The organism is Sporosarcina sp. FSL K6-3508, from assembly GCF_038615825.1.
Classification (GTDB): Bacteria; Bacillota; Bacilli; order Bacillales_A; family Planococcaceae; genus Sporosarcina; species Sporosarcina newyorkensis.
This window is the reverse complement of record NZ_CP152016.1, coordinates 2,306,862-2,485,000: the sequence shown is the minus strand read 5'-3', so window position 1 is coordinate 2,485,000 and position 178,139 is coordinate 2,306,862. Positions and strand designations below refer to the sequence as shown.

The window sequence follows — 178,139 nt, the reverse complement described above, 5'->3', positions numbered from 1 at the left end:
AACCTGGAGATAGCTGGTTCTCTCCGAAATAGCTTTAGGGCTAGCCTCAAACGAAAGAATCTCGGAGGTAGAGCACTGTTTGGACGAGGGGCCCATCCCGGGTTACCGAATTCAGACAAACTCCGAATGCCGATGATTTATGTTTGGGAGTCAGACGGTGGGTGATAAGATCCATCGTCGAGAGGGAAACAGCCCAGACCACCAGTTAAGGTCCCCAAGTATCCGTTAAGTGGAAAAGGATGTGGCGCTGCCCAGACAACCAGGATGTTGGCTTAGAAGCAGCCATCATTTAAAGAGTGCGTAATAGCTCACTGGTCGAGTGGCGCTGCGCCGAAAATGTACCGGGGCTAAACGGATCACCGAAACTGTGGATTGACGCAAGTCAATGGTAGGAGAGCGTTCCAAGGGCGTTGAAGCTAGACCGGAAGGACTGGTGGAGCGCTTGGAAGTGAGAATGCCGGTATGAGTAGCGAAAGAAGGGTGAGAATCCCTTCCACCGAATGCCTAAGGTTTCCTGAGGAAGGCTCGTCCGCTCAGGGTTAGTCAGGACCTAAGTCGAGGCCGATAGGCGTAGACGATGGACAACAGGTTGATATTCCTGTACCACCTCCCCGCCGTTTGAGTAATGGGGGGACGCAGTAGGATAGGGTGAGCACGCAGTTGGTTGCGTGTCTAAGCAGTGAGGTGGAGAACGAGGCAAATCCCGTTCTCATATAACACTAGGCTGTGATGGCAAGGAGAATTGTCTCCGGAGTCCCTGATTTCACACTGCCAAGAAAAGCCTCTAGCGAGGCGGGAGGTGCCTGTACCGCAAACCGACACAGGTAGGCGAGGAGAGAATCCTAAGGTGATCGAGAGAACTCTCGTTAAGGAACTCGGCAAAATGACCCCGTAACTTCGGGAGAAGGGGTGCTCTGGTAGGGTGAATAGCCCGAGAGAGCCGCAGTGAATAGGCCCAGGCGACTGTTTAGCAAAAACACAGGTCTCTGCAAAACCGTAAGGTGACGTATAGGGGCTGACGCCTGCCCGGTGCTGGAAGGTTAAGAGGAGGGGTTAGCGCAAGCGAAGCTCTGAATTGAAGCCCCAGTAAACGGCGGCCGTAACTATAACGGTCCTAAGGTAGCGAAATTCCTTGTCGGGTAAGTTCCGACCCGCACGAAAGGCGTAACGATCTGGGCACTGTCTCAACGAGAGACTCGGTGAAATTATAATATGCGTGAAGATGCGCATTACCCGCGACAGGACGGAAAGACCCCGTGGAGCTTTACTGTAGCCTGATATTGAATTCCGGTGCAGCCTGTACAGGATAGGTAGGAGCCTTGGATTCCGGAGCGCCAGCTTCGGAGGAGGCGTTGGTGGGATACTACCCTGGCTGTATTGGACTTCTAACCCATGCCCGTGATCCGGGCAGGAGACAGTGTCAGGTGGGCAGTTTGACTGGGGCGGTCGCCTCCTAAAGAGTAACGGAGGCGCCCAAAGGTTCCCTCAGAATGGTTGGACATCATTCGTAGAGTGCAAAGGCATAAGGGAGCTTGACTGCGAGACCTACAAGTCGAGCAGGGTCGAAAGACGGGCTTAGTGATCCGGTGGTTCCGCATGGAAGGGCCATCGCTCAACGGATAAAAGCTACCCCGGGGATAACAGGCTTATCTCCCCCAAGAGTCCACATCGACGGGGAGGTTTGGCACCTCGATGTCGGCTCGTCGCATCCTGGGGCTGTAGTCGGTCCCAAGGGTTGGGCTGTTCGCCCATTAAAGCGGCACGCGAGCTGGGTTCAGAACGTCGTGAGACAGTTCGGTCCCTATCCGTCGCGGGCGCAGGAAATTTGAGAAGAGCTGTCCTTAGTACGAGAGGACCGGGATGGACATACCGCTGGTGTACCAGTTGTCTTGCCAAAGGCATCGCTGGGTAGCTATGTATGGACGGGATAAATGCTGAAAGCATCTAAGCATGAAGCCCCCTTCAAGATGAGATTTCCCATTACGCAAGTAAGTAAGATCCCTCAAAGATGATGAGGTGGATAGGTCTGGGGTGGAAGCACGGCGACGTGTGCAGCTGACAGATACTAATCGATCGAGGACTTAACCTATTTTAAGAAGTACTACTTGAGGTACACAATGTCTTTTATTCAGTTTTGAGTGAACAGAAATTCACTAAAAAAATAAAATAACACTTGCTTTATTTGAAATAAGTGTTATAATAGTAAATGTCCGACAGAAGGACAAGTCTGGTGACGATAGCGAAGAGGTCACACCCGTTCCCATACCGAACACGGAAGTTAAGCTCTTCAGCGCTGATGGTAGTCGGGGGCTTCCCCCTGTGAGAGTAAGACGTCGCCAGGCAATCACTTTCTTTTGATTTACAATCTACAATTTAGTTCTTCATACATAATAAAGTGGTCATAGAAAATGAAGGAATTTAGCAGACATAGCAATGCGAAGATTATCGCAATTTTACCCAGGAGGATTAGCTCAGCTGGGAGAGCACCTGCCTTACAAGCAGGGGGTCGGCGGTTCGAGCCCGTCATCCTCCACCATATTTTCTACACTTTTGCCGGTGTAGCTCAACTGGTAGAGCAACTGACTTGTAATCAGTAGGTTGAGGGTTCAAGTCCTTTCGCCGGCACCATTTTATGTACGAGCCATTAGCTCAGTTGGTAGAGCATCTGACTTTTAATCAGAGGGTCACAGGTTCGAATCCTGTATGGCTCACCACTTTATTGGCAAATGCCGACATACTGCGGGTGTGGTGGAACTGGCAGACACGCTAGACTTAGGATCTAGTGCCTTCGGGCGTGGGGGTTCGACTCCCTTCACCCGCACTTTTTTTGCGGAAGTAGTTCAGTGGTAGAATACGACCTTGCCAAGGTCGGGGTCGCGGGTTCGAATCCCGTCTTCCGCTTATCCACTCTTGCCGGGGTGGCGGAACTGGCAGACGCACAGGACTTAAAATCCTGCGGTAGGTGACTACCGTACCGGTTCGATTCCGGTTCTCGGCACCATTTATAAATATGCGCCCGTAGCTCAATTGGATAGAGCGTCTGACTACGGATCAGAAGGTTGTGGGTTCGACTCCTGCCGGGCGCGCCATATTTAATCAAATTATACATAACATAGTCGGGAAGTAGCTCAGCTTGGTAGAGCACTTGGTTTGGGACCAAGGGGTCGCAGGTTCGAATCCTGTCTTCCCGACCACTTATTGGGGCCTTAGCTCAGCTGGGAGAGCGCCTGCCTTGCACGCAGGAGGTCAGCGGTTCGATCCCGCTAGGCTCCACCAATAATATAAGTTTATAACTGACTAATTGTGGCGGCGTAGCTCAGCTGGCTAGAGCGTACGGTTCATACCCGTAAGGTCGTGGGTTCGATCCCCTCCGCCGCTATCTAAGGACCTTTAGCTCAGTTGGTTAGAGCAGACGGCTCATAACCGTCCGGTCGCAGGTTCGAGTCCTGCAAGGTCCACCAGTTTAATTAATGTACGGAGGAATACCCAAGCCCGGCTGAAGGGATCGGTCTTGAAAACCGACAGGGGTGTTAAAGCCCGCGGGGGTTCGAATCCCTCTTCCTCCGCCATATTTATTAAAACAAACCCTTTACTTTGCTAACTTGTTATGTTACAATAATGTAGTCGGGTTGAAAAAGAAGTTTGAAATTATTTTATTGTCGCGGGGTGGAGCAGTGGTAGCTCGTTGGGCTCATAACCCAAAGGTCGCAGGTTCAAATCCTGCCCCCGCAACCAAGGTCCCGTGGTGTAGCGGTTAACATGCCTGCCTGTCACGCAGGAGATCGCGGGTTCGATTCCCGTCGGGACCGCCATTTTTATTTTAAAGAATTACAATGTGGCTCAGTAGCTCAGTCGGTAGAGCAAAGGACTGAAAATCCTTGTGTCGGCGGTTCGATTCCGTCCTGAGCCACCATTAATGCGGGTGTAGTTTAGTGGTAAAACCTCAGCCTTCCAAGCTGATGATGAGGGTTCGATTCCCTTCACCCGCTCCATTAGGGGCCTATAGCTCAGCTGGTTAGAGCGCACGCCTGATAAGCGTGAGGTCGGTGGTTCGAGTCCACTTAGGCCCACCATTCCGCAGTAGCTCAGTGGTAGAGCAATCGGCTGTTAACCGATCGGTCGTAGGTTCGAGTCCTACCTGCGGAGCCAATATGGGGAAGTACTCAAGTGGCTCAAGAGGCGCCCCTGCTAAGGGTGTAGGTCGCGAAAGCGGCGCGAGGGTTCGAATCCCTCCTTCTCCGCCATACGTTTTGGCCCCTTGGTCAAGCGGTTAAGACACCGCCCTTTCACGGCGGTAACACGGGTTCGAATCCCGTAGGGGTCATACCAAAAAGAGACAATGCACATATAATTGTGCATTGTCTCTTTTTATTTAGTAGATTGCTAAATATAAAATTAGCAGCAGCGTGTGGTCTGAAAGCTTTAAGGTTCATTTCGACGATACTCGCGGTTCTCCGAGTCTCTTGCCCGGTTATATTATTACATATGGAAAGGCTGGTGCTGAAAGTTACAATAACTTTCAGTACCAGCCTTTTTTCTTTATTTTTTATCATCTACATAACTGTCGCCTTTATGATAAGGTATATCGCCAAGAGGTGATTCTAACCCTTCTGCATCGAGCTCTTCTTTGTATTCTTCTGATTCCTCACTGTGTACGACGCCAGCAGGTTCACCTGTGATATCTGATACAGCAAAATCTTCATATTCCTCTGTAGCTTCGTCACTATCATCATCATAAAGATCATCATAATCACGATTTTCATTACCGCTAAAATCGGAAGGAGTTTCGGAAGTGCCGGACCTTGCGATTTCTTGAAAACTGTCTTCGTAATCTCTTCTGTCACCGGATCTACGTTCGGCAAATGAATTCGGTTCTGCCATAATTAAAATATCTTCCTCTACTGGACGATCCTCGGGAACGGATTGTTCTGCATCTTCAATACATACAGTTGTATACGGAATGGCTTCTAAACGTTCGTATTGAATGTTCTTTCCGCATACTTCACACGTCCCGTACGTTCCGTCTTTGATAGCCTGGAGTGCATGCTGGACTTTTCCCAGCTCGTCTTCCGCATGTGTGTTCAGCGCTAGATCCTTTTCACGTTCATACAATTCAGTTCCCATATCAGCTGGATGATTATCGTACATTGATAGCTCTCCAACCGAATCTTGGGCTGACTGCACCATCTCTGTTTCCTTTTCGGTCTGGGTTAAACGTTCTTCCATAGCATGTAGTTCTTTTTCTAAAGTTTGTATTTGTTGTGTAGTTAGCAATTCATTCACGACCCTTTCTGTATGGCTTTCCTTAAATAGTAATGGCGTTTGGGGAAAGCTTTATTACTTCAGTCATTCCCTGTTTCTTAGGAAGCGTAAACCTTTCCAACAAAAAAACGCCTACCCTTTTGCAGTGTAGACGTTTGAGATATGGTTTATTCAGATGAAATGAGCGATAAGTATTCCGATGCCGAGAAGAAATCCAAACAATGTATTGGTCACTCCTGTGTCTTTCATAGCCGGCATCACGTGAATCGGTTGCTCGTATTGCCTGAACGTTTTAATTGCATGAAGCGGTTTAGGTATACTTAGAAGAACAAGTAAAGCCCAAGCGGATACATGACCAGTAAGAACAAGTACGATAATCCAAACATAGGACACGATAAAGAATGAGGCGAGTATGGTGACAGCATTTGAGCGTCCTGTCAGAATTGCTAATGTCTTGCGGCCGCCTTTGGTGTCTCCTACGATATCACGTATATTGTTTGCCATCATGATCGCTGCGACGAGCAGCATACTTGGCACGGACAGTAAGATTGCATTTCCTGTAATAGTTCCTGTCTGTATGAAGAAAGCAATTAAAATCAACAGCATTCCCATAACAAAACCGGATACTAACTCACCAAATGGTGTATATGCGATGGGGTAGGGACCGCCGGTATAAAGATAGCCGATCAACATGGCGATGGATCCAACTACTGCAAGAACCCAGGAAGTTTGCATGCAAATGTAGATGCCTAGAAGAACCGACAGGCCATATAATAGCAATGCTAAATTAAGGACAGTTTTCGGTTTCACGCCATTTCGTACAATTGTGCCGCCAATGCCGATAGAGTGCTCATCATCGAGCCCCCTCTTGAAGTCGTAGTATTCATTGAACATATTCGTTGCCATTTGCAAGAATAAGCTTGCCGTCAGCATAGCCAGGAATAGCGGAAAATGAATGGCTCCATATTGCAGTGCGATCATGGTGCCTAAAAAGACAGGTGCAAAGGCTGCGGTTAATGTGTGCGGTCTTGTGAGCTGCCACCAAACGCGCCAGCCGGTAGTAGATTCTATTGTGTATTGCACGTGTAATCTCTCCTTAATTATAATCAATACTTACTATTATACAACAAAAGCAATCTGTTAGGTATGGTGATTGGTCAACCGAACGCATTTGTCGAAGGACCTCGAGAACAGGAAGACTTATCATACTAAGTAAAGCATTCGATGTGATAGAATAGAGGTACTTATAGTCCGGCTACTATATGGCTGGAAGAAATTTATCGACAACATATTGAATGATAGTAAGGAGAGAGTAGGATGAACCGGAAATTGACCGATCGAGCGAATTTAGGTCAGACTGTAGGAACGGAAGCTCGTTTTTTTACGGAAACAATAGAAGTGGAAACGCTTGATCCGCTTGCCTTTTTTGAAGCAGGGCGTTCACATTATGGCGATCATCGTTTTTTTTGGCAAAATGCAGATAAAACAGTCAAGCTGGTTGGCGTTGGTCAGGCAGCCGTGCTGACTGCTGACACACACCGCTTTCAATCGATATCCAGACAATGGAAAGCCCTTTGTGGAAGACTGATCAAAGAGGAAAAAGATATGGATCCCGTGCTGTTCGGAGGGTTTTCATTCGATCCACAAACGAGACAGGATGATGAATGGACTGCATTCCCGGCAGCGTATTTCACGGTGCCTTTGATTCAATTGAAAATTGATAACGGTAAGACATACGTATCGATCAATTATGTTACAGACGAGCTAGAGGCAGCTGCTCAGTTTGAAGGGCTGCGTCAAGAACGTGACCGCTTGCTTCATATCGCGCAAGTAGACGAGTTCACATTACAAGGTAAACCAGCGATCGTTTCACAGACGGAATTGGCTACTGATCGCTATATGGAGGCAGTCGAGAATGTGACTTCCCAAATTAAAGCGCAGGTGGCGGAGAAAGTTGTCATTGCGCGTAAGATCAAATTGTCTTTTGAAGAGGAATTTCAAAAAGCAACTGCCCTGCACGCAATTACGAATGAACAGCAAGCGAGCTATCATTTCGGTTTGCAAATAGGAGAAGAGATGTTTTTTGGTGCGACTCCTGAGCGACTTGTGGAAATTTCAAAAGGACAAGCATATTCAGCCTGTGTAGCCGGCTCCATACATCGTGGAAAAACAGCCCTTGAAGATCAGCAGCTTGGCGAACAATTGCTGCGTGACAAGAAAAATCGGGAAGAACATCAATATGTAGTAGATATGATTACGGAAGTATTTTCTGAGTTCTGTTCCTCCTTGCATGTGAATAAAACACCAAAACTATTGAAGGTCCGAGATATTCAACATTTATTCACACCAGTGGTAGGAAAATTAGCTGAAGATCAGGACATTTTCCGTCTTGTGGAAGCCCTTCATCCGACGCCTGCCCTCGGCGGGGTTCCGCGCAAGAAGGCGCTTGCGATCATCCGGGATGAAGAGCAAATGGACAGAGGGTTTTATGCAGGACCGATTGGTTGGACGGATGCAGCAGGAAATGGAGAGTTTGCTGTCGCAATTCGTTCAGGACTGCTGTCTGGCAAAGATGCCTATCTATATGCAGGCGGAGGTATCGTGGCGGATTCCATGCCGACTGAAGAGTATAAGGAAACATGGGTAAAATTCAGACCTGTTTTGCGTGCGCTCGGAGGAAGTTTACATGAATGATCATCGTGCAGGATTGACGAACTATGTGCTTCGTCTAACAGAAACTTTGGTGCAACAAGGAGCCAATAAGGCGGTCATCAGTCCAGGTTCCAGATCGACGCCGCTTGCTTATGCATTCTCAAAGTCCGAAGATATGCAGACTTTTATTCAAACAGATGAACGTTCTGCAGCATTTTATGCACTCGGACTGGTGAAAGCGACTGGACGGCCAGTCGTTCTGCTATGTACGTCGGGTACTGCTGCATCGAATTATCATCCGGCAGTAACAGAGTCCTATTATGCTCGTCTGCCTCTTATTGTCATCACCGCAGACCGTCCGCATGAACTGCGTGAAGTCGGTGCTCCGCAGGCGATAGACCAAATTCGTATGTTTGGGGAGCACGTTAAAGAAAGTGTAGACTTTCCTGTTCCCGAAAACCGTGCAGAAATTCTGAATTACATGGAACAGCGGGCAGTCCGGCTGCTTGCTGTTGCGAAAACTGCACCACAGGGTCCAGTCCATCTGAATGTGCCGTTTCGGGAGCCGTTGCTAATTGATTTAGAAGGACAGGCACCGGTCAGCAGGTTCCAACAGCAATTCATCGGTGAAGCCTCGTTGTCTAATGACATGAAGGATTTCTTACAGCAAGCGATAACTAAGTCAAAGCGAGGTATTTTGATCATCGGTGAACAGCCGCCTGAATTGCAGAAAGAGCAGTTCTGGCAATTTGCTAAGTCGCTTCAGTGGCCGGTATTATGTGACCCGCTATCCAATTTGCGTTCGCAGGTACCAGCTGACTGTATCGATTTATGTATCGATCAATATGACGCATTGTTAAAAAGTGAAACATTTAGCGAAGGGGTACAGCCAGACTGTGTCATCCGTTTCGGACCACAGCCTGTTTCTAAGCCATTAACGTTGTTTTTAAAGAGGGTCTGTCCAAAAACATATATTGTAGTGGATGAATCCCCAAATTATCGCGATCCCTTAGGTCTGACAACGCATCATTTGCAAACTACAGCAAGGAGTGTTTGGCAGGAGATGGATGTCTGTCTTGAACGGACTGACTATACAAATCAATGGCTTCAAGCGAACCAGATTTCCACTGATGTGCTCAATGATGAAATGTATTTTAATGGAGATGAAGGGCATATCGTGCGTCAGTTCATTGCACATCTGCCTAATAAAGCTGATGTCGTGTGCAGCAGCAGTATGCCGATACGTGATTTGGATACGTATTTTAAGAAGACCGAAAAAGATATTTCGCTATTTTGCAATCGGGGGACAAATGGTATCGATGGCGTAGTTTCGACTGCTCTTGGTATCCAAGAAGGCCGCAAACGAACTACCTATTTATTAATTGGTGATTTGGCGTTTTTACATGATTTGAATGGATTGATCATATCCAGATTACAGGAGACAGATTTAACGATTATCATCGTCAATAATAATGGCGGGGGCATCTTCTCCTATCTGCCTCAAGCATCTGTGGAAGACTATTATGAGCAATTATTCGGTACTCCGACGAATTTGACATTCAATCATATTGCGGCGATGTATGAAGCGCAGTATGATGCGGTGTCTACAGTGGAGGCATTTGAAAACGTAATGCAAGCGACTAAAACGTCCAGCCTGCGAATGATTGAAGTCTTTACGAATCGTGCGGATAATGTGGAAGCACATCGGACGGTATGGCGAGAAATCGCGAAGAGGGTGGAATGCATTGAAGGCTGAAGTCATGGACATCCGTGGAATTCAAACCTATGTAGAACGCCATGGAGATGAGCAATTACCGGCGATTGTCCTGTTGCATGGCTTTACGGGCTCAACAGATACATGGCGGGAAACGATCGATATACTTCTGACACAGCATTATGTCATCACGGTCGATTTAATTGGTCACGGCAGAACGGCCTCTCCAACGGAGCCAGAACGTTATCAAATGAATGAACAGATTGAAGATTTGCATCAGTTATTGGCAGATCTACACATTGAGCAGCCCATTCTGTTAGGGTATTCAATGGGCGGAAGAGTAGCGCTTGGCTATGCCGCAACGTATTCCGACCAAATTGCCGGCTTGATACTAGAAAGCAGTTCACCTGGTTTAGGAACGGAAGCTGAACGGACTACACGCTGTGTTGCAGACGCAAAGTTAGCGGAGCGAATCGAAAATGAAGGAATCGAGAAATTCGTCGATTTTTGGCAGGAAATTCCCCTTTTTCATTCGCAAAAAAAACTTTCGGATGAGAAGCAGCTGGCTGTGCGGCTTGAGCGACTGAAGCAGCAGCCGCTTGGCTTGGCAAATAGTCTGAGGGGAATTGGGACAGGAAGTCAGCCATCATATTGGGATGAGTTGACGCATTTTGAGTTTCCAGTTTTGCTCATCACGGGAAGTGAAGATGAGAAATTTGAAAATATTGCCCGGGAAATGAAACGATTATTGCCAAATGCCTTGCATGAAACGATAAAAGACGCGGGACATGCAATTCATGTGGAAAAACCGCGGCAATTTGCTACAATGATAAAGAGCTATCTGAAAACAGTTGGAAAATGAGGAGGAGTTAGTATGACCCGTCAATGGGAAACGCTTCGTACATATGATGATATTAAATATGAAATGTACAACGGCATTGCAAAAATTACGATCAATCGTCCAGAAGTGCGAAATGCATTCCGGCCGAAAACCGTTTCTGAAATGATTGATGCATTTTCACGAGCAAGAGATGATCAACGTATCGGTGTCATCGTGTTAACAGGTGAAGGAGAAAAGGCTTTCTGTTCAGGAGGCGACCAATCTGTTCGCGGTCACGGTGGATACGTGGGTGACGATGAGATTCCTCGCTTGAACGTGTTGGATCTGCAACGTTTAATTCGCGTAATTCCGAAGCCGGTTGTCGCAATGGTTGCTGGTTATGCAATCGGTGGCGGCCACGTTCTGCATGTTGTTTGTGATTTGACAATTGCAGCTGATAATGCACGTTTCGGACAGACTGGACCGACTGTTGGTTCATTCGATGCTGGTTACGGATCTGGTTACTTAGCGCGTATTGTGGGCCATAAGAAAGCGCGTGAAATCTGGTACTTATGCCGTCAATATGATGCGCAGGAAGCACTCGACATGGGTCTGGTCAACACAGTTGTTCCTTACGATCAATTGGAAGATGAAACCGTACAATGGTGTGAGGAAATGTTGAGTAAGAGCCCGACTGCATTGCGCTTCTTGAAAGCTGCAATGAATGCGGATACGGATGGACTGGCTGGACTTCAGCAAATGGCTGGAGACGCTACACTTCTTTATTACACAACGGATGAAGCGAAAGAAGGACGCGATGCATTTAAAGAAAAACGCAAACCGGACTTCGATCAGTTCCCGCGTTTCCCTTAAACGTTTTAAAAGCTGCCTATAATGGGCAGCTTTTTCATTACACTTTTTAATTGGAGGTTGTAGTTTCTTATGATGATCCCGAATTGGTTGCATCAGCGTGCGAAGGTGTCTCCAGAGCTGTCCGCTTTGGTGGGAAAGGAAGGGCAATGGAATTTCCGTGAATTGTACGAAGCGTCGCTTGGAATCGCACAACAGCTACATAGTTTTAATATTGCATCGGGTGATAGAGTAGCTTTATTGAGCCATTCCAATGAAGAGACCGTGTTATTCATTCATGCGTCCTGGTTATTGAGTGTGGAAGTAGTGTTTCTCAATAGCCGACTTACTGAAGACGAACTAGAATGGCAAATTAACGATGCGGAAGTTGAGATAGTGGTCATCGATGACCGGGTTACCCAGACTCCTATTCTAGACGGAGTGGAATGTTTGTCCTATTCAACTATTCGCCAAGCGGAACGAAAAGAATTCGAGGTAGTGGAACTGTGGGAAGAAGATCGGACGCTTTCGGTCATGTACACTTCAGGCACTACAGGCGTTCCAAAAGGCGTGCGTCAGACAGCCGGCAATCATACATCTAGTGCTCTGGCTTCTGTGTTGAATCTAGGGTTAACGGATCGAGATTCTTGGCTTTGTATGATGCCGTTATTCCATATTAGCGGCTTATCAATTATCATTCGTTCCGTTATTTATGGGATGGAGACGCGACTTTACGAAAAATTTGATGCAAAAGAGGCCGCAGCACAGATTACAGCAGGAACAGTAACGGCTATGTCAGTTGTTGCGTTGACATTGGATCAAATTGTTCGGGTCATAGAAGAAGGGAACAGTAAAGCCCATCCGACATTCCGGACGATGCTGGTCGGCGGTGGGCCCGTCCCGCTTGATTATTTAGAAAGGGCTGCTGAGTGCGGTTTGCCTATTTTACAGACGTACGGCATGACGGAAACTTCTTCTCAAACTGCGACTCTCGGGAAAGCAGATGCTGTTCGTAAATTAGGATCTGCCGGAAAGCCGCTGTTTTTTAATCAGATTAAAATTAAAGGGACAGATCAGGCGAGAGAAGTGGGTGAGGTCCTTATAAAAGGACCCCATGTCACACCAGGGTATATTGGAAGCCAAAGTAACCGTTCACCACTCACGGAAGATGGCTGGCTCGCTACGGGTGATGCTGGATATTTAGATGAAGAGGGATATTTATTCATCGTTGATCGACGCGCAGACTTAATTATTTCTGGCGGAGAGAACATCTATCCTGCTGAAATTGAAAACGTCCTATTGGCACATCCCGCAGTTAGGGAAGCGGGGGTTTGCGCAAAAGATGACGACCAATGGGGACAAGTCCCAGTAGCCTTCCTCATAAGCGATCAGGTTTCAGAAGAGGAGATACTGGCGTATTGCGCGCAACACTTAGCTCGCTACAAAGTACCGAAAGAGATTCGATTTGTCGATCAGCTGCCGCGCAATGCGTCCAATAAGTTAATGCGTTTCGAATTGAAAAAAAGTCTATAAAAAAACAGTGGAGTCAACCCCACTGTTAGTTGCTTAATGCTTTTTTTAATACTTGAAGATTCTGTTCCATCAGAGAAAAGTAATCTTCATCATTATCGATATCTTCATTTGTCAACACACTCAAATTGTGCAGAGTCAGTACTTCTGCATTGAGTTCTTTCTGAATGACTTCTGCTAATTTAGAGCTGACATTTTGTTCGAATAAAATATATTGAATGTCTTTCTCTTTTGCTTCTTGAACAAGTGCAGCCAACTGTTTTTGGGAAGGTTCGTTTTGTGAATCAAGTCCCGAGACAGCAAGTTGCTGAAGCCCATACGTATCCGCTAAATAACCAAAGGCAGCGTGTGAGACAAAGAACGTTTTATTCGGTGCTTCATCCGCCATTGTTTTATATTGGCGATCCAATTTTTCCAAATCGTCATACAGTGTATCGAAATTTTCTTGGAATTGGTCTGCGTGTTCCGGCAATTCATCGGATAACTTATCTTTAATCTTCTCGGCGAGCAACGTGCTTAAAAAGGGCGAGATCCATACATGCGGATCAACTGCGGAATCATGACCATGATCGTGATTATGGTCTTCCTCCTCGTGTTCATGTGAATGACCTTCGTGATCATGTGAATGTCCTGGCTCCAACTCTTCCGGGTCTATATCATCTGCAATAGAAACGAGTTGCACATGTTCATTTTGCAACGTCTTTTCGGTTTTCTGAACGAAACCTTCCAAGCCAAGCCCGACGTAAAAGAACAGATCCGCTTTCGCTAAGGACATCATATCTTTTTGAGTGGGTTCGAAAACGTGTTCATCTGTTCCAGGCGGATAAATGGATTGAACGTCAACAAACTCTCCGCCAATACGTTCTGTAAAATATTGAAGGGGATAGACGGTCGTGTAAATAAGAAGCTTAGTGGACGAAGGAGATTCATTTTCATCTACTGCCTTTTTGCTGCATCCGCTTAGCAAAAGCAATAGGGCAACAGCTGCGAGAAAGTAACGATTTTTCATTTTAATAGGCCTCCATGACGGTAATAGGAATGATTACTATTTAGGTAACTTACTCATCATACAAGATTATTTTTGTGAATGCAACATTCGTTTACTTCATTTTTTTCTAGACTTCTTCATTGGGACTGGATCAAACCCGCCTTCGTGAAAAGGATGACATTTCAATATTCGTTTCACAGCAAGCCAGCTGCCTTTGAGTGCGCCGTGTGTTTCAATTGCTTCTACTCCATAATGTGAACAGGTAGGATAAAACCGGCAAGAAGGCGGAAACATAGGTGATATGAACTTTTGATAGAAACGTATACCTAATAATAAGACTTTCTTCAACATATGAATCACCTTCCGATGTAATTAGGTTTAGTTTACTGGCAAAAGTGGTAAAATAAAAGAGAGAAGCTTAAAAATGATTAGGAGAGTGTTTTTTTATGTCTAAGGAATTAATTCAAGAATTGAACAAGCAAGTATCTACGTGGTCTGTAATGTATGCAAAGTTGCATAATTATCATTGGTATGTAAAAGGAAGTCATTTCTTTACTCTCCACGCAAAATTTGAAGAGTTATACGACGAAGCGACAGTGCATATGGATGAAATTGCAGAGCGAGTACTGACATTAGGCGGAAAACCGACTGCTACGCTATCTGAGCATTTGGAAAGTTCGGTAGTGAGCGAGGCAAATGGAACGGAAAAAGCGAATGATATGGTCCAAGCGTTAGTAGATGATTTTGATAAGATTATGAAATCGTTGAAAAAGGGAATGGATCTCGCTTCAAAAGATTCAGATGATATGACAGAAGATATGCTCAATGCGGTTTATCAGAGCATCGAAAAACACCAATGGATGCTGAATGCATTTTTAGGCGAAACGAATGAATGAAAATCCTTCATTTCGCATGAAATCGGCCGATAGTAAGAAGTGAATAGTAGGAAGGAGTGAACGAAATGGATATCAATTCAATCATGTCCAGTCAGTTGAGAAGCTTGCAATCAACCGTTCAAATGAGTGTTATGACGAAAGCTCTTTCAATGGAAACTTCTGCTGCAGCCGAAATGCTGAATAATCTGCCTGCCGCTACTCATCCCCATAAAGGGGCATCTGTGGATATCAAGGCTTGATTGCAAAACACACGTCTCGTATGATTGAGATGTGTGTTTTTTTAGCGATGGCATCGAAATGAAACACTGTGAAAAAATAAATTAAATAACTTTTATAGGAGGTTGACCATTATGGGGCATGGCCAATTTTTGCGTAATTTGATAATCGAAACACCTTCCAAACCGGGAAATCTCGGCAAAGTAACGATGGCGATTGGGCAGTTGAACGGCGACATCGGAGATATCCAGACGATTAAGGTAGGAACACTTTCTACGATTCGAGAAATCGCGTTACAATGCAATGACAAGGCTCATTTGGAAGAAATCGTGGAAGCCATAGACAATTTAAAAGGCGGCATAAAAGTTCATACTGTAACAGATGACGTTCTTCAGGCGCATGAAGGCGGAAAAATCCATATGAAAGCCACGCATGAGATTCGTTCGCTGGCAGACCTCCGTAGAGTCTATACACCCGGTGTTGCGAATGTCTGTAAAACAATTCAAGAAGATCCGGAACAGGCGAATTATTTCACGGGCATTTCCAATACTGTAGCCATTGTAACGGACGGAACGGCCATTCTAGGACTAGGAGATATTGGCCCAGTTGCAGGCATGCCCGTAATGGAAGGGAAAGCCGTGCTGTTTGATCAATTTGTCGGCATCAGCGGGGTTCCAATTTTATTGGATACGAGTGATCCCGACCAAGTTGTAGAAACAGTGAAGTATATCCACAAAGGATTTGGTGCGATTTTATTGGAAGACATCGGCTCACCTCATTGTTTTGAAATCGAAGAACGTTTGAAGAAAGAATTGCCGATTCCCGTCATGCACGATGATCAGCATGGGACAGCAGTCGTTGCACTAGCAGCCGCATTAACGGCAAGTCAACATGTCGGCGTGGACCTAGCAAATGCATTAGTCGGACAAATTGGTTTAGGGGCAGCGGGCCTAGCAATCAGTAGAATGTTCATGGCCTTTGGCGTGAAAGAGATGAAGGGGACCGACCTGAACCCGAAAGCCAAGGCCATGTTGGCGGGATTTGGTGGAACAGTTGCAGATTCAATGGAAGAGATCATGGAGACATGTGATCTCGTCATTGCAACGACGGGAGTTGCAAATTTAATCAAACCGGAAATGATCCGCAAAGGACAAATCATCTTGGCACTGTCGAATCCGAATGCGGAAATTGCCCCTGACGAAGCTTTGGAGGCTGGCGCAGCTTATGCAGCAGACGGCCGCTTAGTGAACAACGTCCTCGGTTTTCCAGGCATCTTCCGCGGTGCATTGAACGCAAATGCAAAAGCCATTACCTACCCAATGCTTATTGCGGCGGCACTTGCCATCGTCGACAGCACAAAACGCGACGATCTGGTGCCTCATCCACTGGATCCCAATGTGCATATAAATGTCGCGTTGGCAGTGGAAAGAGTTGTCTACGAAGAACAAGCAAAATAAAAACATGGAGCCTATTAACAATTCGTGGAGGTTAATAGGTTTTTGTTTTTTTGTCTAGGATTTTGAGGATCGAAGTAAGAAGCACCTCTTTATTATTTTTATTAATATTTTCAAATCTATATTTCAATGAGACTTCCAGGGGATAGCGCGTAAGAAGGAGGATCACCGCATGCCCCACGGAAAGCGTACTGGCTGAAGCGCAATTCCCGGTGTAGAAAGCTGGAATTACCTTAGGCAAAAACACATCATTCGCCTTTAAAATTAGAATATTTTTTTCGGTTATAGCCATGCTACCTAAAAAAAGAAAGTAGGATGGTTATGAGCGAACAAAAATACACGATGTATGTCTCCGTCACCAATCAGCAAGTCCTAATCGATCCGCACGCCTCCCCGTGGGAATATAAAGTAGAGGTCTCAAAAGAAGCATACCCTGTTTTTGAACGATTATTTGCCCAAATGGACCGCTTGGAGTTCCGCAACTTTCTGCGCTCTCATCTGCCATATATACCTTACCACTATGACCGCGACAACCACGATATCGATCGGCGGATGATGAAAGTCTATGCCTTAATTCATGAATACACGGACGATGAATCCAAACGCTTTATTGAGAAGCTGCCCTTCTTTCGTTGATTCGGCACACGTCTTTCCGCTACACTATAGGAAAGGACGTGAGCCATATGCTAAAGTTTGAAGACTTAAAAGGTGCCAACGTTGAACTGACATTTGGGCCGAATCAACACCGGATTGAATCACGCCATGTACTCGTTGTGATCAAACATAATGATCGGTGGCTACTGACAAAACATCGAATTCGCGGAATTGAGTTTCCAGGAGGAAAAGCGGAGGCAGGCGAGATGATTGAACAAGCCGCCATTCGAGAAACATTGGAAGAAACCGGCGTGACGATTGATAATGTACACTCCTTTGCAGAATACGTTGTCTTTACCGATCCGCCTTTCTGCAAAGCTGTTTTCACAGGAAATGTCGTTCATGTCGAGCGAGACTATACGTTACTTGAGACAGAAGGCGCTGTCTGGATGACAGACGCGGAGCTTGCCGCCTGCACGGAGCTTAGCTTCCATATGAAAGACCGCGGCATGGGAGAGCTCAGGAAGTGGGTGGAAGCGAATGACTGAACGCACTGACGGGGATATTATCAAGCGTAAGGAGTATCCATCGCCGAATCCTCATGTGAGGTTGGAAGAGGTAACGTATTGGTCTGACGGCTTGCAGGTTAAAGGACTGCTCGCTACACCGACAGCTGAAGGGCGTTATGATGGCTTGCTGTATTTACGGGGTGGAATCCAACATGTTGGAATGGTACGACCCGCCCGCATTGCACAGTTTGCTTCACACGGTTTGGTCGTGTTTGCTCCTTATTATAGGGGCAACCGAGGGGGCGAGGGGAAGGACGAGTTTGCAGGAGAGGACCGCAATGATGCGGTTGCCGGAGTGGAAGTACTGAAACAGCAAGCGTCTGTCGATTCAGAACGGATTCATCTCTTTTCTTTCTCTCGAGGGGGCATTATGGCATTATGGACCGCCATATTACGTGAGGATTTAACATCGATGGTGACGTGGGCAGGAGTGTCTGATGTCGTGTTCACTTATAAAGAACGTGAAGATATGCGGCGAATGATGAAGAGGGTAATTGGAGGCACACCAAATAATATGCCGGATGCCTATCGTGAGCGGACCGCTTTGTTCCGCGTGCACGATATTGAAATACCTACTTTGATCATCCATGGAACGGCGGACACAAATGTTTCATTTGAGCAAGCACTGTTACTAGAAAATGCGCTGCGCGATGCCAATAAAGAATACGAAACATGGTATTTAGAAGGATTTACCCATTACATTCCGCCCGAGATGAACCGCAAACTAGTGAAAGAAGCAGTGGATTGGATGAAAAGCAAAAGCCGATAATCAAAAAAATCCTTGCAGAAATACTCTGCAAGGATTTTTTAAATAAATTATGCGATCGGGCCGCCTTTGATTGCGATCTCTTCAGAAACATGGTTGAATTTCTTGAAGTTTTCACGGAAAGCTGCTGCAAGACGCTTCGCTTCTGCATCATATTCTTCAGGATTTTCCCAAGCGTAACGTGGGTGTAACACATTGCTTGGCACGCCTTCGATTTCAAGAGGCATTTCGAGTCCAAAGATTTCATTTGTCTTAGTCTCTACATTATCCAACTTACCGGCAATTGCCGCGCGAACCATAGTTCGTGTGTAACCTAAGTTCATACGAGAACCGACCCCGAATATTCCGCCGGTCCAGCCAGTATTAACCAAGAATACTTTTGCGCCGTGTTCGTCAATTTTCTTACCAAGCATCTCTGCATACGTTGCAGCAGGAAGAGGTAAGAACGGTGAACCGAAGCATGTAGAGAATGTTGGTTCTGGAGCAGTGATTCCACGCTCCGTACCTGCCAATTTCGATGTGAAGCCACTTAAGAAGTGGTACATTGCCTGTTCTTTTGTCAGGATCGAGATTGGAGGCAATACGCCGGAAGCATCAGCCGTTAAGAAGATGATGTTTTTCGGGTGACCCGCAATAGACGGTGTCACAATATTTTCAATATTTTCAATCGGGTAAGCAACCCGTGTATTTTCAGTTAATGAATTGTCATCATAATCCGGTATACGTGTATCTTCGTCCAATACAACGTTTTCCAACACGGAACCGAAACGGATCGCGCCAAAGATTTCAGGTTCTTTTTCTTCAGAAAGGTTGATACATTTCGCGTAGCATCCGCCTTCGATGTTGAATACACCGTTATCAGACCAGCCGTGCTCATCGTCACCGATCAACTTGCGGTCAGCGTCTGCGGAAAGTGTTGTTTTACCTGTTCCTGAAAGACCGAAGAATAGTGCCACATCGCCGTCTTCTCCAACGTTAGCTGAACAGTGCATCGATAGGATGCCTTGCTCTGGAAGCAAGAAATTCATCGCAGAGAAAATAGATTTTTTCATTTCTCCCGCGTACTCTGTTCCGCCGATCAAGACAATACGTTTTTCAAGGGACATGATGATGAATGTCTCTGAATTTGTGCCATCCACTTCTGGATCCGCTTTGAAAGAAGGGGCAGCCAAGATTGTGAATTGCGCTTCGTGTGACTGTAGTTCTTCTGCAGTTGGACGGATGAATAATTGGTGAACAAACTGGTTTTGCCAAGCCAATTCATTGACAACTTGTATGGATAACTGAGAGTCTTTATCTGCACCTGCGTATCCTTTGAAAACGAAGAGTTCATCCTTTTGCTTCAAATGATCGATGACTTTCGTGTATAATGAATCAAATACGTCAGGGGAGATTGGCTTGTTGACGCTTCCCCAATCTACTTTATCTTTGGACACTGCATCTTCGACGATAAATTTATCCTTCGGAGAGCGTCCAGTATATTTACCTGTGCGTGCTGCTAGAGCGCCATCTGCTGAGAGTTCGGCTTCTCCTTTAGCGACTGCCTTTTCGGTTAATTCTGCCACAGACGCTTGGATCGTCACGTTGCTTCCTGATAGAAGACTTTTTAAACTATCATCAATTTTTGCAGATATCATATTTACATACCGTCCTTTGCGTAGTCGTTTTATTTGAGTAGAACATCTTAATTCGTAAATAGTATAACACATTAAGAATAATAATCTATACTAATTAAAAACTCAAGTGATTTGAGATAAAAAAATTGACAAAATCACAACTTTTTTATACTATGTGACATGAACGGATACTCTTATCCCGAGTTGGTGGAGGGTACAGGCCCTATGAAACCCGGCAACCTGCAAAAGACAGTAGTCTAGCGCGAAGGTGCCAAACCTGAAGCAAGGTTAAATTCCTTGGACGATAAGAGTGAAAGGTGCTGCGCGTGAAATTTTGCCTTTTACTCATTGCTAGAAAGTGAGTAGGGGGCTTTTTATATTGTCTAGCCCTGAATCCTTATGGTATATGATTGACGTCAATTCAGGCGTGGAGCTTTACCAGGGACTTAAGAGAGTACCGTATCATGTTGATTGAGGGGGAAACAAAAATGACAAACCGTCGACTGTTTACATCAGAATCAGTTACTGAAGGCCATCCTGACAAGATGTGCGACCAAATATCGGATGCGATTTTGGATGCGATATTAAAGGAAGATGCGAATGCCCGTGTGGCATGTGAAACGAGTATTACGACAGGACTCGTATTGGTAATGGGTGAAATCACTACCACTACCTACGTAGATATCCCAAGAGTAGTCCGTGATACTGTGAAAGAAATTGGGTACACACGTGCGAAATACGGTTTCGATTATGAAACTTCTGCTGTTTTAACTTCTATTGATGAGCAATCACCTGAAATTGCCGCGAGTGTCAACGTTGCGCTCGAAGCTCGTGAAGGCTCTATGACAGACGAAGAACTGGATGCCATCGGAGCGGGTGACCAAGGATTGATGTTTGGTTACGCTTGTAATGAAACACCTGAATTAATGCCGCTTCCGATCAGTCTTTCCCACAAGCTGGCATTCCGACTTGCGCAAGCGCGTAAAGAAGAGTTGATTTCTTACCTGCGTCCTGATGGTAAAACGCAAGTAACTGTAGAGTATGACGAAGACAACAAACCTGTGCGGATTGATACGATTGTTATTTCGACACAGCATCATCCGGAAGCGACAATGGAACAAATCGAGAAGGATATTAAAGAAGTAGTAATCGACGCGGTCGTACCTGCTCACCTATTGGACGAACAGACGAAATACTTCATTAATCCGACAGGAAGTTTTGTTGTGGGTGGTCCTCAGGGAGATGCGGGACTCACTGGAAGAAAAATCATCGTGGATACATATGGCGGATATTCTCGTCATGGCGGCGGTGCATTTTCTGGTAAAGATGCAACAAAAGTGGATCGTTCTGCTTCCTATGCTGCACGCTATGTCGCGAAAAATATTGTGGCGGCAGGATTGGCAGAGCATTGTGAAGTACAACTTGCCTATGCAATCGGTGTGGCAAGCCCGGTATCCATTTCAATCAATACATTCGATACAGGCCGTCTATCCGAAGCACTCTTAGTCGAATTTGTTCGGGAGTTGTTTGATCTGCGACCTGCAGGCATCATTAAAATGCTTGATCTTCGTCGTCCGATCTATCAACAAACGGCTGCATACGGTCATTTTGGCCGTACGGATATTGAATTGCCGTGGGAGAAAACGGATAAGGCAGATGCATTATTAGAATTAGCAATTAAAAATGATGTGAAACAATAAAAAAGATAGTTGAAGGCAGAAAGGGGGGATTAATATCCTTCTTCCTGCCTTTTTTTTATAGTATAATATAAAATAAAGAACATTCAGAAATTGGGAAAGGGGAAATTTATTGACTACACTACAACATACATTTGTGCTCGATATGGATGCTGTGCAATTGAAAGCGGAGTTAGATAGCGGGCAGATTACTTCACGTCAAGCGACGGAGGCTTATATTGCACAATGTCAGGCAACCAATCCAGCTGTGAACTTTTTAGTGGAAGAGCGATTTACTAAGGCGTTGGCCGAAGCGGATCAAGCAGACAAAGAACGGAATACAACGAAGATGACAGGGAAATTATTTGGCGTACCTATTAGTATGAAGGAATCATTCGATGTGGCTGGGATGCAGACGACAGGCGGATTGCCGTATCGTAAGGGACAGATGCAAACGACAGACGCGGAAATTGTCCGTCGATTAAAAGCGGAAGGCGCCATCCTGATCGGCAAGACAAATACACCGGCACTCTGTTTTTGTCAGGAGACCGACAATGCATTGTATGGCCGCACCAACAATCCCTACGACCTCTCTAGGACAGTAGGCGGCTCGAGTGGCGGAGAAGGTGCGGCGATTGCTCTAGGGGCGGCTGCAGCGGGAATAGGTTCAGATATCGGAGGATCCATCCGTTTCCCAAGTCATTTTACTGGGGTCATTGGCTTCAAATCAGGAAATTCGCAAGTTTCATCAATCGGCAGCTATCCTGCCGAAGAGCATCCATTACAGCAAAGAATGCTTGGAATCGGGCCGATGACAAAATCGGTACGGGATGCAAAACTGCTTTACAGCATCATTGCGGATGAACTACCTATGGAAAATGAGTTGAATCAATATACTGTAACGTTCTTGCCCGATATGAAGCTGCCGCTATCTAAGGAGACAGAAGGCTTCTTACAGGCGATCAAAGGATTTCTGTCGACAGAATTTCCTATTAGAGAGGACATACCTCCTCATTTTCAAGAATCAGCGGAATTATGGCAAGAGATCATGTCCATTGACGGCGCGAGTGGAGCAGCAGTAGAAGCATTCGGCACACGTCCGATCCGGCCGGTGCGTGAATTTTTATTAGACAAGGCGGGCAAACAAACCGATTTGCATCGGTATTTATCCTGGGCTTTAATTGGTGCCTCTTTATTCAAACCTTCAGCGGAACGAGTAGCTGAGATCGAAACCATTATTGAAAAAGGTGATGCGGAATTAGACCGCTATCTGGATAAGCGAATCCTTGTTTTGCCTGTTTATCATACGGCAGCCCTTTCGCACGGTATCGTATACAAAGAGTTATTCTCCATTCGGAAGACATTTCTGCAATATATTCCTTACGTCGCGTATGCCAATGTGTGGGGGCTTCCTGCTTTGACAATCCCTATTGGAGCGGATCGAGACGGCATGCCGCTTGGTGTACAACTAGTGAGCAAAATCGGGAATGAAGATGCGTTGTTTGCACTGGGCGCACGTCTAGAGGAAGAGTATAAAGGCTATTCGAGAGTTATCCCATCTTTCATATGAATCAATTATGTTTTAGCATAATTGATTCTATTTATTTCCAGTTTTTAATCAAACCACCTACTATCAGACCGAATACAGCGTGTGCGGCCGTCCAATAGAACCAGGCTGCCCCATCTGTAATGGCAGGTGGTTGTTCAGATAATCCTGTCAGCGAGAATAAAATGCCACCGCCAACGGTATAGACTAAAACATACGGAGATATCAGGTATTCCCGCTGGATAATCCGCAACAGATAAAACAAAGCGACTGCACTTACGATACAAGTAATAAAGTGAAATAAGTATCCTACCAAAAGTTGCGGCTCCCAATCTTGAATTACTGGAACGTAATCAAAGTTGAAAAGCAGCACATAGGCTTGATTTCCAATAAGTATCTGAATAACTTTCAGAAAGAGCGCTAGTGCAATCCCTGCGATGGTACCAATTATTATAAGTTTTCCAAACTGCCTCATCAAAAATCTCCTTCCTTCAACTGTTCAATTCCTTTTTTGACGTTCTTGCTCTTTCACTTTCTCAATTTCCTTAATCTCCTGCTGATACTCTTTTTCTACTTCCGTCGTACCGCGAATAATCGGTTCTTCATTGTAGTCGACTCGTTTACCGTAACGCAGGAGTTCGTAAATCACCATGCCGTTATTCGGCTTGCCGTTTACGGTGATCATGGGAATAGCGTCAAATAAAACATAATAAAATGAATAAAATATAAAACGGCTCCAGAATGTCTTATAGTCGTCTAAAAAGCCGTTTGCGAGCAAGGCATTGATGCCAACAGCCACCGTAAGGTTACTGAGTATAGGTCCTAAATAAATACAAATATACGCAAAGTTACTTTTGGATTTAATCGAATCAAAGGAGAACCAGCTATACACATGGTAATATTTTCGGACATCCAAAAACCAAAATTTAAATATTCGTGGTCCAGAACCAACTGTAAGACGCGGGTTCTTGACTCCAAACAATCCGCTGACGATAAAGTATCCGGATTCGCGAAGAAAGATAACAACAGGCAATATAATAAAGGCTGAAATGACAAGCCCAAGAAGATCTTTCATACCAAACAATCGGTGTCCTCTCCTTACTGATGAAATTCTATAGCAATTGGATACCCTTTTTTTGTCGCAGTGAATCCCGCGCTCAAGGGAAAGAATCATCTAACTTGTAGTACCGGGTTTAGTTTCTTCATTCCGGGGAAAATACATACTATTGAGCAGTAGTAAAAAGATAGAGGAGGAATGGAAAATGGCTAAAATTGCAGTAGAAAACCCATTTGATGACGTAAAACTAGCGTTAGAGGAAAAAGGACATGAAGTGAAAATGTTCGAGAGCGATGAAAATTTAAAAGGGTATGACATGGGCGTTGTACGTGCGTTGAGTGACGTCAACGTGGATCAATTTGATTTCCCGGTCGTCAGCATCGAAGGGAACTCTGTTGATGATATCGTCAATGATGTCGAAAAAAGATTACAACGTTAAGTGTAGTAACGAGGCTGTCCTGAAAGTTTGAGATTTCTTTCAGTGACAGCCTTTTTTACGGTGAGGCAATGGAAGAAATTCACTTCATTAAAAAGAGACGTCCCATTTTTAAGGACGTCTCTTTTCTAAAATTATAATTGTGTTTCAGGTTGGTCGACAGCTTCATATTCTTGCATTAAAGAACGTAGTGGCAATTCGTACAATTGCTTGCCATCAATTTTGAATACCCCATTTGATACCAGTTCATCAATTAGTTCATCTCGTTTAGTTTCCACTATGTTTTCATTTCTTTTCATCGTATTGTTTCCTCCTTGATTCCCTCCTAACTATAGCCGCTTTTTATCATTGTTAAACTTCAGATCAAGTAGTTGGAAGAATACGAATTTTCTCTTTTGAAATGGAAGAGGATGGGCGATCAGCTCAACTATGACAATCATGTGCACGAATTAAAAAACAATGAGATCGCCACCAAAATTTTAAAGTTTAGGGGTACCATTACGAGGAAAGAATAGCTATAATCTATTTCGTACGTAAAATGTAACCCATCATAGGAGGTCGCTATGTTTTTTATTGAAGCGAAACGGATTGCAGTCGTTATCTTAGGCTCACTCCTCGTAGCGGTATCGTTAAATTTCTTTCTTATCAGTGCGAATGTCTATGCAAGCGGTTTTGCAGGTGCGGCCCAGTTAGTGTCGAGTGTCCTGACTGATCACTTGAATATAACGATCAGTACAGGAGTCTTGTTACTTCTTTTCAATATTCCGGTTTTTATTCTAGGTTGGTTCAAAGTCGGAAAAGGTTTTACTATCTACAGCATCGTGTCGGTTGCGTGCGCTACGTTTTTCCTTGAGGTACTGCCGGTTCGTTCCATTTCCAGCGATATCCTTCTAAACGCCGTATTCGGTGGCGTCTTGGCCGGGGTGGGTATAGGGTTTTCTTTAAAACTAGGGGCCTCTACAGGCGGCATGGACATCGTAGCGATGATTTTATCGCGAATGCAGGATAAACCGATCGGAGTCTATTTTTTGATTCTCAATGGAATCATCATCGCCTTTGCAGGTATTCTCTACGAGCCCGAAAATGCATTGTATACAATGGTCGCTTTGTATGTAACGACTTCTGTTATTGATATGATTCACACGCGTCATGAGAAGGTTACAGCGATGATTATTACGAAGCAGGCGGATGATTTGCAGCAAGCGATTCACAGACAAATGGTCAGAGGTATAACGATTTTGCCGGCAAAAGGGGCCTATTCGAAAGAAGATAAAAATATGCTGTATGTCGTTATTACACGTTATGAATTATATGACTTGGAACGGATCATTAATGAAACCGATCCCCAAGCATTCACAAATATTGTCCAGACGGTAGGGATTTTCGGTTTCTTCAGAAAAGAAGGCGAGAAGCTTGCCTGATGAATAAAAAACCAAGCGACATTTTGCGCTTGGTTTTTCTCATTAGACTTGATTCGCCATATGCAATTTGGTAAATGTTCCATTTTGGTGCACCAGCTCTTCATAGGTGCCTTGTTCTTCGATTCCGTCTTCCGTCATGACGATGACCCGATCGGCGTTGCGGATCGTTGTCAATCGATGGGCGATGACGAGGGTAGTCCGATTTACGGAAAGTTCCTCGAGTGATTTCTGAATGATCCGTTCCGTCCCGGTGTCAAGTGCAGATGTCGCCTCGTCCAGAATAAGGATAGGCGGGTTTTTTAAAAACATCCGAGCGATGGCCAATCGTTGTTTCTGACCGCCGGATAACTTCAGTCCTCTTTCCCCAATTTGAGTTTCATAACCATCCGGCATGCTGCTGATCAAATCGGCAAGATGTGCTTTATGAGCCGCTTCATAAACTTCTTCATCTGTTGCGTCTAATTTGCCGTACGCAATATTCTCCCGAATCGTTCCTGTAAATAAAAACACATCTTGCTGGACAATCCCGATTTGGCTGCGCAACGATTTTTGCGTCATTTGCCGAATGTCCAGACCGTCAATGGAAATCGCTCCTTCATTGACTTCGTAAAATCTTGGAATGAGTGAGCAAATGGTGGTTTTCCCTGCACCTGATGGACCGACGAACGCGACAGTCTGTCCAGCCTGAATGGACAAGTCGATATTACGCAATACAGGCTTTTCCGCTTCGTAGCCAAAAGTGACGTTGGAAAGCCGGATGTCCCCACGCAAATGGTCCACTTCGATAGCATCCGGAGCATCTTTAATTTCTGGAGCTTGGTTGATCAATTCGCGGAAACGACCGAAGCCCGCCATTCCTTTTGGGTACAATTCCAACAGCGCACTGATCTTGTCGATTGGCTTGATCAATATATTGCTAAATAAAATAAAACTGACCAATTCACCATAACTCAATTTATTGTTGACCGTGAACCAAGCGCCGACGATCAAGATCACAAGTGTGACGAGACGTGTGAGCATGTACATGGAGGAGGTGGCCCACGCCATCACTTTATATGCGACTAGCTTGGCAGTTCGGAAACGCGCATTGTCTTGTTGGAAACGACGCAGCTCAAACTCTTCATTTGTGAAAGATTTAACAACGCGTGATCCTGAAACCGCATCCTCCACTCTGCCGTTGACATCAGCAATATTGTCATACATCTTATGCCAGGCAGCATTCATTTTCTTATTGCAGAACGTTACAACAACAGCAAGCAAGGGAACCATGACAATGGCGATAAGCGCCAGCTCGGGATTGATCGTATACATTAGTCCGAATGCACCAAGAATAGTCATTATCGCAATGAATGCATCCTCAGGACCGTGGTGGGCAAGTTCTCCGATATCGAATAAATCTGTCGTGATGCGTGTCATAATATGTCCTGTTTTGATATTGTCGAAAAACCGGAATGACTGCCGTTGCACATGCTCGAAAAGTTCACGCCGCATATCGGTTTCGATATTGATCCCCAGTTTATGGCCTAGATAGCTGACGATATAGTGTAAAAACGTACTTAGCAAATAAACGAGGAGCAATAAAAAGCTGACAGTGACAATTCGGCTCCAGTCACCTGAAGGCAATAGACCGTCAATAAACCATTGAACGGCTAATGGAAAAGCCAGCTCAAGCAAGGCGACAAATATGGCACTGAAAAAATCGATGAGGAATAAGCGCCGGTGTGGCTTGTAGTAAGAGAAAAATTGTGTAATCATGTAGTAATTCCTTTCGTTTTATCATTTTCCGACAGAAGACGCCCACTGCAAGGAATGTGCAGGGCTCAGCCCAATGAGTAAGTGGGTGATGAATGTCGGTTGGCGCTAGCCAAAGAGTATGTCAGTCGGTTATAATGAGAACATACATTCTTTTTGGTGGAGGTGAATTTCATGCTGATCCACAAAGCTTATCGGTTTCAAATCCATCCGAACAAAGAACAACGTATTTTAATCGCAAAAACCATTGGCTGTAGCCGCTTTTTTTTTAACCACTTTTTGGCTAAATGGGACAGCACGTATAAAGAGACAGGGAAAGGACTCTCGTACACTACCTGTTCCGCTGAACTAACTCAGTTAAAAAAGCAAGAAAGTACCAGTTGGTTAAACGAAGTGGATAGCATTTCCCTTCAATCTTCCTTAAAAAACTTGGCTGACGCTTATACAAGACTTTTCAAAAAACAAAACAAAGCACCCCGCTTTAAATCAAAAAATCATGATGTTCAATCGTACACAACAAAACAAACAAATGGCAATATCGCAATCGTTGGCAACAAAATTAAACTCCCTAAGTTGGGCATGATAAAATTTTCGCGAAGTCGTGAAGTGAAGGGTCGAATCATGAATGCAACGATTCGACATACTTCTTCGGACAAATATTTCGTTTCGATTCTTGTGGAAACAGAAGTACAAGAAGTACCTAAAACGAATTCCTCCGTGGGTGTTGATGTGGGTTTGAAAGAGTTTGCAGTCTTATCAGATGGCACAGTGTATAACAATCCCAAGTACTTTCGTTCATTAGAGAAGAAGTTAGCAAAAGCTCAACGGATTCTCTCAAGACGGAGAGAGCTGGCTATCAAAAGAAAATGTAAGCTAAGTGAAGCGAGAAATTATCAAAAACAACGTGTCAAAGTTGCGCGTATCCAAGAAAGCATTGCGAATAAGCGAAAGGATTACTTGCATAAAATCTCAACCGATATCATCAAAAACCACGATGTAATCGGAATAGAAGATTTGCAAGTATCCAATATGCTCAAAAACCACAAGTTGGCCAAGGCGATTAGCGAAGTAAGTTGGTCAGAATTCAGAACAATGCTTGAATATAAAGCGAAGTGGTACGGAAAACAGGTTGTTTCTGTAGGTAAAACATTCCCTTCAAGCCAACTTTGCTCATCTTGTGGCTATAGAAACAAAGACGTTAAGAATCTTGCCTTGCGTGAATGGGACTGTCCAGGATGCGGAGTCCATTACGACCGAGATCTTAACGCAAGTATAAATCTTAAAAAGGAAGCGGACAGACTTCTAACCGCAGGGGCTGCGGGGATAGCCTAATCAATAACTGGCGGTTACGCCGGTGATCTTAGGAATCTCCCACTTCTAAACGTAGTGAAAGTGGGAGTAGTTCAACTGGTATCAGTATATAGGAAGATCAGTAGGAAAGCATTAAGAGTAGCTAGATTACGTACAACTTAGAATTTTGCAGACAGAGAGGGTTTATTTAATGAAAGGAACTTCACATTTAGTTGTTGGGGCTACAGTTGGAGCAGTTGCCGGCTTCAAGGCACAATCGGATCCAATGACCGTTCTGCTCTGTACAGCAGTAGGAGGAGCTTCAGCACTTGTGCCGGACCTCGATACGAATGGTCTGGCAGCTAATCGGGTCACGCTTTCAAAGCAGATTAGTAAAACTGTTTTACGATTATTAGGCGTGGCTTTGTTGCTGATTATCGTCTATCAATCTATTAGCAGAGGATTCCAGACTTCCGATCTGACATATGGATTTGCAGGACTGGCGCTGGTTGTTCTGTCGCAGCTCATTACCCAAAGACGGCTGTTGACATTGACAGGAATATTCGTCGTACTGTTCGGATTGTATTTACATAATTCAACTGGAATCCTTCTGGCCGGAAGCTATATTATCATCGCTTCCTTTCTTCCGCACCGGTCATATACGCATTCTGTACTAGGCATCGTTTTTTTCGCTTTCATTTTACATCATCTGATGCTGGAGTGGCCGATGAAAGGAGTCTTCGAGGCAGGGCTGGCTGGTTATATCAGTCATATAGTGGCGGATATGAAAATACTGCCAATGAATCGCAGAGGAGTGAAACCGTTTGCGCCTGTTTGGAATCGAGTGTTCTGAATAAGATGGTGGACCGCGCCAAAAAAACCTGCACCGAACCAAACTGGCATTCTACCGAGCGAAAGTACGGACGGAACGCACCAAAGAGCATATACACCGAACCAATCCTGTATGGAACCGAGCCATTCATTCTGCTTACCGCACCAAAAGCACCCATTCCACAAAAGAATGGGTGCTAGTGCTTATTCGTCTTGCAGCACTTTATACAATTGTCCTTTACGTGCGTATTCGTTCACAATACGCGTCATGTCGGCACGGTCTTCGTCGGTCAAATCACGAACGACTCGAGCCGGAGAACCGAGCGCTAAGGTGTTAGGCGGAATTTTCTTGCCAGGGGTCACCAAGCTGCCAGCTCCGATAAATGCGCCTTCCCCGACTTCAGCTCCATCCAGAACCGTTGCGCCCATCCCAACCAGTGCTCCTTTTTTGATCGTGCAGCTGTGTAGCATCACTTTATGTCCAATCGTCACCTCATCCTCTAAAATAAGCGGGAATTTCGGACTTTGATGCAGACAGCAAAAATCTTGGATGTTCACTTTTCGGCCGATAATTGTCGGGGACACATCGCCGCGAATAACCGTATTGAACCAAATGGATGATTCGGGACCGATCGTGACATCACCTGAAATGGTTACATAATCTGCAATATATACAGATGGATCGATCTCAGGTATTTTTCCTTCGTATGGATAAATCAATGAAATCTCCTCTTTTCCAAAAAATCATGTATAATTTATCCTAACAAAGATTTGGTTTTTCCGATACAAAAGAAGGGCATTCCATAAAGTAAGAAAGCTAAATGAGGAGTGATGGCCATGTGGAAGTGGGAAGCGGAAGGCCAGCCGAAAGCTGTAGTAGTAATTGTCCATAATGCATATGAACATCATCGTCGGTATGTTTGGCTCATTCAGCGATTGAGGAATGATGGCTTCCATGTCGTGACAGGAGATTTGCCTGGTCATGGAAAAGAAGGCTTGACCGTTCATTCGGAAACATTTAAAGAATATCGTCGATTTATTAAACAATTGGTTATGACAGGGCTCGACGACAACTTACCGCTGTTTTTATATGGACATGGATTAGGTGCGACATGCCTTCTTCGAATAATGCAGATGGAACAGGTGGAATGCGCCGGTATAATTTGTTCCTCGCCTTGGCTGCATTTGGAACATCAACCGCCGTTGCTGGCACAGATGTTAACGAAATTATCTCAATCGATGAAGCTAAACCATGAAATCACGCCGGCTTTGCTATCGCGTAATGCTGAATTTCTAGAGCAATACAAAGACGATGCATTGTATACTTCGGTCATTACAGCAAGCTGGTATCGAGAATTGCAAATTCTATTGAAGAATGTCATGCAGAAGGATTCGGTGATACAGGATGTCCCATTTCTGCTGCTGACGGGAGAAGCGGATGAAATAACGGATCCCGATTACTCTCGCAAATGGGCACAAGCACAAAATTTATCCGAACTGCAGGATAAGAGATGGAAAGATCTGTACCACGACGTCATGCAAGAGCCTGAGCGTGAAGAAGTTTACGTATATATGCGGTCCTTCATGAAAAATGTGCTTCGTTCATTAGGCTATGTAATTGAATGAAATGAAACTTAGCTGGAGGACGTGAATAAATGAGAGTGCGACTATACATAGGAATTGCAGGGGCAATCGGTGCGGTAACCCGCTTACTGGTCGGTCAGTTATGGATCGTCAATGGTGCTTTTCCTGTTGCCACGTTTGCTGTGAATATGATCGGGACATTGTTGCTGTGTATTATAGTGGAACGAGCAAGGCTTGGCGGGCATCTTTCTCCTCTTGCAGTTACGGTTATCACGGTTGGATTCCTAGGCGCCTTCACAACGTTTTCTGCCGTTAGCTTAGAGACAATCCAGTTGCTGAAGGACGGTTTGATGGTAATTGCAGGTGCATATGTCTTCTGTAGTTTATTCGGAGGTCTTACCATGGCGGCTTTCGGATTTTCATTGGCAAGGAAGGTGAGCTGAATGATATGGCATATAGTGGCGGTTGGCTTTGGCGGGTTTCTTGGAGCAATTTTGCGATTTGAAGTATCAAACCGACTGAACGGAAGCGTCTTGCCATTTGGGACGTTACTCGTTAACAGCATAGGCAGCTTTTTCATTGGTTGGATTGTCGGCATGGAGCTGCCATTGCAGTGGACGTTGTTTTGGGCGACAGGCGTGGCGGGAGCGTTGACGACATACTCCACCTTAATGAAAGAAATTTGGACGTATTGGAACGAAGGCCGAATAGGGCGTTCAGCGGCCTATACTGTGCTGACGTTCGGGTTGGGAGTCGGCTTGGCCTATATTGGATTTAGTTTGTAGAAAAGAGGATTTTAATTAAATGAGTACAAAGAAAAAGAATACGGGAAAAAAATGGGTCGGCTCTTTTCTGATCGCCGTAGTAGTCGCGATCGCGGCTGTCTATTTTCCTGAATTAATGGAAGAAAAAAAAGAACCGAGCCGCGATGGCTTGATTCCAGTCGAATTGGTCAAGACGATTGATGGTGATACAATAAAAATCATGTATGAAGGCAAAGAGCAGAATGTGCGTTATCTATTGATCGACACACCTGAAACAAACCATCCTCGACTGGGCAAGCAGCCGTTTGGCCAAGAAGCGAAAGTGCGCAATCAAGAGCTGTTGCAAAAAGGGAAGCTAGAGATTGAGTTTGATATCGGTGAAAAATACGATAAATACGGCAGATTGCTGGCGTATATATACATAGACGGAAAAAGCGTGCAGGAGCAACTATTGAAAGAAGGATTGGCGAGAGTAGCTTATGTGTATCCGCCAAATACACGTTATTTGGATGAATTTGAGAAAGCAGAGCAACACGCTAAAAAGTCTGGTGTTGGAATTTGGACGTTAGAGGATTATGCGACAGATCGTGGTTTTGATAGTGATAAGCATCCGGCCAATGAGACAGACAAACAGACAGTAAGTGGAAAAAAGGGAATATTCCCAAACTGCACGGAACTGCGAAAACAATATCCTGACGGCGTCAGAAAAGGACACCCTGCATACGCTTCTCATTTGGATCGGAATAATGATGGCAGGGCATGTGAGTAAATTTCAGCAAAATAAAAATTTGACTCAATAATATAAATGAATCCCGTTGACGATAATATTTATATCGCAGTCGGGATTTTTATATACTTTGTTGGTCATATAAGCATATCATTATATACTATTTTCAAGGAGGTTATAAAATGAATCCAAAAGAAACTGTCGATTTACAGCGCGCCTCACAACTTTTAAAATTGCTAGGTGATAAGACACGTTTGACGATGATGAAATTACTATCCTCTCATGAATGTTGCGTCTGTGAGTTCGTGGGGATTTTTAAGATGAGCCAGCCAGCCATTAGCCAACATCTGCGTAAATTGAGAGATATTGAGCTGGTAAGAGAAGAGCGGAGAGGACAATGGATCTTTTATTCGATCAATTCTGAGCATGAGGATTACCTGCTGATTAAAAGTATTCTTGACCAATTGCCGGGACAGGATGAATCGATTAACGACTTGGAAAAACAAGGTTTACGTATTTCATGTGGCTAGGGAGGAAAATTGATTGGTTACAACTAGTATTGCGATAGCAATCTTTGCAATAACGTTAGTTTTTGTTACCTGCCAGCCCAAAAATTTGTCTAACAACAGGTGCCGTTCGTGAATCTTTCATCTATGCAAATGTGATCGGATCAGATCTCGGGCCTAAAATTATGCCAATCAGTTCACTGGCAACTTTGTTGTGGCTACATGTGCTTTCTCAAAAGGGAGTGAAAATAGACTGGGGATCATATTTTAAAGTCGGTATAATCTTAACGATCCCTACGCTATTTATTACACCGATCGGACTGTATGTATGGTTATTGATCATCTAAATTGATTAGAAAAGGGGATTATAGTTATGACGAAAAAAACTTTGTACTTTCTTTGCACAGGAAACTCGTGCCGCAGCCAGATGGCAGAAGGCTGGGGGAGGAAAATTCTCGGTCAGGAATGGAATGTACTTAGTGCTGGTATTGAAGCACATGGAGTAAACCCTAAGGCAATAATGGTAATGAGCGAGATTGGGATTGATATCTCAAATCAAACATCAAACACAATAGATTCTCAGATTCTTAACAATGCGGATTTAGTCGTTACACTTTGCGGGGATGCTGCGGATAAATGCCCTATGACTCCTCCATCAATTCGTTGTGAACATTGGGGATTTGACGACCCGGCTAAAGCAACCGGGACGGAAGAAGACATTTGGGCAGAGTTCCAGCGTGTGCGGGATGAAATTGGTGAACGAATTCAACTATTTGCCAGTAAGTAATGAACGTATAATAAAAAATATGCAGAGTATACAAATATTTCAAGAGATCAAGGAGCAATTATAAGCTAACTTTTTATTTTCTCATATATATCAGTGGAAAACATAGAGGAGTTTTTATAATAGAATTTAACATTATTTAACCATCAACTTGCTGTGAACAAAACACAGGTTGTTGCGAGCCTGATCTACAGGTAGCTGTCATTGGTGCAGGATCAATCGGTTTAGCGGCGGCAAGCGCACCTATAAGAAAGAGGGGTACCATTCTTTGTATTGAAAAAAGGTACAGTCTCAGCGAATGTTCGCACGTGGGAGCATGTGACACTTTTCTCGCCTTGGCCGTATAACATTGACGAAGCAGGTAAGAGACTATTGCTGAATACAGATTGGGGGCTTACGCTCTATCTATTCTTTTTGCAACATTGCTCGGATATATTTTGCTTTGATTAATCCAATAAAAGATGGTCTTCTTACTTTTGTTATCGTGACAGGCTGTTTGCTTTAGGTTTTATATTTGCTGAATCAAATTAGCCCTTGGGTTTCACGGAAATCTGATAAGGTGCAAGCTGCGTATGATGAGTATATCGCAAGAAGAGATAATCAGGGTTAGTATGAACAGTAAATAGCGGAACTTCTTCAAAGTAAGCCCAAATTATAAAAAACCGCACCTTTTGGGTAGAGGACACTGAAAAAATCTCTGTATCAAAATTAAGCGCCGCTAGCATCATCGTTAATGAAATCGATGATGGTAGCGGCGCTGTTTTGGCAAGGATAGGTCGGTGTGGAATAGATCCTGAGGGAATTGGAACATTTCAAAACCTTTGGAGAATGTAAGAAAGAGCGTGGAGGAACTCCTTCATTCTCTTTTAACGATTCGTACCTATGAATTGTCTTCCCACAAAATTACTAAGAGTCAGTATTCCTGTCTTGTCTTTCCCAAAGTCTAAGGGAGGGGTATGGATCGAAAGCCCACTCCGTCCGTCCATTATCTTTATACATACCGTAGTGAAGATGAGGAGGAAATTTACCTGAAGTACCTTTCTTTCCATATCCAGAATTGCCGACATAGCCGATAGTAGTTCTAGGTTCAACAATGTCGCCTTCTTTAAGACCTTCATTAAAATAAGCTAAATGAGCAAAATAATGGTACGTATTATGGATATCACGAATACCTATTCTCCATCCTCCGTATTCATTCCATCCCAATGTTTCAATAATTCCGTAAGATGTTGACTGGACAGGAACTCCATAGGAGGCAAACAAATCGGTTCCTTCGTGTATTCTTCGACCGCCCCATCCTCTGTTAGCTCCCCAAGTACCTTGAAAACTATAATTGTGCTTGATGGGAATAGGAAAGGCGTGCTCATCCAAATCCAACGTTTCAAAGTGTTTATAAAGATTCGCAATGGTAATAATTTGATTGACGGTTTCTTCACGCTTATAGTAATCCCATAAAGCCAAAGAAAATTCCTCTTCAGCACTTCCGTATCCACTTAAAAAAGTAGCCATCGTAAAAAGCACATCCTCATTATCATCCAGATCAGCGTAACCGTCCCCATTTCCGTCCAATCCTTTTCCTGCGAAAAGTGCAATAGACAACGGTGATGTATCTTCCTTATTTGGATTAAGCTCACCCATCCAATAGTCTTTGGTAAATTGGAGAGCAATGATTCCTTCCTTATTTGGAATATCATTACGTACTTGTTGGATGTTGCGTTCAAACTGGTCTACAGCAGCTAAATAGTACCAAGGGACAAATTCGTTCTCGAATTTTAAATAGTAGTTCATTCGTTCTTCCAATAATTTTTCCTGGGTTGGTTGTTCTTGAGCTGAAACAACGACGAAAAAAAATAAGGACAGCATGATTAAATAAATCGGCAATAGAAACCAGTGCCGCATTCAAAAACCTCCTTTTCGGTGCATTAATAAAGTTCCCTATTTGCATTTTTTTATGAGTACTTTCTCGATGTTTTCCTTCTCGTTTTAAACTACCCGGTTAGCATAATTAGATCACAGAAATTAGTTATTACTTTACTCAAAAACAGTGAAGAAAAGAATTTTTGATTCTGAATTTTAGGTAAGAGTCACAATATTAGTAACTTATTGCTTCCTCAGCAGCTTTTCAATCAAGACAGCAATATTCTCTTTTGATAAATGTTGATGATAGGTATCTAGCTACGGGTGTTTTCAACCCCCACCAATACAGACCAAAGATAGAATAAAAGATCAGTACGAGAGTTGTAACAATTCTAATTACCATAATTTCACCCTTTATTCTCTTTTATTCATTAGTGTGGCTAAAATTAGGTGAGGTAATACAAATTTCTTCGGTTTTAGACTTGGTGATTTGATGAGGCAATTTAAACAGCTACATTCGCAAGACGAAAACTTTTTATGGAAGAGTATGATGCAATTGCGAATGAACTGAGCAAATTGAACGCGCAAAGCGTAGCTCTATATGATAGCAAAGGTCAGTTTTTCTTTGTCGCTTACCATTGGAAAGTGCATTTAAAGAATTCGAAAAGAAAAAATAAAACATTTGACAACCACTACAACATTGTAGTAGTCAAAAGTGTGGACTCACATAATGATTTGCTAAGTGTACACGATGAAGGAGTTTCAAAAGTTATCGGATATAGAAATGGAGTTGATGCAAGTGATATGGGAGATAGGCGGTCCCGGACAATCCAATTAATTGTTAGAGATTTTTTCTCAAAATTATAGGGCTTGGATAGGATTGACAATCGCTACTTTTTTCTCAAGATTGGTTGACAAGGGGCTGTTATTAGCCAATAAACAAGGTCCGTGTAAATACTTACTTCCCTGTCTATCTCTCGAAGAGTACAAAAGATGGAGAGCTCAAAGCCTACTCGTCGTATTGTATCAAGGTTCTGTGAGAAACTTCTTATCTACACTTTATGACGGTGAGGATATTTCGAAAGAAGATATCAAAGATTTAAAACAATGGTTTTCAGAGAAATAGATGCATAATGTGAGCGAGTTATTTGAAAATCTTATCGTATTATCTGTTGTGGGAAGCACTGTTGTGGAGTGTATTCTTGTTCTAAATCTTCTTTCTTGTACCTGTTTGGCTGATTGTACGAGGGCTCTCTTTTCTTTCAACAGAACAGAATAGCACTATTACTGCTATACAGACAGGCTATTGGAGAGAAATAATTCCTGAACAATATATTTCTTTTGAATGGGTGTTGGTATACTTAAGTATTTGAGGAGTTGGAGCCATCATTTTTGGTGGCTGGAATGTATATTATTATGGAAAATTTAAAAAATAATATCTCAATAGTAGTCGTTAATGATGCTTATCAGTTGTTGGATAGCCATAAAGAAAAGCTAAGAGTAAGACGTATTTAAAACTTGTGTACAATGATCAAATAGCAAGTCCAGCCCTCATTGGGTTACACAATCCAACGATTCTATTATCGACTAGGAAAATACCTACTGTTGAATTAAACATGGTGCTTCATCATGAGTTGATTCATTTTAAACGAAAAGATGTATGGTTAAAATTGTTTATGTTAATAGTAAGTTCTTTACACTGATTTAATCTATTCGTTCATATTCTATGTAAGGAGATTCACATATGGAGCGAATTATCTTGTGAAGAAGAAGTTGTATTTGAAATGTCTTATGCTGAAAGAAAGAGATACGGTGAAACAATTTTAAACATGTTAGAAGATTCACTTGAAACTCCTGTTTTTTATAGTGCTTTTTTATTTGGAAACAAAATTATCGCTTAAAAAGCGATTAATGATGTTATTAGAAGTGAAACCAATGAAAAAGTTTATTTATGCGACACTAGTGATATAATTTATATATGTACGCTTGTTTTTATAGCGATAAGACAGCGTTACAATAAAAATCATGTATGAAGGCAAAGAGCAGAATGTGCGCTATCTATTGATCGACATACCAGAAACGAACCATCCCCGACTTGGCAAGCAGCCGTTTGGCCTAGAAGCGAAAGTGCGCAATCAAGAGCTGTTGCAAAAAGGGAAGCCAGAGATTGAGTTTAATATCGGTGAAAAATACGATAAATACGGCAGATTGCTGGCGTATATATATACGGAAAAAGCGTACAGGAGCAATTATTGAAAGAAGGCTTGGCAAGAGTAGCTTATGTGTATCTGCCAAATACACGTTATTTGGATGAATTTGAGAAAGCGGAGCAACAAGCCAAAAAGTCGGGCGTTGGAATTTGGATATTAGAGGATTATGCGACAGATCGTGGTTTTGATAGCTATGCATATCCAGTAAAAGAGAAAATAGAGACAACAGTTTCAGATGAACCTAAAGAAGTGTTTCAGAATTGCACAGAGTTACGGAAGAAGTATCCAAATGGCGTGAAAAAAGGCCACCCCGCCTACTCCATCAAAATGGATGGAGATCGAGATGGCTTTGCTTGTGAATAGCTAGAAGCGGAAGACGTTGCTTAGCCTCAACAGGCACTGGAGGTCTTAAAATAAAGGCGCCTTTTGCTTTTATTTTTAAGACCGAAGTGACCCGAGAGGCTGGCGTCTGGAGCTGGATGAAACTAGAAACGGAAGACGTTGCTTTAAAAAAAGTAAAAGGGCTGTCGGGAAAGTCATTGAAAAATGGCTTCTTGGCAGCTCTTATTCTTTTTCTAGCCTTATTTGTCTGCCGGCGATCATAAACTACTTGTCTGCGCTCATACATCCGAGTTGCCGCTCATAGCTCGCCGTTTGCCGCTCATAAACTCCTTCCAAGTGATCATAACAGCATTGAACCCGATCATAAAGTTGTTTCACGCGCTCATTAAGCGTTTTATCTTCACCGAACAATACATCTGTACAGTCTTTATATATAATCATCACTATACTAAAGTTCTATCAAAAAACCATGCAGTCACAAAGCCGTCATGGTTACAGCTGAAAATTACTTTTGGATATCTATTTATCACTTTCTGCATATTTACTCTATAATTATTTCTTATACTAAATTTCAGGAGAGGGGCGAATGTTCAAGTGAACAGAATCTCTATAAAGTTAACCGCATATTTTTTTATTGCAGTATTAATCATGGAAACATCCCTTATCCTTTATCTTCATCAGAACATCATTCATACAAGGGTTGATGAAGAGTTCTCCCGCTTATTGGCAACCGGTTCTAATCATCGAGACGTTCTTAGTGAAAATTATTCAGATACCACTATGAAGCATATCGTCTTGATGGAAAAAGATGAGGAACGAGAAGTCCTTATTACAAATAATCAAGGCGAAATAATCCGTAGTTCAGAGGAAAATATAGAAACACTAAAAAGAGATCTCCCGCAAGTAAACGATCTCGATTTGCAGATTGATCAGATTTTGGTCTCAGATTGGAAAAGATCGTCATACATTGTTAGCGCACATCCTTATAAAGTGAATCCAAGTCAATCCGGTTATGTAATAATGTTTCAAAGTACACTTCCTATTGAACAGTTAGTAGGGAAATTAAATTTGCATTTTGGTCTGGCAGGAGTAACAAGTGTAGTCGCATTATTAATAATATATGCTGTTCTTTCCAAATTTCTTACACGTCCCTTAATCCGTATGAAGAAAGCAACAGAGAAATTAAGCAAGGGCAATTTCAAGGTAAGCCTACCGTTCATAGGAAGTGACGAACTGGGCGAACTATCAACTTCCATTCAAAAGCTTGCGGATGATTTAGAACGGTTAAAAACGGAGCGCAATGAGTTTCTCGCATCTGTTGCCCATGAATTAAGCACACCATTGACTTATTTGATTGGTTATTCGAAAGTGGCTATTAGACAAGGAGTGTCTGAACAAGAACGTCAACACTATCTAGTGATTATTGCGGAAGAGTCGGATCGAATGAAAGAACTTGTCAAAAACTTATTGGATCTAGCGAAAATGGATGAAAACACCTTTACAGTGTCAAAGGAATATTTTGAGGCACGTCCGTTTTTTGAGGATATTTTTAAGCTAGTCGAACCTTCATTTAAATTAAAAAAACTTAAATTGGACTTAATTTGCGATATGGATTTCAAAATCCATGCTGACCCATTGCGTTTGGAGCAAATTGTGTTGAATTTACTAGATAATGCTTTGAAATATTCATTAGAACAATCAACGGTTACAATGAAGGTTTCCAAGAAAGGAAAGAAATCAGTCATTTCTGTTGTAGATGTTGGAATCGGCATTCCTTTAGAGGAAATTGACTTCATTTTTGAAAAACTCTATCGGGTGGAAAAATCACGCTCACGAACATCGGGAGGATCAGGAATCGGTCTGGCAATCGTCAAGGAACTTGTCGAAGCACATGACGGTAGCATTGATGTCATAAGTAATTTAGGAGAAGGTAGCACGTTCACGATTATAATTTGAAGAGAGGTCAAAGCTCGTATGAGAACAATTTTACTAATTGATGATGAACAGAGGATGCTAGACCTCATTGAATTATTTCTGATTCCACACGGCTTCAGGTGTATCAAAGAGACAAGGGGGAAGAAGGCGTTGGAAACGCTAATTAAAGAAAGGGTTAGTCTTATTTTGTTGGATGTCATGATGCCTGAAATGGATGGATGGGAAGTGTGTGAAAAGATCCGTGAGTTTTCGGACGTCCCTATTATTATGTTAACGGCCAGGACAGACAAGCTTGATATGGTGAAAGGGCTAGATACGGGAGCGGATGATTATATTACGAAGCCTTTTGATGAAAGAGAATTATTATCAAGGGTAAATGCACTATTGCGCCGTTATCCTGAAGACCAAAAGGAAAAGGAGAAAATTATTTATGGTGATTTCAAACTGGACAAGGAAACCTATTCATTACAATATGAATATTTAAAAGTGCAGCTGACACTAAAAGAATTTTATATTATTGAAGCTTTGATTTCACGGCCTAAAAAGACGTTTACACGAGAACAGTTATTACATGCTGCATGGGAATATAATACCTACACAGATATCCGTACCGTAGACTCGCATATCCGAAATTTGAGGGATAAATTAAAAACGGCTGGATTTCCAATTGATGAGTTTTTGAAGACAGTATGGGGAATTGGTTATAAGTGGAACTGAAAAGAAGAGCTCATGATGAAAAGGTTCAAAATTATTGTGGGATTGCTATCGCTAGTCGCGATTATGTCGGCCTGTAACAAAGAAAGTAAACTGTATGCGTTTGACGAAGTAAAAAATGATACATTTGAACACTTACATGGTTTGGGATATATCGATTGCCATCGGAATACATACGAATGATATTCATATGACAAATGGTGGAAGTCTCAATTGAGATAGATTTGCGAAAAACGGGAAATTAGCGAAATAAGAAAATGGACGGTGCTTCATAGATGTATGGATTGATGTCGAAGATCAGTCAAATAATAAGTGAACCGCTTACGACACTTGTACATTCGTTTGCGGATGTTCCAATAATCTATGTTCTATTATTGGGTTTACTAGGTGCTGTTGCGCCTTGTCAATTGACCGGAAATATGAGTGCAATCACATTTTACGGGAATCGTACGGTTCAAATGAAAACAGAATGGGTTGAGATTCTTTTCTTTATTGGCGGGAAAGTTGCTGTCTTTAGCTCCCTAGGATTACTGGCATATTTATTTGGCCAATCATTTGAAATGAAAATGACAGATTATTTCCCTCTATTTCGTAAAGTGATTGGACCCCTAATTATACTGACGGGTCTGGTTTTGATGGGTGTTCTCAAACTAGGGTTTCTTCAACGCATAACAATGAGTATCCCGATGAAGCTCCGTGAAGGGAAGCTGGGCTCCTTTTTATTGGGAGCTAGTTTTTCACTTGCTTTCTGTCCGACTATGTTCGTCCTTTTTTTTCTTTGGCTTATGCCCATCGTTGTGACGACTTCGTATGGCTTCGTTCTACCAGCCGTTTTTGGGATTGCAACTTCTCTTCCTCTCCTCTTATTGTTCTTTTTAATATGGTTTTTCGATGCAAAGCGTCTAATAATGAAGCGAAGCATGAGAGTAGGAAGAGTTATACAACGGTTTGCAGGCTTTGTACTAATCGTCATTGGCATCTTGGATACGATCACCTATTGGGGGATTTGAATCATCGTATTGGTTATAGCTACTAGCGATGTTAAAGACGATTCTGTTTTGTAGGATTGTTCGAAAAAGGAGATAAGATAGATGTTTGCGGATTTGAATTTGTTTCTTGCGTTTGGTGCAGGGTTTCTGAATTTTATTTCACCATGCACATTACCGTTATATCCAGCTTTTATATCTTACATAACGGGAATGTCGCTTGATGAGCTTAAATCAGATAAAAAACGATATAGGAAGAGTGGAATCTTCCATACAATCTTTTTCTTAAGCGGTTTTTCAGTTATCTTCATCTTTCTCGGGTATAGCTCATCACTTGTTGGTACATTTTTTTATCAATATCAAGACGTCCTTCGCCAGGTAGGTGCGATTTTCATTGTTATTTTCGGTTTAATGATTCTAGGTTTCTTTACGCCTAAGTTTCTAATGCAGGAGAAAAAGTTACAATTTAAGAATCGTCCTGCCGGTTATTTCGGTACGTTCCTCATTGGACTTGCATTTGCAGCAGGGTGGACTCCATGTACGGGACCAATCACAGGAGCTATTTTCATGATGGCATCCCAAAATCCTGGTTTAGGTGTATGGTATATGAGTGCATACGTTCTCGGATTCGCGATTCCCTTTTTCTTTTTGTCCTTATTTATTACCCGGGTTTCATGGATACAAAAACACAATCTAACCATTACGAAAATCGGAGGCTATATGATGATCGCGTTAGGTGTACTACTCTTCTTCGATGGTTTGACGTACATTATTATTTGGCTTAGTCCGTTTTTTGGTAGTTTTATGGGATTCTGATATTCGTGTTCAATTTTATTTATCGCGAGTTTACATTCATACGCATAAAAGGATACAACTACTTAGAAGCAAATTGATAGGGAAGAGATTGAAACATGATTAGTCTGCCGAATTTATATAGGGGCCCTGCAGCCAATGGATTGCAATGATATTGTATCCAGCAGCCCACCACAGGTTTTGTATCATTTTACGATAGGTTGCCCTTGAAAGTTTGATAATATTTACGACGTCAAGCGGATTGCTTTTAATCAGAACATCATCGGCGGTTTCGATAGCTACATCTGTATTTGCACCTGCAGCAATGCCTAAGTCTGCTTTTGCAAGGGCGGGAGCATCATGTACACCATCTCCAGTCATTGCAGTCCGAAGTTGTTCAACTTTTTGTATATGCTCTATCTTTTCGGACTTCTCGTGTGGAAGGACTTCAGCAAAGATCTCTTCCATTGCGAGTTGTTCACCTACATAATGCGCCACTTTTTCATTATCGCCTGTAAGCATGATTGATTTGACGTTCATTTCTTTTAACTTTTTGACTGCCACTATAGCAGTTTCGCGAACGATATTAGCAAGGGGGATCATAACCGACAAGTTTTTTATTAATCAACGTAAATACTACCGTCTTTTCTTCAGAAGACCATTGATCAAATTGAACATTATCAAATTTTAGATTCAACTCTTTCACATAACCGGGACTGACGACCATGACTTGTTTGCCATGCACAGTCCCTTCCAATCCCTTCCCAGCGAGTGATTGAAAATTTCCCACTCGCTGCAGAGGGATGCCCATCTCTTCTGCTTTCCTAGTTACACCTTTCGCAAGAGGGTATTGGGATTGTGCTTCAACCGCGGCTGCAAAAGAAATAACGTCTTTTGCACTGAAGTTTTCAAAAGTGTAAATGTTTGTTACGCCAAATTCGCCTTTTGTAAGTGAACCGGTTTTATCGAAAACGATGGCTTCAATATTTTGGGCACATTCAAAAGCAGCTCGATTTCGTATGAGAAGTCCATTTTTAGCTGCTAGTGATGTTGAAACTGCCACAACCAAAGGAGCTGCCAGGCCTACAGCATGTGGACAAGCAATGATTAGTACTGTCACCACTCTTTCCATTGCGAAGGAAACAGGATAGCCAAGGGAAATCCAAATAATGAACGTGATCAGCCCTGCTGCTAATGCACCGTAAAACAACCATTTTGCGGCACATTCGCCAGGTCTTGAGCCCGTGATTTGGATTCTTGCGCTTCCTTTACTAAGGTGATTACTTGTGAAAGGTATGTTTCACTGCCGATTTTCGTAATCAGTAAATCCATTGTCCTATAATTCGTATCAATTAAGTCAAGTCTTTGCGCGCATGGTGACATTTTCCAAATATAATGTTCTCTGCATATTTTTTTCATACTTTCTTGTTACACTAAAATCGCAATAAAAAAGAAAGGGGAAAATCGATGGGAATTAAGATGAAGCTTGCTGCTGCGGCAATTAGCATTTTCATAATAAGTGGTTGCAGCAATAATAAAACAGAGCCTGTCCAGAGTATGGATCATACAACGGAGGGTCAAAACAAAGGAGAAACGGACCACTCCATGATGGAGGGACACATGAGTCACGATCAGGTGGTCAGTTTAAACGATTCAACGGGTAAAAATGAATTGAAAATCCCATCCCTTCTTAAGTCAGAAAAAGACGAAGAAGGAATCGTCTACACTGTCCGCGCGGAAAAAGGAAAAACCGAAATATTTGACGGCGTTGAGTCAGACACTTACGGATACAACGGATCTTTTTTGGGACCTATGCTTCGTTTTGAAAAAGGCGAAACAGTGAAAATTAAAACGGTAAATGAATTGGATGAAGAAACTACTTTCCATTGGCATGGGTTAGAGGTTGCAGGAGATGTCGATGGGGGTCCCCACGATGCTCTTAAACCGGGAGAGGAAAAAATAATTGAGTTCAAAGTGGATCAAGAGGCATCAACTTTATGGTTCCACCCCCACCCCATGGGTAAAACTGCTGAGCAGGTTTACAACGGGCTTGCAGGATTGATTTATATTTCTGATAACAATTCCGAAAGACTTGAACTACCAGATGAATACGGGGAAAATGATATCCCATTGATTTTTCAAGATCGGACATTTGATGAGCAAAAACAATTGAATTATAACGCAGCTAAGAATGAAGATGGCACAATCGGAGATACATTATTGGTAAATGGTACGTTAAATCCAAAGTTAACTGTAAATAAAGAGAAGGTTCGTTTACGCTTATTAAATGGATCAAATGCAAGGAACTTCACCTTCAAGCTGAATACGGGAAATTCGTTCGTTCAAATTGCAACGGATGGTGGTTTCTTAAATGAACCGGTTACGTTAAATGAAATTACCCTGACGCCTTCTGAGAGAGCGGAAATCATCATTGATTTTTCAAAGATCCAGACAGATGATGACCTGGCGTTAATAAATGAAGAGGAGTCAGTTCTTTTACCATTTGAGGTTTCGAACAAAAGTGCATCAACTAGTAAGACTCCAGTGGAGATGAATGATTTTTCATTGACAGAGGAAGAGCAGGATTTGCCGGTTACCAAGACAATTGAACTTTTTGGCATGATGGACATGGTAACGATAAATGGAAAGAAATTTGATCCGAAACGTATTGACTTCACACAACAGCAAGGGGTCACTGAAGTATGGGAGATTTACAATAAGCCGGATATGATGGGTGGTATGATTCATCCATTCCATATCCACGGCACACAATTTAAAATTCTCTCACGAGATGGAGCAGAGCCACCGGAAAATGAACGTGGATGGAAAGATAGTATATCCATTAAACCGGATGAAAGAGTGAAGATAGCTATACAATTTAAACATAAAGGTGTATATATGTTCCATTGCCATATCCTTGAACATGAAGACAATGGCATGATGGGGCAAATTAAGATTGAATAATAGATAATACGCGAAGATCGTGATAGCCAGTGCTGATTAGATTGCACTGGCTGTTTGACTATTATTAATGAAATTATTAGGCTTTCTAATCTGTTATTTAAAGATGGCTCACATCATGTTTCTAACACAACATAGTGGAAAAGAAAAAAGCCATGATACAGATAAAATAAGGATTTTTTAAGGAGTTTTTACTTTTGCGTTTTAAACCTTCTGTAAAGGGCAAAATACTACCGAAAACAAATTGGAGGTAGATCTCATGAATACCAAGTTCGGAGAATATCTAGAGGCCTGCAGAAAAAAATCATATTTCAAATCAAATTGAGAGGTGTTAATGAATGAAAATGAAACCATATGTACTAATTTTCACCATCGCAATCATGATGGTCATCAGTGGATGTGGTAAGAATAACAGCGATGGAGAAAACTCAGGTACTAATAATGAATCCCAACATGAGAACATGGAAATGGAGCATTCTGGATCAGGTGAGGTCCCGCCAACCTTAAAAAAAGCGGAAAATCCAACATATCAAGTTGGAAGCACAGCAATCATTGAGACAGATCATATGAAAGGGATGGAAGGTGCCGAAGCAACAATAGTAGGTGCATATGATACCGTAGCCTATACCGTTTCATATACATCAACGACGGATGGAAAGCGGGTGGAGAATCATAAATGGGTAATCCAGGAAGAATTAAAAGATGCAGATGACAAGACTTTAGAAAAAGGAAGTGAGGCTACCTTACTGGCCGATCATATGCAAGGAATGGAAGGTGCAGTGGCGGAGATTGATTCAGCTGAACACACAACTGTATATATGGTTGATTACAATCCGACTACTGGCGGTGAGAGAGTTACAAACCATAAATGGGTTACGGAAAGCGAACTTTCTGGTAACTGAAGATTTACCTAAGGAATATTTAGGCGAGGGATAACAGGGGAGACATCGATCGCTTAGCATATTGTGGGCTAGGAATCATAATTTGAAATGGTCAGATTGTAAGGTAAGAAATTTAATTGACTAGTTACACCACTCAAATTTATCGAGTGGTGTTTTATATATTTACTGAATCATTGCCAACAGCGATCCGCCTACAGCCCCGGAAACTACAATAATCCAGGGAGGAAGTTTCCAGTAGGCGAGCATACTAAACAAAATTGAGGCTAAGGCAAAATCCACAGGTGCTAAGATGGAACTTGTCCAAATCGGAAAATAAAAGGCGGAGATTAAGATTCCGACTACTGCTGCATTCACGCCCAATATTGCGCCTTTAATTTTAGGGTTGTTCCGTAAACTATCCCAAAAAGGCAATGCACCAAGGATCAGAAGGAAAGCTGGTAAGAAGATCGCGCCCGTTGCGACCAATCCGCCGAGCCAACCATTCATAACAGTGCCTAAATAGGCAGCGAAGGTGAATAGAGGACCGGGTACTGCTTGTGTTGCTCCATAACCAGCTAAGAAAGATGCCTCACTTAACCATCCGGTAGGTACAAATTCTTGTTCTAATAAAGGTAAAACAACATGCCCGCCACCAAAAACTAATGAGCCGGCTCGATAAAAGCTATCAAACATAGCTACCCAATAGGAACCAGTTATTTCTCGCAGGATCGGCAATAGAAAAAGCAAACTGAAAAACAGTGCTAGAAAAATCACTGAAATTCTTTTAGCGATTGGGAATGGCGAGCTTGTTTCTTCGGATTCTTCAGGTTGTTTGTAAAGAAGAAACCCAAGGAGTGCAGCTAGTAATATAACGCCTATTTGAGTGAAAGCTGTTTGCCAAACCAGTGTACCGACTAGAGCGAATAAAGCAATGGCTTTTCTTTTGATATCAGGAGTTAAGTTTTTTGACATGCCCATTATGGCATGGGCAACGACAGCTACCGCTACAATTTTTAATCCATGAATCCAACCGGCAGTTCCGATATCAAATCCTTTGAGTAGCAAAGCAAATAGTATTAAAGCAACAACTGAGGGGAGTGTAAATCCTAAAAAAGAAATAATCCCTCCTAAAACTCCTGCTCTCATAACTCCTATGCCTATTCCTACTTGGCTGCTCGCCGGTCCTGGCAGGAATTGAGCTAACGCAACTAAATCAGCATAACTTTTTTCATCCATCCATTTTCTTCGACGTACATATTCCTCATGAAAGTACCCCAAATGAGCGATTGGTCCCCCAAAAGATGTAAACCCGAGTCTTAATGAAACTAAAAATATTTCTAAAAGTGATGTAATTTTCCTACGCGGATTCGTTTGATTCATTAGTAACTCCTTTTATTAGTCATTGATTTCTTTAAAGAGTTCGTATGCCTTTTTCCTCGCCTCAATCAGTATTAGATCTCCTTTTTCAGTTATCGTATAATATTTTCTTATTTTCCCCTCCACTTTACGTTCCTCCTTCATTAGAAGACCGTCTGATTCCATGGAATGTAATATTGGATAAAGAGTACCTGGGCTGATGGTATAGCCGTGTTCTCTAAGTTCTTCTAGCATCCACACACCAAAAACGGGATGTTCTTTTGCGTGATGCAAAATATGTATGTGAATAAAACCAAGAAAAAGCTTGCGTAACACTTTGTCGTTTTCCAAATTCTCCCCTCCTGTCATTAATAACGAAAGTCAATATCGGTAACCGTTATTGAGAATATAACACTGTTAATACTGTCTGGCTAGTCCGATTGATGAAAGTTTACATATTCTTAACAGTATGCCAATTCATCTTCAGTTGTTTTTGTCTAATCATGTATAATACCTAAATGTGTTAAATGGAAATATGATAGTTTGAATTTATCTGCTAGAACAATGCTCTCTGGTTTCCTGTCAAAAGCTATTATCTTTAAAATTGAAATTGTGTAAACGAATTTTGAGTGTTTAAAGGAGAAGCATATCGGCTCAACGGGCTCTTTATTTAACCAGGCAACAACTTAGCAACAAGTTCACGCTATACTAGATATAGCTTAGAAGTAGGAGAAGATGAAAATGGAACACGTACAAAAAACGATCTTAATTATAGAAGATGAAGAATCGATCTACGATATACTATCGTATGCTTTACGGAAAGCCGGGTTTCGAGTCATGGGTGCATCTACAGGAGTGAAGGCGTTAGAAATTCTACAAGGGATCGAGATTGATCTTATTATTTTAGATATCATGCTGCCTGATACGACGGGCTTTGAGCTTTGCAAAAAGATCAAGGTCATGACGAATTCCCCGATTCTCATGCTGACGGCGCGCGATGATATCGTAGACAAAGTTGTAGGCCTCGAACTCGGTGCAGAAGATTATATGACGAAGCCATTTGATATTCGAGAAGTTCTTGCGCGTGTGAATGTGTTACTTCGACGCAACCAAACGCCATATCGATTGATTTACCTCAATGAGAGTATCCATATCGACCCACGTGCCCACTCCGTTTTCAAGGATGGACAATTGGTCACATTAAAGCCGAAGGAATATGAACTCTTACTATTATTCGCTCAACATCGGAATCAAGTATTTTCAAGAGAAGAAATCCTCGACACCGTCTGGGAAATGGATTATGAAGGCGGACTGCGAACAGTGGACGTACATGTTCAACGAATTCGTAAGAAGCTCGAATCATCACTCATCGAGACGGTATTTGGTGTGGGTTATAGAATGAGAGGATATTGAGCAATGAAATTAACGATCCGGAAGAAATTCTTCATTGTTTTTTTCATCTTGTTTTTCTTTGCAGCTGTTCTGAGTAATCAAATCATGGCGAAGATACTTGAAAAATATACGATGACCAATCTCGAAGAAGCTGTGACCTCTCTGCAATATTCGTCGACTCAATTTATAAAACAATTTGAACAACTGCATCCGCAAAACGGAAACTTCATCGTTGAACACAGTGATTCACTTGCGAATGAATTAAGTAAAATGAATAACCAAAGTGTAGCTTTGTTTGATAGCGAAGGGCGGTTTTTATATGAAGCTGTGCCAATCGATCGCCCAATTCTTATGGAACAGCAACGCTATCAAGCAAGTGTAGGGGAGAACAGCAGCGAGGAGTTAAAACAAGCATTTCAAAATAAATCTTCTTATACTATTCAACCGCTGCGGGAGGGGACACTTCTCTATTTCGCGTACCCGCTTTATCTGAATGATACGCTCTACGGAGTCGTTCGTTTTACAGCAGATTACACGGATGTTTTCTTACATAATAAAAGCCTGCTTCGGGCATTCACCTTGCTTACCATACTTTTGTTTTGCGGCGTCTATTTAATTTCATTGTTATTAGTTAATCAATTCATACGAAGAGTTAAAGAAGTGACAAGTGCAACAAAAAGGATGACAACAGGCGACTATCAGCCAATTTCTGCAAACAAGGCATCCGATGAAATAGGTGAACTGGCTCAGAATTTCCAGCAGATGCAATTGCAAATTCAGCAGCATATTCAAACGATTGAACAGGAGAAAGACAAAGTGGTAGTGCTCGAAGAAAAACGCACAACTTTCTTCCATAATATTACCCATGAACTGAAAACACCGCTGACAACCATTTCAGGCTATGCTCAAATAATAGGAGAAAGAGCATTTGATGACATAGAATTTCTACAAAAAGCTTCTTTGAAAATAAGAAAAGAGAGCGAACGTCTAAATGAAATGGTCACTCAATTACTAGCGCTGTCAAAATACCAATCGCATGTGTCAGCTTCTATTCATGAAACTGTAGATGTGTATCCGATGCTGCAATCTGTCTGTGAAGACCTGCAAATGATGGCAGCTCCACGCGACATGAAGATTCATCTGCAAGGCCGTCCTTATATAGTGGAGGGCAATCCGAATGAAATCCAGCAGCTCTTTATTAATGTAATTGATAATGCCATACTGCATGGAATACCAGGGTGCATTATTGAAATCACTGTAGACCAAGAAATCATGGTGACCAATCCATGCGCGCCTATACCTCCGGCCATTGCCGACAATATATTCGAACCATTCGTGCATAGTAAATCGGAAAACAGTTCAGGCTTAGGATTATTCATATGTGCGGATATTACGGCACGTCATCACGGAACGATTCAGTTTGAAGAGAAAAATGGACAGGCTGAAATCAAAATAAAAATACCTCAACAGAAACATGTCGGCAACAAGTAAAGCATGGTTGGCAACAACATTTTTTTATGATCAATCTGTACGCTACTAACAGGAGGTTATGAAAATGAAAAGAAAATGGCATGGAATTGCGGTACTCACGTTAAGCAGTATGCTGGCAGCAGGCTGTTCACTTTCCGGAGAAGCGGCGCCAAAGACTGTAACGTTAAGTGACAATGTAAAACTTGAAAGTGCGTTGGATGAGAACCATCTACTCATCACGCATAAAGCTACGTTTCCCATTGAAATTACAGCGGATTACACAGGTTTTAAAGGGAATCAGTTGTATTTCAATCAACACAACGCAATGTATAAGTATGATGTAGAGAGCAAAAAAAAGGAAAAGGTGATGGGAACACCGTTCACCTCTATATCGGATGACGAACAGCGAGCAATTTCACATGTAAATGAAAAGTTTTACGTACATGATTTTCAAAACGGCACGAAAAAATTTATTGGCAATGCTACGGAGGAGTGGAGTACGTACTTTGGAGATGCTAAGGGTTCGTCGGTCATCCAAGTAAAAGACACTAGCGAAAATTTCACAGTGGAAAAGACCGTCTTAGAAAACGATCAAAAGTTCAGTTGGGATATTGATGAAGTCTTTGATAGTAACGGTATAGCAATCAATTCATTTCAATCGAGCGAGGAAGGAATATATATTGCAGGTAATTCTTTAAAAGAAGGATATGGCTTGTATCATTTATTGGATAATGGAGATGTGAAAAAACTTTCATCTTTGGAAGGGGTAAATTCAATGGCCCGCTTTCAGTTTTTAGATGAGCAGACGATCATTTTCAATGATGAATACAAAGGCAAATCGGGTATTTATACGCTGAATCTATCAACAGGAGATGTGACACAGCTTGTAGCGGGTGGAGAGGATAAAGAAGGCATCTGGGTGCCGTTTTATAAACTATCGCCGGATAAGAGTAAAATTTTATTTGATACGCCGGTGCAAGTTGGCAAAGAATATAAAACCAATGTCTATGTAGCGGAGTTTGTAGAAGGCAAACTAACAAAGCCTGCGCTGCTTATGCAAAATGCAGAATTATTTGCCGTGATTTCGGAGACGGGTTATTGGAGCGATGATTCAAGCAAAGCCTATATCAGTACGACGGTTCCGGGAAATGACAAAATCGATGCAATAGAAGTTTTTAAAATCGAATTGGATAAATAAATATCAAAACACAGACTGTCCTGAAAGTCCAAAACGGCTTTCAGTAACAGTCTTTTTTGCACGATCGGTAAGTAAAGCAGCGAAACGAGCCAAAGTATGCGGTAGCCACACCAATCAGATTCAGAAACGCACCAATCAACTATCCATCCGAACCAAACTATCTCCGAAACGAACCAAACACCTTCAGAACCGCACCAATCCAGCCCTGCGCCACACCTTTTCTTTGTTTACCAACCGACTGGATGAAACAAAAACTCCCGTATTTACCGGACATCATCCTTTCGAATTAAAACACCTCATTATAATCCGTAAGCTCCCGCAGTGCTCTTTCCTCCGCAGGAATTCGGACCGACAGCATCCACAGATTTAGAATAAAGAATAATCCAGCGGTAATATACGCATTGAACAATAAGGGCAAGACGATCAATTCCGTAGTCACAATTACATAATTCGGATGGCGGATCCAGCGGTAAGGCCCTTTTTTCTGAACGTTCGCCCCTGGCAAGATGAGGATCTTTGTATTCCAAAACTTGCCTAGCGATGAAAGACACCAAACACGCAGTACTTGCATCAGCAGAAAAATTGCCAGCAGGATGCTCCAAAAAGCCGGCAAAGGACGATTAAAAATGAGTACTTCCACAAGCAATGAGACGAAAAATGCAGTATGCATCAGCACCATCCACTTATAATGTGCCGAACCAACTTCAATCGCGCCTTGGCCGAGCATCCACCGTTCATTGCGCTTTGCTACAGCGAGCTCCACCAATCGCTGTATGACCACGATAATGAAGACAATCAAGAATAAACCGCTCATCTTACTGCCACTCCAGCAACAGAAGCTCTCCGCAGAAGCCAGGACCGAGAGCAGCCATCAACCCACGTTCTCCCACAGCCGGCTGTTGTTCAATAAATTCTTTCAGCACATACAGCACAGTAGGAGACGACATATTGCCGTGGTGCTGCAAGACTTTTTTCGAAGTAGCGGTTTCATTGGTATCCAAATGAAGCGCGGCCTGATAAGCGTCCAGCACTTTCTTGCCCCCTGGATGTGCGACGAAATGATTAATGTCGGACATTGACAGCTCTTGTTCTTCGACAAACTGGTGGACGACCGGTCCAAGCCAGCTCTTGATGATGGTCGGGATGCTTTTCGAAAACACAACATGAAGGCCATCATTTTTGATATCCCACCCCATGACGTCCTCTGAGTCCGGCATGAAGCGAGAGGAAGTCGCGCGGATGGAAGGCATCGGACGTATACTTTTCACTGTCGACTGTTCTCCTGAAACGAGTGCACAAGCAACACCGTCAGAAAATAAAGACACACCCACTAAATTGCTTTTTGATACATCGTCACGCTGGAACGTCAAACTGCATAGTTCAATCGCCAGGACGAGTACATTTGATTCGGGGTACGCTTTGCAATAATCAAATGCGCGGCTCATGCCCGAAGCACCGCCTGCACAACCAAGTCCCCAAATCGGAATACGTTTGATATCATGACGAAACGGCAATTGATTAATAAGGCGCGCATCGATACTTGGCGTGGCCAGACCGCTGCTTGAAATGAAGAAGATTGCATCAATCTCAGCAAAATTTACCGGACGCGCAAGTGTGGCTGTATTATTGAGACATTGTTCCACCGCTGTCTTACCAAGCTCTACGGCGTGTTTGATATAGACATTATTTCGAGTTTCAAAATCATGCGGTTCAGCATACCATTCAATCGGCATGCATACTTGCCGTGTATTAATCTCTCCATTTTGAAACACTTGAAGTAAACGATCAATGTTTTTAAATGAATCCGAAAACAAAGAACGGGCAAACGACATGGCTTCTTCTTGCTTGATTTCAACTGGCGGATAAACGGTACTGACAGAATGAATTGTTGGCATAGGCAACCTCCGTTAAAAATTATAATGAGCTAGAGTGGTGAGTTATGCTGAGACTTCTTGTAAACTATATGCAACAGAAGAGGAGGACTTGTCTTGAAGGTCAAATTAAGTATCTTGGATCAATCGCCTATTTCAGACGGGCAAAACGCTCACGAAGCTCTCCAGCAGACAGCCGAGCTAGCGTTAAAAGCGGAGGAGTGGGGATATACTCGTTTTTGGGTGTCAGAACATCATGATGCATCCACATTGGCAGGTTCATCTCCTGAAATCTTAATGGCACATTTGGCCACTATCACTTCCACTATCCGCATCGGGTCTGGCGGTGTCATGCTACCTCACTATTCCCCTTATAAGGTGGCAGAAAACTTTAAAGTGCTCGAAGCGCTGTTTCCCGGACGAATTGACGCCGGAATGGGCAGGGCACCGGGCGGAATGCCGCGAGCGACATATGCCTTAAACAAAGGACAGTATCAAAACAGAGAACAATTTCCAGATCAAGTGGATGAATTGCTGATGTATTTACATGATGCATTGCCTGAAGACCATAAATATGAAGGGTTAAAAGCGACTCCGATTACGCAGAGTGCACCGCCGGTATGGATGCTTGGTACGAATGAGGGGTCAGCAAGTTTAGCGGCAGAAAAAGGTTTGCCGTATGTTTTTGCACAATTCATTAATAGTGAGGGTGGCGTGGAAGCTGCAAAACACTACCGCACTAACTTTCAAGCCTCCGATTATTATCAGCAACCGGAACAAGCCTTGGCGGTTTTCTGTATTTGTGCTGAAACAGAGGAAGAGGCGAATCGCGTGGCGTCTTCATTGGATTTATTGCTGATCATGCAACAGCAAGGAATGCCGGTTGAGGGAACTCCAACACCTGAGCAGGCGGCTGAGTATGAATACAGTCCACTCGAATGGGAACTCGTACAGCTCAATCGCGAGCGTATGAGCGTAGGTACTCCAGAAACTGTTCGCAAGCAACTCGAACGGCTGGCGGATGACTTTCAAGCCGAAGAAATCATGCTTGTCACAATAACTTATGACTTTTATGATAAGCTGAAATCATTTGAGTTGATTGCGAATGAATTTTTGAAAGGAGCGAAAGAAAATGAAACTGATTGACACGAAGAATCAGCTGAATGACAAAGAAAAGCACATGGGAAAAGTAGTTGGAGTGGACAATGCCACATTGACGAACATCCAGCTAAAAGCAGGCGAGGAAATTGCTGAACACGATTCAAAAAACGAAGCAATTATTATTGTACGTAAAGGCAAGGTACGATTTACGGTGGAAGGGAAGCCGGTTGAGGTGACACCTGAAAACATTCTGCACATGGCACCGCTTGAAAAGCATAGCCTGCATGCAATTGAAGAAACGGATTTAGTGTTAGTTCAGGTGCAACCATGACTCCGACTTTTTGAACAGCTTGTTTAGGGCTGAAATCTGAGATGTCGTTGCACATTATTCAGTAATCTTATAAACCAACGTATCGAATAATTCGCCTTCAATATATTGCAGGAATGCCCATTCTCCCGCCTCTGGTATTTGTACATTGGAGGGGGTATGTGCATCCGCTCCATTGTTTTCTCCCGAAAGCCCGATTGTCCAGCCAGATGTTAAAACCTGATGGACCGTTCCCGTTTCTCTATGATAACCGATCACTGTAAATTTTTTATTTACTGGGTTTTCTAATCCCCACAAATGCCACATCCATTTTTGAGTTTGCAGGCTTGGCATATCAATGCCAATGACTCCAGATTTATTTTCATTCCCAATCATTTGATCCGAAAGACGAACTGCTTTATGATCCCAATCGATACTGTCAAAATCCGTTTCTTTTACAAAGTCGGGTATGTCTTCAGGCAGTTTCAATATACTTTCCTCTTTTTGAGAACACCCGGAAACTAGAAGAAGTAGAGTCAAGAAAATTAAAAGCTTGTATGTTAAATGCACTAATTTTACCTCCTAACAGAATATTAATCTTAATAATCTGATTATACTGTAATGGTAAGGGGAATTCATTATAATAACCTAGAAGTATTGGGTGAAATGCTGAAAGTGGAAGAACAGCTCCCGATGCAAGTAGATGAAAGAAATATAAGGGGAATTCGAGTGTACCTATACTAAAACCAGAAATATTGGAAGAGAAATTTATGCCGGTTCAATTTTAAAAAATTGCAGCAAACGATTTATGGTATTAAAATTTGGAGGTGATCTTAATGGGATATTTTGCGATAACAACACTTATCTTAGTTATTATTATGGTTCTTGCCCGCGTTGCGATCTTGCGGAAAAAAGGAATCGAAGCTATGAAGTTTGGGGAGTTGGATAAAAAGGATTATATCGTAATTCCATTTGTTCTATTGTATTTTTATATTATAGTGACATCTGTTCTTGACCTCCCAATACTAGGAAGTTTTTTATTTAACAACAAAATTATAAGTTGGATAGGTATTGCATTTTGTATAATTGGACTTATCCTATTTTTGCTTAGTTTAATTGCTTTTGGCAAAAGCTTTCGTGTAGGAATAGATAAGGATCATCCAGGAGAGCTTATCACATCAGGTGTATTTTCCATCAGCAGAAATCCGATTTATTCGGCATTTTTGTTTATCTTGTCAGGAATATTTTTAGTCATCCCAAATTGGATATTGTTGCTGTATCTAATTGTCGGGTTTTGGTTTATTAATCGTCAGGTTCTTCGTGAAGAAGGTTCTTTGGAAGAAATTTATGGTGATGAATACAATCGATATCGAAAAAAAGTTCGTAGGTATCTTTGAGAAGAGTAACTATACGAGAACGCTAATTGAATAGTTCAGTATGCTCTTCTTTTTTTAGAGAGTCATTTGAATTTATAGGGAGGGTTTTTTTATGTTGGCCTATCTAACCATTTTCTCTGTGTTCGTGTTTACAGTAGTAATGAGTGCTGCTATTGGATTTTTGTTTTACCAAGTAATTTACAAGTTTTTACCCTCCACAGCGATCAAAAATGTGTTAGGAGCGGGGCTAACAGTACTCATCAGCTGTATCATGACAAAGCTGTTATTGTTAGGAGCGTGGTATTTTTACGTGGCTACGAGCGGAGTCGCGTTTATTTTCTATGTTGTATTCATTGTCTTGTCGGGCAATGAATTGTTTAACTTTAGAAATAATCATAAAAATTAATTACTGGAAGTATGCCGCTATTAAGTGCGTTCTGGAACACAGTTTTAGTCAGTCAGAGCATATTGCAGAACAACATATAAGAAATATGAAGGGAATTGGAAGACGTGAAAATGGTTATTAGGAAACTTAATGAAGGCGAAAAAACTCCAATGGAATTATTGTTATTGGCTGATCCTTCACGAGAAATTATTGAAGAGTATGTCACTAGGGGTGAGTGTTTTATAGGTGAGGTCGAACAGCAGACGATTGGAGCCTATGTATTGCTTCCAACAAGACCTGAGACGGTCGAGCTGGTGAATGTTGCGGTTATTGAAAGTCAACAAGGTAGAGGGATTGGCAAACGGTTGGTGTTGGATGCAATAAAGATAGCTAAGACAAAAGGCTACAAAACCATTGAAATAGGAACAGGAAATTCAAGCATTGGGCAACTGGCTCTTTATCAAAAATGCGGATTTAGAATAACTGGTGTAGATATGGACTTTTTCGTTAGGCATTATTCTGAGAAAATCTTTGAAAATGGTATTCAATGCAGAGATATGGTTCGTTTATCTCAAGATTTATAGGTGAACAAGTTTTCAACAAACAGATGCACTAGTTGAACAAGGAATACATATTTATAGGAGAATTTGGAGTCATGCATGAACTTCTTAAAGAAATATACGCTCCAAGTAAGGCGTATAAAGTTGAAATTAATAAACGTTCACGAGACGGGCTATTAGAGATAGATGTTTATTTGTGGGATAGTGAATGGGACACTTGGATACAAAAATCTACTGGCTTTTCACTCACCGACAACTTAAACAGTGCAACGGTAATTGCCAAGGAAAAACTGAGAGTTTATTCAGGCGAGATCATTGAATAAAAAAGGTAGTTGGAAAGCAATTTTTTTAGCCACAAAAAGCATAAATACTTATGTCGTTAATGGGGGCAGGAATATGAATGAACGAAAAATGCTCTTAAAACAGAAGCTAAGAATCAACAAACAAAAAAGTCTAAGGGTAGAATTAATGAAACTTCTGCCTCCAGATATGTCTGTTGTTATTGAGAAAAGCGAATTAATCACTTCTCCGGAATTAGAAAAAATACTAGAAAAAGTTCATGAAAAATGGAACTTTGATTTGCATAAAAATGATTTTGCGCTTACTTATAGCGATTTCAGAAAGGAGTTTAGTTGGGAACAAGAGGTTATGGAGTATGTTCAAGGGTGTGCTATTGCAGAGAAAAAAGTCTATTTATTTTTAGGAGGGATAGATGATAGTCCAATATTTCTGGTTGATGGAAAATGGATAGTAAGGAATTTTAGCGTTTTATGGAACTGTATAAACTATGATGATATATGGATTATTGGTCAAGATTTCAGCTATGGTGTTCTAGTTTCCCGTTATGGAGGATATGTAGAACACGACCCTAACCCAAAAGAAATTATGTATGCAATTACTAAATGGGGTATTAAAAAATAAACTATGTAATAATAAATAGGTAAAAGAAATAACGACTAGGGAGAGGGGAATGAAAATGGATGTGAGATATCCAATTGGGAGATTACAAGTTCCTGAAAATGTGACATTAGAAAATATTCAAGGATGGCTAAAGGAAATCGAAACTTTCACGATTCGATTAAGGGGAACTGTCGCTTCATTAAGTGATGAAGAATTGAGCAGAACCTATCGTGACGGGAGCTGGACAGTTCGTCAACTGGTTCATCACATTGCAGATTCTCAGTTGAATATGTATCAACGTTTGAAGCTGGCTTTAACAGATGAGAATCCAACAGTAGCAGCTTTTGACGAAGAAAAATGGGCTGTTCAACCGGATACAAGGCTTCCTGTAGAAAGTTCTATTCAAATGCTAGAAGGTATAAATGAGCGTATCGTATTTTTAGGAAATAATTTAACTGAAGAGCAATTGGATCGTGCGTTTATTCATCAGATAGATGGTAAAATAACAGTTGCTGCAAAAGTGGCAAAGTTAGCATGGCACGAAGAGCACCACTTAGCTCATATAAAAATCGCTTTATCAAACTAATACAATATGTACGAAAGTGGCGTATCGAACTTTGATAAGCCACTTTTTAAAAACAAAAAATAATTCAGCGATTTTTTCAATTAAAGGGCGTCTTTCTGAAGCAAGATACGTGCTTTGACTAAGATACTATAAAAATCATCCTTATTTTAAATACTTTTGAATTGTGGTAATATATATATTAATTAAAAAGCGATGAAGAGAAGAGTATATGTGCTTAAGCATGACAGAGAACTCCGTTAGCTGCGAAGGAGGATGTACAAGTACATGGAACCAAGCCTCAGAGCTGCCATAGGATATTGTCTTCATGATATTGATTATGTGCCGGTTTCTCCCGTTATCGAGATAGAGTATATCCTACATTACACAGTAGGCGTACTTGAAAAGGTTTTTGTGGCAACACAAGAACAAACTGGGGTGGCACCGCGAACTTCTAAATTCAGGGAGTCTCGTCCTCAAGTCTAATGACTTGGGGGTGGGATTCTTTTTTACTGTCTATAAACAATGAATTTAGGAGTGGATAAGATGTTGAAATCTAGTAAGTGGAAAAACCCCTTATTACTGCTGTTAGGTATTGGCGTATCCAATCTGGGTGCCTGGATTTATTTAATTGCTCTGAACCTGATTGTATTAGATATGACAGGTTCCCCATTGGCAGTATCCGTTCTTTATATCCTAATACCCTTTGCTGCTTTGTGTACAAATTTTTGGGCGGGGAGTTTTATTGACAGGTTAAATAAAAGGAATTTAATGATTTTTCTCGACTTAATCAGAGCAGTTTTTATATTCCTACTCCCATTTATGGATTCACTGTTTTTCATCTATCTATTGGTTTTTATCATCAATATTGCGAGTTCTATTTTTGAGCCTGCATCTATGGTTTATATGACGAAGCTTATACCGAAGACAGATCGACAAAGATTTAATGCGCTTAGAAATTTTATTAATTCAAGCGGGTTTATACTAGGACCTTCCATTGCAGGTTTTTTGTTTATTATAGGTTCTCCATATCTTGCTATTCAGCTGAATTCTCTAGCATTATGTATGTCGGCTATAGTAATCTTTTTACTTCCCAATTTAGAATTAAGCGAGGAAACAGTTAGAGCCGAAAAAGTGAGCATTAAAGTAATCAGGAATGATTGGAGAGAAATTCTAAGTTTTAGTAAATCAAACATGCATATTACATTGGTTTATGTTCTCTTTAGTGGAATTACAGTATTTATGACAGCGTTAGATTCATTAGAAGCCGCATTCGCAACAAAAGTTCTCCTGTTATCTGAAAGTTCTTATGGATTTCTGGTAAGTATCGCGGGAATAGGAATTATAATAGGCTCATTAACAAACGCTTTATTCGCTGGTCGTTTAAAAACGAACATCCTTATCGGCGTAGGTGCAATTTTTACACCAATCGGTTATTTGATCTTTGCATACTCACAAGATTTTACTTGGGCAGCTATAGGATTTTTAACATTAACATTCGCCCTATCATTTGGAAATACTGGTTTTTTAACATTTTATCAAAATAATGTATCGGTCCATATCATGGGGAGGTTTTCAAGTATCTTTGGCATATTAGAGGCGTTATTAATCATTCTATTTACGGCGGCAGTTGGTGTTCTTGCTGAGTTGTATGAGATTCGGTTTATATATAGTATAGGTTCCTTTGCATTTTTGATTCTAGGAATTATTATGAGTATAGTTGTTTTGGATAAAACAAAAAGGGCTTTTTATTAAGTTGTTCTGTACAGAGTGCGTCTCCCGAATTACAATATCTTATATCAACTTTCCGAATTAAATTATTATTCGATATAATGAGTGGAGAGGAGGGACCGCTATGAGAAGTTTTAGTATTTTGTCAACTCTATTTGCAATTATTGGTGTTCTGTTAATTGGTTTCTCATATATTTTTAAGGAATCTTTTGAGCCCCTTCTGGTCTTAGGGTTTGGTTCGTTAATTGTTGGTTCGTTTCTATGCTTTTGGGCAATGTTAAAGGGTGAAAAAGGCGCGGTGAAATTTTTCTCAGTTGTTGCGTTTTTTCTTTTAAGTTTCATAATTACTTGGACAGAACCATTTCAAATTATACGCGTATTAACTTGGATGAAAAATTAGAGTTTTGAAAAAGGAAAGCCTACTTACAAAATAGGCTTTCCAATGATGGTTTATGAAATCAGTTTTAATCCGATTGCTGCGCCTAGAACCAGTGCAATAAAAAACATTCTTTTCGAATCTTTTGGTTCACCGTACAGAACCATTCCTAAAATCGCACCGCCCGAAGCCCCAATTCCTGTCCAAATGGCGTAGGCTGTTCCCATAGGTAATGTTTTCATTGCATGAGCAAGGAATAGAAAACTTGCTCCGAATCCCGCCACCAACAAAACAAATGCCTGCCAGTTTCGATCCTTGTGCAACTTATTGATCATGGCAACACCAAACATTTCAAATAAACCTGCAACCACTAAAGAAACCCATGCCATTACAACTCATCTCCTTCTGGAACAGGATTTTTCGTCACTAATTTCAAGCCAATAACCCCACCCAATAAAACCATGACCAAAACAATTTTCGCTATTTTAAACGATTCACCAAAAAATATGATGTCTGCAAATACTGTTCCAGCAGTTCCTAGTCCTACAAAGACGGCGTAGACTGTTCCTACAGGAAGTTTTTCCCCTGCCATAATCATCAGGTAAAAACTAACGACGATACAAACAACCGTCCCTGTCCACTCCCAAAAGTTGTTTGCATGCTTTAATCCAATAACCCAACCAATTTCAAAAAAAGCTGCAATGATTACTTTGATCCAATCTGTATTCATATACAGAACACCTCCTGTTATTTTTTCTGCAAAATAAAAAAGCCTGGAAAAAACTGTTGAACAGTTTCTCCCAGGCTTTTATCCTTCCGTGACACAGCATGACTGTGAGTTTTCTCTCGGACCAGACCAACAAAATAGTTGCGGAACCCTAGAAAACATTTTAGTTATTCTATTGTCTAATAGTATACACTCTTTTTGATTAAAAAGATATATTCATTAATCAAGCGCAATTACTAGATCCAACCGCATTAGACTGTTAAGTAATGAGTATCTTAACACATAGATTTATAGTAAACTAAGGGCATGTTAAATCAAATTAGAAAGAAGGGAAAAGTATATGTTGGGTTATTACAATAGGCTTTCTTCAGAAGTATACGATATAGACAAATATATTGGTCTTTCATTTGGGGATGTAGAATTTTATAGCGAAAGATTGTCTTCTTGTAAGGGGAGCATCCTCGAGCCAGGTGTCGGAACGGGACGTATCCTTATACCACTATTAGAAAAAGGTTTAAAAGTTGACGGTTTCGATGTTTCAGAAGAGATGTTAAAAATATGCCGTCATAACTGTGAAAATAGGGGCCTGCACCCGAAATTATTTGAAGGGAAAATGGAGTCATTTTCTTTAGATACAGAATATGAAGCGATTATCGTGCCAACTGGAACCTTTTTGCTTCTATATAAAAGAGAAGACTCAATTAAAGCTATAAAAAACTTTTTCAACCATCTTTCTAATGGCGGTAAGCTTATACTGGACATATTTTTACAAACCGAGGTAACGACAAACGAAATATCGACGAGAACTTGGGAATCTAAGGATGGTGGGATGATTACATTAGAAAGTAAAATTGTTGAAGTTGACCACATCAATCAATACACTGTGTCTCATAATCGCTATGAAAAGTGGGACAGCGGAAAACTTATACAAACAGAGCTAGAGCGATTCCCACTTCGTTGGTATGGAGTTGAAGAGTTTAAAATGATCCTTGAACGGATTGGATTTGAGGATATAACGATCTCAGCAGATTATAAGTATGGACAATATCCAACAGACCGAACTCAAACCATAACATTTGAAGCCATTGTTAAAAGGTAATCTATTAATAGTGGTTACCTATTCAGTGAGAGTGACTCCGTAAAAAAAGAGATTCCTGTATTAGGAATCTCTTGGCACGTTTTGATTAAACTTTTCTTCGAGTAATTGTAACGCTTCATCAATCTTCTTTTCGTTAAGTTCTTCCAATTCTCGTTTTAATTTAATATATTCTTCTTCAATCCAAGTGTGGTATTCAGAATTTCTTTTTCTTAAATAGTCATGGGTTTCCCGCGATATCAAATTTTGATCCTGATATAAATATTGTAGGGCTACTCCAACTTGACTTCCTTCATCTACCCTTTTTTTATACTCACCTGTTTCATAGCCAAAGATATCGAGCGAGTTTTTTAGCTTGTCATGATTTAGACTCGTTGTTTTTTGATCTTTCCACTTTTTCCAGTTTTTCGCTATTTCCTTCATTTGATCTAACTCGTTTTGTAGCCCTTCTGCATTTTGCACGTCCTCGTATGTGCCCTCTGTTGCTTTGGCTACTTCTTTCAACTGTTTTTGACCTTCATTGTCGACATTAAATCCGATGACATTGACAATGGGAGTAATATCAGACCCGTAAAGCTGTTTGGCGGCGGCAACGGGATCATCATCACAGGTTGAAACCCCGTCACTGACCAAATAAACAATATTTGTGTTTTGATCTCCTTTGAACTCTGCTAAATCTTTCTGAGCTTCGTTGATCGCCAATTGAATTGGAGTCCATCCTGCTGGCTGAGCTTTTTCTAAAGAAGTTTGAAAGTTCGCTTTGTCGTATTTTCCTATAGGATAGATCAAATCACTGCTTGCACATGACCTTGCTTTGTCAGAAGTATTGCCTGTACCCTCATGTCCATAAATTCGCAGTCCAACATTGGCTTCGGCAGGCAGGCCTTCCACGAAATTAGTAATTGCCTTTTTCGCTGCTGCCATTTGTGTTTCCCCGCCAAGATCTTTTCCCATACTTCCAGAAGCATCAAGCAACACAAGCACATTTAAATTTTCCTTAAACTGCATCCGAGAATCCTCAATATCAGGATTGCCTATCGCCTGGAAACGCATCCTGGCAAGTAACTCTTCAGGACCTTTAAAATCATGTTGGAATACTGCCAAAATTTCATTATAGTAGTGATCAAGCTGTGCCTCTGTAGGTTCACCAGAAATATCAGGTAAGTGTGCAGTTAATTCATCCAATTTCGGATGGTCTTCCTCATGTATTCCAAAAAGCTGGGGACCTGTATAACCAGGTGGTAACTCAGCTAATTCAGCTAATGTTTGCGGAAGTGGGGTAGGCTCAATGTCTTCAGCTATAATTTGCTTTTTAGTCTCATTATCAGTTTCAGATTCTTTTTCTTTCTCAGTTGCCTCTACATCTTTTGGGGCATTGGGTTCGTTTGAGACTGATTTCTTTCCATCACAAGCAGCTAGGATGAAAATCAAAGCAGTCCACAATAAAAAGGGTTTTAGTTTCATTAGGTCTCCTTATCTCAGAAATATAGAATGTATTTTTAATATTGTAGCACTATTTAAATTTGGTTAAAGATTTTCATATATAAATAGGAAAAAGGCATGGTGAAGAATACAAGTTTATAATGTAATAGTAGTTAAAAAGGGGGAGTCTGAATGGGTGGTAATGGCTATCTTTAAGACAGAGAATATATTGGCATTCATTAATTCGGAATTTAAAATCGGAGGTAGGATAATTGAGGCCTGAATTAACAAGGGATTTAGATGTACATAATTTTCGTGATTTTTATTGGCTAAAAGAGGAATTACAATCTTTCTGCAGAGAAAATGGGATAAGTGCTTCAGGTTCTAAAACTGAACTTACAGAGAGAATAGCAATATTTCTCGATACCGGAAAAATTGAAAAGCCAACAAGGAAAAGAAGTTCTTTCTCGACAGAAACAAAATTAGAAGAATTAAATTTAGATACAGTGATTGCAGAAAATCATCGTTGTAGTCAGGTAGTTAGAGGCTTCTTCCAGTCAGTCATCCCGAAGTTTCATTTCTCCACGCATATTCAAAATTATTTTAAGGCCAATGCAGGAAAAACATATCGGGACGTGGTGGAAGCGTGGTACGAGGAAGAAGAAAGAAAAAAAGACCCATCCTATAACAAACAAATAGGCCCGCAATTCGAATACAATCAATTCATCAGAGATTATTTTGCGGATCCTCAAAACAAAAATAAAAAACGAGAAGATGCAATTAAAGCTTGGAATAAAATTAAAGTTCTGCCAGGTAGCAATAAATATAAAGGGTGAATAGCTTTTTATAATTTTACAATATATGCTAATATAGGGTGAGGTTATTCTAGAACTGGAATTAATTTTGAAATAGGAATCAGCATAAACGTTGAACAAATGAACAAGTTTGTCGTAAAAGAGGGGTTTTGTATATGAATAACAGTTTGTATGGGCTATATGCCTTGATATTAGGTGTCGTGTCTTTTTTTACAGGTGAAATTATAACTTTCATAATGCTTGGCTTTATATTGATAGCTCTAGTTAATATTAATACAACGCTAAAAAAGATTTACACAAAAGATAATGAGTAGATGCATTTTAAGATAAATAGTAGAAAGTTATGCTAGAAAGACATTCAAATAAAGGATACGATAATGAAATAAGAATCATCGCTAATGCTAGATAAACGGTTAAAAAATAATAAATCTTAGTAGAAGTTTTGCATTTCTTTTCGTTCAAAAAACAAGGTATAAAACTTCCCTAATTTCACTAACAATATTCTTGATAAAAGGAATAATTTTACTTAAAGAGAAGATAACATGGGTTTAAAAAGAGGGGATTTACAATTATGAGAGGGAAGAATTATTAATGCAGAGGGGATGAAACTTGAGAGCTTTAAGGAAAAAAACGCAAAAAGATTGGATTGTCTTCTTTGTTTTGTTCTTATTTATAGTTAGTGGATCAGTATATTATATCTATTTTTTCACACCTAAAAATTCACTTGAATTATATCAAAAACTGCATTTTTCAGATAGTTTTGAGCAGGCACAAAAACTTATATTGGATGGCTATGAAGACTATTTTTCAGAGGAAGATTTCAATTATATTCAAAAGCATTCAGCAGATAGCCTAGGGCAGTTTACTTTATTTGAATATAAGAAAAAAACTTATATAATTATGACTTCGCCAGGAACTGAAAGATTAAAAGTTCTTGCAGTTGAAGCATTACCTGAAGATATGAGGGAGTTTTTCACAGATTTAGCTAGATAGATTTTTAACTATCGGATGCAATAATGGGAGCCGTATGTCTAGAAATAATCAAGTAGAAGATATAATTATTCACATGCATACAGATAGATAGCGTTTACTTATAATCTTTGATAAATACACACATACAGTCAATAGTTGAGTGCACTAATGGATTTTAGTGTGCTCTTTCTGAAGTTGACCTGATTTCGAATAAGGATAGAAGACAGTATAGGGCTCGCAAATTAGACGCACATAGTTCAAAATGCCAAAACTTTTAAAGTGAATTACCTATCAAATGATGAGGTGGATTTGATTTATGAAATCGTTTAACAAGTTAATAGAATTGCTCAATGAAATGAAAGATATAGATGTATGGGGAGACAAAAAGGATGGTTTATCCGAGAATGAAAAGGAATATCTAGACCGGATTCCAACTCAAAATCCCTATGGTCTTATTGGATTAATCTTTGGTGGGATAGCATTTGCATTCGGTCCTCAATACGGCTTCATTCCTGTCATTACTCTTATCTTTTGCATAGTAACCCTTTTTACATATGATAAGGAAAGAGAAGACAATCCGTGGCCTTTCTATGTAGGTATAATGCTTTCACTGATCGGCTTAATAATGTTCATTATTGGGGAGGTGCACCAGCTAATACTATAATAACTTCTCTTGAAAGCTTCTCCTTCATAGGGCATGGCATTACAATCTCTATCCGTTATAGCAGCGAATAATTGCGTCCATCTCGTACAAATGGAACGCTAAATTTAGGAGGAGAAATATATGAAAAAACACTGTTGTGAAGATATGGAATACCACGCAAATTTCAAATGTGATGTGCATAGCGATCCATTTGAATGTCCTGATAAAATAATAATTTTTTATGCTAAAGACATCGAATACGGGTTGGTAATCCATGATGGTGGCTCTTCAAGTGTAAGAATTGAATTCTGTCCGTGGTGTAGTTCGAAATTATAATTTACTATCCTTCTTATGAAGTTCGACAGTTGAATCAGTATTTTCCAAAAACGAGCCAAGCAGCTGAATAAAAATGAGTGCAAACAAGGGAATTGAAGGAGGTAAGATATCGTGGTGAACCGTGCTATGAATATTGTTGTAACAAACTATGATGAAAACTGGGTTAAACTGTTCAAAATGGAAGCGGAAAAGATTAAGGAGATATTAAAAGAAGAGATTATTGAGATTCACCACATTGGAAGCACGGCGGTTCCGGGTTTAAAGTCCAAGCCTATCATTGATATTATGCCAATAGTCAAAGATATTGAGAATATCAATAAATATAACGAAAAAATGTTTGAAATAGGTTACGAGGCGCTTGGAGAATTGGGTATGAAAGGAAGAAGGTATTTTAGAAAAGGCGGAGAAAACAGGACACATCAACTACATATATTACAAGCCGATAATTTTACTCAGATTGAGCGACATCTTGCAGTACGCGATTATCTTAATTCACATAAAGGAACGGCGGAAGAATATGGGGATATAAAGGAGCGACTTGCCCGACAGTTCCCAAAAGATATTGAAGGATACAGTGACGGTAAAAATAACTTCGTACAGAACTTGGAACGAATGGCGCTAGAATGGAAGAGAAAAAGTAAAAGGTGAATTGTAATTGTTATCTTTTGGAATCGGACCAAATTATGAAATATCAAATGGTACTTACAAAATAGGTTTTAACAAACGATCGTAATTCCAGATTATGGACCTCCGCCTATTCAGTAAAATGGCCATTTAGTGGTATATTATCATAAAATGAATAGCAGGAGAGTTACTATGGAAATCTCATTAATTAGGCATGGTAGATCTACGTGTACTGATAGTAATCGAATGAAATGTAAAGAGTTTAAGATTTGGGTTGGAAAGTATGATAATCAAGGGGTTTTTGAAGAAAACTTTTATCCGGAAGATACGCTTGATAGAATGGCATCGGCAAATATTGTTTTTTCAAGTGATTTAGAAAGGTCTATAGAATCAGCAAGATTGTTAAAACCCAATTTATTAGCTGTATCAGACCCCTTGTTTCGTGAAACAGAATTGCCCAATCCATCAGTGGGGAGTATCAAACTAAGTCCGAGTACTTGGAGCCTGATTTTAAGGTGTTTATGGTTTTTGGGCTATTCAAGAGATTGTGAGTCCTTGAAAGAAGCAAAAGATCGAGCTGAAAAGGCATCAGAATTATTAGCAGTATACGCTGAAATACATACATCGATAGTATTGGTAGGTCATGGTTTTTTTAACATGCTGATCGCAAAAGAGCTTCAGAAAATGGGGTGGGAAGGTAAGAAAAGGTCAAGTTCAAAGCACTGGAATTGTACCACATACACTTTATTAAATTGACACGTGTGATGGTTTAATAAACAATCGCATGCATGTCGCATAAACGTGCTATATTGTTTGCAGAAATTCAAGAGATGAGGTTTTAAAGATGTTTAAGGTCGTTATTATTTTCCTTTTAGCTGGCTTAGCTGAAATCGGTGGAGGTTATTTAATATGGCAATGGTTGCGAGAGGATAAATCTGCTGTTTTAGGGCTATTCGGAGGGATAGCATTAGTTTTATACGGTGTGGTAGTTACATTCCAGACATTCCCATCCTTTGGTAGGGTGTATGCAGCATATGGAGGCGTCTTTGTCTTTCTATCCGTATTATGGGGGTGGGGAATTGATAAAAAAACACCTGATATATATGATTTTATAGGGGCAGGTATCTGCTTGGTTGGTGTTTCAGTGATATTGTTCGCACCACGTCAATGACACAAAATAATCTGTTCCAACTCAAGTATAGGGAACTTTAATTATTGAGGGGAAAAAGCCGTTAACAATAGGTTATTTGTGTAGTACTAGTCTATTGTTTGTTTTATATACATGCAATTCGTTTACAAAAAATATTGTCTCGAAAGACAGAAAGTTGTATGATAAACGACGTAGCGCCTATTAGAAAGAGGGCGATATTTCGGGAGGTGATGTGAAGATGGCAACTCAAATGGCATTGCCAGCTTCTAAAAAGACTCATGCAAAGCCAGATGATCAAAAGGCGATTCTTTGCATGGGGCGAATGGTTATCTAATCGCTTGAATGTAGTTTCTCCATTTCCGATTTAAAGGCTTTGCACTTTGTTTGATCATCATAAAAACAGAGGAGCTGACAGAAATGAAGAACGAACAATTTATAAGAAACGATCAGTTTAATTTTATAAAACGACAGGTATTACAACTAGTGAATGGTCACGCAACAGTGAATGATCAACAAGTCATTGGCGCGATAGAATCACTGTCAATCGAAAAAACAGTAGATTTGTTTGCGGGGGTAACAGCCGCACAAAGGAACCTACTTAACCAAATAGTAAATGTTGTAGATAAGGAAACAGCCGAACAATATCTAGTAGAAATAGAAGCTTACATCATTCCGTTCAAGGAGCTTTCAGAGCAGAAGTTGCAAAAGCTTTTCCCAAAAGTGAAAAAAATGAAGTTGCCGAAAGAAAGTCTGAACTATAATAGAATGTCTTTTTTTAGTTATGACGATTTTGGAACGAAAAAAAGATATATGGTCGTTCCTACTCGGAAGGGCATGATTGGGTTAACCGGTACATTTGATGAAACGAAAACTAAGCAAATTTGTGCAATATGTAACCGACTGACTCCTGTTTGTATGTTTATGACAAAAACAAAAGGCAATATTGCTGGAACCTATACTACAAAAGGGAATTATATCTGTCGAGATACTGACGATTGCAATCACCATTTGCTTTCTTTGGAAAAAGTATATGATTTTGTTGATAACGTAAAATAAAACAATAGTGGAAAATCGTGTCACTTGCGACCCGGCGCGTCAAGTTAAAATACCAATTTTTTTTATTGATCATTTAACGTCTAATTTCTAAGAAAATGAATTTGTAACTGAAAATAAGTTTTGAGTTGGAAGGATAGGGTATATTATTGGTAAGTCCATTAGCCAAAGGCACGACCAATAATACTCATTTTACCCCCTAAAAATGTCTGCTTATTGGTTAGGCGAGCCACTCAATGAGGCCGGTTGCTTTCATGGTCATCGGGACAATGGAATATGTGTTTTTTCTAGCTATTGAAGGGTGTTTTGTCAGTCCGTGTCATTACGGGCTCGCCAAAGCACCCATATTTTTTTGCCCACTTCCTTCAGCGTGATCTGCTCTCATAATTAGGAGAATGAGCACCACATATAAATCCTACTCTCAACTTTCAATTCAGGTCTATCTTCAAGCCTTTGTTCCACGACTTTAAAAAATTCTAGGTCTGCGGGACAAGTTTTTATGGATACACATTCATGCTTATTCCATTGGGAGGGCTGCTTCATTTCCTTCTACATCTTTGTATTAAAATTGAATATGAAGCAATAGGGAATATCGAATAATGGAGACGATGAAAATGACTAATTATATTTGTTCAGTATGTAATGAAACTTTTCCGATTTAAGAAACTCGCTGGAAATGTGAATGTGGCGAACTGCTGAACCTGTTAAAATCCGAAGTAGGTTCAATAAAAGATCCATGGACAAGCCAGCCATCGATTTGGCGATATGCGTCTTCAGTGAACGCTGGAGAAGATTTGGCAGGATGGTCATCTGTTACTCTAGGTGAAGGTCAAACGCCATTACTTGTATTAGATGAAGCAGAGTCAAGTACTTTTGTGAAAAAAGAATTTATGATGCCGACACTTTCATTTAAAGATCGTGGCGCTGCAGTATTAGTAACTCTGGCAAAACAACTAGGCGTGAAAAAAATGATTGCAGACAGTAGTGGGAATGCAGGAACAGCAATTGCTGCTTATGGTGCAAGAGCCGGAATTGAATGTGATGTTTATGTGAGTGCCGATACTTCACCCAAAAAACTTGCGCAAATTAAGGCACATGGAGCAAAGGTTAAAGCTATTAAAAGGATAAGAGAAGATGTGGCTGTTGCGGCCCAATTAGCTGTTGAAGAAGAACAAGTTTTTTATGCCAGGCATGTCTATAATCCATATTTTTACGAAGGAACGAAAACATATGCGTTTGAGATTTTTAAGCAGTAAAAAAGCACCCGATACAGTGATTGTTCCAGTAGGCAACGGAACATTAGTATTAGGTGTATATTATGGTTTCAAGGAACTTTTAGAGGTGGAAAAAATTGAACGTATGCCAAAGATTGTAGCCATTCAAGCTGAAAATTGCGCACCACTGGCTAAAGCGTTTGAAAAACAAGAGTTAATTACAAAGCCCGTTCGTATTGAAGGAACTTTAGCAGAGGGGATTGCCATTGCAGTGCCAGCAAGGTCGAAGCAAATATTAGAAGCAATCCGAGAAACTGAAGGCACATTTATTACATTTGGCGAAGAAGCAATAGCTGAATCTCGTAAAAAACTTGCAGCGAAAGGATTCTATGTAGAAATCACTTCAGCTATTAATTATGCAGGGTACTTAAAGTATTCGAAATCTCAAGATGAGGTAATTATAATCCCTTTATGTGGAGCTGGCATTAAGTCGAATTAGAATTAAAGGATGCTTCCATAAAAATCGAACCTTAGTTCAAAGCCCTATATTGTTAGCGAGGAATTAGCTTATAAACTTTCATAAACACGCAAAAAACACAAGTGGAGGATTGAAACCACTTGTGTTTTTTTGAATGTGCAAAGTAGACCTTATCCTATTCGGTCTCCTAAGTAATTAGTTCTTTTATTCAATAAGTCTTGTGATCGATCCTTTCGTATAGTTAAATAAATGCATATCTGCGTCTTTTTAAAAGATGTTTATTTTTTTATGCAAAGTTTTGAATGGAAAATTTAAAAATGTTGTAACGAAACCTGAAATTTTTGGATATATAAGTGATTAGCCATTTGAGATGTTGATTTACTATAAAGAAATGGTAAATTAGATCAACAAAATACCTTTCATTGAGATAGGTTACTCGAATTCGAATCATTCCAAGTTGGACGAGGGAGGTAGGCAGTGGATAAAGATACTATATATCAAGAATATGGAGATTTTATTTTCAAGTATTTGTTCACTTTAACGAATGACTTTCATTCAGCAGAAGAATTAACACAAGAAACATTTTATCAAGCAGTAAAGTCCATTAATAACTATCATAGCAATGGTAAAGCAAAATTCTCTACATGGCTTTGTTCGATTGCTAAAAACGTTTGGTTACAAGAAACCAATCGCAATAATAAAAAACAGCAGCTGGTAACATCACTAAGTCTTGAAGAAACAAAATTTTACGATCTGGAGGAAGAGTATATACGACATGAAGATGTAATGGAATTCTTTAAAAAAGCACGGCGGCTTAGTGAGGAAAAAAGAGAAATACTATATCTTCGATTGTTGGGTGACTTATCTTTTAAAGAGATAGGAACCGTATTTGAAAGAACAGAAAACTGGGCAAGAGTAACATTTTACCGAGCAAAATTAGAATTAAGGAAGGGTGAATAAAGCAATGGAACATAATGTTTTTAAGGATTTAGCCTCTGCTTATATCGAAGGGCTAACTAGTGAGAAGACCAACAATCAAATGAATAAACACATGGCGCAATGTGAAGAATGCAGAAGTTATCTAAACGAGATGAAAGAAGAGTTTTTCCGAAAAGATGAAAATGAGCGAACAAAGGAAAAAAGAAATATTGATTACTTCAAAAAAGTACGCACCAACAACAGAAAAAAGGTTTTGGTTATTGTCTCATCATTAGTATCCGTTTTTCTTCTATTGATTGCGATTTATTATTTTGCGTTTGTAGACATGCGATTAGCAAGTGCCGACAACGTGGAGGCAAACATTCATAGCCAAGATATGACTACTACACTTACCTTCAAACCATCTAAAGAAAACCGCTATCTTTTAACGATGGAAAATTCGGATGAAGGATATATAAATTCTATATTTGTCTATGAAATGAGAGACGATTTTTCTCCTTCGGCAAAACTTTTGAAAGAAGGGATTAGTGTTCGATATACTTTTGTAGATAACAATACACTTTTGCTTGATGATGGAAAACAACTAAAAATAAAAGATGAAGATAAAGTAACCATACATTATAAAGATAGAACTGAGGAAATACTTCTAAAAGATCTATACGTAATCGAATGATAAAAAACAGAGAATCAAAGTTTAGGAACAAACCTGCGAGATGGTTTATGAAAATAAGTATTCTCTTCAAGAAAAGAATCCCTTTTGAAAAAATCAAAAGGGATCTTTTTTATCCGATGCTTTTTAATCATTGAACAATTTGCCGTCAGTGATTCTGTTAACCGCTTTGTGCAATAAGGGTTGAACGAACGCAAACGTAACAATAATGATCAATATGAATACAGCATATTGAAGAAAGGGACTTGCAAAGCTCTTTGCAATCCAGTTCCCAATATAATAAATACAAACGGTCCCAATTAATACGGCAACTAGGTATGCAACAACTGAAAGGAAGACTTGTTTAACGGATAAACCTAAAATGATTTGTCTTTTTTTAAAAAGAAGCCGCAGTGCAATGAATAGACAAAAAAGCATGATCAATAATTTTAACACTTCTTCAACACCTGCCTGTATCCATAGAATTTACTCCTTCTATAACGAGCTGCACAATTTCCGCAAGCTGGACACAAATCCTTCCGTCTGCTCAGCCGTCCGTTTTCTCGGACCCCGCAATCTTCCTCCAGCACGTCTGATTTTCTGCGCTTGGTGTCGCGCGGCAAGCAATTGGTCGATGTTTTCGTTTGTATACAGTCTGCCATTTTGATCGATTGGCAAACCTTGTTTCGCCAACGCCATTGCAGCCAATCCATAATCCTGAGTGATGACAATATCGCCTTTTTTGATTCGGTTCACCAATACAAAGTCCACGGCATCTGCGCCTTTTGAAACGGTAATTGTCTCCGCGCCTTCTCGATGCATTTCATGGGCCGTGTCGCAAATCAACACGCAAGGCAACTTGAATTCATTGGCAAGCGCAATGGTTTCTTGAATGACTGGGCAGCCGTCCGCATCCACTAAAATAGTTGTCAAAATGTCGAACTCCTTCCGCTTCACTTAGTAGGTTTAGTATAACAAATTTGGGGAAAGATAAGGGAAAACAGGAGACTGAGGTGACATGTATGGCTGATTTACCGAAGGGCGAAAGATCTACCGTGGAACAGCGCGAGCAATATGGACGTGAAATTGATGCGCGTAATGCTGCATTGGAAAATGTTGAAGTACCTCCGGAAACGAGAGCACTGGCAGATCACGAAATTCCGCCACCGCTGTCAGAAGAGGAAATTCGTGCAAAAGTTGGGGAGCAAAACTACCAAAATTCCAACGATGACATTGCACCGACAGCTATTAATAGCTAACAGAATAGCAGTTTGGATTGAAAGGAGCATCTTGAATGTTCCTTTTTTGTTTGGCAAACTGTCCATGAAACCAACGTATCACTCAAACCGTATACAATGGTATAACAAACTAATAATGGAGTGATAGTAAATGAATGAAGGATATTTTGTCGGGTGGGGGACGCTCGCACTCATTAATGCGGTACTCGCGCAAGGGAAGAATCGAAGCGGCTTCAATTGGTTCTTGCTGTCTTTACTGCTCGGTCCCATTGCAACGCTAAGCTTAGCGCTCTTCGATAAAAAATGATAAACTATTTAGAGAAGCGAAATAATGAGGGGAGCTACTAATACATGCAAATTAACGCAGAAATTTTATTCGCAAATGATGGACAGTTAACGAAAAATCAACTGGTGAAACAATTCGTAAACAATCAATCTGGAGGACATTCTTCATTTGTTCTCGAAGGAAAACAAGTCGTTGCCTTAAAAGACAAGCAATGGAAATCACTCGACGATATCCGCAACATTGCGGGTGAAGTATCCCGAGACTTATCTGCGCAAAAAGTGCAAACAGCAACGATCAGCGCAGAGCAATTAGAACAAAAATGGTTGTCTGCTGACGAAGCGGTAACGGCATTTGTGGAGGGCTGGCATCTCGGAGCGTATCACTTCGATCGCTACCAATCAAAGAAAGCGAATCCTATTACAGTGTTAGAAATAAAAGATGCGGACCAAGCGGCAGTGAAAGCAGGAGTAGTCCGTGCAGAAGCGATGAAGTTTTCCCGCGATCTGATGAATGAATTATCTGATGTTCTCAACCCGCAAACGTATCCGAAAGTGCTGAAAGACTATTTTAAAGGTACAAAGGTAAAAGTGGATGTACTCGGCAAGAAAGAAATCGAGGAGCGCCAAATGAATGGAGTCCTTACAGTTTGCCGTGGTAGTAAGTATGAGCCTTCATTTGTTGAAATGACTCTACAAACCGATGCTTCAAAACCACTTGTTGCGCTTGTTGGAAAAGGTGTAACATACGATTCTGGCGGCATCAGCTTAAAAGGTGGACGAGACGATAGTGATATGCGAATGGACATGGGTGGATCGGCAGCAGTATGCGGTGCGATGTCACTTCTTGCGTATTCTGATGCGAAAGTAAATGTCGTTGCGTTGATTCCGATGGTGGAGAACACACCTGGACCGGAAGCGGTAATGCCTGGTGAAGTCATTCAATATAAGAACGGCATAAGCGTACAAGTCGGCAATACGGATGCGGAAGGTCGCTTGATTCTGGCGGATGGCTTGATTCGTGCAGAAGAATTAGGCGCAGAGTATACAGTCGATATTGCGACATTGACAGGGGCCGTAGTCAGCGCACTCGGTACGGAAGTCGGCGGTGTCTTTGGTGATGAGGAATTAGCCTTTAAAATGAAGAAAATTGGCGATCAAAACGGTGATTTCATCTGGCCGCTTCCTTTAGTTGATGTCTATGAAGAATCATTGGATAGCGCATACGCGGATTGTAATAATATCAGCTCGATGTCTGAAGCGGGTGCAATCACAGCGGGTCTCTTCTTGCGTAAATTTGCACCGAAGAAGAACTGGTTGCATGTGGATATGGCGGGCGTCATGGATAAGCAGAAGACGAAAGGCTATTATACGAAGTCGGCAACGGGATATGGTGCACGATTGCTTGCGGATTACACTACATCATTGAAATAATAACAGTGATCCAATTTTTACTAATCTGTTACAAATACAAGAAAGCATTGCATTATGCATTGCTTTTTTGTATCTGTTTTGATCTATTGGAATTAATCTTATAGTAAACGTATGAACAACGCGAATTTCTATTAATCAAGTACAGTGAGTTTAATGGTTTATTCTCATTAATATGTAACATTCGGAAAGGAAGTGTGCATGAGTGTCGGTTGTTTTGGAAGCGCGTAATGTTAGTAAGGATTTTGATGGGAATCGTTTGTTTGAGAATATATCCTTTACTTGTAAAAAGAAATCAGTGTTGTTTGTTCAGGGGAGCAATGGTTCAGGTAAGAGTACATTGTTAAAAGTTTTAGCAGGCATTTACGAACCAACAGATGGTAAAGTGATTAGGAATACGAACAAAATTGGATATGTACCAGAACACTTTCCCGAAGGCATTCGTTTTAAAGTGAAAGAATACTTGTCTCTTACAGCTTCCTTTCATGCAGCTGAAGAGGGGAAAGAACAGCTGATTGCAAACTATGTTGATTTATTTGATTTAAGTCCTTTTTTATCTACGCCCCTTGAGGCTTGTTCAAAAGGTACGAAACAGAAAGTGGGGATTATTCAAGCATTGCTCATGCGCCCTGAAATCCTTCTTTTAGATGAGCCGCTAACTGGATTGGATCTGAAATCACAACAAACATTGATCTCTGTATTGCAAGAGATTCGAGGGCAAATGCCAATCCTATTTACAGCACATGACGAGGGATTAGTTTCACAAATGGCAACAGATATTTTACATATTAGTTCCGGAAAAATGACTTCCTATCAGCCACACTTTAAAAAGGAAAAGTGGATCCGCGTACAGTTTATTGATGAAAAGGACTTAGGTTTTATACCGCCTAACCGAATACAATTTGACGGCAATACAGCACTAATTACTGTGGATCAAGAAAAAAGTGATGAACTATTACTGAAGTTGCTCCAAACGAACTGCTCCATACTGGAAGTGAAGGAGAAAGCATGATAATGCCAGGTTACATTAAATATCAACTGAAAAGTTATATCCGCTCGTTGACATTCATTCCACCAATCACCTTATTCGGAGCATGGATTATCATTTTTTATACATACAGCGGTGTTCCAATTTTGAGCAGTTATGCAGTTACATGTATTTCATTATATTTAATTATGACGTGGGTGGCGATGTCTGTATTTTCATTAGAGGAAAATGGAGAAAAAGATTTGTTGATTGTTCAACTGAAAAGCAAACGTTTGTACTTATATGGTAAATGGTTCGTCTGCTTCCTCTTTGCGTTTGTGATGGGTATGAGTGCAATAGTGTATCCATTAACCTTTTCTATATTTAAGGAAGACATTCAAATGCTTCAATTGGGTGTTGTCATTTACGGACATTTGGTGTCAGCAATATTCGGTATATTGCTCGGATCCTTTTTCTCTATTATAAAGAAGGATTCAAAACGGTTTGCATGGCTCTCATCCATGTTCGTCATTGCCGTGTCATTGGCGGGGGAAGGAATTGCGGAGAAGCTGTCTATATTTAAATGGATTCTTTTACCGTTTCCTCCCATAACCCAAGTCATTATCCATTTTACAGATGATGCATTGTATGGCATTGCAATGGATTTTTGGATGGATGCGATGTGGATAGTGGTTTATATCATACTGGCATTCATATTGACGATAAGATTGTTTATAAAAAAGGAATAAGTCGCCTGATTGGGTGCTTAATTATTGACCGATTATTCAGCATCTAAACTAAAAAACACCGCTAATTCTCAAAAAATTAGCGGCATCTTCATTTCATCAATCTTTTATTGGGCTATGCAACCAGTTCTCTAGGTATATGCTCAGTGAAGAATCTTAATAAAAGAAGTTAAGGAAAGTTGTTCTGTTATTCTAGTTTCACCTGTTTTTGAGAATCCGTTTATTTCATAGAAACGTACTGCGGGCGTGTTTTTGGTTCCTGTTGATACGATAATTTTATCAATTTCTTTCTCACTGCCTTCAACGAATGCCAATAACATATTGGCGATGCCTTTTCTGAAGTGCTTTGGGTGCACCATTAATCGGTGTATATCTAGGACATTCTTTTCTACCTTAATGGAAATTACCCCACTTAACTCCCCGTCCTGTTCATAATGACCATAAAAAATTTCATCGCACTGTTGTAATGTTTTGATGGTATCTTTCAATGGAGGTATCTCGTAGAAGTCAATTAACTCTGCCTCTACATTATAAGAAAGCAGTTGAAGTTTTAATAGTTCTTCAGCAATTGTTTCATTCTTTATATCAATTTTTTTTATCATGATCTTTCTCTCTTTCCGCTTTGCTGAAAATTTGTCGTTTCGTTTTCATTCGATAATAATATTTCCTACATATTGAGCGTTACCCTTATCAGAAATCAGCTGTACCTCGAGCACATATTTGCCTTTTTCTTTTGGAAAATAAAAGCTTCGGTCGTCATGTAATTCCAATTCTATCTGCTTATCATTTTCCCACACTGCTACGCTTAGCTCTTCGACAGCAAAATCCTGACTATCAAATTCTATATCCACTTTCTGCTTAGAACTGAAATGCAAAGGTTCTTGGCTTTTTGCAAAAGCTACATAGTCTTCCGTTACTTTTTTGTATACCTTATCAGAATTCCAATCAATATTCGTCTCAATTAATTTGACACTTTCTAAGGTGTTAGGATCTGATAAAAGAACAGTGGGTGGAGTAAAATCATACTCCTCACCGAAACAACCAGTTAGCGTAAACACGGACATGAATCCAATAAGTAATTTGACGAACGTTTTCATAACTCACCTTTTCAATTTAAATCATTTACTTTTAAATAGGTTATTACTAGTTATCAATAATAGTACATGGTAATAGATAGTGGATGCCGCAAATCCAATGAGACTATACCAAAAGAGGATAGACAGTGAATTATCTCCTGGCATCAAAATTAGAGGGAAGACAGTGCCAACTAATAGACCTGCAATTGAATAGAATATCAGTCTTTTAATGTACTTGTTTTTCTTTGAATACAGATTTCCTAATTCAGATAATTTATCAATCAGTATTGAACAAGGGATCCCGACCATAAGAAAAACAGGTCCAGCATATAATATGACGAAAAAAGCTGTTTCAAAGAATCCGAAGTAATACGTATTATATTCACGCTGTGACTGCGGAACATAGGAAATAGATGAATAAATGACAGCGAAAATAATAGCTGCAACTATTGCTGCTAACAACCTTTTTATGAAAGTCACCTCCATGTTAACTTTAGATTAATTTTACCATACAAATAAGCAGTTTTATTTTTGTTTAGTGGCATGGATTATAGCTAACTTAAATAGATTCACTTCATTAGCATTAATCCAACAGCGGATTAATGCTTTTTTCCTTGATTCGTGATATATGTTGCTGAGCGATCACTTTTACTCACTGATTAAAAATGAAATTATAAAAACGTGACGCTTCCATTCCAGATTCCGTCTAAGTATATAGAAAGAGGTGAACATCTTTGAAAGAAGACGACTTGGTTGAATGGTTCGATGAATATGGAGAATCTATTTTAAGCTACATACTCTTAATGGTGAGAGATTATCAACAAGCAGAAGATTTGACCCAGGAAACGTTCCTGAAAGCACATAAGAATTATTCGAAATTTGAACAGCAATCGACAGCGAAAACGTGGTTATTTGCTATTGCTTTTAATGTCACACAAGACTATTTCAGAAAAAAACATCCGCTGCAACATTATTTAGGTTTAACAATGCATGAAAAAGATTTCAAGCCTATGCCTGAACAGATTGTTGCGATGAATGATCAAACGGAACAACTTTACCGGACGATTCAACAATTAAAGCTGACTTATCGGCATGTAATTATTTTGAGGAAATTAAAAGAGTTTTCTACTGCAGAAACAGCCGACATTCTAAACTGGTCTGAAAGCAAGGTCAAAATGACGTTGAAACGAGCCTTGGCTGAATTGAAAAATGAACTGATAAAAGGAGGGTTTACCTATGAAAGATTTCATGGATGAAGAATTTAAGGATCTGGAACAAGAACTAAAGATGACGAAAGAATCCAAAAGTCAACTACGAACTAAAATTATGAATGGCACAATTCGCAGCAAAAGATGCCAAACAAAACAGTACCTTTATATTGCAGTCATGGTATGTATGGCTTTTTTCATCCTGTCTCCTTTTTATTCAACTACTATGGCTGGTCTTGCTGCGAAGGTTTTGCCTATATCGATTACGCCTAGTATTTCAGACGGTGAGGACACGTCCGATTTAACAGAACAACTGTTTAAATTAGTGGAAGCGGAGGGGTATGCGGTGAGTTCGGTAGGGGTCTTGCCATCTCCATACCTCATTGAAATAGCACTCGAACTGAATGATTCTACGTTGAAGCAAGCTACAAAAGAACTTGAACCGAAAATACTGGGCTTTTTATCGGAAAATGGCTATGACAGCTATGAAGTGAAGATTCTTCAAGCATTGGATGCACCACGTCCACAAAAATCAAATGATCTTTATGATCAAGTACGTGAGATTGTGAAGGAAGTGTTTACAGCGTATGGTTATGCCGAAGAAGCAGATCATGAATTGGCAGGTTTGAAGACATCCTGGATTTCGAACACCGTCACCATTGATATGCCGGATCATATTTTAGAGAGCACGGAAATTATCGCAGATATTGAAAATGAAATAAAGAAAGAAAAGTTAAAGGTGAAGGATGTAAAAGTAACAACCTTCAATTTGGAACATCGGCAGCAAGATAACCGATGGGCCTATATTGTATCGGATATACACGATGCATTGGCAGGGAAATCAAGGTATCAACTGGAAGGTATATCGTATAAAGTGAAAAACGGGCGTGCCTATGTATATATTAAATCAAACTTGGACCAACTGACTTCTAAAGAAACTACGGAAGAAATTGAACAGGCGATACGGGAATATTTAGCTCTTCCAGAGATACAAGAGATCATTCGTGATGACAAGTACACAATTCAATTAATGGAAGATAAGGAAACACCTTTCATTGAAATAGCAAATTAAGTTGAGAGGATTATTGGAATAAGCAGGAATTTCTTCCGGTTTAACGAAGTATACAGCAGGGGGGATTAAGTTGAAAAAGATATTTGCGCAGCATTCACAATCATAATGTTGACAGCTTGTTTAGAAAAAAAACCAATGAATATCAATTTAAAGGTGAAAGTGAACATTGGAAAGCTGTATATAATTATAAAGGAACAGAGGTAAAGTGAAAAAGATGGGGACAAAACTTATTCAACTAACGATCAGTATACGTTTGATTTAATATACAAAGGCGAGGTAGCGGAGCTGGCTACCATGAAAAAAATTGAATACTCCTACCTAAAATTCTATTAGGAAATGTGAAATGAATCTATTACAAGGAATATTTGAGTGTTCTTATAGAATTTAAAATTGTTGATATGAGATAAGTGGCTGGGACATAACTTCAAAAATGCATGAAGGACAAATTTCGCCTTCATGCATTTTTTCTATTGTACGCCATATTTACAGGCTCACCCATTTAGTATTCAAGAGCGTGCCTTTTGGAGCGCAGGGGAACGGACTATGTTTTCGTTCTGTCATAGCCTCTTTTTATGTACACAAAACCACTTCTCGAGAAAATGTCCCTTTCCGCGCAAGGCACCGGTCCGCCACATGAAACCCAGCTACTGCAAGCATCTCATCCATGTTTTCAATCGTAATGATCAAACAGCTTTTGGCAAAACGACGGGCTTCCTTCAAAATCTCCAGTTGTCCCTCAGCTGTAATATGCGTAAACAAATTATAAGGCATGTCGATAATCGCAATGTCATACGTTTCTTTCACTTCTGAGATTGGTCCGATTGTCACAGTGCCTTCCAAGCCGAAATACGCAATGTTTTTTCTTGAACCATAGACGACTAGCGGATTAATATCCCGTCCCTCGATCGGAATCCCCATCGATAAAGCTTCCACCAGCACGGTCCCGATTCCACAGCATGGATCGATCACCCGCACACCTTCAGGATGTGGCACAGCAATATTCACAGCTGCTCTTGCCAATCGAGTACCGAGCGCAGTCGAATACATATGGGGCTTTTGTTGATGTGCATGCCAGTCGGATGAACTTCGGGTCAGCTTTCCTGCATACCACTGATCCGCCAATTGTATAATCCCAATCAATACTTTGGGATCATCCAGCTCAGGCTCACCCTTTATTTGTAGTCCGACATTTCGTTCGACTTTACGGCGTTCGGCATGACCGATCTTCGGGGTACCGGCCAGCTCCATATCATTGAGGCAAACCGTCTTGAATGATTGGCCAATTTCTAGTTCAGAAGCTTGTTTTGCCAATGAATCCGCACTATCTGCCTGAATCCATACATCAAGTCGTGCTTGCATAAATGGACTGCGTGATGGATTGATTTCCATATCGCTCTGGATGACATTGTCCTGCACGTCTTTTCCGAAAAAAGCACGCATTTCCATCTGACATAGTTCTTGCTCATCACGATGGCGGATATACGTATAAATAAATTTTGGAGACCTCACTTACTTACCTGCTTTCATTTGGTTGCGCAGACCATCTAGTGCTTGGTGAAGAAGTTGAAGCACTTGCTCGATTGGCATGGACTCTTCAAAACCTTCAATTGGATCAAGCGGCATATTCACTTCCCACAGACCTTCGTTATCTGAAAAAGAGATACTGAATCCAATGAGTTGTTGCTGAAGGATGGATTCGATATAAGAACGAATCGCATCTCCTTCTTTTTTCTTCCCTTGTAAACCGAAAAGCACCATATATGTTCCAAAAATATCATCTACTTCAATTACGAGTGAATCCACTTTGTAGTCGTCAAAGTCAGGGGATTCTACGTAAAGAAATTCAGGTAAGTGAGATTTTAGATAGGATATCGGCTCCTTTAAAAAGGTGGAGTCTGCGCTGCGTAGTGTTTCTTCAGTTTCCTTTAGACAGATTTCCAATGCATCAATTGTTAATGGGTTCATTTCGTTCACTCCTCGTTAGTAAGTATACCGGATTCATTTTCGGGATACCACGGATTTAAATGAATTAACACTTCGTCGACATCTTCATTTTGCGCCATGATCATATTTCGGATCCTGCTCGAAATTACATGACCTTCTTGAACCGTCAAATTTCCCTCTACACCAATTCGAATATCGACCAGCACGTAATGGCCATGTTCTCTCGCGCGAAGACGATCGATTCTCTTCACTTCAGGTACAGAGAGAATAACTGTTTCAAACGCAGCGAGACGTTCATCGCTGACACTTTTCTCCATAAGAATATCCATACTCTCTTTACCGATCTCCATTGCTAACCGAAAAACGAGAACCGACACGACGATACCGGCAAATGGATCGCCATAAGAAAGGAAGGGAATGTCAAAAAGATCTCCAACTAACGCCAGGCCAATCCCGACGACTGCGGCGAGTGAAGCGTAGACATCTGCCAAATGATCGTATGCCGTTGCGATCAATCCTTTACTATTTTCCTTTTTCCCGATACGCATCGTATAGACGTACAGTACATACTTCCAAATGAATGAGATCACTGCCGTCAACAAAGCAATTTTGCTGGCCGTTGCAGGTTCTTCGAATAGCGCCTTTACCGCTTCGAATGCGATATAAATGGCGGCTAGTCCTAAAATGATCGCGACAATACCGGACCCGATCACTTCTGCCTTGCCGTGACCATATGGGTGATCTTCATCAGCAGGGCGTTTTGAAATCTGCATTGAAGTTAAAGCAGCGGCTGAAGCGACGACGTCTCCTGCGTTATGGAAGCCGTCGGCAAGTAACACAGGGCTTCTAAAAACAAACCCGACGATTAGTTTTAAAACGGTTAAGACGATATTGCTCAGCAAACTAATCCAGATTGCCATAATAGCAGAAGCAGAATGATTTTGACTTTGATTGAGATTGATCATTATTTTTTTCCCCCTCTACTAGTGTTTCCTATAAGCAACAAAAAAACCTCACCTGTTGTAGGTGAGGTTTGAAACATTTTTAATTGTTGGATTTGGTTAAGAATTTTCATTGCGATCACTCATTCATTTGTAGTTAGTCCATTATCCCATGAAACGATATTCTATGCAACTGAGGAGAGACAGACCACTTAATCCTGCGTGACTCTCGGTTTGCCCTGCGCGAAAGCAATTACAAAACCAATCAAGCCGAACACTAAAACTGGCACGATCCAGCCGACACCTTGCTCATATAGGGGCAAGTATCCGAGTACCTTGACTACAGGTTTCAACTCCAAGCCAAAAGCAATCAGCATATCAAAGAGTCCGATTACACCAGCGGCGACTAAACCGAATATGTATACTTCATGGTAACCTCTGAACACCTTATGGAATAGGCGGAATGAAATCAGTACGATTGCTAACGGATAGATACCGATCAACACTGGAATCGTCACAGCAAGCAATTTCGTCAGACCAATATTCGCGACGATCGTGGAAAACCCGCAAATAATGACCACAAATGCTTTATAAGGAATCGCTGTAACGACTCTTGAAAGATACGTGGCACTGGCGGATACCAATCCTACCGACGTCGTCAAACAAGCGAGTGTAACCGCAGCTCCAAGCAGGTATAGTCCGTTATTTCCCATTAATGCATAAGCGAGCTTTGCCAATATATCTCCACCGTTCGTTGCACCGGCTGCTACGCCACGGCTTGTTGTTCCTAGATAGGCGAGCCCAGCATATACGAGACTCAATCCGACAACCGCAATCAGACCTGCTCTCATCGTAATGGAGGTAATGGCTTTCCTATCTGTAATTCCTTTTGCTTTCACCGCGTTAATGACGATAATAGAGAAAACGAGCGCGGCCATCGCGTCCATCGTGCCGTATCCTTCTATAAATCCTTTAATGAAGAAATCTTCTGCAAAAGCACCTTGAGGCGCTCCTGCCGCATCCAATGGATTAACAATACCGATCACAACAATAAGCGTTACGATGGCAAGAAGCACAGGTGTCAAAAGGCTGCCAAAACGATCGACCATTTTATTCGGTTTCATTGAAAGCCAAACCGTCACAGCGAAGAAGACGATCGAAAATAGCGCCAATGCCAGCCCGTGATGAGAAGACGGTACAAAAGGTGACACGGCAATTTCAAAAGACACAGTTGCTGTTCGCGGTACACCGAAAAACGGTCCGAGTGCCAAATAGACGATAAATGGAAAGAATGTTGCGAATATAGGAGAGGCTTTTCCTGCCAAGTCACTCAGCTGATTTCCACTCATTGTCACAGCAATTACGCCAAGATAGGGAAGTCCTACACCAGTGATCAGAAATCCAGCAAGCGTGATCCACATTTGCGTTCCCGCTTGTTGACCAAGAAGTGGAGGAAATATCATATTCCCTGCGCCAAAAAAGAGGGCGAACATGGTCAGCCCTAGTTTTATCGTGTCAAACCTGGTAAAACTATTCATTTATAATTCCTCCTGAAGAACTCTGAGAAGCGCATGTATTTTGTTAATTTTCTGTATGCATATTAAATTCCAATCTGCTGCCGTAATACTATATGATATGTACTAATGTTCTGTCAAGTATACAGAATAGAATTCTCTGAATCACGTAATTGTACTCATGGAAAGCAAAAAAAGGATTCTCAAAATGAGAATCCTGCATCTATTACCCCATAATGTGATAGCCGGCATCCACATAAATCACTTCGCCTGTCACACCGCTAGACAAGTTGCTTAACATCGCAATTGTCATATCGGAAACTTCTTCCGGTTTGACATTGCGTTTCAGTGGAGCGCGTTCTTCGATTTGACCGAGAATCGTATTAAAGGAAGGAACTCCTTTAGCAGACAGTGTACGGACCGCACCGGCAGAGATCGCATTGACACGAATATTCTGTTCTCCAAGTTCAGACGCCAAATAGCGTACAGATGCTTCCAAGGCTGCTTTGGCAACCCCCATTACGTTATATCCTTCAAGCACACGTTCCGCTCCTAAATAACTCATCGTTATGATTGCGCCGCCTTCTGTCATGTACTGGCGTGCTTCACGTGCTGCTGCAACCAATGAATATGAACTGGAGTCTTGCGCAAATGCATATCCATCACGGGTTGTTTCAACGAATGGATTACGCAAATCTTCTTGGTGTGCAAAGGCGACAGAATGCACAAGTCCGTGAATGACACCTACTTGTTCTCCGATCGTTTTGAAAGCTTGTGCCATGCTTTCATCACTATTCACATCACATTGCACGATTTGCGTAGCCTGCAGATCATTCTTTTCTAAAGCCTTCTCCAATTTCTCACGGGATCGATCTTTTCGATAAGTGAAAATAACATTCGCACCGACTGAAAATAATGCTTTCGCAACTCCCCAACCAATGCTGCGTTCATTTGCGACACCCATAATGACAATATTTTTTCCTGACAATTTTAATAAATCTACCATAATAACCTCCTGAATTTTCATTAGTCACTGTAGCTTCTAATACTCTTCATAATAGTACCATATTGTGCGATTGAAGATGTAGCTTTTCTACAGTAGCAAATTCACCTTTTTTGAATTGACTGTCAATAAATAAAAATACAGTTGACTTTATAATTATGCACAAGTATACTTAGCTGTAATGAATAATGAGGTGATGACGTTGAAGGTAGGAATCATAGGAGCGTCCGGGTATGGTGGCCTCGAATTGATTCGGTTGCTGCACAACCACCCGGAAATTGAGCAGATTGATTTATTCACATCCTCCGAAGTGGGGACTGTATTTTCTGAGAAATATCCGCATCTCGTGACGATTCACGACCAACCGATGCAGGCGATAGAGCAGGAACATATCCGGCAACTTGACACAGTTTTCTTCAGTACACCGGCAGGAGTGACCACTTCGTTACTTCCTCCTCTTGTAGGGGTAGGGCCGAAGCTAATCGACTTAGCAGGTGACTTCAGATTAAAAGATCCTTCTTTATATGAAGAGTGGTATCAAAAAGACGCCCCTGAAATGAAATTTTTGGAGAAAAGTGTGTATGGGCTGCCCGAATGGAATAAAGAGCAAATCAAAGAGGCGGAGTTTATTGCAAATCCGGGTTGCTATCCAACGGCGGTGTTACTTTCATTGTTGCCGCTATTAAAAAATGAATTGATCGATGGCAGCCAGTTAGTCATCGATGCAAAAAGCGGGGTTTCCGGCGCTGGTAATAAACCGAGTGCGGTAACGCATTTCAGTGAAACGAATGAAAACTTCTCCATCTATAAACTTCATCAGCATCAGCATATACCTGAAATCGAGCAGGCGATGAATCTATTCGCGAATCAGCCTGAACCGATCACATTCACAACGCATCTCGTGCCGATGACGAGAGGAATTATGGCAACAAGCTATGCAAAAGTGAATAAACAGGTAACTGAAAAACAACTACTAGACTGTTTAAGAGAAACCTATAAAGAGAGTCCATTCGTCCGAGTCCTGACAGATATCCAGAAGATCGGAACGAAACAAGTATACGGCTCCAATTATTGTGATATACATGTCAAGGTAGATCCGCGCACAAATCGAGCGACGATAGTAGCTGTCATCGATAATCTTGTAAAAGGAGCTTCCGGCCAAGCGATCCAAAATATGAACATTTTATATGGTCTGGATGAAACGACTGGAATTGATAATATTCCATCATTTATTTGATAAGAAGCTCACACAGAAAATACCGGAATTGAGGGGAGCACGTATATGGAAACCATCGAAAGCATGAAGCGCATCTCGCGTAAAAATATTATCTCACCAAAAGGGTTTAAAGCAGTCGGCATTCATTGCGGACTGAAACATAAGAAAAACGATCTGGCATTATTGGTCAGCGAAGTGCCGGCAAGTGTTGCGGGTGTCTTCACTACGAATGCGATCCAGGCAGCTCCGCTTAGCGTAACCAAGCAAGTGGTATATGAAACGCAGAAAATGCAGGCGGTTGTCATCAACTCGGGCAATGCGAATGCTTGTACAGGCAAGCAAGGCATGAAAGATGCTTTGACGATGCAGCAAAAAACAGCCGAACATTTAGGGATCGATCAAAATTTAGTCGGCATTGCTTCAACAGGTGTGATCGGAGAACAGATGAAAATGGAACCGTTGTTGGCTGGTATAGAGCAACTGCAGCCATTAGATAGTTTAGAAGGCTCGATTCAATTCTCACAAGCTATTTTGACGACGGATACGGTGACGAAAAATACAGCATATGCAACAGCTATCGATGATCGCGAAGTGGTCGTTGCAGGTGTGGCGAAAGGTTCAGGAATGATTGAACCGAATATGGCGACAATGCTCGGCTTCATTACGACGGACGCGAATATTGAATCTGAACACCTGCAGCAGGCGCTAAAAGACATTACAGACGTGACGTTCAATTCCATCACAGTGGATGGGGATACGTCGACAAATGATATGGTTCTTGTGATGGCAAATGGAATGGCAGGAAATAATGCACTGACTCCTTCACACCCTGATTGGCAATCTTTCTTAAACGCATTGCACGCGGTAGCGCGTGACTTGGCGAAAATGATTGCGAAAGACGGAGAGGGTGCAACGAAGTTAATTGAAACGAAAGTGACAGGCGCTGTCTCTGATGAAGAGGCACGTAAAATCGCGAAGTCAGTTGTAGGATCACCGCTTGTGAAGACAGCGGTATTCGGCTGTGACGCAAACTGGGGCCGCATCATCGCTGCAGTTGGGTATAGTGGCGCGACGATTGATCCGGACGACATCAAAATCTATATCGGTACGACACTCGTCGTGGAGAACGGCGAGCCGATTCCTTTTTCGGAAGATGAACTGCTCATTTATTTGAAGCAGCATGAAGTGAAATTTGTCGTGGAACTGAACCAGGGAACTGGTGAGGGTACCGCATGGGGGTGCGATCTGACTTATGACTATGTCCAAATCAATGCAACCTATCGCACATAAGCGACAGGTTATAAAACTTGGTGGCAGTATGCTGGATGAATTGAGTGAATCGTTTTTTGATCGCGTGAAAGAATTGCAGCAAGCTGGCATACAATTACTTATCGTCCATGGCGGCGGACCGAATATTAATGAGGAACTGGCGGCTCGTGAGATTACTTCTTCCGTAATTAATGGGTTTCGTGTTACTTCCGAAGAAGCGATTGGTGTCGTCCAATCCATTTTAATCGGTCAAGTCAATCCGGCGCTTGTTCATCGTTTTAATGAGCAAGGCGTTAAAGCGATTGGGCTGAGCGGTTTTGATGCAAATCTTTTCACTTGTGATCTGTTGGATTTCGAGACGTATGGCTATGTAGGCGAAATTCAGCACGTACAAACGGATATTTTGGATTCATTACTCAGTGCAGATGTAATTCCGGTCATTTCCTGTATCGGGGCGACGGCTGCAGGGGAGCCGTTGAATGTCAATGCGGATACTGTAGCCAGTCAGATTGCGTTAGCGGTTGAAGCGGAAAGCTTACTGCTCGTGACGGATACGCCGGGAATTCGAATTCAGAATCAACCTCAGGCGAATGTGATGCCGGAACATATTCATCGCTGGATTGAGACGGAAGATATCTATGGAGGAATGATCCCGAAGGTTCAGGCAGCAATGGACTGTCTGGAAGCAGGTATTCCTTCCGTTCAGATTGTCGGTCAACAGCTGACAGGGACGGTCATTACCAATGAGGGGGCAATCGTGTGACTTCTTTGTTTAATAACTATGCGAGACGTGCGGTGCACCTTGTCAAAGGACAGGGCACTGTCGTCACAGACGATCAAGGAAAAGAGTATTTGGACTTTACGAGCGGCATCGCAGTCGTCAGTTTAGGCCATGCTCATCCTGCGATTGTCAAAGCGTTACAAGAACAGAGTGAAAAACTCTGGCATATCTCGAACCTATTCGAAAGTCCGGAACAGGAAAAGTTAGCGGAATCATTGACGAAAGATACGGATCTCGCGTATGCACTATTTTGCAATAGCGGAGCTGAGGCGAACGAGGCGGCCATTAAGCTTGCAAGGAAACATACAGGAAAGCATAAGATCCTGACGTTCAAACAATCGTTCCATGGACGGACGTTCGGGGCAATGGCTGCGACAGGACAGGATAAAATCAAGCAAGGTTTCGGTCCAATGCTTGAAAGTTTTGAAGCATTGCCTTTCAATGACGTAGAAGCACTGACGGACGCAGCGAATGAAAACGTGGCAGCTATCATGCTTGAAGTTGTCCAAGGCGAAGGGGGCGTCAATTCGGTCGAGCCTGCATTTGCGCAAGCGATTATGGAAGTTTGTCAGCACTATGGGATTTTATTGGTGATTGATGAAGTCCAAACAGGAATCGGCCGTATGGGGACTCGTTTTGCGTACGAGCAGACAGCACTGAAGCCGGATATCATCACGCTTGCAAAAGGGCTTGGCGGTGGTTTCCCGATAGGCGCACTCCTTGCAGGAAAAGACTTGTTCGACACGTTCGGACCTGGCTCGCATGGAACGACGTTCGGTGGGAATCCATTAGCGATTGCGGTCGCACAAACGGTCGTCGATCATGTCTTTGATCCTGCGTTTTTGCAAGCTGTTCAAGACAAATCAGCTTATTTTAAAAAACAATTACAAGCAGTGTTGCCAGCCGAGAAGTATTCACTGCGCGGTAACGGTCTATTGATAGGTATTCATTCCAATGAAGTAATCGGGCCAGTCATTCAACAAGCTGAAAAGCAAGGACTGCTACTTGTGCCAGCCGGAGCAAATGTCATTCGACTATTGCCGCCATTGACGGTTTCTAAAGCAGAAATCGATCAGGCTGTTGGGATCTTAAAGAATATATTGGTATAGAAACCACTTGAATTAAAGTAGTCGGTGAGCTGCAATTCAACATGGAAGGGCTATCTGGAACGTTTTCCTGATAGCCCTTGTTTTTATTTCATCAACTATTGCTTCGTGCTCATAAACTACCTAAATACGCTCATGAAATTCCGCCGCCGCTCATACACCTCCTCCAAGTGATCATAACCACATTAAACGCGATCATAAAGTCGCTTCAAATGCTCATAGAACAGCTTTATCCCCCTCAAATGAATCCACTTACTGCCCAGCACATTTAGTTTTTCTACATCTTACTACACAACCCTTTTTTGGAATTTTTTCTATACAATGAAATCAGGCTAAGGTATAGTTAATGAAAAACAACTAGAATGGAAGTGTCCTAGATTTGAAAAAACTATACAGCTTGCTGTTGGCTGTTTTGATCGCTGCGTATGTACTGCCACTGTCATCACTGGCAGCCATTTTTCCTGATGTGAAAGATGAGCATTCTGCCTCCGTCGAAATAAAATACTTAGTCGAACAAGGGATTATTATAGAAAAGCCCAACCAAAAGTACCGTGTCAATGAACCGATTACGCGACTCGAAGCATCCGCTATGATTCAGCGTGCATTGAAGCTTTCGATGGAAAATCGACCAGCTGTGGAACTTTCAGACGTCAAGTCATCCCATCCGCACTATCAGCTGATTGCGACAATGGTGGACGAGGGCATTTTTATGGGCAATGCAAATCAGGAATTCCTGCCGAATGGCAACTTGAAACGCGGACAGATGGCGGCTGTATTCGTCAGAGCATTCGACTTGAAAGGAACATCCGGCTATCGATTCCGTGATGTACCTGCTTCCTATTGGGCACTGCCTGCGATTCAAACGTTATCTGCTCAATCCGTTACAACTGGATTTTTAGACAATACATTTAAGCCGAATGATTCCTTAACGCGCGGGCACTTCGCGGTGTTCCTTGCCAGAATCTTGGAGCCAAGCTTTAAAAATACGCCCGCTTGTTATATCGGTGACAATAAAGCTCAGCAAGTTGTCACTGTCCCGGTCTCAACATTATGGAAACAGCCTGGCACGAAACGTCCGGTAGATTCATATGCGAACGGTAAAACACCGGACATTAGTAAATGGGTATCTTCCATGACCCTGCCGCAAAAACAATGGCTTGTTGGTAAGTTGGAGACACAGGTTCTTTATGGACAAACTGTGAAAGTACTGCAGACAAAAGGGGATTGGGCGCAAGTCGCAGTTGTAGATCAAAGCTCACCAAAACATGCAGCGGGCTATCCTGGCTGGCTGCCGAAGAACCATCTCGCAACTGTTTATCCAAATTATTCAACATGTAAAACGGCTATGGTGAAAACAAAAACAGCCATTCTGACTCATGATGAAAATGGAAAAAAACCATTCCGAACGATCAGTTTCAACACCACCCTGCCAGTTGTCGGAGAGACAGGCGATCGAATCGCTGTGCAGACCCCAACGGACGGGGTGAAATATATTAATAAGAATACTGTGAAATTGGTAAATGCAAAAGAAAGTTTGCCGAACCCGACAGCTCAGCAAATCGTAGAGACTGCTAAAATCTTTGACGGGTTGTCCTACTTATGGGCAGGTACTTCAGGTTTCGGCCTCGATTGCTCAGGTTTTACCTATTCTGTCTACCGCCAACACGGCATCAACTTGCCGCGGGATGCTTCCGTGCAAGCGGTCAATGGTATGAAAGTCTTGAAAAAAGATTTGCAGCCGGGTGACTTATTGTTTTTTGCTTACAATAAAGGAAAAGGGACCGTGCATCATGTCGGTATGTATATTGGCAATGGTCAAATGATCCACGCACCGAATCCGAAAAGAACTGTCGAAATTGTGCCGTTGACACTTGAACCATACAAATCAGAATACGCTGGAGCTAGAAGATATCTTCGTTAAATAGGAGAAGCGCGCAGACCATGGCCTGCGCGCTTTTTCTCAATCTTATAATTTGTCTTTATACAGTAGCTGATCATCTTTCAAATCGATAATTTTCAAGAAGCGGTCATGTTTTATAAAAATACTTTTATAGACTTTTTCACCACGTCCATTTTCAAATAAGATAATTCGTTTACCGGGATTGTCTGTCTCCACGTGGGATGTAAGCTTATCGATTGGCATATGCTCGCCTAATACAGCAGACTCTTCATACCCTGATAAGTCGGAAGCAGACGAAGCTGAATGATCTTCCGGCTCATCTTCCGGCGCGATTTCGCTATCAGGAGATGTTACCGACTCCTCTTCAGATTCTATCGTATCCTTCGCAATCTCCTCTTCTTCTTTGGGTTGCGATTCTTCGTTGTTTCCACACGCTGCCAAGACTATCGCCAACGCGGGAAGTAACCACCATTTCTTCATTAAGTACCACTCCTATTGAGGACTAAATCTTTTGCGTAAACAAGTGTAAAAGAATCCATCGCGCAAATCAAATTAAGAGGCTTAAACTAGATTTGGGAGATTGGAATTTTATTGTCTGACTGGATTATTAGATAGTAATTGAAGATTTGCATTTTGCAAATTCGCCAGCTCAATAACTACAATATTCAAAATACGTATAACTTTCCTCACACTTTATGCTATAGTAAATATATAGTAGATACGCACGGATGGGGGAAAGTGAATGGAGAAGCTATTAAGATCATCATCTGCAAGAAAAGCGCTTAACAAAGTAGAAAAAGTAACAAAACGCATTCAACCTCTAGTGGAAAATGAACATTCATTTGAAAAAAATTACAAACAGCTTCATAGATTGCTGGATGATGAGTTGAATGAAGATGAATACTTTGTCATCGTCGACGAGACAGGGCGCAGCTACATCCATACAAACCGATTATGGGAAGGAACGTTATTTTCTGATCCTGTTGGCTTGAAAGCTGCGAATACTGACCAACCTTTACTGCAAATATATGAACGACAATCAGGTGAACGTCTTATTGACGCATCCGCCCCAATCATCAAATCAAACGGCACTCGCTATAGTTTACGTCTCGGTCGGATCGTTCATCAAAAGTATATTCTTTACGGCATGACGGGCGCTATTCTACTGCCAGCCCTTATCATGGCACTGATTGCATATCTTCTTGATTTACCTTTCAACCAAGGGCTGATTTTTTCGGTGGCATCGCTTCTTATTTCTGCTATTACAATCATAGCACTCTATAAAACCGTCATGATTGGCATCCGTTCCTGGCGCCAAGTCACGAGAAAAATTTCGGCAGGGGATTTGACGGCGGAAGTCACTGAACGGTCAAGATCGGAATTCAATCAAATTGGATTTGAAATTAATAAAATGGTGATTGGCACGAAAAACATCGTCAAAGAGCTGGATAGTTCATCCGGTATCGTTGACCAAATTAGTCAAGATCAAGCATCTGAAGCGAAACGCTTATCTAGTGTTTTCACGGCATATGGGGACACCATGCAAAACTTCCAGGTCGGAACGGAGCAACAACTTTCTTCATTACAGTCAGCAAACGCCATGGTCCAAACGATGATGCAAGGCATCCGTGAAATGGAAGCGCGTATCCAGCAGACGCTCGCAAAGTCTGAAGATGCATCTCAAGCAGCAGAAGAGGGTAGCCAAGCTATTGAAGAATCCGAGCAAAAGATGCAGCAAATAAATGAAGCCGTGCAAAAATCTTCCCAGAAAATCATGCAAGTGGCGGAAGACATCCATCAAGTCATTCAAAAAGTATCTCTGATTACGAAAATCGCGGAGCAGACCAACTTATTGGCACTGAATGCATCCATCGAAGCAGCACGGGCGGGTGAAGCGGGAAGTGGTTTCTCCGTTGTTGCCAATGAAGTCCGTAAACTCGCTGAAGAAACGAATGATTTTGCGAATGACGTGGTGCGAACACTCGAGCAAACCAACAATGAAGTGAAAATTGCGGTACAGCAAGTGGAATCGAATACCGACACAATTCAAGAAGGTGTGGAAATCGTCAAAGTTGCCGGCCAATCCATCCATCAAATGAATGAAGCGGTGATCGATACGAAATCTGCTGTCAATAACAACAGTCGTCATGCGGAAGAAATGATTCAAGACGGCGAACAGATTGAAAGAATTATCGAGCAGATCACAATCATTTCCGAACAATTTACGGATAGTGTTACAGAAACCGTTGCGGGAATGGATGAGCAAGTCGAAGGAATTCAGCAGTTGGCGAGTGACGCGGTCAGATTGACAGACCAAGCTGCCGCGCTGAACCGCATTGTTCACCGCTTTAAATTTTGATTTACACAAACAACGAAACAGGCGATGCAAAACCAGTTGGTTTGCATCGCCTGTTTACTTTTCATTATTATGCGGAAACACTAGGCTCGGCAGATTGTTTCTTGTATTGTCGTACTTCGTCTTTGCGCTTTTGCTGCAACCGCAAGAAAATGTTATTGCCGACAAGAGAAAGAATGATGAATACCGTACCGATATAATCAAACACCGTCAACTGATAACCTTGCACAAACGAAATGACCAATGTAGTCACTGGAACAAAGTTGATGAATAGTAGACCATTTAATGGTGACAAAATTCGAACTCCGACATTCCAGCCAAGCAATGCAATGATACCGGGGAAAACAATCATAAACAGCATATGCGGACTAACTGTTTGCACAGTTGCAAGTGTCGGAACGGAAATATAACCAGTCAGCGTGACGAAAAAGACGATGACACAAGCTGTGGCAGTACCGAGCAGACAGCTTAATGTGGAATAACGCAATGACGACCACTCGCTGAACTGATTGCCGCCCATCGTATAGACCACCCAGCCGATCACAGCTAAAAAGATGAGCAAGGACGGAATTATATCATCCGTCGCAGTCAAAAATGTTCGTAAATCACCTTTTGTAATGACGAGCATCACACCGATAAATGCAGTAAATACACATGTTAATGTAAAACCATGCGGCTTTTGCCTGCTGATGAACCAAACGATTACAATGGAAATCATCGGCATCATGGCTTCTGAAATGGAAGCAACCATGATTCCCGGTTCACCCATCAGATCTTCGCCCCAGAAGATGAACAAGTTGTAGACAACAAATGCCATCGTACCGAAAAACCAAAGCGATAAACCCCTCTTCTCCAAGCGAAAAGCCTGTTTTCCTTCTTTCCACCACAATAAAATGACGAGTAAAATTGTTACCGATACGTAGCGAATCAATGTGAAATAAAAGGGATCAATTGCTTTAAATGCGCTATTGGCAACAGGGAACATCGCGCCCCATGATGCACTGGCGATAAAACATAGAAACGCTCCCCATATAATTTTGTTTTTCATTGGACCAAACTCCCCTCGAAGTACTTACTCTAGTAAACTAGAAAATAGACATCATGTAAAACGAATAATAATGATGACTACTATCATTATTATTGATATCATAAAAGAGACAGAAGAAAAGGGGGATGACGATGGAGTTTAAAGACTTGGAAATATTTCAAATGGTAGCCGAAAAAGGCACGATTACGGAGGCGGCAAAAGAACTGCGCTACGTTCAATCGAATATTACTTCTCGCATTCAGAAGTTGGAGAATGAACTGAAGACACCGTTATTCAATCGCCATAATAGAGGGATGATTTTAACGCCCGAAGGGAAAAGACTGTTGATCTACAGTGAGAAAATTCTATCATTGACGAATGAGATGAGGAAAGTTGTACAAAACGACAAAGAGCCGTCTGGAAAACTGGAAATCGGCTCTGTAGAAACGGTTATCAAACTTCCGGTCATTCTTTCGAGATACAATAAAAAATACAAACAAGTAGATTTATCTTTACTGACGGGCGTCACTGAACAATTGCAATATAAAGTGCTTCACCACCAATTGGACGGTGCTTTCATCTCCGAAGGCACGACGCACCCTGATTTAGCGGTCCATGACGTTTTGGAGGAAGAACTCGTCCTTGTTTCCGACAAGCCGTTTCAATCAAAAGAAGATATCAAAGATGAACCGATTTTATGCTTCAGTAAAGGATGCGGCTATCGTGCCCGATTGGAACAGTGGCTGGAGGATGAACAATTTAAACCGACGAAAATGATGGAATTTGGTACGCTGGAGACCATTCTCGGTAGTGTAGCAGCAGGTCTCGGCGTGACATTCGTTCCAAAATCGGCTGTCGCTCATCTAGTGGAACAAGGTCACGTTCATTGCTATCACTTACCATCCGAGTATAGTCAGATTAAAACTGTTTTCGTCCGCCGTGCCGATTCGTATTTAACTCCGACGATCTATAAGTTCATTCAAGTCATTGAAGACTTCCATCAAGAAACATCGAATCAATTGCAAAATTCGACACAAATTTGAGGTCTACGATAGGTTACTTATGCTAATATGAAGGGTAGCTTATCTGATTTCAGCAGTATACTTCTAAATCTGCATGTGGTATGAAGAATGTGATTTTATTGCGGTTCAGAGGGTGTTTAAACGCCTGCTGAATTTCGGGGGGATGTCACGGGTTTTTAAGGGAGCTTTTCGAGCAAGCTCGAAAAAATCCGGACGCAATTATGCTGAGGCATAATTGATAAATATAGAATTGGAGTGACAATAGATGAATTACAGCAATCAAACAGCTAGTTCCAGTTCATTCAAAAAGCGCAATTACCGACCGGCCATCATTATCATTTCGGTGATTTTGATTGGAGCAATCGGTGTGCTGTCAGGTCTGCCGGGAGCCGAAGACTTTACTGCTTTCGACATTACGATCTTGCCTCTTTTGAATGCCATCTTTAATAGTTTTACCTTTATTTTCTTAGTGTGCGCTTTGGTCGCCATTTTGAAGAAAAATATTACGGTTCATAAACGATTCATATACGCTGCATTCAGTACGACTGCATTGTTCTTAGTCACTTATGTGGCCTATCATTATTTAGCTGAATCGACTCCGTATGGCGGCAGTGGTTTCATGGCTGGTTTCTATTATTTCATTTTGTTTTCTCATATTGTCTTAGCTGCTGTAATTGTTCCGCTTGCTTTGACAAGTGTCGCCAGAGCTTGGAATATGGAAAACGCGCGTCACCGTAAAATTGCACGATGGACGATGCCGATTTGGTTATACGTTAGCTTGACCGGGGTACTTGTGTATATATTGATTTCGCCTTATTATTAAGGGAAGATTGTTTGGTAAACAACTTAAAAGGGCATCAGTCAGAAGAGGTAGAATGACTGATGCTCTTTTTTACAACAGACTAAACTGAGTATTGAAAATAAATGAATGGATGTGAAGGAATGAATACTTCTAATTTCATGTCAAATGACGCATTCGATCAGATTTTTCAACAAGAATCGGATGATATTAATGAACAGTTAAAGAAAGAAATATTGATTGCGATGATTGGGGATGTCAACGCAGGAAAATCCTCTACTTTAAATCGGCTTATGCAAAAAAGTGTAGCTGAAGTGGGAGCGCAACCGGGAGAGACGAAAGAAGTCAAAAAGTATTACTACCGAGACAATATCCTGTTTGTCGATACGCCGGGACTCGATGATATTTACCAAGAACACTCTCAAGAAACATTAAAATTTTACAATGAAGCCGACGTAATTTTATTTTTCTTAAATGCAGCAGGCACTGTGCTGTCGGATACGGAATTGAAATCACTGAATAAAATTGCCACTTTTAATAAGAAAGTCATTATAGTGCTGAATAAAATTGATGCGGCAGATGATATTCCAAGTTTAGTGAACTACATACTAGAGCATACTGAGTTTGCGTATCCTGTCATTCCGATTTCCTCCAAGACTGGAGAACATATGGAGTTATTGCAGAAAGAAATTCTTCAGCAGCTGAAGGAAGTGAATAAGGATCTCTTGCTGGCGGCCAATATGGCAGATAAGCCATCCATCGCAAAAAGGTGGATTTTGGCGGCTGGAGCATCGGCAGCCGCAATCGGCGCAGTCCCTATTCCTGGAGCGGACTTTGTTCCGCTGACCACTTTACAAGTTGGTTTGATGTTGAAACTTTCAACTCTATACGGAAAACCGATTACGAAAGACCACGCAAAGGAATTAATCATTGCAACGGTAGTTGGGAATATCGGCAAAACAGCATTTCGTCAAATTGTCAAAGTCATACCGGGCGCTGGAATGGTCGTGGCTGCTAGCGTTGCTGGTTCCATGACTGTCGCACTCGGCTATGCTGTGAAATATATGTATGAAAATGATATGGATTTAAAGCCTGAGACATTGAAGAAAGTTTACAAGATGTATTTAAAGAAAGAAAAGTGAAAAAGGGGCGGGTTGTATGGAGTGGTTTAATTATGCCACATTTGTGGTCGCTTTACTGGCAGGGCTTTACTCGATGGAAAGCATGAAACGCAATAAGGAATTGGAGGAGCGAGTGGAAGAGCTGGAAAAGAAAAATACTGCGGAGTTGAACAAACACCGTATGTGAAGAGGGTAATGGAATGGGGAAGACAGTATGTCCGATTTGCAACGGGCATAACCAATGCGGTAATGGAAATTTGAAAGAAGGAGGCAAATGCTGGTGTACAGACAAAAAATTTCCTGATGAAGTGTTTGGTCAAATTCCGAGGGAAGAATTGCACAAACGCTGTGTTTGTCAAAGGTGTCTGGAGCGTATCACCACAAGTAAATAGGCAAGCGAAGGTCCGACGACCGACGCTTGCTTATTTTTATTCGTCCGCAAATGAGCGTGACGCCAGTTCCTTTTCGTAAATGAACAGCGCATTCTTATCATCACGAATACGTTTCAAATACTCGATGTGCTTATCGAATGTCGCTTCTTCTTCGACTTGTTCATCCAAGAACCAGTTGAGGAATGAAATTGTCGCGTGTTCTTTTTCTTCCCATGCCAAATCCATGATTGCATAAAATGATTTTGTTACTTTTTTCTCCTGTTCTAACGCAACTTCAAAAGTATGCACAAGATTTTCGAAAGAAGTAGTAGGCGCGGGAATTTCCGTAATGACTGCATGAATACCGCGGTCATTTAAGTAGGAATAAATTTTCATGGCATGGAACCGCTCTTCTTCTACTTGCTGTAAATAATAGTGAGCAAATCCGCTATAGTTGCGGTATTCACAATAAGATGCCATGGATAAATACGTTTGCGCGGCGGCGAATTCATTATTCATTTGTTCATTCAGAGCTTGTGCTAATTTTTCGCTGATCATGTACATCGTCTCCTTTTCTTTATACCCTATCTATACCCATATTGGTGTAAATTGAACCTAAAGGAACTAGCCTTCATTCCTAAATATGCCTGTACAACGCAACGGATGATATACTATTAAAGAGAAGTTAAAGAACAACAAGAAAGTAGGAATGAAATTGAATAACTACAATGTCCCCATGTTGGATACAGAGGCAAGAGTTGAAGCAAAGGCTTACTTGGACATGCTGACAAAGCCGGTCGGAAGCTTAGGGAAATTAGAGGAAATTGTCATGCAACTGGCCGAAATGAAGGGGCATCGCAAACCGGTCATCTATAAGCTCGGTATTATCGTGTTCGCTGCGGATCACGGCATCGTCGAAGAAGGGATTTCGGCATTCCCGCAACAAGTTACACGTCAAATGGTAGACAATATGGCGCAAGGCGGAGCTGCGATTAATGTATTTGGCAGACAGCAGCAAGCCGAATTTTCATTGGTGGATGTCGGTGTGATCGGTGATGATTTTACGGGACTAGTGAAAAACCGCAAAATTCGCCAAAGTACTCAAAATTTCTTACGTACAGAGGCAATGACAGAGGAAGAAGTAGAGAGAGCGATACAAATAGGCTACGAGGAAGCACTGGTACTGTTTGATAAAGGAGTAGACTGTCTAGTAGTAGGAGAAGTTGGTATCGGTAATACAACTACGAGCAGTGCGATTGTCGCGGCTATTACGGGAATAGATCCTGCGGAGCTTGTGGGCTTCGGAACAGGAATTTCATCTGAACAGCATGTACATAAAATCAACGTCGTTCGACAGGCTCTGGAATTTCATCAGCCGGACCGACAAGATGGCTACGACATACTACGCAAAGTCGGCGGCTTGGAAATTGCTGCAATGGCGGGTGCAATGCTGGCGGCCGCATCGAATCGGATACCAATTGTGTTGGATGGATTTATTTCTACGGCGGCTGCATGCGTTGCGGAGAGTATTGGAAAAGGTGCAGTGAACTATATGTTACTTGGCCATCAGTCTATGGAGCCGGGCCATCAAAAAGCCTATGAATACTTAGGGAAGGAACCAATTGTTTCACTGGACATGAGACTTGGGGAAGGGACAGGTGCAGCGGTAGCTTTTAGCATCATTCAATCTGCTGTCTGCATGGTCAATGAAATGGCGACCTTCGAAAGCGCAGGGGTCTCCGGTAAGAATGAATGACATGAAAAAACTGGGAAGAAGTGGCCATCGCCATTTCTTCTCAGTTTTTAAATTCATCAGTTCAAACGGTTTCCGCTGGTGTGATCGCTTCAACGTCCTGATCTTCAGATGAATTACTAATAATACTTGAGAGTACATGTACACGCAGAATGATTCCTTTAATTCGATTTGTCTCATCTACAACGACAAGTGGATACTTAGAATCAAGCACACGTGGAATAATATCTTGGACATATTCTTCCGGGTAAGCCGTCCGCACATCAGTAGACATAACTTCATCAATGGTCTTGCGGTTTTTTACGCCGTCAATCGCTTGATCAATAGTGACCAATCCGAGTAATTGCCGCTCGCGGTTCGTAATGAAAACGCTGGAGATTCCATGCTCTTCCATATTTTTAATAGCGACATGCAACCCGTCTTTACTATTTACGATGCTCAATGGCTTCGACATAATATTTTCAGCTTGCAAAACTTTGGAACGATCGATTTCCCGTGTGAACTCAACAATATAATCATTCGCCGGTGATTCTAATAAATCTTCCGGTGTTCCGACTTGCTCGACATTGCCATCTTTCATGACAGCCACACGGTCACCGATACGGAAGGCTTCATTGACGTCATGTGTAATGAAAATAATGGTCTTTTGCAAGCGTGTCTGAATATCCAAGAGCTCCAGCTGCATCTCTCTTCGAATGAGTGGATCTAACGCACTGAACGGCTCATCCATCAATAGAATATCCGGATCGTTCGTCAAAGCCCGTGCAATACCGACACGCTGACGCATTCCACCTGAGAGTTCATCGGGATATTGATTCTCATAACCTTTTAGTCCGACTGTATCAATATGCTTTTGAGCAATCTCACGTCGTTCGTTTTTGGACAATCCGCGGACTTCGAGACCGTATTCGATATTTTCCATAACCGTCCGGTGGCTGAATAAACCGAAGTGCTGGAAAACCATCGCAATTTTCTTTTGGCGGAAAAATTTTAACTGTTCCTTGTTGTAAGAGACAATATTCTCCCCGTCTACGTAAATTGCGCCTGAAGTCGGTTTGTTCAGCAGATTAAAGCAACGGATCAACGTAGATTTTCCGCTTCCCGATAAACCCATGATGACGAATGTTTCGCCCTCCATAATTTCCATATTGGCATTATAGACACCGACTGTATGTCCAGTCTTGTCGAGAATTTCTCGTTTAGAAGCACCTTTTTCAATTAACGGAATAACTTTTTTAGGGCGGGGGCCAAAAATCTTGGTGACATTTTCTACTTTGAGTTTTACTGTCATGCTGATCTCCTCCTAGAACTTTGTAGGCGATCCGCCACTCCATTTGTGATGCGGTCTATGATAATCGCTAAAAATACGATACTGATACCTGCTTCAAATCCTAATGAAATATTGATTTGATTGATAGCGTATAGTACCCGTTCACCGAGACCGTGTGCGCCAACCATTGAACCGACTACCGCCATGGACAACGCCATCATAGTCGTTTGGTTAATACCTGCCATCATTGTAGGCAATGCTTGAGGAAGTTGTACTTTTACGAGCATCTGATTACGGGAGGATCCGAATGACTCGGCCGACTCTATTACTTCATCATCGACATTTCGTATGCCAAGCTCCGTTAGTCGAATGACAGGGGGCAATGCATAAATAATCGTTGCAATAATTGCTGGTACGTTTCCTAAAGGGAAGAAGAAAATTACAGGGATCAAGTATACAAAGGTAGGCATCGTCTGCATGGCGTCTAATATCGGCCGCATGATAATAGAAAATGTTCGGCTGAAGGCCATCAATATGCCAACCGGAATACCGATCGCAAGGGATAGGACAACAGAAATCACGATAATGGCAACAGTGGTCATTGTTTCTGTCCAGAGATCAAAAGATCCGATTAAAAAAATGAAGAGGGCGAACAGCAAACCGCCGTATATATTGTTGAAGTACCATCCCAGTAAGAAAACGATAATCATGATTACCCACCATGGTGTGGCTAACAGAGTCGTTTCGATCGTGCGGATAGTTGATGAAGCAATCATGAAGATAAAATCAAAAAGCCAACCAAAGTTCATTGCGAGAAAGTCGATAAACTTTTCAACATAGTCTCCTATCGGTATTCGTACATTGGGGAATTCAGTCATAGGCATTAAGCTAGATTACACTAGCTTGTCCCTCTCTTTCTGTAGTTAAGTTAAGTAAGTAGTGAAGAAGGGGATGGAGCGGAATGGCGTCCATCCCCGCAATCTTTTTAGTTTTTTATAGTGCTGCTTTTACTTTCTCAGCAATATCGTCAGGTACCCATGAAGTCCAAATGTCTTCATGTTCTTTCATGAACCATTTTGCGGTTTCGTCTGGATCTGCTTCATTCTCGCCCATATAATTTAGCATTTCTTCAGTTAAGTCGTTACTCGTTTCATAGTTTTTCAGAAAGTCAACAACTTCAGGTGCTTGGGTTTGCAGATCTTTATGAATACCGACTACAACATCATTCGGTGGGAATTCAGTTCCTTTTTCTTTGTCCCAAATTTCTTGGTCAAACGGATGATCTTCTAAAAGTGTTAAATCATACGTTGCAGTTACCCAAGTTGGAGACCAATAATAACCTACCCACGGCTCGCCTTTTTTGTAAGCGCTCACCAAATCAGCAATAATTGAAGAGTCAGATCCTGGAGCCAAGTATGTGAACGTCTTATCTAAGCCATAAGTCTTCATTTTTTCAGCTAAATGTTTGCTGACGACCCAGCTCGAAGGGGCGCCGATAATGCGGCCCATTTCTGGGTTTTCGGGGTCTTTGAAAAGTTCAGGGTATTTTGCCAGGTCTTCCACTGTCTTCAGGTCAGGTGCCATAGGTTCAATGCCGCGCTCTTGATCGCCCTTTATCACGTAAGTCGGTACATATAGACCTTGAGAATTGTCGTCAAAGTTTGTTGAAAGTTTCACTATATCTCCTTTGTCAATAGCGCTAGTGTAGATATCTTCCATGTTATCTGTCCAAATTTCGGTGTAGATTTGGATATCGCCTTGCTGTAAAGCTTGGAATACAGCCGTAGAAGTCCCATTGGTTACTTCTGTGTCATATCCATAGCCTTCCTCCAAAATGAGTTGTGTGATGCTATTGTGGACACGAATGCTGTCCCATCCTGCGTCTGCAAGTTTAATGACACTGATCGAATCTTTGCTTACACTATTACCGCAAGCAGTTAAAAGCAGTAATGCGAAGACTGAGAATAGAAACGTAAACTTTCTCAAAAAATCAAATCCCTTCTGTCTGTGGTTTTTTTCATCACGAAATGATCTTTTTTACTCGAATCTCTTATTTGCAATCACCCAGAAAAAACGTAGGAAAGTTGAAGAGATTAAGGAAAAACTATCATTTTATTTCGTGGTGACATTTAGATAGTTTACAGGATAGTAAAATTATTATCAATTTAATAATTTAGACAACTGATGATTGAGTGTATTTTTTATAATAAAATACACTTATAAACTTCATTAAAAAGTAAAGTTTTTAACTGGAATTAAATATGGACGAATCAAGGCTCTATCCTACAAGGGGTATAGGATTTCCTCGAGTCGAATACTAGAGGGAAATGTTGCATTTCCAAACGTAAGAATCAGAATTTTTAGATTACTAAAGAAAATTAGTTAGGTTTAACATTTCTGAAAGCTGAATGACAAAGATTTGTAACAGTTTATGAGGAATTATCGTGAATTTTTGATTTTGCTTTTAAGAAAATGATATAGTTAGTAATATAAATAAAGTTATATAAAAAAGGAACGTATGTAGAAAAGGAGAACGGATCTTATGACGAAAGAAGTCCATATTGTTTCGACGACTACACAAAGTCGCTCGGCATCTGCCTTCTTCTCAGATATTAAATCATTAGTGAAAGGTCCTGTACTCATCGCGAATGTCTTGCCTGTATTTGCAGGGTTCTGGTTGGCGCTTCACTTCTCAGGAATGACACTTGCAGGGAATTGGGGCGTTTTCTGGCTGACGATGGTCGGCAGCACCTTTCTAATGGCAGGTGCGCTCGTGTTGAATAACTGGTTTGATTCGGATATTGACACTTTCATGGAAAGAACGCAGCAACGGCCGACTGTTACAGGAAACTTTGCTTTGAAAACAGTTTTAAATATTGGTTTGGTGTTATCTGGGATCGGCATGTTATTGCTTTTATTTACTACTTTTGAAGCAGCTCTTTACGCGTTCATTGGGTGGTTTACGTATGTCATACCCTATACGATGTGGTCTAAACGTAAATACACGTTAAATACGGTAATTGGAAGTGTTTCGGGGGCGGTAACGCCTTTGATTGGCTGGGCTGCCATTATGTCGGCGAATCATATTGTGCCGATTGTCTTATTTTCGATTTTGTTTATTTGGCAAATGCCGCATACGTTTGCGATTGCTATGAAGAAGCATGATGAGTATAAAGCGGCGAACGTGCCGATGTTGCCGGTTGTGTGCGGTTTTGATTTCACAAAACGTCAAATGTTGATATATGTACTATGTTTGCTGCCTTTTCCATTTTTGTTGCCAATGTTCGGAATGGGCTTTATCATCGTCGCTACGTTGATGAATGTTGGCTATATTGCGGCTAGTATTTATGGTTTTTATGCAAAGGACAACCACAAATGGGCGCATGTCATGTTTTTGTATTCTGTGAATTACATGACCCTATTGTTTATGATGATGATTTTATTGACATTTTAATTGCAAAGAGCCTCCCTTCACTTAAAGTGAAGAGAGGTCTTTTTTTATGTTAACATTGAGTGGTGTAGACCGTCGTGTTGGAGACGAATTTAGCAGTTCAATCTAAAAATAGAAGGTGCGCCGATGACGAATGTACAAATTAGAAAAGTGACTGAAATTGAAGAAATTTATGCGGTGCAAAAACTTGAGAAGCAAATCTGGGGAATGGAGCCGATTCCTGTTCATCAAACGATTACTGCGGTGAAAAATGGTGGCCTGATTGTCGGCGCGTTTGCCGGCGAGCGAATGATTGGTTTTTCCTACAGCTTTGCAGGATTCTCTGAAGGGCAGTCGTATTTATGTTCCCATATGTTAGCTGTCGATCAAGAATTTCAATTAATGGGGATCGGTAAGTTGTTGAAAGATGAACAGCTACGTTTGGCGCGCGAGATGGGTTATGAATTAATTGTCTGGACATTTGATCCACTCGAAAGCCGCAATGCCTACCTAAATACATCAAAATTATACGGAGTCTGTTACGACTATATCGTCAATTGCTACGGTGAAATGGCGGACGGTCTGAATAAAGGCTTACCGACCGACCGTTTTCAAGTGGCGTGGTGGATTACTAGTCCGCGAGTGAATGAATGTTGGCAACCGATAAATCTTCAGTACATGTGTCCGTTTACGGTTCGCCTGACAAATGAAAATCACCCTGAGCTGCAGTTACCTGAAGAAAACGATTGGCTGTCGGCAGAAGCGGTAGAAGTGCCCGTTCCAAAACATACCCAGCTGCTGAAGACTGAAGACTCCCAGTTGGCGCTTGATTGGCGTTTGAAAACAAGGAATCTATTTCAACAACTGTGCAGCGCAGGGTTTGCATTAATTGATGTGCGCAGAACGGATGAAGCTGTACAATACTATCGTTTTTGTAAGCTTTCCATGATTCCATTACAAAATGAAAGTAGTGAGCCGATTGAAAATTGAAAGTGTAACCATTCGTAGGATGAGTATGACGATGAAGAATCCTTTCACAACGAGTTTCGGAACAATCCATCAAAGAGACTTCCTGTTGGCTACAGTGCAAGATGAACTGGGCAACGAAGGTTGGGGAGAAAGCGTGGCGTTCACTTACCCATGGTATAGCGAAGAGACAACGGAAACATGTATTCATATGTTGCGTGATTTCTTGATTCCGGCGGTGCTTGGTAAGACAATCGAACATCCGGATGAAGTGAATGAATTTTTTGCACCTATTCGAAAGAATAACATGGCAAAGTCGACGATTGAAGGTGCGGTTTGGGATTTGTATTCAAAACGTCACGATATGTCGCTTGCCGAAGCGTTAGGCGGTGAACGGGATCATATTGAAGTCGGGATCAGTATTGGCATTGAAGAACGTGTGGAAGACTTACTTGCCAATGTGAAAGGTTTCATCGATGAAGGCTATAAGCGGATTAAGGTGAAGATCAAACCGGGGCAAGACGTGGAAGTCATCCGAGCGATCCGCAACGAATTTCCCGATGTGCCATTGATGGCAGATGCGAACTCTGCCTATACGCTGGATGATGCAGAAGTTTTAAAGGAATTGGACCAGTTTAATTTGATGATGGTCGAGCAGCCGCTTGCGTCTGACGATATTATCGATCATGCAAAACTTCAGAGACAAATGTCGACACCGATCTGTTTGGATGAAAGTATCCATTCCTTGGAAGATACCAGGAAAGCTGTGGAGCTTGGGAGCTGTCGGATTATAAATATTAAAATCGGACGTGTGGGCGGTTTGACGGAAGCTAAGAAGATCCACGACTACTGCGCAGCTAAAGGGATTGATGTGTGGTGCGGTGGGATGCTGGAATCAGGCATCGGACGAGCGCACAATGTCGCTTTAACGACGCTGCCGAATTTCACACTGCCTGGAGATACGGCGGGTTCTTCTCGTTATTGGGATCAAGATATTATCAAGCCTGAGGTAGTAGCGGAAAATGGTTATATTACCGTGCCAAATGAAGCTGGTATTGGTTATAAACCGGATATCGAAGCGATCGATCAATTCACGGTGAATAAGTGGGTATTTAGAGCTGAATAAATATTCAGTGATTGTCATTTCACTATTAGTTGTGCTAGACTCTTAGGTAATCGAATAAGTTTCCTTCGGGGCAGGGTGGAAGTCCCTACCGACGGTGATGAGCTTACAAGCTCTTAGTCCGTGACCCGGATGCTTTTATCTAAATTCAGCAGAAACCCTCACTTCCATAAGTGGCGGTATGAATACGGTGGCTTTTCTGTTCAGTGGGTGTTCAAACGCCCGCTGAATCCAGATAAAGCCTCTGGCAGATGTCATGGATTTTGAAATGTGCGAGTACATTTCAAAATCCATGCGCAATCACGCCTAGGTGTGATTGATTAGCTAAAAAGCAGAAGGTGGATTTGGTGAAACTCCAAAGCCGACAGTTAAAGTCTGGATGAGAGAAGGAACAATGCGTTTTTAAAATCTACATTTATAACGCTTATTTTGTCATGGTTACAAGCCCCGCATTTACATTTTGCGGGGCTTTTTGTTTTGTCACGTCACAAGAGGAATTTTGCAAGTTGGAGTGTTGTGCAGTGAAACAAGATTATATGGAAATGGCGTTGAAGTTAGCTCAAAACGTTAATGGTCAAACTTCTCCGAATCCGCCAGTTGGCGCCGTGATAGTGAAAGACGGTAGAATCGTCGGAATGGGTGCTCACTTGCAGGCGGGGGAACGACATGCTGAGCGGGTTGCGCTTGATATGGCCGGCACAAAAGCGGAAGGCGCTGATTTGTATGTAACTTTGGAGCCTTGTTCTCATACAGGTAAAACTTCGCCTTGCGCAGATGCGATTATTCGGGCTGGTATCCAGCGTGTCTACGTGGCGATTTCCGATCCCAATCCGTTGGTTGCCGGCAAAGGCATGGAACGACTTCGTGCTGCGGGTTTGGAAGTAGAGAAAGATGTATGTACCGATCAAGCACAGAAATTGTATGCACCATTTTTTCATTTTATACGAACGAAAACACCTCATGTGACAATGAAAACAGCGATGACGATGGACGGTAAGATTGCAACATCTACAGGAGACAGTAAATGGGTGACGAGTGAGCAAGCAAGGCTCGATGTCCATCTGCTTCGTCATACCCAAGATGCGATTTTAGTCGGCGTTCAAACGATTCTTCATGATGACCCCCTTCTCACCACCAGATTGCCCCGAGGTGGAAAACATCCTATTCGAGTTATTTTAGATACTTGGTTACGAACACCAATTGATAGTCAAGTCATTCAAAACAATGCTGCACCTACATGGATTTTTTGTGGGAATGAAGCAGAATACTTGCGTGAACAGTTGCTCCAAAAGCCGCACGTCCGAATCATACGCATGCCGAAAATTCAGCTTGATATTGAAGAGATCCTCTTGCGCTTAGGCTCTGACGGTGTCATGACGTTATTGGTAGAAGGTGGTGCCGCGGTCAATGCTTCATTCATCAGGGCGCGTGCCGTTCAGCGTGTTATTTGCTATATGGCGCCGAAGTTACTTGGCGGCAGTGGCTCGCTGACACCTGTTGGTGGAACAGACCCGGAGATTATGGGAGAGGCCTTCCCGTTGATTTTTGAAAGTGTGGAAATGATTGGCCCTGATATTAAAATTATAGCGCTACCGAAAGAGAGGGATTGACCGTTGTTTACAGGGATTATTGAAGAAATCGGTTCAGTCAAAAGTGTACAGCCGGGAGCGCAGTCGATGACATTGACGATTGCAGCTTCTACTGTATTAGCCGATGTCCAATTAGGTGACAGCATTGCAGTCAATGGAGTTTGTCTGACAGTCAAAAAGTTTTCGAAAGAACAATTTTCTGCAGATGTCATGCCTGAGACCGTCTCTTCTACCTCACTTCAACAATTGAAGGTGGGAAGTCGAGTGAATTTGGAACGTGCTCTTGCAGCTAACGGTCGATTTGGCGGTCATTTCGTCACGGGACATGTCGATGGTGTCGCCATCATTCGTGAAAAACGTACTATCGATAATGCACTTTATATTCGGCTGGCTTTGCCTGAACAGTATAGTCCGTATTTATTGCCAAAAGGCTCGATCGCATTAGACGGTACGTCACTGACAATTTTTGATGTGAATGAAACAGATATTACGATTTCGTTGATTCCGCATTCCCAAGAAATGACGGTCATTGCGAAAAAGTCCCTAGGGGATGTTGTTAATTTCGAATGCGACATGCTGGCGAAGTACGTAGAGAACATGCTTAAGAGACGAGACGCGAAAGAACAGCCACTGACAGAGGATTTTCTACAACAGCACGGATTTAAGTGAAGGAGTGGACAGAGATGTTTCATACAATTGAAGAAGCGTTAGAAGATTTAAAACAAGGTAAAGTAGTGATCGTCGTCGATGATGAAGATCGGGAGAATGAAGGAGATTTCGTCGCATTGGCTGATAAGATCACGCCTGAGATTATTAATTTCATGGCGACGAAAGGGCGCGGTTTGATTTGTGTGCCGATTACGGAGCAGAAAGCTCAACAACTTGGTTTGCAGATGATGACCGATCACAATACGGATTCGCATGGCACGGCATTCACGATCAGTGTGGATCATCTTTCCACGCACACTGGAATCAGTGCATTTGAACGGGCCGAAACGATTGTCAAAATGATGGAGTCGCGGTCGGTAGCTAGTGAATTTAAACGTCCGGGTCATGTATTTCCGTTAGTCGCAAAATCCGGCGGTGTCTTGGAACGTACTGGTCATACGGAAGCAGCGGTTGACTTAGCTCGACTGGCAGGGAGTTCTTCAGCAGGGGTAATCTGTGAAATCATGAATGATGACGGTACGATGGCGCGAGTGCCTGAATTGCGTCTGATGGCGCAAGAATTGAATCTGAAATTAATTACAATCCAAGATTTAATTCATTATCGCCTGCAGCAGGAGAGGCTGGTTGTTAGGGAAGCGGAGATCAAGCTGCCGACTGACTTCGGAGAGTTTCGTATGATTGGATACACCGAAACGTTAACAGGTAAAGAGCATGTAGCGCTGGTGAAAGGTGAGGTAACGCCAGAAGAACCCATGTTAGTACGTGTTCATTCGGAGTGTTTGACGGGCGATGTATTTGGCTCCTGCCGATGCGATTGCGGACCTCAATTGCATGCAGCGCTTTCGCAGATCGAACAACAAGGTCGCGGAGTTTTATTGTATATGCGTCAAGAAGGCAGAGGCATCGGCTTGATCAATAAGCTGAAAGCATACGAACTGCAAGAACAAGGTTTCGACACGGTAGAAGCCAATGAAAAACTGGGCTTTGCAGCAGATTTGCGTGATTACGGCATCGGTGCTCAAATCTTACATGAACTTGGCGTTAAACAAATGCGTTTGTTGACGAATAATCCGAAGAAAATTTCAGGCTTAAAAGGCTATGGATTGGAAATCGTTGAACGGGTTCCGATTCAATTGCCGATGAAAGAAGAAAACGAAAAATACTTAAAAACTAAAGCGGAAAAATTAGATCACTTATTAACAATTTAAGGAGAGATAGATATGGGGAATTTATTCGAAGGACATTTAGTAGGTACAGGATTAAAGATAGGCGTTGTCGTAGGACGATTTAATGAGTTTATCACAGGCAAGTTGTTATCGAGCGCTGAGGACGCATTCAAACGACATGGCGTAGCTGAAGCAGATGTAGATATCGCTTGGGTACCCGGGGCATTTGAAATTCCGTTGATCGCAAAGAAGATGGCAGATTCCCAAAAATATGATGCTGTCATTACACTCGGTACTGTCATCCGCGGAGCCACACCTCACTTCGACTACGTCTGTAATGAAGCGGCCAAAGGTGTAGCACAAGCGAGTATGCAGTCAGGAGTCCCGGTGATTTTTGGTGTGCTGACGACAGACACGATCGAGCAATCTATTGAAAGGGCAGGGACTAAAGCAGGGAATAAAGGCTGGGATGCTGCAGTGTCGGCTATAGAAATGGCGAACTTGACTAAACAATTCGATTGATCGCCAAATTTGCACAGTAAGCGCTTTATTTTTCTTTCAAGTATTGACCTAAGAGATTTCCTCTGTAATAATAGAGTTAGTCATTAGTTGATATTCAATATCAAGTACATCTAAAAAGAAGGTACAACATGAATCAGGTAGATACGAAGATCGGACGCCAGGCAGTAATGTATACGTTTTCAAATAGCGAAGCAGAAGATAGTAGAATAGAAAACGGCATGCAGCAACTAGGTTGGCAGTTCGGAAAAGGTAAAGTGGGCTCAATGGAGTTCCAGAAAATTGTGGCGGCAATTGAAACGCTTGCGAAACGACAAGGAATTGTAAATCAAGACATCTATCGAGAGATGCATGCGCTCTATCATGCGATAATCGAAGCTATGCAAGGCGTGACACGTGGGCAGGTTGAGCTCGGCGGCATGCTGCGAACAGCGGGACTTCGATTTGCTATTGTGCGTGGGACTCCGTATGAAAATGCAGCGGAAGGTGAATGGATTGCCGTTGCTGTCTATGGAACAATCGGTGCCCCGGTTCGTGGCTTCGAGCATGAGGCAATTGGTTTAGGTATCAATCACATCTGAATAAAAGAATGAAGCCTATAGTTATTTAGACAATAAGGAGGCTATATTGACACATGCGGGGACCCCCCTTTTAGGGCACCCGTCTGTCAATATAGTCTCCTTTTGCTTGTTTAGGAATGAATTCTTTGCACAGGATCAGCGCAACTAGAACTAAAGACAACGAGGAGGAATTGGAAATGATTGAATTGACAGGTCGTACGTTAACGATTGAACAAGCGAAAGAAGTATTGGTGAATGGAGCGAAAGTAAAAGCTTCTGAAGAAAGTATGAAAGCGGTTCAAAAGAGCCGTGAAGCAGTAGAGAAAATTGTTGCGGAAAGTAAAGTGGTGTACGGAATTACTACTGGATTCGGTAAATTTAGTGATGTATTCATCGAAGCGGAAGATACGGAACAACTTCAATTAAATTTGATTCATTCGCATGCTTGTGGAATTGGCGAACCGTTCCCCGAGATGGTTTCTCGTGGAATGACACTTCTTCGTGCAAACGCACTCCTAAAAGGTTTCTCTGGAATTCGCCCGGTAGTCATAGAGCGTTTACTAGATCTAGTTAACGCACAGATTCATCCGGTTATTCCTCAACAAGGTTCACTTGGTGCAAGCGGTGACTTGGCGCCGCTTTCTCATTTGGCACTTGTGTTGATGGGAGAAGGGGAAGTGTTCTATAAGGGAGAGCGTATGGAATCAGCTATTGCGTTGTCAAAAGAGGGCATTGAGCCAGTGACGTTGAAGGCGAAAGAAGGATTGGCGTTAATTAATGGAACACAAGCGATGACGGCAATGGGGCTTGTCAATTATATTGAGGCAGAGCAGCTTGCGTATCAGACAGAAGCTATTTCTACGATGACGTTGGAAGGTTTGCGTGGAATTGTCGATGCATTCGACGCCGATGTACATGAAGCACGTGGTTACCGCCAGCAAACGGAAGTAGCAGAACGCATGCGCCGTATGTTCGTAGGCAGCCAATTGACAACGAAACAAGGTGAATTACGCGTACAAGATGCTTATTCGCTACGTTGTATTCCACAAGTTCATGGAGCTTCTTGGCAAGTTTTGGATTACGTCAAAGAAAAGCTGGAAATCGAAATGAACGCAGCTACAGATAATCCGTTAATCTTTGAAGATGGTGACAAAGTTATTTCAGGAGGAAACTTCCACGGGCAACCAATTGCCTTTGCAATGGATTTCTTGAAAGTGGCAATGGCGGAGTTCGCGAATATTTCAGAGCGTAGGATTGAGCGTCTAGTTAATCCGCAGTTGAACGACTTGCCGCCATTCCTAAGCCCTGAACCAGGATTGCAGTCTGGTGCAATGATCATGCAATATGCAGCTGCATCTCTTGTTTCTGAAAATAAAACGTTGGCGCACCCGGCGAGTGTGGATTCCATTCCATCTTCAGCCAACCAAGAAGATCATGTCAGCATGGGAACAATCGGGTCACGACATGCTTATCAAATTATTCAAAATGCGCGAAGAGTGCTAGCTATTGAATTGATCTGTGCATTGCAGGCTGCAGAACATAGAGGTGCTGAAAAACTTGCGGACTTCACAAAAGCTTTCTATAAAGAAGCGAGAAACATTGTGCCGAGCATCAAGCAAGACCGGATTTTCTCTAAAGATATTGAAAAAGCGGCAGCTTGGTTACTAGAAATGGATTGGAAGGCATTCGCAGATAAATCTTTGCCAACTGAAGTTAGCGCAAATTAAATAGGAAATATAAAGGGATATGAAATTTAATTATCTAGTATTTTACTCCAAGCGGGAAGTTCCCGCTGGAGTATATCTGGATAAATATCTTCGGGCAGATGTAAGCGTTTGCTTACAGTAATTGCAGTTTGTTGTATAATGGGGACATGGGAGATGAGAAGATGTTATTCAATACTGTGGTCGTATCTGTCATTGTAATGGCAGTACTGAGTTTATTGCGGGTCAATGTTATTTTTGCTATTTTAGCAGCAGCTGGAGTAGCCGGTTTGATGGAAGGGCTTTCCTTAACAGATGCAACAAATATGCTAGTTTCAGGAATGGGTGGTCAGGCAAACACGGCATTAAGTTATATTTTGTTAGGTATGTTTGCGGTCATGATCGGAATGTCTGGAATTGCAGGGTTTTTAGTAAAAAATTTAGTTAGGGTATTAAGAGGAAAGCGAATAATTTTATTGTTGACGATTGCGGGTGTAGCTTGTTTCTCGCAGAACTTAGTACCTATACATATTGCGTTTATTCCAATATTGATTCCGCCAATGCTGCATCTGTTCGATAAGATGAAAATTGACCGCCGCGGCATTGCAACTGCGCTTACTTTCGGTCTAAAAGCACCTTATATTATGATCCCAGCTGGATTTGGATTGATCTTTAAGGGAATAATCGTTGATGAAATGGCTGCAAGTGGTATGGATATTACGATGTCAGAAGCCAATATGGCAATGTTGATTCCGGGAATCGGAATGGTCCTCGGGCTGTTCGTGGCAGTATTCATTTCTTATCGAAAACCTCGTAATTATGCGGACGTTGAGGCGGAGAAAGTGAATATTCTAAGAGAAGAAGAAGTGGAAAATGCAGAATTGAAGTTTAATATACGCCACGGCTTCACGATCGTTTCAATTATTGCAGCATTAGTTATACAGCTTATAACCGATTCATTAATACTTGGAGCACTTGCCGGGATTTTCTTGATGTTCGTCTTGACTGTTATTCCATTTAAGGACGGCGAAAGGGTAGTGAACGAGGGAATCGGAATGATGGGTATGATTGCGTTCGTCATGTTGATTGCTTCAGGTTATGCTACGGTTCTTAAAGAGACAGGTGCGGTAGAAAGTCTGGTTGATTCGGCAACAGGTATATTAGGTGACAATAAAATGATGATCGCATTTATCATGCTGCTTGTCGGTTTATTGATTACGATGGGGATTGGTTCTTCATTCGGTACGATCCCGATTATAGCTGCATTATTCGTTCCGATTTGTATGGCAGTCGGCTTTTCGCCACTCGCGACGGCGGCTTTGATTGGTACGGCAGGGGCGCTTGGAGATGCTGGTTCACCGGCTTCAGACAGTACACTTGGTCCAACTTCGGGTCTGAATGCGGACGGTAAGCATCATCACATTTGGGATACATGTGTGCCGACATTCCTTCACTTTAATATCCCTCTACTAATCTTTGGTGTAATTGCAGCAATGGTATTATAAAACGAAAAGGGCAGATCCGAAATAACGGATCTGCTCTTTTATCATTTTACTGCAGAAACACCTAAACGCTCACGTGCTTGTTCCGTGGCGATGACCATATGTTTCAATGCGGCAACTGTTTCTTCGCGTTTTCTTGTTTTCAAACCACAGTCGGGATTGATCCAGAACTGTGAAGGTTCTAGCACTTCCAAACCTTTATTGATGATTTCCGTCATTTCTTCAACAGCCGGAACGCGCGGGCTATGGATGTCATAAACGCCAAGTCCAATTCCTTTGTCATAATGATATTCTTTGAAAGATTCCACCAAATCACCATGACTGCGTGACGTTTCGATGGAAATAACATCCGCATCCAGCGCACTGATTGCTTCAATGAAATGATTGAAATCACAGTAGCACATATGTGTATGAATTTGCGTCGTATCCTCAACGGAAGCTGTAGCAACACGGAAAGCATTCACAGCCCAGTCGAGATAATGATTCCATTCGGATTGCTTTAATGGGAGCCCCTCTCGAAGTGCCGGTTCATCTACTTGGATCATATGGATACCTGCTGCTTCAAGCGACTCGATTTCTTTACGCAGTGCGAGAGCAATTTGATTGGTCACTTCTTCTCTGGTCAAGTCATCGCGAACAAATGACCAATTCAAAATCGTCACGGGTCCGGTCAGCATACCTTTTACTTCGTGATCTGTCAGTGATTTAGCGTATACGGATTCTTCTACCGTCATCGGCTTCGTAAATACAACATCTCCATAAATGATTGGTGGTTTCACACATCGGGAACCATAGGATTGCACCCAAGCTTTTTCCGTAAAGACAAAACCATCCAGCTTTTCGCCGAAATATTCTACCATATCCGTCCGTTCGAATTCCCCGTGCACGAGCACATCAAGTCCGAGTTCTTCTTGGATTTGGATCCATTCCTTAATTTCCGCTTTTACAAAGTCTTTGTACTGCTGATCCGTAATTTCGCCTTTTCTCCATTTTGTACGTGTTATACGTACTTCAGGCGTTTGGGGGAAACTGCCGATTGTGGTTGTAGGCAATACAGGTAATTGGAACTTCTCTTGCTGCTTCAATTTCCGCTCTGCGAACGGCAGATTCCGCTTGCTGTCAGACAAAGTACTGCCTGAACTTGCTTGTCGAACCTCCTCGCGTTTGCGGGCAGGGAGTTGATTGAATGCAGTAAGAGCGGCTTCATTTTGTTTGAAATCTGAAGCGACGCTTTCTTTACCTTGTTGCAACGCAGCTTTCAGTACATTGAGTTCTTTAATTTTTTCATCCGCAAATGAAAGTGCATTCTTAATTGTTGAATCTAATTTCTGCTCTGACTGAATTGTCACGGGTACGTGAAGCAGACTGCTGGATGGCTGGATCCAAACGTTTCCGGACTCTACATGCTGTTGAATCTTTCCTAGTAATGACAGCTTGACGTTCAAATCTGATCGCCAAATATTCCGACCGTCCACAATACCAGCAGCGAGTACTTTATCATCAGGGAAGCCGTATTTCTTAAGGTTTTCCAAGTTTTTGACACCGCCATGCACGAAATCAAGACCAATTCCAGCTACTGGTAATGCAAGTGTTGCTTCATAGTGCTCAACTGAATCAAAGTATGTTTGCACTAAAACGTTCAAGCTATTTATGTTTTTTGTTAACTGCAAGTAAATTTCAGTTACGGTTTTCATTTCATCAGAAGAAATGGAAGTGCAAAGAATTGGTTCATCAATTTGCACCCATTGAACGCCTTCATCCTGTAATTCTTGCAATACCTTTTGATAAAGAGGAATCAATTGCAGAATGATAGAAGGTACGTCTATTTCTTCATACCCTTTAGAAAGTTTCAATAAAGTGTAGGGGCCGAGTAGAACAGGTTTCCCCTCGATACCGAGTTCTTTCTTTGCTTCGCGGTATGCAGTAAGTGGTTTGTTCTCAGTCAATTGAAAACGTTGTCCTTCATACTCGGGGACAATGTAGTGATAGTTCGTGTTGAACCATTTCGTCATTTCGGAAGCGACAGCATCGTCATTACCGCGTGCCATTGAAAAATAAGTGGATATCGACACTTGACCGCCTTTCCAATGATAGCGTGAAGGGATGATTCCGAACATTGTGGATGTATCGAGCACCCGGTCATACAATGTGAAATCGCCGACTGCAATTCGGTCTACTCCTGCGTCTTGTTGTTTCTTCAGGTTGGCTAAACGGATGTCTTTTGTTGTCCGCAGAAGTTCTTCTTCCGAAATTATTTCTGCCCAAAATGCTTCTAACGCTCGTTTCCACTCCCGGTTTTCGCCAATAACAGGATAGCCGACAATACTGCTTTTTACCATTTGATTTCCCCCTCATGATTTTATCCAATAAAAAAAGCATTCCTAACAAAGAATGTTAGAAATGCACGTATGTGTAAAATGCATGCCTAAATAAGCGTGCATCGTTTGCCGTGTGTCTAACACCTCCCTATTCACCGTAGGATTAAGCGTTATGAAAACAGGCAGGTATCTGGCTGGACGTAAGCACGTCTTCACAGTGGCGGGACCGCTCCAAGAAAAGGATTCCCTTTTAAGAAATGAAAGCAATGATCATTTCACCTGTTTTCAAACTATTCAATTCATGATGATTGTCTCTAAAACTATCATAAGGTTCGTTGAGTGTCAACTTGCTGGTAAATAGATAATTAAGCAATACTCTTTTTTTGTCATCTGTTATATAACTGTACAAAAGTAACAAATTCTCTTTCAAAAAAGAAGGTGTGAAAATTTACACAATTCTGTTGAAAGTTTTATAGAGTTTAGGTATGATAAGTAATAACACGACTTCAAATTAGGACATGAATCGTCATTCATACGAAGAAATCTTGATTATTGGCTGTGGGGGCACCTATGATCAATTGAGGAAGAATCGTGTTTATCGCTGTATGTTATACAACAGAGCAGCGCAAAAAAACTTAAGGGGTGGCTTTATTCTATGACAAATTATGAAAAAGTAGGCAAGCTGCAAGTCGCAAAAGAACTATACAACTTTGTTAATGAGGAAGTTCTATTAGGCTTAGAAATCCAAAAAGAACAATTTTGGACAAACTTTGATTCGCTCATTCATGAACTTGCTCCTGAAAACAAAGCGCTGTTAGAGAAACGAAGCGAATTGCAAAAAAAGATCAATGAATGGCATCAAAACAATAAAGAAACAGCAGATTCTGCTAACTATAAAGAATTTTTAAAGGAAATTGGCTATTTGGAACCGATTGTTGAGGACTTCCAAGTGACAACTTCCAATGTCGATGATGAAATCGCTATTCAAGCAGGCTCCCAATTGGTCGTGCCTGTCGACAATGCCCGCTATGCGTTGAACGCGGCAAACGCAAGATGGGGAAGTCTATATGATGCATTGTACGGAACGGATGTCATCAGTGATGAAGGTGGAGCTGAAGCTGGCGTACAGTACAATCCGATCCGAGGACAGAAAGTTATCAACTTTGCAAAAGAGTTATTAGATCAAGCAGCACCGCTTGCGGAAGGGACACATGCAGACGCCACAGCGTATGCAAACGTTAGTGGAAAACTTGAAGTGACACTTCAGAATGGCAATAAAACAGGCTTGAAAGATGCTTCTAAACTGGCTGGCTTTAACGGTTCGGAAGACGCACCTTCCGCTGTCTTGTTGACGAATAACGGATTGCATATCGAAATTGCAATCGATCGAAACCATCCAATTGGGAAAGACGATGCGGCGGGTGTGAAAGACTTGATTTTGGAAGCAGCACTTTCTACGTTGATGGACTGTGAAGACTCGATCGCAGCAGTAGATGCTGAAGATAAAGTGGGGGTCTACCGCAACTGGTTAGGTTTGATGAAAGGTGATCTGGAAGCATCGTTCAAACGAGGCAGCAAGACGGTCACTCGAAGAATGAATCCTGACCGCACATACAAAACACCAGACGGCAAAGAGCTATCGCTACACGGCCGTTCATTAATGTTCGTCCGTAACGTAGGTCATTTGATGACAAATAATGCGATTTTAGATGAAAACGGCAACGAAGTACCTGAAGGAATTTTAGATGGTGTCGTAACTTCGTTGATTGCAACACATAATCTGAAAGATGATGCAGAGTTCAAAAACTCCAGACATGGTTCAATTTATATCGTTAAGCCGAAGATGCATAGCCCGGAAGAGGCGGCATTTGCCAATAAGTTATTTGACCGCATTGAAGATTTATTGAGCTTGGAGCGCAATACGCTGAAAATCGGTTTGATGGATGAAGAGCGCAGAATGTCATTGAATTTGAAGTCTGCAATCCATGCGGTGAAAGAACGGATTGCATTCATCAATACAGGTTTCCTTGACCGTACAGGTGATGAAATTCATACTTCAATGGAAGCGGGTCCTGTTATCCGCAAAAATGATATGAAAGCTTCCAAGTGGTTAGCTTCCTATGAAGCATCCAACGTTGCTGTCGGAATTAAGACTGGTCTTCCTGGACATGCTCAAATCGGTAAGGGAATGTGGGCTATGCCGGATATGATGGCTGCAATGCTTGAGCAAAAGGTCGCCCATCCAAAAGCAGGTGCAAGCACAGCGTGGGTGCCATCTCCAACAGCTGCTACATTGCATGCATTGCACTATCACGAGATCAATGTAAAAGAAGTTCAAGCCAATGTCGACAGCGCAATTGATTACCGAGATGGAATCCTAGAGATCCCGTTGGCGCCGAACACAGACTGGCCTGCAGAAGAAATTCAATCAGAGTTGGATAACAATGCGCAGGGGATCCTTGGCTATGTTGTTCGCTGGATTGATCAAGGAGTTGGCTGTTCTAAGGTTCCGGATATCAATGACGTAGGTTTAATGGAAGACCGCGCAACATTGCGTATTTCCAGCCAGCATATCGCAAACTGGCTACGTCACGGCATCACGACAAAAGAGCAAGTCCAGGAAACATTGGAACGAATGGCGAAGGTCGTTGACGAGCAAAACGCTGGCGATGAACTTTATCAGCCAATGGCTCCCAACTATGACGATTCTATTGCTTTCCAGGCAGCTTGCGATTTAGTATTCAAAGGTGCCGAACAGCCAAGCGGCTACACAGAGCCAATCTTGCACGCCCGACGAATCGAAGCAAAAGCCAAAGCGAAACAAAAAGCAACGGTACAAAATTAATTACACTAATAGCTCCTCTTCTAATTTGGAAGAGGAGCTGTTTTTCTAATAAATCTGTAAATATGGTATACTGTATATGTTAATTAAAGTTTTACATGAGATTGTGCAGAAATGGATACTCAGTTGATTGGAGTGGAAGGCGGCGACTCCCGCGCCCCGCGGAAAGCGTCCGCCTGGAATGGAAATCAACGGTTCCTACGTTTTACTTTGAGTGTAAGTTATTTATTTCAGTTTATATAGCAATAATTATTAAAAAGGGGGAAATGAGATGCTGAAAAAAGAGCAAACGCTATTTGTATTAGTGGACGTACAAGGTAAGCTAGCGCAAATTGTTAAAGATAGTAAGACGTTGCATGATAATCTGGAGAAACTGATCAAAGGATTACAAGTGTTAAATGTTCCAATACTTTGGTTGGAACAGTACCCTGAAGGACTGGGACCGACGACTGAATCTTTATCCAGTTTACTAGAAGGTCAGGAACCCATCGCAAAAATGACATTTAGTGCGGCGGGCAATGAAGAATTTATGAAACAGCTGGAAAGCTCGGGCCGCAAACAAGTATTAATTGCAGGAATTGAAACGCATATTTGCGTATATCTGACAGCGGCAGATTTAGTGAAGCAAGGTTATGAAGTCGAAGTGGTTGAAGATGCAGTCACTTCACGGACGGAAGCGAATAAACAAATCGGCCTCGAGAAAATGAAGGGGCTTGGAGTTACTGCGACGTGTGTGGAAACTGCTTTATATGAACTGATTGGTGAAGCGGGGACGGACGAATTTAAAAAAGTGTTGAAAATCATAAAATAACAAATAAAAAAGCGGAATAGCCATAATGTTTGGCATTTCGCTTTTTTTATTCCCATTTTTCTCGCTGTAAATCTTCTGCAATAAGCTGAAGATCATCGGCGCTGATGGTCAAAAGTTCATAGTCTGTCGTCTCTGTCAATTGTGCGGCCATTTGTTTGATAAATTTCGGAGAGCCTTCATTCTCTTCATCATAAACAAGCAACAGTGCATCTGAATTACGAAGCAGAAACTTATTCTTCTCAATAAATTGCCAAGGTGCTTCGTATGGCTTGTTCGTTAAACTGACAGTATAATCTGCAAGCGCGATGATTTGTTCATACTGCTCTTTTTTCGTCTCATTCCAATTCGTTTGTTGATCAAGAAACGGTGTAATCACGGCATATTGTAACTGCGGGTATTCCTCTTGCAACTCCCAAACACATTCGATTGCCCAAGTCTCGACGCCGAGCTGGCCGCTGACGATAACCCATTCTAGTCCTTGATCCAGAAGGGTCAGCAACTGGTCCGTTAATGCTTTTTTAATAATCGCAATACCCGGATGCTGTTCATTGAAGATCCCTAATTCATGTGCTTTGTATCCACTTACTATGATCCGCTTCGTCATTTTTGTTCGTTAATCGCCGCGTGAGCTAATTTTGTTATCGTCATGTCATCCATCGGAGGATTGTGAAGACCCGCGCGTACATCGCGATAATGGCGCTGTAGTGGATTCGATAACTCCAAACTCTTCGCCCCTACAATTCGCATTGCAAGATTAACAATTTCTATTGCACTATTCGTAACAATCGACTTTGCGGCACCTAATTCATTTTGCAGATGAACACGGCGTGCTTCGTCATCGTAAATCGAGGCAATATCATAGAGGAGATGGCGTGCTTTAATGAGCTCCAAATCCATTTTGCCGATTTGAGTTTGAATATTGAAGAGGGAAGCGATCGGCTCATCTAAACTGTTAGGCTGATAAGTTGCCGCAAAGTGAACCGCGTAATCGCGAGCAGCTTGTGCGATTCCCAAATAACAAGCCGGTATGTGGAGAAGCCAACCATTGAGCTTATTGCCGCGTGGTGCTTCATTCACTTCCGCTAACTGATCATCCGTGGCTTTTACGTCATCCAAAACGAGCGTCTGGCTCTCTGTACCGCGCATGGAAATCGTATGCCATGTTTCTTTGATGGACAGCCCTTCTGATTCACGTGGAATCAAGAAGAAACCGATTTGCTGTTTTTCTTCAATCCATACAGATACTAGGAAGTGGGTAAGGGCAGGAGCCATTGTAGTGAACGTTTTCTCTCCTGAAATCACCCAGCCGCCTGCAGAACGTGTTGCCGTCGTCTGGGGGCGACCGCCTCGCGTAGGACTTCCTGTTTGAGCCTCGGTTACAGAACGGTTGATTAGTGCACCTTGCTGAACAGCTTCGCTGAATTGCGCTAATTGTTCCGCAGTCCATTTGCGATTTTCATACAGTTCGCCGACTACGCCTTGATGCCAGCCGATAGCTAGAGCAGTCGCACTGTCAAAACGAGCAATCGTTTCTTGAAACAACACCATATCCGTTACGGAGATGCCTTCACCACCGAATTCCTTCGGGAGTGTCAACGTAGTGTAGCCCATTTCCACGAGTTTTTGAATATTCTCTTTTGGGAATTTGGACAGCGTATCAGATTGCTCTGAAAAGCTGCTGAAAAACGGACCTGCCTCAGTCAATTCATTGACCCATCGGCGTTGAAAGTCCGTTGTGATAAAAAGTTCTGTCGACACGAGAAACACGTCCTTACTACTTCAGTCTTCATTTATCTATAGTTTCTTTCGTATATAAGATCTGCACAAATCTACGAGATCCTTGATCGTCTCCGTCAAGGACATGAAAGTATAGTATACTAGAAAATCGAAAAAAATACCATTCTGACGAATAAAAAAATCTATAAAAGAAATGACGTCACATCATGACGAAATAGAGAACGATTGGAATTGTCAAAAGACTTAACAATGTCGTTGTGAGTGTCGTAAACGAGACCAAATCTGGCTCCGTTCCAAATTGAACTGCAAACATTGTCGTATTCGCTGATCCAGGCATTGCTGCTTGGATAATCAGTACCACTTTCAACAAATCATCAACCGGCAAAAATATTAAAATGACAACTGCAATCAATGGTGAAATGATCATGCGAATAATCGTCACCGCTGTGACATATCGATAGGCAACGCGCTTGCGGACAATCATCGCCAGTTGCATTCCGAGGACGAGCATGACGACCGGGATGGAAGCATCTGCAATCAAGTCAACTCCCTGCATCATGGAATCAGATAACTTAATAGAAGAAACTTGAAAGATAATACCTAGAATCGCAGCGTAAATCAATGGCATACGTATAACCCGCTGCATCGAGTCACGCCAAGTCGCATGTGCTTCTCCTCCGATGGAAGCGAAAAAAATACCGATTGAATTCATTAGAATTGACTGAAAGACCATCATAATGACCCCGTAATCAAAGGCTGCCGAGCCAAATGCAAACAATACGACAGGCACTCCATAATTCCCGCTGTTCATAAATACCCCGCCAAGAATCATAGCAGAACGTTCAGAACGCGAAGCTTTCATAATATCAGCAGTAAACCAGACGATAATGAACAGAATGACCAACAACAGTACTGCGAAGGCAGCAATATACAAATACGTTCGGTCAAGTGCATTCGTATAGAAAGTCCGGAATGCCAAAAAAGGAGACATCAGGTAAAGAGCTGCCGTTGATATCGTTTTAATATCGAATGACAGGAACTTCTGTCCAATGAAACCAATTAAAAAAATAAATAATACAGGAGCGATGATTGAAATAAGTTCCAAGAAGATTCCGTCCTTTCTAGGTTGATGAAACTTATTATACATGAACTATGATACTAGAAAACTTTTTTATCTGAATTCAATAAATATTTTTGGGCAGAAGATATTACGCCAAAAAAGAATCCATCGCAGAGGATGGATCCTTGGTTATGAGAGGCTTCGTTTGCGGATAGAATGAAATTTCAATACTTTCTGTAATCGGGGAATCAAAATTAAGGCAAGAATGGTAACTCCGATATCCAATGGCAAGTAGGCCACCATCCAAGACCATGCGATGACATAGCTGAAGCTTGCTGGCGCCTCTACCCAATAGATATAGGCCAAATACATATAATTTGTGCCGATAATATAATTTGTCAGAATAGCAAGTGTTCCAGCTCCTACATATGTAAACAGTGTTTTACGTTCGAAAAACTTTCCGACAATATAAGCGACAACAATAAACGAAATGATATAGCCGAATGTCGGGCTCAGTATGCTGCCGAGACCGCCTTTGAACTGAGCGAAGATCGGCGCACCAGCTAGACCGATAAATAAATAGGCGAACATAGACAGACTGCCTAATTTACTTCCTAATAACCCCCCAGCTGAAATTGCAAATAGCAGCTGCAATGTTATTGGCACACCGCCGATCGTCAGTAAAGGCGCAATGTTAGCTCCTACTCCCATTAGCGCAGCAAACAACGCACAAATGACAATTTCTCTTGCTTTCATTTTCCATTCCTCCTAAAAACTATTGTTGTGTTTCTGGTTATATGTTAACATACTTTTATATTTAGTTAACATATTTTTGGGAGAGGAGGATATTGTATGACGGTTTTATTCGTTACAGGGACAGATACCGATGTGGGAAAAACCATAGCGACTACACTGCTAATAAGTTATTTTGCAGATCATGGGTTACAATTCACCCCGTTCAAACCTGTCCAAACAGGCGCTATTCAGCAAGATGAAGATTGGATCGCGCCGGACGTGATGGTCTATCAATTGTCTGCGAATAAACAGATGGGAAGAGGAAATGTAGAATATTTATTCAAAAAACCTTGCTCACCTCATTTGGCTGCGTTAATCGAAGACAGAGAAATTCAACCGACTCGTCTCAGTGAAGCAGTCAGACAATTAGGTGGAATAGCTGAAGGGGTAGTTATAGAGGGGGCTGGAGGATTATATGTTCCATTGACTGGAGACGGCTATTGCATGATTGATTGGATGGAAGAATTAGACGCACCAGTCGTGATCGTTTCAAGAGCGGGTGTTGGGACGATCAATCATTCGGTGCTCACCATAAATACGTTGAAATCTAGACAAATCCCCATTGCAGGGGTACTGCTCAACGATTTACAACAAGATGAAAAAGAAATCATTCATGATAATGGTGAAATGATCAGTAAGTTGACTGGAATCCCGATCATTGGAGTGATTCCTCATCTGAAAAATGTAGACGACACACTGAGGGATCCGTCTAAGAGAATAGAGTGCTATCGAAATTGGGACATGAACAGATTACAGGAGGCGTTAAGAAATGAAAGCAGATCAATTATTGGAAAAAAGTAAACAATATATGTGGTTGCCCTTTACGCAAATGTCCGATTATGAGCAAGATCCATTGATCATTGAAAGCGGAGAAGGCGTAAGGGTCACAGATATATACGGTAAAACGTATCTGGATGGAAATTCTTCTTTGTGGTTGAATGTACACGGTCACCAAAAGAAAGAACTAGATGAAGCGATTCAAAAGCAGTTACAGCTGATTGCCCATTCGACTTTATTAGGAGCAGCAAATGTTCCATCCATTTTATTAGCGGAAAAATTAATCGAGTTAGTGCCTGAAGGGTTAACGCGTGTTTTTTATTCGGATAGCGGAGCGACATCCGTGGAAATTGCTGTGAAAATGGCCTATCAGTATTGGCAAAACAAGGGTGTTAGCCAGAAGATGAAATTCGTTACGTTGAGTAATGGGTACCATGGGGATACGGTCGGTACAATGAGTGTTGGATCTATCGAGCTGTATCATAAGGTATATACTTCTTTATTATTTGATGCGCTTGTTATTCCATTTCCAGCAGTATACCGACATCCGTCTAATGACGAACAGGTAGTAGGTGATGAAAGTCTGCACAAGTTGCGCTTGCTTTTTGAAGAACGCCATGAAGAAATTGCTGGCATGGTTTTGGAGCCGATGATTCAAGGTGCGGGTGGAATGAATACAATGCCACCTGGGTATTTGAAAGGTGTAGAGGAATTGTGCAAGGAATTCAATGTGTTGCTTATTGTGGATGAAGTGGCGACGGGTTTTGGCCGTACTGGAAAAATGTTTGCTGTGGAGCATGAAAGTATTCAACCGGACATCATGACGGTAGCGAAGGGTCTGACGGGTGGTTATTTGCCAGTAGCCGCAACATTTACAACAGAAGAAATCTATAACGCCTTTTATGGAAAGCATGAAGAAATGAAAACATTTTTCCATGGTCATTCATATACGGGGAATCAGCTAGGATGCGCTGTAGCACTGGCTAACTTGGAGATATTTGAAAAGGAACAATTAGTTCAACAAGCGTCTGATAAAGCAGAATTGCTGACGGAGCTGCTTGCTGATCTAAAAGAGTTGCCGCATGTTGGAGATGTACGTCAGTGTGGACTTATGGTCGGAATAGAAATCGTTAAGGATCGATACACAAAAGAGTCGTTCTCATTTGAAAGACGCATCGCATATCGGTCTACCCTGAAAATGCGCGAATTGGGCTTATTGACTAGGCCATTAGGTGATGTGATTGTTTTGATGCCACCTCTTGCAACGACTGCGGAGCAATTGGTGGAAATGGTTGCGATACTAAAGGAAGGTATAAGGTTGGTCACTGAAGAAAATTCCGAGTTCACTGCGGCCGAAACGATGAATATATAATATGCAAAGATAGAGAACTGAGTAGCGATTGCGAAACTCCAGCTCATTTCTAAGACTCGTTTGCTTTTAATGAGCTTAGGATTAAAAAACAATTTGTTAAGTTGCATAAATAACTGAATGAATTATAAATGAAATTATGTGAAGACATCTGATTATTTACTTAAGTGAGAGGTTCTAATTTCCCATAAACAATCTATTCCTTATATACCTTTTCAATTTATTACGCTATAATAAATTAAAAAGGTTTGAGCAATTATGCCTAAGTATTCGCATATCTGACAGAAGGGGATGGAATTAGTGAAGTTCACGGTGGGGAAAAAGTTATGGACAGGCTTTTTAAGTGTTGTGGTCATTATGATCTTAATTGGGGCAGTAGGTTTTTTGGCTTTAAAAAATGTCAATGAAAAGTATCGTTATTTGATTGACGATCGAATGCAAAAGGTTGTTTTATTGGAGCAACAACTGAAAGATCAGAATTTAATGTCGAGTAATATACGCGGATACGTCCTTTATGAAAATCCTTCCTATGTGGATGGAATTGAGAAAGCACAACAAAAAAATAAAGAGCGGTTGGAGATTTTAGAAGGCATTATACATAATGAAGAGATGAAGAAAGCGATGCTTGAAATTGGCGCTGCTACAGTAAATTACGATGGCGTTATACGTAATATGATAGCAGAGGTGCAAAAAGGAAAGCGAGATAAAGCCATTCAAGTAGGTGTAAACGGCGCGATTTATCAGGATATTATTACGAATAATATACAAGTAATGATTGAACATCAACGGGAAGAACAAGAAAAACTAGAGAAAGAAGTACAAAGATATACCTTTATCGCCATTAATTTGACGGGAATTTTATTAATTATAGGCATCATAGCAAGTATAGCTATCACAATTATTATTAGTAGACTGATTACTAGACCGGTCGGCAAGATGACAGCGGCGATATCCGAATTATCAAGTGGAAACTTTGCTGTGGAAGAGGTAACTGTTAAAAATCGTGACGAAATCGGTGAAATGTCCACTGCACTGAATATAATGGTTAGAGATTTACGAGGCATCATTCAGCGTGCTAGGGACTCTGCCACCCAGCTAGCTGGCCAGTCGGAAGAATTATCTGCAAGTGCAGAGGAAAGCTTGGCTGCTTCTGAAATGGTCGCTGAAATTTCGGAAAAGAACTTGCAGACAAGTGACTCGCAAGCACAAATTGTCAGTCAGTCAACCCTAGCCATGCAAGAAATGATGACGGCGATTGACCGAATTACAGATGATAACGAAGAGATGCTGGAATCCTCCGGGGAAGTATCGAAATTAGTGAAAGAAGGCTCTTTATTAATGGAGGAGTTTTCGGCTGATATGAAAACAATCAGCCAAACTATAGGGGAATCCACTACAATCATTAATGATATGGCGGAGCACTCCGAAAATATTCGGAATGTCACGCGTATGATTACAGCTATTGCGGAACAGACAAATTTATTAGCATTAAATGCAGCTATTGAAGCAGCACGCGCAGGAGAGCATGGAAAAGGCTTTGCCGTCGTTGCGGAAGAGGTACGGAATTTGGCAGAGCAGTCCAAGCGGTCAGCTGAAGAAATCGGACGGATGATCGATACGATGATTCTGAATGTAACGAAAGCGGTCGACAGCACTGGAGCTGGACGGAAGCGTGTGGAAGAAGGTTTAACATCTACAGAAAAAACCAGTGCCGTATTTGTAAACATTGAAAATGCAACTACAGATGTGAGTGAAAAAATCTCCACTGTCTCCACAGCAATCGAAGAAATCCGTACAATGACCACTGAAGTCGCTGGGGGAGCGAAACAAGTGGAGGAACTCGCTATCCAGGCTTCAGCTGAAGCTCAGTCCACAAGCGCTGCTACAGAAGAACAGTTGGCGGCGAATGAGGAGATTACATCTAGTTCTCAAACTTTGGCGGAGTTGGCAGAACGGCTGCAGAGCGATATGGGACGCTTTCGAGTGTGAAATGAAAGAAAAGAGCTGATTGCGAACAGGCAATCAGCTCTTTTTAAATGGAAAATAGGCAACTGATTCGTAAGATGGCCGTACGTTAGGATGAATTCTAAATAAAGTGAATCCTTCTATATCAATTTGGACTGGAGTAATCGTTTCTTTAGATAACTGGATCTTATCCGCAGTCTTACGTTTCTTTGCAATCGTGATGTGCGGAACGAAACGATTGTCTTTTTCTAATTCAAGAATATTTTCTGTGCGCCTTGCAATCTGTCTTTGTAAATGTTCCAAAGCTCCCACCGCCTCAACAGAAAGGTAGACAACGCGCGGTCCGTAAGGCGATCCGAAAAAGGACAAACCTGTAACAGAAGTAGTGAAGCTGGTATTTGCCTCTGCGATCTCTTGTAACGAAGGCTCAAGCAAAGACTTAGTGGCTTCACCTAGCTCTCCTATATAGCGCATGGTGATATGAAGGTCATCAGCGTGCGGGATTACTTTATATCTTTCAGCCAGTTGGTACTTGGAGCGAAAGTGTTCAGCTATTTCAGAAATGGGAGTGGCAATCGAGATGCCGATAAAATAATGTTGTGCCATTCGGGACTCACCTCCTATTTGATGGGATTCCCTTCCTTCTTGATAACTATGCATAAAAGTTTAAGGTTTTTATCTGCAATGCGCAATAGATACCGGGCAAACTAACAAATTTATTGTTTAATGTGTATAATTAAAAGTGGATATACCTACTGAATGTATATAAGAAAGGGGCTGGCAAGATGATTAAAACACTTATTTTTGATTTGGATGATACGCTCATTTGGGATGCAAAGAGTATTGCGATGGCATTTCAAAAAACATGCGAGTATGCGACGAAAAAGAACGGGGTCAACCCAGTAGAGTTAGAGAAAGCTGTACGTGAAGAGGCGCGAGAATTGTATGCGACCTATGAGACATTTCCTCATACACAAAATATCGGAATTAATCCATTTGAAGGGTTGTGGGGTGTGTTCGACGATCCCGGTGAAGAATTTCAAAAAATGAAAGGAATCATTCCAAACTACCAAAAAGAAGCATGGATTCGAGGTTTGAAGAAATTAGGGATAGAGGATGAAGCGTTCGGCAGGGAATTGGCAGAGCTCTTTCCGAAAGAGCGTAAAAAGCATCCATATATATATGAAGAGTCGTTTGAAGTGCTCGATCGCCTGAAGGAAGATTACCAGCTTATTTTATTGACAAATGGTTCACCTAGTTTGCAACAGATCAAATTGACGATTTCTCCTGAGATTCCACCGTATTTTGATCATATTATTGTATCTGGAGCATTCGGCAAAGGAAAACCTGATGCTTCGATCTTCCAACATGTACTGGATACATGCGGTGTGACCGCCGATGAAGCTTTGATGATCGGTGATAATCTAATGACCGATATTCTCGGTTCCAGCCGAGTTGGAATGAAGAACGTCTGGATCAATCGTGAAAACAAACCATCAAGCGACGAAGTCAAACCAACATTTGAAATTGACCATTTAGAAGGTTTGTTTCCTATACTGTCTGAACTAGAAAACCGATGAGGCTCACTTCTCATCGGTTTTCCGAGTCTGTTATACTAATCTCTAGCTGTTCAATTAGCAAGGAGGCAGGTGGGTATGTTGGAATATATCTTAGTTTTTTTAGGAGCGGCCATACCTTGGATTGAAATTATGCTCGTCATTCCCGTTGGCATAATTAGTGGGCTGTCACCTACTTGGGTAATGCTCCTCGCATTTATAGGTAATATGGCGACTATCCTTCTGCTGATTCTCGGATTTCAGCAAATCAATGACTGGATCGAACGCAGAAATAAGAAAAAAGGAAAAGTTAATTCAAAACGATTGCAACGTGGTAAAAAAATCATGAATACATATGGGTTACCGGTATTAACACTTGTAGGTCCCATTCTGATCGGTACACATATCGCTGCGTTTATCGGTTTAGTGTTCGGTGCCAATAAAGTGAAGACAGCCGTTTGGTCTGCGATCAGTATCGCGTTCTGGTGTCTCGTTTTCGGTATATTGACTGCTATGGGCTTTGATTTTTTTGTCACACGGACGTGAAAAAACCAGCTGACGTTTCAAAATGTCAGCTGGTTTTCCTGTGTTTTTATAGATCAATAGCTTTTGCATCATGGATATTTTGAACTTCTTTGACGCGTGCAACAGAAGCAGACTCAACGTGATGATCGACTGTTAACATCATGATCGCGTCTCCACCTTCAGCAGAACGTCCCACTTGCATCGCTGCAATATTAATATTTTCTTCCGCAAGCAATGTACCTACACGTCCGATTGCGCCTGGTTGGTCTTTATGGCGAATGAACAACAAGTGACCTTGTGGAATTGCGTCAACTACATAATCATCAACTTTCACAATACGTGGCCCGAGACCATTTAGAAGGGTACCGGCTACTTTGCGGATGCCTTTTGCCGTAACAACTTCCACTGTGATCAAGTTCATGAAACCTCTAGCTGTCGTCGTTTTTTGTTCATTTATTTTGATGCCGTAACGATCAGCCAACAGTCTTGCATTTACATCATTGACTGTTTCGCCAAGATTGCGCTTCAACAAACCTTTCACTGTATTACGAGTCAATGCACGCACGTCGTAATTCGCCAATTCACCTGCATATTGGATGTTGATTTCGTCGATGACTGTGTTTTGGATTTGTGATAAGAACATACCCAGTTTTTCAGTAAGGTCAAAGAATGGCTCGATTTTCGCTAAAACATCACGAGAAACGGATGGTAAATTCACAGGGTTGCGGACAGATCCGATTGTCAAGAAGTTGACGACGTCTCGGCTTACGTCTACAGCAACAGATTCTTGTGCTTCAATTGTGCTCGCACCTAAGTGAGGGGTAGCAATTACTTCAGGCAAAGTCAGTAACTTATGATCTAGGAATGGTTCCTCCTCGAATACATCTAGAGCCGCACCTGCTACTTTTCCGGCGACAATCGCATCGTATAATGCATCTTCGTCAATAATTCCACCACGGGCACAGTTGATGATCTGTACACCGTCTTTCATTTTTTCGAATGCTTCCTTATTGATCATTCTGCGTGTTTCTTTCAGCAATGGTGTATGTACTGTAATGAAATCAGCAGCTGCTAATACTTCATCTACCGTACCAATTTCAATACCCAATTTCTTTGCGATTTCTTCAGTTAGGAATGGATCGTACGCGATGACATTCATACGTTGACCTTTCGCACGTCTGGCAACTTCTGCACCAATACGGCCAAGTCCGATAATCCCTAATGTTTTGTCTTTTAGCTCTACACCGAGAAATGATTTTCTGTCCCATTTATTGTTCTTCAGTGAATTGAATGCTTGTGGAATTTTACGAGCCATCGCCATCATCATAGCTACCGTGTGCTCAGCAGCTGAATTTGTATTTCCATCAGGAGCATTGACGACGATAATCCCTTTTTCTGTAGCTGCATCCAAATCGATATTGTCGACACCTACACCTGCACGTCCAATAATTTTCAATTGATCAGCAGAATCTAGCAATTCTTTCGTAACAGTTGTCTGACTACGTACTAGAAGAGCATCAAAACCTTTGATCCGATCCTTCAGTTGGTCAGGTGTCAAATCTGTATCGATCACAATTTCAAAACCTTCTGCTTGTCGTAATGGAAAAATACCGTCCTCGCTAAGTGGGTCACTAATAAGTACTTTAAAAGCCATAATAATCATTCTCTCCTTCAGTAGTTTTTATTGTTGTAAAGTTTTCAAAATGAATTTTATAGAGTTGATCCCATATGTACGTTCTATGCTTACCTCCTTTTAGGAAAAATAAAAAAGCCTTCCATCCCTTACATACGTAAGGGGCGAAAAGCTCAATAAACTAACGCGGTACCACCCTTGTTTTGCTGCAAAAGCAGCCTTCATTCAGCATGCGTAACGTGCATGTGACGGATTGGCCTACTGAACTATTCAGCCAAGCAATTCGGAAGTGCCGCCATCCCAAGAATTTACTGACTCTCACCAATTCATCAGCTCTCTAGAAAATTCTTTTACAGGAAGGTATGTCTTCGTCAAAATTGTTTTGCGTGTATTAAATTTGAACTAATCATAACACGTCAAAAGTAATTGTCAATTACTTTTCGGAAAAAAATGAAAAACTAATAAAGGCGAACATAAATTATTGAATGATTTGTGAACGTTCGTGTTTGAGAGATAAAAGCGGATTATAAGTAACTTTTACTATGGAGTATTAGGAAATAGCATAAGTCGTGAGAAGAGAAGATATATGCCAATCAATGTTATAGTAGTACCATACTATTCAAGTAAAGGGGTAATGTAAGATGAAAAACTTAGAGTCCTTCGAGCAATTCGAACAATTGAAGCAAGAAGAGCGAGTGATTTTCTTGTTTTCTGCAGATTGGTGTCCTGATTGCAGAGTGATCGAGCCGTTTTTACCAACACTGGAAACGGAATTTTCCGAGTACCAATTTATTTATGTCGACCGGGATGAGTTTATTGACTTGTGCAGTCAGCTCGATATATTTGGCATCCCAAGCTTTATCGCATTCAGTGAAGGCAAGGAAACAGGCCGTTTTGTCAGTAAGAATCGCAAGACGAAAGAGGAGATTGAAGAGTTTATCAATAGTTTGTGAGCAGAGGGTGAATGGGTAAAAGAACCGTTGATCCAGGTTCCGGGAGGATGGCTTTCCGCGGGGAGCCAATCTCCGGGCTACAAACTTATATTCACTTGTTCCGCTTTTCACTCTGAAGTCAACCAAATTTTATTACTTTGATGTATGCTAACAAGCCAACGATCCAAGGAGATCGTTGGCTTGTTAATATTTAAACAAAATCCTGTAATTGTTCTAGAAGGATTTTCGTGCCTTGAGGACTTATGAATAATCCGTTTGATAGTTCTTTGTTTTCGTCCGTTACTTCACCAGTAATGAAACATGCCTTATTCACTTGATATTTTCTCAAAATAATTCGATCGTCTTCTGCGAAAATTTCAATGGGATCGCCTTTATCTAATTGCAAAGATTTGCGTAGCTCTTTCGGAATAACTATTCTGCCAAGATGGTCTACTTTGCGAACAATGCCTAAAGATCTCATGAGTTCCTCCTTTAAAAAGTAGTTGGTAGTTCCTATTATACACAAATATTTCCGGTCTACAATTTACGAGATTGGAATGAGCAGAACTATTTGAAAATTTGACTATACAATTAGTTTATTAATGTTATAATAGTCAGTAAATCATTTTCGTGAAATGATATTAACTAAATACTACTTATCAAGAGAAGCTGAGGGATTTGGCCTGACGAAGCTTCAGCAACCTCTGTGTAAACAGGAAGGTGCTACCTCCAACAAGATTGTTGTCTTGAGAGATAAGAACTGTGGTCCTAAACCTTCATTTTCTTATCTACAGGAAAAGAGGTTTTTTATTTTGTAAAAACAGGCCGAATGAATAGCCAAGGGGGAAGAAATATGCCGATTAATATACCGAAACAATTACCTGCAGGTGAGTTACTGAAGAAAGAAAAAATCTTCATCATGGATGAAGATCGGGCGACGGAGCAAGATATTCGGCCGCTGAACATTTTGATTCTGAATTTAATGCCTGAAAAAGAAAAAACAGAACTTCAATTATTACGATTACTTGGTAATACGCCTTTGCAAGTAAACGTGACGTTTTTAAATACGGCGACCTATGTTTCCAAAAATGTCAGTCAAACTCATTTGGAAACGTTTTATACAACATTCGAACACGTGAAAGAGCGCAAGTTTGACGGCATGATTATTACAGGAGCACCTATTGAACATATGCAATTTGAAGACGTAGTGTATTGGAAGGAATTAGAGAAAATCATGGAGTGGACAAAAACCAATGTGACCTCTGTCTTGCATATTTGTTGGGGCGCGCAAGCCGCACTTTATCATCATTACGGCATTGATAAGTTTGAGTTGCCGAAGAAATGTTTTGGGATTTTTTCTCACGATATCACGGACCAAACAGTCAATTTGGCAAGAGGATTTAACGATGTATTTGTTGCTCCTCACTCACGTCACACGGCTGTTTCCATAGAAGAAATTGAGAAGCATCCGGATTTGACACTGCTATCTGTATCGGATGATGCGGGTGCATTCATTGTGATTTCTAATGATGAAAAAAACATAATGGTGACAGGACATTTAGAGTATGATGCACATACATTGGCTGAAGAATACGGGCGAGATGTCCAAAAGGGATTGGATATTGATGTACCTGAAAATTATTTCCCGAATGATGATCCGACGAGAGAACCAATGAATACTTGGCGTTCACATACACATTTGTTATTCTCGAACTGGTTGAACTACTATGTCTATCAAGCAACGCCATACGTTTGGGATTGAAATAAGCTTATGAAAGTATAGTTTACCTCATTTCACACATACTCCACTCAATGGAGGTGTGCGTTATGAATATGGATGAGTTTTTGGAGCTGTCTTTTTGGGAGATGACTTTGCGGACTGTTATTTCCTTTATCGTCCTTCTGATCCTGGCCCGGTTCATGGGGAAAAAACAAATATCTCAATTGACCTTCTTCCATTATGTTACAGGTATCACGATCGGTTCGATTGCCGCCGATTTGGCAGGGGAGTCCGAGACACCGTTCTTGAATGGTTTATATGGTATGGTCCTGTGGGCAGTATTGACGATACTTGCCAATTATTTAACGTTTAAATCAAAAAAACTACGTGTCCTGTTGGATGATAAGCCAATCATCGTAATTCAGGATGGAAAGATTGTGGAAGGTTCATTAAGAAAGCTGCGTCTGAATTTTAATGAATTGAATATGTTGCTTCGGGAACAAGCCGTTTTTTCCATGAAAGACGTCAATTATGCGATTTTCGAAACGAATGGAAACTTGAGCGTGATGCTTAAGCCAGGCGAAGAGAAGGCAACGAAAAAAGATGTCAAAGTGGCTTCTCCTACACCCAAATATATTCCGACCGAAATTATTACCGACGGAAAAGTACAAGAGAAAAATATGCGGGAATTGAAGCTGACTGATGTGTGGTTGAAGCAACAACTGGAACTGCAAGGCATCGGGAAGCCGGAGCATGTGTTGTATGCAGAAATTCAAACCGATGGAAACTTATATGTTAATACGTTAAAGAATGCTTGAAGATTGAAGCCCTGAAGCCCTGAATCCTAATTCAGGGCTTTTTGGCTATCATCATAAAATGTCCCAATTTCGTTGCTTTGCTATGGCTGCAAGTTTCGAATCGGGTCTGACGGCTACAGGATTGCCGACTTGCTCTAATACGGGCAAGTCGGAGATGCTATCTCCGTATGCAAAGCTGCTTTCCCAATCAACCGATTTACCTTGAAGCGCCTTGTCGATTTGTTCGTTTTTACGCTCTCCTTGGATATGTAGAAATGGTTGGTCCATCGTAATCTGTTCGCCGCGTGAAGGGATTTCAGTACCGATAATACGATCGAATGACAAATGGCTCGTAACTGCAGTCAAAAAGGGAGTATAAGCACCAGAAACTAACAATACATGATGGCCTTCTGCTTGATGTCGAGCTAATCTGTTGACGACATCTTCATTGAAATCGCTTAACATTTCTTCGTGCATATTTTCGAAGTATTGCTCTAGCTGTGTAGTTGTTAAAGACTCAAGAGCCTTCAAATACAGCTTCATGGATCGTTCTTTCATTTCGTTTTCAGGCAGTAATTTCAGCTTATAACGGATATATAAAGGTAAAATCGATCTGTAGAATTTTCTGTAATAACGCTGGTAACTCGGGTGTTTCTTCAATTGCTCCATAAGCAATTTAAAGGTTTCTTTCGTATACAACGTGCCGTCAAAGTCAAAAATGGCAACTTTCATAAATACACCCCTTCATTTGTCTGTATTCTTACAGTATACAAATACAATGAGGGAGAAAGCAAAAAAGCAGACAAAAGTCTGCTTTTAGCTGGTTATTGAAGGTTTTTCGGCATGCTGGGTTGTCCTTGCGAGGGGGCAAATGAGTTGAGTAGGATGTTCATGTCCTGAGTATTCAACTGAGGGACTTGATAATAGTGATGTTTATTTTGATAAATCGACAATTCATACGCCATTTCTATACAGTTGGGTATGGAGTCTGCAAGCACACGACGAACGACTGGATTACACGTCTCCAAAGCAGCAGCTGCTTTCCCAGTGGCCCCTTTTTTTGCAGAACCGAGCAAAAAGCCGGAGATGATTTCATCAGATATTTCGTTTGTCGATTGAATTGGTTTTGAAGGCGCCTTTTCCTTCATGCCATAGACAAAATCACTGCCAACTTTCATTTGATAACTCTGCGTAGGATGTGATGGGTCTTTTCCCGTTTTGAAACATTCAACCGTAATATTGTATTCATCAAGCATAAAACGGTACTGTCGGTCCAGAATATCTAAGAGTTCTGGATCTTTTACGTGCGGACGAAGAATCATGGATTGATTCAATGCACCAACTGCAGTGTTCAATACTTCGTGAACGTCAAAAAGTTCATGGCCGCCATGATTCATAGAGGGGGGGACTGCTCCGTCGTGCATGTGTTGAGATGTTTCGAATTGATTAGTCAAATACATATCCTCCTTTAATAGTCATTTACATCAACGGTAGTATGAGGAGGTTTCGTGAAATTATGCATTTGGAATACGAAGTATGGTCTATGGACTACTCGAAGATTTACGGACTTCGGAAAACAAGCATATTTCCATTGACTCCACCATATCTTGGTTAGAGAACATGAGAAAGGTAGTGGAGTCACATGCAGATTCATGTAGTGAAACCTGGTGAGAGTCTTTTTATAATTGGAAACATCTATGGTGTTCCCTATGAACAAATTGCACAAGCGAACGAATTGGAAGATGCCTCGCAGTTAGCGATTGGACAAGCGTTAGTCATACCGATTGTTGGAACATATTATTGGGTTCGGCCTGGAGACAGTCTTTATAGGATTGCGCAGACTCATGGTCTATCAGTCGAACGGCTCGCACAGATTAATAATATTAATCCGGCGGGCATTTTGCAGGTAGGTCAGCGTCTTTACATTCCTGAACCGCCTAAGACGCCGATCGACTCTCTATTATACGTAGAGCCCCGCAATCCGGTAAGCCAACAGATGATCACGGAAGTCAGACAACGCGTCGGACAGCTTACATATTTGGCAATGTTCAGCTATGAAGTCCAACGTGATGGCTCACTTAAAGAACCACCCCTTGATGACATTCCGACCATCGCCCAAAATGCAGGTGCATTAAATATGATGGTGTTGACCAACTTAGAAAACTATGGATTCAGCGCTGATCTGGCCCACGTCCTATTTACCGATCAGGCCGCGCAAAATCGGATGATTCAAAATGCAATTGAGACGGCAAACAGGATAGGCTATAAAGATATTCATTTTGACTTTGAATTATTATTCACGGAAGATCGTGAATTATATAATCAATTATTGCGCAATGCACGCGATCAAATCCATAAGGCAGGATTAACAATTTCGACGGCTCTTGCTCCGAAAGCAGGAGAAGTGACGACGGGAATATATGGAGCCCATGATTATAAAGCACATGGCGAAATCTGTGATTTTGTTGTCTTGATGACGTATGAATGGGGCTATACGTATAGCGCTCCGCAAGCTGTCAGTCCAATTGGTCCTGTCAGGAGAGTCGTTGAATATGCAGTGAGCCAAATTCCGCGCGATAAGATTTTCTTGGGACAAAATTTATATGGCTATGATTGGTCCGCCCCATTCGGGCAAGCTGATAGTAAGCCGGCTGTGGCCTTGAGTCCAAGAATGGCAACAAATTTAGCCATCAATGAAAAAGTCTCAATTGAATACGATGCGGTAGCTCAAGCTCCTCACTTTACGTACTATGACCAACAAGGAACTGAACATGAAGTGTGGTTTGAAGACGCAAGAAGCATCAATGCGAAATTTGATTTGCTGAAAGAATTTAGGTTGCGTGGGATTATGTACTGGAAGCTTGGCTTGGCTTTCCCGCAGAATTGGTTGCTGCTGGAAGATCGGTTTACCATTCGCAAAAGGTGAAAAAATGAGCCTTCCCTAAACTCAGGAAAGGCTCATTTACGTGATCGTCTATTCGTTAGTAATCAACTTCATCGCATTTTGGAAAACATCCATATCCGGATTTACGAGTAAAGCAGGTAGGAAAGCAAAAGTCATGATAAGGAGCAGATTGGCTCCTAAAATGGAGCGGATTGGATTGTTTTTCTTTGTCATGGTGCTTCGCCTCTTTCTTTTCGTATTGGTTCTCCCGCTCATGCGAATGCTCTTAAACTAACCGCTTCACATTGATTGTTTGAATAGATTAATAATACACTATATTCAGTCAACTGTAAATGAAGAAGTTAGTTCTAATACATAAAATTGACACAAAAGTAAAAGCATTCTGCATAAATTACAAATAATTCTTGTATCTTGCTTTGATTTCAGTAATAATATTGGAATACAAAGAAATATTTCGAACAATTGAAATTCAATTCATTAGAAATTCAATTTATTCAGTAGAACTCGTCCTTTATGGATAACTTCTACTGAGTAAAGTGAGCGACTACTCAGTCGATGTATTTCGAATAACACCAGGGAAAGGGATGGGCGCAAATGACAAAGATAGATGAAATCCAATTTAATAATCGTAAACGAGCAAACGATTATGTTCATGAAGTATATGAATTAGTAAAGAAAAGGAATCCAGACGAAAAGGAATTTCTGCAGGCGACAAGAGAAATCTTTGATTCCCTCCGTCCTGTCTTTGCTAAGCATCCCGAATTTATTTCAAATGGAATTCTTGAGCGGATTACAGAACCTGAACGAATCATTTCATTCCGCGTAGCTTGGGAAGACGATCAGGGGAAAGTGCATGTGAATAGAGGATTCCGTGTACAATTTAACAGTGATCTGGGACCTTATAAAGGCGGATTACGTTTTCACCCGTCAGTAAATACTAGTATTATGAAATTTTTGGCTTTCGAGCAGATTTTTAAAAATGCGTTAACTGGTCAGCCGATTGGGGCAGGTAAAGGTGGTTCTGATTTTGACCCTAAAGGCAAGTCGGATCGTGAAATCATGCGTTTTACTCAAAGTTTCATGACGGAATTAAGCAGGCATATTGGTCCTGATATTGACGTGCCGGCAGGGGATATCGGCGTTGGGAAACGTGAAATAGGTTATTTATTCGGTCAATATAATCGAATTAAAGGCGGCTATGAAGCTGGCATCCTGACAGGGAAAAATCCGGATCATGGCGGAAGTCTGGGACGTAAAGAAGCTACTGGATATGGGACAGTTTATTTCGTTGATGAAATGCTTAAAGAGAATGGACTTACATTGGATGGAAAGACGATGGTCGTATCAGGTTCTGGGAACGTGTCCACGTATGCTATGGAAAAAGCAATGCAGCTTGGTGCAAACGTTGTAGCATGTAGTGATTCTGATGGCTTTATCTATGATAAAGATGGAATTGATCTAGATTTGGTTAAAGAGTTGAAGGAATTTGGCAATAAACGAATTTGGGAATATACGAAAGAACGTCCTGAAGCAGAATATCATGCAGATTGCAGCGCGATTTGGTCAATACCTTGTGATATCGCTCTACCATGTGCGACACAAAATGAGATTGATGAAATTGCAGCACATATGCTGATTGCGAATGGTGTGAAGGCGGTTGGGGAAGGCGCGAATATGCCTTGTACAATCGAAGCCATCGAGATATTCCAAGAGCACAATGTTTTATTTGCTCCGGCAAAAGCCGCCAATGCAGGCGGTGTAGCAGTTTCTGCGATGGAAATGTCACAGAACAGCCAACGCTTATCTTGGTCGGCAGAACAAGTGGATGAACATTTGAAAGAAGTTATGCAAAATATCTATAACGATTGTAAAAAGGCAGCAGATGAATTCGGCAAGCCTGGTAATCTAGTGATGGGTGCAAATATTGCTGGTTTCCTAAGAGTAGCCGGCGCAATGGTAGCGCACGGAATTCGATAATGTAGTAGGAACAGACACAGGGATTTGGTCCTTGTGTCTGTTCTGATTTATAAGGGGTGAAACCATATCTATCTATCATTGAATAGATAGGTATGTTGAATTAAAGTTTTAACATAAGTTTGTTCAGATATGGATACTCAGTTGATTGGAGTGGAAGAAAGCGTCCGTATAGAACGGAAATCAACATGTTATACGTTTTACTTCAAATGTAAGTTATTAATTTCAGTTTATATAGGTATTGAATAGTTGGAACTCTTCTTCAGTTGATTCCGTCTAACTGTTGAAGAAGAGGGGCGAGTGAATGAAAAAGCTTATAGGTATAGTAATAGTTGCAGCGTTGTTACTTGCGGGGCTGATGATGTTTTGGTTGATACCAGCAGAAAGGATGAAAGAAGCGCAACAGCATACAGCAGATGGTTCGTATAAATATGCGGTGGTTCTTGGAGCGAAAGTGAATGGAGAAGAGCCATCTTTATCGCTGCGTTATCGTTTAGAGGCAGCAACGGAGTATGCAAAACGTTTTCCGCACGTTCAATTGGTATTGTCGGGCGGACAAGGTAAAGATGAGGCATTAAGTGAAGCTCAGGCTATGTATACTTATTTGATTCAGCAAGGCATTGAAAAAGAGCGGTTGTTGCTTGAAGATCAGTCCACTTCCACCTATGAAAATTTGAAATATACGCAAGAACTACTGCCTGAATTGGCTGGTGTGACGATTATTAGTAGTGATTTTCATTTGGCGAGAGCACGGTTTTTAGCAAAGCAATTAGGGTGGAAGACCGATGTAGTGGCAGCCAGGACGCCCGAAATCGTCAAAACGAAGGTATGGATTCGCGAACGTTTGGCTTTGTTTAAGACGTGGCTTTTTAGAAAATGAAAAAGTAGCCGGAACAAAAGGATTCAAAGCGATAAAAAAACCGAACGTTTACAAAACATTTAATCATAGTTTTGTAATATAGTTCGGTTTTTTCTATATAAAGAAACTGTAGACTCGGCGCTGCCTATGGGATTTCCGCTGCGGGCAGGGTCGCTTTCCGTGGGACGCAGGTGAGCCTCCTCGTCCGCTTCGGAAAACCTGTGATCCTAACGCTTCGCCTTTCGCCCTGACCTCAACTTCAATCCAAATTTTTGTATACAAGGCAGTTTGATAGCAGTTTTACATTATTGAATACCAAAAAATACGGATTAAGCACTGGGTTTCTATGTTTCAAAATTGAACATAGCCAAACTTTTTGTATTTGGGGCCAAGTCAACTTTCCTACCGAACAAAATGTAGGATTTGGCCGGAAAGCATCCCGGCCTGGAGGGGAAATCCCTGACCGCACACTAAGTAACCTATTTGTGTTTTTTGTGATCGTTCGTCTTTCATTATGAACAACTTAGTTTTGTCCTAGTCTCCCTTTTTCGCTTATAAAGAAGAAATTGCATGAAAGTCAGGTTGGCCGTCTTTAAACGTTGCAAGATAGTTAAAGCCGATCGATTGAAAGAGTTCAAGTGACTCTTTGAATTCATGAGCGATATCAGTCGTTCGATGAGCATCGGAACCAAGAGTAATGATTTCGCCTCCGCATTGTTTGTAGAGCTTCAATATATCCGTGCTTGGCATATTGTGCGGCAATCCATAGCGCGAGCCTGACGTGTTGAGTTCGATGCCTTTGCCTTCAGGAATGATCGTTTTGAAGATTTGCTCAAGCGCGTCGTGAAAAAGATGCGCTGGTGGCTGATCGGTGTAGCGTTTGATCAAGTCGGCATGCCCTAATACGCTATATCGATTAAAGTTCTGCACGCAATAGAGCAATTCTCGATAATACGTTTCGAATGCATCCTCGACAGTGCGATCTTCAAATAACTCGCGGTAATGAAGGGATTTGTTTTCAACGGTATGTAGTGAACAGATGACGAAGTCGAAAGCATGCTCATCCATTAGCTTTTCGTAACGATCCAATAAATGAGGCTGGAGACCGATTTCGACTCCTTTTTTGATCGTTAGCTGTCCATGGAATTGCTGGTTGAGCTGCCGGATTTTTTCAGCGTATGCGTGTTTGTCAAAGTCGAATGTAATTGTGTCGTCTGGATATTCATAATCGACATGGTCAGTGAAGCAAATTTCGCTCAGTCCTTTGGCTATGGATGTCTTGACCATTTCTTCCATTGGGATTTCGCAGTCTGCAGAGAATGCGCTGTGCATATGATAATCAAACATAATCTCATGTCTCCTTTTCTATACTACATAGTGTAACAGAACCATAATGAGACATACAGTTGACAACGTCTTTTATAAGCAGTATAGTAATAATTAACTTTAGCGTAGTAAAGTAGTGAAGTATTGAACGGATGGAAGGCGGTAGAACTATTTTGTATTCTGAAATTCTAGCGAATGAACATGAGAAACATGAAAAGATCATCGGGACGTTGAGCAAACGTTTCACTACATATGGTTACAAGCGGATCAAAACGTCTGCGTTTGAGCGATACGATCTGTATTCGAATGTGCGTACGTCGATCAATCAAAATGAGATGATCAAAGTGATTGATTACACGGGCGAAGTACTAGTATTACGGCCGGATGTAACGATTCCATTAACTCAGCAACTTGTTCAGCTAAACGGCAACTTGCCAGAAGAAATGCGTTTCTATTATGTCCAGGAAGTTTTTAGACAAACCTTTCAGGAAAACGAAAAAATCGGCAAGACTCAGGCAGGCGTGGAGTACTACTGTCCAAGTTCTCCAGAAGCTGACGCAGAAACGATTATGCTGGCCTGCCACGCATTGAGAGACGTAGGCTTCTCGGATGTGAAAATAGAAATTGGTTATGCTGGATTTTTTACTGAATTGATTGCGGATCTGCAACTGACATGCGAGCAGACAGCTGAATTGAAGACATTGATTCAAGCAAAGAATATTGTGGAAATCGGTCCTTTCCTAGAACAATTGTCCATAGATCAAACTGTCAAAGAGGTGCTCGAACAATTGCCGCTGTTATACGGTGCACCGGCTCATGTGTTTGAAAGACTACTAAATCTTCAAGTCAGCGATTCGGTACAACAAGCCATCGAATACTTGCAGGAAACATATAAAATAGTTGAACTATATGGATTAAAAAAACATATCGTCATCGACCTTGGTTTGATCAATCATATGGGCTATTATTCAGGCATTATCTTCCAAGGTTATGTCGAAAACTTCGGTAAACCTGTACTGATGGGTGGTCGATACGATGCATTAAGTGAAGAGTTTGGTATCAAATTACCTGCTGTCGGTTTTGCTTGCGAAATTGATTCTTTAGTAAAAGCCGCGACGCATAAAGAGTTGACCGAGCGTTATAGCATAGATATAACGGTTTTCTATGAAGAAAGCCGGATGAAATACGCCATCGACATAACGAATGAATTGAGAGAGCGGGAATATCGCGTGATATCTAAACCAATGAAGCATCCGCTTCAAATACAAGATAGTCTTTATACAATTCATCTCACGCAACAGCAGAATCAACTGATAGAAGAAGAGACAACAGAATTTGTAGATTTTAAACATTTGCTGGACTTGATTGTACGCAAGAAAGGGGTACCTGAATGGACTATTTAACAGTTGCCATGGCGAAAGGGCGCACGGCGGACAGAGCGATGGATTTCCTTGAAAAGTCAGACGTTCGATTCTCGGATTTCACAGATGAAAGTCGAAAGCTCGTCATTTATGATGACAAGCAAACGATCAAACTCATTTTTGTCAAAGCCGTAGATGTACCGGTATATGTGGAAAATGGAGCGGCCGATGTCGGTATAGTAGGGAAGGATGTCATGATGGAGGATCCGCGTGATGTCTATGAATTACTGGACCTAGGCATTGGCAGATGCAAACTCGCAGTAGCCGGGTTCCCGGGAACACCTGTGGATGAGATGCCATTTTTAACGGTCGCTTCTAAATATCCAGCAGTGGCAAAAGAATACTTTGATAAAAAAGGAATTCGGACAGAGATGATCAAATTGAACGGCTCCATCGAACTGGCACCGTTGATCGGTATGTCAGACGTCATCGTTGATATTGTCGAGACGGGGACGACTTTGAAAGAAAACGGGCTTGTTGTACTGCAAGAAATTGCTGAAGTCAGTGCGCGTTTAATTGTCAATAAAGCCAGCTATGCAACGAAAACTGCGGACATCCAGCAGTTCATAAAAGATATGAGAGAAGGACTGGAGGTGCGCGCATGAAAACGATTCGCGGAACTGAATTTAAGGAAGAGTTGCTGCAACGAAGTGATTCGAGTCAGCTAGATTTGGAATTCGATCGAAATGTCTTATCGATTATAGAAATAGTCCGTTTGGAAGGCGATAGAGCAGTTCTTGATTTCACCGAGCGCTTTGACGGTGTAAAACTAGATAACTTGATGGTCAGCGAAGAGGAAATCCAGGAAGCAGAACAAGCAGTATCCGAAGAATTTTATCATGCACTGCGGTCAGCAAAGCAACGGATCGCAAGCTATCACGAAGCCCAGAAAGAACAATCTTGGTTTTTGAATCCGAATGAAAGCATCGTGCTCGGTCAGAAAGTAACGCCTATTGATAGTGTCGGTATTTACGTACCAGGCGGAAAAGCGGCGTACCCTTCTACTGTACTAATGAATGCATTACCTGCAAAAATCGCCGGTGTCGGGTTAATTTCCATGGTTACACCACCTCAGCGTGATGGGACAATAAATCCTCACGTCTTGGTGGCAGCGAAAGAAGCAGGTGTCGATCGAATCTATAAAGTAGGCGGAGCCCAAGCGATCGCGGCTCTTGCATACGGAACAGAGACGATTGATAAAGTCGTCAAAATCACTGGACCTGGTAATGCCTATGTAGCACGAGCGAAGAAATGGGTATTTGGTGACGTCGCGATCGATATGATTGCGGGCCCGAGCGAAATTTGCGTCGTGGCGGATGACAATACAAATCCAATCTACGCAGCAGCGGATTTGCTGTCGCAAGCAGAACACGATGAGCGAGCAGCAGCAGTTTGTGTCACAACGAGTGAAGTATTTGCAAGTAAACTTGCAGCAGAAATCGAACGCCAGCTAGCACAACTAGACCGTCAAGAAATTGCGACGCAATCGATTGAGCAATTTGGACGTATCATTCTTGTCGACACATTGCAAGAAGCATTTGAACTTGTCAATCGACTGGCACCAGAACATTTACAGCTGATGATCGATAATCCAATGGAGCATTTGGCTTCGATTCGCAATGCAGGTGCGATTTTCCTTGGTGAACATTCACCGGAAGCCCTCGGAGACTATATGGCAGGACCGAATCACACCTTGCCTACAAGCGGTACAGCGGCATTTTCTTCCCCTCTAGGTGTCTATGATTTTATGAAAAAGTCCAGTGTAATCTATTATTCGGAAAGCGCACTGGCTGAGGTGGCGGATGATATCATTATTCTAGCTGAGTCTGAACAACTGACAGGGCACGCCAACTCGATCAAAGTACGAAAGGCAGGATATTAATGCGCAAACAACAAATTTCACGTAAAACAGGCGAAACATCCATCGAAATGGACTTTTCATTGGACGGCACAGGCAAGACAACGATTCAGACAGGCGTCGGGTTTTTCGACCATATGCTGACTGCCTTCGCGAAGCACGGAAGATTTGATTTAACTGTGATATGTGACGGCGACATCGAAGTCGACCAGCACCACTCAGTAGAAGATGTCGGCATCGTGCTCGGACAAGCTTTCAATAAATGCATCGGTACCAAAGAAGGAATCGAACGTTTTGCAATGGTATCTACACCAATGGACGAAGCCCTATCCACCGCCTCCATCGACATCAGCGGCCGCTCATTCCTCGTCTTTAACGTCGACGGAATGAAAGATAAAGTAGGCAACTTCGACACCGAACTCGTGGAAGAATTCTTCATCGCCTTCACAAGCCATGCTAACGTCACATTACATATCAACTTAGACTATGGAAAAAATACACATCACATCATAGAATCGGTATTCAAAAGCTTCGGCCGCGCCTTGCGCATAGCCAGCACCATCAACCCGGAAATTAAGGGCGTTCCTTCTACTAAGGGAACTTTGTAAGATGAAATTATTCTATACTATTTCGGGCTTAATTTTTCAATAGAATATGAGCGAAGTAAGCAAAGTAGAGATATGCACTAGTTGATCGGAGCGGAAAGCGTCCGCCTGCAGCGCAGATCAACGGTGCCAGAAACCTACACTTAATCTATTAGGGGGACTAATTGATGATTTTATTTCCAGCAATCGATATTAGAGGCGGCAAATGCGTACGTCTGATCCAAGGAGACTACGGTCAAGAAATAATCTATAATGACTCGCCAACCAACATGGCAATAGAATGGCAAAGACAAGGAGCCGAATACATTCATGTTGTCGACCTTGACGGCGCCAAAACCGGCGACTCGCTAAACAAAAAAGCAATTGAAGCCATCGCGCGAGCCGTTATAATTCCTGTACAAGTAGGCGGAGGCATCCGCACTATGGACATTGTTGACTCGCACATCGAAAGCGGCGTCTCACGCGTCATCATCGGCACAGCAGCAATTCAAAATCCAGAATTCCTAAAGCAAGCCGTAGAAAAATACGGTGAGAAAATCGCGGTTTCCATCGATGCACGCAACGGTCTAGTCGCAACTGACGGTTGGACTGAAACAAGCAACGTCAAAGCAGTCGATCTGTTGCAAGACCTGGCGAAAATCGGCGTCAAAACAGTCGTCTACACTGACATTATGAAAGACGGCATGTTGCAAGGACCGAATTTCGAGGAACTGCAAGTGATGAACGAAGCATCTTCTATTGATATTATCGCTTCAGGCGGGGTTTCGACGGAGAATGATATTCAGAAACTTGCTGCACAAGACATGTATGGAGCGATTATCGGGAAAGCACTATACGAAGGCAAATTATCTTTAGAAAAATTACTGGGGGACGACAGCTATGTCAGCAACTAAAAAAATCATTCCATGCTTGGATGTAGACAATCGCAAAGTCGTAAAAGGGAAAAAGTTTCTAGACGTTCAGGAAGTAGCGGATCCTCTTACTTTAGCAAAGAAATATGTTGCTGACGGAGCGGATGAACTCGTATTCTATGATATTTCTGCTTCAACGAAAAATCGCGGTATGTTTTTAGATTTAATCGAAGAAATCGCAAAAGAGGTGCCGGTCCCATTCATCGTGGGCGGCGGTATCCGTACATTGGAAGATGTCGACAAAATTTTTGAACTTGGTGGTAATAAAGTTTCCATCAACAGTGCAGCTTTGACGAATCCCCAATTGATTCAGGAAGTTGCTGATAAATACGGATCGGAACGCGTCATGCTGTCGATGGACATTCGTCAGACAGGCGATAAGGAATGGTCGGTATACGCAAAGGGTGGTATGGAAGAGACAGGAATTGACGCCATCGAATGGGCGAAGAAAATGGAGAGCTTGGGCGCAGGCGAATTGGTCGTTAATAGCATCGATGAAGATGGCGTGAAAGACGGGTACAATCTTGCCTTAAATAATGCGATGGCAGAAGCGGTTAGTATTCCAATTATCGCAAGCGGCGGCGCTGGAAAACCTGAACACTTCAAAGACGTTCTGACAAAAGGCAAAGCCGACGCGGCACTTGCAGCCTCTGTTTTCCATTTTAATGAAATTAATATTCGGGAACTGAAAGAATATTTAGCAGAAGAAAATATTGCAGTGAGGAATGACTAATATGACACTTGACATCAACGCCCTTAAGTTTGACGACAAAGGCTTGCTACCCGCAATCGTGCAAGACGATCGAACAGGGGAAGTCTTAATGCTCGCCTATATGAATAAAGATGCAATTGAGAAGACGTTAGAAACGAATGAAACCTGGTTCTACAGCCGTTCGAGACAAGAACTTTGGAATAAAGGAGCAACTTCCGGCAATCGCCAGCAAGTAAAGCGGATCTCAGTGGATTGTGACCAGGATACATTGCTCATTCAAGTGACACCTCAAGGCCCGGCTTGCCATACAGGTAGGAAAACATGCTTCTTCACGAAGGCAATGGAGCAGGAGGAATCTTTGCGTGAAGTTGTCTATGAAGTGATTGACGAAATCGCTGATCGTAAAGAGTATCCAGTTGAAGGTTCTTATACGACTTATTTATTCAATGAAGGCATTGACAAGGTATTGAAGAAAGTTGGAGAAGAATCGACGGAAGTGGTAATTGGAGCGAAAAATGCAGATAAAGAAGAAGTATCCAATGAAATCGCAGACTTGATCTATCACACGCTCGTCTTGATGAATATTCTAGATGTCGATCTATCAGACGTTCAGCAAGTGCTGCGCAAAAGAAGACCGAAAAAGGAAGTGTTGCGAAATGAGTAGATTTCTGAGCACAGTTGCCAAACGGACTGAGCCTTATGTTCCGGGCGAGCAATTGAATCAGCCAGATATCATCAAACTAAACACCAATGAAAACCCATATCCCCCGAGCCCAAAAGTGCTTGCGGCGATTCAAAAGGCTCTCGACGATAATTCTTTGCAGCGTTATCCTTCACCGACAGCCGATCCACTGCGACATACAATCGCAGATACATATGGACTGACGAAAGAACAAGTATTTGTCGGAAATGGTTCCGATGAAGTGTTGGCGTTCTCTTTCATGGCTTTTTTCGAACCGAGAAAAACGATTAAGTTTCCGGAAATCAGTTATAGCTTTTATCCGGTCTATTCGAAGATCTTCAATATACCATTTGAAAAAGTACCGTTGAATGAAGATTTTACATTGCCCATGGAAAATTTTTTTCAATCGGACGGGGGAGTAATTTTACCAAATCCGAACGCTCCGACGAGTATCTATGCAGATCTCGATGTGATCGAAGGGATCTTGCAACAGAATCGTGATCAAGTGGTGGTCATAGACGAAGCTTATATAGATTTTGCAGGTCCTTCCGCAATAAAGTTGATTGATCGTTATGACAATTTGCTTGTCATCCAAACGACTTCGAAGTCCCGGGCGCTTGCTGGACTGCGTGTAGGATTTGCGCTTGGACAACCCGAACTGATTGAAGGTCTAACACGGATTAAAGATTCGTTCAATTCCTACACGGTTGACCGACTGGCGATGGCAGGAGCAACTGCAGCATTTCAAGATCATGCATACTTTTCGGAAAGCACGAAGAAAATTATCCGGACAAGAGAACGGTGCGTGCAGTCATTACGTGAAATGGGATTTGACGTGGTGCCGTCTGATGCGAACTTTTTATTTGCAAAGCCGGCGAATCTAGACGCTCTGGTACTGTATGAACAATTGAAAGAACGAGGAATCTTGGTGAGGCACTTTGATCAAGAAGGAATTAACAACTATTTGCGCATCACGATCGGTACGGATGAACAGATGGAAGTGTTAGTGGAAGCGCTGAAGCAACTGATAAAATGAATAAAGTAATAAAAAGCCATTCTGATTTAGAATGGTTTTTATTTATGCATACAACTTTAAATATCTTAAAACATTGTCATACCAAGTGTTTGAACTAGTAATAGTCTGCCGCGTCGTGTATATCTATACGATCCAATGTATTTTTTTACGTTTCCTATTGTATTATTATACATTATGTCTTATAATAATAAAAAGAAGCTCGATTGGAGAGATGAAATCATGAAAACTAAAAATATAATTATCATTGGCGCAGCAGGAAGAGACTTCCATAACTTTAATACATACTACCGTAACAAGGCGGAGTACAACGTTGTCGCCTTCACAGCGACACAAATTCCTGATATCGATGGACGTAAGTATCCGGCTGAACTGGCGGGAGAACTTTACCCTGAAGGCATTCCAATTTATTCACAAGATCAATTACCTAAATTAATTGAAGAGCTAAAAGTAGATGAATGTGTATTCTCTTACAGTGATATTAGCTATGAAGCGGTCATGGGACTTGGCGCCATCGTCAATTCAGCAGGTGCGAACTTCACATTGCTTGGATCAAAAGCGACGATGATTAAAAGTAATAAGCCGGTCATTTCGGTCTGTGCCGTGAGAACGGGAACAGGAAAAAGCCAGACTTCACGTAAAATTATCGAGACATTGCTTGAACATGACTTGAAAGTTGTGGCGATTCGTCATCCAATGCCTTACGGTGACTTGGCTGCACAGCGAGTTCAACGTTACGCGACTGTGGAAGACTTCCAAAAACATAATTGTACAATTGAAGAAATGGAAGAATATGAGCCGCATGTTTCTCGTGGCAACATTATCTATGCAGGAGTAGACTACCAGGATATCTTGGATGCTGCTGAAAATGATCCGGATGGCTGTGACGTAATCCTCTGGGATGGTGGCAACAACGACTTTTCATTCTACGAGCCGGATTTAGCGATCACTGTTCTTGACCCGCACCGTCCTGGACACGAACTGAAGTATTACCCAGGAGAAGTGTGCTTGCGTACGACAGATGTCTCGATCATCAATAAAATCGACAGTGCGTCTGAAGAGGCAATCCAGACTGTTGAAAACAATATTAAATTTGCGGCTCCAAACAGCACAATCATTAAAGCCGAATCAAAAATCTCAGTAGACAATCCTGAAATCATCAAAGGCAAGCGCGTTCTGATCGTGGAAGACGGCCCGACATTGACGCACGGTGAAATGAAGTTAGGCGCAGGTGTCATCGCAGCTCAACGTCTAGGGGCGACTGAAATCGTCGACCCACGTCCATTTGCAGTTGGCAGCTTGATCACAACGTTTAATAAATACACACATATCGAGAGTATTTTGCCGGCAATGGGATATGGCGAGCAGCAATTGAAAGACCTCGAAGCTACAATCAATGCAGCGGATTGTGACGCAGTCATTATCGGAACACCGATGGACCTTTCCCGTGTTATCAACATCAACAAGCCTTGCACACGTGTCTATTACGATCTGGAAGAAATTGGCAGCCCGAACCTTGAAACGGTGCTGGAAGATTTCATTGAAAAGCATCAATTGACAGCTACAAAAGCATAAGTTGATCTGAACTGTGAACGCATCTGCGCTGAATGAAAATTCGGTGGCTGATGCGTTTTTTTGGTGCGGTCGGCGCTTAGCTTGGCTCGCTTCTACCAGGGATTTGTTCGGTTGTGCTCTAGTTACGTGCGGTTTGATGGTTGATTGGTTCGGTTCGACGACTTTTTCGCTCGGGTGCCAGGCTTTTCTGCTATACTGATAGGTGAATAAGGGGGAACCAATATGTTGAAATCCAAAATTACCGATCTCGTCATCGGTCTCATTATGGTGTACTTTGCCTATGATCGAATATCTGCGGGACAAACGAAAATGGGCATTCTTTTTGTCGTGCTCGCATTCCTGAATCTTGTTGCCTTTTATGTGAAACTTAGAACCGAAAAACAACAGCAAGAATAGACCAAATCGGTTGTTCCTTTTTGTGCAATCCTGTAGTATAATAACAGGATTGCAATTTTTGAAAAGAGGCCAGAAACTAAATGAAAAAATCCATATACGGTTTGACAATCGAACAATTGACAAACTTCTTCATAGAACACGGACAACAAAAGTTCCGCGCGGCGCAAGTGTGGGACTGGCTATATAAAAAACGCGTGCTGTCATTCGATGAAATGAAAAACATCAGTAAAGATACGCGTGACTTATTAAACGAGCACTTTACGATCCAAACGCTTGAACAGAACGTCAAGCAAGTATCTCAAGATGGTACGGTGAAATTCCTCTTTAAAATGACAGATGGTAACTTGATCGAAACTGTCCTGATGAAATTTCCATACGGCTATTCCGTCTGTGTGACGACACAGGTCGGCTGTAATATTGGCTGCAGTTTCTGCGCGAGTGGGTTATTGCGTAAAAACCGAGACCTCGATGCAGGGGAAATTGTTGGACAGATCATGAAAGTTCAAGAACATCTTGATGAAAAAGGGGAAGACGAGCGTGTCAGCCATATCGTCGTCATGGGAATCGGAGAACCGTTCGATAACTATACAAATTTAATGAACTTCCTTCATATCGTCAACGATCAAAAAGGTCTATCGATCGGAGCGCGCCATATTACCGTATCTACGAGTGGCTTGACGGAGAAGATCAAAGAATTCGCCGAAGAGAATATCCAGATCAACTTGGCAGTGTCATTGCACGCACCAAATAATGAATTGCGTTCGAAAATCATGAAAATCAATAAAGCATTTCCAATTGAAAAATTGATGGACGCAATCAATTATTATTTGGAAACAACGAATCGCCGAATCACATTTGAATATATTTTATTACGCGATGTCAATGACCATGTTAAAGAAGCGGAAGAACTCGGAAGGTTACTCGCGGATAAACGTCATCTATCTTATGTTAACTTGATTCCTTACAATCCTGTCGATGAACACGGTCAGTATCAGCGCAGTGAGCCGCAAGCAATCAAGTCGTTTTATGAAGCATTGAAACGTAAAGGCATTAATTGCGGTGTCCGTTGGGAAAATGGAACAGATATTGACGCAGCTTGTGGTCAATTACGCAGTAAGCAAATTAAAACAACAAAAAAACAGCCGGTCGGAGAATAATTCTCCAGCCGGCTTTACTTTTTCTTCAATAATTTGACAAGAAATTGAATGATAACAGAGATCGCCAGTCCGAATGAAGAAATGATGAACAGTGACAGCATCCCGATGGCTTCTGAAAATTCATTGTCCATCATGATGAAGCTCCGGAACATTTCCGCAAACGCTAACACGAGAACGACCATAAACATCTTAAAGGCAATATGTAATTGATAAAAAAGCAACAGCGAACTGACGATGCCTACAATCAGCCCGAATACCGCGAACGTCAAGTAATTGTTGACGATGAGTTCATGACCGAGCACGGTACGAACACCTAAGATGAGCAACACGAATGAAATTAAACCGGTGAAGAAACCGATTTTCCAATAACGAGAATCCAACACGTACACCTGCTTTCCATCAACTAGTATAGCGGAATCGAAGCCGGTCGTCATGTCTTTCGTTACCGGCCGCCGATCATTTAATTCGCTTCAAATCTTTCCGCAGCTCTTCTTTATACGTTTCATTTGAAAAATTGTATTCCTTCAGGATATAACTTTCTGAATCCATCAGATAAAAATTGGTGCCATGCACAACTTGGTTAGAGGAGTCGTGCTTCAGTACGAATGTTTGAAATTCTTCTCGCGCAAATGCTTCGAGTTCAGATTGAGAATAGCCAGTCAGCAGATGCCAGTCGGATTCGTCATCCGTGAAGTTGGAAATATACTTTTTCAAGACGGCTGGTTCATCGACTTCTGAATCAACGGAAAAAGACACGAACTGTACGTCCAGACCTTCCTCTTTCAACATTTTCTGAAGCGATGCCATTTCGCTCGTCAACGTAGGACAAATCGTTGTGCAGGACGTAAAGATAAAATCAGCAATCCATGGCGTACCAGCCAATTGTTCCGTACCGTACGGTTCTCCATTTTGATCGATAAAAGTGAAATCACGGACTTTTTTACCGCGTTCGAGCGGTTCACTGCAACTGGAGAGAAGCAAAACTATCAACAATATGAAGGGGGTGAGTCGTTTCATTTCATACTTCACTCCTTTGCGCTAGCTCCGGCGCGACGGGCAGCTTAATCGTTACTGTCGTATCTGTCGTTTTGTTGGACACTTCAAATGTCCCTTGATGGAGCCGGACAATCTCTTTTACGATCGACAAACCAAGTCCCGATCCGCCAGTTGTTCGATTTCGTGCCTTATCCGTACGGAAAAAACGTTCTCCGATCCTTTCCACGTCTTCATCTCCAATCGTCACTCCATCGTTGGAAACTTCATATTGTACTCCTTTTTCATTTGCCATTAATAAAATGGTAATCTCTTGCTGCGCGTACTTTACTGCATTGTCGATCGTATTGTAAAACACTTGCTGAAGTCGTTTAGGATCTCCTTGCAGAATCAATTCCTCGTCAATGGACGTCTGTAAATGAATTCCTTTTCCCTCCATACGAATCGCAAAAAGTTCGAGTGTATCAAACAACAGTTGGGCAATCGCAATCGGTTCATTCTCTAATGTATAAAAATCCTGCTCCAAATGATTTAGCTCCACCAAGTCATGAATCAACTTCTTTAGCCGCTCCGTTTCTTTCTCAATCGTCGACAAATACTGCTTCACTTCTTCAGGTGAACGATCGATTTTATCTCTCGAAAGTTGTGCATATCCACTAATATAAGTCAGCGGAGTCCGCAGTTCGTGAACAATATTCGAAGTAAACTCCTTTTTTCGCTGATCTTGTTCTGCAAGCGAATGACTCATCGAATTAAAAGCCGTCGCTAATTTGCCGATTTCGTCGTCTCGCCCTGTATTTAATCGATTGGAATAATCACCTTTTGATACTTCTTCCGAATACGCCTGCAATGTTTTTAATGGGTCAAATAAAGAGCGCCACACACGCTGTAAGATCAAAAATAAAATAAAGAAAAAAACCACACCGACAACGATCATGATCGGTAAACTAGCTCGAAAGACGTCCTGAATGGCAGCAAGCGGAACGTAGATATAAATGAACCCGATCAGCCCATCTTCTCCTTTAATAGGGAAAATTCCGCCGAAGATTTCGCGTTTCAGTTCCTCCACATACCCTTCCTTCATTACAGATTGTCCTGTGGCTAATATCTCCTGGTCACTCTCAGTGACAAGAGACTGATAATCGAGTTGATAAGGGAAATAAGAAGTCAGGTCATCCAGCCGATCGACGACAATAATCTCGTATTCGGAGACAATATTGTACCATTGGATTTTTTCGATGATCGAATCGCTCAATTCGCCGTAATGATAATGTGCGGCAGTGCGATTTCCCTGATAAATGATGGACTCCTTGATCCGTTCTTTGTACAGATCCGTGTAAAGATAGTGAATGAAGAAGAAGGAGAATAAAATCGTACAAGCGATGCTTCCTAAAAAAACCAGCATCATCTTTTTGCTGAGGCTTAAGTTCTTCATTTAGAAGCCTCAAGTTTATAGCCGATCCCCCAGACCGTCTCGATCATTTTCCCTGCATCGCCGAGTTTCAGCCGCAATGTTTTAATATGTGTATCGATTGTCCGCTCGCTGCTTTGGTGATCATCCCCCCAAACCAATTCCAGCAATTGTTCGCGTGAATAGGCGCGACCGCTATGCTTTGTCAGCAGCAATAACAGACCGAATTCTTTTAGCGTCAGATTCAGTTGTTTTCCGTTAATATGCGCAGTGTGGGCGTCCTCATTAATCGTTAATGGGCCTGCCTGCAACATTTGTGGATCTGGATTCAGCCGATATGTCCTGCGCAGTACGGCCTCAATCCGTGCAACAAGTTCCCCCGGCATAAACGGCTTGACAATATAATCATCTCCGCCAAGCTTCAATCCTTGGATCTTATCCCATTCCTCACCTTTTGCTGATAAGAAAATCAACGGTACAGTGGACGTACGTTTCACTTCTTCCGCGAACGTAAAGCCATCCATATAAGGCATCATGACATCGACGATACATAAATGAATGTCGTGCTGCTTCAAAGCAGATAACGCCTGTAATCCATCACCCGCTTCGATTACCATATAACCCGCGTCTTCAAGAATCATGCGGATTAAATCACGCATTTGCGGTTCATCATCAATCACTAAAATCGTGTAATTCATTATGGGCCCTCCACTCGTTACTCTATCTATAGATCAATTTTCCGGAAAAGTTGTGAAGTCTGAATGAACTTTCAAGAAGTTGTCGAAACTTCATTCAAATTTCGCAATCGTATTTTATAATCATAACAGCTAAACGAATAGATAGGAGAATGAAAAATGAAACGTTTCGTAATTTTTATGTTGGGTGTTGCCATGCTTGCTGTTGTCGCGGCTTGCGGAAAAGAGGAAGACGTACCGACAGATGCAGCACTGCCTGAACCACTTGAAGTGGAATTGACTGTGCCGGAGCAAGCTGAAGCGAATGAACCAGTCACCGTGTCTGCTCTTGTAATGCAAGGCAATGAAGAAGTGGAAGATGCAACGGAAGTGGAATTTGAAATTTGGGAAGAAGGAAAGAAAGACGACAGTATCCATGTCGAGTCGACGAACGAGAAAAAAGGGATTTATTCGGCAGAAACGACTTTTGAACAGGATGGAATCTATCATGTGCAAGTCCATGTGACAGCCCGCGGAATGCATATCATGCCTGAAAAACAAATCCGAATCGGCGAAGCTCAAGCTGAATCAGAAGCAGAAGCTACTGACCATCATGACCATGAAGCAACAGAAGGATTGGCGATCCACTTTGTGCAGCCGGAAGAAGCGAAAACAGGATCTGAAACGGAATTAATGACACATGTACAACTTGAAGGAAAAGCACTGGAAAACACAAACATCCGCTATGAAATCGCAGATCCGGCCAATGAAATTCAATGGGCAGATACAGAAGAGACGAAACCAGGCGAATACATAGCCAATTATAATTTCCCAAAAGCCGGCACATATAAAGTAACGATCCACATCGAAAATGATGAACTTCATGAACATGAAGAACACACGGTTGAAGTGAAATAACTTGAGAAGAACGAGGCTGTCACAGAAAGTCCGAGCAACTTGGCTTTCCGTGACAGCCTTTGCGCTCTTATAACAGCGGCCGCTCATAAAGAGAATCACTGATAAATATTAAACTCGAATTATCCCGAAGAAAGCGTTACAATGACATGAGTAGTAATAATATAGTTAACTTGGAGGAGTATTCACATGACAAACTATCCTGAAAAAACATGTTCGATCGAAAGACTGGTCACAATTCCTGAAGATGTACAAAAAGTGCTTGATGGTAAAAAGTGGGCAACTAGACGAAATGGCGTCTACGCGTACCCGGGCGAAATTATGACACTTGAAGGAAAAGAGTATAGCATCGACAAACTTTATGAACAAACTCTTGGAGAACTAACGGATGAAGATGCCAAATCAGAAGGCCACGAAACAGTTGAGGACTACAAACAAACCATGCTCTCCATTCACGAAAAAATGCCTTGGCTTCCACAGATGAAAGTATGGGTGCACGAATACAGCCCTCTTCAGAAATGATGTAAACCTATGAGTCTCTATTACGGAGCGGTTGTCTTTGCGCACGTAGTATCGGCTGTCATTGCAGTAGGACCCTTATTTCTACTGTTGCCGCTGATTCGTCGGCTGCGCACTGCCAAAGCAGAAGCGGAAGACATTTATCTGGCGTTCATCCGAGTGATCATCCGACTCGTCATGCATGCAGGCCACGTGTTGGTTGTGACAGGCGCATTGCTCATTCTATTCGGTCCGTGGCCATGGCATAGCTCCTGGGTGATCCTCACGCTAGTTATCATGCTGCTGTCTGCTGTCTTTCTGGCAACTGGTTTTTCATCTGTTCTGAAAAGATTCCATGAATCCGGCATGGATCGACATATGATCCTCAACAAATTACGTCGAACTGCATGGATTTATATTGGATTACTCATGATCATGTTATGGTTAATGGTACAAAAACCATCCATTTGGTAAAATTACATAACGCATAAAGAGATGTGTATAAAGCTGCACATCTTTTTTTGGTGAAGCTACTGTTTGACAGTGAAAAACACAGCGAATATGATGGGATATAGTAGCTTTTTTGAAAGGAACGATTGGAAAACTATGAAAATGAAAATACTTGGACTGTTGACGATATTCGGCATATTGCTGACAGGCTGCAGTCAGAACGAAAGCAATGAAACGCTGAAAATCGGCACAACAGAAGGAATCTATGCACAAGTGGTTGATAAAGCGTTAGTGCCGGCTTTAAAAGAACAGGGCTATAAAGTGGAAGTTGTAAAATACGGCGATTTGATTGAACCAAATACCGAACTTGCGGAAGGCGAAATTGATGCGAACCTGTTTCAGCAAAATATTTATCTAACTCAATTTAATGAAGAATACGATCTCTCCATCGTGTCGCTTTCAGAGGTTCCAAGTGTAGGTCTTGGATTATACTCGAACTCCATCACATCGATTGATGATATTCCAAAGGGAGCGTTAATTACAATTCCGAATGATGAACTTGGCACAGCCAGAGCACTTCGTTTCTTGGAGCAACAAGGTTTGCTGGCATTAGATTCAAATGCAAATGCATTCGACGTTAACGAACAGCAAATCGAAAATAATCCCAAAAACCTGCAAATTCAACCAGTCCTCACCTCTCAGCTCATTGCATCTTTAACGAGTGGAGACTTGGCGGTCATTCCGGATAATTACATCATTGTCAATGAAATGGAATTGGCAGACGCACTCGCTGAAGAAGAACTAAACGAAGAATTGAAATACGTGTTGACAGTAAAAGAAGAAGATTTGGACAAGGAATTTGCTGAAGCTTTAAAAGAAGCTGTACAGTCGAAGACCTTTAAAAAAGCAATAAAGGATGAATTTCAAGGTTTCGGTGAATGAAGCAACGGTATGACGTCTCTACAGTGATGTAGGGGCGTTTTTTATTTATTAAAATGGGGTAATCGGATTATCGTTTGGAAAATCTAATAATTAAATTTTTACTCGAAGCATCCATAAATCGGATAATGGTGTGGAATACATTAATATACTTTTTCACGTTCCGTCATATAAATTTTGCTACTAAATATTATGTTTCTTGGCTTGTCATTTTAATAAAACGCCTTTTTGAGAACTAACCATTTGATAAATTATATCAAGGTTTGAATTTTATTATAAATTGGATATCTATATTCAGGTAAAAAGACTTGGGAGTTAGATTGAAAAATTACTCCCTTCTGTTTATTTCAATGTTTATTATGCTGACACTTATTTTGAGTAGCGAAAATTAAAGATAAATACATAAATTATACTTGAATGCGGTTGAGATTAATGCGCGTATTTAGTTACAATATTCTCATAAAAACACTTTAGGTATCTAAAATGTTTATGTTGCTTAATGAAATGAGGGATTTTTATGCTAGCAGAGCGAATGAATGAGATTTTTCAAACATTAGATCAGATAAACTACGCATTGCTACATCACTATGAGGAAGTGCTTGAGCATAAATTAACACCGAAGCAATCCTTAATTATCGAGCATGTAGAGCAGTATGGTGCTTTAACGGTCAATGAACTGGCTGAAAAGATGAATGTGACCGCAAGTGCAATTAGTCAGTTACTAACTAAATTAGAGAAGGAACACTATATCGAGCGCTCCATTAATCCTAACTCAAGACGTGAAATCATCGTAACACTTGGCATGAAAGGTAAAGAACTTTATGAATTATATGCAAAAGCAGATGAGCAAATTGTATTGACATACTACGCTAAGCTAGATGATGAAGTAATTAATCAATTAGAACAGGCAGTGAACAAGATTTATGAGGTCATTTTAGAAGAACAAGTGAAAGCGAAGGGAGAGTAATCCCTATGAATTTGGTTTATTTAATTATTGTATGCATCATTTGCATTCCAGGCATTTATTTTATGTATCAGTCAGAAAAAATTCATATAAAGGAGGATGATGTAACAGATAGACAACGATTAATAGCACATTGCTTATCAGCACTTATCTTTTCAATGTTGGGTGCTTATGCTGTTCCTAAGATTAATGTTGTTCAACAAATAGAAATTAGTCAAATTCTATTATATGGTTTGGGTCTAGGTGTTATTTGCTCAATTGGCCATTTATTGTTTTATTATATGTATTTAGTACCGAGATTGACAAAAACAGACTATATGGAGATTGAAACACATTATGCGAATACAGGAATCTTAAGTCGTGTATTTTATGGTGGAATTTTAGAAGAAGTGATGTTTCGATGGGGCTTACTTAGCTTATTTATTTGGTTATCCCAATTAATGAATATAAATGATCGTGTTAGTATATTATTTGCAATTTCCATTTCAAGTATCTTATTTGCCATTGTCCATTTACCATCTATTAAACTTGTTGCCTCGCAACCAAAACCTCCTATGTATGTGTATACGGTTGTTGGTAACACTTGGGTTGGGTTTTTCGCTGGGGTAGCCTTCATTCAAGGGGGGTTATTAGCAGCTATATTTGTCCACATGCTTTTCCATTTAATATGGTGGCCGATTCAAAATCGTGAATATGTTAAGTTACATAGCAAATAAAGGTACAACAAACTAGGAGACGAACTTTTAATTTGATAGTTTGTTCTTTCATTCAAAAGGCCTTATGTTAAAATCGGACATTTAATCTATCGAACTTTTTCTGAATTAAAATTGATTTTGATATTAGAAAAAGAGTCTATTTATTTTGATCTAATTTTGTCTAAATAGGCTCTTTCCGTTTCCTATAAATAAGGAAACGGAAAAACAACGAGACGTTAAAACAAGAAAGTCAATGGTATAGATGGATACGCTCAACCTACCTAAACTAAAAGTAATGGATACGAAGGAATTTGAAAATGATCACCGTTTTCTGGTGGAATCTACACCCCCCTCTCCTTCACATTGTTCAAAATGTGGTGCAGTGCCTAATTTCTATAAACACGGTTAAAAAGAACAATTATCCTTTGATCTTCCCATGCACGCTAAACGTGTTGGCATAATTATCAGGAGACAACGGTATAGGTGTCTGGAATGCAAAGAAACCTCCTTTGAAAACCTTCCTGATATGGATGTCAATCGTTCCGTTACTAATAGACTAATAGATTGGATTAAAGAAGCAAGTCTCGAGAAAACCTTTACCAGCGTTGCAGATGATATTGGTGTTAATGAAAAGACAGTACGAAATATCTTTAATGATTATGTTACAGAGCTTGAAGCCAAAACAGACTTTCGAACTCCAAATTGGCTTAATATTGATGAAATTCATTTGCTTTAAAATTACCATTGTGTAATAACTGATGTTGAAAACAAGTCGGTAATTGATATATTACGGAAACGGAATAAAGATGTAGTTATAGATTACCTCTCAAAGCTACAAGTTATTGATAAAATTGAACTTGTAGCAATGGATATGTGGATTCCTTATAAAAGTGCTGTTAATTCAGTGATACCACATGACAAAATTATAATTGATAAGTTTCATGTCGTTAAATTGACAAACGAAGCCTTGGAAGGAATACGAAAGGCCAACCGCCAAAATGTGTCAGCCAAAGATCGTAGGCAACTCATGAGAGACCGTTATGTACTTCTAAAAAGACGAAAGACCTTAATGACTTTGACGACTAAATAAAATTGCAAATATGGACTGATATGTTCCCTTTACTTGGTCAAGCGTATGAGCTAAAAGAGGATTTTTTGATATCTTTGATATCTATGAGGCTGGGTCAATCAACGAAACCTAAGAACTTTATCAAAACTGGTTATAAAATGTATCTAAAGCATTGATGAATTACTTTGAGGATCTGATAAAAGCAATGAATAATTGGTAGGAAGAGATATTTAACTATTTCAATTCTCCAATTACAAACGAATATACAGAATCCTTGAATCATTTAATTAAGACAATGAACCATGTTGGTCCTGGTTACTCTTCTGAAGCCCTTAGAGCAAAGATTTTGTTCACACAAGGCTATCGTAAAGTAAAAAAGAAAAGGAAATTTAAAGAAATTGAAGTTACTTTCGGTAAAATGTTACCTGATCAATTTCCGAATTGGTCACAAACTGGTTATGAATAAGTGCATGAAGAAGTTTATGGTGCTGATTTTCCACACTATTTTCCGATTACCCTAATTTTTTTATTTAGTGATTGCGGATACTGTTTCCTGCTAAAATATCATTCTTGTAACTTTGACATATAGGCAAAAGCGTTTTTAAGAAACGTTCTTTCTTCTCCAGTAAAGGGATTTAGTATATTAGGTTCGTCATATTGGTCCATTGAATTTATTTCCGCTGTCTCTATCTTTGATAAAGTTTGGTTAGAAAGTGCAACCAACTGTTTGATAAATCTTAGCGCTTCATCAGATTCAGGATTTGTTTCGTTCGCTACAAGTTTTTTTAAAGCCATAAATAATGAGAAGTACCCTTTATCTAAAACTACTCTTTCTTCACTTCTAAAATTGTGAATAGAGTCCTTGACTTGACTATATTCATTAAGATTTTCCTCTTCAAAAAGAATTGAATGAATAATAAAGCAAAATAATTTTGCATCTATTTTTTCATAGCCTGAGATTATAGTTTCCATATGATTCAATAGTCTGATGAATTCTCTCTTGTTCCGCAATAAGTTCCCTTTTTTTAAATGCAATTGAGTGGCTAAGTTGCTGTTCTTCTATACAATTGGATTCTAATAAATCTGCGATGTCTTTAAGCGAAAATCCTATGAATATAAAAGATTGTATTTTTTGTAACCGTAAGAGGTCATCAAGACTGTAAAGTCGGTGTCCTCCTTCTGTGTAATCACTTGGTAATAGCAACCCAATTTTGTCGTAGTATCTAAGTGTTCGTATGGTAACGCCTGTTCGCTTAGCTAATTGTCCGATCGTCAACGTATCACCTGACATGTGAATACCTCTTTTCTATATTTTCTTCTTTGCTTTTAATGTAGGGAATGGCTGGATAATAATATGTTTTTTGAAAAGCTATTCGAATAATAGCATACATGATTATTAATGTTTCTATAGCTAATAAAGCGTATTTAACCCACGCAGGAAGAAGACTGCTGATAATAAATAATGGAAATATCGTCAAATGGAAGTTAAGAGCTTTCCGACTTGATTCACAGTAGTATAAATTTTTCTTCCTTGTCATTAAAAACATAATAAGGGGAGGTATTACACCAAGAAGCAGCGAGACTACAAGCATTAATTGTACTGAAAATATTTCCTTTTTTAATGGTTTATTCATTTTTTTCACCTTTCTTATCTTTACTTAAATATAAGTATAAAAGGTGACGTGGGTAGAGTATCAAAGAAATATAGTTTTAATTTTTCTACATGATAATGCGTTTGTGATCTCATGAAAACAAAATTGTTATTATTGATTTTCCACACGATAATCCGGATACCCTTAAAATTTAATGGGTATATCCAAAAAGAGTAAAGTAGAGCAATTCAAATAAACAAATTAACACCTAAAGAGCGGGAGAGCTTTCCAATCGAGTTATTGTTGGAAACCTTTGTCGTTCTAATTTTATTCTTAAAAAGAGGGATAAGGTATAAAAAATCCGAATAAGATGGCAATGTTTTAAAAAGGGAGGGATAGATAATGGAATTAACATCAGTAGAACTCATAGGGGAAAGAGTACGGATTTTACCAATGGAAATTTGCCACGTACAAGAATTATTTGAGGCGGGAAGTAGTCCAGATATATGGCCGTATATGCCCAAGAAGATTCAATCGATTGAGGAGATGGAACGTCTAGTGAACGAAGCGCTTCTAATGAGGAAACAAGGATTCGAATTTCCCTTTGTTATCCGCTATAAGTATTCAGGTGAAATTGTGGGAAGTACCCGCTTTATCAGTATATCCGAACTGAATCGTAACTTGGAAATTGGTTGGACTTGGCTGTCTCCAACGGTTTGGCGAACGAGAGTGAATACAGAGTGTAAGTACCTCCTTTTAAAACTCTGTTTTGAAACACATGGGACTATTCGTGTTCAGTTAAAAACAGATCGTCGTAATGTAAGATCTCAGCAAGCAATTGAAAGAATTGGCGCAGTAAAAGAAGGAGTGTTTCGGAATCATATGGTTATGCCTGATGGCTATGTAAGAGATTCTGTATTTTATAGTGTAATCGACCAAGAATGGTTGTCAGTAAAGGACAGATTGGAACGTATGCTACTTCCATAATGATATAGTTCAAATCAATTTATACAATTATATGGCTCAAAGCATTTGGTATCTCTTCTAGACTAGACGAGATGTCACTATTTTTATTTAATAAATTAACAGTTTGTCAAACGATAATTATCAGAATTATAAGTACAATTAATTATTAATTGAATAATGCTTCTATTAAAGGGAGGTTTGTTATTTTGAAAGCTTTGTCCATGTCTGTCAACGGTTTGAGGTTGAATGAAAGGATACAATCGATGGCAGAAATAGGGAAAATCGGGTTGACAGGTGTTTGTCGACTTGCCCATTCGCCAGAGGATAAGGAAGGAGTGTTACAAGTAAAGAAATGGATGGATTCCATTGGATTGGTAACAACTATTGATCACTTCGGGAATTTAATTGGAAGAATGAACGGAATCGCTAATGACGAGCCCGTTTTGATGATTGGTTCACATATTGATTCACAACCTTATGGTGGGAAATACGACGGGGCTTTAGGGGTGCTTGGCGCATTGGAAGTACTTCAAACACTTCGTGAACAAAATATAGAGCCCAAAAGACCAATTGTGTTAGTCGCTTTTGCTGACGAAGAGGGATCGAGATTTAATAAAGGATTATTTGGTGTGAGAGGGATGTTGGGTAAGCTGGAAGAAGGGGAGTTGGATCGACGTGATAAAAATGGAATGACAAGACGGGAAGCATTGATTGAATTTGGCTGTGATCCTGAAAAGTTTCATGAATCGATTTATGATCCTGCAAGGATAGCTGCATTTTTAGAACTTCATATCGAACAAGGTCCTGTTCTAGAATCGAAAAATGAACCGATTGGGATTGTGACTGGAATTTCAGGTCCGTTGTGGATGACTGTTGAAATAGAAGGAGTCGCCGGTCATGCTGGATCAGTTCCAATGGGGATGAGACAAGATGCATTGGTCGGTGCGGCTAAAGTCATTGTAAAATTAAACGAGTTAGCACAAGAAATCCCCAAAGCGCCGACTGTCAGCACAGTAGGAAGCCTGCAAGTGTTTCCAGATTCACGTAACATCATTCCTGAAAAAGTCACTTTCACGGTAGATTTGCGCGATGTCGATGAGGCAAGGAGAGATAAGATTGAATATGTATTACGACAAGAAATAGAAAAAATAGCAAATGAACATAGCTTAACTTATACAATTAGCGAAGATACCCGCAGTGAGCCCCGCTTCTGTAATGAAAATATCCTGCATATTATGAAAGAGGAAAGTGAAAAAATGGGCTTAACTCCACCAGAATTAATGAGTGGACCTTTTCATGATTCCCTTGAAATGTCTTATGTTTGTGACTATGGAATGATCTTTGTTCGCTCTAAAGATGGTATTAGCCACAATCCAAAAGAGTACAGTTCGCCTGAGGACATCGCTTTAGGAGCAGAGTTGCTTTATAAGACTGTTTATAGAATGGCTTGTCAATAATCATTGGTTATATTTAAAAAATAGCATAAACGGAGGGATTAAATGAGTAAGAAAAAGTTTACAACTATTTATATCTTGACCGTTACAATTCCTTTTTTACTATTAATATTCCCGTTGTATGAAATAGCCAATCGAGCCACACCAATTATTATGGGGCTACCATTCTCTTTTTTTTTCATTATTCTATTCATCTTACTTACGTTTGCAGCAATTCTAATTTTGTATAAACTCGATCCTGATAATGCCTTGGAAGAAGGTGAAGATTAATGGAGCATTGGCAAATCGCATTATTCATTATGATTGGATATTTAGTTATTGCTTTAATTGTTGGAATATGGGCAGGGAAAGGACAAGATTCCAGTTCTTTAGAAGAATTTGCTGTCGCGGGTGGAAAATTGGGATTGATTGTAATGTGGTTCCTGATGGGTGGAGCAGTCTTTAGTGCTTTCTCTTTTCTAGGTGCACCTGGATGGGCTTATGAAAAAGGAGCTCCCGCTTTTTATATCATTACGTATACTGCATTTGCCATTCTTCCATGGTATATCATTGGACCGAAGATATCTAAGATTGGAAAGAAATATAATCTTTATACACTCTCTTCATTTTTAAAGTTAAGATTTCAAAATAAATTACTGGGCGTTGTTGTCGGCTTGATTGCTTTATTGGCCTCCATTCAATACTTGGCAACACAGCTTACAGGAATGGCTCATATATTCAATATTATGACAGAAGGTCGAATTCCGTTTTGGCTTGGAGCGCTTGTCTCTTATGGAATTGTAGTTATTTATGTAGCAACCGGCGGATTACGAGCAGCCGCTTGGTCAGATGTATTTCAAGGATTATTAATGATTATCATTTCATGGGTTGTCGGATTGGCAATTGTCCATCAATTACATGGTTCGGTTGGTACAATGTTTACAAATATCGCTTCGGAAACTCCTGAATTCTTGGAGATAGGAAAAGAAGGATCTAATATGGGGAAAATACCGTATACCACCACCATCTTAGTATCTGTCATTGGGTTCCTCATGTGGCCGCATTTATTTACAAAGTCTTATGCATCAGGTCCTCGCGTTATTAAGAAAACTGTTTTGGTCTATCCGATATTCGCATTATTCTTAGTACCCCTATTACTTGTCGGATTCGCCGCTAAAGGAATTGTAGATGCGAATGCTATTGAAAGTGCTGATCAAGTACTTCCTTTCTTGATAACAACCGTTATGAATCTTCCAGGTTGGGTCTACGGATTAGTCGGTGCGGGGGCGCTAGCAGCGGCCATGTCATCTGCAGATGCCATTACACATAATGCGACACTCGAAACAACGGATGGTATTATTCGTGCTATCTTCAAAAATATATCTGATAAAACGGCCTTAGTTATTATGCGCATAGGGGTATTTGTCATTGGAGGATTGGCATATATCATCACGATCTTTGGAGGACAAGGATTAATTGTCTTACTTCTCGGGGCATATGGAGCCATTGTTCAGTTTGCGCCAGGAGTCTACAGCGCCCTGTATTGGCGGCGTGCAACGGCCACAGGTGTTGTAAGTGGAATAATTGTAGGAGCAATCTTAAATTTCTATTATCAATTGGTTGCTTCATCAACACCATTTGGGATTCATGCGGGGATTATAGGATTGATTGCAAACGTCCTGGTAATGATCATTGTAAGTTTACTTTCGAAGCCAGCCGGTAATGAAGAAGAGGATGTGTATCTCCGCAGTTAATCAAATTACAAAATGTTAACATTCTGAAAGGGTGCGTTATTATGTATGCAGATATTATATTTATTAATGGAGAAGTGATCACAGTCGATGGTAATGAGTCCGTTCAGGAAGCCGTAGCTGTAAAAGATAACCAGATTGTAGGAGTAGGAAAGACTGTTGAAATGAATGGATGGATCGGTGAAGAGACGAGAGTGATAGATTTAGATGGAAAATCGCTGCTTCCTGGCTTTATAGATGCCCATTCGCATTTAACCATTTTTGGTACCAACTTACTTGGCATCAATTGTCAAGACTCACATATTCAATCATTACAAGATTTATATGCTGAATTAAAAAAGAAGGTAGATCAGACCCCAGTCGGCGAATGGGTTCGTGTTACAGGTTTTAATGAACATACAATGATGGAAAGGCGCTTTCCTTCCAAACAAGAGCTGGATGCTATATCGACTGAACACCCTATCGTCATTATTCGAGTTTGTAATCATACATCTATTGCAAATAGCCGGGCGTTAGAGTCGGTAGGTTTTACGAAAGAATCCAAAGACCCGGAAGGTGGAAAGATCGAACGAAATTCAAATGGTGAGCTAACGGGGAAAGTGCTGGAAAGCGCCCATATGCAACTCTTTAATGAAGCAGATTACAGCGATAAGGAAATTGAAGAAGGATTTAAGTTGGCATCAGACACATTCGTAAAAGCTGGTATCACAAGTGTACATGATGCGGGTAGTTATGGTTGGGGACCAAATGTTTTGCATTTAATGAAAAAGAGTATTGGTTCTGGCGATGTAAAAGTACGAGTGTATGCTATTGTCGGCTCGCTGACAGATTCCAAGGCCTTCATTCGAAGTATGATAGATGACGAGGCTGTAACTGGAGATGGTGATGAATGGTTTAAAATAGGTCCAGCTAAACTTTTTACGGACGGGAGCAGTACAGGACCTACTCTTGCTACAAGAAAACCCTATGATAGTAATCCGTCAGATTGCGGAATTCTTTATTATAGTCAGAAGGAAATAAATGAAATGTTGGGAGAAGCACATGAAAAAGGATATCAAATTACTGCGCACGCTCAAGGTGATCGCGCAATTGAAATGTTGTTAAATTGTATTGAAAATGTATTGAAAAAACATCCGCGAAAAGATCATCGACATCGTATAGAACATGCCGGAATTGCTAGTCCAGATCTGCAAGAACGGATGAAGGAATTAGGTGTTGTTGCGATACCAAATCCAGCTTTTGTTTATGTGAATGGAGATTCCTATATACACAATTACGGTGATCGTGTAAATGTAATGTATCCGGCAAAAGATTATTTGGAAAAAGAAATTCCTTTTGCTTTCGCTTCAGATACGCCTGTCATTACGCATAGTCCGCTTCTTGGCATACATGCTGCGGTCAACCGGAAGACTAGCACCGGGCAAGATATAGGGGCTAATCAAAAGATCACTGTTCAGGAGGCGATAAAAGCCTATACGTATATGGGAGCTTATGCTAGTTTTGAAGAACAGCGAAAGGGAAGCATTGAAGTTGGAAAACTTGCTGACTTAGTTGTCCTAAATGAAAGTATTTTAGCAGTTGAATTAGAAAGTTTGAAAGACTTATCCGTTGAATTAACAATGATTGACGGAAAAATCAAATATGAAAAATTGTATATTAATGTAAAGTAGATTTTGAACGTTTGAGCCTTTACTGCCGAAGATCCTGGAAAAAAGCTCAAAAATAGTTAAGAGGAGCTGTCTGAGAAGTCATTTTATTTGGCCTTTCGGATTGCTCTTTTTTGTATGCAAGAAGGATTTTGTTTAGTTTAGTTCTGGATTAACTATTGGCCGGGAAATTGTTGAAGTTCGTTGGAAACTCTTTGGAGTAGTCTCACTTTCTCTATTAATTATGGCTACACCAGTTGTTATTTAGAAGTTACAAAATGGCTAGGAAGTTATAACTTTTTAACACACTATGTCTAATATTTTAACAATCCTTGTAGGCTATACTAGACTAAATGGATAGCAAATAAAAGGAGATGGACAAATGTTTAATTTTCCGGTAGAAACATTTTGGTGGTTCGTACCATGGCCATTTATATGGGTTGGGTTGGCTTCAGTCCTCTATTTTAAACTTAAAAAGGAAGATGACCGAGAAGAGAAGCAAAAATAGGGAAATAAATAATGGATAGGGAGGGGTTTAATGAGTATTGATGGTATTATTTTCATCGTTTATTTGGGTGTTCTATTATCAATCGGTTTATGGTTTTCGCGGAAGTCTGCTGCATCGACGGAACAGTACTTACTTGGTGGAAGATCTCTTGGACCAGCCGTGACCGCTATGACGATGCAGACTACTGCGATGAGTGGTTTCATGTTTATGGGAGCGCCTGCTATGGCATTCAAATATGGCTGGTATGCCATCTGGTATGCAATTGGAGATGCCGGGGGATCGATTATAAATCTTTCTGTTTTAGGTAAAAGAATGAGAAGAATGTCTGAAATTTTGGGAGCGCTTTCACCGATTGAGTATCTAGAGAAACGGTTCGAAAGTGCCAGCGTTCGTGTTGTGGGATCGATCATTTCGATCGTCTTTTTATTTGGTTATGTATGTGCACAATTTATTGCAGCCGGAAAGGCAATGTCCACTTTAACAGGTTTTAGTTATGAACTTTCTCTTATTATCGGAATTAGCGTCATCATCATTTACACGGTTGCCGGGGGCTATTTGGCTGTTGCCTATACATCTTTTGTTCAAGGTCTCATCATGGTGTTCGGTGTGGTCGGCATCGGTTTCCTAGCTTACTTCCACGTAGGTGGATTGACTGGTCTTAATGCTTCTTTAAAGGCTCTTGATCCTACGTATTTAAGTATTTGGGGTAAAGACTTGGCGTATTATGGTCAATGGGGCGTTGTGCTTGGAGCTATCCTAATCTATTCAATCGGTTATATGGGTCTTCCACATGTCGTGGTTCGCCATATGTCGATGAAGAGTACGAAGACTGTAAAAGGGGCAATCATGATCAGTGCTATTTGGAATCAATTCTTCATTTTTGTTCCATATATCCTAGGTCTGATTGGTATCATCTTGTTGCCGACCATCGCTGATCCGGAAATGGTTATTACGGAATTAGCGTATACTTTGTTCCCAGGTATTTTTGCGGCACTCTTACTCTCTGCTATTATGTCAGCGGTCATGTCGACTGCGGATTCCATCCTTATGCAAGCAGGTTCTATTCTTTCACGTGACGTCTATCAACGATTCATCAACAAGAATGCAAGTCAAAAAACAATGATTATCGTATCGAGACTGTGCATATTAATGGGTGGTATTGTCGGAGTAGTCGTTGCTATCTATGAACCGCCTTCCGTTTTCGCGTTGGTTTTATTTGCTTTTGGAACATTAGGAAATGCGTTTCTCGTACCTTATGTCGCTTCGGTTTATTCAAAAAAAGCTAATTATATTGGGTGCTTATGTGCAATGATTGGAGGGGCAGCAACGAATATTCTTTGGACTTCTACGGACCTGGAAGCGACTACAGGGCTTCATCCATTTTTAGCAGGTCTTATCGTATCAATTTTAGGTATGATCATTGGAAGCCAGTTCGGTCGTCGTCCATCAAAAGAAATTCAAGATGCCTTCGAGAAATCAAGACAAAAACGTTTCTTTTCAAAAGAGTTCGATCGAAATATTGCACGTGATTTGGCTCCGGAAGCGAGTATCTTGTCACAGTTCTTATTGAAAAAATAACGTACAGGAGTAATTTATTATGAATGCTATTCTAACGCAAGAAATTGTTTTTAATGAAGAAGAAGTTTTGCAAGGTTTGCAGCAGTATGAAAAGGAAGTAGAGTTCCGTATTCAGGACGTAATTTATTATCCATATTACTTTTTTGAATTTCAAGTGAGTGCGAAAAGTTTGCTGAAATTTAGGGGAAAGGCGGCTTGCACAGTGGATGGACTTGGCGGTCGGGGTGCTATGGTCGATATCCAGCCGGTGTTTTACCAGCGGCAAATTGCTCCGGAACAAGCCCCGCCTCTCATTATCAATGAAAAAGAAGCCGCTGGTATTGCAGAGAAGTTTGTTTTCGAAAATGCTTCAACAAAAGCAAAGTTTGTCACAATGCCCAAAATATCAGAAATTCACCGAACGCTCTTTTATCGGCCGTTTTGGTTAGCGGAATTTGAGATGGCAGATAACTCACCGGGACACCTAATAGTGGATGCGGTTAGTGGGAGTTATCATCCTTTATAAAATAGGACCTTATATTTTTGAGTAGGAAGCACGGTAGGGGTTCAACATGTAAACAAGATTCGAATTCTTTTATACAGCCACGATTTGCGTAAAATATATGTGTGGAGATTGAATGAGTCAAGTTATGGTCCTCAGTTGATTTGCGATAATAGCTACTTCTAAAGCTACACGATTTAATGGAGACATGAAGTCTTTTCCAAGTATGGATTCAATTTTGTTTAGTCGGTGATACAGTGTTTGCCGAACGATAAACAGGCGATCAGCGGTTTCTTTTTTTGAACCTCCGCACTCCAGATAAATTCGGAGTGTTTCTAATAAATTGCTATCGGTCTTTTTGTCATATTCGATAATAGCATGTAGGTAATCTTCTACATAATGATCAAGATAACCTTGATTCTTTATTGATAGAAGGAGCCTATAGATGCCAAGATCTTCATAGAAATTACTCTTAAATGGGAGTGTTTCTTTAATAGCCAAAACTTTTTTTGCTTCTGCATAACCTTTTTCAATAAGTGTGAAGTCATGATGGACAAAACTGATACCTAGTGTATATGAGCGACCATGAAAAAAGTTATCGTCGTTCAAGTCGGTAATTTGTTGTGCGATTTGTGAAAAGCGGTCGGTGTCTTTTGCACTGGGATCTGCTGCTATAAATGAGGCAATGATAGAAATTTCATTTTTATTCACAGTGAGAGCTGGAAAGAAACCATTTCGTTTGAATAGCGAACGAACAGCCATCGATTGCTGCAAACGAATTTCTTCCCAACTGTGCTCATCCAAAATGGACTCATGCGTATTCAGTTGGATGACAAAGATCCGATAATGCAAGTTCCGGCTATTAGTGGGTAAATGGTATTGAACTTCCTCTTGCTCAACAGGATGACCGTGCAGTAAATTACGGACAAGTTCATCTTCATTATGTTGTTTTCTTTCTTCAATTGTACGGTCTCTAAGTGATATTTGAGCAATTGCAAGAGAAGCCCGATCTAAAATTAAAAAAGTGAACTCATTGGAAATCGACTGTTTAAGTTGGAGGCAGACATACCCTAATGTTTGCCCAAGCCCATTGACAGGTGAGATGGCAAATAGACTTGTCCCGACTAAAAAAACATCTTGTTTTGCGCTTCGTGTCGATGTTTTTATTAAAAGCTCTTGTATAGGATGTTCCCAATTAATCGCTTCGACCGGATAATAATAAGATTTGGCGTTATCAGCAATAAACAAAACATTTTGTTTAAAGAAGGAATGTAACTCCTGCAGAATCTTTAACGTTCCATTAGGCATTAGACTTAACTGATTAAACCGTCTGGATAATGTATCAATTTTTGAAAGCATTTCATAGTGATGGTTAATCAGTAGTGTATGGAGATCTTGGGTGATATCAACAAATTTAACTGTTTTCTCAAAAACAATGATGGGGAAGTTTTGTTGGTCGGCTAGTTCTATAATTTCTTTCGGGACTTCCTGATAGTGAATCCCTTTTTCTATGCAAATACAGGCAACGTCTGTTTCGATCAGTTTTTTTATATAGTGTATATGTGTTGGTAAATCACGCGGTAACTCAATTCCGGTCGTTAAGATCAATTCACCACCATTGATTAATGAACCAAAGTCTCTCACTTCTAAAACATGGGACCACTTTACTTGACGATCCAATCCATTATTACCAGCGGCTACTCTTGCATGTTTAAATGAGTCGCGAGCTAAGACATCGCGAACAGTTAACGAAAGTTCATTCATCAAGTTAAGACCTCCATAATGTGAAAAATATATAGTGACAATGTTACACTATGTAAAATGAAAGTAGTCTAAAAAATTAGTAAACTTGTAAGTGTAGTTTAGCTTATGTATGACTATTACGCAAGGTACTGAGAACAGGAGGAAGAAAGATGAATACAACAGCAATTGAAAAGAAAACGCTTTCGAACTTTATTGATGGACAATGGGTTAAATCAACTACAAAAATATATGAAGAAGTGCCAAACCCTGCTACAGGAAAAATTATCGCAGAAGTGCCCATTTCAACGACCGAAGATTTAGAAAAAGCGGTTATGGCGGCGAAAAAAGCTTTCACTTCTTGGCGAAATGTTGCCGTTCCGCAAAGAGCGCGAATACTATTTAAATACCAGCAGCTTCTTATAGAACATTGGGATGAGCTGGCGAAACTAATTACTGTAGAGAACGGAAAAAACTACGAAGAAGCTTATGGCGAAGTCCAACGTGGCATTGAATGTGTAGAATTTGCAGCAGGAACCCCAACGCTGATGATGGGTTTTCAACTCCCCGATATTGCTACTAATATAGAATCGGGAATGTACCGCTATCCTCTTGGTGTGATCGGTGGGATTACGCCATTTAACTTCCCTATGATGGTTCCTTGCTGGATGTTCCCGCTGGCGATTGCAGCAGGCAATTCATTCATTCTTAAACCGTCCGAGCGAACGCCGCTTCTTGCCAGTCGTTTGGGAGAGCTTTTGCAAGAAGCAGGTTTACCAGATGGCGTGTTTAACATCGTTCATGGGGCGCACGACATTGTCAATGGAATGCTAAGCCACGCGGATATCCCTGCTATTTCATTTGTAGGATCACAACCGGTTGCCGAATACGTATATAAAACAGGAACAGCGAATGGCAAACGTGTGCAAGCGCTTGCTGGAGCTAAGAATCACACGATTGTCATGCCGGATGCGGATATGGATCTAACCGTAAAAAATATAATCAATGCAGCATTCGGTTCTGCCGGAGAAAGATGCATGGCTTGTTCGGTAGTTGTAGCAGTCGGAGATATTGCAGACGAGCTTGTGAGCCGTTTAGTCGAAGAAGCGAACAACATGACTATTGGAAATGGTTTGGACGAAGGAATCTTCCTCGGACCCGTTATCCGTGATTCACACAAAGAGAAAACACTCGCTTACATTGAGTCGGGTGTCGAAGAAGGAGCCAAGCTGGTCCGCGATGGTCGAAAAGATCAATCCTCTTCTGAAGGAGGTTATTTTGTAGGTCCGACAATTTTTGAAGGGGTTACAAAAGAAATGCGGATTTGGAAAGAAGAAATTTTCGCGCCCGTCCTTTCGATTATTCGAGCCGAGACACTCGATGATGCAATTTTACTAGCTAATCAGTCGGATTTTGCAAATGGAGCTTGCTTATTTACCGACAGTGCAAAAGCTATTCGTCAATTCAGGCAAGAAATGGATGCAGGGATGCTTGGTATAAACTTAGGCGTACCTGCACCGATGGCATTCTTCCCATTTTCCGGCTATAAGAAGTCATTTTATGGTGACCTCCATGCTAATGGTCGAGATGGTATTGAATTTTTCACACGTAAGAAAATGTTGACAGCACGTCATTCTTAACAATAATGGAAGGGGAGTTTTGATGGCTACTGCAAAGGAACAGACGAATTCATTAGTGGAAAAGGACCGGAATAATATTTGGCATCACATTTCTGCATATAATGAAAAGAATCCACCGATGATTGTAGAGAGCGGAGAAGGTGCTTGGATCAAAGATCATCAGGGCAAACGCTATTTGGACGCCATGTCGGGGTTATGGTGTGTAAATGTCGGGTATGGCCGCGAGGAACTTGCGCAAGCGGCTTATGAACAAATGAAAAAGATGTCTTATGTGCCGATGTCTCAGAGCCATGAACCAGCGATTGAACTAGCAGCGAAACTGAATAAAATGCTCGGTGATGATTATAAGATTTTTTATTCGAATAGTGGATCAGATGCAAATGAAGTCGCATTCAAGTTGGTCCGCCAGTATCATCAGCAAAACGGAGACCATTCTCGATATAAATTCATTTCTCGTTACCGCGGCTACCATGGAAGCTCGATGGGAGCATTGTCAGCCACAGGGCAGGCACTTCGAAAGTTTAAATATGAGCCACTAGTGCCAGGATTTTTGCATGTGGCGCCTCCGGATAATTATCGAAAACCTGCTGGTCAAACTATAGAAGAGTATAATATTCAGCGAGCATTGGAGTTTGAAGAGAAGATTATCTGGGAACAGAAAGAGACAATAGCAGGGATTATTATGGAGCCCCTTATTACAGGCGGGGGTATCTTAATTCCACATCCGGTTTACGTAGAAAAAGTTAAAGAGATCTGTACTCGCCACGGTGTCCTCTTGATAATTGATGAAGTGATTTGTGGATTCGGAAGAACAGGAAAACCATTCGGTCATCAGCATTTCAATGTGAAGCCAGATATTATCACGATGGCAAAAGGTTTAACGAGTGCCTACCTGCCGTTATCTGTGACAGCAATCCGTAAAGATATATACGAGAAGTTCGATACGGGTGAAGAGAATAGCCATTTACGTCACGTCAATACCTTCGGTGGGAATCCGGCTGCTTGTGCGGTGGCTTTGAAAAACTTAGAAATTATAGAACGTGAAAATCTTATAGATCGATCAGTAGAACTGGGAGATCGTTTGCACAAAGTGCTTGCTAGTTTGAAAGGTCACCCATTTGTAGGCGATATTCGAGGTTTAGGTTTCTTATTGGGGATTGAGCTTGTCGAGAACAAGGACACAAAAGAACCTGCGACCAATGCTCGAATCGGTAAAATAATAGGTGACTGTAAAACAAATGGGCTAATCGTCGGACGTAATGGAGATACGGTGGCTGGCTTCAACAATGTTCTCACACTCTGTCCGCCGCTTTCTTGTACGGATGAGGATTTTGATTTCATCGTCTCTGTGTTGAAGAAAGTATTCAAAGAAAATGAGTAATTAGTTAACTCGATTAAGAAGTACCTCCCTGCTTTTATAAGTACGGGGGTACTGTTTATGACGCTCCATACGGCAACCAGACTCATGTACGATGTGAAGATAACGATTATGGATTAGAACCTGTGTTTGAGACAGGAAAAGAATACTCATCTTATTGTGGGAGGAATGTCTATGCTGATCGGTGTGCCAAAGGAGATTAAAAGTAATGAAAATCGTGTGGCAATGACACCAGCTGGAGTATTT

At 41.4% G+C, this 178,139-nt stretch carries 184 protein-coding genes, 20 tRNA genes, 2 rRNA genes, 2 pseudogenes, 5 riboswitches and 1 other annotated feature (2 of these 214 cut by a window edge); of the genes and pseudogenes, 152 read left to right on the top strand and 56 right to left on the bottom strand.

All coding sequences use genetic code 11. From position 1 onward, the window contains the following. The 22 genes from MKX97_RS12365 to MKX97_RS12260 form a co-directional block, all read left to right on the top strand. A 23S ribosomal RNA gene (locus MKX97_RS12365) occupies positions 1 to 2,089 on the top strand (it extends 837 nt beyond the left edge of the window). 137 nt (positions 2,090 to 2,226) lie between these two features. Continuing rightward, positions 2,227 to 2,342, top strand: a 5S ribosomal RNA gene (rrf, locus tag MKX97_RS12360). 118 nt (positions 2,343 to 2,460) lie between these two features. After that, a tRNA-Val gene (locus MKX97_RS12355) sits at positions 2,461 to 2,536 on the top strand. Between the two features lie 16 nt (positions 2,537 to 2,552). After that, positions 2,553 to 2,628, top strand: a tRNA-Thr gene (locus tag MKX97_RS12350). A 10-nt stretch (positions 2,629 to 2,638) separates the two neighbouring features. Beyond that, positions 2,639 to 2,714, top strand: a tRNA-Lys gene (locus tag MKX97_RS12345). A 25-nt stretch (positions 2,715 to 2,739) separates the two neighbouring features. Continuing rightward, positions 2,740 to 2,821 (top strand) — tRNA-Leu (locus MKX97_RS12340). A gap of 8 nt (positions 2,822 to 2,829) precedes the next feature. Beyond that, positions 2,830 to 2,901: transfer RNA gene (locus MKX97_RS12335), tRNA-Gly, on the top strand. Positions 2,902 to 2,912: 11 nt separating this feature from the next. Then, positions 2,913 to 3,001 (top strand) — tRNA-Leu (locus MKX97_RS12330). 11 nt (positions 3,002 to 3,012) lie between these two features. Then, a tRNA-Arg gene (locus tag MKX97_RS12325) sits at positions 3,013 to 3,089 on the top strand. 28 nt (positions 3,090 to 3,117) lie between these two features. After that, a tRNA-Pro gene (locus tag MKX97_RS12320) sits at positions 3,118 to 3,194 on the top strand. 6 nt (positions 3,195 to 3,200) lie between these two features. Then, positions 3,201 to 3,276 (top strand) — tRNA-Ala (locus MKX97_RS12315). 29 nt (positions 3,277 to 3,305) lie between these two features. Next, positions 3,306 to 3,379, top strand: a tRNA-Met gene (locus MKX97_RS12310). 5 nt (positions 3,380 to 3,384) lie between these two features. Further along, positions 3,385 to 3,461 (top strand) — tRNA-Ile (locus MKX97_RS12305). 15 nt (positions 3,462 to 3,476) lie between these two features. Then, positions 3,477 to 3,569 (top strand) — tRNA-Ser (locus tag MKX97_RS12300). Positions 3,570 to 3,660: 91 nt separating this feature from the next. Next, positions 3,661 to 3,735: transfer RNA gene (locus MKX97_RS12295), tRNA-Met, on the top strand. 1 nt (position 3,736) lies between these two features. Further along, positions 3,737 to 3,812: transfer RNA gene (locus MKX97_RS12290), tRNA-Asp, on the top strand. Between the two features lie 25 nt (positions 3,813 to 3,837). Then, a tRNA-Phe gene (locus MKX97_RS12285) sits at positions 3,838 to 3,913 on the top strand. Positions 3,914 to 3,918: 5 nt separating this feature from the next. After that, positions 3,919 to 3,992 (top strand) — tRNA-Gly (locus MKX97_RS12280). Between the two features lie 4 nt (positions 3,993 to 3,996). Next, positions 3,997 to 4,073 (top strand) — tRNA-Ile (locus MKX97_RS12275). 1 nt (position 4,074) lies between these two features. Then, positions 4,075 to 4,149: transfer RNA gene (locus MKX97_RS12270), tRNA-Asn, on the top strand. 4 nt (positions 4,150 to 4,153) lie between these two features. Continuing rightward, positions 4,154 to 4,244 (top strand) — tRNA-Ser (locus MKX97_RS12265). 8 nt (positions 4,245 to 4,252) lie between these two features. Next, positions 4,253 to 4,324: transfer RNA gene (locus MKX97_RS12260), tRNA-Glu, on the top strand. A gap of 215 nt (positions 4,325 to 4,539) precedes the next feature. Here MKX97_RS12260 and MKX97_RS12255 read toward each other — a convergent pair. Both MKX97_RS12255 and MKX97_RS12250 read right to left on the bottom strand, forming a co-directional pair. After that, on the bottom strand, positions 4,540 to 5,283 hold the full coding sequence (locus MKX97_RS12255; RefSeq protein WP_342536096.1) for a TraR/DksA C4-type zinc finger protein: 744 nt from the start codon (positions 5,281 to 5,283) through the stop codon (positions 4,540 to 4,542). 150 nt (positions 5,284 to 5,433) lie between these two features. Further along, complete coding sequence (locus MKX97_RS12250) at positions 5,434 to 6,345, bottom strand: 1,4-dihydroxy-2-naphthoate polyprenyltransferase (protein WP_342536095.1); 912 nt, start codon at positions 6,343 to 6,345, stop codon at positions 5,434 to 5,436. 234 nt (positions 6,346 to 6,579) lie between these two features. On the opposite strand from MKX97_RS12250, the gene MKX97_RS12245 reads away from it, so the two are divergent. From MKX97_RS12245 to MKX97_RS12225, 5 genes are all read left to right on the top strand, one after another. After that, positions 6,580 to 7,956, top strand: a complete 1,377-nt coding sequence (locus MKX97_RS12245; RefSeq protein WP_342536094.1) for an isochorismate synthase — start codon at positions 6,580 to 6,582, stop codon at positions 7,954 to 7,956. Further along, positions 7,949 to 9,670, top strand: a complete 1,722-nt coding sequence (gene menD, locus MKX97_RS12240) for a 2-succinyl-5-enolpyruvyl-6-hydroxy-3-cyclohexene-1-carboxylic-acid synthase (protein ID WP_342536093.1) — start codon at positions 7,949 to 7,951, stop codon at positions 9,668 to 9,670. The genes MKX97_RS12245 and menD overlap by 8 nt, the downstream gene beginning before the upstream one ends. Then, positions 9,660 to 10,490: a 2-succinyl-6-hydroxy-2,4-cyclohexadiene-1-carboxylate synthase gene (gene menH, locus MKX97_RS12235; protein ID WP_139366016.1), complete on the top strand. Its 831-nt coding sequence runs from the start codon at positions 9,660 to 9,662 to the stop codon at positions 10,488 to 10,490. The genes menD and menH overlap by 11 nt, the downstream gene beginning before the upstream one ends. Positions 10,491 to 10,502: 12 nt before the next feature. Beyond that, positions 10,503 to 11,321, top strand: a complete 819-nt coding sequence (menB, locus tag MKX97_RS12230) for a 1,4-dihydroxy-2-naphthoyl-CoA synthase (protein WP_009497987.1) — start codon at positions 10,503 to 10,505, stop codon at positions 11,319 to 11,321. Between the two features lie 69 nt (positions 11,322 to 11,390). Next, positions 11,391 to 12,830, top strand: coding sequence for an o-succinylbenzoate--CoA ligase (locus MKX97_RS12225; protein ID WP_342536092.1), 1,440 nt, complete (start codon positions 11,391 to 11,393; stop codon positions 12,828 to 12,830). 25 nt (positions 12,831 to 12,855) lie between these two features. Here the strand turns inward: MKX97_RS12225 and MKX97_RS12220 are convergent, their stop codons facing one another. Both MKX97_RS12220 and yidD read right to left on the bottom strand, forming a co-directional pair. Continuing rightward, entirely contained in the window at positions 12,856 to 13,836 is a 981-nt protein-coding gene (locus tag MKX97_RS12220; RefSeq protein WP_342536091.1) for a zinc ABC transporter substrate-binding protein, read from the bottom strand. Between the two features lie 96 nt (positions 13,837 to 13,932). Then, complete coding sequence (gene yidD / locus MKX97_RS12215) at positions 13,933 to 14,163, bottom strand: membrane protein insertion efficiency factor YidD (protein ID WP_040759683.1); 231 nt, start codon at positions 14,161 to 14,163, stop codon at positions 13,933 to 13,935. Positions 14,164 to 14,261: 98 nt separating this feature from the next. On the opposite strand from yidD, the gene MKX97_RS12210 reads away from it, so the two are divergent. The 6 genes from MKX97_RS12210 (at position 14,262) to MKX97_RS12185 (ending at position 18,313) form a co-directional block, all read left to right on the top strand. After that, the gene (locus MKX97_RS12210; RefSeq protein WP_009497983.1) at positions 14,262 to 14,711 is read left to right on the top strand and encodes a DNA starvation/stationary phase protection protein; all 450 of its coding nucleotides are present in this window, start codon (positions 14,262 to 14,264) and stop codon (positions 14,709 to 14,711) included. 65 nt (positions 14,712 to 14,776) lie between these two features. Then, positions 14,777 to 14,950, top strand: coding sequence for a putative motility protein (locus tag MKX97_RS12205; RefSeq protein WP_009497982.1), 174 nt, complete (start codon positions 14,777 to 14,779; stop codon positions 14,948 to 14,950). A 111-nt stretch (positions 14,951 to 15,061) separates the two neighbouring features. Then, positions 15,062 to 16,384, top strand: a complete 1,323-nt coding sequence (locus MKX97_RS12200; RefSeq protein WP_342536090.1) for an NAD-dependent malic enzyme — start codon at positions 15,062 to 15,064, stop codon at positions 16,382 to 16,384. Between the two features lie 318 nt (positions 16,385 to 16,702). After that, entirely contained in the window at positions 16,703 to 17,017 is a 315-nt protein-coding gene (locus MKX97_RS12195) for a hypothetical protein (RefSeq protein ID WP_040759391.1), read from the top strand. A 47-nt stretch (positions 17,018 to 17,064) separates the two neighbouring features. Further along, positions 17,065 to 17,523, top strand: a complete 459-nt coding sequence (locus tag MKX97_RS12190; RefSeq protein WP_009497978.1) for an NUDIX domain-containing protein — start codon at positions 17,065 to 17,067, stop codon at positions 17,521 to 17,523. Next, complete coding sequence (locus tag MKX97_RS12185) at positions 17,516 to 18,313, top strand: prolyl oligopeptidase family serine peptidase (RefSeq protein ID WP_009497977.1); 798 nt, start codon at positions 17,516 to 17,518, stop codon at positions 18,311 to 18,313. The genes MKX97_RS12190 and MKX97_RS12185 overlap by 8 nt, the downstream gene beginning before the upstream one ends. Positions 18,314 to 18,360: 47 nt before the next feature. Here the strand turns inward: MKX97_RS12185 and pckA are convergent, their stop codons facing one another. Continuing rightward, complete coding sequence (gene pckA / locus MKX97_RS12180; protein WP_342536089.1) at positions 18,361 to 19,947, bottom strand: phosphoenolpyruvate carboxykinase (ATP); 1,587 nt, start codon at positions 19,945 to 19,947, stop codon at positions 18,361 to 18,363. A gap of 170 nt (positions 19,948 to 20,117) precedes the next feature. Then, a riboswitch (SAM riboswitch) is annotated at positions 20,118 to 20,237 on the top strand. A gap of 177 nt (positions 20,238 to 20,414) precedes the next feature. Between pckA and metK the strand changes: the two genes are divergently transcribed. Then, the gene (gene metK, locus MKX97_RS12175; protein WP_040759681.1) at positions 20,415 to 21,626 is read left to right on the top strand and encodes a methionine adenosyltransferase; all 1,212 of its coding nucleotides are present in this window, start codon (positions 20,415 to 20,417) and stop codon (positions 21,624 to 21,626) included. A 109-nt stretch (positions 21,627 to 21,735) separates the two neighbouring features. Further along, entirely contained in the window at positions 21,736 to 23,172 is a 1,437-nt protein-coding gene (locus tag MKX97_RS12170) for an amidase (protein ID WP_246602904.1), read from the top strand. 31 nt (positions 23,173 to 23,203) lie between these two features. Here MKX97_RS12170 and MKX97_RS12165 read toward each other — a convergent pair whose 3' ends face one another. Both MKX97_RS12165 and MKX97_RS12160 read right to left on the bottom strand, forming a co-directional pair. After that, positions 23,204 to 23,623, bottom strand: coding sequence for a hypothetical protein (locus MKX97_RS12165; RefSeq protein ID WP_221837284.1), 420 nt, complete (start codon positions 23,621 to 23,623; stop codon positions 23,204 to 23,206). 24 nt (positions 23,624 to 23,647) lie between these two features. Next, positions 23,648 to 24,223 (bottom strand): hypothetical protein, encoded by a 576-nt coding sequence (locus MKX97_RS12160; protein ID WP_245799528.1) that lies wholly within the window; start codon positions 24,221 to 24,223, stop codon positions 23,648 to 23,650. A 187-nt stretch (positions 24,224 to 24,410) separates the two neighbouring features. On the opposite strand from MKX97_RS12160, the gene MKX97_RS12155 reads away from it, so the two are divergent. Further along, positions 24,411 to 24,644: a YkuS family protein gene (locus tag MKX97_RS12155; RefSeq protein ID WP_040759390.1), complete on the top strand. Its 234-nt coding sequence runs from the start codon at positions 24,411 to 24,413 to the stop codon at positions 24,642 to 24,644. A 131-nt stretch (positions 24,645 to 24,775) separates the two neighbouring features. Here the strand turns inward: MKX97_RS12155 and MKX97_RS12150 are convergent, their stop codons facing one another. Beyond that, positions 24,776 to 24,940 (bottom strand): Fur-regulated basic protein FbpA, encoded by a 165-nt coding sequence (locus MKX97_RS12150; RefSeq protein ID WP_009497969.1) that lies wholly within the window; start codon positions 24,938 to 24,940, stop codon positions 24,776 to 24,778. A gap of 264 nt (positions 24,941 to 25,204) precedes the next feature. On the opposite strand from MKX97_RS12150, the gene MKX97_RS12145 reads away from it, so the two are divergent. Beyond that, entirely contained in the window at positions 25,205 to 26,062 is an 858-nt protein-coding gene (locus MKX97_RS12145) for a YitT family protein (protein WP_009497968.1), read from the top strand. A gap of 42 nt (positions 26,063 to 26,104) precedes the next feature. On the opposite strand, the gene MKX97_RS12140 is transcribed toward MKX97_RS12145, so the two are convergent. Next, a complete protein-coding gene (locus tag MKX97_RS12140) occupies positions 26,105 to 27,817 on the bottom strand; it encodes an ABC transporter ATP-binding protein (RefSeq protein ID WP_342536088.1) in 1,713 nt (570 codons plus the stop codon). 171 nt (positions 27,818 to 27,988) lie between these two features. Here MKX97_RS12140 and tnpB point away from each other — a divergent pair, with 171 nt between their 5' ends. Together tnpB and MKX97_RS12130 are read left to right on the top strand one after the other, a co-directional pair. Further along, complete coding sequence (gene tnpB / locus MKX97_RS12135) at positions 27,989 to 29,146, top strand: IS200/IS605 family element RNA-guided endonuclease TnpB (RefSeq protein WP_342536087.1); 1,158 nt, start codon at positions 27,989 to 27,991, stop codon at positions 29,144 to 29,146. A gap of 169 nt (positions 29,147 to 29,315) precedes the next feature. Then, a complete protein-coding gene (locus MKX97_RS12130; protein ID WP_009497964.1) occupies positions 29,316 to 29,957 on the top strand; it encodes a metal-dependent hydrolase in 642 nt (213 codons plus the stop codon). Positions 29,958 to 30,139: 182 nt separating this feature from the next. Here MKX97_RS12130 and MKX97_RS12125 read toward each other — a convergent pair whose 3' ends face one another. Then, positions 30,140 to 30,655 (bottom strand): gamma carbonic anhydrase family protein, encoded by a 516-nt coding sequence (locus MKX97_RS12125; protein ID WP_342536086.1) that lies wholly within the window; start codon positions 30,653 to 30,655, stop codon positions 30,140 to 30,142. A 117-nt stretch (positions 30,656 to 30,772) separates the two neighbouring features. Between MKX97_RS12125 and MKX97_RS12120 the strand changes: the two genes are divergently transcribed. From MKX97_RS12120 to arsC, 7 genes and pseudogenes are all read left to right on the top strand, one after another. After that, positions 30,773 to 31,561 (top strand): alpha/beta hydrolase, encoded by a 789-nt coding sequence (locus tag MKX97_RS12120; RefSeq protein ID WP_245799521.1) that lies wholly within the window; start codon positions 30,773 to 30,775, stop codon positions 31,559 to 31,561. A 29-nt stretch (positions 31,562 to 31,590) separates the two neighbouring features. Further along, positions 31,591 to 31,962 carry a CrcB family protein gene (locus tag MKX97_RS12115; protein WP_009497960.1) on the top strand — a complete coding sequence of 124 codons (372 nt, stop codon included), beginning with the start codon at positions 31,591 to 31,593 and terminating at the stop codon, positions 31,960 to 31,962. Next, a complete protein-coding gene (locus MKX97_RS12110; RefSeq protein WP_009497959.1) occupies positions 31,963 to 32,304 on the top strand; it encodes a CrcB family protein in 342 nt (113 codons plus the stop codon). Between the two features lie 19 nt (positions 32,305 to 32,323). Next, positions 32,324 to 33,052: a thermonuclease family protein gene (locus MKX97_RS12105; RefSeq protein ID WP_342536085.1), complete on the top strand. Its 729-nt coding sequence runs from the start codon at positions 32,324 to 32,326 to the stop codon at positions 33,050 to 33,052. A 140-nt stretch (positions 33,053 to 33,192) separates the two neighbouring features. Beyond that, complete coding sequence (locus MKX97_RS12100) at positions 33,193 to 33,540, top strand: metalloregulator ArsR/SmtB family transcription factor (RefSeq protein ID WP_009497957.1); 348 nt, start codon at positions 33,193 to 33,195, stop codon at positions 33,538 to 33,540. 92 nt (positions 33,541 to 33,632) lie between these two features. Continuing rightward, a pseudogene (locus MKX97_RS12095) lies at positions 33,633 to 33,863 on the top strand (ArsB/NhaD family transporter); the annotation flags it as partial. Positions 33,864 to 33,889: 26 nt separating this feature from the next. After that, positions 33,890 to 34,303 (top strand): arsenate reductase (thioredoxin), encoded by a 414-nt coding sequence (gene arsC, locus MKX97_RS12090; RefSeq protein WP_342536084.1) that lies wholly within the window; start codon positions 33,890 to 33,892, stop codon positions 34,301 to 34,303. Between the two features lie 903 nt (positions 34,304 to 35,206). Here arsC and MKX97_RS12085 read toward each other — a convergent pair. Further along, entirely contained in the window at positions 35,207 to 36,199 is a 993-nt protein-coding gene (locus MKX97_RS12085) for a M23 family metallopeptidase (RefSeq protein WP_342536083.1), read from the bottom strand. A 495-nt stretch (positions 36,200 to 36,694) separates the two neighbouring features. Between MKX97_RS12085 and MKX97_RS12080 the strand changes: the two genes are divergently transcribed. The 9 genes from MKX97_RS12080 to MKX97_RS12040 all read left to right on the top strand — a co-directional run bounded on the left by MKX97_RS12080 (position 36,695) and on the right by MKX97_RS12040 (position 43,160). Then, a complete protein-coding gene (locus MKX97_RS12080; RefSeq protein ID WP_342536082.1) occupies positions 36,695 to 37,024 on the top strand; it encodes a hypothetical protein in 330 nt (109 codons plus the stop codon). After that, on the top strand, positions 36,996 to 37,283 hold the full coding sequence (locus tag MKX97_RS12075; protein ID WP_342536081.1) for a BlaI/MecI/CopY family transcriptional regulator: 288 nt from the start codon (positions 36,996 to 36,998) through the stop codon (positions 37,281 to 37,283). Before MKX97_RS12080 ends, MKX97_RS12075 begins: the two co-directional genes overlap by 29 nt. Before the next feature lie 923 nt (positions 37,284 to 38,206). Beyond that, positions 38,207 to 38,413 (top strand): thermonuclease family protein, encoded by a 207-nt coding sequence (locus MKX97_RS12070; protein WP_342536080.1) that lies wholly within the window; start codon positions 38,207 to 38,209, stop codon positions 38,411 to 38,413. Beyond that, on the top strand, positions 38,410 to 38,730 hold the full coding sequence (locus MKX97_RS12065; RefSeq protein WP_342536079.1) for an excalibur calcium-binding domain-containing protein: 321 nt from the start codon (positions 38,410 to 38,412) through the stop codon (positions 38,728 to 38,730). Before MKX97_RS12070 ends, MKX97_RS12065 begins: the two co-directional genes overlap by 4 nt. 627 nt (positions 38,731 to 39,357) lie before the next feature. Continuing rightward, positions 39,358 to 40,665 (top strand): HAMP domain-containing sensor histidine kinase, encoded by a 1,308-nt coding sequence (locus MKX97_RS12060; protein WP_342536078.1) that lies wholly within the window; start codon positions 39,358 to 39,360, stop codon positions 40,663 to 40,665. Between the two features lie 18 nt (positions 40,666 to 40,683). After that, positions 40,684 to 41,361 carry a response regulator transcription factor gene (locus tag MKX97_RS12055; protein ID WP_078818215.1) on the top strand — a complete coding sequence of 226 codons (678 nt, stop codon included), beginning with the start codon at positions 40,684 to 40,686 and terminating at the stop codon, positions 41,359 to 41,361. A gap of 12 nt (positions 41,362 to 41,373) precedes the next feature. Further along, entirely contained in the window at positions 41,374 to 41,541 is a 168-nt protein-coding gene (locus tag MKX97_RS12050; protein ID WP_342536076.1) for a hypothetical protein, read from the top strand. 92 nt (positions 41,542 to 41,633) lie between these two features. Then, the gene (locus MKX97_RS12045; protein WP_078818214.1) at positions 41,634 to 42,368 is read left to right on the top strand and encodes a sulfite exporter TauE/SafE family protein; all 735 of its coding nucleotides are present in this window, start codon (positions 41,634 to 41,636) and stop codon (positions 42,366 to 42,368) included. An 81-nt stretch (positions 42,369 to 42,449) separates the two neighbouring features. Beyond that, complete coding sequence (locus tag MKX97_RS12040) at positions 42,450 to 43,160, top strand: cytochrome c biogenesis protein CcdA (protein WP_342536073.1); 711 nt, start codon at positions 42,450 to 42,452, stop codon at positions 43,158 to 43,160. A 99-nt stretch (positions 43,161 to 43,259) separates the two neighbouring features. Here MKX97_RS12040 and MKX97_RS12035 read toward each other — a convergent pair whose 3' ends face one another. Together MKX97_RS12035 and MKX97_RS12030 are read right to left on the bottom strand one after the other, a co-directional pair. Continuing rightward, positions 43,260 to 43,739 carry an HAD-IC family P-type ATPase gene (locus MKX97_RS12035; protein ID WP_342537509.1) on the bottom strand — a complete coding sequence of 160 codons (480 nt, stop codon included), beginning with the start codon at positions 43,737 to 43,739 and terminating at the stop codon, positions 43,260 to 43,262. Continuing rightward, on the bottom strand, positions 43,723 to 44,346 hold the full coding sequence (locus MKX97_RS12030) for an HAD family hydrolase (protein ID WP_281250672.1): 624 nt from the start codon (positions 44,344 to 44,346) through the stop codon (positions 43,723 to 43,725). Before MKX97_RS12030 ends, MKX97_RS12035 begins: the two co-directional genes overlap by 17 nt. Positions 44,347 to 44,603: 257 nt before the next feature. Between MKX97_RS12030 and MKX97_RS12025 the strand changes: the two genes are divergently transcribed. Further along, positions 44,604 to 46,100, top strand: a complete 1,497-nt coding sequence (locus MKX97_RS12025) for a multicopper oxidase domain-containing protein (RefSeq protein WP_342536071.1) — start codon at positions 44,604 to 44,606, stop codon at positions 46,098 to 46,100. A 341-nt stretch (positions 46,101 to 46,441) separates the two neighbouring features. Continuing rightward, positions 46,442 to 46,999 carry a YdhK family protein gene (locus MKX97_RS12020; protein ID WP_342537508.1) on the top strand — a complete coding sequence of 186 codons (558 nt, stop codon included), beginning with the start codon at positions 46,442 to 46,444 and terminating at the stop codon, positions 46,997 to 46,999. Positions 47,000 to 47,161: 162 nt separating this feature from the next. Here MKX97_RS12020 and MKX97_RS12015 read toward each other — a convergent pair whose 3' ends face one another. Continuing rightward, entirely contained in the window at positions 47,162 to 48,358 is a 1,197-nt protein-coding gene (locus MKX97_RS12015; protein WP_342536070.1) for a chromate transporter, read from the bottom strand. 15 nt (positions 48,359 to 48,373) lie between these two features. Then, entirely contained in the window at positions 48,374 to 48,703 is a 330-nt protein-coding gene (locus tag MKX97_RS12010; RefSeq protein WP_078818210.1) for a PadR family transcriptional regulator, read from the bottom strand. Between the two features lie 372 nt (positions 48,704 to 49,075). Between MKX97_RS12010 and MKX97_RS12005 the strand changes: the two genes are divergently transcribed. The 3 genes from MKX97_RS12005 (at position 49,076) to MKX97_RS11995 (ending at position 52,394) form a co-directional block, all read left to right on the top strand. Next, positions 49,076 to 49,747: a response regulator transcription factor gene (locus MKX97_RS12005; protein WP_342536069.1), complete on the top strand. Its 672-nt coding sequence runs from the start codon at positions 49,076 to 49,078 to the stop codon at positions 49,745 to 49,747. Between the two features lie 3 nt (positions 49,748 to 49,750). After that, positions 49,751 to 51,217 carry a HAMP domain-containing sensor histidine kinase gene (locus MKX97_RS12000; RefSeq protein WP_342536068.1) on the top strand — a complete coding sequence of 489 codons (1,467 nt, stop codon included), beginning with the start codon at positions 49,751 to 49,753 and terminating at the stop codon, positions 51,215 to 51,217. 64 nt (positions 51,218 to 51,281) lie between these two features. Further along, positions 51,282 to 52,394: a hypothetical protein gene (locus MKX97_RS11995; RefSeq protein WP_342536066.1), complete on the top strand. Its 1,113-nt coding sequence runs from the start codon at positions 51,282 to 51,284 to the stop codon at positions 52,392 to 52,394. Between the two features lie 286 nt (positions 52,395 to 52,680). Here the strand turns inward: MKX97_RS11995 and MKX97_RS11990 are convergent, their stop codons facing one another. Together MKX97_RS11990 and MKX97_RS11985 are read right to left on the bottom strand one after the other, a co-directional pair. Next, a complete protein-coding gene (locus MKX97_RS11990) occupies positions 52,681 to 53,208 on the bottom strand; it encodes an isoprenylcysteine carboxyl methyltransferase family protein (protein WP_078818206.1) in 528 nt (175 codons plus the stop codon). 1 nt (position 53,209) lies between these two features. Beyond that, a complete protein-coding gene (locus MKX97_RS11985) occupies positions 53,210 to 54,289 on the bottom strand; it encodes a 3-oxoacyl-[acyl-carrier-protein] synthase III C-terminal domain-containing protein (protein WP_078818205.1) in 1,080 nt (359 codons plus the stop codon). A 93-nt stretch (positions 54,290 to 54,382) separates the two neighbouring features. On the opposite strand from MKX97_RS11985, the gene MKX97_RS11980 reads away from it, so the two are divergent. Then, on the top strand, positions 54,383 to 55,411 hold the full coding sequence (locus MKX97_RS11980) for an LLM class flavin-dependent oxidoreductase (protein WP_342536063.1): 1,029 nt from the start codon (positions 54,383 to 54,385) through the stop codon (positions 55,409 to 55,411). Continuing rightward, positions 55,398 to 55,697, top strand: coding sequence for a cupin domain-containing protein (locus MKX97_RS11975; protein WP_342536061.1), 300 nt, complete (start codon positions 55,398 to 55,400; stop codon positions 55,695 to 55,697). The genes MKX97_RS11980 and MKX97_RS11975 overlap by 14 nt, the downstream gene beginning before the upstream one ends. A gap of 54 nt (positions 55,698 to 55,751) precedes the next feature. Here the strand turns inward: MKX97_RS11975 and MKX97_RS11970 are convergent, their stop codons facing one another. Beyond that, positions 55,752 to 56,162, bottom strand: coding sequence for a hypothetical protein (locus MKX97_RS11970; protein ID WP_342536059.1), 411 nt, complete (start codon positions 56,160 to 56,162; stop codon positions 55,752 to 55,754). Between the two features lie 347 nt (positions 56,163 to 56,509). On the opposite strand from MKX97_RS11970, the gene MKX97_RS11965 reads away from it, so the two are divergent. The 8 genes from MKX97_RS11965 (at position 56,510) to MKX97_RS11930 (ending at position 61,587) form a co-directional block, all read left to right on the top strand. Then, positions 56,510 to 57,070, top strand: coding sequence for an isoprenylcysteine carboxylmethyltransferase family protein (locus MKX97_RS11965; protein WP_342536058.1), 561 nt, complete (start codon positions 56,510 to 56,512; stop codon positions 57,068 to 57,070). A 91-nt stretch (positions 57,071 to 57,161) separates the two neighbouring features. Next, positions 57,162 to 57,455, top strand: a complete 294-nt coding sequence (locus tag MKX97_RS11960; RefSeq protein WP_009497931.1) for a hypothetical protein — start codon at positions 57,162 to 57,164, stop codon at positions 57,453 to 57,455. A gap of 110 nt (positions 57,456 to 57,565) precedes the next feature. Then, the gene (locus MKX97_RS11955) at positions 57,566 to 58,018 is read left to right on the top strand and encodes a GNAT family N-acetyltransferase (RefSeq protein WP_078818177.1); all 453 of its coding nucleotides are present in this window, start codon (positions 57,566 to 57,568) and stop codon (positions 58,016 to 58,018) included. Between the two features lie 71 nt (positions 58,019 to 58,089). Next, entirely contained in the window at positions 58,090 to 58,317 is a 228-nt protein-coding gene (locus MKX97_RS11950) for a hypothetical protein (RefSeq protein ID WP_040759382.1), read from the top strand. A 73-nt stretch (positions 58,318 to 58,390) separates the two neighbouring features. Then, positions 58,391 to 58,915 (top strand): hypothetical protein, encoded by a 525-nt coding sequence (locus MKX97_RS11945; RefSeq protein ID WP_078818243.1) that lies wholly within the window; start codon positions 58,391 to 58,393, stop codon positions 58,913 to 58,915. A 55-nt stretch (positions 58,916 to 58,970) separates the two neighbouring features. Next, positions 58,971 to 59,480: a YfiT family bacillithiol transferase gene (locus MKX97_RS11940; protein ID WP_040759678.1), complete on the top strand. Its 510-nt coding sequence runs from the start codon at positions 58,971 to 58,973 to the stop codon at positions 59,478 to 59,480. A gap of 183 nt (positions 59,481 to 59,663) precedes the next feature. Further along, positions 59,664 to 59,937, top strand: a binding site (T-box leader). A 65-nt stretch (positions 59,938 to 60,002) separates the two neighbouring features. Further along, positions 60,003 to 61,211 (top strand): MFS transporter, encoded by a 1,209-nt coding sequence (locus MKX97_RS11935; RefSeq protein WP_342536056.1) that lies wholly within the window; start codon positions 60,003 to 60,005, stop codon positions 61,209 to 61,211. Between the two features lie 100 nt (positions 61,212 to 61,311). After that, the gene (locus tag MKX97_RS11930) at positions 61,312 to 61,587 is read left to right on the top strand and encodes a hypothetical protein (protein ID WP_342536055.1); all 276 of its coding nucleotides are present in this window, start codon (positions 61,312 to 61,314) and stop codon (positions 61,585 to 61,587) included. Between the two features lie 50 nt (positions 61,588 to 61,637). Here the strand turns inward: MKX97_RS11930 and MKX97_RS11925 are convergent, their stop codons facing one another. Together MKX97_RS11925 and MKX97_RS11920 are read right to left on the bottom strand one after the other, a co-directional pair. Beyond that, positions 61,638 to 61,952 (bottom strand): multidrug efflux SMR transporter, encoded by a 315-nt coding sequence (locus MKX97_RS11925; RefSeq protein ID WP_009497921.1) that lies wholly within the window; start codon positions 61,950 to 61,952, stop codon positions 61,638 to 61,640. Further along, positions 61,952 to 62,293, bottom strand: a complete 342-nt coding sequence (locus MKX97_RS11920) for a multidrug efflux SMR transporter (protein WP_078818172.1) — start codon at positions 62,291 to 62,293, stop codon at positions 61,952 to 61,954. Before MKX97_RS11920 ends, MKX97_RS11925 begins: the two co-directional genes overlap by 1 nt. 65 nt (positions 62,294 to 62,358) lie before the next feature. Further along, positions 62,359 to 62,456: riboswitch (guanidine-I (ykkC/yxkD leader) on the bottom strand. Positions 62,457 to 62,630: 174 nt separating this feature from the next. On the opposite strand from MKX97_RS11920, the gene MKX97_RS11915 reads away from it, so the two are divergent. Further along, positions 62,631 to 63,389, top strand: coding sequence for a class I SAM-dependent methyltransferase (locus tag MKX97_RS11915; protein WP_342536053.1), 759 nt, complete (start codon positions 62,631 to 62,633; stop codon positions 63,387 to 63,389). A 60-nt stretch (positions 63,390 to 63,449) separates the two neighbouring features. On the opposite strand, the gene MKX97_RS11910 is transcribed toward MKX97_RS11915, so the two are convergent. Further along, positions 63,450 to 64,850, bottom strand: coding sequence for a VWA domain-containing protein (locus MKX97_RS11910; protein WP_342536052.1), 1,401 nt, complete (start codon positions 64,848 to 64,850; stop codon positions 63,450 to 63,452). Positions 64,851 to 65,080: 230 nt separating this feature from the next. Between MKX97_RS11910 and MKX97_RS11905 the strand changes: the two genes are divergently transcribed. From MKX97_RS11905 to MKX97_RS11860, 10 genes and pseudogenes are all read left to right on the top strand, one after another. Next, positions 65,081 to 65,644 (top strand): DUF6434 domain-containing protein, encoded by a 564-nt coding sequence (locus MKX97_RS11905; protein ID WP_078818169.1) that lies wholly within the window; start codon positions 65,081 to 65,083, stop codon positions 65,642 to 65,644. A 588-nt stretch (positions 65,645 to 66,232) separates the two neighbouring features. Continuing rightward, complete coding sequence (locus tag MKX97_RS11900) at positions 66,233 to 66,616, top strand: hypothetical protein (protein ID WP_245799518.1); 384 nt, start codon at positions 66,233 to 66,235, stop codon at positions 66,614 to 66,616. A gap of 295 nt (positions 66,617 to 66,911) precedes the next feature. Continuing rightward, the gene (locus tag MKX97_RS11895; protein WP_009497916.1) at positions 66,912 to 67,259 is read left to right on the top strand and encodes a hypothetical protein; all 348 of its coding nucleotides are present in this window, start codon (positions 66,912 to 66,914) and stop codon (positions 67,257 to 67,259) included. A 441-nt stretch (positions 67,260 to 67,700) separates the two neighbouring features. Beyond that, the gene (locus MKX97_RS11890) at positions 67,701 to 68,222 is read left to right on the top strand and encodes a GrpB family protein (RefSeq protein WP_078818241.1); all 522 of its coding nucleotides are present in this window, start codon (positions 67,701 to 67,703) and stop codon (positions 68,220 to 68,222) included. A gap of 168 nt (positions 68,223 to 68,390) precedes the next feature. Further along, positions 68,391 to 68,954, top strand: a complete 564-nt coding sequence (locus MKX97_RS11885; RefSeq protein ID WP_221835233.1) for a histidine phosphatase family protein — start codon at positions 68,391 to 68,393, stop codon at positions 68,952 to 68,954. 88 nt (positions 68,955 to 69,042) lie between these two features. Beyond that, complete coding sequence (locus tag MKX97_RS11880) at positions 69,043 to 69,369, top strand: YnfA family protein (RefSeq protein ID WP_009497914.1); 327 nt, start codon at positions 69,043 to 69,045, stop codon at positions 69,367 to 69,369. A gap of 396 nt (positions 69,370 to 69,765) precedes the next feature. Continuing rightward, positions 69,766 to 70,404: a FusB/FusC family EF-G-binding protein gene (locus MKX97_RS11875; RefSeq protein ID WP_221835231.1), complete on the top strand. Its 639-nt coding sequence runs from the start codon at positions 69,766 to 69,768 to the stop codon at positions 70,402 to 70,404. A gap of 611 nt (positions 70,405 to 71,015) precedes the next feature. Further along, a pseudogene (locus tag MKX97_RS11870) lies at positions 71,016 to 72,114 on the top strand (threonine synthase). 456 nt (positions 72,115 to 72,570) lie between these two features. Continuing rightward, entirely contained in the window at positions 72,571 to 73,053 is a 483-nt protein-coding gene (locus MKX97_RS11865) for a sigma-70 family RNA polymerase sigma factor (RefSeq protein WP_009497909.1), read from the top strand. 4 nt (positions 73,054 to 73,057) lie between these two features. Further along, positions 73,058 to 73,705, top strand: coding sequence for a zf-HC2 domain-containing protein (locus MKX97_RS11860; RefSeq protein WP_342536050.1), 648 nt, complete (start codon positions 73,058 to 73,060; stop codon positions 73,703 to 73,705). 123 nt (positions 73,706 to 73,828) lie between these two features. Here MKX97_RS11860 and MKX97_RS11855 read toward each other — a convergent pair whose 3' ends face one another. Together MKX97_RS11855 and MKX97_RS11850 are read right to left on the bottom strand one after the other, a co-directional pair. After that, entirely contained in the window at positions 73,829 to 74,137 is a 309-nt protein-coding gene (locus tag MKX97_RS11855; RefSeq protein WP_040759373.1) for an FtsX-like permease family protein, read from the bottom strand. Positions 74,138 to 74,176: 39 nt separating this feature from the next. Further along, the gene (locus MKX97_RS11850; protein ID WP_040759371.1) at positions 74,177 to 74,614 is read right to left on the bottom strand and encodes a YaiI/YqxD family protein; all 438 of its coding nucleotides are present in this window, start codon (positions 74,612 to 74,614) and stop codon (positions 74,177 to 74,179) included. Between the two features lie 89 nt (positions 74,615 to 74,703). Between MKX97_RS11850 and MKX97_RS11845 the strand changes: the two genes are divergently transcribed. From MKX97_RS11845 to MKX97_RS11825, 5 genes are all read left to right on the top strand, one after another. After that, positions 74,704 to 74,940, top strand: a complete 237-nt coding sequence (locus MKX97_RS11845) for a hypothetical protein (RefSeq protein WP_040759370.1) — start codon at positions 74,704 to 74,706, stop codon at positions 74,938 to 74,940. Between the two features lie 130 nt (positions 74,941 to 75,070). After that, positions 75,071 to 75,226 (top strand): hypothetical protein, encoded by a 156-nt coding sequence (locus MKX97_RS11840; protein ID WP_009497904.1) that lies wholly within the window; start codon positions 75,071 to 75,073, stop codon positions 75,224 to 75,226. Positions 75,227 to 75,270: 44 nt separating this feature from the next. Further along, on the top strand, positions 75,271 to 76,635 hold the full coding sequence (locus MKX97_RS11835) for a leucyl aminopeptidase family protein (protein WP_009497903.1): 1,365 nt from the start codon (positions 75,271 to 75,273) through the stop codon (positions 76,633 to 76,635). A gap of 202 nt (positions 76,636 to 76,837) precedes the next feature. Beyond that, positions 76,838 to 77,644 carry an ABC transporter ATP-binding protein gene (locus tag MKX97_RS11830; protein WP_342536049.1) on the top strand — a complete coding sequence of 269 codons (807 nt, stop codon included), beginning with the start codon at positions 76,838 to 76,840 and terminating at the stop codon, positions 77,642 to 77,644. Between the two features lie 2 nt (positions 77,645 to 77,646). Further along, entirely contained in the window at positions 77,647 to 78,348 is a 702-nt protein-coding gene (locus MKX97_RS11825) for a hypothetical protein (RefSeq protein ID WP_040759369.1), read from the top strand. A gap of 140 nt (positions 78,349 to 78,488) precedes the next feature. Here MKX97_RS11825 and MKX97_RS11820 read toward each other — a convergent pair whose 3' ends face one another. Continuing rightward, positions 78,489 to 78,947: a GNAT family N-acetyltransferase gene (locus tag MKX97_RS11820; protein ID WP_009497900.1), complete on the bottom strand. Its 459-nt coding sequence runs from the start codon at positions 78,945 to 78,947 to the stop codon at positions 78,489 to 78,491. 45 nt (positions 78,948 to 78,992) lie between these two features. Continuing rightward, complete coding sequence (locus MKX97_RS11815; RefSeq protein WP_009497899.1) at positions 78,993 to 79,442, bottom strand: hypothetical protein; 450 nt, start codon at positions 79,440 to 79,442, stop codon at positions 78,993 to 78,995. A gap of 713 nt (positions 79,443 to 80,155) precedes the next feature. On the opposite strand from MKX97_RS11815, the gene MKX97_RS11810 reads away from it, so the two are divergent. Both MKX97_RS11810 and MKX97_RS11805 read left to right on the top strand, forming a co-directional pair. Next, positions 80,156 to 80,677 carry a sigma-70 family RNA polymerase sigma factor gene (locus tag MKX97_RS11810; protein ID WP_009497897.1) on the top strand — a complete coding sequence of 174 codons (522 nt, stop codon included), beginning with the start codon at positions 80,156 to 80,158 and terminating at the stop codon, positions 80,675 to 80,677. Further along, entirely contained in the window at positions 80,658 to 81,701 is a 1,044-nt protein-coding gene (locus tag MKX97_RS11805) for a DUF4030 domain-containing protein (protein WP_342536046.1), read from the top strand. Before MKX97_RS11810 ends, MKX97_RS11805 begins: the two co-directional genes overlap by 20 nt. Before the next feature lie 570 nt (positions 81,702 to 82,271). On the opposite strand, the gene MKX97_RS11800 is transcribed toward MKX97_RS11805, so the two are convergent. From MKX97_RS11800 to MKX97_RS11780, 5 genes are all read right to left on the bottom strand, one after another. Further along, entirely contained in the window at positions 82,272 to 83,210 is a 939-nt protein-coding gene (locus tag MKX97_RS11800) for an RNA methyltransferase (protein WP_009497895.1), read from the bottom strand. Beyond that, entirely contained in the window at positions 83,211 to 83,666 is a 456-nt protein-coding gene (locus tag MKX97_RS11795) for a protoporphyrinogen oxidase (RefSeq protein WP_342536045.1), read from the bottom strand. It abuts the gene before it with no gap. 5 nt (positions 83,667 to 83,671) lie between these two features. After that, positions 83,672 to 84,610 (bottom strand): cation diffusion facilitator family transporter, encoded by a 939-nt coding sequence (locus tag MKX97_RS11790; protein WP_009497893.1) that lies wholly within the window; start codon positions 84,608 to 84,610, stop codon positions 83,672 to 83,674. A gap of 188 nt (positions 84,611 to 84,798) precedes the next feature. Beyond that, positions 84,799 to 86,124 (bottom strand): branched-chain amino acid transport system II carrier protein, encoded by a 1,326-nt coding sequence (gene brnQ, locus MKX97_RS11785; RefSeq protein ID WP_009497892.1) that lies wholly within the window; start codon positions 86,122 to 86,124, stop codon positions 84,799 to 84,801. Between the two features lie 202 nt (positions 86,125 to 86,326). Then, positions 86,327 to 87,106, bottom strand: coding sequence for an SDR family oxidoreductase (locus MKX97_RS11780; protein WP_340759466.1), 780 nt, complete (start codon positions 87,104 to 87,106; stop codon positions 86,327 to 86,329). A gap of 199 nt (positions 87,107 to 87,305) precedes the next feature. On the opposite strand from MKX97_RS11780, the gene argC reads away from it, so the two are divergent. The 5 genes from argC to MKX97_RS11755 all read left to right on the top strand — a co-directional run bounded on the left by argC (position 87,306) and on the right by MKX97_RS11755 (position 93,396). Further along, positions 87,306 to 88,340: an N-acetyl-gamma-glutamyl-phosphate reductase gene (argC, locus tag MKX97_RS11775; RefSeq protein ID WP_176132580.1), complete on the top strand. Its 1,035-nt coding sequence runs from the start codon at positions 87,306 to 87,308 to the stop codon at positions 88,338 to 88,340. Positions 88,341 to 88,385: 45 nt separating this feature from the next. Continuing rightward, on the top strand, positions 88,386 to 89,609 hold the full coding sequence (gene argJ / locus MKX97_RS11770; RefSeq protein WP_009497889.1) for a bifunctional glutamate N-acetyltransferase/amino-acid acetyltransferase ArgJ: 1,224 nt from the start codon (positions 88,386 to 88,388) through the stop codon (positions 89,607 to 89,609). Then, a complete protein-coding gene (gene argB / locus MKX97_RS11765; protein WP_040759356.1) occupies positions 89,572 to 90,351 on the top strand; it encodes an acetylglutamate kinase in 780 nt (259 codons plus the stop codon). The genes argJ and argB overlap by 38 nt, the downstream gene beginning before the upstream one ends. Further along, complete coding sequence (locus MKX97_RS11760; RefSeq protein WP_342536043.1) at positions 90,348 to 91,478, top strand: acetylornithine transaminase; 1,131 nt, start codon at positions 90,348 to 90,350, stop codon at positions 91,476 to 91,478. The genes argB and MKX97_RS11760 overlap by 4 nt, the downstream gene beginning before the upstream one ends. A 376-nt stretch (positions 91,479 to 91,854) precedes the next feature. Further along, positions 91,855 to 93,396: an S-layer homology domain-containing protein gene (locus tag MKX97_RS11755; protein ID WP_009497886.1), complete on the top strand. Its 1,542-nt coding sequence runs from the start codon at positions 91,855 to 91,857 to the stop codon at positions 93,394 to 93,396. A 45-nt stretch (positions 93,397 to 93,441) separates the two neighbouring features. Here MKX97_RS11755 and MKX97_RS11750 read toward each other — a convergent pair whose 3' ends face one another. Beyond that, positions 93,442 to 93,855: a hypothetical protein gene (locus MKX97_RS11750; RefSeq protein ID WP_009497885.1), complete on the bottom strand. Its 414-nt coding sequence runs from the start codon at positions 93,853 to 93,855 to the stop codon at positions 93,442 to 93,444. Positions 93,856 to 94,117: 262 nt separating this feature from the next. Here MKX97_RS11750 and MKX97_RS11745 point away from each other — a divergent pair, with 262 nt between their 5' ends. Continuing rightward, positions 94,118 to 95,734, top strand: coding sequence for a methyl-accepting chemotaxis protein (locus MKX97_RS11745; protein WP_009497884.1), 1,617 nt, complete (start codon positions 94,118 to 94,120; stop codon positions 95,732 to 95,734). A 67-nt stretch (positions 95,735 to 95,801) separates the two neighbouring features. Here MKX97_RS11745 and MKX97_RS11740 read toward each other — a convergent pair whose 3' ends face one another. Further along, positions 95,802 to 96,779: a DMT family transporter gene (locus MKX97_RS11740; protein WP_009497883.1), complete on the bottom strand. Its 978-nt coding sequence runs from the start codon at positions 96,777 to 96,779 to the stop codon at positions 95,802 to 95,804. A 131-nt stretch (positions 96,780 to 96,910) separates the two neighbouring features. Between MKX97_RS11740 and MKX97_RS11735 the strand changes: the two genes are divergently transcribed. The 5 genes from MKX97_RS11735 (at position 96,911) to MKX97_RS11715 (ending at position 100,092) form a co-directional block, all read left to right on the top strand. Further along, positions 96,911 to 97,801, top strand: a complete 891-nt coding sequence (locus MKX97_RS11735) for a LysR family transcriptional regulator (protein ID WP_009497882.1) — start codon at positions 96,911 to 96,913, stop codon at positions 97,799 to 97,801. A gap of 244 nt (positions 97,802 to 98,045) precedes the next feature. Further along, positions 98,046 to 98,603, top strand: a complete 558-nt coding sequence (locus MKX97_RS11730; protein WP_009497881.1) for a DUF420 domain-containing protein — start codon at positions 98,046 to 98,048, stop codon at positions 98,601 to 98,603. 119 nt (positions 98,604 to 98,722) lie between these two features. Then, a complete protein-coding gene (locus tag MKX97_RS11725) occupies positions 98,723 to 99,721 on the top strand; it encodes a GTPase (RefSeq protein WP_040759352.1) in 999 nt (332 codons plus the stop codon). Between the two features lie 16 nt (positions 99,722 to 99,737). Continuing rightward, complete coding sequence (locus MKX97_RS11720; protein ID WP_342536041.1) at positions 99,738 to 99,887, top strand: hypothetical protein; 150 nt, start codon at positions 99,738 to 99,740, stop codon at positions 99,885 to 99,887. 13 nt (positions 99,888 to 99,900) lie between these two features. Next, complete coding sequence (locus MKX97_RS11715) at positions 99,901 to 100,092, top strand: cysteine-rich CWC family protein (protein ID WP_342536039.1); 192 nt, start codon at positions 99,901 to 99,903, stop codon at positions 100,090 to 100,092. 36 nt (positions 100,093 to 100,128) lie between these two features. On the opposite strand, the gene MKX97_RS11710 is transcribed toward MKX97_RS11715, so the two are convergent. Continuing rightward, complete coding sequence (locus MKX97_RS11710; protein WP_342536038.1) at positions 100,129 to 100,629, bottom strand: ferritin; 501 nt, start codon at positions 100,627 to 100,629, stop codon at positions 100,129 to 100,131. Positions 100,630 to 100,780: 151 nt separating this feature from the next. Between MKX97_RS11710 and cobT the strand changes: the two genes are divergently transcribed. Next, on the top strand, positions 100,781 to 101,827 hold the full coding sequence (cobT, locus tag MKX97_RS11705; RefSeq protein ID WP_342536037.1) for a nicotinate-nucleotide--dimethylbenzimidazole phosphoribosyltransferase: 1,047 nt from the start codon (positions 100,781 to 100,783) through the stop codon (positions 101,825 to 101,827). A gap of 61 nt (positions 101,828 to 101,888) precedes the next feature. Here cobT and MKX97_RS11700 read toward each other — a convergent pair whose 3' ends face one another. From MKX97_RS11700 to MKX97_RS11690, 3 genes are all read right to left on the bottom strand, one after another. Continuing rightward, positions 101,889 to 103,115 (bottom strand): glycine betaine/L-proline ABC transporter ATP-binding protein, encoded by a 1,227-nt coding sequence (locus MKX97_RS11700; RefSeq protein WP_221835213.1) that lies wholly within the window; start codon positions 103,113 to 103,115, stop codon positions 101,889 to 101,891. Continuing rightward, positions 103,112 to 103,972, bottom strand: coding sequence for a proline/glycine betaine ABC transporter permease (locus MKX97_RS11695; RefSeq protein ID WP_040759673.1), 861 nt, complete (start codon positions 103,970 to 103,972; stop codon positions 103,112 to 103,114). Before MKX97_RS11695 ends, MKX97_RS11700 begins: the two co-directional genes overlap by 4 nt. 115 nt (positions 103,973 to 104,087) lie before the next feature. Further along, positions 104,088 to 105,080, bottom strand: coding sequence for an ABC transporter substrate-binding protein (locus tag MKX97_RS11690; protein ID WP_078818154.1), 993 nt, complete (start codon positions 105,078 to 105,080; stop codon positions 104,088 to 104,090). Positions 105,081 to 105,636: 556 nt separating this feature from the next. Here MKX97_RS11690 and cyoE point away from each other — a divergent pair. The 10 genes from cyoE (at position 105,637) to MKX97_RS11640 (ending at position 116,324) form a co-directional block, all read left to right on the top strand. Then, a complete protein-coding gene (gene cyoE, locus MKX97_RS11685; protein WP_009497872.1) occupies positions 105,637 to 106,548 on the top strand; it encodes a heme o synthase in 912 nt (303 codons plus the stop codon). Between the two features lie 123 nt (positions 106,549 to 106,671). Continuing rightward, positions 106,672 to 107,514, top strand: a complete 843-nt coding sequence (locus tag MKX97_RS11680) for a GNAT family N-acetyltransferase (RefSeq protein ID WP_342536036.1) — start codon at positions 106,672 to 106,674, stop codon at positions 107,512 to 107,514. Continuing rightward, a complete protein-coding gene (menC, locus tag MKX97_RS11675) occupies positions 107,504 to 108,616 on the top strand; it encodes an o-succinylbenzoate synthase (protein WP_342536035.1) in 1,113 nt (370 codons plus the stop codon). Before MKX97_RS11680 ends, menC begins: the two co-directional genes overlap by 11 nt. Positions 108,617 to 108,673: 57 nt before the next feature. Further along, a riboswitch (FMN riboswitch) is annotated at positions 108,674 to 109,008 on the top strand. A gap of 126 nt (positions 109,009 to 109,134) precedes the next feature. Further along, the gene (gene ribD, locus MKX97_RS11670) at positions 109,135 to 110,223 is read left to right on the top strand and encodes a bifunctional diaminohydroxyphosphoribosylaminopyrimidine deaminase/5-amino-6-(5-phosphoribosylamino)uracil reductase RibD (protein ID WP_342536034.1); all 1,089 of its coding nucleotides are present in this window, start codon (positions 109,135 to 109,137) and stop codon (positions 110,221 to 110,223) included. A gap of 3 nt (positions 110,224 to 110,226) precedes the next feature. Then, positions 110,227 to 110,871 carry a riboflavin synthase gene (gene ribE / locus MKX97_RS11665; protein WP_342536033.1) on the top strand — a complete coding sequence of 215 codons (645 nt, stop codon included), beginning with the start codon at positions 110,227 to 110,229 and terminating at the stop codon, positions 110,869 to 110,871. Between the two features lie 14 nt (positions 110,872 to 110,885). Beyond that, the gene (locus MKX97_RS11660) at positions 110,886 to 112,079 is read left to right on the top strand and encodes a bifunctional 3,4-dihydroxy-2-butanone-4-phosphate synthase/GTP cyclohydrolase II (protein ID WP_078818149.1); all 1,194 of its coding nucleotides are present in this window, start codon (positions 110,886 to 110,888) and stop codon (positions 112,077 to 112,079) included. A gap of 12 nt (positions 112,080 to 112,091) precedes the next feature. Continuing rightward, positions 112,092 to 112,559 (top strand): 6,7-dimethyl-8-ribityllumazine synthase, encoded by a 468-nt coding sequence (ribE, locus tag MKX97_RS11655; RefSeq protein ID WP_342536031.1) that lies wholly within the window; start codon positions 112,092 to 112,094, stop codon positions 112,557 to 112,559. A 128-nt stretch (positions 112,560 to 112,687) separates the two neighbouring features. Then, positions 112,688 to 113,137 (top strand): hut operon transcriptional regulator HutP, encoded by a 450-nt coding sequence (hutP, locus tag MKX97_RS11650; protein ID WP_078818147.1) that lies wholly within the window; start codon positions 112,688 to 112,690, stop codon positions 113,135 to 113,137. Between the two features lie 176 nt (positions 113,138 to 113,313). Then, positions 113,314 to 114,843, top strand: a complete 1,530-nt coding sequence (gene hutH / locus MKX97_RS11645) for a histidine ammonia-lyase (protein WP_221835205.1) — start codon at positions 113,314 to 113,316, stop codon at positions 114,841 to 114,843. 161 nt (positions 114,844 to 115,004) lie between these two features. Next, positions 115,005 to 116,324: a Na+/H+ antiporter NhaC family protein gene (locus MKX97_RS11640; RefSeq protein WP_245799515.1), complete on the top strand. Its 1,320-nt coding sequence runs from the start codon at positions 115,005 to 115,007 to the stop codon at positions 116,322 to 116,324. Positions 116,325 to 116,365: 41 nt separating this feature from the next. Here the strand turns inward: MKX97_RS11640 and metE are convergent, their stop codons facing one another. Then, positions 116,366 to 118,660, bottom strand: a complete 2,295-nt coding sequence (metE, locus tag MKX97_RS11635) for a 5-methyltetrahydropteroyltriglutamate--homocysteine S-methyltransferase (RefSeq protein WP_221835204.1) — start codon at positions 118,658 to 118,660, stop codon at positions 116,366 to 116,368. A gap of 142 nt (positions 118,661 to 118,802) precedes the next feature. Further along, a riboswitch (cobalamin riboswitch) is annotated at positions 118,803 to 118,937 on the bottom strand. A gap of 357 nt (positions 118,938 to 119,294) precedes the next feature. Here metE and MKX97_RS11630 point away from each other — a divergent pair. Continuing rightward, positions 119,295 to 121,484, top strand: a complete 2,190-nt coding sequence (locus MKX97_RS11630; RefSeq protein WP_342536030.1) for a malate synthase G — start codon at positions 119,295 to 119,297, stop codon at positions 121,482 to 121,484. A gap of 268 nt (positions 121,485 to 121,752) precedes the next feature. Next, entirely contained in the window at positions 121,753 to 122,292 is a 540-nt protein-coding gene (locus MKX97_RS11625) for a hydrolase (RefSeq protein ID WP_078818142.1), read from the top strand. A gap of 46 nt (positions 122,293 to 122,338) precedes the next feature. On the opposite strand, the gene MKX97_RS11620 is transcribed toward MKX97_RS11625, so the two are convergent. The 4 genes from MKX97_RS11620 to MKX97_RS11605 all read right to left on the bottom strand — a co-directional run bounded on the left by MKX97_RS11620 (position 122,339) and on the right by MKX97_RS11605 (position 125,845). Continuing rightward, positions 122,339 to 122,896: a DUF1273 domain-containing protein gene (locus MKX97_RS11620; protein ID WP_221837838.1), complete on the bottom strand. Its 558-nt coding sequence runs from the start codon at positions 122,894 to 122,896 to the stop codon at positions 122,339 to 122,341. Continuing rightward, entirely contained in the window at positions 122,893 to 124,050 is a 1,158-nt protein-coding gene (locus MKX97_RS11615) for an acyl-CoA dehydrogenase family protein (protein WP_342536028.1), read from the bottom strand. Before MKX97_RS11615 ends, MKX97_RS11620 begins: the two co-directional genes overlap by 4 nt. A 178-nt stretch (positions 124,051 to 124,228) precedes the next feature. Beyond that, positions 124,229 to 125,134, bottom strand: coding sequence for an AEC family transporter (locus tag MKX97_RS11610; protein ID WP_176132579.1), 906 nt, complete (start codon positions 125,132 to 125,134; stop codon positions 124,229 to 124,231). A gap of 144 nt (positions 125,135 to 125,278) precedes the next feature. Next, the gene (locus MKX97_RS11605; RefSeq protein WP_342536027.1) at positions 125,279 to 125,845 is read right to left on the bottom strand and encodes a biotin transporter BioY; all 567 of its coding nucleotides are present in this window, start codon (positions 125,843 to 125,845) and stop codon (positions 125,279 to 125,281) included. A gap of 96 nt (positions 125,846 to 125,941) precedes the next feature. Between MKX97_RS11605 and bioD the strand changes: the two genes are divergently transcribed. The 3 genes from bioD to MKX97_RS11590 all read left to right on the top strand — a co-directional run bounded on the left by bioD (position 125,942) and on the right by MKX97_RS11590 (position 130,019). Beyond that, positions 125,942 to 126,685 (top strand): dethiobiotin synthase, encoded by a 744-nt coding sequence (gene bioD, locus MKX97_RS11600; RefSeq protein WP_342536026.1) that lies wholly within the window; start codon positions 125,942 to 125,944, stop codon positions 126,683 to 126,685. Beyond that, positions 126,654 to 128,033, top strand: a complete 1,380-nt coding sequence (bioA, locus tag MKX97_RS11595) for an adenosylmethionine--8-amino-7-oxononanoate transaminase (RefSeq protein ID WP_342536024.1) — start codon at positions 126,654 to 126,656, stop codon at positions 128,031 to 128,033. Before bioD ends, bioA begins: the two co-directional genes overlap by 32 nt. Before the next feature lie 297 nt (positions 128,034 to 128,330). Then, on the top strand, positions 128,331 to 130,019 hold the full coding sequence (locus MKX97_RS11590; protein ID WP_342536022.1) for a methyl-accepting chemotaxis protein: 1,689 nt from the start codon (positions 128,331 to 128,333) through the stop codon (positions 130,017 to 130,019). A gap of 33 nt (positions 130,020 to 130,052) precedes the next feature. Here the strand turns inward: MKX97_RS11590 and thpR are convergent, their stop codons facing one another. Next, complete coding sequence (gene thpR / locus MKX97_RS11585) at positions 130,053 to 130,601, bottom strand: RNA 2',3'-cyclic phosphodiesterase (protein ID WP_342536021.1); 549 nt, start codon at positions 130,599 to 130,601, stop codon at positions 130,053 to 130,055. A 179-nt stretch (positions 130,602 to 130,780) separates the two neighbouring features. On the opposite strand from thpR, the gene MKX97_RS11580 reads away from it, so the two are divergent. Both MKX97_RS11580 and MKX97_RS11575 read left to right on the top strand, forming a co-directional pair. After that, positions 130,781 to 131,575 carry an HAD family hydrolase gene (locus tag MKX97_RS11580; RefSeq protein ID WP_221837818.1) on the top strand — a complete coding sequence of 265 codons (795 nt, stop codon included), beginning with the start codon at positions 130,781 to 130,783 and terminating at the stop codon, positions 131,573 to 131,575. A gap of 75 nt (positions 131,576 to 131,650) precedes the next feature. Then, a complete protein-coding gene (locus tag MKX97_RS11575) occupies positions 131,651 to 132,097 on the top strand; it encodes a small multi-drug export protein (protein ID WP_221837814.1) in 447 nt (148 codons plus the stop codon). A 46-nt stretch (positions 132,098 to 132,143) separates the two neighbouring features. Here the strand turns inward: MKX97_RS11575 and serA are convergent, their stop codons facing one another. Then, positions 132,144 to 133,730 (bottom strand): phosphoglycerate dehydrogenase, encoded by a 1,587-nt coding sequence (gene serA / locus MKX97_RS11570; protein ID WP_040759340.1) that lies wholly within the window; start codon positions 133,728 to 133,730, stop codon positions 132,144 to 132,146. A 620-nt stretch (positions 133,731 to 134,350) separates the two neighbouring features. Here serA and MKX97_RS11565 point away from each other — a divergent pair. Beyond that, on the top strand, positions 134,351 to 134,662 hold the full coding sequence (locus MKX97_RS11565; RefSeq protein WP_009497844.1) for a thioredoxin family protein: 312 nt from the start codon (positions 134,351 to 134,353) through the stop codon (positions 134,660 to 134,662). A gap of 190 nt (positions 134,663 to 134,852) precedes the next feature. On the opposite strand, the gene MKX97_RS11560 is transcribed toward MKX97_RS11565, so the two are convergent. After that, positions 134,853 to 135,122 (bottom strand): AbrB/MazE/SpoVT family DNA-binding domain-containing protein, encoded by a 270-nt coding sequence (locus tag MKX97_RS11560; RefSeq protein ID WP_221837811.1) that lies wholly within the window; start codon positions 135,120 to 135,122, stop codon positions 134,853 to 134,855. 172 nt (positions 135,123 to 135,294) lie between these two features. Then, a riboswitch (SAM riboswitch) is annotated at positions 135,295 to 135,401 on the top strand. A 93-nt stretch (positions 135,402 to 135,494) separates the two neighbouring features. Between MKX97_RS11560 and metA the strand changes: the two genes are divergently transcribed. Both metA and MKX97_RS11550 read left to right on the top strand, forming a co-directional pair. After that, the gene (gene metA / locus MKX97_RS11555; RefSeq protein ID WP_078818130.1) at positions 135,495 to 136,403 is read left to right on the top strand and encodes a homoserine O-succinyltransferase; all 909 of its coding nucleotides are present in this window, start codon (positions 135,495 to 135,497) and stop codon (positions 136,401 to 136,403) included. A gap of 65 nt (positions 136,404 to 136,468) precedes the next feature. Continuing rightward, positions 136,469 to 137,179 (top strand): DUF421 domain-containing protein, encoded by a 711-nt coding sequence (locus tag MKX97_RS11550; protein ID WP_342536016.1) that lies wholly within the window; start codon positions 136,469 to 136,471, stop codon positions 137,177 to 137,179. A 51-nt stretch (positions 137,180 to 137,230) separates the two neighbouring features. On the opposite strand, the gene MKX97_RS11545 is transcribed toward MKX97_RS11550, so the two are convergent. Together MKX97_RS11545 and MKX97_RS11540 are read right to left on the bottom strand one after the other, a co-directional pair. Continuing rightward, positions 137,231 to 137,890, bottom strand: a complete 660-nt coding sequence (locus tag MKX97_RS11545) for an HAD-IB family hydrolase (RefSeq protein WP_342536015.1) — start codon at positions 137,888 to 137,890, stop codon at positions 137,231 to 137,233. Positions 137,891 to 137,982: 92 nt separating this feature from the next. Next, positions 137,983 to 138,618, bottom strand: coding sequence for a spore coat protein (locus tag MKX97_RS11540; protein WP_078818127.1), 636 nt, complete (start codon positions 138,616 to 138,618; stop codon positions 137,983 to 137,985). A gap of 182 nt (positions 138,619 to 138,800) precedes the next feature. Between MKX97_RS11540 and MKX97_RS11535 the strand changes: the two genes are divergently transcribed. Further along, positions 138,801 to 140,084, top strand: a complete 1,284-nt coding sequence (locus tag MKX97_RS11535) for a glycoside hydrolase family 18 protein (protein WP_342536014.1) — start codon at positions 138,801 to 138,803, stop codon at positions 140,082 to 140,084. A 48-nt stretch (positions 140,085 to 140,132) separates the two neighbouring features. Here the strand turns inward: MKX97_RS11535 and MKX97_RS11530 are convergent, their stop codons facing one another. Beyond that, the gene (locus MKX97_RS11530; protein ID WP_176132576.1) at positions 140,133 to 140,276 is read right to left on the bottom strand and encodes a hypothetical protein; all 144 of its coding nucleotides are present in this window, start codon (positions 140,274 to 140,276) and stop codon (positions 140,133 to 140,135) included. A gap of 381 nt (positions 140,277 to 140,657) precedes the next feature. Between MKX97_RS11530 and gdhA the strand changes: the two genes are divergently transcribed. Further along, entirely contained in the window at positions 140,658 to 142,040 is a 1,383-nt protein-coding gene (gene gdhA / locus MKX97_RS11525) for an NADP-specific glutamate dehydrogenase (protein WP_342536011.1), read from the top strand. 301 nt (positions 142,041 to 142,341) lie between these two features. Next, positions 142,342 to 142,917: a YdcF family protein gene (locus tag MKX97_RS11520; protein WP_340759435.1), complete on the top strand. Its 576-nt coding sequence runs from the start codon at positions 142,342 to 142,344 to the stop codon at positions 142,915 to 142,917. A 531-nt stretch (positions 142,918 to 143,448) separates the two neighbouring features. Here the strand turns inward: MKX97_RS11520 and MKX97_RS11515 are convergent. Next, the gene (locus tag MKX97_RS11515; RefSeq protein WP_078818123.1) at positions 143,449 to 144,243 is read right to left on the bottom strand and encodes a histidinol-phosphatase HisJ family protein; all 795 of its coding nucleotides are present in this window, start codon (positions 144,241 to 144,243) and stop codon (positions 143,449 to 143,451) included. A 152-nt stretch (positions 144,244 to 144,395) separates the two neighbouring features. Here MKX97_RS11515 and hisZ point away from each other — a divergent pair, with 152 nt between their 5' ends. From hisZ to rlmN, 11 genes are all read left to right on the top strand, one after another. Next, positions 144,396 to 145,625, top strand: coding sequence for an ATP phosphoribosyltransferase regulatory subunit (gene hisZ, locus MKX97_RS11510; protein WP_176132575.1), 1,230 nt, complete (start codon positions 144,396 to 144,398; stop codon positions 145,623 to 145,625). After that, positions 145,613 to 146,248, top strand: a complete 636-nt coding sequence (gene hisG / locus MKX97_RS11505; RefSeq protein WP_221837793.1) for an ATP phosphoribosyltransferase — start codon at positions 145,613 to 145,615, stop codon at positions 146,246 to 146,248. Before hisZ ends, hisG begins: the two co-directional genes overlap by 13 nt. Continuing rightward, positions 146,245 to 147,525 (top strand): histidinol dehydrogenase, encoded by a 1,281-nt coding sequence (gene hisD / locus MKX97_RS11500; RefSeq protein ID WP_342536009.1) that lies wholly within the window; start codon positions 146,245 to 146,247, stop codon positions 147,523 to 147,525. Before hisG ends, hisD begins: the two co-directional genes overlap by 4 nt. Beyond that, positions 147,525 to 148,109: an imidazoleglycerol-phosphate dehydratase HisB gene (gene hisB / locus MKX97_RS11495; RefSeq protein WP_078818119.1), complete on the top strand. Its 585-nt coding sequence runs from the start codon at positions 147,525 to 147,527 to the stop codon at positions 148,107 to 148,109. Before hisD ends, hisB begins: the two co-directional genes overlap by 1 nt. 164 nt (positions 148,110 to 148,273) lie before the next feature. Continuing rightward, complete coding sequence (hisA, locus tag MKX97_RS11490; protein WP_221837788.1) at positions 148,274 to 148,999, top strand: 1-(5-phosphoribosyl)-5-[(5-phosphoribosylamino)methylideneamino]imidazole-4-carboxamide isomerase; 726 nt, start codon at positions 148,274 to 148,276, stop codon at positions 148,997 to 148,999. Beyond that, positions 148,986 to 149,750 carry an imidazole glycerol phosphate synthase subunit HisF gene (hisF, locus tag MKX97_RS11485; protein ID WP_078818117.1) on the top strand — a complete coding sequence of 255 codons (765 nt, stop codon included), beginning with the start codon at positions 148,986 to 148,988 and terminating at the stop codon, positions 149,748 to 149,750. Before hisA ends, hisF begins: the two co-directional genes overlap by 14 nt. Next, a complete protein-coding gene (hisIE, locus tag MKX97_RS11480; protein WP_078818116.1) occupies positions 149,743 to 150,393 on the top strand; it encodes a bifunctional phosphoribosyl-AMP cyclohydrolase/phosphoribosyl-ATP diphosphatase HisIE in 651 nt (216 codons plus the stop codon). The genes hisF and hisIE overlap by 8 nt, the downstream gene beginning before the upstream one ends. Beyond that, on the top strand, positions 150,386 to 151,447 hold the full coding sequence (hisC, locus tag MKX97_RS11475; protein WP_342536007.1) for a histidinol-phosphate transaminase: 1,062 nt from the start codon (positions 150,386 to 150,388) through the stop codon (positions 151,445 to 151,447). Before hisIE ends, hisC begins: the two co-directional genes overlap by 8 nt. A 219-nt stretch (positions 151,448 to 151,666) precedes the next feature. Further along, positions 151,667 to 153,019 carry a cyclic 2,3-diphosphoglycerate synthase gene (locus MKX97_RS11470; protein WP_040759331.1) on the top strand — a complete coding sequence of 451 codons (1,353 nt, stop codon included), beginning with the start codon at positions 151,667 to 151,669 and terminating at the stop codon, positions 153,017 to 153,019. A gap of 222 nt (positions 153,020 to 153,241) precedes the next feature. Beyond that, positions 153,242 to 153,415 (top strand): hypothetical protein, encoded by a 174-nt coding sequence (locus MKX97_RS11465; RefSeq protein WP_009497822.1) that lies wholly within the window; start codon positions 153,242 to 153,244, stop codon positions 153,413 to 153,415. Positions 153,416 to 153,495: 80 nt separating this feature from the next. Next, entirely contained in the window at positions 153,496 to 154,572 is a 1,077-nt protein-coding gene (gene rlmN / locus MKX97_RS11460; protein ID WP_009497821.1) for a 23S rRNA (adenine(2503)-C(2))-methyltransferase RlmN, read from the top strand. A 14-nt stretch (positions 154,573 to 154,586) separates the two neighbouring features. Here rlmN and MKX97_RS11455 read toward each other — a convergent pair whose 3' ends face one another. From MKX97_RS11455 to MKX97_RS11440, 4 genes are all read right to left on the bottom strand, one after another. After that, positions 154,587 to 154,952, bottom strand: coding sequence for a hypothetical protein (locus MKX97_RS11455; RefSeq protein ID WP_078818112.1), 366 nt, complete (start codon positions 154,950 to 154,952; stop codon positions 154,587 to 154,589). Between the two features lie 76 nt (positions 154,953 to 155,028). Continuing rightward, complete coding sequence (locus tag MKX97_RS11450) at positions 155,029 to 155,589, bottom strand: SCO family protein (protein WP_040759328.1); 561 nt, start codon at positions 155,587 to 155,589, stop codon at positions 155,029 to 155,031. A gap of 1 nt (position 155,590) precedes the next feature. Next, positions 155,591 to 157,000, bottom strand: a complete 1,410-nt coding sequence (locus MKX97_RS11445; RefSeq protein ID WP_078818110.1) for a HAMP domain-containing sensor histidine kinase — start codon at positions 156,998 to 157,000, stop codon at positions 155,591 to 155,593. Beyond that, complete coding sequence (locus MKX97_RS11440) at positions 156,997 to 157,677, bottom strand: response regulator transcription factor (protein ID WP_221837841.1); 681 nt, start codon at positions 157,675 to 157,677, stop codon at positions 156,997 to 156,999. Before MKX97_RS11440 ends, MKX97_RS11445 begins: the two co-directional genes overlap by 4 nt. Before the next feature lie 153 nt (positions 157,678 to 157,830). Between MKX97_RS11440 and MKX97_RS11435 the strand changes: the two genes are divergently transcribed. The 7 genes from MKX97_RS11435 to MKX97_RS11405 all read left to right on the top strand — a co-directional run bounded on the left by MKX97_RS11435 (position 157,831) and on the right by MKX97_RS11405 (position 162,847). Continuing rightward, complete coding sequence (locus tag MKX97_RS11435) at positions 157,831 to 158,568, top strand: FixH family protein (protein ID WP_342536005.1); 738 nt, start codon at positions 157,831 to 157,833, stop codon at positions 158,566 to 158,568. Positions 158,569 to 158,754: 186 nt separating this feature from the next. Beyond that, complete coding sequence (locus MKX97_RS11430; protein ID WP_342536004.1) at positions 158,755 to 159,087, top strand: ASCH domain-containing protein; 333 nt, start codon at positions 158,755 to 158,757, stop codon at positions 159,085 to 159,087. A gap of 9 nt (positions 159,088 to 159,096) precedes the next feature. After that, positions 159,097 to 159,537: a hypothetical protein gene (locus MKX97_RS11425; RefSeq protein ID WP_078818106.1), complete on the top strand. Its 441-nt coding sequence runs from the start codon at positions 159,097 to 159,099 to the stop codon at positions 159,535 to 159,537. A 69-nt stretch (positions 159,538 to 159,606) separates the two neighbouring features. Continuing rightward, a complete protein-coding gene (locus MKX97_RS11420; RefSeq protein ID WP_342537507.1) occupies positions 159,607 to 160,455 on the top strand; it encodes a MetQ/NlpA family ABC transporter substrate-binding protein in 849 nt (282 codons plus the stop codon). 514 nt (positions 160,456 to 160,969) lie between these two features. Then, entirely contained in the window at positions 160,970 to 161,419 is a 450-nt protein-coding gene (locus MKX97_RS11415; protein ID WP_078818104.1) for a MarR family transcriptional regulator, read from the top strand. A gap of 5 nt (positions 161,420 to 161,424) precedes the next feature. Then, a complete protein-coding gene (locus MKX97_RS11410) occupies positions 161,425 to 162,132 on the top strand; it encodes a CPBP family intramembrane glutamic endopeptidase (RefSeq protein WP_078818103.1) in 708 nt (235 codons plus the stop codon). A 505-nt stretch (positions 162,133 to 162,637) separates the two neighbouring features. Then, complete coding sequence (locus MKX97_RS11405) at positions 162,638 to 162,847, top strand: transposase family protein (protein ID WP_342536002.1); 210 nt, start codon at positions 162,638 to 162,640, stop codon at positions 162,845 to 162,847. Positions 162,848 to 163,744: 897 nt separating this feature from the next. Here the strand turns inward: MKX97_RS11405 and MKX97_RS11400 are convergent. From MKX97_RS11400 to MKX97_RS11390, 3 genes are read right to left on the bottom strand one after another with little or no spacing between them, the layout of a single operon-like run. Further along, positions 163,745 to 164,161, bottom strand: a complete 417-nt coding sequence (locus MKX97_RS11400) for a hypothetical protein (RefSeq protein WP_245799514.1) — start codon at positions 164,159 to 164,161, stop codon at positions 163,745 to 163,747. Next, complete coding sequence (locus MKX97_RS11395; RefSeq protein WP_342536000.1) at positions 164,127 to 164,471, bottom strand: MerR family transcriptional regulator; 345 nt, start codon at positions 164,469 to 164,471, stop codon at positions 164,127 to 164,129. The genes MKX97_RS11400 and MKX97_RS11395 overlap by 35 nt, the downstream gene beginning before the upstream one ends. Then, complete coding sequence (locus tag MKX97_RS11390; RefSeq protein WP_078818101.1) at positions 164,461 to 164,814, bottom strand: DUF4870 domain-containing protein; 354 nt, start codon at positions 164,812 to 164,814, stop codon at positions 164,461 to 164,463. The genes MKX97_RS11395 and MKX97_RS11390 overlap by 11 nt, the downstream gene beginning before the upstream one ends. Positions 164,815 to 165,174: 360 nt before the next feature. Here MKX97_RS11390 and MKX97_RS11385 point away from each other — a divergent pair, with 360 nt between their 5' ends. The 8 genes from MKX97_RS11385 to MKX97_RS11350 all read left to right on the top strand — a co-directional run bounded on the left by MKX97_RS11385 (position 165,175) and on the right by MKX97_RS11350 (position 173,159). Further along, positions 165,175 to 165,759 (top strand): GNAT family protein, encoded by a 585-nt coding sequence (locus MKX97_RS11385; protein ID WP_342535999.1) that lies wholly within the window; start codon positions 165,175 to 165,177, stop codon positions 165,757 to 165,759. A gap of 200 nt (positions 165,760 to 165,959) precedes the next feature. Beyond that, a complete protein-coding gene (locus MKX97_RS11380; protein ID WP_340760932.1) occupies positions 165,960 to 167,195 on the top strand; it encodes a M20 family metallo-hydrolase in 1,236 nt (411 codons plus the stop codon). Positions 167,196 to 167,237: 42 nt separating this feature from the next. Next, positions 167,238 to 167,462, top strand: coding sequence for a hypothetical protein (locus MKX97_RS11375; protein ID WP_078818099.1), 225 nt, complete (start codon positions 167,238 to 167,240; stop codon positions 167,460 to 167,462). Continuing rightward, the gene (locus MKX97_RS11370) at positions 167,462 to 168,925 is read left to right on the top strand and encodes a sodium:solute symporter family protein (RefSeq protein ID WP_342535996.1); all 1,464 of its coding nucleotides are present in this window, start codon (positions 167,462 to 167,464) and stop codon (positions 168,923 to 168,925) included. Before MKX97_RS11375 ends, MKX97_RS11370 begins: the two co-directional genes overlap by 1 nt. 41 nt (positions 168,926 to 168,966) lie before the next feature. Further along, entirely contained in the window at positions 168,967 to 170,592 is a 1,626-nt protein-coding gene (locus MKX97_RS11365) for an amidohydrolase (protein WP_342535995.1), read from the top strand. 358 nt (positions 170,593 to 170,950) lie between these two features. Further along, entirely contained in the window at positions 170,951 to 171,076 is a 126-nt protein-coding gene (locus MKX97_RS11360) for a hypothetical protein (protein ID WP_281250671.1), read from the top strand. A 30-nt stretch (positions 171,077 to 171,106) separates the two neighbouring features. Beyond that, positions 171,107 to 172,654, top strand: coding sequence for a sodium/proline symporter (locus MKX97_RS11355; RefSeq protein WP_342535994.1), 1,548 nt, complete (start codon positions 171,107 to 171,109; stop codon positions 172,652 to 172,654). 19 nt (positions 172,655 to 172,673) lie between these two features. Further along, on the top strand, positions 172,674 to 173,159 hold the full coding sequence (locus tag MKX97_RS11350; RefSeq protein WP_342535993.1) for a hypothetical protein: 486 nt from the start codon (positions 172,674 to 172,676) through the stop codon (positions 173,157 to 173,159). 117 nt (positions 173,160 to 173,276) lie between these two features. Here MKX97_RS11350 and MKX97_RS11345 read toward each other — a convergent pair whose 3' ends face one another. After that, positions 173,277 to 174,899 carry a PucR family transcriptional regulator gene (locus tag MKX97_RS11345; RefSeq protein ID WP_342537506.1) on the bottom strand — a complete coding sequence of 541 codons (1,623 nt, stop codon included), beginning with the start codon at positions 174,897 to 174,899 and terminating at the stop codon, positions 173,277 to 173,279. 149 nt (positions 174,900 to 175,048) lie between these two features. Between MKX97_RS11345 and MKX97_RS11340 the strand changes: the two genes are divergently transcribed. From MKX97_RS11340 to ald, 3 genes are all read left to right on the top strand, one after another. Next, complete coding sequence (locus MKX97_RS11340; RefSeq protein ID WP_342535992.1) at positions 175,049 to 176,515, top strand: CoA-acylating methylmalonate-semialdehyde dehydrogenase; 1,467 nt, start codon at positions 175,049 to 175,051, stop codon at positions 176,513 to 176,515. Positions 176,516 to 176,537: 22 nt separating this feature from the next. Further along, positions 176,538 to 177,896, top strand: a complete 1,359-nt coding sequence (locus MKX97_RS11335) for an aspartate aminotransferase family protein (protein WP_342535991.1) — start codon at positions 176,538 to 176,540, stop codon at positions 177,894 to 177,896. 171 nt (positions 177,897 to 178,067) lie between these two features. Continuing rightward, positions 178,068 to 178,139: the beginning of an alanine dehydrogenase gene (ald, locus tag MKX97_RS11330; RefSeq protein WP_342535990.1), read on the top strand. It continues 1,065 nt past the right edge of the window; only the first 72 of its 1,137 coding nucleotides appear in the window; its start codon is at positions 178,068 to 178,070; the stop codon falls past the right edge of the window.

Bases quoted from the DNA above. Each gene is read 5' to 3' on its own strand.
- MKX97_RS11415 (WP_078818104.1), top strand. From the start codon at position 160,970: ATGCTAGCAGAGCGAATGAATGAGATTTTTCAAACATTAGATCAGATA.
- MKX97_RS11820 (WP_009497900.1), bottom strand. From the start codon at position 78,947: ATGATAAAAAAAATTGATATAAAGAATGAAACAATTGCTGAAGAACTA.
- MKX97_RS12195 (WP_040759391.1), top strand. From the start codon at position 16,703: ATGAGCGAACAAAAATACACGATGTATGTCTCCGTCACCAATCAGCAA.
- MKX97_RS11815 (WP_009497899.1), bottom strand. From the start codon at position 79,442: ATGAAAACGTTCGTCAAATTACTTATTGGATTCATGTCCGTGTTTACG.
- MKX97_RS11410 (WP_078818103.1), top strand. From the start codon at position 161,425: ATGAATTTGGTTTATTTAATTATTGTATGCATCATTTGCATTCCAGGC.
- MKX97_RS12210 (WP_009497983.1), top strand. From the start codon at position 14,262: ATGTCTAAGGAATTAATTCAAGAATTGAACAAGCAAGTATCTACGTGG.
- MKX97_RS12225 (WP_342536092.1), top strand. From the start codon at position 11,391: ATGATGATCCCGAATTGGTTGCATCAGCGTGCGAAGGTGTCTCCAGAG.
- MKX97_RS12120 (WP_245799521.1), top strand. From the start codon at position 30,773: ATGTGGAAGTGGGAAGCGGAAGGCCAGCCGAAAGCTGTAGTAGTAATT.
- MKX97_RS11990 (WP_078818206.1), bottom strand. From the start codon at position 53,208: ATGAGCGGTTTATTCTTGATTGTCTTCATTATCGTGGTCATACAGCGA.
- MKX97_RS12005 (WP_342536069.1), top strand. From the start codon at position 49,076: ATGGAACACGTACAAAAAACGATCTTAATTATAGAAGATGAAGAATCG.
- MKX97_RS12160 (WP_245799528.1), bottom strand. From the start codon at position 24,223: ATGAAAGATCTTCTTGGGCTTGTCATTTCAGCCTTTATTATATTGCCT.
- MKX97_RS11535 (WP_342536014.1), top strand. From the start codon at position 138,801: ATGCAGATTCATGTAGTGAAACCTGGTGAGAGTCTTTTTATAATTGGA.
- MKX97_RS11470 (WP_040759331.1), top strand. From the start codon at position 151,667: ATGAAAACTAAAAATATAATTATCATTGGCGCAGCAGGAAGAGACTTC.
- MKX97_RS11920 (WP_078818172.1), bottom strand. From the start codon at position 62,293: ATGAATACAGATTGGATCAAAGTAATCATTGCAGCTTTTTTTGAAATT.
- MKX97_RS11565 (WP_009497844.1), top strand. From the start codon at position 134,351: ATGAAAAACTTAGAGTCCTTCGAGCAATTCGAACAATTGAAGCAAGAA.
- MKX97_RS12035 (WP_342537509.1), bottom strand. From the start codon at position 43,739: ATGATCCCCCTTGCTAATATCGTTCGCGAAACTGCTATAGTGGCAGTC.
- MKX97_RS11950 (WP_040759382.1), top strand. From the start codon at position 58,090: ATGCATGAACTTCTTAAAGAAATATACGCTCCAAGTAAGGCGTATAAA.
- MKX97_RS12045 (WP_078818214.1), top strand. From the start codon at position 41,634: ATGTATGGATTGATGTCGAAGATCAGTCAAATAATAAGTGAACCGCTT.
- MKX97_RS11915 (WP_342536053.1), top strand. From the start codon at position 62,631: ATGTTGGGTTATTACAATAGGCTTTCTTCAGAAGTATACGATATAGAC.
- MKX97_RS11380 (WP_340760932.1), top strand. From the start codon at position 165,960: ATGTCTGTCAACGGTTTGAGGTTGAATGAAAGGATACAATCGATGGCA.
- MKX97_RS11445 (WP_078818110.1), bottom strand. From the start codon at position 157,000: ATGAAGAACTTAAGCCTCAGCAAAAAGATGATGCTGGTTTTTTTAGGA.
- MKX97_RS11640 (WP_245799515.1), top strand. From the start codon at position 115,005: ATGTTATTCAATACTGTGGTCGTATCTGTCATTGTAATGGCAGTACTG.
- MKX97_RS12190 (WP_009497978.1), top strand. From the start codon at position 17,065: ATGCTAAAGTTTGAAGACTTAAAAGGTGCCAACGTTGAACTGACATTT.
- MKX97_RS11630 (WP_342536030.1), top strand. From the start codon at position 119,295: ATGACAAATTATGAAAAAGTAGGCAAGCTGCAAGTCGCAAAAGAACTA.
- MKX97_RS12015 (WP_342536070.1), bottom strand. From the start codon at position 48,358: ATGAATCAAACGAATCCGCGTAGGAAAATTACATCACTTTTAGAAATA.
- MKX97_RS11710 (WP_342536038.1), bottom strand. From the start codon at position 100,629: ATGATCAGCGAAAAATTAGCACAAGCTCTGAATGAACAAATGAATAAT.
- MKX97_RS11895 (WP_009497916.1), top strand. From the start codon at position 66,912: ATGAAATCGTTTAACAAGTTAATAGAATTGCTCAATGAAATGAAAGAT.
- MKX97_RS12100 (WP_009497957.1), top strand. From the start codon at position 33,193: ATGAATCCAAAAGAAACTGTCGATTTACAGCGCGCCTCACAACTTTTA.
- MKX97_RS12165 (WP_221837284.1), bottom strand. From the start codon at position 23,623: ATGAGGCAGTTTGGAAAACTTATAATAATTGGTACCATCGCAGGGATT.
- MKX97_RS11935 (WP_342536056.1), top strand. From the start codon at position 60,003: ATGTTGAAATCTAGTAAGTGGAAAAACCCCTTATTACTGCTGTTAGGT.
- MKX97_RS11465 (WP_009497822.1), top strand. From the start codon at position 153,242: ATGTTGAAATCCAAAATTACCGATCTCGTCATCGGTCTCATTATGGTG.
- MKX97_RS11735 (WP_009497882.1), top strand. From the start codon at position 96,911: ATGGAGTTTAAAGACTTGGAAATATTTCAAATGGTAGCCGAAAAAGGC.
- MKX97_RS11960 (WP_009497931.1), top strand. From the start codon at position 57,162: ATGTTGGCCTATCTAACCATTTTCTCTGTGTTCGTGTTTACAGTAGTA.
- MKX97_RS11835 (WP_009497903.1), top strand. From the start codon at position 75,271: ATGCAAATTAACGCAGAAATTTTATTCGCAAATGATGGACAGTTAACG.
- MKX97_RS11790 (WP_009497893.1), bottom strand. From the start codon at position 84,610: ATGATCAATCTCAATCAAAGTCAAAATCATTCTGCTTCTGCTATTATG.
- hisC (WP_342536007.1), top strand. From the start codon at position 150,386: ATGAGTAGATTTCTGAGCACAGTTGCCAAACGGACTGAGCCTTATGTT.
- MKX97_RS12185 (WP_009497977.1), top strand. From the start codon at position 17,516: ATGACTGAACGCACTGACGGGGATATTATCAAGCGTAAGGAGTATCCA.
- hisD (WP_342536009.1), top strand. From the start codon at position 146,245: ATGAAAACGATTCGCGGAACTGAATTTAAGGAAGAGTTGCTGCAACGA.
- MKX97_RS11745 (WP_009497884.1), top strand. From the start codon at position 94,118: ATGGAGAAGCTATTAAGATCATCATCTGCAAGAAAAGCGCTTAACAAA.
- MKX97_RS11750 (WP_009497885.1), bottom strand. From the start codon at position 93,855: ATGAAGAAATGGTGGTTACTTCCCGCGTTGGCGATAGTCTTGGCAGCG.
- MKX97_RS11430 (WP_342536004.1), top strand. From the start codon at position 158,755: ATGACAAACTATCCTGAAAAAACATGTTCGATCGAAAGACTGGTCACA.
- pckA (WP_342536089.1), bottom strand. From the start codon at position 19,947: ATGATATCTGCAAAAATTGATGATAGTTTAAAAAGTCTTCTATCAGGA.
- MKX97_RS11515 (WP_078818123.1), bottom strand. From the start codon at position 144,243: ATGTTTGATTATCATATGCACAGCGCATTCTCTGCAGACTGCGAAATC.
- MKX97_RS12080 (WP_342536082.1), top strand. From the start codon at position 36,695: ATGGAAGAGTATGATGCAATTGCGAATGAACTGAGCAAATTGAACGCG.
- MKX97_RS11730 (WP_009497881.1), top strand. From the start codon at position 98,046: ATGAATTACAGCAATCAAACAGCTAGTTCCAGTTCATTCAAAAAGCGC.
- tnpB (WP_342536087.1), top strand. From the start codon at position 27,989: ATGCTGATCCACAAAGCTTATCGGTTTCAAATCCATCCGAACAAAGAA.
- MKX97_RS11390 (WP_078818101.1), bottom strand. From the start codon at position 164,814: ATGAATAAACCATTAAAAAAGGAAATATTTTCAGTACAATTAATGCTT.
- MKX97_RS11560 (WP_221837811.1), bottom strand. From the start codon at position 135,122: ATGAGATCTTTAGGCATTGTTCGCAAAGTAGACCATCTTGGCAGAATA.
- MKX97_RS11395 (WP_342536000.1), bottom strand. From the start codon at position 164,471: ATGTCAGGTGATACGTTGACGATCGGACAATTAGCTAAGCGAACAGGC.
- MKX97_RS11540 (WP_078818127.1), bottom strand. From the start codon at position 138,618: ATGTATTTGACTAATCAATTCGAAACATCTCAACACATGCACGACGGA.
- cobT (WP_342536037.1), top strand. From the start codon at position 100,781: ATGAAATTGAATAACTACAATGTCCCCATGTTGGATACAGAGGCAAGA.
- MKX97_RS11965 (WP_342536058.1), top strand. From the start codon at position 56,510: ATGGGATATTTTGCGATAACAACACTTATCTTAGTTATTATTATGGTT.
- gdhA (WP_342536011.1), top strand. From the start codon at position 140,658: ATGACAAAGATAGATGAAATCCAATTTAATAATCGTAAACGAGCAAAC.
- MKX97_RS11550 (WP_342536016.1), top strand. From the start codon at position 136,469: ATGAATATGGATGAGTTTTTGGAGCTGTCTTTTTGGGAGATGACTTTG.
- MKX97_RS11700 (WP_221835213.1), bottom strand. From the start codon at position 103,115: ATGACAGTAAAACTCAAAGTAGAAAATGTCACCAAGATTTTTGGCCCC.
- MKX97_RS11660 (WP_078818149.1), top strand. From the start codon at position 110,886: ATGTTTCATACAATTGAAGAAGCGTTAGAAGATTTAAAACAAGGTAAA.
- MKX97_RS11520 (WP_340759435.1), top strand. From the start codon at position 142,342: ATGAAAAAGCTTATAGGTATAGTAATAGTTGCAGCGTTGTTACTTGCG.
- MKX97_RS12205 (WP_009497982.1), top strand. From the start codon at position 14,777: ATGGATATCAATTCAATCATGTCCAGTCAGTTGAGAAGCTTGCAATCA.
- metE (WP_221835204.1), bottom strand. From the start codon at position 118,660: ATGGTAAAAAGCAGTATTGTCGGCTATCCTGTTATTGGCGAAAACCGG.
- hutP (WP_078818147.1), top strand. From the start codon at position 112,688: ATGAATCAGGTAGATACGAAGATCGGACGCCAGGCAGTAATGTATACG.
- MKX97_RS11365 (WP_342535995.1), top strand. From the start codon at position 168,967: ATGTATGCAGATATTATATTTATTAATGGAGAAGTGATCACAGTCGAT.
- MKX97_RS11375 (WP_078818099.1), top strand. From the start codon at position 167,238: ATGAGTAAGAAAAAGTTTACAACTATTTATATCTTGACCGTTACAATT.
- arsC (WP_342536084.1), top strand. From the start codon at position 33,890: ATGACGAAAAAAACTTTGTACTTTCTTTGCACAGGAAACTCGTGCCGC.
- menB (WP_009497987.1), top strand. From the start codon at position 10,503: ATGACCCGTCAATGGGAAACGCTTCGTACATATGATGATATTAAATAT.
- MKX97_RS11405 (WP_342536002.1), top strand. From the start codon at position 162,638: ATGGATGTCAATCGTTCCGTTACTAATAGACTAATAGATTGGATTAAA.
- MKX97_RS12145 (WP_009497968.1), top strand. From the start codon at position 25,205: ATGTTTTTTATTGAAGCGAAACGGATTGCAGTCGTTATCTTAGGCTCA.
- cyoE (WP_009497872.1), top strand. From the start codon at position 105,637: ATGACGAAAGAAGTCCATATTGTTTCGACGACTACACAAAGTCGCTCG.
- MKX97_RS11435 (WP_342536005.1), top strand. From the start codon at position 157,831: ATGAAACGTTTCGTAATTTTTATGTTGGGTGTTGCCATGCTTGCTGTT.
- MKX97_RS11995 (WP_342536066.1), top strand. From the start codon at position 51,282: ATGAAAAGAAAATGGCATGGAATTGCGGTACTCACGTTAAGCAGTATG.
- serA (WP_040759340.1), bottom strand. From the start codon at position 133,730: ATGGCTTTTAAAGTACTTATTAGTGACCCACTTAGCGAGGACGGTATT.
- MKX97_RS12055 (WP_078818215.1), top strand. From the start codon at position 40,684: ATGAGAACAATTTTACTAATTGATGATGAACAGAGGATGCTAGACCTC.
- MKX97_RS12060 (WP_342536078.1), top strand. From the start codon at position 39,358: ATGGAAACATCCCTTATCCTTTATCTTCATCAGAACATCATTCATACA.
- brnQ (WP_009497892.1), bottom strand. From the start codon at position 86,124: ATGAATAGTTTTACCAGGTTTGACACGATAAAACTAGGGCTGACCATG.
- MKX97_RS11955 (WP_078818177.1), top strand. From the start codon at position 57,566: ATGGTTATTAGGAAACTTAATGAAGGCGAAAAAACTCCAATGGAATTA.
- bioD (WP_342536026.1), top strand. From the start codon at position 125,942: ATGACGGTTTTATTCGTTACAGGGACAGATACCGATGTGGGAAAAACC.
- MKX97_RS12105 (WP_342536085.1), top strand. From the start codon at position 32,324: ATGAGTACAAAGAAAAAGAATACGGGAAAAAAATGGGTCGGCTCTTTT.
- MKX97_RS11795 (WP_342536045.1), bottom strand. From the start codon at position 83,666: ATGAACCCATTAACAATTGATGCATTGGAAATCTGTCTAAAGGAAACT.
- MKX97_RS11620 (WP_221837838.1), bottom strand. From the start codon at position 122,896: ATGACGAAGCGGATCATAGTAAGTGGATACAAAGCACATGAATTAGGG.
- MKX97_RS12130 (WP_009497964.1), top strand. From the start codon at position 29,316: ATGAAAGGAACTTCACATTTAGTTGTTGGGGCTACAGTTGGAGCAGTT.
- MKX97_RS11780 (WP_340759466.1), bottom strand. From the start codon at position 87,106: ATGGTAGATTTATTAAAATTGTCAGGAAAAAATATTGTCATTATGGGT.
- MKX97_RS11725 (WP_040759352.1), top strand. From the start codon at position 98,723: ATGAATACTTCTAATTTCATGTCAAATGACGCATTCGATCAGATTTTT.
- MKX97_RS11945 (WP_078818243.1), top strand. From the start codon at position 58,391: ATGAATGAACGAAAAATGCTCTTAAAACAGAAGCTAAGAATCAACAAA.
- MKX97_RS12000 (WP_342536068.1), top strand. From the start codon at position 49,751: ATGAAATTAACGATCCGGAAGAAATTCTTCATTGTTTTTTTCATCTTG.
- MKX97_RS11575 (WP_221837814.1), top strand. From the start codon at position 131,651: ATGTTGGAATATATCTTAGTTTTTTTAGGAGCGGCCATACCTTGGATT.
- MKX97_RS11845 (WP_040759370.1), top strand. From the start codon at position 74,704: ATGGCTGATTTACCGAAGGGCGAAAGATCTACCGTGGAACAGCGCGAG.
- MKX97_RS12085 (WP_342536083.1), bottom strand. From the start codon at position 36,199: ATGCGGCACTGGTTTCTATTGCCGATTTATTTAATCATGCTGTCCTTA.
- MKX97_RS11450 (WP_040759328.1), bottom strand. From the start codon at position 155,589: ATGAAACGACTCACCCCCTTCATATTGTTGATAGTTTTGCTTCTCTCC.
- MKX97_RS11695 (WP_040759673.1), bottom strand. From the start codon at position 103,972: ATGACTGAATTCCCCAATGTACGAATACCGATAGGAGACTATGTTGAA.
- hisIE (WP_078818116.1), top strand. From the start codon at position 149,743: ATGACTAATATGACACTTGACATCAACGCCCTTAAGTTTGACGACAAA.
- MKX97_RS11425 (WP_078818106.1), top strand. From the start codon at position 159,097: ATGAGTCTCTATTACGGAGCGGTTGTCTTTGCGCACGTAGTATCGGCT.
- MKX97_RS11580 (WP_221837818.1), top strand. From the start codon at position 130,781: ATGATTAAAACACTTATTTTTGATTTGGATGATACGCTCATTTGGGAT.
- MKX97_RS12140 (WP_342536088.1), bottom strand. From the start codon at position 27,817: ATGATTACACAATTTTTCTCTTACTACAAGCCACACCGGCGCTTATTC.
- MKX97_RS11715 (WP_342536039.1), top strand. From the start codon at position 99,901: ATGGGGAAGACAGTATGTCCGATTTGCAACGGGCATAACCAATGCGGT.
- MKX97_RS11605 (WP_342536027.1), bottom strand. From the start codon at position 125,845: ATGAAAGCAAGAGAAATTGTCATTTGTGCGTTGTTTGCTGCGCTAATG.
- MKX97_RS12155 (WP_040759390.1), top strand. From the start codon at position 24,411: ATGGCTAAAATTGCAGTAGAAAACCCATTTGATGACGTAAAACTAGCG.
- MKX97_RS11360 (WP_281250671.1), top strand. From the start codon at position 170,951: ATGTTTAATTTTCCGGTAGAAACATTTTGGTGGTTCGTACCATGGCCA.
- hisF (WP_078818117.1), top strand. From the start codon at position 148,986: ATGTCAGCAACTAAAAAAATCATTCCATGCTTGGATGTAGACAATCGC.
- MKX97_RS11335 (WP_342535991.1), top strand. From the start codon at position 176,538: ATGGCTACTGCAAAGGAACAGACGAATTCATTAGTGGAAAAGGACCGG.
- MKX97_RS11875 (WP_221835231.1), top strand. From the start codon at position 69,766: ATGAAGAACGAACAATTTATAAGAAACGATCAGTTTAATTTTATAAAA.
- MKX97_RS12020 (WP_342537508.1), top strand. From the start codon at position 46,442: ATGAAACCATATGTACTAATTTTCACCATCGCAATCATGATGGTCATC.
- MKX97_RS11985 (WP_078818205.1), bottom strand. From the start codon at position 54,289: ATGCCAACAATTCATTCTGTCAGTACCGTTTATCCGCCAGTTGAAATC.
- ribE (WP_342536031.1), top strand. From the start codon at position 112,092: ATGGGGAATTTATTCGAAGGACATTTAGTAGGTACAGGATTAAAGATA.
- hisB (WP_078818119.1), top strand. From the start codon at position 147,525: ATGCGCAAACAACAAATTTCACGTAAAACAGGCGAAACATCCATCGAA.
- MKX97_RS11720 (WP_342536041.1), top strand. From the start codon at position 99,738: ATGGAGTGGTTTAATTATGCCACATTTGTGGTCGCTTTACTGGCAGGG.
- MKX97_RS12050 (WP_342536076.1), top strand. From the start codon at position 41,374: ATGATGAAAAGGTTCAAAATTATTGTGGGATTGCTATCGCTAGTCGCG.
- MKX97_RS12200 (WP_342536090.1), top strand. From the start codon at position 15,062: ATGGGGCATGGCCAATTTTTGCGTAATTTGATAATCGAAACACCTTCC.
- hisA (WP_221837788.1), top strand. From the start codon at position 148,274: ATGATTTTATTTCCAGCAATCGATATTAGAGGCGGCAAATGCGTACGT.
- MKX97_RS12040 (WP_342536073.1), top strand. From the start codon at position 42,450: ATGTTTGCGGATTTGAATTTGTTTCTTGCGTTTGGTGCAGGGTTTCTG.
- menD (WP_342536093.1), top strand. From the start codon at position 7,949: ATGAATGATCATCGTGCAGGATTGACGAACTATGTGCTTCGTCTAACA.
- thpR (WP_342536021.1), bottom strand. From the start codon at position 130,601: ATGGCACAACATTATTTTATCGGCATCTCGATTGCCACTCCCATTTCT.
- MKX97_RS11345 (WP_342537506.1), bottom strand. From the start codon at position 174,899: ATGAATGAACTTTCGTTAACTGTTCGCGATGTCTTAGCTCGCGACTCA.
- MKX97_RS11530 (WP_176132576.1), bottom strand. From the start codon at position 140,276: ATGACAAAGAAAAACAATCCAATCCGCTCCATTTTAGGAGCCAATCTG.
- argB (WP_040759356.1), top strand. From the start codon at position 89,572: ATGACTATGTCCAAATCAATGCAACCTATCGCACATAAGCGACAGGTT.
- MKX97_RS11350 (WP_342535993.1), top strand. From the start codon at position 172,674: ATGAATGCTATTCTAACGCAAGAAATTGTTTTTAATGAAGAAGAAGTT.
- MKX97_RS11975 (WP_342536061.1), top strand. From the start codon at position 55,398: ATGAAACTGATTGACACGAAGAATCAGCTGAATGACAAAGAAAAGCAC.
- MKX97_RS11910 (WP_342536052.1), bottom strand. From the start codon at position 64,850: ATGAAACTAAAACCCTTTTTATTGTGGACTGCTTTGATTTTCATCCTA.
- MKX97_RS11680 (WP_342536036.1), top strand. From the start codon at position 106,672: ATGACGAATGTACAAATTAGAAAAGTGACTGAAATTGAAGAAATTTAT.
- hutH (WP_221835205.1), top strand. From the start codon at position 113,314: ATGATTGAATTGACAGGTCGTACGTTAACGATTGAACAAGCGAAAGAA.
- MKX97_RS11840 (WP_009497904.1), top strand. From the start codon at position 75,071: ATGAATGAAGGATATTTTGTCGGGTGGGGGACGCTCGCACTCATTAAT.
- MKX97_RS11930 (WP_342536055.1), top strand. From the start codon at position 61,312: ATGAGAAGTTTTAGTATTTTGTCAACTCTATTTGCAATTATTGGTGTT.
- argJ (WP_009497889.1), top strand. From the start codon at position 88,386: ATGGAAACCATCGAAAGCATGAAGCGCATCTCGCGTAAAAATATTATC.
- MKX97_RS11340 (WP_342535992.1), top strand. From the start codon at position 175,049: ATGAATACAACAGCAATTGAAAAGAAAACGCTTTCGAACTTTATTGAT.
- MKX97_RS11385 (WP_342535999.1), top strand. From the start codon at position 165,175: ATGGAATTAACATCAGTAGAACTCATAGGGGAAAGAGTACGGATTTTA.
- MKX97_RS11625 (WP_078818142.1), top strand. From the start codon at position 121,753: ATGCTGAAAAAAGAGCAAACGCTATTTGTATTAGTGGACGTACAAGGT.
- MKX97_RS11880 (WP_009497914.1), top strand. From the start codon at position 69,043: ATGTTTAAGGTCGTTATTATTTTCCTTTTAGCTGGCTTAGCTGAAATC.
- MKX97_RS11890 (WP_078818241.1), top strand. From the start codon at position 67,701: ATGAATATTGTTGTAACAAACTATGATGAAAACTGGGTTAAACTGTTC.
- MKX97_RS11885 (WP_221835233.1), top strand. From the start codon at position 68,391: ATGGAAATCTCATTAATTAGGCATGGTAGATCTACGTGTACTGATAGT.
- bioA (WP_342536024.1), top strand. From the start codon at position 126,654: ATGAAAGCAGATCAATTATTGGAAAAAAGTAAACAATATATGTGGTTG.
- MKX97_RS12110 (WP_009497959.1), top strand. From the start codon at position 31,963: ATGATATGGCATATAGTGGCGGTTGGCTTTGGCGGGTTTCTTGGAGCA.
- MKX97_RS11825 (WP_040759369.1), top strand. From the start codon at position 77,647: ATGCCAGGTTACATTAAATATCAACTGAAAAGTTATATCCGCTCGTTG.
- MKX97_RS12245 (WP_342536094.1), top strand. From the start codon at position 6,580: ATGAACCGGAAATTGACCGATCGAGCGAATTTAGGTCAGACTGTAGGA.
- MKX97_RS11545 (WP_342536015.1), bottom strand. From the start codon at position 137,890: ATGAAAGTTGCCATTTTTGACTTTGACGGCACGTTGTATACGAAAGAA.
- MKX97_RS11940 (WP_040759678.1), top strand. From the start codon at position 58,971: ATGGATGTGAGATATCCAATTGGGAGATTACAAGTTCCTGAAAATGTG.
- MKX97_RS11925 (WP_009497921.1), bottom strand. From the start codon at position 61,952: ATGGCATGGGTTTCTTTAGTGGTTGCAGGTTTATTTGAAATGTTTGGT.
- hisG (WP_221837793.1), top strand. From the start codon at position 145,613: ATGGACTATTTAACAGTTGCCATGGCGAAAGGGCGCACGGCGGACAGA.
- MKX97_RS12115 (WP_009497960.1), top strand. From the start codon at position 31,591: ATGAGAGTGCGACTATACATAGGAATTGCAGGGGCAATCGGTGCGGTA.
- MKX97_RS12010 (WP_078818210.1), bottom strand. From the start codon at position 48,703: ATGACAGGAGGGGAGAATTTGGAAAACGACAAAGTGTTACGCAAGCTT.
- MKX97_RS12025 (WP_342536071.1), top strand. From the start codon at position 44,604: ATGGGAATTAAGATGAAGCTTGCTGCTGCGGCAATTAGCATTTTCATA.
- MKX97_RS12220 (WP_342536091.1), bottom strand. From the start codon at position 13,836: ATGAAAAATCGTTACTTTCTCGCAGCTGTTGCCCTATTGCTTTTGCTA.
- metA (WP_078818130.1), top strand. From the start codon at position 135,495: ATGCCGATTAATATACCGAAACAATTACCTGCAGGTGAGTTACTGAAG.
- MKX97_RS11355 (WP_342535994.1), top strand. From the start codon at position 171,107: ATGAGTATTGATGGTATTATTTTCATCGTTTATTTGGGTGTTCTATTA.
- MKX97_RS12150 (WP_009497969.1), bottom strand. From the start codon at position 24,940: ATGAAAAGAAATGAAAACATAGTGGAAACTAAACGAGATGAACTAATT.
- MKX97_RS11370 (WP_342535996.1), top strand. From the start codon at position 167,462: ATGGAGCATTGGCAAATCGCATTATTCATTATGATTGGATATTTAGTT.
- MKX97_RS11740 (WP_009497883.1), bottom strand. From the start codon at position 96,779: ATGAAAAACAAAATTATATGGGGAGCGTTTCTATGTTTTATCGCCAGT.
- MKX97_RS11860 (WP_342536050.1), top strand. From the start codon at position 73,058: ATGGAACATAATGTTTTTAAGGATTTAGCCTCTGCTTATATCGAAGGG.
- MKX97_RS11805 (WP_342536046.1), top strand. From the start codon at position 80,658: ATGAAAGATTTCATGGATGAAGAATTTAAGGATCTGGAACAAGAACTA.
- metK (WP_040759681.1), top strand. From the start codon at position 20,415: ATGACAAACCGTCGACTGTTTACATCAGAATCAGTTACTGAAGGCCAT.
- rlmN (WP_009497821.1), top strand. From the start codon at position 153,496: ATGAAAAAATCCATATACGGTTTGACAATCGAACAATTGACAAACTTC.